The following is a 230,686-nucleotide window of genomic DNA, read 5'->3' on the forward strand; positions in this document are numbered from 1 at the left end:
AATTCAGTCAGGTCGGGCTGGCTGCCCTACATATCTATATATGTCATTCACTGGGCAGCTGCTGTGGACGGCGTGTTCAATCCTGCTTGCGATTGCTACCCGCCACCATGCGGTACTCAAACAAGCGGCATTCCAGGGCGCCATTGAATAGCACCGTGCGCTTGCTGGCAGAAAGCCGTATCAACTTGGCCAAGCGCAAGTCTGCCGTGAAGTAATACGCACGCCAGCCCGAGAAACGCTGTTTGAGCGCATGTCCCAGCATGGGGTAGAGCGCATCCAGCCAGGTCTGCTCTTCCAGTCGTATGCCATATGGTGGGTTACACACCATCACACCCTGCTCTGCGGGCGCACTGCGTTCCAGCGCATCAGCCTCTTCCAGCACCACGGCATCGCTCACGCCGGCCGAAGCCAGGTTGGCGCGTGCTGCCATCAACACATCCGGCGTATCGTCGCTGCCATAGATATGCGTCACTGCCTCCGGCTGCTCGGCCGCCAAGGCCGCTTGCTTGAGCTGGGCCCACAGCGCAGCATCAAACTGCTTGAGTCGGGCAAAGGCAAACTCACGCCAGCGGCCCGGCGCCATATGGCGCGCCATCATGGCAGCCTCTACAAGAAAGGTGCCGCTACCACACATGGGGTCCAGCAAAGGCTCATCCACTTTCCAGCCCGTCAGCCGCAATATGCCGGCGGCCAGGTTTTCGCGCAGCGGCGCGTCGCCCGTCTCCCGCCGATAGCCACGCTTGAACAGCGCCTCGCCACTGGTATCGAGATACAGCGTCATCTGTCGCTCAGTCAGAAAGACATGGATGCGCAGATCCGGGTTGGCTGTATCCACACTGGGGCGCTCGCCGCATTGGGCACGGAAGGCATCGCAAACGGCATCCTTGACCTTGAGGGCAATGAAATCCAGGCTCTTGAGCTTGCAACCCACACCGGTCACGGCCACCTTGATGGTGCGCTCCACCCCAAACAGCTCTGGCCACTCCAGCGCACGGGCAGCCTTATAGATATCGTCTTCGCTGCGGTAGGACTTGTCCACCAGCCGCCACAGGATGCGGCTGGCAATACGGCTATGCAGGTTGGCCCGGTACATCAGGGTCCAGTCGCCATGGAAAGCCACGCCGCCGTCGGTAGGGGCGATACCCAATGCACCCAGTTGCGCCAGCTCTTCAGCCAGCACGCCTTCCAGTCCGCGAGGGCAGGGGGCGAAATAATGGAAGACTTGTTTCATGTAGGGTGTCCGAAGGCTAGGGTTTACAGCGGCGGCAAGGCATTGCGCTGCTGCTTGGTTAGTTTGGCGCGCACCAGGCAGTATGACTGGCGCAGTAGATCCTGTAATACATCGGCGCCCAGGGTGGCGGGGCTATCCAGCCTAACCCAGTGGTGCCGTGCCAGATAAGGCGCGGGCTGGATGCCCGGCAGGTCAGTCAGCTCCAGAAAGCGCTCGTCGGCCACCTTGAAGGACAAGCCGGTCGATAGGGCGGGATTGGCGCACTGCACGCAGAACATCTTGCCGCCCACCGACCACACCTGATCGACCTGCCATTTGATATCGCCTGTGGCGCCTGGCAGGCTGGCACAGAAGGCAGCTACCTCATCATGCGTCACGTCCGTCCTCCCATACCATCCACCAAGGGGTGTCACCGCCCCCGTGCGGTATCAAGCCGGCGACGGGTCTGGGTAATCATAGGAGCCCAGCGCTCGCTCGGCCGCTTCTTGTAGGTGCACAAGGTCAGCTCACTCGGCGCAAAGGCATTCAGGTTGTGGGTCAACGGCGTCGTGATCAAATACTGCGCCTGGGTAGCCTTGAGGAAAGCCCCCACCTTGTCGATATTCAGCACATCCAGGTGGGCGAAGGGCTCATCGATAAAGACAAAGCCCGAGGGGTTGGACTCATCCATCATCAGGCCTATCAGCAGTATCAAGGATTTCATCACCTGCTGGCCACCCGAGGCCTCGCCATCGTTCAGGCCCATCAGGCCCTTCTGGTCAAAATCGAAGCGCACGGTCAGGCCGGCATTGGCCAGCGCCGCATCATCATTCTCCAGATGGGGTGGGTCTACCTCTACCGAGATACCGGACAACTCACCCAGCCTGCGGATATTCTGGCTATAAGCACGCACGGTGGCGCGCAGCTTGTTGATGTAGGCGCCACGGGCATCGTCGGTCAACTCCCGCGCGCGGGCCACCTCGCGGCCTCGGCTTTCCGTCTCACCCAGCAGGGCGGCGTAGTCCTGCTCTATTTTTTCACGCAGCTCCAGCACGCTGGCATCCCGCTCCCAATCACCGTGCTCCATGCGCTCCTGCTGCCGATGTATCTCGTGGCGGACAGCCTGCACCGAGCCCCATTCCTCCTTCAGCGCGGGCAAGCCCGACTTGCTGACGCCCGCCGCCTCCAGCGCCTCGCTCAACTGGCGGGCCTCTTCGATCTGGCGTGTCTGCTCGGCCTGTCGTACCTGCACCTGATTAAGCAGCTCGCTAACTTGGCGCGCCAGGCCATCACGCACATCGCGCACACGCTGCTCCTGCAGCCTGGCTTCCATGGCCAGCTTGCGGGTGCTTTCCTGCTCGGCCTGCTTGCTGGCCAGCTCACCACCCAAGCGCTGGGCTTCGGCCTGCAGGCCGGGTAATACCTGCTCGGCAGCAGCAAACTCATCCTGTCGGGCAGCCAGTTGCTGTATGGCGTCCATGCCGGCCAGCTGCAGCTGCAGGCTGGCAATCTGCCGCCCCACCTCCACGGCCTCACCCTCCCACACCAGCACCTGCTGGTTCAGCTCAAACAAACGACGGCTTACTTCATCCAGCCGCGATTTGCGGGCCGCCTCACCAAAGGCATGGTCGCGCACATCCACGCCAATAAAGCGGGCGCCCCGACGCTCCTTGTGAAAGCCCTCACGGGTAATCCAGTCGCCCTGCACACCCGCGCCAGCTTCCACCGACTTGACCCGCTGCACATTGTTGAGCTGGCGGGTTAGCCAGGCCGGCGCATCTGCCTTGAGCGCAATGATTTCCAGCACCGAGCCCGGCACCGCCTTGGGCGCCGCCTCGCAATCGGGCACGATAAAGTGCCGATACTGCAAACGCTGGCCAATCTGGAATGCCGCCTGCTTATCCGACTCCCGCCCCAGCAACACCAGGTGACGGTACGGTGCCAGCATGGCCTCCACTGCGGTCTGCCAGCTGTTGTCACGCACCTCCACGATATCGGTCAGCAACTGGTGGGGAATACCGGCCTCATCCAAGGCTGCCCGCATCTCACGGACAAAACGCTCCGCCGGCTGGCGCCCCTGCTGCAAGGCAAACTGCAGCTCGGACAACTGCTGGCGCTCATCCTTGGCGGCCTTCACCTTGCCGTCCAGTTCCGCTTTGTGGCCACGCAGCTTACCCAGCTGGTCAGCCAACTCCACCGCATCGGCACCCGATTCCGACTCGGCCAGGGCCTTGAGCTTGTCTCGCTGGCTCAACACTTTCTCGGCATCACGGGCATCAGCCCCCACTCGCTGGAAGGGCTCCCACAATGCCTTGTATGCTGCATCGGCAGCCTGCTCAGCCGACTGCATGGTCGCCACATCCGCCTCCAGCCTGCGCGCCTCGGCATCGCTGCGCGCCAATTCATCCTCGCGCACCTTCAAGGCCCGACGCACCCCCTTGTACTGGTGGATATAGCCCCACATGGAATCCCACGATTCCAGATAGCGCAAACCGGGCAAGACATTCTTCTCCAGCTCCGCGACTTCACGCTGCATGCCTTGCCATTCCAGATAGCGGTTGGCACGACCCTTCATCTGCTCGACCTTGGCACCCAAGCCGTCCAGCTGCCGGGTCAGCTCGGCCAGTTCCTGCTCGGCCTCTTTCTGCTCAGTCTTGGCCTGCTGGTAGTTGTCCAGCACCTGCTTGTCGCCAAAAACCTGGAACACCAGGTCCAGCAAAGCCTTGGGGCTGTACTCGCACAGCTTGTCGGTATCCCCCTGCTCCAGCGCCAGCACCTCGGCAATGGCGCGGGTCAACCCGGCCTTTTCCAGGTCCATTTTGTATTCGCGCACACCGCGCCACTCCAGCAACGGCTCGGTGTCGGCATCCAGCTCAACCTCGCCCGGCATGATGGCGTACTGGCGCAGCCAGTCACCCCCTTGTTTCTTCACCCGGCAGAACAAGGTCACCTTGTCATTGGTAATGGGGAAGAATGGGTAGGGGAACAGATCGCCGTTATCGCGCCGGGGATTGTCCACCACCCCACGCAGCCAGGCCGTCGGCTCGGTGTTGTTGCGGACATAGCGCTTATAGTCGCGCCGGCCGGAGCACGGCAAGGCCAGCAGGGTACGCAAGGCATCCAGCAAGGTGGTCTTGCCGGAACCATTCGGGCCCACGATGGTAACGATCTGGGCATCCAAGGGGATTTCTATGCTCTGCCAGAAATCCCAGTGGCGCATCTCAAGCTTGCGGAATTGAAACATCGTGACGGGTTGTCCTGGTAATTACTCGGGGGCCGCGTCGGCTGCGCGACGCTTGAGCACTTCGCCCAGCGCGCCTTCGATCACGCGGGGGGCCAGGCTGGCATAGTCCAGCATCAGGTCCAGCAGCGGCCCCTCCAGGATCACCTTGTTGCGGCGCTCGATAAAACCCAGCCGGGCCAGCTGGCCAAGGTTGGTATTCATACGGGTCTTGCCGCCCAGCTTTTCGCGGAAATCGGCATACAGCGCATCCTCTGGTATGCCGACCGAGACATCCTCGCCCTGCGCCAGTGGCTTCTCCGCCCCGAACATATCGCTCTGCCCCTCGCGTTCCTTCTCGGCTCGGGCAATCTGGCGCTCACGCTTGGGCAAAATGATGCGAGCCCACAGCACCACCAGCAGGGCAATCGCATCACGCGGCAACCCCATATTGTTGGATAGCCAGGTGTCGCCATCGCCAAATACAAAGGCATTCATATCCTCAGCCAGGGCAACAGCCAGATACTCGGCATAGGGATTTTCCAGCAACACCAGGCCCACCTCGGCCAGCCGGTGATCCAGGCTGCGGCGAAAATCCTCATCCACCAGCGCGCGTCGCGCCAGCGGGTCGTTGCGGGGAATGAATCGGTGCGCGATCAAGCGGGCACTGAGGATGGACAGGGCGTTATCCATGTCTTGCGTCCTGTTCGTCAGTTGGTCGGCCGCAGCTCGCCACGCGAGATGCTGGCCACTTCGGGATGGTCCACTGCCACCACCTCGCCGCTGGCGCGCAGCGACAGCGGCAGCTTGACGATATCACCCACCACGCTGGCATCCAGCTCGGCTTCGGCATCGCCCAGGAGCGAAAGCAGGGAGAGACGGTAGGCCGTCTCGGTATAGGTATCGGCCAGCGCCACCGACTGGATATCGGACGGCCCCCCCAGCTGTGCCAGCAAGGCATGCAGCGCCTCAGCCTCGAACAACCGTTCGGCTTCGGGCGCGGCCACGCCGGGCGCAGCGCGCTTGTCCGGCAGGGCAGCCGTGCTGGCCAGCATGCGTTCACGTTCCACCAGCTCGAACTCAGCGATATCCACCATCTCCGGCCCCGTCAGAAAGGACGGTTGCGGCGCATAGTGCAGCATGCCGCTGGCAAGGCCGACCAGCTCAGCCTGGCTGGCCGTACGCAACCATTCACCGATATCGCTGGAAGTCAGCCCCGACTGCCCCAGGTGCACGCGCTGCGACTGCAGTTGATTCAGGCGACGCTGGAAGCTGCCCGTCAAGCGCAGCAGCCGCGACTGCGCCATGGCGATGGACTGCGCCTGATCCAGGGTCCGACGCGACAAGGTTTCGTCAGACAGCAGGGTATGCATGACTTCCGTCCCCTTCTGCACCCAGCGGAACACCGCCTCCAGGCGCTGCTGTGCCTTGCGTATCTGGTATTCTGATTGCGATTCCAGCGCCTCCTCAAAGGCCCGGTGCAATTCATTGAGCCGGGCCAGCAAATGCTGCAAGGTCTCGCCAGAAACCCGCCCCAGCTGCTGCTGGCCGGCCGCCTGGGCTGTCAGGTAGCCCAGCTCGGCATCCTCGTCGGCAAACGCCAGCAAGGTAGACAAGGCCGACAAAGCCACCCGCCCCGCCTCGGCTATCTGGTACAGGCCTTCATCGCCATCCCACAGCAGCAGGCCATTCTGGCGCAAGCGGGTCAGCACGGTATCGAGCTTTACCGGGTTCACATAGGCAAAATGCGCCTGTAGCTGCTGCGGCGACCAACGCGGCTCATGCCCCCGGGCACCTATCTCGCGCAGCACCAGCAGGCGCACCAGCACCTGCTCCTCATTGCCATGGAACAACGTGATAAAAGCATTGAGCAATTCGCGCGCACGCAGCAACTCCGCCAAGGGTGGCAGATCCATGGGATTGATGTTGCTGGCGAAGAAGTCGCTGAGCGACGATTCTGGTGCCGCACTCACATCAATCGCTCCGCAATGAACTCACGGTATTGCTCGCGCATGGGCAATTCCATATCTACCTTCAACTGCCTGCGCATAGTCTTCGTTGCCACCCCAGTCTTAGGATTGAAGCCCTGCTTCTCGCACATATGCCAATAGAAGCCAATACCGCGCTTTTGCCACAAAGGCAGATCATTGAAATTCACGCCATGCTGGAACAGCAGCTCGTTCTTCTCCGCGACAGCAAGCCGCGCCAACCTCGTGGCCGCAACATCAGGCGCCAGGCCAGTTTTGCGCAACGTCCAGTAGCAATGGGCATTCAGGGCATTACGCGCGGCATCCTCATTGCGCCATGCAAAGTAGTCCGCCACCAGCGCAGGTGTCGGCAGCTGACAAATACGGCTATCAAACGCCGCCATCCCTCCAAGTAGCAAGCTGAAGCACGCACTAGCCTCACCCGCGAGAAGGGAATTCCACTTACGCTCCTTGCGATTGAAAGCATCTTCATCCAGATGGAACAGCAGTGAGATCTCGTCGCTCTGCGTGTAGCCGTAAACCACGTTGAATCCGCACTGCATCAAATGCTGCACCGTATGCACCATCATGTCGCGAAAGCGGGGATCGTAAGGCGCCTCGAACTTATGCACATCCTTGGTCAGTCGGGTAAAGCCCCTCCCATCAATTCGGGCAACGATATGGATACCTGGGAGTACACACACATCATGCGCAGTTTCAAACACGCGCATCCTGTGATCCAGCTCGTCAAATCGCATCGCTCAGGGCCTCCACAACAAATTCGTCATTCTGGAGGCTGACGGAAAATAGCGCATCAAACCCTTCCTGATGAGTGGGTCGCTCCAGCCGTGCAAAAAAGTCCTTCAGGCCCACATCAGGTATGCGCGCCTTACCCAGCCGCTGTGCGTTGCGGGCCTGACAAACCTCAAAAGCATCAGGGAAGAAATAGCCATGCACCGCATAGCCCGCCGCCTTGAACTGACCGAGATACCGGGCGCGATCAGCAGCGGTGGGATTGGTATTGTCGATCACCACCGGCTGCTTGGCCGCTATACAAGCGGCTAGCAGCAAGGCCTCCCGATGACGGGTGCGCAACATGTCGAGATTCAGCCGCAAGTGACTATTGAACAATCTTTCCTTGCAAAAGCTCGACTTGCCACTGGCCTGCGGTCCAATCAGTACAATGGCTTGCATAGAAATCAGGACTTGGTCGGATCGTAAGGCTCGTGCAATGCCTCAGCCTCGGTCGGCGCGGCATCCACCCGTTGCGGGCGGGTCGCTTCCAGATAGTCCATGATGGCCCAGGTCAGTTGTTGCGTACCTTCGCCGGTCAGGCCGGAGATGGTAAACAGCCGACGCGCCAACGGGTCCAGCGGGCCCATCGGATCATAAGCATCACGCGGCCAGCCGAAGCCTGCCAGGAAAGACTCGATGCGCGCCTCGCGCTCGCCTTCCGGCACCATGTCCAGCTTGTTCAGCACCAACCAGCGCGGCTTGTTGTACAGCTCCTCGTCATACTTGCGCAGCTCCTCGACAATCGCCTGTGCTTCGCGCACCGGGTCGGTCTCTTCGCTGAAGGGCGCCAGGTCCACGATATGCAGCAGGATGCCGGTACGCGACAGATGCTTGAGGAAGCGGTGGCCCAGGCCTGCGCCTTCGGCCGCACCTTCGATCAGGCCAGGTATGTCGGCAATCACGAAGCTACGGTTATGGTCGATACGCACCACGCCCAGATTGGGCGCCAGTGTGGTGAAGGGATAGTCCGCCACCTTGGGCCGCGCAGCCGAGACCGAACGGATAAAGGTCGACTTGCCGGCATTGGGCATGCCCAGCAGGCCCACATCGGCCAGCACCTTCAGCTCCAGCCTGAACTCGCGCTGCTCGCCCTCTTCACCATGGGTGAACTTGCGCGGCGCGCGGTTGGTGGAGGTCTTGAAGTGCAGGTTACCCAAACCGCCCTTGCCGCCCTTGGCGATCAAAACCTGCTGACCGTCATGGGTCAGATCGGCGACGATCTCGCCGGTCAGGTTGTCGCTGATGACGGTACCTACCGGCATGCGCAGGAAGATATCGTCCGCCCCCTTGCCGTAGCAGTCGGCGCCACGGCCGTTCTCACCGTGCTTGGCACGGTACTGCTTCACAAAGCGGTAATCGACCAGGGTGTTGATATCCTTGTCGGCCACAGCCCAGATGCTGCCGCCTTTGCCACCGTCGCCGCCGTCGGGGCCGCCACGCGGCACAAACTTCTCGCGCCGCATACTGGCCGAGCCATTGCCGCCTTTGCCAGCGATCACTTCAATGCGGGCTTCGTCGATAAATTTCATGGGCAGGCGATTCCTAGTGGTTGGGCCTTGGCCTGGGTTGCCAGCAGGGCGGGCAACATGGGGTGCAAACGAAAAAGCCCTATCTTATTGAGATAGGGCTTCAATTTTAAGCGAAACGCCCGCCGGGCGCCTCGCTTACCGGCAAGGCTTAGGCCTCGACGCCGGTGTAGGGCTCGACCACAACGGTCTTGCGCTTCAGCGCGCCCTTGACCACGAACTTGACGTAACCGTCGACCTTGGCGAACAAGGTGTGATCCTTGCCCATGCCGACGTTATCGCCTGCGTGGAAACGGGTGCCGCGCTGACGGATGATGATCGAACCCGCAGGGATCAATTCACCACCGTAAACCTTGGTACCCAGTCGTTTCGACTCTGAGTCGCGGCCGTTACGCGAACTGCCGCCAGCTTTTTTATGTGCCATGTTTCAGACTCCTTGCTTACTTGACGATGGCGTCGATGCGAATTTCAGTGAAATTCTGACGATGACCTTGGCGCTTCTGGTAGTGCTTACGGCGACGCATCTTGAAGATGCGAACCTTTTCGCCACGACCGTGGGCTACGACAGTAGCCTTGACCGTTGCGCCAGCAACCAGGGGGGTGCCAACCGAAACCGCTTCACCGTCCACCACCATCAGTACTTCTTCAAGCACGATTTGGGCGTCGATGTCGGCGGCAATCTGTTCTACTTTCAATTTTTCGCCGATGGCAACTTTGTACTGCTTGCCACCGGTTTTTACGACCGCGTACATAGACTGGGCTCCTAAATAGTAACTCCCCGCGCAGGACGCAGGGAGCCGCGCAATATACGCAAGCCAGCGATTTTGGTCAAGTATTCATTGACTTGCGGTGCCTATACCAGCATCGCAGCCACACCCCCGGCCGCACTAGGGCCAACGCCCCGCCCCCCGCTCGGCTATAATCGCCGGGTTTTGGTATCCGCCGGCAGTACAGCCCATCGTGTCCATAGAATTCGTCAAATCCGTCATCGCTGCCGATATGCAGGCGGTGGATCAGATCATCCGCGAGCGCCTGCATTCCGAGGTCATCCTGGTGCGCCAGGTCGCCGAGTACATCGTCTCCTCCGGCGGCAAGCGCCTGCGCCCGGCCTTGGCCCTGCTGTCTGCCGGCGCCCTGGGCTACCAAGGGCAGCACCATCGCGAACTGGCTGCCGTGGTGGAGTTCATCCATACCGCCACGCTCTTGCACGACGATGTCGTCGATGAATCCAGCCTGCGCCGCGGCCGCGACACCGCCAACGCCCTGTTCGGCAATGCCGCCAGCGTGCTGGTGGGCGACTTCCTGTACTCGCGCGCCTTCCAGATGATGGTCAGCGTCAACGACATGCGGGTGATGCAGGTACTGGCTGACGCCACCAATGTCATCGCCGAGGGCGAGGTACTGCAGCTGATGAATATCGGCGATGCCGATCTCGACGAAGCCGCCTACCTCAAGGTCATCCGCTACAAGACCGCCAAGCTGTTCGAGGCCGCCGCACGCCTGGGCGCCTTGCTGGCCAAGTCGGACGCCGCCACCGAGGACGCCATGGCACGCTATGGCATGCACCTGGGCACCGCCTTCCAGATAGTCGATGACGTGCTCGACTACTCGGGCGACGCGGGCGAAATCGGCAAGAACCTGGGTGACGACCTGGCCGAAGGCAAGTGCACCCTGCCGCTGATCCACACCATGCGCCTGGGCACCGCCGAACAGGCCGAGGTAGTCCGTACCGCCATCATCCACGCCCAACGCGACAACTTCCCCGCCGTACTGGCAGCCGTACAAGGCAGTGGCGCACTGGCAGCCACCATGCTGGCCGCACGTGCCGAGGCCGCGCTGGCACTGGAAGCCATCGCCAGCCTGAGCGACAACCCCGCCACCCAGGCACTGCGCGCATTGGCCGACGTGGCCGTGGAACGCAGCAACTGATTGCCTGCCGGCCAGGCCTTTACAGACCGCGCCTGCATCGCCATAATGCGCGACTCACTCGGGGTGTAGCTTAGCCTGGTAGAGCGCTACGTTCGGGACGTAGAGGCCGGAGGTTCGAATCCTCTCACCCCGACCAGGTATCAAAAAAGCCGATGCGCTCGCATCGGCTTTTTTATTTTGTATCCCACCCCCAAGCCACCCCTGCTCGCCCTCAAACACCCGATTCGGGTAAAAGCAAAAAAAATCCCGCCGACCCAAGGGCCACTGGCGGGAAGAGGAGGAGGAAATGGTTCGTACTACAAATCTAGTACGATTGAACAAATCTTAGACTGAAAATTAAATTCCTGCAAGGCAGAGATATTTCACTTCCAGGTAATCTTCCATACCGTGGCGGGAGCCCTCACGCCCCAGACCGGATTGCTTGACGCCGCCAAACGGCGCCACCTCGGTCGAGATCAGGCCGGCATTGGCGCCAACCATGCCATACTCCAGCGCCTCGGCCACCCGGAAAACCCGGCCCAGATCGCGCGAATAGAAGTAGGCTGCCAAGCCAAATTCGGTATCGTTGGCCCGTTCGATCACCTCTTGTTCAGTCTCGAATTTGAACAGCGGCGCCAGCGGGCCAAAGGTCTCCTCGCGGGCAACCTTCATATCGGCCGTCACATGGCTGACGATGGTGGGCTCAAAGAAACTCTGGCCCAATGCATGGCGCTTACCGCCCACCACCAGCTTGCCGCCCTTGGCCAGCGCATCAGCAATATGCTCTTCTACCTTCTCCACCGCCTTCATGTCTATCATGGGCCCTTGCGTCACACCGGCCTCCAGACCATTGCCGACCTTGAGCTTGGCCACGGCTGCCGCCAGCTTCTCGGCAAATGCCTCATACACACCGGCCTGCACATACAGGCGGTTGGCGCAAACGCAGGTCTGGCCGGCATTGCGATACTTGGAAGCAATCGCCCCCTCCACCGCCGCATCCAGATCAGCATCGTCAAACACGATGAACGGCGCGTTGCCACCCAGCTCCAGCGACACCTTCTTGATGGTAGGGGCACAGGCGGCCATCAGCTCGCGGCCGATTTCGGTCGAGCCGGTAAAGCTCAGCTTGCGCACAATGGGGCTGGCCGTCATCTCGCCACCTATTTCCTTGGCCGAACCGGTCAGCACGCTGAATACCCCGGCCGGAATACCGGCCCTATGGGCCAGCTCCGCCATGGCCAGGGCCGATAGTGGTGTCTGGGTCGCCGGCTTGATCACCATGGGGCAGCCCGCCGCCAAGGCAGGGCCGGCCTTGCGGGTAATCATGGCCGAGGGAAAGTTCCACGGTGTCACCGCAGCCGTCACGCCTATGGGTTGCTTGATCGCCAACAGGCGCTTGTCCGCCCAGGGCGAGGGAATGGTCTCACCGTAGACGCGCTTGGCCTCCTCGGCAAACCACTCGAAGAATGACGCTGCATAAGCAATCTCGCCCTTGGCCTCAGCCAGCGGCTTGCCCTGCTCGGTCGTCAGTATCACGGCCAGGTCATCCTGGTTGGCCAGCATCAGGTCGTACAGTTTGCGCAGCAGGGTGGAGCGCTCCTTGGCACTCTTGGCCCTCCAGGCCGGCCAGGCGCGCTCTGCCGCCTCGATGGCGCGGCGGGTCTCGGCCGTTCCCATCTTGGGCACATGCGCAATGATCTCGCCGGTGGCCGGATTGTTCACGGCGATCTTCTCGCCGGAGTCCGCATCCAGCCATTGGCCGTCGATATAACACTGCTGCTTGAGCAGGCTCGGGTCTTTCAGGTTCAGCATGTCGATCTCCAACGCAAGATGGCACGAAGGCCCCTCGGGGCTCGCCCGGGGGCCTTCGCGTTCCGGACTACGGGGGAAAGCTTAGGCCTTGAGTGCCGCTTCCAGCACGGTCAATGCTTCGGCAAAGGTGTCGTCCTCAATGGTGATGGGCGCCAGGAAGCGGATCACGTTCGAGTACACGCCACAGGTCAGCAGGATCAGCCCCCGCTTCATGGCTTCGGTCTGGACCTTCTTGGCAAAGTCCGCATCAGGCTCGTCGCTGCCAGCCTTGTTGAACTCCACCGCCACCATAAAGCCCAGGCCGCGCACATCGGCAATCTGCGGCACGGCAGACTTGAGGCTGTTGAGCTTCTCCATCAGCGCAGCACCCAGGCGCTGGGCGCGCTCATTCAGCTTCTCTTCTGCAATCACCTCAAGCACCGCCAGCGCAGCTGTCACCGCCAGCGGGTTGCCCGCATAGGTGCCGCCCAGGCCGCCGGGTGCAGGCGCATCCATCAGATCGGCGCGGCCGGTCACGGCCGACAGGGGGAAGCCGCCAGCCAGGCTCTTGGCCATGGTCATCAGGTCGGCCTTGACCGCGTGGTGCTCCATGGCGAAGGTCTTGCCGGTACGGGCAAAACCGGTCTGTATTTCGTCGGCTATCAGCAGGATGCCGTGCTCGTCGCAGATCTTGCGCAGCTCAACCATGAACTCAGTAGGAGCGACATAGAAGCCGCCCTCGCCCTGCACCGGCTCCAGAATGATGGCGGCCACGCGCTTGGGATCGATATCGGCCTTGAACAGGGTCTGCAGGGCCTTGATCGAGTCAGCCGAGGTCACACCATGCAGCGGCACCGGGAAGGGGGCATGGTACACATCTGCCGGCATGGGGCCGAAGTTCAGCTTGTAGGGATTGACCTTGCCGGTCAACGCCATACCCATCATGGTGCGGCCATGGAAGGCGCCGGAGAAGGCAATCACACCGCTGCGGCCGGTGGCGGCGCGGGCGATCTTGATGGCGTTTTCCACGGCCTCGGCACCGCTGGTGAAGAAGGCCGTCTTCTTGGGGCCGTGCACCGGCACGATCTCGTTCAGCTTTTCAGCCAGCTTTACATAGCTCTCATAGGGCACAACCTGATAGCAGGTGTGGCTATAGGCATCCACCTGCGCCTTCACGGCGGCCGTGATCTTGGGATGGCGGTGGCCGGTGTTCAGCACGGCGATACCGGCGGCAAAATCAATGAAGCGGCGGCCTTCCACATCCCAGATCAGGCTGTTCTCGGCGCGCTCGATAAAGAAATCCCCCAGCACACCGACGCCACGGGGCGTAGCAGCGAGTCGACGAGCGTGGAGATCAGCATTCTTGGACATGATGGAATTCCTTGTGGCACAGGGGTGACGTGATGCGAATTTAATCATAAGCGGTGAATAAATTCACCACTCACGATGAATTTATTCATCGCTGCGCCGCAACATCGTCACCGCCATTTGATCGCGCAACCTATGCTGGGCTTCTGCTCCAGCGGCCCATCCCCCATCATGGCAACCTGCTTCATGGCCTCGAACAGTTCCCGCTGGGCGCCATGCGCGGCATGCCTGCCCGAGGCATCGAAGCGGCCACGGTACTGCAGCATCAGCTCGCTGTTGTAGCCAAAGAAATCCGGCGTGCACACCGCCCCAAATGCCCGCGCCACCGCCTGGCTCTCGTCATACAGGTAGGGAAAGCCAAAGCCATAGGCCCGGGCATAGGCCTTCATATGCTCAAAGTCGTCTTCCGGGTACTGGGCAGGGTCGTTGGCACTGATGGCCACGCTCTTGATACCGTAGCTCTCCAGCTCACGGCAGGTTTCCACCAGCGCCTCGCGTATGGCCTTGACGTAAGGGCAATGGTTGCAGATGAACATCACCAGCAAGCCATTGTGCCCGCGTAACTCACTCAGGCCATGGTTGCGTCCGTCCACGCCAGGCAGGGTGAAATCAGGGGCCGGCAGGCCCAGCTGGACAAGGGGAGCGGTCACACTGGCCATGGCTGCACGATCCGGAGTTGGGTAACCATGATTATAGGTGGCCCGCGCGGCTGGCATAATCCCTAACTCAACCTCTAGCGACAAGACTGCCTCATGCCCCGTATCTACCTCGATATGCCGCTTGCCAGTGGCCAGCAATTCAATCTGCCCGAACAGGCCGCCCGCCATGTACAAGTGTTGCGCCTGCAGCCGGGTGAGCCGCTGACGCTGTTCAATGGTCAAAGCGGCGAATTCGAAGCCGAGGTCGTCGAAATGGGTAAGCGCCATGTCACCGTAGCCGTCGGCCAGCATCAGGCAGATGAGCGGGAATCGCCGTTGCAGCTGACCCTGGTGCAGGCGCTGTCGGCGGCCGAACGTATGGATTACACCGTGCAAAAAGCCACCGAGCTGGGCGTGAACTGCATACAGGTCGTGCAGTCGGCCTATTGCAGCTACAAGCTGGCGCAGGACAGGGTGGAAAAGCGCCTATTGCACTGGCAGGGTGTGGCCGAATCTGCCGCCGAGCAATGCGGCCGCACCCGTGTGCCGCAAATCCTGCCGCCGGTCAGGCTGGACAGCTGGCTGGCCCAGGCACCGGCCGCCGATCTCAAACTGCTGCTATCGCCCACAGGTGCCCGGCAATGGCATGAACTGCCGCCACAGGCCGGCAGCGTCCAGGTGCTCATCGGGCCCGAAGGCGGCTTTTCGGGCGACGAGGACAATATGGCCATCGCCGCAGGCTACACACCGCTGATACTGGGACCTCGGCTATTCCGTACCGAGACGGTGGCGCCGGTGATCGCCGCCCTGCTGCAAGCACGCTATGGCGACTTCCAATAGCCGCGCTCCCACAGGCGGCGCCTATTCGGCCTCGCGGACCATGCGCTCAGCCCACAGCTTCCACAGTGGCAGCTGATGCACCAGCAAGCCGACCACAATCAGGGCCGTGCCCGTCAGCAGGCCGGCCGACACCGCTTCGTCATTGGCCACATGGCCCAGCCACAGGGCGGTTACCGGGGTGATCAGGGTGATCAGCGCCACATGGGCGGTAGGCAGCCGCTGTATCAGCAAAAAGTACAGGCTCATGGCCAGCACCGACCCCACCAGCGCCAAATAGACCACCGCCCCCCATTGCTTCAGGCCCGCCGCTGCCGGCCACTGTCCATCCAATAGCCACCAGCCGGCCAGTGTCAGCAGCGCACTGACCGTCAAGGCGCCCGTTGCGGTCGCCAAGGGTGGCGTATCCGCGCCGTGGCGCTTGGTCAGCACCGCGCCCAGTGCCTGCAGCACATTGCCCATCAGGCCACCGGCTATGCCCCAGTGTGCCTCCGGCCCCAGGCTCACCCGGTCGCGGAAGATACACCACAGGCCAGCCAGACCCAGCAACATGCCCAACACCTGCCCACGGCCAGGGCGCTCACCAATGATGAGGCTGGCAAACAAGGCCGTGATCAAGGGCGAGAGGCCGAACAGCACGGCCATCAGGCCAGAGGAGATATAGCGGGCGCCAAAATAGGTGCAGGCCATGCTGGACGCCATGGCCACGCCGGCAATCAGATAGGTGCGGCGCGAGGCCCCATCCAGCGGCAAAGGCTGGCGCCAGACCAGCATCAGCAACCCCGCCGCCAGCGCACCCAGGGCCATGCGGCCGGCCAGTGCGGCGGTGAAGGACATGCCCGCCACCGACCAGTTGATGGCCAGGGCCGTGGTGGACCAGACGGTGACAACACCGAGATAGGCGAGGGAAGTCGGCATGGCTAGCCCAAGGCTCCGTTAGGGACGGCGGCGCTTGCCGCAACAGCCTGCAAGCACCCGAAGGCTGGGCTTATACCACAGCACGCAGGACTAGCAGCACCCCAGCGCCATGACAGGCAGCGGCTTTTCCAGCACGACAGTGTCAGCCAGAAAACCATGCTCCCGCTTGCGCTCGCCGGTTTCGACAAAGCCCAACTTGCGCCAGAAGGCAAATGCAGGAGTATTGCTGGCGATGATGCTGATGCGCAGGGTACTGATGCGTGGCCAGCGCAGTACCAGTTGCTCCAGCTCGGCAAACACCCTACGCCCCAGCCCGCGCCCCTGCCAGCGCTCGGACAGCAACAGCAGCTTGATCATGGCCTGATCCGGATAAGGCCAGCCCCGTAGGATGGTGGCCATACCGACCAGTTCTTCACCTAACCACACCCCCAAGGTGTGTTGCTCGCCCAGGCTCTTGCCGGGCGGCAGGTCACTGCCATCAAACCAGGCCGCCACCGCTTCGCGGCCAGGAGAGCGCTTGCCCTCGGTCAGCTGCCAATAGCCGGGCGCCATGCAGGCAAGCTGATAGACGGCCTCCAGTTGCGCCGGCGAGGGTACGACTATGCGTTCCAATCGAAAATCCAAGCGTCCCTCCCCCGAAAAGGCAAACGACCAGTACATGGACTGGTCGTTTATTAGAATTCGGTAATCTTACCCAATCCAGCATGCCGCGTCGAATATATCGAAACGCTTATTTTCTTGACGGTAGCCCTCGCCTACAGCGTGCCGTAGGAATGCAGACCCGACAGGAACATATTCACCCCCAGGAAGGCAAAGGTCGTCACCAGCAGGCCAACCACCGACCACCAGGCCAATATATCGCCCCGCCAGCCCTTGACCAGGCGCACATGCAGCCAGGCAGCGTAGTTAAGCCACACGATCAGTGCCCAGGTCTCCTTCGGGTCCCAGCTCCAATAACCGCCCCAGGCATCCGCCGCCCACATGGCCCCCAGGATGGTGGCGATGGTGAAGAACAGAAAGCCTACTGCGATGGCCTTGTACATCACTTCGCCCAGGGTCTCGTAGCTGGGCAGATGCGACGTCAGTATGCCGCGCGAGGCCAGCAATTGCGCCACCCCCAGCATGGCAGCCATGGCAAAGGCGCCATAGCCGACAAAGTTGGCCGGCACATGGATCTTCATCCACCACGACTGCAGCGCCGGGATCAGCGGCTGTATCTCGTGCGCCTGGCGGTCAAAGGTGTACCAGAGGATGAAGCCCACCGCGGCCGAGATGATTAGCAGCACAAATGCCCCCATGCGCCGCGTGGCAAAGCGCTGCTCGTAATAGAGGTACATCATGGCGGTGATGAAACAGAACATGATGAAGACTTCGTACAGGTTGGACACCGGTACGTGGCCTACGTCCGGGCCGATCAGATAACCTTCGTACCAGCGCACGAAGAACCACACCACGGCGGCACCAGCCGCTGCCCAGGTCAGGCCCGAGGCGATGGCATCGGCCGTATTCGAGCGGCGCAGCAAACCCACCCAGTAGATCGCGGTAGCCAGGAAGAACAGCACGCACATCCACATGGCGGCCGACTGACTGGCCAGCACATACTTGAGCCAGAACGCCGTCTGACCCTGGCTGAGGTCGTCGCCATACAGGGCTATCCCTCCCAGCGCCAGCAGGCCCGCCAGCGGAAAGAACAGCCGCACCGGCTTCCAGAACCAGCCCAGCGCCACCAGCGACAGCGCGCTGCCCGCCAGGATGGCGTGCTCATAGACATCCATTGCCGCGTGATAACGTTGGAACACCACCCCGGCCACCGCCAGGATGAACAAGGCATACAGATGGTCGCTCAGCTTGAGTCCGCGCCAGAAAGGCGCATTGCCCGCCTGCGGCAGGGTGGTCGCGTAGCCTGGATTAGTCATGGTGTTCTTCCTTGTGCGTGCCGGCCAGGCTGCTCAGGGCAGCGCTGTGCGCAGCAAATTCCTGCTCGGTCTGGGCGTCACGGCGGTTGCTGCTGAAAGCCAGCAGCAGGCGGCCTTCCTGTGCCCACACCCAGATTCGGTTCTCGCGTATGTAAAACATGCAGAATATGCCCAGAACCAGCAGCAGACTACCCAGGTAGACCAATGGCTGGCCTGGGCTGCGGGTAACCTGAAAGCCGCTGGACTTGCGCTCCTCAAAGCCTACTGGCTGCAGATAGAAGCCGTGGCCGTAATCAAAGCTGGCCGATACCGCCACCAGGCTATCCATCAGGAAGCGATAATAACTGTCGCTGAACTCCACCGGAGCCAGGCCCGCACGCTGGCGCGACAAATCCGCCGCATCCAGCACCGCGCCTTGCAGCAGCTTGATATAGGTCTGGCCTACCGCCTCCTGCTTGTCCTTGGGCACCCGCTCATCCAGAAAACTTTGCAAGGCGGTAAAGCCGCCATCGGCAAAGCGCTGCAGCACCCACACCAGGCTTTGCTCGAACTCCTTGCGATAGGCAGGGCTGATGGCACCATCGCGTTCGGCCTTGGCCGCCGTCCGGCGGGCGATTTCTGGCCAGGCCGCCTGGTCGTGCAGCACGGCGCTGATCTGCATGAAGCCTTGCGGGCTGAACTCAGCATCCAGCGGTATCCGCACAAACGCAAACGGGGCCGCCACCGTACGCCGCATGCCACTCATCAGGTAGAAACGCCCACCGTCCTCAAATGGCGACAGGTAGTTCAGGTATTCCACCGCCTGGCCCTGGGCATCGCGCACCTTGAACTGTATCGATGGCCCGACATTCTTGACCTTCTTGTCAGCCTTGACCTGACGGGCATCCTGCATGCGGCGGCCAAAGTCCGATATCTCCGGCTCGGCCTCCAGGTTCTCGATATTGAAGGGCCGCAGCTCACCGAACTCCAAGGTCAGCGGCTGGCTGCCCCAGCGGAAAGTCTGGCTGGCCAAGGACACAGCTGCCAACTCCTGTGGCTTGGGCGCGGCGCCCAACCAGTCCCACACGGCCAGCTTCAGCGGCGAGCCGCCATCGCCAAAACTGGATTGGTAGATGGCCACGCCATCGACGATCAAGGGGTGATTGACCTTGACCGTCCCCTTGGTAACCGTGCCGCTGGCCTTGCTGGTCACCTCGATATCACTGGCAAACAACTTGGGTTGGCCGGTGCTGTAGTGCTCGACATGAAACTTGTTGAGCTTGATCGAGAAGGGCAGCTCCTGCACGTAATAGCCGGGTCCAGCATTCAGCCAGGCCACATCCCGCGTCTCTCCCTCGGGCATATCTATCACCCCACGGAACGACAGATTGCTGGGGGTCAGCTTGCTTTTCTCGCCTATTTCGCTCACTGGCACCGTATTGCGGGTTTCTACCTCCTTGATGCCCAGCAGACTCTGCACCTTGAGGGGCAGGTTGCCATCCAGCAGGCCGCCTATGCAGATCACCACGATGGCCGCATGGGCGAACAGATAGCCCAGGCGCTGCAGGCTGCCTTTCTTGGCAGCCAGCATGACACCCTCGTCACGCACCACCCGCTTGTGCCGGTAACCCTGGGCCGTCAGCCACTGCTCGGCCTGGGTCAGTGCGCCTTCCACGGGCAGCTGCAACGCTATCTCCTGCTGATGCGCCATGGCGCGCAAGGATTTCAGCGCAGCCTGTTCCCGATAGGAGCGGATATCGCGCAGGATACCCGGCAGGTGGCGATAGATGCACAGCGAGGTCGAGCCCACCAGAAAGCCCAGCATGATGATGAACCAGCCGGCATGGTAGACATCGTAAAGACCCAGCCACTCGAATGGACGGAACCAGAAATCACCGAACTCGACGGCGTAGCTGGTATAGGGCTGGTTCTGCTGCAGCACGGTGCCGATGATGGAGGCAATGGCAAGCAGGGTAAGCAGGCTGATGGCAAAGCGCATGGAGCTGAGCAGCTCGTACAGCGCACGGCCGAAAGAAAGACGACGCACGGCGATTCTCGACTAGTAGGGGACAACCCCGTTGCCCCACCGGTTGACACCAGCGGAGAGAGGCCCAGCCACGAGGGGGCACAATCTTGCGCCCGCTCGACCAGCACCGTTTAAACACACCAAAGGGGTGGCCAGGCCACCCCTTGGGCTATGCAGGCGGAAAAAGTTCCCGCCGCCATGATGAAGCCGCCACCCGAACCCGCCGTGGCAGCCCTGGGCCAGCTTTAACGCAGGCCGGCGATATACTCGGCCACAGCCTTCATCTCGGCATCCGACAACTTGGCAGCGATAGGCTGCATGATGCCGTTCTTGCGATCGGTATTGGCCTTGTAGCTGTTCAGCGAACTCACCACATAGGCAGCATGCTGGCCACCCAGGCGTGGATACTGCACGGGTATGCCAGCACCGTTGGGGCCGTGGCAGGCCATGCAGGCCGGCACACCTGTTGCGGCGATACCACCGGTGTAGATCTTCTTGCCTGCCGCCATCAAGGCCTTGTCGGTACCAGCACGCTCCTTGGGCTTCTGCTCACCGTAGTAGGCTGCCAGGTTGCGCATGTCGTCATCGGTCAGGGTTGCCACCTGCCCCAGCATGATGGGGTTCTTGCGCTCGCCCTTCTTGAAGGCGCTCAGCTGGGCATACAGGAACTCGGGATGCTGACCCGCCAAGCTAGGGTTGGCACTGGCAGCGCTATTGCCATCCAAACCGTGGCAAGCAGCACACACTTTTTCGACGATAGCCTTGCCCTTGGCCGGGTCGGCCTTGGGCGCAACCGCCGCAGGGGCACCAGCGGCAACCGCATAAGAGGCCATACAACCGAACAGAACAGCCAGCACGCTACGCTTCATAGCAACAACTCCTTGATGACGAGGTGAGCGGCGAGTCGCTCGTTTTTACTTGTTCTAACCGGGGCGTAGGGTGCGAATAAAACTGGATGGGGAAGCATCCATACGCCAAGGCATTGATTCAAACCTGATATTCTATCCGAACCTTGAGGCGCCGCCAAAGTTGGCCGCCCTAAACAAAAAAGTTTAACTCATGTCGCTGTTTCGCCAACTCCGTTTCCACACCACCGTCAACGATCTGCACATGCTGCCAGGCGGCGGCATCGAGGTCGCTTTTGCGGGCCGCTCCAACGCCGGCAAGTCCAGCGCCATCAATACCCTGGCCGATCACAACCGGCTAGCGTTTGTGTCGAAAACGCCAGGGCGCACCCAGCACATCAACTATTTCGACTTCGGCCAGGGCCGCTTTCTGGTCGACTTGCCAGGTTACGGCTACGCCCAGGTGCCCGAACCCATACGCGCCCACTGGGAACACCTGCTGGGCCAGTACCTGGCCACCCGCCCCAACCTGATTGGCCTGGTATTGCTGATGGATGCGCGCCATCCACTCAAGCCGCTGGACGAACGGATGCTGGACTGGTTCATCCCCACCGGCCGCCCCGTGCACGCACTGCTTACCAAGGCCGACAAGCTGACCAAGCAGGAACAGGCCAAGACCCTGAGCGCCGTGCGCGACAAGTTGGCGGCCTGGCCGCAGTGCACCGTGCAGCTGTTCTCCAGCCTCAAGAAAACCGGCATCGAGGAGGCTGAAAACGTGGTGGGTGGCTGGTTTGCCGCCGCCCAGGCAGAGGCAGAAGACCACTCGGGAACTTAATCGGGCAGACGCCGCTCTCACCGCACAGGTGTTATGCGCGCCTCCCGCTTTCCCTCCCTGAGCGGGTGCCCGACCAACGAGCGTCGGGCTTTTCAACCCCGGCCTTCTCCCCTTTGGCCGGGGTTTTTTATTACCCGTTTTGACTTTTTTTTAAGCAAAAGCGCATTGGAACTTGCTCTCGTCATAGAGGTTTGACGCTTCTTGTGCTATGTTTGACTTCGCCGTAATGGTGCATAAGCTCATTACAAAGCGGGTACAACAGGAGACAGGCCGATGCAGAATCTCGCCGGCATCAAGGTCATGGTGATCGACGACAGCAATACCATACGCCGTAGTGCAGAGATATTTCTCGGCCAGGCGGGTTGCGAGGTCATCCTGGCGGAAGACGGCTTCGACGCGCTGGCCAAGATCAGCGACCATCATCCCGACGTAATTTTCGTCGACGTGATGATGCCGCGGCTGGACGGTTATCAAACCTGCTCGTTGATCAAGAAGAACCCGAAGTTCAAGGCGACGCCGGTGATCATGCTGTCCTCCAAGGACGGTCTGTTTGACCGCGCCCGGGGCCGTATGGTCGGTTCGGACGAATACCTGACCAAGCCGTTTACGAAAGACAGCCTGCTGCAAGCAGTAGGCATACATGCCAACCACGCCTGAGAAAGGCGTCAAGGATAGAAATCAAATGACCATCAAGAAAATTCTGATTGTCGACGACTCCCCTACCGAGCGTCACTTCCTCGGTGAATTGCTCACCAAGAACGGCTTCCAGGTCATGACCCTGGAAAGCGGTGAGGAAGCCGTAGCGCGGGTCAAGGACATCATGCCCGACCTGATCCTGATGGACGTGGTGATGCCAGGCCTCAACGGCTTCCAGGCGACCCGCACTATCACCAAGGATGATGCCACGGCCCACATCCCGGTCATCATGTGCACCTCCAAGGGCCAGGAAACCGACATCGTCTGGGGCAAGCGCCAGGGCGCCAAGGGCTATGTGGTCAAACCGGTCAACCCGGATGAACTGCTCAAGCAGATCGCCGCACTAGGCTAAGCTCAGAAAACCATGGCCAAGCGCGTCAGTCTTCGTGAATTCCAGGAAAGCGTGGTAGCGCGGCTCAAGTCGCTGCCTGCCACGCATGCTGCCTCCACCAAGCTCGGCATCCAGGTGGGCGATACCTCGTGGCTGGTCGATCTGACCGACGTCAGCGAAGTGCTGCCCGTACCCGGCATGGTGGATGTGCCCCTTACGCGCCGCTGGTTCAAGGGCGTGGCCAATATTCGCGGCAATCTGTTCAGTGTGGTCGATCTGCCCGGCTTTCTGGGCGACGAACCTGTCAACCTGGGCATGAGCAGCCGCCTGCTCATCATCCACCCACGCCATATCGTCAATTCGGCGTTGCTGGTTAACCGCATGCTGGGTCTGCGCAATATCCAGGGGATGGAAGAAGTCGCCCCGGCCGACCCCGCCGTACCCTGGTGCGGCCCCACGCGACGGGACAGCGAAGGGCGGGAGTGGCGTGAGATGCGCATCAACGAACTGGTGCAGCAGGCACCGTTCCTGCAAGTTGGCACTATCTGACAGGTACCGGTACCGGCAAACGCCAGTACCGGTACTACCGCAATGAAGAACTGAGTATTTGCAACAATCTGGCCGGCTCGGCCCGCAGAGATAAGCAACAGGGAGATAAGCGAATATGGCGCTGCAGGATAAAACGAAATCGGGCGGTAATACCCAAGCCGGCTCGGCACCGCGCAGCGGTTTTACCGATACGCTGATGCGTGCATTCGGACGCAACAAGGGTCAGTCCGGCGGTGACAAGGCCGAAAAGGCTTACGACCCCTTGCGCACGGTGTCCATACTGGACCGCATCCGGCCTCAGGCGGACGGTGGTGCAGCGCGCCCCCTGCCGCTGATCGGGCATCTCCCCATACGCCGCCAGATCGAAATCTGCTTCTGGGCCATGGGGATCTCCATCCTGGCCTTCGCCACCACCGTGGCCTTGATGGTGCGTTCGTCCGGCCATGACGCCATCTACCGCGCCACCTCCACCGAAATGCAGATGCTTTCGCAGCGTATGGCCCGTGCATCCGCCCAGGCCATCCAGGGTAATGCCGATGCCTTCCCGCTGCTGACCGAAGCCTATAACGACTTCGACAAGGATCTGAACCGCCTGATCAATGGCGGCGATGGCCTGCCGGCATCCGGTGGCGACGCCGCCGAGATCCTGGGCAAGATCAAGAAGAACTGGGACAACAACTTCCGCCCCAACCCCAAGAAGCCCACGATTGAGACCATCCTCAAGCAACGGGAAACACTGGTGGCGGTGACCAAGAACGTGAGTTCGATCAACCGTAACGATGCCAAGCTGCTGGAACTGACCCAGCAGCTGGTGTCACTGCTGAGCGAATCGAACGCCCCTGGCCACGAGATCGAACTGGCCAACCAGCAGGTGATGCTGTCGCAGCGCATGGCCAAGAACGCCAACGCCATGTTGGCCGGTGAAATCATCAACCCGGAAGTGGTCTTCCTGCTGGGCAAGGACACCAACACCTTCCGCGACACCCTGCAAGGCATGATCGAAGGTAGCGAAGAGCTGCGTATCCAGCCTGCCAGCAACCCCGAGGTGAAGGAAAAGCTGACCGAAATCCGCGACATGTTCAAGGACTTCGAAACCGTGGTGGGCGCCTTCTCCCGCAATATGCAGAACCTGGTGAACACCCGTCTGGCCAACCAGACCACCTACAAGGAAAGTGAAAACCTGCTGCAGGATGCCAAGAAGCTGACCGCGGCCTACGAGCAATCGGCTGGCGGCATACTGCCCATCATCCTGGAAGTCGTGTTCGCACTGCTGGCATTGGCTGCCCTGTTTGGCCTGGTGCGGGTGTACAACTCCGAATCGCAACGTCGCCGGTCCGAGATCGAAGCCGAAAACAAGCGTAACCAGGAAGCCATTCTGCGGCTGCTGAACGAAATGTCCGACCTTGCCGACGGTGACCTGACGGTACGCGCCTCGGTGACCGAAGACCTGACGGGCGCCATCGCCGACTCGATGAACTACACCATCGACGAGCTGCGCAGCCTGATTATCGGTATTAACCGCGCCACCGACCAGGTGACGGCGGCATCCCAGCAAGCCCAGGCCATTTCGGGCGAACTGCTGCAAGCTGCCCAGCGCCAGTCCGAAGAAATCGTCGAGACCAACGAAGTGGTGCAGAACATTGCCCGCTCGATCAACGACGTGTCCGGTACCACCGTCGAATCAGCCCGTGTGGCGCGCCAGTCGCTGGATGCCGCCAACAAGGGCGCCGATGCGGTGCAGAACCAGATCAAGGGTATGAACGAAATCCGCGAACAGATCCAGGAGACCGCCAAGCGTATCAAGCGGCTGGGTGAAAGCTCGCAGGAGATCGGTGAAATCGTGGAACTGATTTCCGACATTACCGAGCAGACCAACGTGCTGGCCCTGAACGCCGCCATCCAGGCCGCTTCCGCCGGTGAAGCCGGTCGAGGCTTCACGGTGGTGGCCGAAGAAGTGCAGCGACTGGCCGAACGCTCAGGTGAAGCCACCAAGCAGATCGGCGCGATTGTGAAGACCATTCAGGCCGATACCCACGATGCCGTGGCCGCCATGGAAATCTCCACCCAGGGTGTGGTGGAAGGTGCCAAGCTGTCCGATGCCGCCGGTCAGGCGCTGACCGAGATCGGCCAGGTGTCGAACGAACTGGCCGGTCTGATCGAGACCATCGCCAAGGCCAGCCAGTCGCAGCAGCAACTGGCCGACAAGGTGGCCGTATCGATGCAGGACATTCTGCGCATTACCGAGCAGACCACCGCCGGTACCAAGCAGACTGCCGTGCAGATTGGTCAGCTGACTGGTCTGGCAGCCGAACTGAAGGGTTCGGTTGCGGGCTTCAAACTCTGATTCGGCAAGGGCTGCAACGGCGGATTGCCGTGGCGGCCCTATAGCTCTCAAGCCATAAAGGGGAACGCCCCAAGCTCATTCCTGCCAAGACATGGCGCCAGCGCGATGACACCAGGCCCGCCCCTATGGCGGCCCGTTACGTGCCAGCCATCCATCTTTGCTAGACCCGGAGCAGGGCGGCCCCGCAACGCGGAAACACAACATCGATGAGCGCGCACACCGAATTCGATCTGGGTTCGCTGATCTGGGTCAAAGGCGAAATCGACCAAGCCCTAGAGAAGGCACGCCAGAGTCTGGCCAAATATGCCAATCAGGCCGATGCCGCCGAACTCAAGTTCGCACAGACACACCTGCACCAGGTTCGCGGTGCAGTAGAGATGGTCGGCCTGTCCGGCGCCTCGCGCTTTGCCGAGGAGCTGGAAGTCGCCGTTGGCGCGGTTGAGCGCGGCGAAGCCGACGGCAGCATGCTCAAGCTGGTCTCTGACGCAGCGCAAAGCCTGACTCAATACCTGGAAGCACTGGTCAACGGCTCGCCCGATCTGGCCCTCAAGCTGCTACCCAGCTATCGCCGCGTGCGCGAGCTGCGGGGCGAGAAGCACAGCAGCGGCGCTGATTTGTTCTTCCCCCCCTTGTCCGCCACGCTGCCCGCCAACCTGGCGGCGCACAAGCTGGACGAGGCCATCCTGCCGACTTACCTGAAGAATGCCCGCAGCCGCTTTGAAGCCGGCCTGCTGAAGTGGCTCAAGGGTGACAAGCACGAGGGTGGGCAGTGGATGGTGCAGGCTCTGTTCGGCGTAGCACGTACCCAGTCGAGCAATCTGCAACGGGGTTTCTGGTGGACTGCGGCCGCCATGGCCGAGGGCAGCGTGGACAACCGCGCCAAGCTCGATATCGACCAGAAGCAACTGTTCGCCCGCCTCAACCAGCAGCTCAAGCGGCTGTCCGAGAGCGGTGGCAAGGTGGCGGAGCGACTGTTCCGCGACGTGCTGTATGCCGTCGCCACCATGGAAACCCAGAGCGTGCAGTGTGCAGCGGTGCGGCGCGCCTATGGCCTCAACGCCCTGCTGCCGGCCGGCGCCCTGGAAGACGACGCCCATCAGCTCGCCGCCATGCAGGTCGCGCGGGAACTGAAGGAACTGATCAACCAGACCAAGGACAACTGGGCACGCGTGGGTGGTGGCAGCAGCGACCGCCTGCCCACTTTCCGCCAGCAGTTGGCCGAAGTCAGCAAGCGCGCGGTCAGCCTGTCCATTCCGGCCTTCGACACCCTGGCCGCCTCGTTGCAGGAAGTGGTGGCCGGCATGACCGCCGCGCCCAACGAAAGCCAGGCGCTGGAAGTCGCCACCGCCCTGCTGTTGTTGGAAAACGCCCTGGTGGTTTTCCCCGAGCGCTCCAGTGACTTCCCGGCCCAGGCCACGGCCATGCAGGCACGCCTCAAGGATGGCGCAGCCAATGCCCCCGAGGTCACCCTGCTGGACGAAGTATCGCGCCGGGCGCAGGAGCGCCTGTTGATGGCGCAGGTAGCGCAGGAAATACAGACCAATCTGGGCCAGATAGAACAAACCCTGGATGATTTCTTCCGTGACCCGGATACCCGTAGCGAGCTGCTCAGTACGGATGCCCCCATACGGCAGATACGCGGTGCCCTGACCATACTGGACGAACGTGACGCCCAGGTGATACTGGATGCCTGCGCCGACATCGTCAAACGCTGCCAGGCTGAGGACTACACGGCCCCGGCCGAAGAACTGGAGTTTCTGGCGGAAGCCTTCTCCAGCCTGGGTTTCTACATCGATGCCCTGCGCCGCGAAGAAGCTGATCGCGGCAAGCTGATTGCCCCCTGGCTGCACCAGATCCGTGGCGAAGCCCCGGACGAGATCGTGCCCACGGAAGCCGAACAGATTGCCGCCGAGTTCGCCAGCGAACCGGAAGTCGAGCTGGAGCCTGTGGTGGCCGCCAGCCCGGCGGAGGTAGAAAGCGCGCCAGCAACCGAGCCTGCGCCAGTTGCGGCACCGGTCGTCAGCACGGCCGTCAGCGAAGCGGCTGTCGATGCCGAACTGCTGGAGGTCTATCTCGAAGAAGCGGTCGAGGTGCTGGACAATGTCAACAGCCATCTGGCCATCATCCGCGACCAGCCTACCAATAAGGAAGCGCTGACTGTCATCCGCCGTGGTTTCCACACCCTCAAGGGTAGTGGCCGCATGGTGGGCCTGAACCAGCTGGGCGAAGTGGCCTGGTCGGTCGAGCAGGTGATGAACAAGTGGCTGCAAGATGAAAAGCGCGCCAGCGCCAGCCTGCTGCAACTGGTGGAGCAAGCCACGGCGGGCTTCTCGATCTGGGTGGACCAGCTCAAGGAGAGCGGTACTGCACAGGTGGAGGCCACTGCCATCTTTACCCTGGCCGAGCAGTTGAAGAATGGCCAGGAGCCCGAGCACGCCGCACCGGCCGCCGAAGCGCCCCAGCCCGCCGCGCTCGAAGTGGAAGCCGAGCCCGCGCTGGATCTGGGCATGGTTGCCGAGCCGGCAGCCGAAACTCCGATCGAACTGGCCCTGCCCGAGCTCACAAGTGATGCCCCGGCCCTGCTCGAGCTGGATGCCGCACCGGCCACCGAGCCTGCCATCGAACTGAGTGCTGCACCGGCAGACGAGTTCGCGCTGGATTTCGAACTCGATGCCCCGCCCGCAGCGACAGAAGCCGAGACCGCCGAAGCGGCCGTACTCGACTTCGACCTGGGCGAGCCGGAAGCCGCACCGCTGCTACCCGGCTCCATCGAGCTGGCCCATCCTGAAGAGGAAGTGGAAGCACCCGAGCTGGTCATCGGCGATATCACCATCTCCAAGGCCTTGTTCGGTATCTTCCTTGACGAGGCTTATCGCCATTTCGCCACACTGAACGATGCCTTTATCGACTTCAGCACCCGTGGCGAAGTGCGGCCTGAATTTGTCCACGCGGCCCATACGCTTTGCGGTATCGCCAACACCACCGGCTTCACCTCGCTGGGCGAGCTGGGTTATGCCATAGAGCAAGCCCTGCTGGCCTACCAGAAGGCGGGCGCGGAACCGGCACAAGGCGATTACGACACCCTTTCCATGGCCATCGACAAGGTGGGCGTGATGCTGGGCCAGGTGGGCCGCTACGAGACCCCGCAGGACGAGCCACAGACCGTGGCCATGCTGACGGCCTTGACCAACCGCCTCAAGGACGAAGCCGAGCCCCTGCTGACACTGGACAGCGAACCTGCCCCGGCCGAATTCGACCTGACCCTGGATATGGCAGCGCCCGCCGAAACAGTGGTCGCAGCCCCAGCGCTGGAAGGGCTGACACTGGATCTGGACGCCGCCCAGCCCACCGAGGAAGTGGTACTGGAGGCCCCTGCCGAGACCGCAGAGCCGCTGGATCTGTTGCTGGAGCCGGAAGAGATCCATCTTGATCTGGGTGATCTGTCGGCGCCGGAAATCAGCGCAGCAACTGAAGCCGCCCTGCTGGAAGAAACGATAGAAGTCGCAGCAGCAAGTGACGCTGACGTGCTGGATCTGGATATATCGCTGGACGAGGCCGACACCGCTGCAGATGCCCTTAGCGCCACGGCAGACAGCACCGCAGACAACGCCGATGTGCTTGACCTGTCGCTGGACGAACTGGCTCTGCCGGAAGAAGTCAGTATTGACGCTCCCCTGGCGGCAGACGAGATCGAGGTAGAAGCCGATCTGGCAGACCAGGAAGCAGAGCTGACCGCCGACGAGGACACCCCGGTTGCACTGGTAGTGGAAGAACTCCCGGGCGCCGAGCTGCTGTCCGAACTCTCGCTGGATCTGACCGAGTCCACGCCCGAACTGCTGGGCGTTGCCGACGAACCGGCCGAGTTAGTGGCGCCTGCCGCCGAACTGCCGGCCGAGGACATCGACAGCCCGCTGGTATTGGACGAGATCGCCGAGGACGTACACGCCATACCGGCCGCCGAAGCCATGCTGGAAGCCATACCGCTGGCGGCGGTGGACGAAGCCATCGTATTGGAGGTTGCCGAGGCAGAGGCACCGGTAGTCGAGGAATTCGTCATCCCGACGGCGATCTTTGAACCCCTGGTGGAAGAAACCACACTGGCCTCCGCCCCCACGCCTGCCGAGCAGGATGGTGTGGGCAGCGTCATGCATCTGGCCACGCCGGATCGCCTGGGCGATATCCACGTCAAGGATGAGCTGGACGAGCAGTTGCTGCCTATCTTCCTGGAAGAAATGCAGGAACTGCTGCCGCAGTTGTCGGCCGATCTGCGCGCGCTGCGCGGTGAGCCCAACAACACCGAGACCCATGATTCGCTCAAGCGGGTGCTGCACACGCTCAAGGGCAGTGCGCGCATGGCCGGCGCCATGCGCATGGGTGAAGCCACCCACAATATGGAAACCCGCCTGCTCAATGCCGGCGAGCATCTCTCCGTCGCCCTGCTCGATGAACTCGATCTCGACTTCGATGCCATCAACGAGCTGCAGGACAGGCTGATCAATGGCGAGCCTGAAGCCGCCGCCGAGGCCGAGGAACAAGCCGACATCGCCGCCATGGTGGCAGCATCGGCTGCATCCGAAGCCAGCCGTGTCGCCACGGCACAGCCAGGCCAGGCAGCCCGTACTGCCCCTGCCCTGGGCCTGGTCGATCCCGATGCCGGCAAATCCAGCATACGGGTGCGCTCCGATCTGGTCGACCGCCTGGTCAACCAGGCGGGCGAGGTGTCGATTTCGCGTACCCGTATCGAATCCGAAATGCTGGCGCTCAAGCGCTCCTTGCTGGATCTGACCGATAACGTGGCCCGTCTGCGGGGGCAGTTGCGCGAGATTGAAATCCAGGCCGAATCGCAGATGCAGTCGCGGATGGCCCATGCCACCGACCTGCCTGACTTCGACCCGCTGGAGTTCGACCGTTTCAGCCGTCTGCAGGAACTCACCCGCTTCATGGCCGAAAGCGTCAATGACGTGGCCACGGTGCAGCACAACCTGTTGAAGAACCTGGACGAATCCAGCGCCGCGCTGACCCAGCAGGCCCGCATGACGCGTGACCTGCAGCAGGAACTGATGCGCGTGCGCATGGTGCCGTTCTCCTCGGTATCGGAACGCCTGTATCGGCTGGTGCGCCAGACCGGTAAGGAAACCAGCAAGAAGGTGAACCTGGAGCTGCGTGGTGGCCGTGCCGAGATTGACCGGGGCGTGCTGGAAAAAATGGTGTCGCCGTTCGAGCATATGCTGCGCAACGCCATCGACCATGGTCTCGAGACGCCCGACCAGCGGCTGGCCAAGGGCAAGAACGAGTTCGGCGAAATCGTGGTGGAAGCCCGCCAGGAAGGTAACGAACTGGTACTGGTGCTGCGCGACGACGGCGCCGGCCTCGATATCGAGCGCATACGCCAGAAGGGCTTGGAGAAGGGCCTGATTGAAGCCGGTGGCGAGTACACCGACGCCCATATCATGGGCCTGATCTTCGAGGCTGGCTTCTCCACCGCCAGTGCAGTGACCCAGCTGTCGGGTCGCGGCATAGGCATGGACGTGGTCAAGAGCGAGATCGAAGACTTGGGCGGTCGCGTCGAAGTGACCTCCGAAGCCGGTCGTGGCACCACCTTCACCATCCACCTGCCGCTGACGCTGGCCGTCACCCAGGCCGTGCTGGTCAAGGTGGCCGGCAAGCTCTACGCCATCCCCTCGGTGATGGTGGAGCAGGTGCAGGAACTGAAGGTAGAGCCGCTCAACCAGCTATACCAAAGGCACCAGGCCGAGTGGCAGGGCAATGTCTATCCCTTCCATTACCTGCCTCGCCTGCTGGGTGACTATGACAGCCAGCCCGAACAGAAGCGCTACAACACCATCATGTTGCTGCGCTCCGGTATCAGCCGCATTGCTGTTCATGTCGACGAACTGGTGAAGAACCAGGAAGTCGTGGTGAAGAACATTGGGCCGCAACTGGTGCGGGTGGCTGGTATTGCCGGCGCCACCGTGCTGGGTAATGGCGAGATCGTGCTCATCATCAACCCGCTGGCCCTGCTGCAGCGTCGTGCCGAGGCCCCGGTGGCCGACTTCGATGCCGCCATGGCTGCCAGCGCACCGGCCCCCGAGGAGATCCTGCAGATCGCCCCGCTGGTCATGGTGGTGGACGATTCGTTGACGGTGCGCAAGATCACCGGCCGCCTGCTGGCCCGCGAAGGCTACCAGGTGGAGACCGCCAAGGACGGCGTGGATGCCCTGCAGAAGTTGCAGGATATCCGCCCGGCGGTGATGCTGCTGGACGTGGAAATGCCGCGTATGGATGGCTTTGAACTGACGCGTAACCTGCGTCTGAATGCCGACACGCGCGACATCCCCATCATCATGATCACCTCGCGTACTGCCGACAAACACAAGAACTACGCGTTCGAACTGGGCGTCAATGCCTTCCTGGGCAAGCCTTACCAGGAAGACGAGCTGCTGGAGCATATCCGTCGCCTGATAGGCGAAGAACAGCCCGCAGCCTGACACAGGCCAGCAAGCTTAAACAAACACGCCCCGCAATGCGGGGCGTGTTTGTTTAAGTCGGCAGCCTACACTGGCAGGCCAGCACCGGCTCAGCCCGCCTGTGCCAGCAACCAGTCAGCCAGGCCCTGCCGTTCCGGCGCCGTCATATGCAGGCCACGCTTGGTCCGACGCCACAGTATGTCATCAGCCGTCTGCGCCCATTCTTCGCGCATCAGATAGCGCACCTCGCACTCATACAGCTCGGCACCAAAATGCCGGCCCAACTCGGCCACGCTATTGGCAGTGCCCAGCACCAGCACCAGGCGATCGCCAAACTGCCGCGCCAGCCGGTACACCAGGCTCGCCGGCAAGCCGCCATAACGCACACAGGCTTCCTGGTAAAACGCCTCAAAGTCGGCAGCAGGCATCACACCGCCCGGCAGCACGGCGGACTGGGCAGGCAGTTGCATGCGCTCGAAATACGGCTTCAGATGCTGCAATGCATGGCGAGCCAGCTGCCTATAGGTGGTCAGCTTGCCACCGAACACCGACAGCACCGGTGCACCGCCCTGGTCCAGCCGCAGGGTGTAGTCGCGGGTGATGGCCGACGGGTTGTCACTCTGGTCATCGTACAGGGGCCGCACACCCGCATAGCGCCACAGCACGTCGCTAGGCTGCGGCGGGCGTTCAAAGTATTCACCCACCAACTGGCACAGGTAACTTACCTCTTCATCCGAGCAAGCCACCTCGCCCGGTTCGCCATGGTGCACGACATCCGTGGTGCCTATCAGGCTGTAGCCCTGCTCATAGGGCAGCACAAAGGCAATGCGGCCATCGCGGTGCTGCAAGATGAAGGCCTGCGGGCCATCATGCAGGGCGGGCACCACGATATGGCTGCCTTTGACCAGCTTGACCGAATCCCGCGCGCCCAGCCGCAATCCGCCCTTGAGCACCCGCTCCACCCAAGGGCCGGCGGCATTGACCAAGGCCCGGGCATAGACGGTTGTCGTCCCGCCATCTGGCGTCTGCACCGTAACCCGCCATTGCCGCCCCTCCCGATGCGCTTCCAGCATGCGGGTGCGGGTTCGCACCGTACCGCCCAGCTCGCGGCATTGCATGGCATTGGCCACCACCAGCCTGGCATCGTCCGCCCAGCAGTCGGCATAGACGAAGCCCCGCTTGAAACCGGATTTGATCGGCCCACCCCAGGGGTGGCGCCGCAGATTGATGCCGTAGGAGGCTGGCAAGCGCTCCCGCCCACCCAGATGGTCATACAGGAACAAGCCCAGCCTGATCAGCCAGGCAGGCCGCAGGCCGTCATGGTGGGGCAGCACAAAGGCCAGTGGCCACACCAGATGCGGCGCCATGCTGAGCAGGACTTCGCGCTCGCTGAGCGACTCGCGTACCAAGCGGAACTCCCGCTGCTCCAGATAACGCAGGCCACCGTGTATTAGCTTGCTGGAGGCAGACGACGTCGCACCGGCCAGGTCGCCCTGTTCCAGCAGCAATACCTTGAGGCCGGCCTGGCTGGCATGGCTGGCGATACCCGTGCCATTGATGCCGCCGCCCACCACCAGCAGGTCGTAAGGTTGTGTCGTTTCCATCGCATAGTGAAGATAGCCCATGGTCAGGGCGGGGGCTACGCCCAGCACTTGCTAGAATCGCCCCAAACGGCACGCCAACAACAAAAACTACGGCAATACAACACATCGGAGACCCCATGCCCCACGCCATCCTGTCCATAGACCAGGGCACTACCAGCACCCGCGCCATGTTGTTCGACCGGGCCGGCAAGGTACTGGCCCGTGCCCAGACCGAGCTGCCGCAGCACTACCCGGCCGATGGCTGGGTAGAACATGACGCACTGCGCATCTGGCAAGACACCCTAGCCGTGGTGCGGGATGCGCTGGCCAGCGCCGGCCTCGCCGCCACCGACATCGCCGCCATCGGCGTGACCAACCAGCGCGAGACCACCGTGGTGTGGGATCGCCAGACCGGCCAGCCCATCCATCCCGCCATAGTCTGGCAGGACAGGCGCACCGCCGCCTGGTGTGCCGCCCACCACACGCCCGAGCGCGAGCAATGGCTGGCCGACAAGACTGGCCTGCTGCTGGACCCGTATTTCTCCGCCAGCAAGATAGCCTGGCTGCTGGACCATGTAGCCGGTGCCCGGCAACGGGCCGAGGCCGGCGAGCTGGCTTTCGGCACCATAGACAGCTGGCTGATCTGGCAGCTGACCGGTGGGTCGGTACATGCCACCGACGCCACCAATGCCTGCCGCACCCTGCTGTTCAACCTGCACACCCAGGACTGGGACCCCGAGCTGCTGGACTTTTTTGGTGTGCCCGCCAGCCTGCTGCCGCAGGTGCGCGACTGTGCCGCCGATTACGGCAGCAGCCTGCCCCAGCTGTTTGGCGCCGCCATCCCCATACGCGGTGTGGCCGGCGACCAGCAGGCCGCCACCGTGGGCCAGGCCTGCTTTGCGCCAGGCATGGTCAAGTCCACCTATGGCACGGGCTGCTTCATGGTGATGAACACGGGCAGCGAGATGGTGCGTTCGCGCAACCGGCTGATCACCACCCTGGCGTACCGCCTGGACGGCCAGCCAACCTTCGCGCTGGAAGGTAGCATTTTTATCGCGGGCGCCGCCGTGCAATGGCTGCGCGATGCCGTCAAGCTGATAGGCAGCGCCGCCGAATCGGAAAAATGGGCACGCGAAGTGGATGACACCCATGGCGTCTACCTGGTGCCGGCCTTTACCGGCCTGGGTGCTCCCTACTGGGACCCACAGGCCCGTGGCGCCATCATTGGCCTGACCCGCGACTCCGGCATTGCCGTCATCGTGCGGGCGGCGCTGGAGTCGGTCTGCTACCAGACCCGCGATCTGCTGGAAGCCATGCGTGCAGATGGCACCACCCTGCCGGCCGCCTTGCGGGTCGATGGCGGCATGGCAGGCAACGACTGGGTGATGCAGTTCCTGGCCGATCTGCTGGATACCCCGGTGGAACGCCCCACCATTACCGAGACCACGGCCTTGGGCGCCGCCTACCTGGCTGGCCTGGGCATAGGCCTGTATGCCAACCTGGAGGAAATCAGCCAGTTGTGGGCCTGCCAGCAGCACTTCAGCCCCGCCATGGCAGCCGAACGGCGCGTATCGCTCTATGATGGCTGGGTGGAGGCAGTAAGCCGCGTACGCAGCAAGTAAGCCCCCCCAGGAGACCGCCATGCAAGCCCAGCTGACACCCGACCAACAGGCGCTATACCAACGTATCCAGGCTCACCCGCTGGAGCAGCCCGATCAGTTGCTGCCGTTCTGCAGCAAGCTGGCCCAGCAGAACGGCTGGTCACGGGACTACGCCACGCGCGTGGTGCAAGAGTACCGGCGCTTTGTGCTGCTGGCGCTGTGCAGTGGCCATGTGGCATCGCCTTCCGATGCGGTGGACCAGGCCTGGCATCAGCACCTGTGCGACAGTCGCGACTATTGGGAGCGCTTCTGCCCACAAGTGCTGAGGCAGACCCTGCACCACGAGCCCAGCCGTGGCGGCCAGCAGCAGGACAGCCACTACCGCGATCTCTACCAGCAAACATTAGCCAGCTACCAGCGCCTGTTCGGTGTGGCACCACCGGCCGACATCTGGCCGCCCCAGCCTGCCGCCAGCCGCTTTGTCCGGCTGGATACCCGCCAGCACTGGTGCTTACCCAAGCCCACGCTGACCCGCCCCCGCAACCTATTGGCCGGCCTTGCCAGCAGCGGCCTGCTGGCCGGTTGCGCAGTACTGCAGGATTGGCGGGTGTGGAACTACAGCGGTCCGGACTTCCTGGGCTTCTACCTGTCGGCACTGCTGGCGCTCGCGCTGTTCTCCCTGGCCTGGCATGGCTGGTGCCGCTGGCGGGACGACAGCGCCAGCGCCATGCTGCCCCCCAGCCTGGATGCCTACCAGGCGGCCTACCTGGCAGGTGGGCCGAACCGGGTGCTGCAGACCGCCTTGCTCAAACTGGAACAACAACAGCTGATCCACACCCTGCCCGATGGCACACTGCAACGCACCGGGGACATAGGCTTGGCCGAGACCGCGCTGGAACGCAGCGTGTTTGGCCTGCTGAGGGAGGGCGAGAAACAGCCCGGCCTGTTCCAGCGCGCCCTGCCATATCTACGGTCGCAGCTTCACCCACTACGCCAGCAGCTGGAAGAAAAACGCCTGCTGCTGAGCAATGCCCAGTACCAGGCTCAAGTCCTGCCCATCTGTTTTGGCATGGCGGCCCTGTGGCTGCTGGGCCTGATCAAGATCGCCGTGGGCATCAGCCGCGATAAGCCGGTCGCCATCCTGATCGTCATCGTACTGGCCTACGGCGGCTTCTGCGCCTGGCGCCTGCTACGTCAGCGCGGTCGCCTCCACCCCACTCGGCTGGGCAGGGATACCATGCAAGCTAGCCGGCAGCTGCTGCAGAAGCAACTCAATAGCTCACCCCAGCAGCCCGACCTGGTACTGCGCCAATTTGCCTGGCTGGGTAGCGCGGCCCTGGTAGGGACAGCCTGGGGACACCTGCTACCGGTCTACCGGCCTACGCCCAACACCGACGCCAGTAGCGCCAGCGCTAGCACCAGCACGGGCTGCAGCAGTTCGGACAGCTCCGGTTCCGATGGTGGGGGCGGTGGGTGTGGTGGATGCGGCGGCGGTGGCGGGGACTGAGCCTCTACGGTCCACTCGCCACCAACGCGCCGCTAAGTTCATTACAGGAGCCCAGGAAGCACCATGGAACTCGGCTTTGATCCTGGATTGGTCCTGCTTGCCCTGGCACCTGTCTTTTTGGGCTGTGTCGCCTGGGAGGCCTGGTACTGGCACAAGCGCGGCATCGCCAAGTACACCTTGGTCGATACCCTGTCCAACGCTGGCCTGGCCCTGCTGCATCAGGGTGCCGACCTGCTGGCCAACCTGCTGTTCATCAAGACAGCCTACACCTGGGTACATGCCCATGGCCTGCAGCTACTGCCCAATAGCTGGTGGAGCCTGCTGCTGGCCTTTCTGCTGCAGGATTTCCTCTACTACTTCTTCCACCGTGCCAGCCACAGGGTGCGCTGGCTATGGGCCAGCCATGTGGCCCATCATTCCAGCGAGCGGCTCAATCTCTCCACCGCATTCCGGCAAAGCCTGACCTACCCGCTATCGGGCATGTGGGTATTCTGGCTGCCCATGGCCTGGCTGGGTTATTCGCCCGACCTGGTCATCCTGGTGGTCGGGCTCAACCTAGCCTACCAGTTCTTTGTCCACACCGAAGCCATAGGCAGGTTGGGCTGGCTGGAGCAGGTGTTCAACACCCCATCCAACCACCGGGTACACCATGCCCGCAACCCGCAGTACATAGACCGCAACTACGCAGGCGTGCTGGTCATCTGGGATAGGCTGTTCGGCAGCTATGTGGCGGAAGACGAAGCACCGCGCTATGGCATAGTGCGGCAGATACAGAGCCACAATCCGCTGCGCCTGACCTTTCACGAATGGGCCGACATGTTCCGCGACGCCTGGCGCACCCGCGACCCACGCCACTTCTGGAAACCACCAGAGTGGGCAGAAAGTCGCGCCACGCAGCAACGCCGCGACTAGATCGCCCGCTCTGCAGGTCATGGTGTAGCGCCGGGGGCTGCGGGGTGCCATCTGGATCATACCGCTCCTGCCGCACGCCCCCACTGGCACAAGGCCGGCGCGCTTCTCCCCCTGGCTAGACGGCCCATTCAAGTCATCCGGCAGGCAGAACTGCACCAGAAATGAACACGGGCGCCGTTTGGGCGCCCGTGTATAAAAAACAAACACTCCCCGGCGCCTAGTCGTAAGGTTCCTCGTCGGCCGACGCCGACATGCCGGCCTGGGCGCGCTCGCTGGGTACACCGTAGGCAGTCAGGATGTAGTCGTACTGGCCGGCATCGAACTGCTGGGCCACATAGGGCTGCAAGGCCAACAGTTTGTCTGGGGTCAGGAAATAGGACAGCACCATGTCAGGATCGGGACGTTGCTGCTCAGCCGCAAACAACTGTAGCAACCAGACGGACGAAATAGTCTCCGCGACCGGCAACTGGCCGGTTAGCGCACCGTTCATTCCCTTTTCCCAGACTTCGATGGCACGTTTGATCTGCATGGTGTCCATTCTACGCGGCGAAGCCTGGTAGTTGTCCAGCCGCGCATGTGGGGCGGCCTGCTAGTGGGGTGAATGCAGGGCAACCCGATTGCCCTCGCTGTCGAGAAAGACCGCCATATAGCCTATCTCCTCGCTGATCTGCCGCTTGGCGATCAGCACCTGGCCGCCAGCACCCTCCACCCTGGCCAGCACCACGCTGAGGTCATCGCCGCCGTTCAGGTAGACCAGCACCCCATCCTGCGAGGGTTTGTAGAAGCCAGGAACATGGATAATGGTGCCACCCACCTTGCCCTCGCCGCCAGGCAACACCCCCATGCGCACCCCTTGCATGGGCCACTCAGGCATGTCGTAGGCAAAGATGGCGCTGTAGAAGCGCTTGGCCCGGTCGAAATCGGCAGCCGGTATCTCGAACCAGTTGATGGCATTACCGTCGTGCATGATCTACCTCCCGCTTATGTAATAAGACTATTAGATTAGTTCGGCCGTAGCCGATACGCCGCGTATAATGCGCCGCCTCGACAGGTGCTTTGCCCAAGGCAAAGTGAAACGGGAAGCCGGTGGGATTGCCCTGCAATCGAACCCGGCGCTGCCCCCGCAACGGTAAGCCACAATGAAGTGCTTCTGATGCCGCGCTCGCGCGCATCCAGCCACTGCCTCCAGTCGAGGTGGGAAGGCGAAGCATAGAGTGGCCAGCCCGGAGACCGGCCTGTCGTGCCTGCTGGACGCGCTTGATGCTCAAGCCGCCGCATGGATGGTGCGGAGGTCGCGGCGGGCGTCTCTCCCGCGACGCCGCCTGGCCCCCTGGCCTGCTGTACTCCGTCGCGCCTCCGCTTGAATTGATCGCCTGCGGTGGGCAGGCGCAGCGGAGTGACTCCCTGATGCACCCTCGTCTTACCTCTCTCTCGGCCGCCATGATGCTGGCCAGCCTCGCTACGTCCGCCTTTGCGGCGGAACAAACCCAAACCCTGGTGGTGACCGCCAACCGCCTGCCCGCAGCAGCGGCCGACCAACCCGTGAACATCTCGGTCATCTCGCGCGAGGATATCGAACGCAGCGCAGCCAGCAATCTGATCGCGCTGCTTGAAGGCGTGGTCGGTGTCACTGTGCGCAACAGCGATGGCACCGACAATGGCTCCATCGATCTGCGCGGCTTTGGCATCACCGCCGCCAGCAACACCCTTATCCTGCTGGATGGCATCAAGCTCAATGACAACGACCTGTCCTCGCCCAAATTGTCCGGCATGGCGCTGGACCGGCTGGAACGCATAGAGATCGTCCGTGGCGGCGCCGTCGCCTGGGGCGGCGGCAGTACCGGCGGCGTCATCAACCTGATCACGCGCCAAGGACCTGGTGGCAGTGTCTCGCTCCGCGCGGGCAGCCACCAATCGCGGGAACTGTTTGCCGGCGCCGGCTTTGGCACCCAACTCACGCTGCGGCTCGATGGCTACCATCAGGAAAGCGATGGCTTCCGCCGCAATAGCGCCCATAAGACCAACGCCGGCTCTGCCACACTGGGCTGGCAGGAAGGCGACACCCGGCTATCGCTGGGCCTGGCCCGCGACGAGCATGAAAACCGTTTTGCCGGCCCCCGTGCCGTCAACCCCGCCACCGGCAGCAATGAGTTTGTCACCGACCCATGGGGCAGCAGCAACTTGGCCGACCATGGCGACATCGACAACACCCGCTACACCTTCCATGGCGAAGGCAAGCTGGGCCAGGCACGCTGGGTAGTGGACCTGAGCCGGCGCGAGAAGGACCAGGACAGCTACTTCGAAGATGCCTATGACGGTATCTCGCAGGCACGCAACGAAATCCGCGAAAACCGCTTCTCACCTCGTGCCGCCTATGATTTCGGTGCGCTCGACCTGGCCGCCGGCGTGGACATCAGCCGCAGCGTCGCCAACGGCAGCAGCAGCTACACCAGCCCCTTCTACAACAGCAGCGGCACCTCGACCAGCGTGCAACAGACCCGTGCGTTCTGGCTGGACGGCGGCTATGCCGTGGCAGTCGGCACCCGCATCACGCTGGGTGCGCGTACCGAACGGGCCGAGCAGACCCTGCACAGCAGCGGCCTGCTGACCTCGGATCGCAAGTCCTCACCGCTTGCATTGCAACTGGGGCTACGCCATGTGCTCTCGCCCGAGTTGTCGCTGTATGCCCGCCTGGGCAAGAGCTATCGCCTGCCCAATGCCGATGAGCTGGCCTTTAGCAGCGATCTGCGCACCCAGACCTCGCGCGACCTCGAGGCCGGGCTGGATGCCCGCCTGCCGCTGGGCAAGCTGCGCGTATCGCTGTTCAATCTGCGCCTGAACGATGAAATCGCCTTCCAGCCGCATGTGAATGGCTTTGGCGCCAACATCAACCTGCAGCCTACCCTGCGCCGCGGACTGGAAGCCGACTGGTCCTACCAGGCCGGTAGCCTCAGCCTGGGCGCCAACTTGGCCTGGCAGGATGCCGAGTTCCGCAGCGGTATCTACGCCGGTCACAATGTCGCCGGCAAGCAGGTACCACTGGTGCCCAAGCTGCAGGGCAACCTGCAGGTAGGCTGGGCCTTCAGCGAGGCAACCCGATTGAGCGCCAGCCTGCATGGCGTAGGCGATAGCCGGCTGGACAACGACCAGGACAATACTGGTGCCAAGCTGGCCGGCTACGGCACGGTCAACCTCAAGCTCAGCCATCAGCTAGGCGATCTGCAACTGGCCCTGAGCGGCCAGAACCTGGCCGACAAGCGCTATGCCACCTACGGCATCAAGAGCACGACGGCCAGCAACTACAACCTCTATCCCATGCCTGGCCGCCGCTGGTTTGCCAGCGCGGCCTACCATTTCTAAGCAGTACGCTGGCAACAACAAGGGCGACCCCAGGGTCGCCCTTTTCATGGTCGGTACACCCACCAGCCTGCTCTCCAGACGCTCAAGCTGGCGTTGGTGGATAAGAGCAACCCACCCCACCCTGTCAGTCAAGGTGGTGGGTGCTGGGCGCCCCTAGTCCTCGTAAGCCCTCAGGCGCAATTGCTCGTCTGCACTGAAACGGGTGCTGCGCAACTGGCTGATGGCGCTGCTGCGGCCAACTTCGTCCAGCGCCGCATCTGCCTTGATACGGGCCAACTCCACCAGGTAGGCCTGTATCCGCTGCTGCCAGGCAGCCTCCTCGCGGTCCACCTCAGCCAGGCGCTGGGCAGCCGGTTCGCCTACGCTGGCGGTACGCAGCTGGTAAACCGCCGCATCATCCGCACCCTTCGCCCGCGCTTGGCTTACCTGCTCGGCCAGCGTCAGGTGCTGCACCGGCACCTGCCGTTGCGCCAGTATCTCGGGCGGCAGGCGTTGATCCAGCTCGGCCAAGCGCTGCTGCTTCTGCAAGGGCTTGAGGCTGCTGTCGCGCAGTATGGCCTGGCGGGCCAGGGCGTCATCGTCATAGGTATCCTGCCAGCCGAACAAGGCGGTCAGCTCGGCCGGGCTGAAGTACTTGGCACGCAAGGCGCGCACCGCCTTGATACGCGCCTGGGCAGACTCCAGGCTGGCGCCGGCCAGCTCGGTCTGCTGCTCCAGCGCCACCAGCTCGCGCTTGAATGCCACATAGCGCTGCAGCAGCCGCTTGGCCTCGGCTGCCGCCTTGGGCGGCAGGCGCTTGTCGAGTTCGGCCTCCAGCGTGGCCAGCACCTGCTCCAGCGTGCGTTCACCCACCGTGGCCAGGTGGTAGTCAAACAGCTCGATCAGGCTGGCATCCAGCACCAGCGTATCGGCTGTGGTCTGCAGCTGACCATCGCTGACCGTACCCTGTAGGGAAGCAGGCGCCTCCACAGGGACCAACGGGGTAGCGGCGGGCAGGGTAGGCGTGTCGGTATTGGCGGCAAACAGGCCGGCGGCCAGCAACAGCGCGGCGCTGGCAATAAAATAGGGGGATTTCAAGGTATCGAGCTGCATGGTGTAAAGACCGGTCTAGTGTACTACTCCCCCCTCATGCAGACAGGGCAAGTAAAGAACCCAGCTGCCCACGCCCGAGGCCGGGCGTGGGCAGGCATCTTGCCAAGGTCGCGCAGATGTTCAGCGCAGACGCTCACAGACCCGCGTTCTTGAGCCGGTTAGCCTGCTGCCGGTACAGCGTGACCGGGTTGGTCTCGAACAGATGGACGATGCCGAAGAAATGGTTGATCTCGTCTACATGGTTCATCTTGTAGTTGTCGCGCAGCACCTGGCCCAGGCGGCTGGAACAAGTGCCCACCAGGCCATCGTTGGGGCTGCCATAGGCCAGCCCGGTCAAGGCTAGCGCGCCATCGGACACATCAAAGATATTGGTCACCGTGCTGGCGCCGCTCCAGGAGTAGTAGCGCACACCATTGACCACATAGGCACCTTCACCACAGGCGGTAGTGGGCACACCAGCCGGGAAGCGCGCATTGAAGTCGGCGGTCTTGGCCGTGGTCAGCGATTCCATGGCGGCGATCGGGTCCTGCGGCAGGTGGCTGCCACCCGATACCACCGAGATCAGGCCAGCCAGGCCCTTGGCGGCGGAAGCCGCCAGGCTCTCCGACACCGAGCCCGGTGGGACGGCACCCCGCACGATATCGGCAATGCGCGAACCCTTGTTGACACCACCGACCGACGTCACCGATGCCACCAGCTGCGGCGCCACGCCAGCCACATAGCGTATGGTCGGGCCGCCGTGGCTATGGCCTATCAGATTCACCTTGCGGGCACCGGTAATCGCCAGCACCTGCTTGACCTGGCTGAGCAACTGCTCGCCACGCTTCTCGGTGCTGTTGGTGGCCGATACCTGGGCCACGAACACCTTGGCACCGTCCTTTTGCAGCTCGGCCGGGATGCGGTAGAAGTAATCCACCCCCAGCGCCTGGTCAAAACCGAACAGGCCATGCACCAGCATGATGGGGTATTGCGTCTGGGTATAGCCGCTGGAAGCGGCCAGGGCGGGGGTAGCCGGGGCGGCAAGCAGCCCCAGCGCCACCAGCCATGCAGCGTAGCGTGTCATCGATGTTGTCTCCGTATGTTGTTGATCCGCCTATTTGTTTTGGCGGTAGGGACAACTTAGCCAAGCGCAGAATGAAAATCTAGAGCAATCGCTCGATAGGTGGAAATACGTGGCAAAAATGTACCATCATGTAAGTTCCTAACCATTGCTGGCCGCGCCCGGGGCAAACACCATGAAACGCATCATGCCGTGGTCCGTATGGGGGCTGGTACTGACCCTGCTGGCCAGCCCGGTCCAAGCTGCAGCCCCTTGCGATCGATCCATACAGGTGGCCTATTACGACCTGGGCATACTTTACGACCCGGCTACCGCACAGGGGCTGGACCGCGATGTGGTGGATACCCTGGCCCAGCGCACAGGCTGCCGGTTCATGCCGCGCTTTGAATCACGCGTACGTATCTGGACCATGCTGGCCGCCGGCACGTTGGACATGAGCGTCTCGGGCATACCCACGCCGGAGCGGCGCCAGTTTGCCGAGTTCGTGCCGTACTTCTGGGTACGCAATGAGCTGGTCACCACCCGGCGGCTGGCCCAGATCAAGCCCGAGGAATTCCTCGCCAACTCCGACCTGCGCCTGGGCGTGGTGAAGAGCTACAAGCATGGCGAGGCGTGGGAACCGTTTATCGAGCAGCTACGGCAGCGCGGCCGAGTGGATGAGCTGGCCGATACCGGCAGCCTGTTCGATCAGCTGGAAGCCAATCGCATCGCCGCGTTTCCAGCGCTATCGCTGGTCACCCTGGGTATGGCCAAGCGCTATCCCACCCGCCAGCCCATGGTACGGCTACCCTGGTTTGGCGAGCAGGCCAAGGTCGAACACGGGCTGATACTGTCACGCAGCAGGCTGGACCCTGCCATCTATAAGCTATTCCAGCAAACCATCAGCGAGATGCGCAGCGATGGCACGCTCAAGGCTATCTTCAGCCGCTATATGGGCAATGCGGATGCCGAGGCGATGCTGACGCAGTAGCGCCTGTATGAACTCAAGTCGTGGATGGGTGATGACGGGTGGAGCAGGCGCCAGGGGAACCCTGGCGCTAAACGTCAGCGCAGCCTGAACCCGCAGGCTCTACCCTTGATTGAATCCACACCCCCCGCCCGCGCCGCCGCGCGGGAGCCTCGCTGACGCTCGTTGTCGAGCCTATCCTGGGCTGAAGCCATCGATGGAGGTGACACCTGAGCAGGCGCCAGGGAGACCCTGGCGCTAAACGTCAGCGCGGCCTGAACCCGTAGGCTCTCCCCTTGATTGAATCCACACCCCCCGCCCGCGCCGCCGCGCGGGAGCCTCGCTGACGCTCGTTATCGTTCTGAATAAGCTTCAGCGCCGGTTACAGACTCAAGTCATCGCTGCGTGACGGGCGTTGCAAGCACCGGGGCAACCCTGACACTGGACGTCCGGGCGGCCTGATGCCGATAGCCTACAGGTTGTACTTAACCCACTTCATCCACTGGGCAAATAGGCCTGGATTGAGTGCGGCCACGACCGAGCGCTGCCAGACATCGTCGTCCCAGTAGTCGTCGTGATAGAGGCTAGTCATCTGCCCGCCGGCCTCGGTCAGCATCAGGCAACCGGCGGCGTAATCCCACAGGCGCTGGCCACCATGCACATAGACATCGAGCCGGCCTGCTGCGATATAGCACCAGTCCAGCGTGGAGGCGCCAAAGTTGCGCTGGCTGCCATAAGGCGGCAGGGTGGCCAGCCGCTGCGGCAGCTTACCGCTGAGCCATTTGACCTCGACCCCGGCAATGGCCTCGGTCATCAACGGAGTATGCTGTTTCAGCGGCAGGCGCTGGCCGTTCAGGTAGGACCCCTTGCCCAGCTCCGCCGTGAACATCTCATCGGCCACCGGGTTGTAGATCACCCCCAGTACCGTACGGCCGCCCTGCATCAGGGCCACCGAGATGGCAAAGTAGGGCAGGCCGTGGAAGAAGTTGGTGGTGCCGTCTATGGGGTCTATCACCCACAGCTGCTCATTGGCCTCCCACAGGGCCTCCTGCTCGGCAGCGCTCATCTCCTCGCCCAATACCGGGCAGGGGACGATGCGGGGCAGCGTGGCCTCCAGTGCCCTTTGGGTGGCGATATCCGCCTCGGTAAACAGGGTGCCATCATCCTTGCGCGTGCCCTGGCCCAGGCGCAGAAAGCGCGGCATGACCTCGCTGGCTGCCGCATGGCGCACAGCGGTCATCACCTGGTCGAGCACAGAGTATTCGGGCATGGCTAATCACGGTGGGGTGGACACAGCGGGCTATTCTAACGGACACAGCGGCCGCTGGTGTGGGTGTCTACCCTAATCGTGCGGTGGCTGGCCAATCAGCCTTGCCGCACTGGGGGATTGGGGCTGGGCCGCTTGCCCAGTTTGCGTTGCAAAGTGCGCCTGTGCATGTTCAGCACCCGGGCGGTGGCGCTGATATTGCCCCCCTGCTCGGCCAGCACTTTCTGGATATGCTCCCACTCCAGCCTGTCCATGCTCAGCGGCTGTACCTCCACCTCGGCCTCGCTGTCTCCCTGCAGCCTGTCAAACGCGCCGATGATCTCGTCCACCGTGGCCGGCTTGGCTAGGTAATGCACCGCCCCCAGCTTGATGGCCTCGATGGCGGTGGCAATGCTGGCATAGCCGGTCAACATCACGATACGGCAGTCGGGTGCCAATGCCAGCAGGGCCGGCACCAGCCGCAGGCCGCTGTCCTCGCCCAGCTTGAGATCCACCAGCGCCTGCCGGGGTGCCTGCTGCTGCGCCAGCGCCAAGGCCGTGGTTGCATCATGGGCCTGGCGGCAGGCCCAGCCACGCCGGCTGAAGGCTCTGGCCAGTACGCCGGCCAGGGTTGCATCATCGTCCACGATCAGGATATCGCTCATCGCTCCTCCTGCGGAAATACCACCCGTACACAGGTGCCCCCTTGCGGCCTGGCCAACCACTCCAGCCTGGCTCCCACCCGCTCCAGTGCCGAGATGGCCAACGCCAGACCCATGCCCAGTCCGGCAACCGTATCGCCGGCCGGCTTGCCGTCAAAACCTGGCCCGGCATCGGCAATGTCCAGCTGCACGCCATGGGCCGACCAGTCCAGCATCACGCCCTGCCAGTCCGGGCTGGCATCGGCGGCATTGTCCAGCAGGTTGAGCAGCGCCTGCCTCAGGGCGAAATCCAGCACCAGCCTGGGTGGCTCGCCTATCCCCAGCAACTGGTAGTCCAGCCTGGCCTGCGGCCTGACCACCTGCCAGTCGTCCAGCAACATCGCCACAGCGCTATCAACCGGCTGGGGCGCACTGGCATCGGCCTGCGCCCGCAGCCGCTGCAGCTCGCTGCGGCAGGCCTGCAGCTGGCGCTGCATCAGGCGCAGATCATCGGCCAGTTGCCCCTGGCCGGCATGTTCTGCCAGCAATTCATCGGTCAGCACCGTCAGGGTGGCCAGCGGCGTGCCCAATCTGTGCGCGGCGCCAGCGGCCTGTATGGCCAGGCCCAGCACCTGCTGCTGGCGCAGGGCCGCCTCGCGGGCTTCGGCCAGTGCTTGTTCGTAGGTACGCAGCTGCTGCCCTATGCGGGCCACCAGCCCGGCCACAATCAGGGCTGCGGCCACAAAGGCCACCCACATGCCGGTGGTGTGCAGGAAGAATGCCTGCGCCAGATCGGATTCATTCAAGGGCAAGGGTTGGTACCACAGCAGCAGCAGGCTGTAGCAGGCTATGGTCAGCGCGGTCAGCGGCCATACCAGCCGGCCTGGCAGGCTGGCGGCGGCAATGGTGAGCGGCAGCAGAAACCAGGCGGTAAAGGGGTTGGTGGCACCACCCAGAAAGAACAGCCACAGACTGTGGCCACAGATATCCATGGCCAGTTGCCGGCCTATCTCGCCCTCGCTGACCGCCACGCCACCCTGTGCCAAGCGCAGGCGCCACAGGCTGAAGCCGTTGTAGGCCAGCAGCAGCAGGCAGATAAAACCCAGCGACAGCAAGGGCAGCTGCCAGCGGAACAGCAGCACAGCCAGCAGCATGGCGCTGGCGTAGGCGCAAAGGGTCAGGCCTCGCAGCAGGACAATGCGGCGCAGGATGGCTAGCAGAGCGGTATGGGGCATGGCGGGATTCTAAAGCGTACAGCCCCAGCCCTTGCAGGCTGCGGCAAAACGCCGCAGCTACCAAGCAAAGTAGCGGGCGCCCTCGCGCTTGAGCCAATCGCGCTTGTGCTTCCAATCCGGGCAGGCGGTCGCCACCAGCGCCCAGAAGCGGGGAGAGTGGTTCAGCTCCACCAAGTGGCACAGCTCATGTATCACCACATAGTCGATCACCGGCAAGGGCGCCTGCATCAGGCGCCAGTTCAGCCTGATGGCGCCCTGCGAGGTACAACTCCCCCAGCGGGTGCCGGCGCTGGACAGCTTGAACTCGCCATAACGCAGTCCCAAGCGCGCCGCCCAGCTATCCAGCCGCTCGGCCAGGAATACCCGCGCCTCGCGCCGCATCAGTTTCTGCAGCGCCAGCGGGATGTCGGCCGTGGTCTCGGCCACCAGTTGCAGCGCATCGGCCGTTACGGTGGCGCGCTTATGCCCCAGGCTCAAGGTGTGCGGCTCGCCCAGCCAGTCCAGCTGGCTGCCGGACTGCAAGGGGGGCGCCGCTGGCCGCTCGGCCAGTGCATCGAGCTTGCCCAGTATCCAACTGGCCTTCTGGCGCAGGATGGCATCCAGCTCATGCAGGGGAAAGCGCTGCGGCAGGATGACCCGCAAGCCCTCCTGCCTGATCTGCAGGCCCACACTGCGGCGGGTGGAGCGCTCCAGCCATACCGGCACCTCCCGCCCCTGCAGGGCGTAGATATGGCGGGTTTCAGGCAGCGATCGTGCCATGGACATCCTGCGGCTGCTTGTTGGCCGGCCAGCAGGGGCCCACGCCGCTGATGCGCACCATCTCGGTCTCAATCCAGCTCTCCACTTCACGCCTGACCTGGTCGGCGCTTTTGCCCACGGTGGGAATGGGCGGGCCGATGGACACGGTGGTCTCGCCCGGATATTTGAGAAAGCTGTTGCGCGGCCAGAACTCACCGGAATTGACGGCCACCGGCACCACCGGCGCACCCAGGGCACAGGCCAGGCGGGCGCCGCCCTGCTTGTAGCGCCCCCGCTTGCCGGCGGCAATGCGGCTGCCCTCGGGGAAGATGACTATCCAGGCGCCGTCCTTGAGCCGCTGGGTACCCTGCTCGATCAACTGGCGGCTGGCCACGCCGCTATTGGCGCGGTCTATGGCGATGGGCCGCAAGCTCCACAGGCCCCAGCCAAAAAACGGTATCCACAGCAGTTCACGCTTGACCACCCAGGCGGTCAGGGGCACCAGGCGCTGCAAAAACATGGTCTCGAAGGCCGACTGATGCTTGCTCATCACCACCGCCGCTTCGCGCGGCAGGTTCTCGCGGCCTATCACCCGGCCACGCAGGCCACAGGTCAGCTCCAGCCACTTCACGGCAAACCAGCACCAATAGCTGATGACGCCGTAGCGCACCTTGTAGGGCAGGGGCAGGGCCAGCATGCAGCCTATGGCACAGAGCACGGTGTTCAGCGCCCAGCCCGTCATGTACAGCGAAGAACGCAACCACACCATCAGTCTTCTTCCTTGCCTATCAGGTAGAGCGCCGCATCCATCAGGTCGTAGCAGACACGGGTATGTTCGGGCAGGCCGCCCGCAGCCAGGGTACGCTCACCCTTGCCGGTACGCACCAGTATGGGTTCGGCGCCAACCGCTTCGGCCGCTTCCAGGTCACGCAGGCTGTCGCCTATCACCGGGGTATCTTCCAGCCGCACATCAAAGCGCTGGGCAATATCACGGTACATGCCCGGCTTGGGCTTGCGGCATTCGCATTGCATGTCGGCCGTGTGGGGGCAGAAGAAGATGGCATCGACCCGCCCACCCACGCTGGCCAGCAGGCGGTGCAGCTTGCCATGCATGGCATTGAGCTCAGCCGCGCCAAAAAAACCCCGGCCTATGCCACTCTGGTTGGAGGCGATCACCACCCGCCAGCCAGCATGGTTCAGCAGGGCGATGGCTTCCAGGCTGCCATCAATGGGCACCCACTCCGCTGCCGACTTCACGAAATCATCGCGGTCATGGTTGATTACGCCATCCCGGTCCAGTATCACCAGCTTCATGGTATCAGCACGCTTTCGTTCCAGATGACGACTAGCCTATCGTTCAGCCCCGGGGTGTGTCCCGCACTATACGCCCAAGTGTTTATTTTCCCGGGCTCAGGCTCGGCTTCCCGGCCAGTCCGCCCCGTTTCAACCAGCCCTGCCAGGGCTGGTTCTTGAAGCGTTGGGCCGGCTTTTCGACCAGGTTCCAGGACAAGCAGGCCAGCACCAGCGTGCCTATCAGCGGCAGCCAGACCAGATTGGCCACGCTCAGCCCGCCCTGTGGCGCCAGCCACCAGGCCGCCAGCTGCTGCATGGGGAAGGCATACAGGTAGACACCGTAGGAGTAGTCCTGCCGGTCAAACCAGCCCGGTAGCGGCACCGGCGCGCAATAGGCCAGCCACAGCACGCCATAGGTCAGGGCGAAGTAGTAGCACACCATGGGCAGCACCTGGCGGAACACCAGATAGAACACCAGCAGGGTCAGCAAGGCCAGCAGGCCCTTCATGCGTATCTGCTCGGCATTGACCTGGAAAAACGCGCCCAGCAAAAAGGACAGCAGCAAGCCCGGCAGCTGCGCATCTGCGCTGGGGTTGCCCGCAGCAAACAGGACGATAACGGCCGCAAATCCCAGATTGAAGGCGACCCGGTTGCCCAGCACGCCCAGCCAGCCCAGGCTGGCGCAGGCTAGGTAGAAGGTACATTCATACGGCAGCGTCCAGAGCGAGCCATTGATTGCACGGGGCGCCGGGTTGCCCGCGAAGGCATCATGCAGGCTGTATTGCACGCCCCCTAGCAAGGAGGCGTTGTGGCCGACAAAGCGGGCAAAATCGATGGAGGCAAAGTAGGCGCTGGCGTCCAGGCCCGAGCTGATGAAGGCAAGGGCTGGCGCCACCACGGCGGCCACCACCAGGCCGGGGAAGAGACGCAGCCCCCGCCGCCAGAGAAAGCCACCCAGCTTGGGGTTGCGCAGATAACTGCCACAGACCAGAAAGCCACTGACCGCAAAAAACACGTTCACGGCAACGGTGCCGAACGACAGACCCACGGTGACCGACAGGTATTCCGCCGGATTTCCCGACAGCGGCCAGGCATGCGACAACAGCACCAGCATGGCCGCCAGCAGCCGCAGCAGGCCAAAGTTATTGGCCACGCCAGCGCGTTCGTAATCGCGCAAGGTATCCCTCATGCTGCCTTTACTCCGCCAGCAGGGAGATATCGGCAACCTGGTTCATCAGGTTGCTCAGTGCCGCCAGCAGTGCCAGCCGGTTGTGCCGTACTGCCAGGTCGTCGGCCATAACCATCACGCTGTCGAAGAAGGCATCCACCGGGGCACGCAGGCCCGCCAACTGCTTCAGCGCAGCCGTGTAATCGTGCGCAGCCAGGGCGGCAGCCACCGGCGTCTGCAAGGCCACCAGGGCGCCGTGCAGATCGCGTTCGGCCGCATCAGCCAGCAGTCCGGCCGCAATGGCCGGCAGCGCCTGGCCTTCGCTTACATTCTTCTTGAGTATATTGCGTATGCGCTTGTTGGCTGCAGCCAGGGCCGCCGCCTCGGGCAAGGCCTTGAACTCGGCCACGGCCGCCAGGCGCAGGGCCAGCTCGTCAAAGCGGCTGGGCTTGTCGGCCAGCACGGCTTCGATATCGGCCGCCGGGAAATCCGCCGCCAGCAGGTTCTTCAGGCGCTCCAGCATAAAGCCGAACACACCGTCTACCGTATCGGCCGCCACCACGCCAGCCGGGAAGGCTGCAGCGGTCTGAGCCAGCAATTGCTTCAGGTCCAGCGGCAGCTTGGCTTCCACCAGCATGCGCAGCACGCCCAGCGCCGCACGGCGCAGGGCAAACGGGTCTTTGTCACCGGTAGGAATCAGGCCTATGCCCCAGATACCCACCAGGGTTTCCAGCTTGTCGGCCAGCGACACGGCTTGTGCAATGGCACCCTCGGGCAGGCTGTCGCCGGCAAAACGGGGGTGGTAATGGCCCTCGACGGCGGCGGCAACGGCAGCGTCCTCTCCATCCAAGCGGGCGTAGTAGGTGCCCATGATGCCTTGCAGCTCGGGGAACTCACCCACCATATCGGTCAGCAGGTCGGCCTTGGCCAGGTAGGCGGCGCGGCCAGCCAGCGCCTGATCGGCACCCAACTCGCCGGCAATAGCGGCGGCCACGGCTTCCAGCCGCGCCACGCGCTCCAGCTGGCTGCCTATCTTGTTGTGGTAGACCACCTCGGCCAGCCGGGCGACCCGGCTGTCCAGGCGGTGCTTCTGATCCTGTTCGTAGAAGAACTTGGCATCCGACAGGCGCGCACGCAGTACGCGGGCATTGCCGTTGACGATAAAGCGCGGGTCTGCAGTCTCCAGGTTGGAGACGATCAGGTAGCGGTGCGTCAGCTTGCCACTGGCGTCCAGCAGGGGAAAGTACTTCTGGTTCTGCTGCATGGTGAGGATCAGGCACTCCTGCGGCACCTTGAGGAATTCCTCCTCGAAGCTGCCCTCCAGCACCACCGGCCATTCCACCAGTGCAGTCACCTCGTCGATCAGCGCGTCGCCGCCGGCAATCCGGGCACCATGGGCGGCGGCCTTGCTGTTGAGCGCGGCCACAATGGCGGCACGGCGTTCGCTGAAACTGGCCACAACCCGCCCTTGCTGGCGCAGGGTTTCGGCATAGCTGTCGGCATCGGCTAGCGTGACTGCCCCCTGCGACAGGAAGCGATGCCCCCCGGTGACGTGGCCTGCAGCAAAGCCCAGCACCTCGCCAGCCACCACCTGGTCGCCATGCAGCATCACCAGGCCATGCACCGGCCGGATGAACTGGCTGTCACGGCTACCCCAGCGCATCAGCTTGGGCGCAGGCAGCTTTTTCAGCGCATCAGCCACAATGGCCGACAGATGGGCGGCCAGCGGCTCGCCCTGCTTCTCGGCACGATAGATATACACATCCTGCTTGCCGTCCGAACCCTGTACCAGCTGGTCAAGCTGATCGGCCGCCAGCCCCACCGAGCGGGCAAAGCCCAGCAGAGCCGGGCTGGGCTGACCATCCTTGTAGCCAGCCGCCACGGCCGGGCCTTTCTTCTCCACCATGCGGTCAGGCTGCACGGCCAGCACGCCCGGCAGGCTCACGGCCAGCCTACGTGGGCTGGCGTATTCAACGGCCTGGGCATCCGCCGCCACAAAACCCAGCTTCTTCAGCTCGGTGGCGATGGTCTCGGCGAACGAAGCCGCCAGACGGGGCAGGGCCTTGGGGGGCAGTTCTTCGGTGAACAGTTCAATCAGCAGGGTTGAGCTCATGGCACTTCTATTCCAGCACGGGGTTGGGGTAGGTAGCGCGATTGCGCGGCAAGCCTACCCGGATTGAATGGCTTATTCCTTGGCGCCCGCTTTTTTCTCGCGGGCGATCTTGCAGACCTGCAGCAGGAAATCCTGCATATAGGCCGCCTTGGTGACCGGATCGAACTCCCACTGGAAGCCCGCCAAGTCTTTGCGGCTGACCTCGTCGTCGTCCTTGTCGCGGTATTCCACGGCTATCCCGGCCATCTCCGACTTGGCGCAGTCCAGCGCAAAGCGGGTGTACTCGGTACGGAAGGTATCGCCTTCCTTGTTTTCCTGGTCTTTCTTGTAGGCCCGCCGCACCCAGGCATAGACATACTCGTCCGAGCCAAAGCTGTCGTCGTGGCCTATGGATTCCCAGGAAACCCGGATCTCATGGTCAGGCTGTTCACCGTAGAGCCGCCAGTCGCCTTCCTTCTCGGTAGGCACCGGTACCGGCGGCTCGGCGTTGTCGGTATCCATATAGCTGCCGCCACATGCGGCAAGACCCAGGGTCAGTAGCAACGCAGCAGCAGTCTTCATGGCGAGACCTCAGTCCTTTTTCAGCATGGGAAAGCCCAATGCTTCGCGGGCATCGTAGTAGGCCTGCGCCACACCGCGCGACAGGTTGCGGATACGGCCGATATAGGCAGCCCGCTCGGTCACCGAGATGGCGCCACGTGCATCCAGCAGGTTAAAGCTATGGCCGGCCTTCAGTATCATTTCATAGGCCGGCAGGGGCAGGCTGGCCTCCAGGAGGCGCTTGGCTTCCTGTTCATAGTCATTGAACTGGCGGAACAGCAATTCCACATTGGAGTGCTCGAACGCGTACTGCGATTGTTCGACTTCGTTCTGGTAGAACACATTGCCGTAGGTCACCGGCGTGCCATCAGGCAGATGGGTCCAGACCAGGTCGTAGACGTTCTCGATATCCTGCAGATACATGGCCAAGCGTTCCAGGCCATAGGTGATCTCACCGAGCACCGGCTTGCAATCCAGGCCGCCCACCTGCTGGAAATAGGTGAACTGGGTTACTTCCATGCCATTGAGCCAGACTTCCCAACCCAAGCCCCAGGCGCCCAGGGTGGGGTTCTCCCAGTCGTCTTCCACGAAGCGGATGTCGTGCACCGTGGGGTCCAGGCCCAGCTCGCGCAGCGAACCCAGGTAAAGATCCTGAATATTGTCGGGCGAAGGCTTGAGCACCACCTGGAACTGGTGATGTTGGAACAGACGATTGGGGTTCTCGCCGTAGCGGCCATCCTTGGGGCGGCGGCTAGGCTGCACATAGGCCGCATTCCAGGGCTCTGGCCCCAGCGCGCGCAGGAAAGTGGCCGTATGGCTGGTGCCGGCGCCCACTTCCGTGTCATAGGGTTGGAGCAGGGCGCAACCCTGGCTATTCCAGTAGTTCTGCAGGGTGAGGATGATTTGCTGGAAGGTCAGCATTGTGACGGGTGCCCGATAAAGTAGAACGATGTAAAGCCAGGATTCTACTTGAACTTGCGCGCTTGGCATCCCCGTTTGCATGCATGGCCGTCGCAAGCGCGACACAGCATGTGCCATGCGCGATGCCGTCCCCTGCAGGTATCATCGGGCCACCCAACGCTCGCAGCCGCCCACGTGCTCCATCTTTACCAATCCAACCGCCTGGAAACCCTGGCCACGCTGCTCTACGGCGTGCTGTCCATACCGCCTGCCCAGCCCTATGCCAAGGAGACGGTAATCGTGCAGGCGCGCGGCATGGGACGCTGGCTCAGCCTGCGTATCGCCGAGCGTTTCGGGGTATGCGCCAATATGGATTTCCCGCTGCCTGCCACCTTTCTGTGGCAGCTGGTCGAGACCGTACTAGGCCCGCAACCGCGCAGCAGCCCGTTCGGCAGCGATGCCCTGGCCTGGCGCCTGCACGCCCTGCTGCTGCAACCGCCGCCCGAGCTGGCCGGCTATCTCACCCCGCCAGACGACAGCCTGGCCGACCAGGCGCAGCACCAGGTGCTGTCGGAGCGCCGACGCTGGCGGCTGGCCAGCCGCATTGCCGATGTGTTCGACCAGTACCTGGTGTACCGCCCGGACTGGCTGGCCGCCTGGGAAGCAGGCCGCAGCCTGGGCCTGGGGCCGGACGAGCACTGGCAGGCCGCCCTCTGGTGCAGCCTGGCACGTGACCGCAGCTGCGCCCACCGGGCCGACCTGATGCAGGCCCTGGTGGCACGCCTGCAGGACCCAGCCGCGCTGCCTTTGCCCGAGCGCATTGTGTTGTTCGGCAGCAGCAGCCTGCCGCCGCTGTTCCTGCAGATACTCAAGGTACTGGGCCAACGCCTGGATGTCTGCCTGTTTGCGCTGAATCCCTGTGCCCAGCCCTGGGGCGACATCAGCGACCGGGAGCAGGCCCATGGGCCGGGCGAGCGTCTGCTGGCCGCATGGGGGGCGCAGGGCAGGGTGTTCTTCGACGACCTGGCCAGCGCCGATGAACTGACCAGCCTGCCCGATGAAGGCCCACCGGCCAGCGGTCTGCTGGGCCAATTGCAGCACGCACTGCTGCTGCTCGATGCCGAACCGCTGCAAGCCCTGCCTGCCATCGATCATAGCCTGGCCATCCATGCCTGCCACAGCCCCTTGCGGCAGGTGGAGACGCTCAAGGACGCCCTGCTCAGCCGCCTGGCCGCCGATCCGGGCCTGCAGCCGGCCGATATCGTGGTGCTATGCCCCGATATCGAGACCTATGCCCCCTATATCGATGCCGTCTTCGGCCAGGGTGAGCCGCACCTGCCCTATGCCGTGGCCGACCGTGGTGGCCTGGGCAGCTCCCCCCTGCTCGCCACCTGGCTGGAGCTGCTACGGCTGCCCGATGGCGACTGGGAGGCCGACCGCCTGGCCGCCTTGCTGGAGCTGCCAGCCCTGGCCCAGCAGTTTGGCCTGGATGCAGACGACCTGCCCCTGCTGCAGACCTGGATCGCCGAGGCGGGCATACGCCGTAACCAGACCGGCGATGCCTTCAGCTGGCAGGAAGGCCTGGGGCGCCTGCTGCTGGGTGTAGCCTTGCCCGATGCCGGGGCCGCCGGTGGCCTGCCCTTGTTTGCCAGCCTGGTGCCGACGGCAGACCTGGACCTGCGCTTTGCCGACCGGGTAGCCGGCCTCAGCCGCTTTGCCCGGCAACTGGCGCGCTGGCAAGCCGCCCTGGCCCGGCCCCGCAGCCTGCCGGAATGGTCGCAACTGCTGAATGAATGGCTGGAACGCTGGTTTGTGGATCTGGAAGGCGATCGCGCCGCCGTCGATACCCTGCGTAATGTGGTGGTGGAGCTGGGTGCCCTGGGTGAGCGCAGCGGCATGCTGCAGCCGGTGGGCCGGGTTGCCGTGCTGCAATGGCTGGGCGGCAAGCTCAAGGATGGCTCGGGCGCCGGTGGCTTTCTGACCGGTGGGGTCACCTTCGCCCAGCTGATGCCCATGCGCAACCTGCCTTTCCGCATCGTGGCCGTGCTGGGCCTGGATGACGGCGCCTTCCCCCGCGACAGCCAGCCCGATGGTTTCGATCTGATCGCTCAGCACCCCCGCCGGGGCGATCGCGCCCGGGCACTGGACGAGCGCTGGCTGTTTCTGGAAACCCTGCTGGCGGCCCGCGACAGCCTGCAGCTTTACTACACCGGCCGCGATGCACGCAGCGATGTGGCCCTGCCGCCCTCCACCGTCATTGCCGACCTGCTCGACGCCATCAGGGTAGGCTGGGGCGAGGAGGGCACAGACCCGGTTCAGGCCTATCTGCACCGGCACCCCTTGCAGCCATTCTCACCCCAGCGTTTCAGCCCGCAGGCGGCCCTGCCTACCTTCGACGGACGCTGGGCCGGCATCGCCCGGCAAGCCGGCCAGGGCCAGGCACAGCCGCCCTCGCTGGCCACCGCCAGCCTGCCGGCCGAGCCATTGCGGCTGCTGGACCTGGATGAGCTGATCCAGTTTGCCCGCGACAGCAGCGGCTGGTTTCTGCGCAGGCTGGGCGTCAGGCTGGACCGGGGCGAAGCCACCCTGGCCCACCGCGAGCCCTTCGAGCTAGACAGGCCGGGCGAGCGTGCCCTGCTCCTGCTGGGTGCCGACCAGGCAGACTCGGCCGATACGCTTACCGCGCTGGGGCAGGGTGCCGCGCTGCTGCCTGCCGGCCCGGCAGGCGATATCTGGGCCGAACAATCAGCCCGTCACTTTGCCCCAGCCGTGGCGCTATGGCGGCAGGCAGGCAGTGCCGAACTGGCCATCAACCTGGAGCTGGAACAACTGCGGCTACAAGGTCTGCTGCGCGGCCTGGGGCCGGATGGTCTGGCCTTGCGGCAGCCCGGCAAGCTGCGCGAAGGCGACAGGCTGGCAGCCTGGCTGCAGCACCTGCTGCTTTGTGCCAGCCAACCTGCCGGCATCGCCTGCACTACCCGCCTGGTCGGGTTGGAGGAAGTCGCCCACTATCAAGCAGTGGCAGACAGCCGCAGCTTGCTGGCTGACTGGCTGGCAGCCTATCGCCTGGCCATGACACGCCCCATCCCGCTATTACCGCGCAGCAGCCTGGCCTATGCCGAGGGCCTGAGCAGCGGCCGCGACCCCAGTCCGGCCAAGGCGCTGGATGCCGCCCGCAAGGCCTGGCTGGGCACCGACCGCTTTGCCGGCGAGGGCAGCTTTGCTGGCATGCGGGCGCTATGGCGCGGCCAGATGCCGCTGGACGACACGTTTGTCGCCCTGGCCGAGCAGTTGCTATTGCCCTTACTGCAGCATGAGCAACGGGCGGCGCTGACATGAGCTTCGACGCCCTGGCCACGCCACTGGATGGCCTCAACCTGATCGAGGCGAGCGCCGGCACCGGCAAGACCTGGACCATTGCCGCCCTGTATGCCCGGCTGGTGCTGGAACGGCAGCTGCTGCCCGAGCAGATACTGGTGGTGACCTATACCAAGGCGGCCACTGCTGAACTGCGTGGCCGCATTCGTGCCCGCCTGGCAGAACTGGCACTAGCGTTCGAGACGGGTGACAGCCCCGACCCCTTCTGCGCCGCCCTATTGGCCCAGACCGAGCCGGCCGAGCGCTACCCGGCCAGCTTGCGGCTACGGGCCGCCGTCTCGGGCTTTGATGTGGCCGCGGTCTTCACCATACACGGCTTCTGCCAGCGCGCCTTGGGCGAGCACGCGCTATTGGCCGGCCTGGAGCTGGAACGCGAGTTTGTGGCCGACGAGACAACGTTGTTGCAGGAGGCTGCCGATGCCGCCTGGAAGAACGAAACCACCGGGGCCAGTAGCAGCTGGCTGAACTGGCTGATCGCCAACGGCCAGTCGCCCGATGTATGGCTGGCTGGGCTGCGCGGCTATCTGGGCCATACCGACCTGCGGGTGGCGGTGCCCGCGCTGGCCGGCCTGGCCGAGCTGGAACAGCGCTTCGTCACCGCGCATACCGCCTTGAGCCAGCGCTGGGCGCAGGAGGGCGCCGCCGCCGAGGCCTGGTTGCTGGCGCGCTCCGAGGCGGGCCAGTTCAAGGGCACGCACCGGCGGGACTGGTTGCTGGGCTCGCTGGCGCTGTGGCGGCAATGGCTGGACAACCCCGCCCTGCCTGCCATTGCCGAGGACGAGAAATCACCGGGGCAAGCAGAGAGCCGGGTACGCCGGCTGTTTGCGCGCGAGCTGCAAGCTGCCCTCAAGGCACCTGCCGAGTTGCCCGCTGTATTCGAGCTGTTCGAGCCCTGGGCCGCAGCGGCGCTGCCACTGGCCCAAGCCTATGATGCCCGCCTGCGCCGCACCCTGGGTAGGCTGGTAGCCGAGCTGGTGGAACGTGTCCATGCCCGCAAGACCGCCCTGGGCATCATGAGTTTCCACGATCTGCTGGTCGAACTGGATGCCGCGCTGGCCCAGGATGACGAAGCGCAACTGAGCCGCGCCCTGCGACAGCGCTACCACGCTGCCCTGATAGACGAATTCCAGGATACCGACCCGCTGCAGTTCCGCATTTTCGACCGCTTGTTCGGTAGCGGCGATGCGCCGGCCTTTCTGGTGGGCGACCCCAAGCAAGCCATCTATGCCTTCCGGGGCGCCGAGCTGCACGCATACCTGGCCGCCCGCCAGCGGGTAGCGCCGGGCAGACGCTACAGCCTGGGCACCAACCGTCGCAGCACACCCGCATTGGTCGCCGCGCTGTCGCAGCTGTTTGGCCGCAGCGAAGCGCCTTTCCTGCTGCCCGAGCTGGGCTACCCCGAGGTGGATGCGCTGGACGACAAGCCCACATTGCTGTTGGACGGCCAGGTGCATGCGGCCCTGGCCTGGGACTGGCTGGGCAACGACAGCCTGGGCAAGGCCGATGCCCGCAACCAGGCCGTGGCCCTGACGGCCGACCGCATTGCCGCCCTACTGACCCCAGGCCGCGCCAGCCTGGGTGGACAGGCGCTGGGCGGCGGCGATATCGCCGTACTGGCCAGCAAGCACGATGAGTTGCAAGCCATGCAGGCCGCGCTGGAGGCACGCGGCATTGCGAGCGTGCGCATCAGCCGGCAGCGGGTATTCGAGACCGAAGAAGCCCAGGACCTGCTGCAGGTGCTGAATGCCCTGGTGAACCCCAGTGATCGCCAGGTCAGGTCTGCCATGGTGACGCTGAGTACCGGGCTGGACGCCGACGGCCTGTATGCGCGCCTGCACAACGAGGCACGCTGGGAAGCCACCCTGGCCGATTTCCGCCGCTGGCAGCAACTGCTGCACAGCCGTGGCGCCATGGCCGCCCTGACCGCCTGGCTGATAGAGAGCGGCGCTGCCGAGCGTATCGCCAGCTGGCATGATGGCGAGCGGCGGCTGACCAATCTGCTGCACCTGTTTGAACTGGTGGAGCTGGCGCGACGGGAGCGGCCCGGCCTGGCCCCCTTGCTGGCCTGGTATCGCAGCAATCTGGCCGAAGCGAGCGGTGAGGACGACGAACAGCTGATGCGCTTGGAAAGCGATGCCAGCCGTGTGCGCCTGGTCACCATCCATGCGGCCAAAGGCCTGGAATACCCCGTAGTGTTCTGTCCCTTCCTGTGGGATGGCCAGCTGTTCAAGCAGCACGAGCGCTGGGCCTTGTGCTACGAGGACGGCAGCAATGTACTGGACCTGGGTTCACCCCTGTTCGACCAACGCCGTCAGCGCGCGCGGGAAGAAAGGCTGGCCGAGAAACTGCGCCTGCTCTACGTGGCGCTGACCCGTCCCCGCAGCGCCTGCATCATCACCTGGGGCCAGGTGAAAGAGCAGGCCAGCAGCGCCCTGGCCTGGCTGCTGGCCGGCGGGCAGGAACAAGCCCGCGACGCCACAGCCCTGTACGCCGAGATCGACGCCCTGATCACCAGTGCCCGGCCCGGCGCCATGGCCTGGCTGCCCCAGGCCCAGTCTGCCACCCGGCATGCCGACACCACGCTGACGGCGACACCACCGCAGGTGGCAAGAATGCAGCGCTCGCTGCAGTGGCAATGGCGCATGAGCAGTTTCTCCGGCTTGACCGCCGGTCTGCACGACGAGGCCCCGGACCACGATGCGACGGTAGCCCCACCGGAGCCGGCCATGGCCGACGAACTCGGCCCCTACGACAGTTTTCCGGCCGGGCCGCGTGCAGGTGTCTGCCTGCATGCGCTGTTCGAGCTATGGGACTACAGCCGGCACGATAGGCCGGCCCTGGAAGCACTGGCGCAGCGGCAGCTGCAGGCCCATGGCTTCGACCCGCAGTGGGCCGGCATGGCGGCCGATCTGGTCGAGGCCACCCTGCATGCGCCGCTGACGCCGGCCGCGACCTGCCTGGCCCAGGTGCCCGCCAGCCAGCGACTGGTGGAGATGGAGTTCACCTATACCCTGCAGCCGTTTGCCTGGCCCCAGCTGATCGCCATCCTGGCCGACCCCGCGCACGGCCTGCCCGCCTGCTTTGCCGAGGCCGCCCAGCGCCTGCATGCCGAGGTCGGACAGGGTTACCTGAAAGGCTTTATCGACCTGGTCTGCCAGCTTGATGGCCGCCACTATGTGCTGGATTGGAAATCCAACCGCCTGATGGGCTACGACAGCGCCAGGTTGCAGGCTGCGATGGCCGATGAGCACTACTACCTGCAGGCCTTGATCTACTGCCTGGCGCTGCATCGCTACCTGGGCTGGCGCCAGCCCGGCTACGACTATGAGCGCGACTTTGGCGGCGCCCTTTACCTGTTCCTGCGCGGCATCACCCCGGCAGGGCGGGGGGTCTGGCACTATCGCCCGCCGCTGGCCCTGATCACCGCGCTGGAAGCCCTGTTCTGTGGAGTGCCCGCATGAATATCGCCACCCTGCCGCCGTTCGCCGCCGAACTGAAGGCCTGGCTGGAGCAGCGCTTTCCAGCCGCCGCACAAGCGGCCTTGCAGGCGGCGGCCCTGGTCGCCAGCCGCGCGGAGGAAGGGCATGTCTGCCTCCATCTGAGCGAAATGGCAGGCCAGCATTGGCAGGGCATGATCCTGCCCGAGCTGAAAACCTGGCGTATGGCGTTGCTACAGAGCGGTTTTGTCGCCCTGGCGGAAGGCTACGCTCCACTGGTGATGGATGGCGACCGCCTTTACCTGGGCCGGCTGTGGGCGGACGAACTGACGGTGGCCGCCGAACTGGCACAGCGCGCCAGCGCCACCGAGCTGACACCCAAGCAGGCGCGTACCGTACTGGACCCCTTGTTTGCCGGTACGGCCAGCGACGATGGCCAAAGACTGGCGGCGGCCACAGCCCTGCTCAACCGCATCGCGGTGATCTCGGGTGGGCCGGGCACCGGCAAGACCACCACCGTGGCCAAGGTGCTGGCCGCACTGGTGCAACTGGAGCCCGCCGCACGCATCGTGCTGGCCGCCCCCACCGGCCGAGCGGCCGCCCGCATGGTGGAAGCCCTCAAGCAGGCGCGCGACCGGCTGCCCATAGACATGATTACCCGCGCCGCCCTGCCAGAAGAGGCCCAGACCCTGCACCGGCTGCTGGGTTTCCGACCCGACGGTGCGCAACCTCGCTACGGCCCTGGCCAACCGCTGGGATTGGATATCCTGGTAGTGGACGAAGCCTCGATGATCGATCTGGCGCTGTTCGCCCGCCTGCTGGCAGCACTACCCCGGCATGCGCGGCTGATACTGCTGGGCGACCGCGATCAACTGGCATCGGTAGAAGCCGGCAGTGCCTTTGCCGAACTGGTGCGGCAGGCAGGGCGCACACCGGATGGCAGCCGCCGCCTGGCGGCCGCCACGGGAGCCCGCCTACCGCCCGGCAAGCCCACCTCGGCCCTGGCCGATGGTATTGCCCTGCTCAATGTCAGCCATCGCTTTGGCAGCGATAGCGGCATCGGTGCCCTGGCTCGCTGCGCCAATGCCGGAGACAGCCAGGGTGCATTACAGTTGCTGCGCGATCCTCCTCCCGACCTGGCCTGGCAGCCGGGCCTGTGCCGCGACTGGCAGGGTCTGCTGCTGGCGCAGCTGCAAACCCGGCTGGCGGACTACCGCGAGGCGGTAGCGGCGCGCGACGTCGATGCCGCCTACCACCATTTCCACCGCCTGCGGCTACTCTGTGCCTTGCGTGAAGGCCCGGTGGGGCTGGAAGCCATCAACCGCCTGCTGGAAACCCGCTTGCTGCAGCAGGATCCCCGCCGCCAACCCTGGTATGCCGGCCGACCCGTCATTGTTCGGGTCAACGACAGCGTGCTGGGCCTGGCCAATGGCGACGTGGGCCTGGTATTGGAGAGCGAACAGGGCTTGCGGGTGTATTTCCCGCAGGAGAGCGGCTGGCGCGGCTACGCACCCACCCGCCTGCCCCGCCACGAAACCGCCTTTGCCCTGACCGTACACCAGTCGCAAGGCTCGGAGTTTGATGAAGTCTGGTTGCTGCTGCCTGATGAAGACGCTGCCGTGCTTAGCCGCAGCCTGATCTACACGGCCTTGACCCGTGCCCGCCACAAGGTGGCAGTATGGGGTTCGGCCGCAACACTGGCAGGTGCGCTGCAGCGCAGCGTCCAGCGGGATAGTGGCCTGGCGGACAGGCTGAGGGCCCCACCGGAGGCTACCCAGGGTTAGTGCGGCGGCCGGTTCAGCCGGGCGGCCAGCCACAAGGCGAGTTCAACCGGTGCCAGTGGCCGGGCAAAATGGTAGCCCTGCGCCACGTCGCAACCTTCCGATTGCAGGAAGGCCAGTTGCTCGGCGGTTTCCACGCCCTCGGCTACCACCGTCATCCGCAGGCTCTGGCCTATGCGCACCACCGCACTGGCCAGGGCGCGGTCTTCTGCATCCTCGCTCAGGTCGCGTACAAAGCTCTGGTCCAGCTTGAGCTCGCCCACCGGGTAGCGCTTGAGGTAACCCAGGCTGGAGTAGCCCGTCCCGAAGTCATCCACCGCCAGCGCCACCCCCATGGCATCGAGCTTGTTCAGGGCGGCCAGGGTCTGTTCATCCCGCACCATCATCAGGCTTTCGGTAATCTCCAGTGTCAGTTGCGCCGGCGCCAAGCCATGGCGAGCCAAGGTCTGGCCCACCAGGGCCGGGATATCATCATGGCGGAACTGCCGGGCCGACAGGTTGACCGAGATGCGGGGCGGGGCGATGCCTATGCGTACCCACTCGGCCATCTGCCGGCAGGCCTCGTCCAGCACCCAGCTACCCACCGCATCGATCAGCCCGCTCTCCTCGGCTATGGGAATGAACCGGGCCGGCGATACCATGCCCCACTGCGGGTGCCGCCATCGTACCAGCGCTTCCAAGCCATAGATGCTGCCATCCGCGATATGCACCTGGGGCTGGTAGTGCAGCAACAGCTCCTGCCGGCTTAGCGCCAGCCGCAGGGCGGCCTCCACTTCCAGCCGTTCGGCAGCATCCTTGTCCATGGCGGGCTGGTAGAAACAGAAGGCATTGCGGCCCAGCTCCTTGGCCCGATACATGGCGGCATCGGCGTGCTTGAGCAGGTTGTCGTAGTCGGTGCCGTCATCGGGGAACAAGGCAATGCCCACGCTGGCCGAGCCATTCAGGGCCAGGCCGTCGAACTCCACTTTCTCGGCCGCCGCTGCAATCAGCTTCTCGGCCACGCTGGCGGCACCCAGGGCGTCGCAGTCGTTGAGCAGCAGGACAAACTCATCGCCCCCCTGGCGGCAGACGGTATCCGACTCCCGCACCACCTGCTCCAGCCTTGTCGCCATGGTCTTGAGCAAGCGATCGCCCGCTGCATGGCCCAACGAGTCATTGATGGTCTTGAAGCGGTCCAGGTCGACAAACAGCACGGCCAGCGGGCTGTTGTCCCGTATCGCATGGGCCAGCGCCAGCTCCACCCGGTCGGCAAACAGCGAGCGGTTGGGCAGGCCGGTCAGCGGATCATAGAAGGCCAGGCTATGTACTCTGGCCTCGGCCTCGCGGTGCTCAATGGCGATGCCGATCAAATGGGTACAGGCATCGACCACCCGGCGATGGAACTCGCTGGGGAGGCGCCGCTCACCGTAGTAGATGGCAAAGGTGCCCAGCACTCTGCCGTCGCTGCCATGTATGGGGGTGGACCAGCAGGCGGCCACGCCGTGTTCGCTGGCCAGTTGCGCATAGCCCTGCCATAGCGGATCGTGGGCCACATCCTCCACCTCCACCACCCGGTTGAAATACGCCGCCGAGCCACAGGAGCCCGCGCGGGGACCGATGCTGAGGCCTTCTATGGCCGCCATGAAGGCCGGTGCGAGGCTGGGCGAGGCGCCGTGGCGCAGCTGATTGCCATCCAGTATCAGGATGGAGCAACGCGTATCCGGCAGCAGGGTTTCCACCCCGCGCGCGGTCGCTTCCATGACCTGGCCGAGTGCATGGCCTGCGGCCAGGCTCTCCAGCACCTCGTGCTGAAGGCTGAGCAGTCCCTCGGCCCGCACCTGATCCTGGATATTACGGGCATAGGCGATGATGAACTCGTCGCCATCAAAGGCCATATGGGTGGCATGCACCTCGATAGGCGTCGATTTGCCATCGGCGCCCGCGATGTCCAGGCGGAAACTAAGCGCGCCCGCCGCCTTGATCTGGTTCCAGCGCTCCTGCCACTGCGCCTCCTGCAGCTGCGGCGCATACCGCCACACCGGCTGCCCCACCACCTGCGCCAGCGTGCCTTGCAGCATGCGGCAGGCGTAGGCATTGGCGTCGCGTATGCAACCATCGGTTGCCACCCATACCGCTGCAATATGCGCATGCTCGAAGGTATGGCGGGTCAGGCGCATGCGCCGCTCGGCCTCGGTCTGCCGGCCTATATCGTGAATGATGGAATACAGTAGCTCGCGCCCCCCCACCGAGATGGGGTTGGAGTGGACTTCCACATCGCGTATCTCGCCACTCTTGAGGCGGTGACGGAACAGAAAATAGCTGCGCTGCTCGCTGCGGGCCAGCTTGATCTCGACGGCGATGGCTTCGGGCGGCAGGGTGTTGATCTGGCTGACATTGAGACGGGCGAACTCTTCCGCCGTATAGCCATAGTATTCGCGGGCCGCGGCATTGGCCGCCACGATGGCGCCGCTCTCCGGTTCCAGCATCAGCTTGACCGCATGGCTGCGCTCGAACACTTCCCGGTAAGCACGCTCGCTCTCGCTCAGTGCCTGCTCGGCAGCCTTGCGCCAGCTGATATCGCTGACAAAGGCAAAGCAGCCGGCATAGCTGCCATCGGCATTGAGCAGCGGGGCTGTAGACAGATCAGCCCAGAAACGGCTGCCATCCAGCCGGCGGAACAGAAACTCATGTTTCTCGCTGATGCCCTGCCGCCGCCGTGCCACATTGCCCTGGGCCAATTCACGCTGGGCCTCGTCCATGAAATCCCATAACGGCTTGCCCAGCAGGCTTTCCACCTGTCCGCCCAGCATGCCGGCCATGCGGGCATTCAGATAGACGGTCAGGCTATCGGCATCGATAACCCACACTCCCTCCTCGGCCTCCTCGACCAGACGGCGGAACAGATCAGCACCATAGCGGGTTTCGATGGGTGTACTCATCGGACCATTTTATGCAAAGGGGATTTATATATAGTCGGGCTTACCCCGCGCTGCAGCATTTCCTTCCGGCCTGCGCATGGCTGTTGTAGAGCCAGCTCAAACTGTTGCAGCGGCCACAGCAGATGCAGGCACGCCGGTTACGCAGACGCCTGCCGGCACACGCCGCAGCCAGCGCGTTGTCAGGTACTCAGGCGCTCGACGAACAGGCCTATGGCGATGATCAGCAGCAAAGCCAGGCTGAAGCGCGCCAGCCAGCCACGCGCGCGGCGCCAGAATGGGTCGCCAGTACGGCGCTCCCGCCAGAGGCAATAGCCCCACAGCAGGACAATGGCGACAAAGAGAAAGCGCAGGATGGCGAACATGGTGTCGTGCAGTCTACCCGGCCCGGCGCCTGCCGGGGCGGGCATCGTCAGATACGGGCGGGTGTATAGCGGTGGAAGGCGGTGGGCGCCGCTTCCGGGCTGTCGAAACTGACATACTCCCAGGCCTCGGGGTCGGCCAGCAAAGCACGCAGCAGCTTGTTATTCATGGCATGGCCCGACTTGAAGCCCTCGAAGGCGGCAATCAGGGGGTAGCCCAGGATATACAGGTCGCCAATCGCATCCAGCACCTTGTGGCGGACAAACTCGTCCTCGAAGCGCAGGCCCTCCTGGTTGAGCACCTTGTACTCGTCCAGCACGATGGCGTTCTCCATGCTGCCGCCCTTGCCCAGGTCGTTGGTACGCATGTATTCCACTTCATGCATGAAACCAAAAGTCCGGGCCCTGGCCACTTCTTTGATGTAAGAGGTCTCGGCAAAATCCAGCTCCACCGTCTGCGCCGCTTTCTGGAAGGCCGGATGGCGGAACTCTATGGTCAGCTTGACCTTGTACCCCTCATGCGGCAGCAACCGCACCCACTTGTCGCCCTCTATGGCCTCGACCGCTTTCTTGACCCTGACATAACGCTTGCGCGCCGGCTTTTGCTCGCGCACGCCAGCTTGCTGCAACAGGTAGAGAAAAGGCGCCGCGCTGCCATCCATGATGGGCATTTCCGACGCGGTCACATCCACCTGCACATTGTCTATGCCCAGGCCGGCGAAGGCCGACATCAGGTGTTCTATGGTCGCTACCCTGACACCATCTTTCACCAGGGTGGAAGACAGCCGGGTATCGTTGACCAGGTCCGGCCCCACCCTGAAACCAGGCTGGCCAGGCAGGTCTGCCCGGCGGAACACGATGCCGCTGTCCGGCGCTGCCGGCGACAGGGTCAGCTCCACCTTCTCGCCCGAGTGCAGGCCCACGCCCACGGCGCGTATGGATTCTTTGAGGGTACGCTGGTAAATCATACGGTTGCTTTCAGTTGGATGCATGGCGGGCGCGCATGCGCCCACAGTGCCCGGGGAGAGAGCCGTTCACTGGGGGTATGCGCCGCCCGCCACCAAATCTGCAGCGTGCAGACACCCTCCGATTTTGCCATATCGCAAAACCGGTCCTGATTGAACCTTGCTATCGAGCGGATGGTGCAAGCAGATGCCTGGCTTGTCAGCCGCGTACCCGGCAGGGCGCGCTTATCGCCGCCTAGCCACGTACAGATACCACCGCCTTGCACAAGGACGGGAAGCAGCCTGCCGATTCAGCAGGCTGCGCCCATCACCATCAGTCCGCCTGCTTGCGCAGGAAGGCAGGAATGTCCATGTCGCCACCGGCAAACACGGTACCGCGCGGCGATTCCACCGCGGCGCCTACGCTACCGGCACGACGGCTGTTACGGAACACTGCCGGCTGGTCGTATTGCTCGTAGTCCATGGCGGGCATGCCATCATCGGTACCCGTGCGCTGCACAATGTGCAGGTTGGGGCTCTTCTTCGACTCACGGCCACCCAGGCCCGTCGCCACCAGGGTGACGCGGATCTTGTCGCCCATGGCCTCATCGAAGGCAGTACCGAAGATGATGCGGGCATCCTCGGCGGTGTAGGCCTTGACGGTCTCCATCACCTCGTGGACTTCACGCATCTTCAGGCTGTAGTCGGCGGTGATGTTCACCAGCACGCCACGGGCGCCGTTCAGGCTGATGTCTTCCAGCAGCGGGCTGGCGACAGCATGCTCGGCAGCCACGCGGGCACGGTCCATCCCTTCGGCATGGGCCGAACCCATCATCGCCATGCCCATCTCGGTCATCACGGCCTTCACGTCAGCGAAGTCCACGTTGACGAGGCCTGGCACATTGATGATCTCGGCGATACCGGCCACGGCACCCTTGAGCACGTCATCGGCGGCCTTGAAGGCATCCTTGAACGAGACATCGTCGCCCAGCACCTGCATCAGGCGCTCGTTCGGGATGATGATCAGCGAATCCACATACTTCTGCAGCTCGTCGATACCAGCCTGTGCGGCCTTCTGGCGCTTGCCCTCGAAGGCGAACGGACGGGTCACCACACCCACGGTCAGGATGCCCTTGTCACGGGCGATCTCGGCCACGATAGGCGCAGCACCGGTACCGGTACCGCCACCCATGCCGGCGGTGATGAACACCATGTCGGCACCTTCCAGCATCTCGGCGATACGCTCGCGGTCTTCCTCGGCCGCGGCGCGCCCTACATCAGGGTTGGCGCCGGCACCCAGGCCCTTGGTCAGGTTGCCACCCAGCTGCACCACGTTATCGGCGCGGTTGCGCTTGAGCGCCTGTGCGTCGGTGTTGGCGCAGATGAACTCCACACCCGTCACACCGGCATCAATCATGTGGTCCACAGCGTTGCCGCCACAACCACCGACACCGATCACCTTGATCCTGGCGACCGGGACTATGTCCTGCGCTGCTTCCAGAAACGAAATAGGCATTGCTCTCTCCTCTGTGCCCGAACTAACTCAACTCAATCGAAAAACGAAACTTGCTGCCGACCGGACCTCCGGCCTGACAATCCTCAGAAATTGCCCTGGAACCACGTCTTCATGCGTTCGATCAGGCCACCGAAGCTGGCGCCCTGCATCGTCTTCAAACCATTGCGCTGGGCCTGCTGCTTGCCCAACAGCAAAAGACCCACGGCGGTGGAGAAGCGGGGGTTCTTCACCACCTCGGCCAAACCACCCACATACTTGGGCACCCCCAGCCTTACCGGCAGGTGGAATACCTCTTCACCCAGCTCCACCATGCCCTGCATCTGGGCCGAACCGCCGGTGATCACGATGCCGCTGGACAGCCGCTCCTCAAACCCGGAACGGCGCAACTCCGCCTGCACCAGCGAGTACAACTCTTCCACCCGGGGCTCGATCACTTCGGCCAGGGTCTGGCGGTTGAGCTGGCGCGGACCGCGCTCACCCACACCTGGCACCTCTATGGTCTGCTGCGGGTCCGCCAGCTGGCGCAAGGCGATGCCATGGGCACGCTTGATGTCCTCGGCCTCCTTGGTCGGCGTCCGCAGAGCCATGGCGATATCATTGGTGATCTGGTCGCCGGCAATGGGTATCACGGCGGTGTGGCGGATGGCGCCATCGCAGAACACGGCAATGTCGGTCGTGCCGCCGCCGATATCGATCAGGCAGACACCCAGTTCCTTTTCATCCTCGCTCAGCACGCTCATGGCACTGGCCAGCGGCTGCAGGATCAGATCGTTCATCTCCAGGCCGCAGCGGCGCACGCACTTGGTGATGTTCTGGGCTGCGCTGATGGCGCCGGTGACGATATGCACCTTCACCTCCAGCCTCACTCCGCTCATGCCCAGCGGCTCCTTCACGTCCTCCTGCCCATCGATGATGAATTCCTGGGTCAGGATGTGCAGAATCTGATGCTCGGTGGGGATATTGACCGCACGGGCCGTCTCTATCACCCGGTCCACATCGGCCTGAGTGACTTCCTTGTCCTTGATGGCGACCATGCCGTGGGAGTTGAAGCTACGGATATGGCTGCCGGCAATGCCGGTCAGTACTTCGCGTATCTTGCAATCCGCCATCAGCTCGGCTTCTTCCAAAGCCCGCTGTATGGCGCTCACGGTGGATTCGATGTTCACCACCACGCCTTTTTTCAGGCCTTTCGATGGTGCCTGCCCCAGGCCGATGATTTCCATGCGGCCATCAGGCTGCACTTCAGCCACCAGCGCCACGATCTTCGAGGTACCGATATCGAGGCCGACCAGCAGGTTCTTTGTTGTACTCGGTTTATTCACCGTATTTCTCCAGACTGCTTTGCCTTGTTCGCCGCGCCTGTCATCGCGGCGTCGTTCCTAATCATCTTCATGCGGCCACCTCGGGCGGCTTGGCGGGCGGTACCATGCCCGGCGGCACCCGCACCGAAAAGCCGTTGGGGTAGCGCAGGTCCACATAGCTGACCGGTCGCTTGATGACCGCCAGCGTGGTGGGGTAGGCCTTGATGAACTTGCCCAGGCGGGCGTCCACATCATCGCGGCCTATCTCCACCGTCAGGCTGTGATCCAGTTGCACCCGCCAGGCCCGGCGTGCCGACAGCCACACATGGGTAGGCTTGCGCTGCACAGCCACCAGCCTGTCCCGAAAACTCACATAACCCTTGGCCATGTCCGCCTCGCTGCCCTCAGGCCCTTCCAGCACCGGCAAGGGCTCGTTGGTGGCCGCGTCAAAACGCTCGCCCAAGGTGTTCACCAAGCCCACCGAACCCCAGCGAGCCAGCGCCACATGTTCCTCTATGGTCACGTCCAGCCTATCGGGCCAGCGCCGCCGCAGATTGACCTGGCGTACCCAGGGCAGTTTCTCGAAAGCCTGCCGGGTCTTGTTCAGATCCAGGGTAAAGAACGTGCCTTTCAGCTCGTTCTTCACGATGTATTGCAATTGCTCGCGCGTCACATGGGCCAGGCTGCCATCCACCTTGATCTGCCGCACCGGAAACAGCGGCGAATGCACCACAACCAGCAGGGCTGCGTACAGGAACAGCAGCACGGCCAGGCCGAACAGCAGGTTGGCCAGCCAGTTGAGGGCCTGGGGCTTATCCCACATCGCGATGTCCCCTCTGGTTTAAGCACCGTGCACGACAAGCAAAGCTTGTCGGGATGGACCGTAGTAGCCGCGTCGCGATGTGCCCTTGATAGAACCCCACTCCCCCCGCCCTCGCCCGTCGGCGAGGGAGCAACGCTTGCGGCCTGCAAGGCGCGTGCGTGGGTGCGCCGTACCGGTTGGTACGGGTGGCACACACATCAAGCCTTGTCTTTACCGCAATGCTCACGTTCCGCCTTTCAAACGCTTACAGCGTCGTATCCAATATCATCAGCACCACGTCCTCATAGCTCATGCCTGCGGCGCGGGCGCCCATGGGGAAGAGGCTATGGCTGGTCATGCCCGGAGCGGTGTTGACCTCCAGCAGATAGGGTTTGCCGGCTTCATCCATCAGGAAATCCACCCGTGCCCAGCTACGGCCGCCTATGGCCCAGAAGGCCTTTTCCACCAGGGCGGCGATCGCGGCTTCCTGCTCTGCAGGCAAGCCACAAGGGCAGCGGTAGACCGTGTCGTCGCGGAAATACTTGGCCTGGTAGTCGTAGAACTCAGTAGCCGGCTCGATCTTGATGGCCGGCAACACGGTGTAACCGCGCACGGCATCGCCCAAGATAGGTGCGCTGTATTCACCACCGCCGATAAAGCGTTCGGCCAGCACCACCCTGTCGTACTTGCGGGCTTCCGCAAAGGCAGCCTTCAGTTCGCCCGCAGCCTTGACCTTGGTCACGCCTATGCTGGAACCCTCGATATTCGGCTTTACGAACAGGGGCAGGCCCAGCTTCTGCTCGATGGCGGCAAAGTCGCTGTGCTCGTCCACCAGCTCGAAATCCGGCACTGGCAGGCCCAAAGCGCGCCAGATCAGCTTGCTGCGCAGCTTGTCCATGCCGATGGCCGAGGCCATCACGCCGCAGCCGGTATATGGCATACCCATGGTTTCCAGCGCGCCCTGCAGGGTGCCATCCTCGCCAAAGGGGCCGTGCAGTATCAGAAAGACCCGGTCAAAGCCTTCAGTCTTGAGTGCCGACAGGGGCTGGTCGCGCGGGTCGAATGCGTGCGCATCTACCCCGCGGGATTGCAGGGCTCCCAATACGCCAGCACCACTCATCAGCGAGACCTCGCGTTCAGCGCTGGTTCCGCCCATCACGACGGCGACTTTTCCGTACTTGTTCATGCCTTACCTACCAGTTTTGCGGGTACGCCGCCTATGGTGCCTGCGCCCATGGTCACGATCACGTCCCCGTCTCTTGCGTGTTCCAGAATGGCTGCCGGGAGTGCATTGATATCCTCCACGAACAACGGTTCCACCTTGCCCTGCACGCGGACCGCACGGGTCAGCGCCCGGCCGTCTGCCGCCACAATGGGTGCCTCGCCGGCGGCATACACCTCGGTCAGCACCAGTGCGTCCACGGTGGACAGCACGCGGGCGAAATCCTCAAAGCAATCACGGGTGCGGCTGTAGCGATGCGGCTGGAAGGCCAGCAACAAGCGGCTGCTGGGGAAAGCCCCCCGCACAGCGGCCAGCGTGGCGGCCATCTCCACCGGGTGATGGCCATAGTCGTCTATCACCGTGGCACTGCCGCCTGCAGGCAGGCTGGCCTGGCCGTAGCGCTGGAACCGCCGCCCCACCCCGCCAAACTCGCTCAAGGCCTTCTGGATGGCCGCTTCGGATGCCCCCACTTCCAGGCAGACGGCGATGGCCGCCAGGCTGTTCAGCACGTTATGGTGGCCCGCGGCATTCAGCTCTATGGGGATACGACTTTCCACACCATTGCGCCATACAGCGGTAAAGCGCATGCGGCCGCCAGGCAGGGCTTCGATATGCTCGGCCCGCAGCATGGCGTCTTCGCTCACCCCATAGGTCGTCAGGGGCTTGCCTACCTGGGGCAGGATGGCGCGCACATTGGGGTCATCCAGGCAGACGGCAGCCCGGCCATAAAACGGCAGGTGGCCGAGAAAATCGAGAAAAGCCTGCTTGAGCCGCTCGAAGTCATGGCCATAGGTATCCATATGGTCGGCATCGATATTGGTAATGACCGCCAACACCGGCTGCAGCATCAGGAAGGAGGCATCCGATTCGTCGGCCTCCACCACGATGAAATCGCCCTTGCCCAGCTTGGCATTGCTGCCAGCGGCGGTCAGCCGGCCACCAATCACATAGGTCGGGTCCAGCCCCGCCTCGGCCAGGATGGAAGCAATCAGGCTGGTAGTGGTGGTCTTGCCATGGGTACCCGCCACGGCTATGCCCTGGCGGAAGCGCAGCAGCTCGGCCAGCATCATGGCACGCGGTATCACCGGCACCTGGCGGGCGCGGGCAGCCACCACTTCGGGGTTGTCTGCCTTCACTGCAGTGGAAGTCACCACCACATCGGCATGCTGCTGGTGGGCTGCGTCGTGCCCCAGGAACACGGTGGCACCCGCCGACCGCAGCCTTGCCGTGGTGGCAGATTCGCCCAGGTCGGAGCCTGATACGGTAAAGCCCAGATTGAGCAGCACCTCGGCAATGCCGCTCATGCCGGAACCACCTATGCCGACGAAATGTATGCGTTTGACCTTGTGTTTCATCTCTCTACTCGTGCCACGCAAGGGGTGCCGCGCCACAGCGCCGCCGTGGTGAAAGAGGGCTTGAGCTCACTTTTCACGTTCCACCCCTTGTCTGGCGCCTCAGGCGCCAAGTTCTTCAATCACATCTGCCACGACGCGGGTTGCGTCGGGCAAGGCTCGGGTCCGTGCTGCCTCGGCCATGGCCAGCAGGCGGGTACGGTTCATCTCTTTCAGTTGCTGCGCCAGCCAGGCCGGGCTCAGCTCCGACTGCTGCCGCAGCACGGCCGCGCCAAAATCAGCCAGATAGGCCGCATTGCCGGTCTGGTGGTCATCCACCGCGCTGGGGTAGGGCACCAGAATGGCGGGCACGCCCACGGCAGACAGCTCCGATACCGTCAGCGCTCCGGCACGGCAGATCACCAGGTCGGCCTCTGCATAGGCGCTGGCCATATCCTCGATAAAGGGCACGCAAACACCAGCTACACCAGCCTCGCTGTAATGCGCCCGCAGTTGTTCAAGCTGCTTGCTGCCGGACTGATGCGTCACCAGCGGCCGTTCGGCCGGGTCCATCAGCGCCAGCGCCTTGGGCACCACTTCATTCAGCGCCGCCGCGCCCAGGCTGCCCCCCACCACCAGCACCCGCAAAGGGCCGCTACGGCCACGGAAGCGCTCGGCCGGCGCGGGCAGGGCCGCGATGTCCTCGCGTACCGGATTACCCACTACCCGCCCCTTGCCGGCAAAGGCCGAAGGGAAAGCGGTCAGCACGCGATCCGCCAGCAGGGCCAGCACTTTGTTGGTGAGGCCGGGCACCGAATTCTGCTCATGCACAATCAAGGGCTTCCACAGCATGGTGGCCGCTAGCCCCCCCGCAAAGCCGGTAAAACCGCCAAAGCCGATGACCGCATCAGGCCGGTGGCGGAAGATGGCGGCCACGGCCAGCCACAGCGCCACAGCCTGCTCCAGCGGCTGCACCAGCTTGCGCACCAGTCCCTGGCCACGCACACCACCTATGGGCAGCAGTTCGATGGTGATATGGTGCTTGGGCACCAGTTCCGCCTCCATCTTGCCGCGCGCACCCAGCCACACCACCTGCCAGCCACGGGCCTGCATGGCCTTGGCCACGGCCAGGGCGGGGAAGATATGGCCGCCCGTACCACCCGCCATCACCATCAGCGTGCGCCGGGCCAGCGGCATGGATTTCGCTTGGCTCATACCGTGTACCCCCGCATCATCTGCCGGTTTTCCCAATCCACGCGCAGCAGGACGGCCAGGGCAATCAAGTTGAACAGGATGCCCGAGCCGCCAAATGACAGCAGCGGCAGGGTAAGGCCCTTGGTGGGCAGCAAGCCGACGTTCACGCCGACATTGATGAAAGTCTGTATGCCCAGCCACATGCCCACACCCTGGGCCACCAGGGCCGAGTAGTAGCGCTCCAGCTTGGCCGCCTGTATGCCGACGGCGAAGGCGCGGAACACCACCCAGGCAAACAGCACCACCACGACCGCCACGCCGACAAACCCGAATTCCTCGGCAATGATGGCCATCAGGAAATCGGTATGGGCCTCGGGCAGGTAGCTGAGCTTCTCCACCGAGCCACCCAGGCCCACACCGGTCCATTCGCCCCGGCCAAAAGCAATCAGGCTGTGGCTGAGCTGGTAGCCCTTGCCATAGGGATCCTGCCAGGGGTCCATGAAGCCGATCACCCGCGCCATACGATAGGGCGAGGTGAGGATGAAACCGACAAAGCTGATCAGCAGCATGACGACCAGGCCGGCAAACAAGCGCCAGTCAAAGCCGCCGAGGAACAAGGTGCCCATGGCTATGGCAGTGATCACGGCCAGTGCGCCGAAATCCGGCTCGGCCAGCAACAGCACCCCCGTCACCAGCATCACCACGAACATGGGCACAAAGCCCTTGACCAGGCTGTGCATGTAGGCGGCCTTGCGTACCGTGTAGTCGGCGGCATACAGCACCACAAAGAACTTCATGGCCTCGGAGGGCTGGAAGTTCACCACGAACAGGCTGAGCCAGCGCTTGGAGCCATTCACTTCCCGGCCTATGCCCGGTATCAGCACCATGATCAGCAGGGCGATACCCAGCAGGAACAAATAGGGCGCGTACTGCTGCCAGATACGTATGGGTATCTGGAAGGCCACAAAGGCGGCCATAAAGCCCACCCCCAGGAAAATGCCATGGCGCCAGAGGAAATAACTGGAGCGAAAGCCCGTATCCTTATCCACTTCAGCCGCCGCGATAGAGGCCGAATAGACCATCACCAGGCCGATGGCGAGCAGCGCCAGCACGGCCCAGACCAGGGACTGGTCATAGCCATGCATGGCGGGGCGGCGCTTGAGGGCCTGATAGAACAGCTTCACGTCTTATTGCTCCAACGCCTTCACCGCCGCGATGAAAACCTCGGCGCGATGAGCGTAGTTCTTGAACATATCCAGGCTGGCGCAGGCCGGCGACATCAGCACGGCATCACCAACCTGGGCTTCGGCTGCTGCCAGGGTCACCGCCTCTTCCATGCTGCCCGCCGTGATCAACTTGACCCCGGTGCGGGCGAGGGCGGCGGCAACCTGCGGGCCATCCCGGCCTATCAGCACGGCTGCCCTGACCTTGCCCTGGCAGGCGGCAGCCAGCGGGCTGAAATCCTGCCCCTTGCCATCGCCGCCGGCGATCAGTACCACGGCTTGGCTCATGCCCTTGAGGGCGGCCTCGGTGGCGCCGACATTGGTCCCCTTGGAGTCGTCGTAGTAATTGACGCCGCCGATCTCAGCCACCCACTCCACCCGGTGTGGCAAGCCATGGAAACGCCGCAAGGCTTGCAGCAGGGGCAAGGTGGGCAGGCCGATGGCCCGCGTCAGTGCCAGGGCAGCCAGCGCGTTGGCGGCATTGTGCAAGCCTGCCAGCGGCAGCTCGGAGGCCAGCATCAGCGTAAAGTCGCCGCACACCAGCTCGTGGCCCGAGCCGAAGGGCTTGAGGCCGTATTCGGTAGGTGAGCGCGGCGCGTCCAGGCCAAACCAGAACACCTGCCGACCAGGCCGGGCCATGCCTCGGCAGTAGCCATCCTCGCGGTTCAGCACCATGGCGCCCAGGCCTTCAAAGATGCGCGCCTTGGCCATGGCGTAATGCAGCATGGTGTCGTAGCGATCCAGATGGTCTTCGCTTACGTTCAGCACCGTCGCCGCATCGGGCGCCAGGCTGCTGGTGGTTTCCAGCTGGAAACTGGACAGCTCCAGCACCCACACATCAGGCAGCGGCCGTACCTCGGTTTCTATCTCCAGCAGGGCGTCCAGCACCGGCAGGCCGATATTGCCGGCCACCACGGTGCTCAGGCCCGCGGCCTCGCACATGGCGCCCACCATGCTAGTGACGGTGGACTTACCGTTGGAGCCGGTAATGGCGATGATCTTGGCGCGGGACTGGGTTGTCGCATGGGCGCGGGCGAACAGCTCCACATCGCCGATGGCTTCGATGCCACGGTCCACCGCAGCCGCAATGGCAGGCTCGGCCAGCGGCACACCTGGGCTCACCACCAGGTATTCCGCACCGGCAAAAGTCGTGCTGGTAAACGGTCCCAGCTTGACCGGCACCTGCGGCAAAGCGGCCTGTAGCTCGCTCAGGCCAGGTGGATTGCTACGGCTGTCAGCCACGGTCACGACCGCCCCATGGCGGGCCAGCCAGCGTGCTGCTGACAGGCCAGTGGCGCCCAGGCCTACCACGGTGATGTGCTTTGCTTCCCAGTTCATTGCCTCTCTCCAACCGCAACGCTATATGGCAGGACATCACAGGCAAGACCGGCGGCAACGCTATTGCGCCACCCCTGTACTTGCTTGCCCAGGCTGCTTTGCAGCCGATGATGTCCCACGTTCTGCATGTTTTTTCTCAGCGCAGTTTCAGCGTGGCCAAACCGGCCAGCACCAGCAGCATGGTGATGATCCAGAACCGCACCACCACCTGGGTTTCCTTCCAGCCCTTGAGCTCGTAGTGATGGTGCAGCGGGGCCATTCGGAACACCCGCTTGCCGGTCAGCTTGAAACTGGCCACCTGTATCATCACGCTGAGTGCCTCCATCACGAACACACCGCCCATGATGAACAGCACGATCTCCTGCCGGACGATCACGGCCACCGTGCCCAGAGCAGCGCCCAGGGCCAGGGCGCCGACATCGCCCATGAATACTTCGGCCGGGTAGGCGTTGAACCACAGAAAACCCAGCCCAGCGCCGGCCATGGCGGCACAGAACACGGCCAGCTCGCCGGCGCCGGGGATATGGGGCAGCAGCAGATAGCTGGCGAACTTGGCGTTGCCGGCCACATAGGCAAAGATCGCCAGCGCGCTGGCCACCATCACCGTCGGCATGATGGCCAGGCCGTCCAGGCCGTCGGTCAGGTTCACCGCATTGCTGGTACCGACGATAACGAAATAGGTCAGCACCATGAATCCTATGCTGCCGAAGGGGTAGGCCACGTGCTTGAAGAAGGGCACGATGAACTCGGTATTGGCCGGCAGGGTGGCGGTATTGGCCAGGAAATAGCCGGTGGCAATAGCGATGATGGATTGCCAGAACAGCTTCTGCTTGCTGGACAGGCCCTTGGGATTCTTCAGCGCCACCTTCTTGTAGTCATCGACAAAGCCGATGATGCCAGTGCCCAGGGTGACGCCCAGCACCACCCAGACAAAGCGGTTGCTCAGATCTGCCCACAGCAGGGTAGTCAGGCCAATGGCCAGCAAGATCAGGGTGCCGCCCATGGTGGGGGTGCCGGCCTTGACCAGATGGGTTTGCGGGCCGTCGTCACGCACAGCCTGGCCGACCTTCAATTCGGTCAGCTTGCGTATGACCCAAGGCCCCAGCAGGAAGCTGATGAACAGCGCGGTCATGGTGGCCAGCACTGCCCGCAGGGTCAGGTAGTTGAAGACATTGAAGGCCCGGACATTCTCTCCGAGCAGGTTGGCGAGCCACAGCAGCATCTCAGGCTCCTTTGCTTTCTGCCGAGGTCAGTGCCTCGACGATCTGTTCCATGCGCATAAAGCGCGATCCCTTGACCAGCACCACCGTATCGGCAGTTACCCGCGGCTTGAGCGCAGCCAGCAGCTCGGCATGGCTCTCGAACCAGGCACCGCCGTCGCCAAACGCCGCCACGGCATGGCGCATGCCCTGGCCGGTGGCATAGAGCGTTTCCAATCCCTTGGCCTTGGCATAGCTGCCCAATTCGGCATGCCGCTTGACCACGTCGTCTATCTCGCCGGTATCGCCCAGCACCAGGTAGCGTGGCGCCGGCAGGGCAGCCAGCACGTCTATGGCCGCCTGGATGGAACTGGGGTTGGCGTTGTAGCTATCGTCTATCAGCAAGGCACCGTTGGCGGCGCGCTTTTGCTGCAACCTGCCCTTGGCGCCGGCAAATGCCGCCAGGCCGGCAGCAATCTCGCTGCTGCTCAGGCCCAACGCATGGGCGGCCGCAGCCACCGCCAGGGCGTTGCGCACGTTGTGCAGGCCAGGCGTTGGCAGGTGCACCGGTGCTTCGCCGGTGGGCGTATGCAGGGTGAAGCGGCTGCTCAGCGGCTGCATCTCCACCTCGCGGGCCTGTATCTCGCCCTGCAACAGCCCAAAGCCCAGGCGCACCCGGCTTTTGTTCAGGCTCTGCCAGTAACCGGCGAATGCGTCGTCCAGGTTGATCACGGCCGTACCGCTATCAGCCAGGCTCTCGAATATCTCACCCTTGGCCTGGGCTATGCCGGCCGGCGACCCCAGGAACTCGATGTGGGCGGTGCCCGCATTGTTTACCAAGGCCACCGTGGGCGCGGCCAGGCCGGAGAGATAGGCAATCTCGCCGAAATGGTTCATGCCCATCTCGATCACGGCATAGCGATGCTGCGCACGCAGGCGCAGCAGCATCAGCGGCACGCCGATGTGGTTGTTCAGGTTGCCGGTGGTGGCAAGCACGGCATCGTGGCCGGCCTTGAGCCGCAACACCGTGGCCAGCATCTCCTTCACCGTGGTCTTGCCGCTGGAGCCCGTTACCGCCACCACGGGCAGGTCGAACTGCCGGCGCCAGTGGGCCGCCAGGCGGCCCAGCCCAGCCAGGGTGTCGTCCACCAGCAGCAGGGGGGCAGTCTCGGGCAAGGCCGCCAAGCAGGCATGGCCCGTCTCCACCATGGCCATCGCCGCACCAAGGGACAGTACATCTGCCACAAAATCGTGGCCGTCGAAACGCTCGCCCTTGAGCGCCACGAACAGGTCGCCCGGCTGGATATCACGGCTATCGGTCGTCACTCGCAGAAAGGCGACGGCGCCGTCGCCACGCCAGGTGGCGTTCAGCGCGGCGGCCGCGGCGGCGAGAGTCAGCATGACGTTGTTCACTTCAATGGCTTCCAGGCTGCCAATGCAGCCCTTGCTTGTTGTTCATCGCTGAACGGCGCCTTCACACCGTTCGCGTCCTGGTATTCCTCGTGGCCCTTACCGGCGATCAGTACCACGTCGCCGGGCTCAGCCAGCTCGATGGCAGCAGCAATGGCAGCGGCGCGATCACGTTGCACGCTGTAATCGCCAAAATGCGGGTTCTTGGCCGCAGCACCATCCACGCCCTCCAGAATGTCGTGGATGATCTGCTTGGGGTCCTCGGTGCGCGGGTTGTCATTGGTGATGATCACCGTATTGGCCAGGGTGCAGGCGATACGTGCCATCTCGGGACGCTTGCCGCGATCCCGGTCGCCGCCACAGCCAAACACGCAGTACAGCCGACGCTTGCCGGGCATGATCTCGCGCAGGGTGGACAAGGCCTTCTCCAGTGCATCCGGCGTGTGGGCATAGTCGACCACCACCAGCGGCCGGTCACCCCCGCCCAGGCGTTGCATACGCCCCTTGGCCGATTCGATACGGCCCAGCACTGCAGCGGCATCCGCCAGCGCCACCCCGCTGCTGAGCAGCACGCCCAGGCAGGCCAGCAGGTTGTAAGCATTGAAGCGCCCCACCAGGGGGCTGTTGATCTCGGTCCGGCCCCACGGCGTAACCACCCCAAGCCTGAGCCCGGCCAGGCTGGTTTCCACCGTATCGGCACGGATATCGCCGGCATTCAGGCCATAGGACAAGCCCAGTCCCGCTGGCAGCTGGGCCAGCAGCTGGGCGCCAAATCCGTCATCGGCATTGATTACGGCAGCCCGCAAGCCCTCCCACTCGAACAGCCTTTGCTTGCTGGCGCCATAGGCGGCCATGCTGCCGTGGTAGTCCAAGTGGTCGCGGGTCAGGTTGGTGAACACGGCGGTATGAAAGGCCACCCCATGGGCACGCGCCTGCTCCAGCCCGTGCGAGCTGACTTCCATGGCCAGGTGGCTGGCGCCTTCGCTGCGATAGCGGGCAATCAGGTTCTGCAAACGGACGGCATCCGGCGTGGTATGGCTGGCTTCTTCCAGCTGAGGCAGAAAGCCATAGCCCACGGTGCCGATCAAGGCAGCCTTCTCGCCCAGCAGGGTATAGGCCTGTGCCAGCCAATGGGCGCAGCTGGTCTTGCCATTGGTGCCCGTCACGCCCACGCAATGCAGTGCCTGGCTGGGATTGCCGAGCAGGTGGGCCGCCACGATGCCAGCCAGTTCGCGTAGCCGGGGTATGGCCAGGTTGGGCACGGCAGCCCATTCAGTGCGCCAGGCATAGTCCTCGGCTTCCCACAGTATGCAAGCCGCACCCGCGCCTATCGCGTTGGCAATATGGTCGCGGCCGTCGCTGTACTCGCCCTTGTAGGCCAGGAAAACATCGCCGGGCTGTATCTGCCGGCTATCGGCCAGCACCCGCCGGCCGGCTGCGATCGCGTCTATGGCAGCCCAATCGGGCGAAGGGAGAAGCCAAGTGCCTGGTTTCACATTTCCTCCTTCACAAGGTCGCCCAACATATCCAGTTGCGGCACGTTCTGCGGCGCATCGGGTGGTATGCCCATCACCCGCAGGCTGCCGGCCACCACCGCACTGAACACCGGCGCAGCCACATAGCCGCCGTAGTAGCGCCCAGGTATCGGTTCGGGTTCGTCTATCATCACCGCCACGATCAGCCTGGGGGCCGACATCGGTGCAATACCCACGAACGAGCCCACGTATTTGTCGGTCGCGTACGCGCCGCCCGCCAGCTTGTGCGCCGTCCCGGTCTTGCCGCCCACGCGATAGCCCGCCACTTGGGCGCGCAGCGCAGTACCTCCAGGTTGGGTCACCATCTCCAGCATCTTGCGTATCGCCTGTGCCGTTTCCGGCTTGATTACCGACCGCCCCGGCAAGGGAGCGACCAACTTCTGAAAACTGATGGGCCTGATCTCGCCATCCGTGGCAAATATCTGATAGGCCCGCGCTATCTGCAGCAAACTCACCGAGATACCGTGGCCATACGACATGGTGGCCTGATCTATCGGTACCCAGTTCTTCCAGGGCCGCAAGCGGCCCGCAACCTCCCCGGGGAATCCACTACGTGGCAGCTGGCCAAAGCCCAGGCTGTCGTAGAAGGTCCACAGGTACTCCCTGCCCATGTCGAGCTGCAGCTTGCTGGTGCCCACATTGCTGGACCGCTGTATCACCTGCTCCACCGTGATGGCACCGTGCGGCTTGGTGTCATGCACGGTAGAGGGGCCGATGCTGAAGCGGCCATTGCCGGTCTGCACCACCGTCTGCGGCGTGACATTGCCCGTTTCCAAGGCTGCCGCCACAGTAAATGGCTTCAGCGTGGAGCCCGGCTCGTACACATCGGTCAGCGCCCGGTTGCGGCGGGAAGCCGGATCCAGCTTCTCGCGGTTGTTGGGGTTAAAGCTGGGCATGTTCGCCAGCGCCAGCACCTCACCGGTATGCGAATCCAGCACCACGATGCCGCCGCCCTTGGCATTGGTGCTTTCCACCGCCTTTTTCAGCTCGCGGAAAGCCAGGTACTGGATCTTGCTGTCTATGCTCAGCGTCAGCGTCTGGCCGTCACGTGGCTTCTCTATGCTGGTCACGTCTTCGACGATGTAGCCGCGCCTGTCCTTGATCACCTGGCGACTGCCGGGCTTGCCCGCCAGCATGGATTCACGGGTCAGCTCAAAGCCTTCCTGGCCCTTGTTGTCTATGCCGGTAAAGCCGATCACATGCGCCAGCACCTCGCCTGCCGGGTAGAAGCGGCGATACTCGGTCTGCTTGGCGACACCAGGGATGCCCAGGCCCAGCACACGCTCGGCGGCATCCGGCGGCATCTGCCGGCGCAGGTAGACGAAGTCGCGCTTCTTGTCGGCCAGCTTGCGTTTCACCTCGGCCGGTTTGAGGTCCAGGGCACGCGCCAGATTGGCCAGCTGCGTGTTGGTCAGCTTGGGCACGTCCGGCGGGCTGGCCCAGACCGACTGCACCGGGGTGGAAATTGCCAGCGGCTCACCATTGCGGTCGGTAATCATGCCGCGATTGGCTTCCAGCACCAGACGGCGGCTGTACCGGGCTTCGCCCTGCTCGCGCAGGAACTCCTCCTTGTAGCTCATCAGGTAGGCAGCACGCCCCACCAGCACCAGGAACAAGGTCAGCAAGCCGCCCAGCACCAGCCAGGCACGCCACATCTGCAGCTTGAGCGCGAGGTTCTTGTTGGTGCGGTAGGCCATTACTGCGCGCCTCCGGCCACCGGAGCCAGCTGGGTATGGGCCCCATCAGGCACCCGCATGTTCAGCCGGGTCGAGGCTTCCCGTTCTATCCGCGAATGCATGGCCCAGGTGCTTTGCTCCAGCTGCAACTGGCCCCACTCCACATCCAGACGGCGTGCCTCGGCCTGCGCCTTCTGCAACTCGATATAGGCTCGCCGGGCTTTATGCTGTGAGGTAACGACCCCCAGCGCACAGGCGATAAGGACAAAGAGCAACAACAAGTTCAACCGCGTCACTTAAGCGCTCATCCCTTTAGGAATGGGCGCACCGGTACGCTCTGCAATACGCAGAATGGCGCTACGGGCGCGCGGGTTTTCATCCACTTCGGTTTGCGATGCCCGCACCGGCTTGCCGATCAGCTTAAGCGGCGCCTCGCCGATATCGGCGGCCCGCACCGGCAGGCGCGAAGGCAGGCGATCGGCCTTGGCGGCGTCCTGCATAAAGCGCTTGACGATACGGTCTTCCAGCGAGTGGAAGGCAATGACGGAAAAACGACCACCCGCTGCCAATCGGCCCAAGGCCTGGGGCAAGGTCAGCGACAGCTCCTCAAGCTCACGATTGATGTAAATCCGTATAGCCTGGAAGGTGCGCGTCGCCGGATCCTGGCCCGGCTCCCGGGTGCGGACGGCCTTTGCCACGATCTGGGAAAGTTGTCCTGTTGTGACGACAGGGTTTTCGACCCGAGCCGCAACAAGCGCGCCTGCAATCTGTTTAGCAAACCGTTCTTCGCCATAGTCCCGTATCACCTCTGTGATGTCTGCCTGCTCGGCTGTTGCCAGCCATTCCGCGGCCGTCTGGCCCCGGGTCGTATCCATGCGCATGTCCAGCGGGGCATCAAAGCGGAAGCTGAAGCCACGGCTGGCGTCATCTATCTGGGGGGAAGACACCCCAAGGTCCATCAGCACACCGTCGACCAGGCCCACGCCCAGCTCATCCAGGCCACGGTGGAAGGCGGCATAGGGCTCATGCACGATGCTGAAGCGGGGGTCGGCAATGCTGCGGGCATTGGCGACGGCCTGCGGGTCCTTGTCGAACGCAATCAAGCGCCCAGCCGGCCCCAGGCGGGAAAGAATCAAGCGGGAATGGCCGCCACGACCATAGGTGCAGTCCACGTAGCAGCCGTCGGGTTTGATGGCCAACCCGTCCACCGCTTCGGTCAGCAGCACCGTGCGGTGGAGAAAGTCTGCGGCGCTCACAGCACGAAACCGTCAAGTTGGGCTGCAATATCGGCTGGCGACATGGCCAGCGCTGCAGCGGTTTGCGCATGCCAGCGCGCTTCATCCCACAACTCGAACTTGCTGCCCAGGCCCACCAGGGCCACGGCCTTGTCGAGTTGGGCAAAGCTGCGCAGGGTGGTAGACAGCAGGATGCGGCCGGCGGAATCGATCTCCACCTCCTCCGCATGGCCCAGGATCAGGCGCTGCAATGCGCGGGCCTGGGGATTGAAAGCAGGTAGATTATTCAGTTTGTCACGCACAGGTTCCCAGGCAGGCTGGGGATAGATCAGCAGGCACTGGCTGGGATCGACCGTGACCGTCAGCCGCCCGCCGCAACCCTCAAGCAGGGCGTCGCGATGCTTGGCCGGTATGGCCAATCGCCCTTTGCTGTCGAGGTTGAGGAGTGCTACGCCGCCAAACATGATTAACGCCAAGTTCCCGCATTGGGGGAGAAAGCCGGACTTAAAGCCTTCCAGGAAAAATCCATTCGTGGGCGGATGAAACACTTTTCACCACTTTTTCCCACTACACCCCACTATATGGCAAGGAATCAAACCGGGTCAAGCTAACGCTTTGGGATTTTTTGTTTTTGCTACAATCACTTACGGCTAATTTGCCAAGTAGTACCCTAATGCAATAATCCTTTGCAAATAAGGGTTTATGTTAAAACCTGAAAGTAACGTCTCAACTTCGCTCGGAAAACGCCTTCATGTCCAACCGCATTCTTGCCCTACTAATACCGATGTCATTGCTGTTATCCGCCTGCGCGCAGCTCCAGCAAACCGGTCAGGCAGTGGCAGAAAACAACGGCGTACTGCAGGACAGCGACACCCGCTACCTCGGTCAAAAGAAGTACCAGCTGCGCGTCACTGGCTCCTCCCTGCTGTTTGACGGCCAGGCCGAGCAGTTCTTCCGCCGCCGCGCCGACACCTTCACCCAGAAGCTCGGCTGCAAGAGCTGGCAGCTACTGAGCTACAAGTCAGGCACCGAGAACACCCTGCTGGGCGCCCGCCAGTACGCCGAGGGCGTGGTGCAATGCCTGTAGTTGGCTCGGTAGGAGGTGGCTGAGATGCTGGTCAAACTGATACGGCTGGGCCTGTTCCTGGCCGTGCTGCTGCTGCTTTGGAATGCCGTCCTCAAGCCCGAGACACGCCAACGCTTCCGTGGCCATATCGTCACCCTGGCCTATGCCATGCTGCTTGCCTCCTGCATCATGGGCGGGTGGCACTGGTGGCGCTACGGCAGCAGCGCCTAGGGCTAGCTAGCCGGCCAGTTATCCACAGCCCAGGCGCCCCGTCAGAAACGCCGAACCGGTACGACCAAGGTGGGTCCAAACCCCGTACTCAGCAGGAGTCGCCATGTCCGCCTATCGCCCGCCCCCTATCGCCCCCAGCGAGATCACGCCGGAAGACATCTACCTGAGCCGCCGTACCTGGATGCAGGGCGCAGCGGCATTGGGCGCGGCCGCCATGCTGCCCGAGGCCGTCGCCGCCCCGCAGGAGAAGCTGCCCACCTTCTACAAGAGCCGCTACAGCAGCAGCGAGCCGCAGAACAGCCTGGGCCAGATCACCAGCTACAACAATTTCTACGAGTTCGGCACCGATAAAGGCGATCCGGCCGACCATGCCCACACGCTCAAGATCGATCCCTGGGTGGTGGAAGTTGGCGGAGAGGTGGCCAAGCCACGCCGCTTCGATCTCGACAGCCTGCTCAAGCTGGCCCCGCTGGAAGAGCGCATCTACCGCCTGCGCTGTGTCGAGGGCTGGTCCATGGTCATCCCCTGGGTAGGCCTGCCCTTGAGCGCCTTGCTCAAGCAGGTGGAACCGACCAGCCGGGGCAAATACCTGGAATTCACCACCCTGTTGGCACCCGAACAGATGCCAGGCCAGAAAACCTCGGTGCTGGACTGGCCCTATGTGGAAGGCTTGCGCCTGGATGAGGCCATGCACCCGCTCGCCATCCTGGCGGTGGGCCTCTATGGCAAGCCACTGCCGCGCCAGAACGGCGCGCCGGTCCGGCTGGTGGTGCCCTGGAAATACGGCTTCAAGAGCATCAAGTCCATAGTCAAGATACGGTTGGTAGAGAAACAGCCCATCAGCAGCTGGACCCGCGCCGCACCTACCGAGTACGGCTTCTACTCCAACGTGAACCCCGAAGTGGATCACCCGCGCTGGAGCCAGGCCAGCGAACGCCGCATCGGCGAATTCCTCAAGCGCAAGACCCTGATGTTCAATGGCTATGCCGACGAGGTAGCTGGCTTGTATAAGGGGCTGGATCTACGTCGGCACTTCTAGGGGCCACAAAGAACGCGCTGGCCTCACGCTGCTGCAATCTGAAACCGGCCGATAGGTCAGGCCTTGTGGCCAGAAAGCAAAAGACGCAGCACAGAGCTGCGTCTTTTGGGGGGTATCAAAGGCGAAGTCGGCCTGTAAGCCGGGTCCTGTGACACAGCGGTTACCCGCTGCCGACAGTCATTCCTCTAGGACGTACATTGCTGCACGCCTCAAGCAACCTACCCGCAAGCTCAGGGGGCCCCGTCAACGCTTGCCTATTTGGTCTTGCTTCGGATGGGGTTTAGCCTGCCTCGAGCTGTTACCAGTCGAGCGGTGCGCTCTTACCGCACCTTTTCACCCTTACCTGTGCTGCCCTTTCGGGTACAACCACACAACCCTTGCGGGCCATGTGGTCCAGCCATCGGCGGTTCAGCTCTCTGTTCCACTTTCCGTCGCCTCACGACGCCCGGCCGTTAGCCGGCATCCTGCCCTATGAAGCCCGGACTTTCCTCCCCCCGCTTGCGCGGGCGGCGACTGTCCGGCCAACTTCGCCCTGCTAGTCTACCACCCCGGTCAAGCCCCCTGCAGGCAAGTTTGGCTTTGCTGCCTGTTTGCCGGGCATCGCGGCCCAGCTACCTGCACTCAGGCCTGCAGACGCCAGCCTACGGTTTCACCCGCACGCAAGGGCACCAGGGTGTCGCTGCCGACATAGGGCAGCTCCAAAGGCACCGGCGTGGGCTCCTTGACCAGGGTGATATGGTCAGGATTGGCCGGCAGGCCATAGAACAGCGGGCCAAAGCGGCTGGCGAAACCTTCCAGCTTGTCCAGCGCCCCCACGGCATCAAAGGCCTCGGCATACAGCTCGATGCCGTTGTTGGCGGTATACATGCCGGCACAGCCGCAGGCGGCCTCCTTGGTGGATTTGCCATGCGGTGCACTGTCGGTGCCCAGGAAGAACTTGGGGCTGCCGCTGATCGCCACATCCATCAGCGCCTGGCGATGAACCTCGCGCTTGAGTACGGGCAGGCAGTAGTGGTGCGGCCGTATGCCGCCCTGGAACAGGGCATTGCGGTTCATCAGCAGGTGGTGGGCGGTGATGGTGGCCGCGACATTGTCGCCGGCACTCCAGACAAAATTGGCCGCCTGCTTGGTAGTGATGTGCTCGAACACCACCTTGAGCCGGGGCAGCTTCTCCAGCAAGGGCTTCATGACCTGATCGATGAACGCGGCTTCGCGGTCGAACACATCCACCGTGTGGTCGGTGACTTCGCCGTGTACCAGCAGGGGCACGCCCAGCTCGGCCATGGCCGCCAGCGTGGGCAGCACCTTGTTCACATCGGTGACGCCGGCATCCGAATTGGTGGTGGCGCCAGCAGGGTAGAGCTTGAGCGCCTTGACGAAGCCGCTGGCCTTGACCCGCTCTATCTCTTCGGGCGGGGTGACATCGGTCAGGTACAGGGTCATCAAGGGTTCAAACGACATGCCGGCCGGCACAGCCGCCAGGATGCGCTCACGATAGGCCGCCGCCTCTGCCACTGTACGCACAGGCGGTTTCAGATTGGGCATCACGATGGCGCGGCCAAAGCGGCGAGCGGTGTCAGGCAGCACCGCCTTCAGGGCATCACCGTCGCGCAGGTGCAGGTGCCAGTCATCGGGGCGGATAAGCGTAATTTGGGTCATGGCTCAGGGAAGCAGAGTGGCGGTAAGCTGCAATTATCCCGTGAATCCAAGGCCTTGTGGGGAATGTCGCACACCCGGCCTACGCCCTGGCCCCATCGGCTTTGCCTTGGCTACACTGACCTATCAGGCCTCGGTGCAATCCCGTAAGCACCCGGCATCAGGGCGATCTCGGCACCTGTTCAAGCGGCCAAAGCCCCTCTAAGACTTGTATTCCAGCAAGCCCCAGGGAGCCCCCATGAGCAGCACCACCAAGACTCGCCCCAGCGGCGAGACCATCGCTGAATTCCTGGCGGGCATAGGCGACACGCAGCGGCAGGCCGACTGCCGCACCCTCACCGCCCTGATGCAGGAGATCAGCGGCTATCCACCGGTTATATGGGCCAGCAGCATGGTGGGCTTCGGCCAGTATCACTATCGCTACGCCAGCGGCCATGAAGGCGATATGTTCATGCTGGGCTTCTCACCCCGCAAACAGGATCTCACCCTCTACCTGCTACCCGGCTTCGACGAGCATGCCGCCTTGCTGGCCCGCCTGGGCAAGCACAGGCAGGGCAAGAGCTGCCTTTACCTGAAGTCGCTGGCGCAGGTGGACATGGCTGTGCTGCAAGAGCTGATCACCCTGTCACTGCAACGCATGCATGCCCTACAGGCCAGCACGCATTAGCGCCGGCGTATCCAGAACAGGAACTTTCCATCGGCCGGCTCCTGGTGGGCCAGCTCATGCCCCGTCTGCCGGCAAAATGCCTCAAAGTCGCTGGGTGTGCCGGGGTCGGTGCAGACCAGGTGCAGCACCGTGCCGCTGGGCAGATCGGCCAGGGCCTTCTTGGCCCGCAGTATGGGCAGGGGGCAATTCAGTCCGGAAAGATCAACGGTTAACTGGGCTTCGGGCGCGGTCATGGTGCAGGATTCCAATGGTGATACAGCGAAAATCGGGGCAAGCCCGCGTGGTTCAAGGGCTGGGCAGTCATGCGCGCGGCGCCGCCACTACCGTGATAAAGCGGCAGGCTGCGGTGGCGGTCAGGGTCTGCGCAGCCTCCTGCAGCAGCAGGAGCTGGCCGGGCAGCAGTGACCCGGCAGGGTCGTCCAGTTGCCCCTGCAGCAGGTAGACCAGCACCCAGGAACCAGCCAGGGTCACAGACTGGCCAGCCGCCAACTGCGTCACCGCCAGGCTGGCCTCACCCCAGTCGCGCGCCACCATCAGGTTGAAATCCCGCAGGCTGCCGCCCAACAGGCGACAGCTTACCGCTGCCTCACCGGCAAACTGCAGGGGCTGCAGCGGCTCGGACAGCAGCACCTCCTCACCGGCCTCAAACTGCAGCGCCATGCCGTCCCCCTCCAGCAGCAGCAGGGTGCGATCTACCTGGGGAAAGCTGGAAAACGGCCCGCCCTGGGCCACAGTGGCAATGGACAGCCGCAGGGCGAAATCATCGGGGCGCCGAGGATGGGGCAGGCGATACAGCTCGCAGGTACTGCCCCCGCCATTCCGCCAGGGCATGGCCCGGAAATCATCGCCCGTCAGTACGCGTCTTGTCATCTGGTCTTGCCTTTCATTGCGGCATAATGCCGCCAGCCCATATCTGCGACAAGACATCTCCCATGGAACCCAGCCTTTTCCAGGCCGGCAAGCTCGCCCTGGTAGACCTCACCGGCCTATCCCGCGACAGCCTGCACTTGCACATCGGCCTCTTGGTATGGCTGCTGGCCATGCTGCTGGGGCGCCGCTCTCCCCGTTCCGTAGAGCCTGTTCACGATCTTTTCACCCCGTCGCCGGACCGGAAAAGGGTCAGGTACAAGGCGGACGACGCAGGCAATAGCCGGTTATTACCAAGGAGTCCAACGCAGTACATGACCCTTTTCCGGTCCGGCCCTACGGGTTCCGGGCACTGCCGGCAGCGACCAGCGTTACAAGCCGCTTGCGGTACCGGTACCGGAACCCGTACCGCGGCGCGGCTTGCGCCTTGTCCGCTATCCGGCATTGCCCGGAACGACGGGGTGAAAAGATCGTGAACAGGCTCTTACTGCCTCTTGCCACGGCCGCCTTGGTCGCTACGGCCGGCGAGCTGCTGGACAGGCATAACGCACTCAGCCTGCTGGGCCATTGGCACTGGCAAGCCAGCCTGCACGACTGGGTCAATACCCTGCTATGGCCCACCTTGCTATGCCTGCTGGCGCGCAGCGGCCGGCTCGATACGGCGTTGCGCGCATGACGCCCCCCAGCCTAGCCGACGCCAGTCGCTTCTGGTTCAAACTGGGCTTCATTTCCTTCGGCGGCCCTGCTGGCCAGATTGCCCTGCTGCGTGAAGAGCTGGTGGAGCGGCGGGGCTGGATAGACAGCGAGCATTTCAACCATGCCCTGGCCTATTGCATGCTGCTGCCAGGGCCGGAAGCACAGCAGCTGGCGACCTATCTGGGCTGGCTGCTGCATGGTCGGCGCGGTGGCATCATTGCCGGCCTGCTGTTCATCCTGCCCTCCCTGCTGCTGATGCTGCTGCTGGGCTGGCTGTATGTGCGCTTTGGCCAGAGCCCGGCAGCCAGCGCCATCAAGCTGGGTGTACAGCCCGTGGTCATTGCCCTGGTGGCCATGGCGCTGTGGCGCTTCGGCAGCAAGAGCCTGCATGGCCCGCAAGCCTGGTCGCTGGCGCTCGCGGCCTTCGCCATTGCCTGGTGGGCCTTGCTGCCCATACCACTATTGCTGCTGATTGCCGCCGGCCTGGGCTGGTGGCAACGCCCCACCGCCGCGACCAACGCCCCCCGGCCCGCCCTGGCACTACGGCGCCGGCTATTGCTCATACTGGGCTTTGTCGCTGTCTTCCTGGGCCTTGCCATCGGTCTGGCCCCCACCGGTCGGCTGGGCGAGATCGCCAGCGTCTGCGGCAAGGCTGCCCTGGTCAGCTTTGGCGGTGCCTACGCGGTGCTGCCCTATTACTTTGATGCCGCCGTGCGCCAGTACCAGTGGATAAGCGCCCCGCAGATGCTGGACGCCCTGGCCCTGGGTGAAACCACGCCCGGCCCCCTGATCATGGTCCTGGCCTTCGTCGGCTACCTTGCCGCCCCAGCAGGGCAGGGCTGGGCCGGCGCCCTGGTGGCCTCGCTGTTTACCTTCCTGCCCTCCTTTGTCTTTATCCTGGCCGGCGCACCACTGGTCGAGGCCACCCGCCACCTGCCCAGCGTGCGCGCGCCACTGGCCAGCATGGCCGCTGCCATCGTCGGCCTGATAGCCCAGTTGGCCCTGCTGCTGGGCCTGCATGTGCTGCTGCCGCAAGGTCGGCCCGACTGGCCAGCCCTGCTACTGGCCCTGGCCGGCTTTGTGCTGCTATGGCGTGGTTGGTCGGTGCTCAAGGTGCTGGCCCTGGGCTTGCTGGCAGGCCTGCTGCGCACTGCGCTGGCCATCTAGCCTGCGGCAATACCCCCCAACCGTGCCGCATTCGGCATAAACTGAGGGCATGTGCCTGATCGCCTTTCGGTGGGATCCCGCCCAACCCACCCCGCTCGTGGTAGCCGCCAACCGCGACGAGTTCTACGCCCGCCCCACGGCCGCTGCCGACTGGTGGGAGGACGAGCGCATACTCGGCGGACGCGACCTGGTGGCCGGAGGCAGCTGGATGGCCGTACGGCGGGATGGCCGTTTCGCCGCCCTGACCAACTACCGCGACCCCAGCCGCCACCTCGCCGATGCGCCCTCCCGGGGCGCCCTGGTGGCAGACTTCCTGCAGGGAGACTGCCATGCTGGCGAGTTCCTCGCTACGCTGCGCCGCGACATTGCCCGCTACAATGATTTCAACCTGCTGCTGTACGACGGCGAACGCCTGCTCGGCTATGAAAGCCGCCACGACACCGAGCTGCGCTTTGGCCGTGGCGTGCATGCGGTCTCCAATGCCCGCTTCGACACCCCCTGGCCCAAGGCAGAGCGGCTCAAGGCCGGCCTGGCCCGCCATGGCGAGGACGATGAGGCCTTGTTTGCCCTGCTGGCCGACCCCGCGCTGGCACCGGACGAGCAATTGCCAAGCACCGGTGTACCGCTGGAGTGGGAGCGCGCGCTGTCTGCCGCCTTTATCCGCACCCCGCAGTACGGCACCCGTGCCAGCAGCGTGCTACGGCTGGGGCGCCAGGCCATCAGCCTGACCGAGCGCCGTTTCGAGCGGGGCGAGTTCGTCGCCGCCGCCCATTTCGACTTTCCCCCGAGCTGAGCCATGGGCCACGACCACCATCATCACGATCTGCACACCGCCAGCCGCAAGCGCCTGCTACTGGCCCTGTTGCTGACGGCGGGCTACGCCGTCATCGAGGCCCTGGGCGGGTTGTGGACAGGCTCGCTGGCACTGCTGTCGGACGCCGGCCATATGCTGACCGACGCCGCTGCGCTAGGCCTGGCACTGTTCGCCCAGATGGTGGCACGCCGTCCTGCCTCGGCCCGCAACTCCTACGGCTATGCCAGGGCCGAAGTATTGGGTGCCCTGGTCAACAGCCTGTTCATGCTGGCCATCGTGGGCTGGATCGCCATCGAGGCGCTGGGCCGGCTGGTCAGTGCCAAGCCAGTGGATGGCCTGGGGGTCATGGCCATTGCCAGCGTGGGCTTGGTGGTCAACATCATTGCGGCCTGGCTGCTGTCGGGCGACAGCCACAATATGAACTCCCGCGCCGCCATGATGCATGTGCTGGGCGATCTATTGGGCTCGGTCGCCGCCATCGTCGCCGGCCTGGTGATCTGGGCCACCGGCTGGGCGCCGATAGACCCCATCCTGTCCCTGCTGGTGGTGGTGTTGATACTGCGCTCCACCTGGGCACTGGTACTGCAATCGAGCCATGTGCTGATGGAGGGCGTGCCGGCCCATCTCGACCTGCTCGCCATCGGCACCTCGCTGGCAGCCCTGCGCGGCGTGCAGTCGGTGCATGACCTGCATGTCTGGCACCTGGGGCCAGAGCGGGTGGCCCTGTCGGCCCACCTGGTGATAGACCAGCCGGACAGCTGGCCGCGCCTGCTGGCCGCCGGCCAGACCATGCTGGCCAAGGACTACGGCATAGACCATGTCACCCTGCAACCCACCTGGCCTGGCCAACTGCCGGCCGGCAAGGTTATTCCCCTGACGGCGGTGACCGAAGCAGGCCAGCCGCAGCACGACCATGAGCACAGCCATGGCCACCACCATCACGATCACCACCACGGCCACTCGCACTAAGAACCGCTACGCTGGGTCTTGGTGGCGGCTCTGAGAGCTTGGGCAGCATGCCCGCAAACCCAGCCTCTTGATATCCCCGGATGCAGGCCTCAACTATCAGCCTCGAATCACCAATAGGCTTTTATCAATAGAGAGGGGAATGCATGTTCAAGTCAGGCTATTACATCACCGCCGAGCTGCGGTTGAAGCACCCAGGCCAGTTGGAGCAGGCCAAAGCCGCCTTGGCGCAGCTATGCCAGCAGTCGCTCACCGAACCGGGCTGTAGCCTGTTCACCGCCCACCACGATGCCAGCCAGCCCAACCGCTTTGTGCTGTGGGAGCGGTTTGACGACGAAGCCGCCTTCAAGGCCCACTTCGCGGCCCCGCACACCCAACATTACATCGCCCAGGACCTGACCGAGGTGGTGCAGTACTTCCAGACCGATACCCTGCCCAGCCATTAACAAACTCTTCATGCCGCCGTCACGCGAGCGACATGGCCGTGCAGCTAGTCTGCGCGACATGGATAACCGCCCCCTGCATCTTGCCCTGATCACCGAAACCTTTCCGCCCGAGGTCAATGGTGTCGCCATGACCGTGGGCCGAATGGCGCATGGGCTGGCGGCACGGGGGCATAGGGTGGCGCTGGTACGTCCGCGCCAGCACCATCATGAAGCCAGCGGCCGCGACGAGCTGCTGGTCAGCGGCCTCAGGGTGCCGCGCTATCCTGATCTCAAGTTCGGCCTGCCTGCCACCGGCCAGCTACTGCGGCGCTGGCGCACGGACAGGCCCGACCTGGTCGTGGCCGTCACCGAAGGGCCGCTGGGTTGGAGTGCCTTGCGGGCTGCCCGCAAGCTGGGCATACCGGCCATCTCCGAGTTCCACACCAACTTCCACAGCTATAGCGCCCACTACGGCATGGCCTGGCTGGAGCGACCGGTACGCGGCTACCTGCGGCGCTTCCATAATCGCAATCTGGCCACCCTGGTGCCCAGCGAAGATGTACGCAAACGGCTGGCCGAACAGGGCTTCTGCAACCTGGAAATCGTGGCGCGCGGCGTCGATACCCAGTTGTTCGACCCGTCCCGCCGCTCGGCAGCCTTGCGCAGCCAGTGGGGGGCGGGTGAGCAAACCCAGGTGGTGGCCTATGTAGGGCGCATGGCGGCCGAAAAGAACCTGCCGCTGGTCCTGGCCGCCTTCCGCCAGATGCAGGCCATACGGCCGGACAGCAAGCTGCTGTGGGTAGGCGATGGCCCCGAACGGGCCGCACTGCAGGCCAACCACCCTGAGCAGTGCTTTGCCGGCATGCAGCGGGGTGTCGCGCTGGCGGATCATTACGCCTCGGCAGATGTCTTCCTGTTTGGCAGCACCACCGAGACCTACGGCAATGTCACCCTGGAGGCCATGGCTAGTGGCCTGGGGGTGATCAGCTATGACTATGCGGCCGCCCGCACCCATGTACGCCACCATGAAAACGGCTTGTTGGCGCGCTTTGACGACGATGCCGACTTTGTCGACCAGGCCCGCTATGCGGCCAGCTACCCCAGCGTGATGCGGGCCTTGGGCCAGGCAGCCCGCCAAACCACCCTGCCGCTGGGTTGGGAGGCCATCGTCCACCGCTTCGAAGATGTCGCCCGCGCCGCCCTGGCGCGTGCGGGTGCACCCGGCTAGATAGCAGGTCGGCACGGCCAGCGCGCGCAATAACACGCTAAGGTTTTGTCGGCAGTGCCCAGTCAGACCGCCCCCCGGTCCCCGTCTGGCCCTGCCTATGGCATCATCCGGCCATGTTCCAGAATCCCCCCGACACCGTACTGCTGGCCTTGCTGCAGGCCCGCCCCCGCATCGCCGTGGTTGGCCTGTCACCCCGGCCCGATCGACCCAGCTATCGCGTTTCGCGCCAGATGCTGGCCTGGGGTTTCGACATCGTGCCGGTCAGACCCATGGTAGCCGAGGTGCTGGGCCAGCCCGCCTACGCCAGCCTGGAAGCCGTGCCCGGCCGCATAGGCCTGGTCAATGTGTTCCGCAATGCCAACGAAGTGGATACCGTGGTGGACAGCGCCATTGCCATCGGCGCACCGGCCATCTGGATACAGCAAGGTATCATCAACCACCCAGCGGCCTTGCGCGCCCAGGCGGCCGGCCTGACGGTGGTGATGGACCGCTGCATCATGGTCGAGTACGCCCACCTGGCCACTGCCTGAGCGTCTGTTCACAGCGCCGACCGGTTGACGACACTGTCCGCAGCGGTTAAACCATGGCAACGCCAAGGAAAACCACCATGAAACTTCGCTTCACCAAGATGCAGGGCCTGGGTAACGATTTCGTCGTGCTGGATGGCGTCAGCCAGGCCCTGGCACTGAGCCCCATACAGCTGCGCCAGCTGGGCGACCGCCACTTCGGCGTGGGCTGCGACCAGATACTGCTGGTGGAGAATCCCCACCATCCCGATGCCGACTTCCGCTACCGCATTTTCAACGGCGCCGATGGCGGTGAAGTGGAGCAATGCGGCAATGGCGCCCGTTGTTTTGTCCGCTTCGTGCATGATCGCGGCCTTACCGGCAAGCGCACCATCCGGGTAGAGACGGCACGCGGCCTGATCACCCCCAGGCTGGAGGATAACGGCCTGGTGACCGTGGACATGGGCGCACCACGCTTCAAGCCCGCCGAGATTCCCTTTATTGCCGACCATGAGGCAATCAGCCACAGCATCAAGGTGGCGGCGCGTATGGTGGAGATCAGCGCGGTGTCCATGGGCAATCCGCACGCGGTACAGGTGGTGGAGAACGTCGACAACGCCCCAGTGGCGCTGGAGGGCCCCATCATCGAGCACCATCCGCTGTTCCCCGAGCGGGTCAACGCCGGTTTCATGCAGATTGCCAGCCGCAGCGAGATACGCCTGCGCGTCTACGAGCGTGGTGCCGGCGAGACCCTGGCCTGCGGCACTGGCGCCTGTGCCGCCGTGGTGAGTGGCATACGCCGTGGCTTGCTCGACCCTAGCGTGCGGGTACACACCCGGGGGGGCGAACTGAGCATCAGCTGGGCCGGCGAGGACCAACCTGTGCTGATGACCGGGCCGGCCGTCACGGTGTTCGAGGGTGAGATTGAGCTTTGAGGACCTGTTATCAAGGTCAGGCTATGCTCACTCAGCCCCCAACACCCAGCTGTGACTTGCCTCCATCAGCAGGCCCTCAACCGACGCTTGCGATACAGCGACTTTCGCCCTAATACTTGCAGGCGCCAAGGCCCTGAATCCTCCCTTACCCGAGACCCGACATGACGATCCAATCCACCGACGTAGCAAGCTGGCTGCAGGCCCATCCCCAGTTCTTCGAGGAATATGCCGACCTGGTGGCAGAGATCTTCATTCCCCACCCCCACGGTGGCCGCGCCATCCCCATCGCCGAGCGGCAGATACTGACCCTGCGCGAGCGGAACAAGCTGATGGAAAGCAAGCTGGGTGAACTACTGCAGTTTGGCGAAGAGAACGACCAGATAGGTGACAAGGTGCATAGGCTCACCGTGGCGCTGCTGCAATCGCGCGATCTGGCGGGCGTGCTGGGCACGCTCAACTACCATCTGCAAGAGAACTTCCGCGTGCCCCACCTGGCCGTGCGCTTGTGGGGCGGCGAGGTGGATGAGACCCTGAGCGAGTTCGCCCCCACCAGCGACGATATCAAGACCCTGGCGCAAAGCCTGACCACCCCCTATTGCGGCCCCTATGTCACCGATGAGGTCATGGCCTGGCTGGGTGAATCGGCACCGCACCTGAAATCATTCGCACAGGTGGCCCTCAAGAATGACGGCGTTCCCTTTGGCATCCTGGTACTGGCCAGCGAAGACCCGCAGCGCTTCTACCCCGAAATGGGCACGCTTTACCTGGCCCGCATCGGCGAGCTGGTGGCCGCTGCGCTGAGCCGCTGCCTGGATTAAGCTATGCCACACCGGCCACCCTGCAGCCAACCCGACGGGGCCGCCCGATGACGCCGCTGGAACGCCTGGACCGCTACCTGACCGGCGAGCAGGGCAAGTCGCCCGCCACCCGTTCCGCCTACCTGGCAGATGCCCAGCTGCTGCTTACGCTGGCCGGCGACACCGCCATGGAAAACCTGACCCCGCGCGAAATCCGCGGCTTTGTCAGGCGGATGAAATCGCAGGGCCACGATCATCGCAGCATCGCCCGTCGCCTGTCGGCCTGGCGTGGCTGGTTCAAGCTGCTGGTGCGTGAAGCGGGCTTTGCCAGCAATCCGGTCGAAGGCATCAAGGCGCCCCGCGCGGCCCGCAAGCTGCCCCGCCCCATAGGCGTGGACGAAGCCCAGGGCTTTCTGGAGCACCTGGACGAGGACGACCCACTGGCCCGGCGCGACCGCGCCATGTATGAACTGGCCTACTCGGCCGGCTTGCGGGTGTCTGAACTGGTCGGTGCCGAGCTGGCGGATTTTCGCGACGAGGGACGGACGCTGCAGGTACTGGGCAAGGGCGGCAAATCGCGCCAGGTACCGGTTGGCGACTACGCCCGCCAGGCCTTGGATAACTGGCTGGTGGATAGGGCCAGCCTGGTGCAGCCTGGCGAAACCGCCCTGTTTCTCAACCAGCGTGGCCGCCGCATGAGCACCCGGGCGGTGCAGTTGCGGCTGGCGGAATGGTCCACCAAGTTAGGCCTGGCCGACCGCCTCCATCCCCACCGCCTGCGCCACGCCTGCGCCAGCCACTTCCTGCAAGGCAGCCAGGACTTGCGCGCCACCCAGGAGCTGCTGGGCCACAGCAGCATCGCCACCACTCAGGTCTACACCCGGCTGGATTTCCAGCACCTGGCCAGCGTCTACGACGCCGCCCACCCCCGCGCCCACGCCAGCGACGACGAAGCCGATACCTAGGCAGCCCAAGCGGGCCAGCCTAGGCGGCGCAAAAACCCCTTACTACTCTTCCTCCTGGAAGGCCTCCTCCCGCTTCTTGCGTATGGCCGGCAACAGCACCACGGCCATGGCTGCTGCTGCCATCAGCAACATCACCAGGCTGCCTGGGCGCTGCAGGAATACCAACGGATCCCCACGCGACAGCAACAGGGCGCGGCGCAGGTATTCTTCCATCAAGGGCCCCAGGATAAAGGCCATCAGCATGGGTGCTGGCTCGCACTCCAGCTTGGAGAAGACGTAGCCGGCCACGCCAAAGCCGGCCATCAGCCAGACATCGTATTCGGCGTTATTCACGCTGAATACCCCGATGGCACAGAACACCAGTATCACGGGGAAAAGCAGGTGATAGGGCACCGAGATCATCTTCACCCACAGGCCTATCAGCGGCAGGTTGAGAATGATCAGGAAGAAATTGCCCACCCACATCGACGCAATCAGGCCCCAGAACAACTGCGGCTGTTCGGTCATCACCGCCGGCCCAGGGCTGATACCCTGGATGATCATGGCGCCTATCATCAAGGCCATGACTGGGCTGGAGGGTATGCCCAAGGTCAGCATGGGGATGAAGGAGGTTTGCGCACCGGCGTTATTGGCCGACTCCGGCCCCGCCACCCCTTCGATGGCGCCCTGGCCGAACTCCTCGGGGTGCCTGGACAGCTTCTTTTCCAGCGAATAGGCAGAGAACGACGCCAGCACGGCCCCGTTGCCAGGCAGGATGCCCAGCAGGGAACCGAGGCCAGTGCCCCGTATTATCGGCCCCAGCATGCGCTTGAAATCCGCCTTGCTGGGCCATAGCCCGGAGACATGCTTGATCATGGCCTCGCGGGTGGATTCATGCTCCAGGTTGCGGATGATCTCGCCCAGCCCGAACATGCCCATGGCCAGCACCACGAAACCTATGCCGTCAGCCAGGCGTGGCTCGTCAAAGGTAAAACGCTGCTCGCCCGAGTTGACATCGGTACCCAGGGTACCCAGCAACAGCCCCAGCAAGATCATGCCAAAGGCCTTGAGCAATGAGCCATGCGCCAGCACGATGGACGCCACCAAGCCCAGCAGCATCAGCGATGCATATTCGGCAGGGCCAAACTTGAGCGCCAGCTCGGCCAGCGGTGGCGCGGCCACCGCGATCAGCACGGTGGCCACTGTACCCGCCGCGAACGAACCTATGGCCGCCGTGGCCAATGCCACCCCGGCGCGGCCCTTGCGCGCCATCTGGTGGCCATCCAGCGCCGTGACCACCGAAGAAGCCTCGCCCGGCAGATTCACCAGGATGGCGGTAGTAGAGCCACCATACTGGGCGCCATAGTAGATACCGGCCAGCATGATCAGCGACGATTCCGGCGGCAGGGTAAAGGTCATCGGCAACAGCATGGCGATGGTAGCGATGGGGCCCAGCCCCGGCAGCACACCGATCAGCGTGCCCAGAAACACACCGCCCAGGCAGTACAGCAGGTTCTGCACCGTCAGCGCGGACTGGAATCCCAGTCCCAGATTACTCAACAGCTCCATGGCGGCCTCTCAGGCTAGGGTAACGACGCAACACAGGCTCAGAAGCCGAACCAGGGCCCCAACAGTTGCATGGGCAGGCCCAAGCCCTTGATGAAGATTAGCCAGCTGAACACACACATGCCCATTGCCAGCGGCACGGAGGCCTTGAGGCTGAAGCGCTCGCTGGCATAGGCGCTGACCGTCACCAGCAGCACGATGGCCGGCACCAGCCCGGCATCGCGTATCAGTATCCCAAAACAAGCTATCGGCACCACCACCAGCAACATGGATTTCCAGGCCAGCCTGCCTATGGGCGTGCCGTCGGTCCTGAAGGAACGCACCAGGCAGATCAGCCCCACCAGCAGCAAGCCGCCCGCCAGCACGCTGGGGTAATAACCGGGCCCCATACGCAGCAGGGTACCCATCTCGTAGTCGCGGGCCAGCACCAGCGCGGCACTGCCTATAGCGGTGAACAAGAGCCCGCTGAAGAAATCCTTGGTATTGCGTATCGTCGATGCCACGCAGTGCTCCTCATGCTGTTAGAGCGTAGCAAGGGCGGTCAACCCAGCCGCCCTGCCCATCAACACAGTCTGTGGAAACCAGGCTATCAGTCGGCGTACACGCCGGCCTTCTTGATGACTGGGCCCCATTTGTCGATTTCAGCCTTGAGGTGGCTGCGCAATGCCTCCGGCGTCATGCGGTTCTGTGCCGCCGGGTCAGTGCCCAGGTCATCCAACCTTTGCTTGATGGTGGCATCGCGGCCGGCTGTCTGCAGGGCTTGCACCAGCTTGTCGATGATGGGCTTGGGTGTGCCCTTGGGGGCATACAGGCCATGCCATACCACCACTTCAAAGCCGGGCAGGCCACTGCTGTCCAGCGTGGGCAGATTCGGCAGGGATTCCACCTTGGCCTTGGTGGTAACGCCATAGGCCTTGATCTTGCCGCCCTTGATCTGGCCGGTAGTGTTGGTGGTCTGGTCGCACATGAAATCCACCTGGCCGCCCAGCAGGTCGTTCATGGCCGGGCCGGTACCCTTGTAAGGCACCGTGGTCAGGTCGGTCTGCAAGGCGCTCATGAACAGCAGGCCACACAGGTGCGATGCCGAGCCGAGGCCGGCATTGGCATAGGTCACCTTGTCCTTGTTGGCCTTCACATAGGCCAGCAGCTCCTTGAGATCCTTGGCCGGGAAATCCTTGCGGGCTACGAAGGTCATGGGCACGTCGGCCACCAGGCCAATGGGCTCGAAGTCGGTAACCGCGTCATAGCTGAGCTTGCGATACAGCGCGGGGGCCGTGGATTGGCCGATATGGTGCAGAAAGATGGTATAGCCATCGGGTGCCGAACGCGCCACGCGGGCCGCCCCTAGCGTGCCGCCGGCACCACCCACGTTCTCCACGATCACCTGCTGCTTCAGGGTATTGCTCATGGACTGGGCGAACAGCCGGCCCACCGTATCGGTAGGGCCGCCTGCAGCGAACGGAATCACCATGGTGATGGTCTTTTCCGGGTAGGCCGCCTGGGCAATCCCGATGGCAGCCAGCGCGGCGGCGGCCCAGAGTTTGGCGTAGCGTGAGGTCATGTGTTGTCTCCTGTTTTATCTGACGGGTGTTGCAACAGGCTGGCAGGCCGTAGGCAGGCTGCCAGCCAAAGCGAATGGCGCGATTCAGGGCACACCAGCCCCCCCGGACACGGTGCCGGGCAGCCGGCGGCGCGGCTGGCGAGCTAGGGGTTGGCCGCCACCTCGCGAGCAATCTTGTAGGTGCCCAGCACCAGATCACGCCCGATGACATCCATGAATTGCGTATGTACCGGCAGCATGCGCTTGCGCAGCACTTCACGGTCGGCGGTGGGCAGCAGGTAGATTTCGGTGGTCTTGGCGGCGCGGATGGCCTCGAGCGCCTTGCGGTTCTCCTGGTCGGCCAGTTGCCGCTCAAACACCGTGGTCTCGCGCATGGCTTCGCCCAGTTGCTGCCGTATCTCCCCCGGCAAGCCATCCCAGAAGCGCTTGTTGACCACTACCGCATAGCCCAGATAACCATGCTGCGACAGCGTCAGGTGGGTCTGCACCTCGTACATGCGCTGGCTGTAGAAGTTAGACTCGGGGTTTTCAGTGCCGTCCACCACCCCCTGTTGCAACGCGCTATGCACCTCGGAGAAGGCCATCACCTGCGGTTGGGCACCCAGCGCCCGCATCTGCGCTTCCAGCACCTTGGACGATTGCACCCGCATCTTCACGCCCTTGAAATCATCGGGCTTGCGCAGGGGCTTGTTGGCCGAGAAATGCTTGAAACCGTTATCCCAGTAGGCCAGGCCCACCATGCCACGGGGCTCCAGCTGCTTGAACAGTCGCTGGCCTATCTCACCATCCATCACGCGGTACAGCACCTTGTCGCTGGGGAAGATATACGGCAGGTCGAACAGCTCGAACTGGCGCAGGCCCAGGGGGCCGAACTTGGACAGCGACGGCGCCAGCATCTGTACCGCATTGATCTGCAGCGCCTCCAGCTCTTCCCTGTCCTTGTACAGCTGGCTATTGGGATAGACCTGCACCTTGACCTTGCCCGCCGTCAGCTTCTCTGCCAGTTCCTTGAACTTCTCGGCAGCCCGGCCCTTGGGTGTATCCGGCGCCACCACATGGCTGAACTTGATCAGGATGGGGCCATCGGCATGGGCTAAACCGGTGGCGGCCAATAGAGCGGCGAGCAACAGGGGTGCCAAGCGCATGGTATGTCTCCGGATAGTTTCAGATAATCTAGATGAAATCGACGTCCCTGCGTCAGCTCAATTGCCGATTATCAGGGAAAGCCCCAAGCGGCAGCGCCGTAGCATCACCATAAGGTTAGTACCTGGCGGAGACGCCGCCTGCATTCCCTGGCGACAAGGAAAAGCCCACACACGCTGGCGTCCACTGCGGCCCGGCACATGATGTGCCTTTCCCAGCCCAGGCGTTACAGGCCGCATCGCCCCCCGGCCCGCTTGGAAACCTATCCATGCTGCAAGACCCGATAAGGCCAACCCCTGCTGAACAGGAACATGAAACGCCAATCCCATCTGCCCCGGCCGGATCGCTGGCTCTGGGCCATGCCCAACCTGGCGCTGATCTGCTTCCTGGCAGTCGGCGTGGCCTTGCTGCTGTTTATCCGCCATAACGAGCGTGAACGCCAGCACGATGAGCTGATCGAGGACGTACTGTGGCAGGAGCAAGCCCTGCGCAGCGAGCTGGTGGGCCGGCAGAATCAGCTGGAGACCCTGGCGCACGACTATGTCCGGGGCGACCTCAGCGAGGGCTCCTTCTACGGCCGCGCCAGCACCATCATGGCCGCCAACAGCGAGATCCTGGCCATCGCCCTCACCAACGAGTATGGCGACGCCATCTGGAGCTACCCTGCCCAGGCCATGGAACCGCTGCAGCTGCACCCGGCCGCCATCGAACCCTTGCAGCGCTCCGCCCGCATCGGCTTGGCCGCCAGCACCCCGCCATTCGACTATCCCGGCGCCGGCCAGGCCATCGCCCTGGCCGTGCCGGCCGTACAAGGCAACAGCACACTGGGCTCGTTTGTCGCCGTGGTGTCGCTCAAGGGCCTGCTGCGCACCTATGTGCCGTGGTGGATTGCCAAGCGCTACCAGATCGGCTTTGTTGATATCGAGGGCCAGACCCTGGCAGCCCGGCCGGAGCAGGCGGTGCCCGATGCCGGCCCGCTGTCCTACGACATCGCCTTCGACCCACCCGGTTATGGCCTGCGCCTGCGCGCCAAAGTGTTCCAGACCGGCTGGCCGTTCTGGCAGCACGCGCTCTACTGGGTACTGGCGGGCTTGTCGGCCCTGATGCTGTGGTCGCTATGGGTGCTCAAGCGCCATATGCGCGAGCGCCTGAGCGCCGAGCGGGCCATGCTGCGCGAAATGAACATGCGCCAGGCGCTGGAAGATTCGCTGGTGTCCGGGGTCTTTGCCACTGACCGCGAGGGCCGGACCCTGCATGTGAACCGGGCTTTCTGCCGCATGGTGGGCTTTGATGCCGAGCAGTTGCTGGGCGGTATTCCGCCGTTCCCCTATTGGCCAGCGGAGGCCCGCAGCCAGTGCGAGCAGGTGTTTGCCGCCATCCTGCGGGGTGAATGCCCGGTCAACGGCTTCTCGCTACGCTACCAGCGGCAGAGCGGCGAACGCTTTGATGTGCGGCTGTACTCCAGCCCGCTGATCGATGGCGACGGCCGCCATACCGGCTGGGTCGCCTCCATGACTGACGTCACCGAGTTGAAGCGCGAACGTGAGGCACTCAAGGCCTCGCACGAGCGTTTCGTGGCTGTGCTCAATGGCCTAGATGCCGCCGTGGCCGTGACTGACCGCCGCAATGGCGAGCTGCTGCTGTCCAACCGAGCCTTCCGCGAGGCCTTCCGCCTCAATCGGCCCGATGGCCCGCTGTGTGCGCTGCCCTTGCGCCATGCCGAGCCGGACGATGAATGGTATGACCCCATACTGGGCCGCTGGTACCAGCACCATAGGCGCGAAACCCTGTGGGTGGATCAATCCAATGTGTGGCTCGATATCGCCACCGATGTCACCGAACGCAAGCAGGCCGCCGACCGCGAGCGGCAACAGACCGAGCGGCTGCAGCAGACCGCCCGCCTGATCGCCATGGGCGAGATCGCCTCCAGCCTGGCACACGAACTGAACCAGCCGCTGGCGGCCATCTCCAGCTACAGCACCGCCTGCCGCAACCTGGTCAGCAGCGGCCAGATCAGCCCATCCGAACTCGACGGTGCGCTGGAAAAGATCGCCGAGCAGTCACGTCGGGCCGGCGCCATCATCCGTGGCATACGCGAGTTTGTGCAGAAGCGCGAACCCAAGCGTTCGGCCTGCGCGGTGGGGGATCTGCTCGACACCGTGCTATCGCTGCTGGCCGCCCCGCTCAACCGCTATTACGTCCGGCTGGTGGAGCTACGCCAGGCCGATGACACCGAGCTGTACGCCGACAAGGTCATGCTGGAGCAGGTGCTGTTCAATCTCTGCAAGAACGGCATCGAAGCCATGGTCGACAGCCCGCAGGAAAGCCGTGAACTGACGGTGGAGACCCACCGCCGCGGTGAGTGGCTGGACCTGATCGTGGCAGACCGCGGCCCCGGCATCCCGGCCGAAGAAGTCGAGAAGCTGTTCCGTCCCTTCTACACCACCAAGGCCGAGGGCATGGGCATGGGTCTCAATATCTGCCGCACCATCGTCGAACACCACCAGGGCCGCCTGGTGGTCGAGGCCCGCCCCGATGGCGGTAGCCGCTTTATTGTCAGCCTGCCCATTACCGAACGCCGTCCCGAGCCCAGCGCCGCCAACGCCTCGCTGGTGCATCGTCTATAAAGCCTACAACCCCAGCAGAGAGTCCATCATGCCGTCAGATCCCCGCATTGCCCTGGTCGATGACGACGCCGCCATCCGCGACGCCCTCAAATGGCTGTTCGCCTCGCGCGGCCACCAGCTTGCTTCCTTCGAATCCGCCGCCGCCTTGCTGGCCGACCGCGATCCCAGCCGCTTCGCCTGCCTGGTACTGGATCTGCGCATGCCCGGCATGGGCGGGATGGAGCTGTTCCAGACCCTGATCGGCAAGGGCTATACCCCGCCCACGGTCTTCCTGACCGGCCATGGCGACGTGCCCCAGGCCGTGGCCGCACTCAAGCAAGGTGCCGTGGATTTCCTGGAAAAGCCGTTTGACGACAATGCCCTGGTCAGCCTGGTGGAAAACTGCCTGCAGCTGGATACCGAACGCCGCGCCGCCTGGGACAGCCGCCGCCAGATAGAACGCCGGCTGGCCGAACTGACCCCGCGCGAGAAAGAGGTCATGGCCCTGTTCCTCGATGGCAAGCTCAACAAGCAGATCGCCGACGAGCTCGACATCAGCATGAAGACCGTGGAAGTCCACCGTGCCCGCGTGCTGGAGAAGATGGGTGTGAAGTCGGCAGTGGAGCTGGCCAACCTGCTCAAGGAGCTTGGCTAAGCGCCAACCTCTCTTGCTGGAGCCGCCCAGCCCATGAAAAAAGCCGCCTCGAAGGCGGCTTTCTTCATGCTGCAACACAGCCTTAGGCGAGCTTGCCGTGGCAGTGCTTGTACTTCTGGCCCGAACCACAAGGGCAGGGGTCGTTACGGCCTATCTTGTCGAAACCGCGTACCGACGGCGCCGCCGCCTTGGGCTCGGCATTGGCGCTGGCCAAGGCTTCGTCGTAGTCGGCATGGTGGTATTGCATCTCCGGCTCTTCATGCTGCTCCAGCGCTTCCACATCGGCCTGCGAGCGTATCTGCACGGTCATCACCAGCAGCACCACTTCGCGGCGTATGCGCATCAGCAAGCCTTCGAACAGCTCGAACGATTCGCGCTTGTATTCCTGCTTGGGGTTCTTCTGGCCATAGCTGCGCAGATGAATGCCCTGGCGCAGGTGATCCAGCGAGGACAGATGCTCGCGCCACTGCTGGTCCAGTATCTGCAACATCAGGGCCCGCTCGAAGTGACGCAGCACTTCCACACCCACCGTCTCGGCCTTGTGCTTGTAGGTCGCATGCGCCGCTTCGACCACGCGCTGGCGCACCGCTTCGATTTCCAGCGCGGTCTCGTCCTTCAGCCATTGCACCACCGGTACGTCCAGCTGGAACTCGGCCAGGGCCTTCTCCAGGCCTGCCGCATCCCACTGCTCTTCCATGCTGCCAGGCGGCATGTACTGATCCACCACATCACCTATCACGCCCTCGCGCAGATTGGTGATGGTGTCGGAAATATCGGTCGATTCCAGCAACTCGTTACGCTGGGCGTAAATGGCCTTGCGCTGCTCATTGGCGACATCATCGTATTCCAGCAATTGCTTGCGGATATCGAAGTTGCGGCCTTCCACCTTGCGCTGGGCATTCTCGATGGCGCGCGACAGCAGCCCCGACTCGATGGCCTCGCCCTCGGGCAGGTTCAGGCGCTGCATCAGCGAGCCGATACGGTCGGCAGCAAAGATGCGCAGCAGGGGGTCTTCCATGCTCAGGTAGAAGCGGCTGGAGCCAGGGTCACCCTGGCGGCCGGCACGGCCGCGCAGCTGGTTGTCGATACGGCGGCTTTCGTGGCGCTCGGTACCGATGATATGCAGGCCACCAGCGGCCAGCACCTGATTGTGCAGCTGCTGCCATTCGGCCCGCAGCTTCTCCACTGCCTGGTGCTTGTCGGCCTCGCTCAGGGCTTCATCCACTTCAATGGCGCGGATACGCGGCTCGATATTGCCGCCCAGCACGATATCGGTACCCCGGCCGGCCATATTGGTCGCGATGGTGATAACGCCAGGGCTACCCGCCTGCACGATGATCTCCGCTTCACGGGCATGCTGCTTGGCGTTCAGCACATTGTGGGCGTAGCCGGCATCGGTAAGCTGCTTGGACAGCAGCTCGGAGTTCTCGATAGAGGTCGTACCCACCAGCACCGGTTGGCCCCTGTCCTGGCAATCCTTGATATCAAGCAGGATGGCGTTGAACTTCTCCTGCGCGGTACGGAACACCTGGTCGTTCATATCGCGCCTAACCATGGGACGGTTGGTCGGGATGATGACGGTTTCCAGGCCATAGATCTGCTGGAATTCGTAGGCTTCGGTATCGGCCGTACCGGTCATGCCGGACAGCTTGGTGTACATGCGGAAATAGTTCTGGAAGGTGATCGAAGCAAGGGTCTGGTTCTCCTTGTTGATCTCCACGCCTTCCTTGGCTTCCACTGCCTGGTGCAGGCCTTCGCTCCAGCGGCGGCCAGACATCAGGCGGCCGGTGAATTCATCCACGATCACCACTTCGCCGTTCTGCACCACGTAATGCTGATCCTTGTGGTACAGCGCATGGGCACGCAGGGCAGCGTACAGATGGTGCATCAGGGCGATGTTGGACGTGGCATACAGGCTGTCGCCCGGCACCAGCAGGCCTTCGGCGGCCAGCAATTGTTCGGCCTTCTCGTGGCCGGCTTCAGACAACAGCACCTGGTGGGCCTTCTCGTCCACCCAGAAATCGCCTTCGCCGTCCTCGGTCTCCTGGCGGACCAACTTGGGTGCCACCTGGTTGATGCGGCTATAGATCTCGATGCTGTCTTCCGCCGGGCCCGAGATGATCAGCGGGGTACGGGCTTCATCGATCAGGATGGAGTCCACTTCGTCGACCACGGCGAAGTTCAGGCCACGCTGTACCCGCTCATTGGTGGCGAACACCATGTTGTCGCGCAGGTAGTCGAAGCCGTATTCGTTGTTGGTGCCGTAGGTGATGTCGGCAGCGTAGGCAGCCTGCTTCTTGTCATGCTCCAGCTGGCTGAGGTTGATACCCACCGTCAGGCCCAGGAAGTTGTACAGCTTGGACATGGTCTTGGCATCGCGCTCGGCCAGATAGTCGTTCACTGTCACCACATGCACACCCTTGCCGGACAGGGCATTGAGGTAGGTGGGCAGGGTGCCGACCAGGGTCTTGCCCTCGCCGGTACGCATTTCAGCAATGCGGCCATCGTTCAGCACCATGCCGCCTATCAGCTGCACGTCGAAGTGGCGCATATTCATCACCCGCTTCGAGGCTTCGCGGCATACCGCAAAGGCTTCGGGCAGGATGGCATCCAGGGTCTCGCCCTTGGCCAGGCGTTCCTTGAACTCAGGCGTCTTGGCCTGCAGCTCGGCATCCGACAGCGCCTGCATCTGGCTTTCGAGTGCATTGATCTGGCGCACTTTGACGCCGTACTGCTTGAGTAGCCGGTCGTTGCGGCTACCGAATACTTTCTTCAGGAGAGAAGCAATCATCGTGTTTCCAGGCGGCCTGTCGGTCAGGCTTGTTCAAAGTCGTCGCGCAGGTGCGCAAAAACACGGCGGACCGGGAGTAAACCGATCCGCCGTGCAGTTCATGTTCCAGCGAAGCTGCCGAATCGCCCAACCCATATGGGGGCAGGGCACGGCAGATTCAATACAGCACAATCAATCTGCAGCCACATTGACCGTGGCAGGCTTGGCCAGTTGCAGGAAATACCGCGGATTCTGCGGCACATCCTTATAGCGTATCTCAAAGTGCAAATGCGGGCCGGTAGAGCGTCCGGTACTGCCCAGCAGCGCAATCCGCTGCCCGGTCTTGACCGTATCGCCTTCCTTGACCAGCAGTTGCGAGCTATGCGCATAGCGGCTGCTGATACCGTTGCCATGGTCTATCTCAACCATATTACCATACTCGCCATGGTACTCGGCACGGCTAACCTTGCCGCCCGATGCCGCCATGATGGGCGTACCCACATCCCCCACGAAATCAATGCCTTCATGGAAAGTCTGGCGCCCGTTGAACGGGTCCAGCCGCCAGCCATAGGGCGAAGACCGGACACCCGCCTCGGTAGGCAGATTGGCAGGCGCCTGGAAGGCGTTGAGCTTGCGCTGGACCAGTATGGTATTGAACAGGTCGTACTGGTCTATGGCGTCCTCAATGCGCTTGTCGGCGCTGCCCACCAGGGCCTGCAGTTCCTTCAGCTTGAGGTCGCGTGCCGGCAGGGAGGAACTCGCCCCACCCTGCGGGGCCGCCACCGTGCTCTGGAAAGGCTGGCCATCGATGCCGGTACGGTCGGCCACCTGGCGGGTCAGGCCATCAAGCCGCACCAACTGTGCCTGCATCTGGCCCAGCCGCACCGCCAGCGCATCGATCTGCACCTGCTGCGAAGCCGGTACGCCGGGGATGGAGGGCAGGGTAATGCCGAAGGAACGGGTCAGGTTATACGTCGCCCAGCTGGCCAGGGTCAGCGACCCCAGCAATGCCAGCGCACAGAACACCGCCACCAGCCACAGGTGGCGGGGACCCAGCGTCACCGCCCGCGAGAGGCGATTGGAAACCAGAATGATATTCATGCCTGCTTATCGGCCCTTTGTCAGTTTTCTTCAACCCGCCGGGCAATGTGCCCACATTTTGCACCGGCAAAATAGTGATTCACTGCGCCAGCGTGCACAATACAGCCTATGAGTACCCGCACCTTCCAGACCTTTCTATCCAGCCCGGAACTGCAGCGCCTGGCCCGTGTGGCACAAGCGCAACGCCAGCTCGACGCCCAGTGGCGCGCAGCGCTACCAGCGGGCCTGGCAGGCCTGAGCGCGGTAGTGGGTATACAGGGGGAATGCCTGCTGGTGGCGACCCGTAGTGCCGCCGTGGCTACCAAACTCAGGCAGATGGAAGCCCGCCTGATTATGCAGCTGAATGATAAGGGCTTGAAAATTAACGCAATCCGCTGCCGAATTCAAGTAGAACCGCTACCTCACCAGCAAAAAGCCCCCAAGCGCACGCCGGTGATCAGCCCCAAAGCCCTGGCCACAATCAACGCCGCTGCCGAATCGCTCCCCCCATCACCGCTGCGCGATGCCCTGGCCGCACTGGTTGCCAAGCGGCGGCGGAAAAACAGCTTCGAATAAGCGCCGCCAATACAAAACAATAGTACCGACGCTAATAGACACCCTTACGCCTTTGCTCTCGCTCAACAAGCAAACGTGCTGCCTCGGCTTTAATGCTTTGGTCTGATACCTCCATCAGTGGCCTATCAAAACCGAATTCATAGTTAACGCGCCAATTGCCTAGCGCTCGTAAAGCCCTTGAGTAGCAAGCTGCCAATAGCGCCTTCTCTTCCACCCAGTGCGCCTGATCCTCCAGCCAATCCATAGGTTCCCAGAAATCGGCAATATCGTAACGGGGGAGCAGTCGGGACAGCGTAGCCGCGTGGGCGAGATGCTCTTGAGCGAGCGCCTCCCGAATTTCTCCAAGTTGATGCGCTACCTGACTTTGCCCAGCCTTCTCGAGCATGGGAATAACGGCGCCGCAAAGCAACACAGCAACGTCAAGGTGTGTCAACGGCGAGCAGAGCATATAGCGACATCCAATTCCGCAGAGGGCAATTACGCCTGCCATTTAATTCATCACAGGCACCAACAATACCATTTCATCGGTACCCGTAAGCTTTCCAGTAAAGCCACTTTATATCTCCGCATAGACTGTCAAGGTCACCCGCGAAGTCCTCATAAGACTCCCGCCTTACAGCTGACTCTGGCACTAGCCCACCAGGCTCAACTGCCCCGCCTTGTTCAGGCGATAGCGGGCAAAATCCTCTGCCAACCATAGCTGACCACGGTACTGCGCTGCCGCTTCGGCGCGGATATCGTCTATCGACGGCGAGGCACTGACATCGGTCTGATAGCGGGCGCTGAAATGAGTCAGTACCAGATGGGGCAGACCGGCGGCCTCGGCAAAACCGGCCACCCTGGCGGCGGCGCTATGGCCCACATCGCCCACCTTGTCGGCCACATCCTGGGTATAGGTGGCCTCATGCACCAGTACCTGTGCTGTCGCACAAACCTCGGCCAGTAAATCAGGGTTGTCATTGTCGCCCCCCACCACAATGCGCCTGGGGGCACGGGGCGGCAGCAGGTAGTCATTCCCCCTGAGCGTGCGCCCCGCATGCACCGCCTCGCCGCCCTTCTTCAGCTGCCCCCACAGCGGGCCGGGTGGTATGCCCTCGGCAGTCAGGCGGGCGGTGTCCAGCGCGGCCTCTACCGTCGTCTCGCTAAAGCAATAGGCATAAGAAGGCACACGGTGCGACAGCGGTATCGCCCTGACCGTCCAGTTGTTGTGCTGCCAGCTGTCCAACGCCTCGACAGACAGAAACTGCAGGGTATAAGGCAGGAACAAGGCCGTCAGTTGCTGGGTGGCGCGTATCCAGTCCGCAACAGCGGCTGGCGCAATAATGGTCAGGGGCTGCTTGCGCCCCAGCATGGCTGCACTGGCCAGCAGGCCTGGCAGGCCGTAGCAATGATCGCCATGCACATGGGTAATCAGGATGGCCTGCAGGTCATGGACGGACAGGGCGGTATGCAGCAATTGATGCTGGGTCGCTTCGCCACAATCCACCAGATACCAGTTGCTGCCTGTCTCCTCCAACAAGGCCAGGCCCGTGACATTACGCTGCTTGGTGGGGGTACCCGAAGAGGTACCCAGAAAAATCAGATCCATGATGTACTCGTTTAAAAGCGGCTAACAAAGCCCTTCTGGCGTTGTTGTGCGAGCTTGCCGTACCCACGTACTGCCTGCTGCGCGTGCCATCGCTCCCACGCCTGGCCAGAACCGCTACGCTGGCGTTACGCTGGGTTTTGTTAGCCGCTCTAAGCTGAAAAGCCCTGTTCCTTAACCAGATCAGGGCAGCAAGGCCATTACCCGCGCCACCGCGCCACGATGCCCGGCCACAAAAGCCAGGCCGGCCTGCGCCATGCTCTGGCGGGCAGCAGGCGCGGCCAGCAGGCTGGACACAGCCGCCACTACCGCGTCTGCGTCGGCACATTGCTGCGCCGCGCCCAAGGCCACAGCCTCGGCCACCGCATCGGCGAAATTGAAGCTGGAAGGCCCCAGTAGCACGGGCACGCCCTGGGCGCAGGGCTCAATCACACTATGGCTGCCCAGGTCCACCAGGCTGCCACCGACAAAGGCCAGATCGACAGCCGCGTAATAGGCGGCCAGCTCACCCAGGCTATCGCCCAGCAGCACCTGTACCTGGGCTGGCAGGGCGGCCTCTCCCTGCCATTGGCTACGGCGCAGATAGCGCAGGCCGCGTTGCGCCAACAGGCTGGCCACTTCGTCAAAGCGTTGCGGGTGGCGCGGCACCAGCACCAGCAAGGCCCCTTCCGGCAGCGGCTGGCGCGCCAGGGCATCCAGCAGCAGCGCCTCTTCGCCTTCGCGGGTACAGGCGGCTGCCCAGACAGGCCGCTCACCCATCTGCTGCCGCCATTGCCGCCCCAGCCCGGTCAGGCCGGCATCCAGCTCAAAATCGAACTTGATATTGCCGCTCACCTGCACGGCCTTCGCCCCCAAGCGGGTCAATCGCTCAGCATCGCGTGGCCCCTGGGCTGCCACCCCGGCCAAGCGGGCCAGTGCTGGTCCCACCAGGCCGCTTACCCGCTGGTAGCCGCGCGATGATTTTTCCGACAGCCTGGCATTGACCAGATAGAGCGGCACGCCCGCATCGGCACTGCCGTGTAGCAGATTGGGCCATAGCTCCATCTCCATCAGCACCCCGAAACGGGGCCGGAAATGCCGCAGAAAGCGCCCCACCGCACCCGGCAGGTCGTAGGGCAGATAGGCCACGGTCACACGGTCGCCAAACAACTGCCTGGCCGTATCGCGGCCGGTAGGCGTCATCTGGGTCAGCACGATGCGGTGGTCGGGATGCCGCTGCTGCAAGGCATTTACCAGCACCAGTGCCGCCCGCGTCTCACCCACCGACACGGCATGCAACCAGATGACAGGGCCGGTAACCGACTGCTTGTAAAACCCCAGCCGCTCAGGCCAGTCACGCCGGTAATCGGGCTGCCGGCCACCACGCCGCCACAGATACGCAAAGGCCAGCGGCAGGGCCAGATACCAGGCCAGGCTGTAGAGCAGGCGCCACAGCCAACTCATCGGGCCGCCAGGGCCGCGCTGACCACGGCTTGTACTTCGGCCACGCCGGGTGGCTGCTGCACCCCCCCCAGGCTTTGCGAGAAGGTACGGGCACGGGCACCCGCGTGGTGGGGGTCGGAATCGCAGAATATGCCTACCGTGGGGGTATCCACGGCAGCGGCCAGGTGCATGAGGCCGGTATCCACACCGATGGCGGCGCGGGCATCGGCCAGCAGGCGCGCGCCTTCCACCAGCGAGAAGCGGGGTGGCACCACGCTGCCGGGCAGGGCGGCCGCCAAGCGTTGCGAGCGGGCTTTTTCCACATCACTGCCCCAGGGAAACACCAGTTGCAGGCCCTGGCCCTGCAGCCACTGGCCCAGCGCAATCCAGTTGGCCTCATCCCACAGCTTGGCATCACGGGCGGTGGCGGTCAGACAGACCACATAAGGCTGCTGCGGTTGCCAGTCCAGGCTCAGCTGCGGCGGCGCAATGCCATAGTCCAGCCTGCCCTCGGGCTCATAGCCCAACGCCCGGCCTGTCAGCATGCGGTTGCGCTCTATTACGTGCACGGCCGGTATATCGAAGCGGCGGTCGTAAAACAGGCTGGCCAGTGGATCACGCACCGTATGGCGGGTGTAACCCACCAGGGCAGCACCGCTGAGTTTGCCCACCAGCGCGCTCTTGAGCAGGCCCTGGCTGTCTATGGCCACATCGTAATGCGACTCGGCAATGGCCGACCTGAACGCCCGCATTTCGGCCCGATTGCCACCGTTCCACAGCTTCTTGCGCCAACGCCGCAGGGCAAAGGGCACGATGCGGTCCACCCCGGGGTGCAAACCCGCCAGGCCAACAAAGGCCTCCTCCACCACCCAGTGGACGAGCGCTTCGGGGAAATGCCGGCGCAGCTCGGTCACGGCCGGAAAGTTGTGGATGATGTCGCCCATGGACGACATCCGTATCAGCAGTATCTTGGACATGGACGGATTATAAGCGGCAGACCCTTGCCGGCCATCCCCGACCGCCACAAAGACTGCGCAAGCTACATCCGCTCCCACCCGTTGGCAGGGGCGGGCAAGGCCAAACCCGCTGAAAACAACACAGGCAAGCGAGAATGCGGTGGCAGATCTGGCTGGCGCGCTAGAATTGGCAGCGCCACGCCCTACCTCGCCCCCTACATAGTCAAATTCGCAGCCATGCAAAAACTCAGTCTTGTCCTCATTACCAAGAACGCCGCCGACCAGCTAGGCCCCTGCCTCGACTCGGCCCAAGGCTTGGTGGACGAGATCATCGTGGTGGATTCAGGCAGCAGCGACGACACCCTGGCCCTGGCCGAGCGCTATGGCGCCCGCATCACCCGGCAGGATTTTCTTGGCTTTGGGCCGCAAAAGCGTCTGGCCGTCAGCCTGGCCAGCCATGACTGGGTGCTGTGCCTGGATGCCGATGAGCGCCTGACACCGGAACTGGCCAGCGCCATACGCAGTGTGCTGGCCCAGCCCAGCCACGGCGCCTATCGCATTGCCCGCCGCAACCGTTTTTTTGGGCGCTACCTGCGCCACGGCGAGGGCTACCCGGACTGGAATATCCGCCTGTTCGACCGTCGCCAGGCCAACTGGACCGAACATGCCGTGCATGAGCATGTGCTCTGCCCCCAGGGCGCAGGCGAACTGCGCGGTGATCTGCTGCACGACTCAGCCGAGCGCCTGGCCAGCTACCTGGAAAAACAGAACCGCTACACCGATATCCAGGCCCACGCCCTGTTCCAGCAAGGCCGCCGGGTGGGGCCGGGCAAGCTGCTTGGCGCCCCACTGGCCCGCTTTCTCCGCTTTTATCTGCTCAAGCGTGGCTGGCAGGATGGCGCAGCCGGCTTTGCCCATATCGCCATCGGCAGCTTCTTTGCCTTCGTCAAATACGCCAAGCTGATGGAGCACTGGCGCCAGCATGATGAGCGCACCCCATGAAAATCCTGCTGACCGGTGCCGCCGGCTTTATCGGCATGCATACGGCCCAGGCCTTATGCTTGGCCGGCCACCAGGTAGTGGGGCTGGACAACCTCAATGACTCCTACCCGGTCAGCCTCAAGCAGGCACGGCTGGCGCAGTTGCACAGCCAGGCCGGGTTTCGCTTTGTCCGGGGCGATATCGCCGATGCACCAGCCCTGCTGGCCCTGTTCCGGCACGAAGCCTTCGACGCCGTCATCCACCTGGCCGCCCAGGCCGGCGTGCGCCACTCGCTGGTCGCGCCGCAGGCCTATGTGCATTCCAATCTGGTCGGCATGGCCAATGTGCTGGAGGCCTGCCGCCAGCACCCGGTACAACACCTGCTGTACGCCAGCTCGTCCAGTGTCTACGGCAACGCCCAGGCGCCTTTCAGCGAGCAGACCCGTACCGACCAGCCACAGAGCTTCTACGCCGCCACCAAGAAGGCCGGCGAAGCCATGGCCTACAGCTATGCCCAGCTCTATGGCCTGCCCTGCAGCGGCCTGCGCCTGTTTACCGTCTATGGCCCCTGGGGCCGGCCCGATATGGCGCCCTGGCTGTTTACCGAAGCCCTCCTGGCCGGCCGTGACCTGACGGTCTACAACCATGGCCAGTCACAACGGGACTTCAGCTATATCGACGATATCGTGCGTGCCATGCTGGCCATCCTGCCGCTGGCCCCCAGCGGCCCTGGGGCGCCGCATCGCCTGCTCAACCTGGGCCAGCAACAGGCCATACCCTTGCTGCAATTCATACAAGTGCTGGAGACCCTCACCGGCCGCACCGCCCACAAGCGCTATCTCGACCTGCAAGCCGGCGATGTCCATGCCACCTGTGCCGACACCAGCGCCCTGCAGGCCCTGATAGGGCCGCAGTCGCTGACCCCGCTCAGCACTGGGCTAGGGCATTTCGTTGATTGGTTCCGCCAGTATCACGGCCACCCGCACTGACACCCAGCGGCGCATCAACCCTTGCTGTCGCCATGGCGTGCCAGGATATGCCGGGCCATGCCCAGGGCCAATTGCTCCTCGCCCAGGAACACCGTGCCGATGTTCTCCTTGCTCAGCAGCTCGGCCTCTTCCTCGTTGTGGCTGCGCACCAGTATCTCCACCCCAGGGTTGAGCGTACGGGCGGTCTCCACCATCTTGCGCACCTTCAAGGTATCGGGCGTGGCAATCACCAGCGTACCGGCACGATGGATATGCGCCTGTATCAAAACCGCCGGGTCGGCCGCATCGCCACATACCGCCGCTACACCGCGACCGCGCAAGCGCTCCACGACTTCACGGTTCTGTTCGGCCACCACATAGGCCACCTTCTGCTCACGCAAGGCCCGCGCAATACGGCGGCCCACCCGGCCATAGCCCACCAGCACCACCTGCCCGGTCAACTGTGCCTGGTCGGTGCTCATGGGCAGCTCGGCCAACGGATCGGTACGTGCCTCCAGCTTGCGGGCCAGCTCGGAATGCTTGCGCAGCCAGTTCTGCAGCGGCGAGATGGCCGAGAACACCACGGAATTCAAGGCAATCGAGATCAAGGCCCCAGCCAGTATCAGGCTCTGCCCCTCTACAGGCAGCAAGCCCAACGCCACCCCCAGGCCAGCCAGGATAAAAGAGAACTCCCCTATCTGCGCCAGGCTGGCGCCTACCGTCAGGGCAGTATTGAGCGGATAGCGGAAAGCCAGCACCAGTGCCATGGCCGCCACCGTCTTGCCCACGATGATGATGGCCGCGACCGCCAATACCTTGAGCGGCTCATCCAGCAGCACCTGGGGGTCAAACAGCATGCCCACCGAGACAAAGAACAGCACGGCAAAGGCATCGCGCAGGGGCAGGGATTCATCGGCCGCCCGGTGGCTGTACTCCGACTCCCGCATCATCATGCCGGCAAAGAAGGCGCCCAGCGCGAACGACACATCAAACAGCTTGGCCGAGCCATAAGCCACCCCCACCGCCGCTGCCACCACGCACAAGGTAAACAGCTCGCGCGAGCCAGTCCGGGCCACCTGCCACAGCAGCATGGGGAACACCTTGCGCCCCACCACCAGCATCAGGCCGATAAACGCCGCCACCTTGGCCAGGGTAATGCCTATGGTGAGCCAGACACTGGTACCGGCTGCCGCAGCGCCCTGTGCTGCATCATCGACCTTGCCGCCCAGCAGGCCGGCCATGGGTGGCAGCAACACCAGCACCAGCACCATGATCAGGTCTTCCACCACCAGCCAGCCCACGGCAATCTGGCCATTGACCGAATCCAGCACGCCACGGGCCTCCAAGGCCCGCAACAGCACCACGGTACTGGCCACCGACAGCGCCAGGCCAAACACCAGGCCCGCCCCCAGCGACCAATCCCATAGCCATATGGCCACCCCCATACCCATGGCCGTTGCCACCGCAATCTGCACAATGGCCCCCGGCACGGCGATACGCTTCACCGCCAGCAGGTCGTCCATGGAGAAATGCAGGCCCACACCAAACATCAACAGCATCACGCCTATCTCGGCCAACTGCCCAGCCAGCGCCACATCGGCCACATAGCCAGGGGTGGATGGGCCGATGATGATGCCCGCCACCAGATAGCCCACCAAGGGGGGCATACGCAGGCGGGAGGCAATAAAGCCCATGATCATGGCCAGGCCCAGGCCGGCGGCGATCGTCGTGATCAGATTGATGTCATGCGGCATGGTCACCTGTCGAAAGTAGAGTTAATGAAATCTAAACGCCCAAGTCTACCCCAGTGACGACCAGATCAAGTCGGCTCGGTTCCCGCTTTTTGCGTGGCGTTGGATGCCAATCGAGACCGTACAAAGGCAACGTGCTCGCGCAACACATAAATCTGGTCTAGAAACGCCAGCGGCACCTTCAGTGCATTCACCCCCTGCTCTATCTCATCCAGCCTGGCCAGCAGGGCAGCCGTATCCTGCGCCGCTTCATCACGCAGCCCCCGCTCCAGCGAGATCAGCGCCCCATACCAGGGGTAGATGCGCGCCTGTATGCGCCAGCGGTACAGCCAGGGCAGCAGGCGCAGGGCAGGGATCAACAACACCGCCAGCGGCAACAGCACGATCACGATGCGATCCAGCAGGCTGGCCAGCCAGAACGGCAGGTGGCGATAGAAGAAGCCCTTACCGTACTGGTAATAGCGGGCGGCATCCTCGCTCAGGGCAAAATCGCTGCTCCTGGCTGCCGGAAACGCCCCCGCATCCTGTAGCAGGCCGCGCCGGCCATGTACCTCCCGCGCCGCCTCGATCAGCAAATCCGACAGGGCAGGGTGCAAGCTCTCGCGCGCCACCAGCGCCACATTGGGGGCCACCAGGCTCACATCGGCCGGCGGAATATTGCGCGCCATATCGATCGCCCCCATGGGCAGGGCCAGCTTGTTCAGCGCCCCCATGCGGCGGACCAGCACATCCGCCTGCGCAAAGCTCATCAGCTTCACCTCCGGCGCCCGCATCAGCTTGCGGGTGATCTCCAGCGGCGCCGAATCCCCCATCAGCAACACCGCATCGATTTCGCCCGCCATCAGCGCATCGACGGCATCGCCCGCCTCCAGCCCGCGCAACTGCGCATTGCGCCCCTGCTCGATACCATGGGCCTTGAACATGGCCGTCGCCAGCACCCGCGCACCGCTGCCTATGCGGCCTATCGAAATCCTCTTGTGCTCCAGCTCCGCCAGCCGGGTCAGCACCTGCTCGCCTCGGTAAAACACAAATACCGGCTGGTGCGACACGCTACCCAGCGACACCAGCCCCTGCCGCTCGGCCTCTGGCGATACCCCGTCTATCACAAAGCCGATATCCGCCTCGCCCGCCCTCAGCCGCGCCAGATTCTCCAGCGAGCCCTCCGACTCCTGCACCACCAGCCTGATGCCATCGCGCGCCAGGATGTCGCGGTATTTCATGGCATGCCGGTGAAAGGCACTGCCTTCGGGGCCGGTACTGATGGTCAATATCTTGGGCGGCGCCGGATTCAGCCACCAGATCGCCCCCGCCACCAAGCCCACTATCAGCAAGAGCACAGGCCCGACCGCCAAGGCCATATCACGCCAAGACACCGCTTCGACCCGCGCATGAAACCGGGCAGGTAGCACCTTGCGCACCACCTTGCGGCGGAAGGTCAGCGGGGGATGGGGTCGATCAGGGCTGGGTTGAGGCATACGGTTTCCTTCACTTTGCGCCAGTGTGCCACGGCGCTGCTTGAATCAGGATAGCCACAGAAGTAACAAGCACTCCGGGCAGCGAGTACCTATCACCAGCGGGCAGACTGGCAAGCCGTCATATAAGCTTCTAGAACATGCACTAGTCTTCAGAAGCATTGCCTGCAAGACCACCCGGCACAAACCCCATCCAGGAGGAAACCATGACTGTCAAAGCCATACCCGACGGCTACGCCTGCGGCATACCCTACCTCACCATCCAGGACGCCGCCCGCGCTATCGACTTTTACAAACAGGCCTTTGGCGCCGTCGAGCTGATGCGTATGCCCAGGCCCGACGGCAAAATCATGCATGCCGAGATCAGGATAGGCGAAGCCCCCATCATGATGGGCGAAGAAGCCGTCGAATGGGGCGCCCTCAGCCCCACCACCATAGGCAACACCCCCACCACCATCGTGCTCTACGTCCCCGACGTCGATGCCGCCATCGCACGAGCCGTCGAGGCCGGCGCCACCCTCACCATGCCAGTGGCAAACCAGTTCTGGGGCGACCGCAGCGGCGGCCTGAGCGACCCCTTCGGCCACAAGTGGATGCTGTCCACCCACATCGAGGACGTAGGCCCGGAGGAAATGCAGCGCCGCATGGAGGCCATGTTTGCCGAGCAGCCAGGTAATGGTTGCGGCTAGCGCAGATCGCGCCGGCGTGAGGAAGGTTCACCCGTCGGGCTCATACGGCGCGTAGCAAAGCAAAAAGCCTGGATGCAGATGCATCCAGGCTCGCAAAGGTGACAACTCCCGGATGCCTAGCCAAGGCTTACGCTCTTACCGGCAGTCCTGACTGGTAGGAAACCAGGGGCAATTCAAAACTTGGTACAACTTCAAGCTAGACATCGTGCCAAGTGGGCAAGAGATGAGCTGGAGAACGTAACTGTTAATGTAAACAAGTGGGCACTTTGGATAAATAAGATGTTTGGAGGGTAATTGTGTTGTTTGCTAAGAAAAAAGCGGTTAGGAATATAACGAAGCTATATTTCTTTACGGACGAAGAGAAGGGCTTTGATCTTCCGTGGGTTAGAGAGCATATCCTTCGTTACTGCTCTGGTTTGCCATCAAAATTCTCCGTTAACTTTGGGGAGAATAAAGATATTTCAAAGCTCCCTGTGCGAATGCACCCTTCAGAGCTAGAGTATCTGGATGTTACTAGCTCTGAAGGAAATATGATGCTAGTGCTAAGCCAAGTCTTTGTTAAGCCCGATAAAAGATTAATGCATGAATGTACGGTTATTAGTGAGTTTGACCATACTTTTTGCCATGAAAAAGAACTGATCACATGGCTTGATGATCATTTTGAATTGATTTATGGCTATTCTAGGACTTTGCGGGAGGATTATCATCCTACTTCTGAGACGAAAATTAAGAAGGGGTTGTTCTCCACTGAGCTTAGGGCTGAAAAGCTAAGCGTATGGATGTTCAGTCCATATGAGATGAGTGCTGGGGGTGTTAAGGGAATTTACCCCGTAAATTACTGGGCGGAAGGTGCGTTGAAAAAATTGAAAGAGCTCGGTTTTGATGTGCCCCATGTGGAGTTTGGTAATATCTTTCATTTCTCTGATGCAGAGGGCGAGGAAATGAGAAGGAGTAATCCTAAGTACAAGGATTTTGTACGATTTGGCGAGCTTGGTACCTGAGCAATTAGGGTCGTATGCAGTGGATTGCACATCCGTGGGCGTGGGTTTACGGCGCAACACGCACTATACTGCGCGCCTGGACCTCGACCGTTTCACCGCATTTGATCTCCTTAATATTGCCAATCCGTTGGAGCCGAATGGTGATGCTGGAACTCAGGGGGAGCTGGGCATTCGTTGGTGTAAGTGCGCTGGTCGGTGCAGGTCAGGCAAAACTGCTACAAGGTGTTGGGCGAGAGGCCGCAGAAGCACTAGCTGAGCGGGCGCTTAGCAATCAATTTGTCGTTTGCTATACTATCATGTGGTGTGGCCAATTCTCCCCTTGGCTCAAATGATCAGGGTTAACCTTTCAGTCAACCTGGCCGCCCAAGCTGCGCTTTGGGTTCCGTCCACGCATGCGGCGTTCCGGCCGCACGTTACCTCCAACTTTAGGCAACATCAATGCTGCTGTCGCGCCAAATAGTCGTCATACTTCTAGCACTAGCCGGCGGCCTAGTACAAGCCTCCTTTTACACCGGAAAATTCAATCAGCACGAATACAGATACTCTCGGTCCATAAGTAATTCCACATGCACCAATTACGCGAATCATGCGACACCAATTGAAGCACCCCACGGCTGGCTATTTGAATTATCACCAGGCGCGCACTGTTCTTTTAGGCTAACAAAAGTAAAAAACAAGAGCAGAAGTTCAGACGAAATTAATATTTCCGTTTTCCAATACTCTGACCAAGCCGAATGGTCAGTAGAAAAGATCAGGGCCCGACAGCTTGAGGTGGGTTACTCCATCGATGTCATTGAGATCACTCCCCTCAGCCAAGGAGCGCAAAACACTACTAGATCGTTCATTACTAAACTTGCATCCGGAGTAACGTACAGAAGTGACGAATACGCGCTAAGCAATAAGAAAATGCTGATTATTATTACATCTCCAATAAATATTCACGAGCCCACTCACAGACTTCATAGAATTTACTCAGCTCTAACAACGGTGGTATCAAAGATTGTTACCTAACCTTTCAGTCAACCTGACTGCCCAAAGCTGCGCTTTGGGTTCCCTCCGTTGCTGCGCAACTCCGGCAGCAGGTTACTTCCAACGTTAGCCGTTTTTATGCCGCGCCAGTTCTGGGATCTGAAAAATACGCTTCTTGAGAGCAACGCTCTTCAAGGGGACGTCACTTGCTCCGCAAAACTACCGAATTGGATCGGATAGCGATCTAGATACAAGACTTGCAATTCCGAAATCGAAAGCGCTTGCGCGATGCGCTCTGCAAGGACTGGAGTGGTTATTGGGCCACCCTCAATGGACGAAATGAGGGCTTGGGATGATCTACTTCGAGGGGCATGGCGCCAGCTTCCAACGTGATATCGCTTTCAACTTGGCCGGCGTGAAGGCCGCACTGATCGCCAAGATGGAGGCGGTCATGATCATAGATGAGCCAGACGACAGCACCTGGGCGGGCCTGCTGGCCGACCGTATTGGCGTATCCCGGCAAAAGGGCTGGCGCCCGCACAATCAGGGCACCGATAATGTCAGCACGATCGAACAGATCACTTGACCAAGTCAGTGACGTTATTTCCATCATCGCGGCAATAACTATCGCCGACAGCCTGTCAGCGCTGACTCGAACAGGCAAAGAAAAAGGGCTAGCGCTTTCACGCTAACCCTTAGACTTTACTGCTTGTTCTTGGTGGGGCGTCACAGATTCGAACTGTGGACCTACGGATTAAGAGTCCGCTGCTCTACCAACTGAGCTAACGCCCCAAGATACTGCCTAGTGAGTCCCTATGGTGGGTCGTGCGGGACTCGAACCTGCGACCAACGGATTAAAAGTCCGCTGCTCTACCAACTGAGCTAACGACCCCAGGGAGCCGCGCATTATAGCGATGCGGTTCGCTGTGTCAACACCTTTGTTGATCTCGGTGTTTGTTCGGTGCCGTTTTCGCGGCGCCGACACCTCGTCGTCAGGTCTCGAAGGCGGCATTCTGCCCAAGTCGGGCGATTTAGGCAACCCTCTGCCGCAAACGACTGCAGCTGGGCCGCAGCGCAGCCCCGCGCAACTGCCTTACCAGCTGCCGGTATTACCCATGGATACCCAGGGCTCTGCCGGCGGCAAGGCGTCGCCATCCTGCAGCAGCTCTATGGATATCTGGTCTGGCGAGCGCACAAAGGCCATGCGGCCATCGCGGGGCGGGCGCAGTATGGTCACGCCGTGGTCCATCAGTCGTTGGCAGGCGGCATAGATATCGGGCACGGCATAGGCGATATGGCCAAAGTTGCGGCCGCCGGCATAGACCTCGGGGTCCCAGTTATGGGTCAGCTCCACCTGGGCGTCATGGTCGCCAGGGGCTGCCAGATAGACCAGGGTGAAGCGGCCAGCCTCGTAATCCTTGCGGTGTACCAGCTCCAGTCCCAATGCATCGCGGTAGAACGCCAGCGAAGCGTCCAGGTCGGTGACACGCACCATGGTATGCAGGTATTTCATTTCCTCTCCCGTTTTATCATTCAAACCGAGAGCATAAGGCCAGACAGCCAGAATTCAAGCGCAAGCAGCCGTCCGCACCACGGCCTGCAGGCCCTGCCCATGAAAAAAGCGCCCGTAGGCGCTTTCCTTCATGCCACTACCCTGGCCGGCTTATTTGGCGGCCTTTTCCTTGGCGATCAGGGCGTTGATTACCTCAAAGAAGCGTTGATCACCGCCACCGACCTTGCTGGGCGAGGTCTTGTACTTGCCGTTGATGACAAAGGAGGGCACGCCGTCGATATCGTAGTCGTGGCTCATCTGCTTGGCGCGGGCCAGCAGGGCGGCCGTGCCAAAGCCGTTGTAAGCCGATTCGAACTGGGCGCGATTCAGCCCCTGCTTGGTGGCCCAATCCACGGCCACGGCGGGGTCCCGCAGCTCGATCTTGTCGCGGTGGACAGCATCGAACACCTTGGGGGTCAGGGCATTGACCTGATTCATGGTCTTCAGTGCCACGAACAAGCGGGCATGGCCGTCCATATCGGTACGGCCATTCCACAGCACGTGCTCGCGGCGGAATGCCACCTCAGGCGGCAAGGTCTTGGCCCAGGCCTGCACGGCGGGCTCCAGGTGATTGCAGTGGGGGCAGCCATACCAGAAGAATTCCACCACCTCGATCTTGCCGGCCGGCTCGGTCGGCATGGCCTTGGGCAGGTAGTCGAACTCTACCCCTGGCCGTATATCGGCAGCAGTGGCCTGCAGGGCCAACACGGCGGCGGCCGATGCAATAAGGCGGGAAAACAACTGGGCGATGCGCATGCTTACTCCCTGGCTGGATGATGGTTAGGTTGGGTGTGCCGTCAGGCACTATTGCTTGATCAGCGTAAAGTCGATGTTGTTGACGCGTAGCTGGGCGCGCACGCGGTCTACTTCTTCGGCCTGGGTCAGCGGGCCCAGGCGCACGCGGTGCAGCACGCCCTTGCCTTCCACCTCGCTGGTCTGGATGCTGGCTTCCATGCCCAACAGGGCCAGCCTGGCCTTGAGGTTGTCGGCATCGGCCTCGTTCTGGAATGCCCCTACCTGCAGATAACTACCCCGCGCCGGCTGCACCGTGGCAGGCGGCACCGCATCGGCCGGCTTGGCCGGTGCTGCCGGCTTGGTCTCGGCACCTGGCTCAGGCAGGATGTCGTAGAAGGTGAACGGCTGGGCATCCTTGCCCTGGTTGGCAGGGGGCGTGGCCGCAGGTTGGGCCGGCCGCACTGGCAGCTTGTTGTTGGAGCCGGTCGGCGCCAGTATCTCTGGCGCAACAGGTGTGGCCGCCGGCTTGGCCGGCGCCGGGTCGGGCAAACGCCCGGCAAAGGGGTTGGGCGCCTTGTTCAGATAGAGTGCAGCTGCCACGGCGATGACGAGACCCATGCACAGCCCGATAAACAGGCCAGCCAGGGTGCCCCCTCCGCCGCCACCGCGCTTGCTGCTACTGGCTGCCGGACGCTTGCTACTCTTGTAATCCTTGCTCATGACCCACTCTGGTGCAGCGCGGCGAAGGCCACGCGAATCGCCGCATTATAGCGAGCAAGCCTGAACCGCCGCTTACTATCAAGGCCTTGGCAATGCAATATCTATCGCTTTCGTGACCAATCCCGCGACATTACGGCTTTGCCGCACTGCGGCAAAAGTACCAATTGCCCTATAATCGGGCAATTCATCCCCATTCTGGAACTCGCGTTCATGCAAGACGCTGCCCCGAAAACCTGGTCCGGCCGTTTTTCCGAGCCTGTTGCCGAACTGGTCAAGCGCTATACCGCCTCGGTCTTCTTCGACAAGCGCCTGGCGGAATACGATATCGAGGGCTCGCTGGCCCACGCCCAGATGCTCAACAAGGTGGGGGTTCTGTCGGGCGATGACCTGAACGCCATTACCGAGGGCATGGCCAAGATACTGGCGTCCATCCAGGCGGGCACCTTTGAGTGGTCGCTGGACCTCGAAGACGTCCACATGAACATCGAGAAGCGGCTGACCGACCTGATAGGCGATGCCGGCAAGCGCCTGCATACCGGCCGCAGCCGCAACGATCAGGTCGCCACCGATATCCGCCTGTGGCTGCGCCATGAGATCGACGCCCTGGTGCACCTGGCAGAAGACCTGCAGCACTCACTGCTGGACCTGGCCGAAAAGCATGCCGAGACGGTGATGCCGGGCTTTACCCACCTGCAGGTAGCCCAGCCCATTACCTTTGGCCACCACCTGATGGCCTATGTAGAGATGCTGGCGCGCGATGTGGAGCGCCTGCGAGACACCCGCAAGCGCGTCAATCGCCTGCCGCTGGGCGCCGCAGCCCTGGCCGGCACCAGCTACCCGATAGACCGCGAGTTCGTGGCGCGCCAACTGGGCTTCGATGCCGTTTGCGAAAACTCGCTCGATGCCGTCAGCGACCGTGATTTCGCCATCGAATTTACGGCTGCCTCGGCCCTGGTGATGACGCATCTGTCGCGCCTGTCCGAAGAGCTGGTGCTGTGGATGAACCCGCGTTTCGGCTTTATCGACATGGCCGACCGCTACTGCACCGGCTCCAGCATCATGCCGCAGAAGAAAAACCCCGATGTACCCGAGCTGGTACGGGGCAAGACCGGCCGCGTCAACGGCCACCTGATGGCCCTGCTGACCCTGATGAAGGCCCAGCCGCTGGCCTACAACAAGGACAACCAGGAAGACAAGGAACCGCTGTTCGACACCGTCGACACCCTGTCGGCTACCTTGCGCATCGTGGCCGACATGATGCGCGGCGTGGTAGTCAAACCCGATGCCATGCGCCGTGCCGTCAAGCAGGGCTACGCCACCGCGACCGACCTGGCCGACTACCTGGTCAAGAAGGGCCTGCCCTTCCGCGATGCCCACGAGGCCGTCGCCCTGGCCGTGCGCTATGCCGGCGAACAGCGCAAGGATCTGGCCGAACTGAGCCTGGTGGAACTGGGGACCTTCTCGCCCCTGATAGCCGGCGATGTGTTTGATGTGCTGACACCCGAGGGCTCGCTGGCCAGCCGCGACCATATCGGCGGTACGGCACCCAAGCAGGTACGCGCCGCCATCGCCCGCGCCCGCGCCCGGTTAAGCGCCTGATGCTGCAGTGGCAATGGGCCACCCTGGCCGAACTGAGCAGCCTGCAATGGCATGAAGTGGGCGTGCTGCGGCAGACCGTGTTCGTGGTGGAGCAGACCTGCCCCTTCCCCGATCTCGATGCCAAGGATCTCGACAGCCACCATCTGCTGGGCCGTAACGCCGAAGACCGGCTGGTGGCCTATCTGCGACTGGTGCCGGCCGGCCACAAATACGCCACCCCCTCGCTGGGCCGCGTGGTGACCGCAGCCGAGGCCCGTGGCACAGGTGCCGGCAAGGCCCTGATGCAGGAAGGCCTGGCCGGCCACCAGCGCGTTTACCCCGGCCAACCCAATACCATAGGCGCGCAGGCCTATCTGAGCGGCTTTTACCAGTCGCTGGGCTTTGTGCCCATCAGCGAGACCTATCTCGAAGACGATATCCCCCATATCGATATGGTGTGGACCCCGCCTGCCGCCTGACCGTCTCTGCCCTTACCGGAACGCTCCCATGCACAGCAACCGCCAGTATCCCAGCTACCGCCCCCGCCGCATGCGGCGCGACGAGTTCAGCCGCCGCCTGATGCGTGAGCATGTACTCAGCACCAACGATCTGATCTGGCCGGTGTTTGTGCTGGAAGGGCAGGGCAAGCGCGAAGAAGCCGTGGCTTCCATGCCCGGCGTGGTGCGCATGAGCCTGGAGGCCCTGCTGCCCAAGGCCGAGGAGGCGCTCAGACTGGGCATACCGGCACTGGCCCTGTTCCCGGTGATACAAGGCCCCAAGACGGCCGATGGCGAGGCCGCCTGCGACCCGGCAGGACTGATACCCACCGTAGTTCGCGCCCTGAAGTCGCGTTTTCCTGAGCTGGGTGTCATCACCGACGGCGCCCTCGACCCCTATACCAGCCACGGCCAGGATGGGGTGATCGATGACACCGGCTATGTGATGAACGATGAAACCGTCGCCATCCTGGTACGGCAGGCGCTTTGCCATGCCGAGGCCGGCGTCGATATCGTTGCCCCCAGCGACATGATGGACGGCCGTATCGGCGAAATCCGCAAGGGGCTGGATGCGGCGGGGTTTATCCATACCCGCATCATGGCTTACTCGGCCAAGTACGCCTCGTCCTACTACGGCCCTTTCCGCGATGCGCTGGGTTCGGCCGGCAACCTGGGCAAGGGCAACAAGTACAACTACCAGATGGACCCGGCCAACTCGGACGAGGCCCTGCACGAAGTGGCGCTGGATCTGCAGGAAGGTGCCGACATGGTCATGGTCAAGCCTGGCCTGCCCTACCTGGATATCGTGCGGCGGGTAAAGGACGAGTTCCGCGTGCCCACCTATGTCTATCAGGTGTCAGGTGAATACGCCATGATCAAGGCAGCGGCCCAGAATGGCTGGCTGGACGAGCGCGCCGTGGCCATGGAGGCGCTGACCGCCATGAAGCGGGCGGGCGCAGATGGGGTGCTGACCTACTTCGCCCCCCAGGCAGCAGCGTGGCTGCGCGACTAGGCCGCTGACCCGCAACGGGTGCAGCAGGGGCCGCACCCAGCCCGCCGGGCCACCGTCGATACTGCAAACCGCCCGGCAAGCCGCCGGGTCGACTTCTATACTTTGCAGCGTCAACTGTTGCAGGACCCGGCGACCACGCCCCATGTCCCAAACACGTTCATTACTGCGGCGGCCACACCGGCTGGTGGAAATTCGCGAGTTCCTGCAGGCGCGGCGACGCCTGCTGAGCTGGTTGCTGGCGGCTGCCTGCGTCATGAGCGGCCTGATCGCCTGGGAACTGGTGCTATCACACCAGGACACCCGCAAAGCCTCGCAACTGGCGGGCCATAATCTCAGCCTGCTGCTGAAGGAACAGCTGGACGGCGCCTTCCGCGAAACCGACCTGGTACTGCGCGACCTTGCCGGCCGGGTCGATACCCACCAGTTGGCGCGCCTGCCCACCATCACGGCAGACGAAAAACTCAGCCTCTCCATCCTGCTCGACGACAAGCTATCCACCTTGCCGCAGGTCGAGTTCCTGGCCTTTGTGTCACCCGACGGCAGTACAGCGCTCAGCCCTGGCTACTATGGCCCAGCCGATGCGCGCCAGCGCGGCTTCTATCGGCAGTTGCAGGACAACCCCGGCCAGGAGCTGGTGTTCTCACCCCCCATGCAGATACCAAACTCCATCGAACTGGGCTTTCTGATGGCCCGCCGTATTCCGTCGGGGGATAGGCAGATAGGCGGCATGGTCGTAGCGCTGGTCAAGCTGGAGTACTTCCATCAACTGGCACGGCGACTGGAAGCGGTCGAGGGCAGCGTATTTACCCTGACCGACAACAACCTGCTGGTGGTGGCCCGCTACCCTGAAATTCCCGGTGTCATCGGCCAGGCACCGGCCAACAGCCTGATGCTGAGTGCCTGGGTCGACGGCCGCAGTACCGGCTATACCGTTACCCGTTCCCCCTACGATGCCGTGGAGCGGGGTTATACCTTCCGCCGGCTGGAGCATTTTCCCTTCATCGTGCTGGTGGGCCAGCCCGAGCATGCCTACTACGGCGACTGGCGCCTGAAGGCCGGCGCCTATGTCAGTACCTTGCTGGTCCTGCTGTGCTTTGGCCTGGCCATGATCTGGCGCGGCTGGCGCGAGGCCAAGCTGGCGCTGGCACTGCAGTTGGGCGCCCAACGGCTGCAGGAGCAGGATGCCCATATCGTGCGCGCCATCGAAACCATCTCGCGCCCGCTGATGCTGGTGCGGGCAGACGGCGACATCATCCTGCAGGCCAACAAGGCTGCCGCCGAGCTATGCGGCCTGCCCGTCGAATCGCTGGTAGGCCAGCCGCTGACCCAGCTCTACCTACGACCCGAGCACCATGTGGAGATCACCGCGCAGCTGGCCGCCCGCCAGTCGCTCACCGACTACGAACTCAAGTTCCGCCGCCCCAATGGCGACAGCTACTGGGTAGCGCTGTCCGGCTCAGTTATCGAATACCAGGGCGAGCGGGCTTATTTCGTCAACCTCACCGATATCAGCGAGCGCAAGCAGGCACAGGAATCACTCTGGCGCCGCGCCACCCTCGACCCACTCACCGGCGTGCCCAATCGCGGCTACTTTCTGGAGCGGGCACAGCTGGAATGGCTGCGCGCCGTACGCTACGGCCATCAGGTAGGCGTGCTGATGCTGGACCTGGATCATTTCAAGGCAGTCAACGATACCCACGGCCATGATGCTGGCGACCAGGTGCTGCAACGATTTGCCGAGCGCATGCAGGGCGAACTGCGCGAAACCGACCTGTTTGGCCGCCTGGGCGGCGAGGAATTCGCCGTCCTGCTGCCCGAAGAGACCGAAGCCGGCCTGCTGGAGGCAGCCGAACGACTGCGCAATGCACTGGCCAGCAAGCCCATCCTGCTGGAGGATGGTCAGGCCCTGCCGATCACCATGAGCGTGGGCTGCACCCGGTCCAACGAACTGTCGCCCGATATCGAAAGCCTGCTGAAAGAAGCCGACCAGGCCCTCTATGCCGCCAAGGCAGCGGGCCGCAATCGGGTCATGGCTTACAAACCCGTCGTCTCCGATACCCTACGCTAACCCCCTCACCCGGATATCCCCAGCCATGAAGCTCTACTACTCCCCCGGCGCCTGCTCGCTCTCCCCCCATATCGCCCTGCGTGAGGCCGGGCTACCGGTCGAACTGGTCAGGGTCAACCTCAAGAACCACCAGACCCAGGATGGCACCGACTTCTACACCATCAACCCCAAGGGCTATGTGCCCACCCTGATACTGGATGATGGCGCCACGCTGACCGAAGGCCCGGCCATCGTCCAATACATCGCCGACCAGCAAGCACACAGCCAGCTGGCACCGCCCAATGGCAGCATGGCCCGCTATCGCCTGCAGGAATGGCTTACCTTTATCGGCACCGAGATACACAAAGCCTTCGGCCCGCTCTGGAACCCCAGCGCCCCAGGCGAGACACGCGCCGCCGCACAAGCCCGGCTGGAGCAATGGTTCGGCTGGCTGGATCAGCACCTGGGCCAGCACCAGTACCTGATGGGCGATACCTTCACCGTGGCCGACGGCTATCTGTTCACCTGCGTCAACTGGTGCAACTTCCTCAAAATCAGCCTGGCCCCCTGGCCGCATCTGGGAGACTATATGCAGCGCGTGGCCCAGCGCCCCGCCGTGCAGGCCGCCCTGCGTGCCGAAGGCCTGCTCGACTAACCCTCCTACGCCACATGACTACGCTTTACTATCTATTTGCCTTCGCCATAGGCTGTGTGGTGCCGCTGCAGGCCGCCATCAACAACCAGCTCAAGCTGCAGATCGGCGGCAGCACTCTGCTGGCCGCACTGCTGTCCTTCGCCGTCGGCACCCTGGCCCTGCTGCTGATCGCCGCCCTGACCGGCCAACGCTGGTCCGGCCTGGCGGGCCTGGGCCAGGTCAGCGGCTGGCAGCTCAGCGGCGGGCTCATGGGCGCCCTGTTTGTCTTTGGCACCACCCTGCTGGCCCCACGCATAGGCGTAGCGGCCATGCTGTCGCTCATCATCGCCGGCCAGATACTGCTGTCCCTGCTGTTTGACCGCTACGGCTGGCTAGGCTTGGCCGTGCGCGAGGTCTCGCCCGCACGGCTGGCGGGTGCCCTGCTGGTGGTGGTTGGCGTATTGCTGGTCAACTATGGCGACAGGTTGGGCAAATGATGGAATGCCGCCTGGGCTGCGCCGCCTGCTGCATCGCGCCGTCGATCTCCTCCCCCATACCCGGCATGCCCCATGGCAAGCGGGCGGGGGAGCGTTGCGTGCAGCTGGATGAGCGCGATCTATGCAAACTGTTCGGCAAACCCGAGCGGCCGGCCGTCTGCAGTGGGCTGCAGCCCAGCCAGGAGATGTGCGGCAACAGCCGCGAACAAGCCATGCATTATCTGGGCTGGCTGGAGCGGGAAACCGGCGAGTTCACCCCAGCGGCAAGGTGGCCACTACACTAGGTCTACAGAAACCGCTGGGTATCGATCTTCCACTTGGACGGGCTCTCATGGCTGACGATCTTGTCCGCCCCCGTTTTGCCAGTAGGCTTGGCCAGATCAATCTCGGTCGGCGGCAGATAGCCCTTCTTGGTATCGAAGATCACCTTGACCTTGGGCTGTAGCAGGCTTTCTTCATTGTGTTCGGTCACCAGGCCCAGCCGGCCGCTTTCCAGTAGCACCAGCGTGCCTACCGGATAGATGCCGACGCAGCGCATAAAGGCCTTGACCAGGTCGGGCTCGAAATGGAACTTGCTCCATTCGAAAATCTTGCGCAGCGCATCCGTGGGCGGCATGCCCTTGTGATAACAGCGGTCTGCCGTAATGGCGTCGTAGACATCGACAATGGCGCACATCTTGGCCAGCGTGCTGATCTGGTCGGCCGCCTGTTTGTCCGGATAGCCCGAACCATCCACCCGTTCGTGGTGGTGCAGGGTGATATCTAGCGGAATCGGCCCCACGCCTGGGGTCTTGAGCAGTATCTCGTAGCCGTCGCGCGGATGGCGGCGGACGATCTCGAACTCCTCGTCGGTAAGCCGCCCCGGCTTGTTCAGTATGCCGTCCGGCACCAGTGCCTTGCCGGTATCGTGCAGTAGACCGCCCAGGCCCGCCTGCCGGGTGGTCTCGGCATCCAGCCCGACCGAGCGGCAGAACGCCACCATAAAGGTACAGACACTGACCGAATGCAGAAAGGTATAGTCGTCCTTGTTCTTGATATGCATCAGCCCGATCAGCGCACCGGAATTGCGCAGTATCGACTCGGTGATGCCTGCCACCACCGGCTCCACCGCCTCCATATTGACTGCCTTGCCCAGCCGCGCATCCTGCATCACATTGCGCACCAGGTTGGCGGCCTGGCTCTTGATGGCGCGGGCACGCCCCATTTCCTCGGCAGTCGATATCCGTATACGGGGGGCAGGCTCGCTCTCAGCAATGGCGATCATCTCGGCCTGCAGGGCAGTCTGCACTTCTTCCTGGGTAGGCGCATCGGGAACATCAAGGCCCCGGTCGGTGTCGATGTAGACTTCAGGAATGGCGCACTTGATGATGGTTTCTATTTCTTTTTCCGACTTGATCGGAAACGCCGAGCGCATGAAGGGGTGCTGGGACCAGTCGGCACCCAGGTCGTGGATATACATCCCGACCTTGAGTTCTTTGGAGGGAACACGCTTGATCATGTAGGAAACTCCAGGCTCGACCCCACCTCTAATCGAGCGGGTTCAATCCAGTCTAGACGATAATCCACAGCACCCAACACCGGGTATCGGCGCCCCGGATAATATATCCGGCAGCGGCTGACAGCCCACGGCCACCCTGCCCACAGCACCCGGCAGGGCAGGCTTGATGAAGCGGTGCAAGCTCCCTACCATGCCCTCCCACGGCAACCAGCCGTGGCATTGCCCCCTAACTCCTTACCTTGCAAGACCACCCCGCCATGGATTTTCTGCTGCTGTTCAAGTCGCTCATCATGGGCATCGTCGAGGGGCTCACCGAGTTCCTGCCCATCTCCAGCACCGGCCACCTGATACTGACCGGCCACCTGCTGGATTTCCTGGACAAGGAAAAACGCGACGTCTACGAAATCTTCATCCAGCTGGGTGCCATCCTGGCCGTGGCCTGGGAATACCGCAGCCGGCTGATACAGGCCGCAGCCGGCGCCCGCCAGCCCGGCCCTGGCCGGCAACTGCTGCTCAACCTTGCCATCGCCGCCATACCGGCCTTGGCGCTGGGCAAGCTGTTCGGCAGCCAGATCAAGGCCGTGCTGTTCAACCCCATCTGCGTGGCCATCAGCTTTATCGTGGGCGGCCTCATCATCCTGTGGGCCGAAAAGCGCCAGCACAGCATCAGCGCCCAGACCATGGACGACATCACCCCCGGCATGGCCCTCAAGGTCGGCCTGGCACAATGCCTGGCCCTGATACCGGGCACCTCCCGCTCCGGCTCCACCATCATAGGCGGGCTATTCTTCGGCTTGTCCCGCCAGGCCGCCACCGAATTCTCCTTCCTCCTCGGCATCCCGGTACTGGGCACCGCCTCGCTCTATAGCCTGTACAAGCACCTGCCCGTCATGACCGCACAAGACATCCCGGTGTTCGGTGTCGGCCTGGTCGCCAGCTTCGTCTTCGCCCTGATCGCCGTACGCGCCCTGCTGCGCTTTATCGCCAGCCACACCTTCGTGGTCTTCGCCTGGTACCGCATCGCCTTCGGCTTTGTGGTGTTGCTCACCGCCTACACAGGCTGGGTAAACTGGACCGTCTGACATTTAATTGCACACAGTGCTTGACGACCCATCAAGTATCCGACATAATCTTTCCTCTCTGTCGCGGGATGGAGCAGTTGGCAGCTCGTCGGGCTCATAACCCGAAGGTCACAGGTTCGAGTCCTGTTCCCGCAACCAAGAACATCAAGGCCTTAGGCGCGAAAGCACCTAGGGCCTTTTGGTTTTTGATCTGGCCCAGCGCACTCCCGTAGGGATTAAGCCGCACTTCCTGCAAGTAGCCTGAATCCAAGCGCGTCGCAGCTACTGAGCAAACAGATCGCGTGGGGTGGCACGCACCCCAACAGTCAATAGCAGTCAATGGGCATAGCCCTTCCTCCGAGCAGCAGCGGTGTAACCAAACTAAACTCGGAGGGAATGGAGGCAGTTCATGGACGCCGCACAATCCACCCAGGCCACATTAGGCAGACTCAGCCTATATGCTGCAGCACTTGAAGAGTGCGAGCGGATACTGGCTCTCGATCAGTTGACTGTACAGGAGCGAGACTCGGAGCGCGCCCGCGCCAAAGATAGCGATTGGAGCAAGGCACAACAACAAGACCGCTTGGCAAAGGACGGCGGTTCTGCACGTCCTCTCTTACTCTCCGATATCCGTGATTTTCAACGTCGATGCTCCAAGGAATTCCCGTCAAGCCTTCACTGCTCACAGCTGAGTGAATACTTAAGAATGCTTGCTGTCATTCTCTTCTGCCAGGTTTCCGGCCCGGGAAACAGTGACCCCGGAAACGTCGCAAGTAACGATAACGCTTTCCGCAAGGAATACCTGGAGCGCATCACCTCAAGCGTGTTTACCACCAGAGACGATAAAAAACAGTACGATGAGTTCGTTACTGCCTGTAAGAACGCGAGAGACAAAATGCTTGGCCATGCGGATGGCAAAGCATTCAACATCAAGCACGGGGACGTCGTTACCACCATGAATCTGCATATCGTTGCGCTGAACGACTTGGACTTCGAATACATGCGCCGAGTCGTGTCTGCAATACATCGCGCCACTATGGAGGCCTGCAGCACTCTTTGACCGCACCGCGCTGCAAGCCAGACTTGAACGTGATGCCACGCTGCTAGTGCATGCACGCTGGGAAACACCCCCCTGTTCAGGCAACCTACTAAACAAAATCCAGTCCCGCACTAGCTTTCTGCTTTGCCTCGCCTGGTCTACTATCTGGGCTCCATTACGCCTAAGCCATCGATACCGCCATGCGCCACCTGCCTAGCCTACTTGCCGCCCTGTTGCTATCTCCCTTGCTGCACGCTGCCGACCAGCCTGCCGCCGCACCGGTGCAGTTGCCGCCGGCCTGGGCGCGGGGGGTGCCGGTCAGCACCTTGATTGGTGCCGATGTGGCGGCGGGCCTGAGCGGCCAGGCTACGCCGGCCCAGTTCATCCTCAAGGTGACCGATCTGGCGCGGCTGCCGCAGCCGGTGCAAGGTGCCAGCGAGTGTGTGTTCGAGGCCGAGGGCTGGGCCAATCTGGCGTCTGAGCGGATTACCGTGCAGCCGCGCCTGTTGCGTTGCTTTGATGGCCAGGGGCGCGAGATCGCCAGCCGGGCCGTGCGTGGCTTTGCGGCGGACAAGGATGCCCGCAATGGCATCAAGGCGCCTTTGCTGTGGGGGCAGACCGCCAAGGATCTGCTGTTGATGGGGGTGGGTGCGCAAGCCAAGCAGAATTTCCTGCAGCGGGCCGCCAAATCGGCTCTGGGCCGTGCCTCGATGGGGCTGACCGACGACCTGATGGGTGGCGACAAGGCGCCCAGGGTGGAAGGCGATGCCGTGCGTGAAGTGCGCAGCAGCGAGACCCTGCTGCCCATGCTGGCGCTGGAGCCGGGCCGTGAATTCAATATCGTGCTGGGTGGCACGCCGCAGTAAGCCCCACCCGCCGCCCCTGCCTGGCCTACCCCAGGCGGGGAGGGCCAGGCTGAACCGCTTCTATCAAGACCCGCTACACCCAGGGCGCCCGCCGGACTTGCCCCGGCAGGCTCGCGCCCCTAGACTCCGCGCAACTGCAGCAATAGAAAGACCGTAATGGCCGCCGCCCCGCAATACGACGAATCCTCCGTCAAGGTACTCAAGGGTCTGGAGCCGGTAAAACACCGGCCCGGCATGTACACCCGTACCGAACATCCGCTCCATATCATCCAGGAAGTCATAGACAACGCCGCCGACGAGGCGCTGGCAGGCTACGCCAAGAGTATCGAGGTGGTGGTCTACCAGGATGGCTCCATCGGCGTGGCCGACGATGGCCGGGGTATACCGGTGGGCATACACCCGGAAATGGGTGTCCCTACGGTGGAAGTGGTGTTCACCCAACTGCATGCGGGCGGCAAGTTCAACAAGAAGGACGGCGGAGCCTACAGCTTCTCGGGCGGCTTGCATGGCGTGGGCGTCAGCGTCACCAACGCGCTCTCCACCCGGCTGGAAGTACGGGTCAAGCGCGATGGCGCCGAGCATGCACTGGCCTTTGGCGATGGCTTTGTGATCGAGCCGCTAGCCATCGTCAAGGAAGTGGGCAAGAAGAACACCGGTACGACCGTGCGCTGCTGGCCCGATGCCAAGTATTTCGATACGCCAGCCATCCCCATGGGCGAGCTGGCGCATATCCTGCGCTCCAAGGCGGTGCTGCTGCCCGGCATTACCGTCACGCTGACCATCGAGAAGAAGGATGGCAGCCGCGATACCCAGAGCTGGACCTATCCGGACGGCTTGACCGGCTACCTGAACGAGCAGTTGAGCGGTGCCGACCTGATCGTGCCGCTGTTCCGTGGCGAGCGCTATATCGCCGAGGCCAACGAGAGCTTCTCTACCGGCGAAGGCGCCGCCTGGGTGATTACCTGGACGGAAGAGGGCGGTATTGCCCGTGAGAGCTACGTCAACCTGATCCCCACCCCTTCGGGCGGCACCCATGAGACGGGTCTGCGCGATGGGGTATTCAATGCCATCAAGAATTTCATCGACCTGCACAACCTGCTGCCCAAGGGCGTCAAGCTGCTGCCGGAAGACCTGTTTGCGCGGGCCTCCTTTGTATTGAGCGCCAAGGTGTTGGACCCGCAGTTCCAGGGCCAGACCAAGGAGCGGCTATCCAGCCGCGATGCCCTGCGGCTGGTATCTACCCAGGTGCGCGATCCGTTCGAGCTGTGGCTGAACGAACACCTGGACTACGGCAAGAAGCTGGCCGAGCTGGCGATACGCCAGGCCCAAAGCCGCATGAAGGCGGCCAAGACCGTCATCAAGAAGAAGACCAGCGGGGTGGCCGTGCTGCCGGGCAAGCTGACCGACTGCACCAGCGAAGATGTGGGCCGGCGCGAGCTGTTCCTGGTCGAGGGTGATTCGGCCGGCGGCAGCGCCAAGCAGGGCAGGGACAAGGACTTCCAGGCCATCCTGCCCTTGCGCGGCAAGGTGCTCAACAGCTGGGAAGTCGATGCCGGCGAATTATTCGGCAACAACGAAATCCACGATATCGCGGTGGCCATAGGCGTGGACCCGCACAAGCTGGACAGCACCATAGACCTCAGTGGGCTGCGCTATGGCCGCATCCTGATCATGAGCGATGCCGACGTGGATGGCTCGCATATCCAGGTACTGCTGCTGACCCTGTTCTGCCGGCACTTTCCGCAGCTGGTCAAGCATGGCCATATCCATATCGCCCAGCCGCCGCTGTACCGGATAGACGTACCGGGCTCAGGCAAGAGCAAGCCGCCACGCAAGTTCTATGCGCTGGACGATGGCGAGCTGGAAGCCGTGCTGGACAAGCTGCGGCTGGAGAAGGTGCGCGAGGGCAGCTGGGGTATCAGCCGCTTCAAGGGCCTGGGTGAAATGAACGCCGAACAGCTGTTCGAGACCACCATGAACCCCGATACCCGCCGTACCCTGCAGATTGATTTCGACGCAGCCGAGGACGATACCCGCCGCATCATGACCATGTTGATGGGCAAGGGCGAAGCCTCGTCCCGCCGGGCCTGGCTGGAAGAAAACGGCAACCTGGCCGAAGGCGATATCTGAACGTATCCCCGTCTGGGCCGGCCGATGGCATGCCGCCGGCCGGCCCACCTTGATCTATGCGCACGAGATCATCCGGCACCTGAACGACGGCAGTCCAGCCTCCTGGGCCCAGGGCATCAGCGCAGCCTGAGTCGTCGGCCCTTCAGAAAAAGCGCCATCCCAATCCACGATAGGTCGGCACCCGGTCAACGATGCTGCCGCCCCGTACCAGCAGGACTTCATCAAAGCGATCCAGGTATTCCCCTGCCTTGGCTGGGCGGAAGAGTACGGGGCTGCCTACCTCCGGCAAGCGCTCGCCGAACAAGGGGGTCTGGACTTCGCCCAGGCCTTCCTGGCCCAGCAGGCGCAGGCCAGGGGGCCAGACCGGGAGGGGTTGCTTGCGGGCCTCGATGGCGCCGGAGGCAATATAGCCACCGCCCTGGCAGGTGATGCTGCCGGCACCGGCACTGCGGCAAGCTTCCAGGGCAAAGAAGGCGGCGGGCTCGTGCTGAAAACCACGGAAGTGATCGAACAGGACCGGGGTATAGAGCCCGGAGCCGGCGCCCAGCTCGGTCACGCTGAGATCCTGGGCAGTGCTCTCCAGGCTGCCAGTGCCGCCGCCGTTGACGAAACGCAGTTGGGCGCCCTCCAGCTGCAAGGCCGCAACCATGGCCTGGCGGCGGGCGGCAATGCGCGGTATGGCCCAGGCCTTGAGGCGGGCCACCACCCAATTCTCCAACGCCTTGCCGGGGACAGCCTCGCCTAGGCCGGCTATCTGGGCCTCGTAGCCCATCAGCCCCACCAGTTGCAGGCGGTCGTGGCGTGCAAGGTGGGTATGCAGGGCCAGCAGCTTGGCCGGGGTATTGAGCGGTGAGCGGTAAACGCCAAAGTGCAGGCCGGGCAGGTCCAGGCTCATGTCCAGATCAAAGGCAATCTCCAGCGTGGTGCCGGCCTGCTGGGCAGCCGCCTGCAAGGCCGCCAGATGCGCCTCGCTATCGGCCATGGCAACGATACTGCGGCCAGCTGCAACAGCCTGGGCCAGGCGGGTCAGCGCCTGGGGCTGGCAGGTGGGGTAGGCCACCAGCAAGTCGTCCAGCCCCTGTTCGGCCAGGGCAACAGCCTCGGCCACGCTGTAGCAGAGCAGGCCGCCATAGGCCGGGCCAAAGGCCAGCGCCCGCTTGAGCAGGGCCGGCACCCGCAGCGACTTGCTGGCCACCCGTATGGGCTTGCCGCCGGCCCGTGCCGCCATGGCAGCCAGGTTGCGGTCAAATGCGTCCAGATCAATCAAGGCGCAGGGCAGGGGCTCGCCGCGCACCGCATCCAACAGGCTGGCATAGCGTTGGTGCTGCGGCTGGCTGGCTTGCGGCGGCATGGCGGCAGCCCGCTTCATGGCTGGCGACCCTTGCGCCCCAGCTTGTTGGCCAGGGATTCCAGCGGCAGTCCTGCCAGGGCAAAGCGGATAATGCCCGCCAGGCCGCGCATGCGGCTGGCCACCGTCATCTTGTCCAAGGCCTGGTATTTGGCGCTGGTGAAGGGATACCAGTTGGCCTCGATCTTGGCCGAGTTGCCGTCCACCATCACGGCCTTGGTATTGCAGAAGCCGCGCAAGCCGTCCTCGCCCTTGAAGCGGCCTATGCCGCTCTGCTTGGCGCCACCAAAGGGCAGGGCATGGTTGCCCTCGGTAATCATGTGGTTGTTGATGGAGACATTGCCCACCTTGAGCTGCCGCGCCACGCGCTCCAGCTGGGCCTTGTCGCCGCCCCAGACGCAGGCCGACAGGCCGTAGATGGTCTGATTGGCCAGCCGCACCACCTCCGCCTCGCTGTCGAACGCCATCACCGGCAGGAAGGGGCCAAAGCTCTCCTCCTGCATCACCCGCATCTCGTGGTTCACCTGGGTCAGCACGATGGGGGGAATGGCCGGGCTGACGCCATCCCAATCCAGGCCGGTATGCTGCATGGCGCCCTTGGCCAGGGCATCGGCCAGGTGTTCGCGCACGATGGCGATCTGCATGGGCGTGGTCATGCTGCCGATATCATGGTCTGGCCCGGTGCCCAGGGTCAGCTTGCTGGTCTGCTCCACCAGGCGCGCCACAAAGCGCTCGTAGAGCGGCCGTGCCACATAGCAGCGTTCAATCGAGGTACAGCTCTGCCCGGTATTGGTGAACGCCCCCCACATGGCACCGGCCACGGCGCGCTCCAGATTGGCATCGGCAAACACCAGCATGGGGTCTTTGCCGCCCAGCTCCAGCTCCACCGGCACCAGCAGCTCGGCGGCCTGGGCCATCACCCGCTTGCCGGTGGCGATGCTGCCGGTAAAGAACAGCTTGTCGGGCGATTGCGCCAGGCAAGCGCTGCCTATCTGGCCATTGCCGTACACCACCTGTGCCCAGTCCGGCGCAAAGCCGGCTTCGGCCAGGATGGATTCCACCAGCCCGGCCAGGGGGGTGTATTCCGATGGCTTGTGTACCACGGCATTGCCAGCGGCAAAGGCGATGCTGATGGGCACGATGGCCTGGTAGAAGGGGTAGTTCCAGGGCGCGATCACCAGTATGGTGCCCAGCGGCTCGTACCAGACCCGCGACTGCTTGCCCAGCATGGCCAGCGGCGTGGGCATCTTGCGGTCGGCCAGCACGGCGGCCGCATGTCGGCGCAGGTATTCCAGGTTGTCGATGACCGCGAATATCTCGCCCAGCAGGGCATCGCTGGCGCACTTGCCTGTCTCCTGGCTCACCCGGGCGATGATCTCTTCACGCCGCCGCAGTACCACCTGGCCCAGCCGGTCCAGCAGCGCCAGCCGCTGCGGCAGCCCCAGTGCGGCGATGGCAGGTTGGGCGGCGCGGGCACGGTCGAAGACGGCGGCCACTTCGGTGGTGTCCACGGCAAGGTCTGGCGCGGCATCGCGCACGAGCTGGTTCATCACGGGTTCTCCCGGTATGTGGGTTCGTATGGCGGCATCCCAGCCCAGGCGGTCGCGCACTTGCGTGCCGCCGGGGCCGGCAAAGCCGTAGTAAAGCGAGTAGACCACCCCTGCCGCACCCAGCCGGGCCAACCGCAAGGGGGTGAGCCGCAGGTGCTCGGCCTGGTTGAACAGGCGCAGCAGGCCGGCGAGCAGGGGGCGGGGCAGGCTGGCCGCCACATCCAGCAGCAGGCCCAGGTCGGCCCTGTCCTGCGGGTGCATGGCCTCGGCCAGGCGGTCTATCTGCCAGCCAGCGCCGCTGGCGCTGAAACTGGGCAGGCCGTCACCACCGGGGCAATAGCCATCGCCCAGCCGGTTCAGGCCGCGTAGCTGGCGGGCGCTGAAATAGACGCTGCCCAAGGTGGCAGCCAGGTGCAAGGATGATTCACGCCGCATCACGCTGCCTCCGCCATCTGTCGCCCCAGGCGGCGTGCCAGCGCCATGATGGTGAGCGAGGGGTTGATACCGGGCGCACTGGGGAACAGGCTGGCATCGGCCACCTGAATACGCCGGCTGCCGAACAGCCTGTAGTCCTCACCCACGCAGCCCTCCTCGGGCCGGCGGGCAAAACCCAGGCCGCCCATCAGGTGCAGGCCTATGCCAAAGCGGCCTGGCAGCACACGCTCGGCGCCGGTCGCCTGGAATATCCGCTGCACCGCCTGGTAGCCCGCCGTTGCGCGGCGCTGGTCCTCGGCGTCCAGTTCCTTGTCTATCTGCAGCCGCCCGCCCTGGCCCAAGCTGAGCCGGCCTGGATGGCTGTCACGCACGGCGACTTCTATGCAGGCGTAGTGGCGCATGGCGGCCATGTCGGCCTGATGGGCCACACCCATGCCCGGCAGCAGCAGGGCGGTGCCTATGGGGGGCGAAAACACGTTTTCCAGCTTGAAACCCTGCCGCCTGAACCCGGCATCATCCGACTTGTAGGCCTGGAACGGCCCCTTGTGGGCCAGGACAGGCTCGCGGTAATGGGCGAAGTACATGAACTGCGGGTGGCAGTAGTAGCCCTGCCCCAGCCTGGGCAGTTGGGCAGCATAGCCCGAGCGCAACAGCACGGTATTGCTGCCCAGGGTGCCGGCAGCCAGCACCAGTTGGCCTGCACGGAAGGTCTGTGGCCGACCATCGGCCAGCCTGGCCTGCACCGTTACCCGGCCGGGGGCTTCGCTCACCCGCTCGACCTCACACTGGGTCAACAGCTTGGCGCCCGCCTTGAGCGCGGTCTGTAACGAGGTCAGCGGCGTCGATTGCTTGCTGTCCAGCCGGCAGCCGTACAGGCACTCTATGCAGTCGTTGCCCTCTTCATGCCGGCAGCCCGATTGCCCCCGCTGCAGCGGGGCGCACTGATAGCCACACTGCTCAAAGCCCTGCTTGAACAGCTGGGCATTACGGTTGGCATGCACCAGCGGCACGGTCTGTATCTGCAAAGCGCCACGGGCGCGGGCATACCAGGGGGCCATGCCCGCCTGGTCCAGCCAGGCAAAGCCGGTACGCTCACGCCAGTCGTCCAGCGCGACATCGTCAAACTCATCGAGCAGGGCCTGGTTGACGATGGAACCCCCGCCCACCACCCGTGCCCGCAGCATGGCGATGCTGGCGCTGCGGTTGAGCTCCATGCCGCCATGCCAGAACAGCCGGGTATTGCCGTCCAGCTCGCCACGCGGGTAGTCCTGCCGCGAATGGTAGGCCCCCGCTTCTATGACCAGGCAGCGCCAGCCGGCGGTGGCGAGCTCGGCGGCAGCATTGGCCCCGCCTACCCCGGCCCCTATCACGATAGCGTCGTAATCGCTTTGCACTCGCCTCTCCTCTTCCCCTTCTTGTAACGATGTTATCCCACAAAACCTTTGTATTGCGCAAGCCACCATTTCTGTTGCATCGCAACAAAATTTGCGCTTTTACATCAATTACTTGCGTAATCAAATTGGGGTTTGACAAATCCAAAACGTGATTCATAACATCGTTACACAAACACACAAAGGAGACACGTCATGCATGCTTTCAAACAGCGTTCCGGCCGCTGGCTATGCTTGGTCGCACTGTTCCTGACCCTGCCTGCCCAGGCGGGATACCTGGTTGGTCGGGGCAAGGCCGACATCACCGGCGAGGCGGCAGAAGTCGGCATGATGGGCTATGCCAAGCTGGACCAGAAAACCGCCGGCATCCACATGCGCCAATGGGCGCGAGCCTTTGTGGTGCAGGATGAAGCAGGCCGCCGCCTGGTATTCGTCAACAACGACCTGGGCATGGTGTTCCAGGGCGTGCACCAGGCGGTGCTGAACCGCCTGCAGGCCCGCTTCGGCAACCGCTATACCCGCGAGAACGTGCTGCTGTCGGCCACCCATACCCACGCCGGCCCTGGCGGTTTCTCGCACTACGCCCTGTATAACTTCACCACCCTGGGCTACAACGCCACCACCTTCCATGCTGCGGTCGACGGCATAGTCGAAGCCATCGTGGCTGCCGATGCCGACCTCAAGCCCGGCGAGATCAGGGTGGCACGGGGCGAGTTGTTCGATGCCAGCGCCAACCGCTCGCTACCGGCCTATGAGCGCAACCCGGCGACCGAGCGCAGCCGCTGGCAGCACAGCATAGACCCCACCATGACCGTGCTGCGCTTCAGCCAGGGCGGCCGCGATGTCGGGCTGATCAGCTGGTTCGCCACCCACGGCGTCTCCATGCATCCCGGCAATACCCTGATCTCCGGCGACAACAAGGGCTATGCCGCCCAATACATAGAGAAACAGGTCTACGGCAAGCAGGGCCGCAACGATTTTGTCGCCGCCTTCGCCCAGAGCAATGCAGGCGATATGACGCCCAACCTGTGGCTGGACGGTAACGGCCCCACCAGCAATGAATACGAGAACACCCGGCTGCTGGGCGAGCGCCAGGCCGGCCGTGCCCTCAGCCTGTTCAATGGCGCCAGCGAGCTGGTGAGCGGGCCGGTGGACTACCGCCAGCAATACGCCAATCTCTCGCAGGTTGCGCTACGGCCTGAGTTTGGCGGTGGCCAGACCTGCCCGGCCGCATTGGGCCGTGCCTTTGCCGCCGGTACCGAGGACGGCCGGGGCGAGGACGGCTTCAACGAAGGCGACCTGACCAGCAACCCCTTCCTGGCCCAACTGGGCGGCGCGCTGTTCGGTGCACCCAAGGCGGTGGAGGACTGCCAGGCCCCCAAACCCATCATGATCGCCACCGGCCTGCAAAAGCCCTTCCCCTGGACGCCTGAAGTGCTGCCGGTATCGGTGGCGCGCATAGGCCAGCTGGCCATCGTGGCCGGGCCAGGCGAGTTCACCGTCATGGCCGGCCGCCGTGTGCGCGAGACCGTGGCCCAGGCCATGGGGCTGCCGCTGGGGAATGTGATCTTTGCCGGCTATACCAATGCCTATGCCGGCTATGTGGCCACCCCGGAGGAGTATGACGCCCAGCATTACGAGGGGGCCTCCACCCACTTTGGCCGCCGCACCCTGCCGGCCTATGCCCAGCTGTACCAGGATCTGGCCACAGCCCTGCGCAATGGCCAGGCAGTCGCCGCAGGCCCGCAACCGCGCGATCTCTCCGGCAACCAGATGAGCCTGCAGACCGGCGTGGTATTGGATAACACGCCTATCTTCAAATCGTTCGGCCAGCTGGATCGCGATGCGGCGGCCAGTTACAGCCGTGGCCAGACGGCTGAAGCCTGGTTCTGGACTGGCCACCCCAAGAACAACCTGCGCCGCAACAACACCTTTGTCAGTATCGAGCGCTGGGACGGCAGCAGCTGGCGCCGGGTGGCCAGCGACGACGACTGGAGCACGCGCTACCACTGGGTACGCATAGACCCGGTATGGGGCACTTCGCAGGCCCGCATACAGTGGCAGATACCACTGGATACCGCGCCGGGGCAGTACCGGATTGTCCACCTGGGTAACTACAAGAATGGCTGGAACGGCCAGATCTACGGGCTCTCGGGCAGCAGCCGCAGCTTTACCGTCTATTAAGAGCCTCAACCACGCACGGCCTTGTCCCTTTACCGGGCAAGGCCGCGACAAGACCGCATGATCGCAATCACACACCAACAATAACGAGGAGCACACATGAAGCAGCAACAGACCCTGGCCACCCTGGTGGCGCTGGCCCTGCTACCCACCGTACAGGCCAGCGGCTTTGCCCTGGATGAACAGGGCGCCGCCGGCATGGGCAATGCCTGGGCTGGCGCCGCCGCCGTCACCGACGACGCCAGCGCCGTCTTCCACAATCCTGCAGCCCTGATACGGGTGCAGGGGCCGCAGTTGGTGGCGGCTGGCAACTACCTGGATTTCTCGGCCCGTTTTCATGCCACCGGCAGCGATACCTGGCTGGTGGACCGCGCCACCGGCACCGTAGGTACCAGCAGCATGCTGGGCACGCCTACCGGTGAGATACGGCCGGTGGGCGGCAGCGGTGGTAGCGATGGCGGCCGGGGTGGCGTGGTGCCCGGCTTTTTCTATGCCCAGCCCCTGAGCCGCGATCTGGTACTGGGTGTGGGCGTGTATGCCCCGTTTGGCAGCGAAACCCGCTTCGATGCCAATTGGGCCGGCCGCTATACCGCCATCGACACCGTCCTCACCGGCCTCAACATCAGCCCCAGCCTGGCTTGGCGCATCAGCCCCCAGCTATCGTTGGGCCTGGGTCTCAATGCCACGCTGGTCGATGCCGAGGCCAGCAAGGCGCTGGATTTCCGCTACGAGGCCAGCATTGCCGAAATGGCGCTGGGGCAGGCCATACCAGTGATAGACGGCAAGGCCACGCTCAAGGGTGATGGCTGGGGCTGGGGGGCCAACTTGGGCCTGCTGTACCAGCTGGAAGGCGGCGGCAGCCTGGCAGCCAGCTTTCGCAGCGCCATGACGCCCAAGGCCAAGGGTGACTATCGGGTCGATATTCCGCCACTCTACAGCGAGCTGGCAGCCGGCCTGGGCTTGAGTCTGGAATCAGAAATCCAGTCGGCCACGGCCAAGGTCAAGCTGCCCTGGCGCCTGCAACTGGCTGCCGACCTGCCACTGAGCCCGACCTGGTCGCTGCAGGCCGACCTGACCCGTACCGGCTGGAAGCGCTTTGACGAGTTGCGGGCCGTGATCAGCAATACCCCCGACCAGGTACAGGTGCAGAACTGGCGCGACACGACCCGTCTGGGCCTGGGTACCACCTGGCGGCAGAGCGATAGCATGGACTGGAAGTTCGGCCTGGCCTGGGACCAGACCCCGGTACGCTCAGCCCAGTGGCGCCATCCCTCCACCCCTGATGCCGACCGCCTGTGGCTGACCACCGGCCTGAGCTGGCGCCCCAGCAAGGCCGGCAAGCTGGATGTGGGCCTGGCCTATGTGCGCATGGATGATGCCGCCGTGGATTACACCGATACCGCCTACAACCGGGCCGACTACCCTTTCTTTGCCGCTGAACAGAAGTTCCGCGTACGCGGCAATTTCGACCTGTCGCTGTGGTCCCTGGGCTTGCAGTATCGCCACAGTTGGTAAGCGCCGCTCCCACCGGCCAGGGTTATGCCCGACCTTGCCTCCGTTGCGCCGGCTGCCCGGCGTGGCGGGGGCAAGGCCCTCCCGGGCAGGCACACCCAATCCCTCGCTAAAACAGCAGCTTGGCAAGCACCGCACCTATGCACATAGGATACTTATATTCCTGCCAACCGTTTACGCGGCTACCGCCCAATGCTCAAATAGCATCTTCTGCATCACAGGCTGCACCATGTCCATCGCCGAACGTCGTCAACGCGAGCGCGAAATCCTGCGCCGAAAAATCATCGATGCCGCCCGCGCCCTCTGCGCCGAAGGGGGCTACGAAGCGCTCACCGTACGCGCCATAGCCAGCCGCATCGAGTATTCCACCAGCGTCATCTACAGCCAGTTCGAAGACAAGGCCGCCATGCTGCGCGTCATTGCCGACGAGGACTTTGCCGAGCTGACCCGGCAATTGATGGACCATGACGTGGCTGACGCCAGCCCGGCCGAGCGCATCCTGGGCATGGCCGAACGCTTTGCCCATTTTGCCCAGCACCAGCCCGAGCACTACCGCCGCATCTTTATCAGCCCGCCGCCACCGGTAAGCGTAGAGGAATCCGCCGCCGAGCACGGCAACCCCAACGAAGATGCCTACGCCTACGCCCGCGTACTGTTCGTGGCCTTGATAGAGGGCACCCCCAGCATCACCGAACGCGATGCTGACGCACTGCTGCAGATGTTCTGGGGCACCCTGCATGGCCTGATCGCCCTGCACATGACCCTGGGCGACGAGCCCTGGGTCACGCTCAAGCCGCTGTCACCCCTGGTGGACAGCGCATCGCGGGCCTTGCTGCGAGGTGTAGGCGTGGTACTGCCAGCCTGATTGCTGCCCAGCGTGGGACGATGCCGGGACTACGCATCGCTCGCGGCTTGGGTGCCGCCCCGCCTGTCCAGACCGCACCGTGGGATACCCGTCCCAGCCACGCAGGCTGTAGCCCGGTGGCCGGCGCGCTCAGGCCACTACCTCGTTGAGCATTTCACGTACCTGGTCGGCATCGGCGGCCTGCTCCAGCATGGGGCGCAGGGCGCCCAGCTTCTGCAGGTCGCAACTGAGGATAATCTGTTTCACGTTCAGCAACTGGGCCGGGTGCATGGAGAAGCGCCTCAGACCCAGGGCCAGCAGCAGGGGGGTCAGGCGGACATCGCCGGCCATCTCACCGCAGACCGACACCGGCACATTGGCCTGGTCGGCCGTCTTGATCACATGGGCGATCAGGTGCAGTACGGCCGGGTGGAAAGGGTCGTATAGATGGCTGACACTATCGTCGCCTCTATCCACCGCCAGGGTGTACTGGATCAAGTCATTGGTGCCGATGGAGACGAAATCCAGCTTCTTGAGGAAATGCCCCACGGTGATGGCCGCGCCGGGCACTTCTATCATGCCGCCTATCTCCACCAGGTCGGAGAACTCGATGCCGTCCTCGCGCAGGCCTTCCTTGGCCTGCTCCACGTGGAACAGCACCTGGTTCACTTCCGCCAGGTTGGCCAGCATGGGCACCAGCAGCTTGAGCTTGCCGTGGCGGCCGGCACGCAGCAGTGCCCGCAGCTGGGTGCGGAACATATGCGGCTCGGCCAGACACAGGCGCACGCCGGTCAAACCCAGTGCCGGGTTGGCGGCAGAGATGATCTCGCCCTCGGCCCACTTGGGCATCTTGTCACGACCCAGGTCTATGGTACGGATGGTGACGGGCGCACCTTTCATGCCCTCAATGACGGCCTTGTAGGAGGCATACTGCTCATCCTCGTCCGGCAGGTCGTCGCGCCCCAGGAACAGGAACTCGGAGCGGTACAGGCCCACGCCAGTAGCGCCATTGGCCAGCGCCTGCTCCACGTCGCCAGGCATCTCGATATTGGCGTGCAGCTCGATGGCCGTGCCATCCAGCGTCTTGGCAGTGGTGGTCTTGAGCCCGCGCAGCTTCTTGCGGTCGGCGGCATAGCCGGCCTGGCGCTTGCGGTACTCGGTCAGTATGGTTTCGCTGGGGTCGATGATGGCCACGCCGGCCGTGCCATCGACAATGAGGGTCTCATCCTCGCGTATCAGCTGGCGGGCATGGTGCAGCGCCAGTACCGAGGGGATATCCAGGCTGCGCGCCAGGATGGCGGTATGCGAGGTCGGCCCGCCCACATCGGTCAGAAAGGCGGCGAACTCGGCTTCCTTGAACAGCACCATATCGGCCGGCGACAGGTCGTGCGCCACCAGGATGCGTTCCTTGCTGTCCTCGGGCGGCACATAGTGGCCGCCCCCTTCGCCATTGAGCGCCTTGAAGATGCGCTCCACCACCTGGATCACATCGGCGCGACGCTCGCGCAGGTATTCCTCTTCGATAACGTCAAACTGCTCCAGCAGCCTGTCCTGCTGCAGCTTGAGCGCCCATTCGGCATTGCAGTGCTGTGCCTGGATGATGTCGCGCGGCTCGCGGCTGATGGTGTGATCGTTCAGCAGCATCACATGCAGGCTGAGAAAGGCGCCCAGCTCGGTCGGGGCGTTCTCGGGGATGCTGCCCCACAGCTGCTCCAGCTCCTTGCGGGTCAGCCGCACCGCCGCATCGAAACGGGCAATCTCAGCGGGCACCTCGGCGTCCGTGATCTCGTAGTGGGCAACTTCGAGATCGGTATGGCTCACCAGATGCGCGCGGCCTATGGCGATACCGCCACCTATGCCTATGCCGTGCAGGGTGATGGTCATGGGGGCTATTCCGACTCGTCGAAACGGTTGGCAATCAGCTCGGTAATGGCTGCCATGGCAGCATCCTCATCCTCGCCGCTTATCTCCACACTGATACGGCTGCCCTTGGCGGCGGCCAGCATCATCACGCCCATGATGCTCTTGGCGTTGACGCGCTTGCCGTTGCGGGTCAACCAGACCTCGCTGCGAAAGCGGCTGGCCAACTGGGTCAGCTTGCTGGAGGCCCGGGCATGCAGGCCCAGCTTGTTGATGATTTCAACTTCCTGTTGCGCCATGGTGTTCTGTCTCTCTAATCCTGCTTGCTGGGCGGCAGCATGTACATCACGCCTTCCAGCCCACCGGTGACGGCCTTGCCGACCACCACATCAAGCGATTCATGTCCGTAATTGAGTGTACGTACCAGCATGGGCAGATTCACCCCCGCCACCGCTTCGATGCGACCCGGCTCGATCAAGCGGTAGGCCACATTGGACGGCGTACCACCGTAGATGTCCGACAGCACCAGCACGCCATTGCCAGTATCCAGCTCGGCCAGCAAAGCCCTGGCCCGCTCCAGCACCACGTCTGGGTCGTCGCTACGGTACACCGGCAGATAACGAAGTTGCGGCAAGGGCCGACCAAGCACATGGGCAGCACACTCGGCCAGGCTCTCGCCCAGGCCATAGTGCGTCACCAACAGGATTCCAACCATGACGAAGCTCAAAAAAACGCGTTGGAAACGATTCTAGCAGCCGCCGCCCGCTGCGCTGCACTATATGCGGACAAATGTACTGTCAGCAGGCGCCGCCTCTCCTGCCGCCGCCCCGCACTCACGCCCGGATGGCGGCTTCCAGCGCGTCCATGAACAGGCCGGCAACCGGGATGCCGGATTGCGCCGTGATTTCCTGGAAACAGGTCGGGCTGGTCACATTCACTTCGGTCAGGGTGTCGCCTATGACATCCAGCCCCACCAACAACAAACCCTCGGCCGCCAGCAGGGTGCCCAGCGCCTCGCCTATCTCGCGGTCGCGGGCGGTCAAGGGCCTGGCCACGCCGGTGCCACCAGCGGCCAGGTTGCCACGGGTCTCGCCGGCCTTGGGTATGCGGGCCAGGCACCAATCCACTGGCTTGCCACCTATCAGCAGCACCCGCTTGTCGCCCTCCTTGATGGCCGGCAAGTAGCGCTGCACCATCAGGCTGACCGTGCCGTTGCGGGTCTGGGTTTCCAGTATGGCACCCAGATTGGGGTCATCCGGCCGCAGCCGGAAAATACCGGTGCCGCCCATGCCATCCAGGGGCTTGAGCACCACATCGCCATGCTCGGCCAGAAATGCGCGGATATCCTCGTCACGGCTGCTGACCAGGGTAGGCGCGATAAACTGGGGAAAGCGCAGTATGGCTAGCTTTTCGTTGTTGTCGCGCAGGGCGCGGGGCTTGTTGAACACCTTGGCGCCCTGGCGCTCCGCCGCCTCCAGCAGGTGGGTGGCGTACAGGTATTCGCTGTCGAAAGGCGGGTCCTTGCGCATCACGACGGCATCCACCTCAGGCAATGCCAGGGTGGTAGCGGGCTCGGCCCGGTACCAGTCGTGGGCGTCGCCGGTCAGGCTGATGACCCGCATGTCGGCCAGCACCCGGCCATCCAGCACCCGCATGTCGCGCTGCTCGAACGCCAGCACGGTGTGGCCACGGGCGGCGGCCTCGCGCATCATGGCAAAGGTGGAATCCTTATAGGTCTTGAACCCATCCAGGGGGTCGGCCAGAAAGGCAATACGCATGGCTTGGTCTGCTCGAGTGGATTTGAGTCGACCCTGGGTCGGAAACACGCCCAGGGCGCACGGCAATGCGTCAGTCAGGCATGCCGGCTAGGCCGCCATGCTGATACTCTCCAGCACCGATTCGGTGTTTTCGATCTCGCGCGAGGCAGCCAGCAGCGCCAGCCGGGCCACCACGCCATAGGCGTAGAAGCGGTTGGGCGCACAGTCTGGGCTGCCGTCGCAGTCCGGTGTCGATAGCGGGGTATCGAAAGCCAGCGGCTTGAAGTACGCCCCCGGGGCATTGAGGTTTTCATCGGCGCCGCGCTCGGTATGGACGCGATAGAAGCCGCCCACCACAAAGCGGTCCATCATATAGACCACCGGCTCGGCCACCGCCTCCTCCAGCGTCTCGAAGGTGGGTACGCCCTCCTGCACGATCACGTCGCTGACCTCCAGGCCCTCCTTCACCACCGCCATCTTGTTGCGCTGCTTGCGATTCAGGCCTATCACATCGGCGGGCGACTTCACGCTCATGACGCCCATGCCATAGGTGCCGGCATCAGCCTTGACGATGGCGTAAGGCGCATCGGTAATGCCCAGTTCGCGATACTTGGCGGCCGTCAGACCCAGGATGCGCTCCACCTCGGCGGCCAGACGCTCCTCGCCTTCTCGGGTCTGGAAATCCAGCTGGCTGACCTGGCCGAAGTAGGGGTTGATATACCAGGGGTCTATGCCCAGCAACTGGCCAAACTCCGCTGCCACGCCGTCATATTCGCGGAAATGATGGGTCTTGCGGCGAACAAACCAACCGGCATGCAGCGGTGGCAGCAGGTTCTGGTCGATATCACGGAGAATGTCGGGAATGCCGGCCGACAGATCGTTGTTGAGCAGCACCACGCAAGGATCAAACCCAGGCAGGCCCACGCGGCGGCCATTGCGCTGCAGCGGCTCCACCGTCAGCGTCCCGCCATTGGGCAGTTCCAGGGTGGTGGGGGCGGTGATCTCGGGGTTCAGCGTACCCAGCCTGACGTTGAGGCCGGCTAGTTTCAGAATACGCGCCAGCGCAGCCACGTTCTGCAGGTAATACTGGTTACGGGTATGGTTCTCCGGTATCAGCAGCAAGCGCCGTGCATCGGGGCAAATCTTTTCCAGCGCGCTTTGCACGGCTTGCACACACAGCGGGGTGAAATCCGGGTTGAGGTTGTTGAAACCGCCGGGGAACAGATTCATGTCCACCGGGGCCAGCTTGAAGCCGGAATTGCGCAGATCGACCGAACCATAGAACGGCGGTGCATGCTCCAGCCACTGGCTGCGGAACCAGGCTTCAATCTCGCACTGGGCGGCAAGGAACTTGCGTTCCAGGTCAAGCAGGGGGCCGGTCAGGGCGGTGGCTAGGCGGGGTACGTTCATGGCGGAACCTGTCTGGAAAAGAAACGGGCGAACCCGGACTTGGAGGATAGCCGATTGTGGCTATCTGTCACGACAGCCCTGGCACCTTTGATGGCGTCTGCGCTTGTCGGCCGGGCGCATGGAGCGGCCGACCGGGCAATTCCTCTTAGATAGGGGCCAGCGGTGTCAGTTTCAAGCCTTGCCCATGCTACACTCGCGCGGCTTTTCATGCTGCCCCGCCAAGGGCGCAAAACCGCTGCCGGGGCCGCGCCGCAACAGCCGGACCCAGGCACAGCAACAGCCCGCAAGATTTGCCAGGCAGCATAGGCGCCACCGTGCGTGGCGCAGCCAGTTAATGAACCGGTTTCGAGGTCGCCATGTCCGCACCCGCCCCCAAGCCCAAGGAAAGCCTGCAGGATACCCTGCAGCAGGTGCTGCGCATCCTTAGCCGCCACAAGCTGGTCGAAAACCTGATCCACAAGCAGGAGATGCCCAAGCACGAGCTGGTCGAGACCATCGTGCACAAGCAGAATCTGACCGAGCTGGAAAAGCGGCTGGAGCAGCTCTACCCCGCCGACATCGCCTTTATCCTTGAATCGCTGCCGCTGGACGAACGGCTGACGGTATGGGAGCTGGTACGCCCGGAAATCGAGGGCGATGTACTGCTGGAAGTATCCGACTCGGTGCGGGAAACCCTGTTGGCCGACATGGATCGCGAAGAGATCCTGGCCGCCGCCGAGCATCTGGATACCGACGAGCTGGCCGACCTGGTGCCCGACCTGCCGCAGGACGTGATGCACGAGCTGATGGGCTCGCTGGAGGAAGAAGAGCGGGCCGAGCTGCAATCAGCGCTGTCCTATGCCGACGACCAGGTGGGTTCGGTGATGGACTTCGACATGGTCACCATCCGCGACGACGTGACGCTGGAGGTGGTGCTGCGCTATCTGCGCCGCTTCGATGAACTGCCGCACCATACCGACAAGCTGTTCGTGGTGGACAACGACCAGCGCATCAAGGGTGTGCTGCCCATCAAGAAGCTGCTGATCTCCGACCCCGAGCGCGGTGTGGCCGAAGTGATGGCGCACGAGGTGGTGATCTTCCGGCCCGACGAGGACGTCGGCGATGCGGCCCAGGCCTTCGAGCGCTACGACCTGGTATCCGCCCCGGTGGTGGACTCCACCCACAAGGTCATCGGCCGCCTGACGGTGGACATGATGGTGGACGTCATCCGCGAGGAATCGGAAGCCGAGGTGCTGAGCCTGGGCGGCCTGAAGGAAGACGAAGACCTGTTCAGCTCAGTCTGGAGCTCGGCCAAGAACCGCTGGCCCTGGCTGGCACTCAACATCGTCACCGGCATCATCGTCTCGCGGGTGATCGGCGCTTTTGAAGCCACCACCGCCCAGATCGTCGCCCTGGCCGCACTGGCCCCCATTATCTCCGGCATCGGCGGCAACTCCGGCTCGCAGACCGCCACCATCATCATCCGCGCCATGGCGCTAGGCCAGGTGACCGCCGCCAGTACCCGCCGCTTGGTGGCCAAGGAGTTCGGCATCGCCATGCTCAATGGCGCGCTATGGGGCAGCGTGCTGGGCACGGTGGCCTGGCTGATCTACGGCAAGTTGGGCCTGGGCCTGGTGATGGCCGGCGCCATGATGCTGAACTTCCAGGTCGCTGCCGGCGTGGGACTGTTCGTACCGCTGCTGATGGAGCGCTTCGGCCGCGACCCGGCCTATGGCTCCAGCGTGTTCCTGACCTTCATGACTGATGGCATGGGCAACCTGATCTTCTACGGTCTGGCCACCCTGTTCCTGCTCAACGCCATGTAGGCAGGTGCCCGGCATGTCGATCAGCTGTGGCGTGCAGGCTGCAAGGCGGTAAACCCGCATGTCGCCTGCCGCCACCGGCTTATAAATTGCGCCACTCCCCTCGTGTAATATCCCGCCATGTTCTCGCCCATCTCAGACCGCGCCTTCCACCCTGCGCCAGCCCGCCTGCCGGCCACCCTGCTGCTGGATCTGATGCGCCATCAGCGCTACGGGGTGGAGTACCAGCCCATCATCGATATCGCCAGCGGCGAGGCCATCGCCTACGAGGCGCTAGCACGCTTTTATGCGGCAGATGGCCAGCCGCTGGCACCCAAGGCGGTATTCGATGCCCTGCACGCCAGCCCGCTGAGCCTCTACCAGGTGGAATACGACATGAAGCAGCTGCAACTGGCCCATGCCCCGGCCGACGCCAGCCAGCTGTTCGTCAACCTTGATCCCGATGCCTATGGCGTGACGGCCAGCGAGGCGGAAGACCCGCTACTGGGCCTGCTGGCCGGCCACGAAGGGCTGGTGGTGGAGATCATAGAAAATACCGATGTCGCTGACGCCCAGTTATCGCAGCAGCTGGCTCAGGCCTTCTCGGCCCGTGGCGTACGGCTGGCGCTGGACGATATTGGTGCGCCCAACTCCATGCTCTCGCTGGATGTAATGATGGAGGTGGACTGGTTCAAGTTCGACCGGTCCTGGCTGGTACGGGCGCGCGACAGCCGCAACCGTGCGGCGCTGACCCACCTGATCGCCTTCGCCCATGAATGCCACTGCAAGGTGATACTGGAAGGCATAGAGCGCCCCGAAGACCTGGCGCTGGCGCGCAGCCTGCAGGTCGACTGCGTGCAGGGTTTTCTCTACCGCAAGCGCTTTGTCTCGGTTTCACAGGCCGCCCGCCCGGCCAGGTCGGCAGCATGAGCAGCGTTGCCAGCCTGATCATGGCCGCCCGGCAGAGCGGCATGCCGGTACTGGAGGCCCGCTTGCTGCTGGAGCACGCCAGCGGCCTGAGCCGCACCCGCCAGGCCGCCTGGCCCGAGGCCGAGCTGTCGCCCGAGCAGGCCGAGCGTTTTCACTCGCTGCTGCAACGGCGCCAAGCCGGCGAGCCGGTAGCCTACCTGATAGGCCTGCGCGAGTTTTTCAGCCTGGATTTCGAAGTCAGCCCTGCCGTGCTGATACCACGGCCGGAAACCGAGCTGCTGGTGGAACTGGCACTGGAGCGCATTCCGCTGGACACCCCCAGCCGCGCGCTGGACCTGGGCACCGGCTCCGGCATCATCCCGGTCTCACTGCGCAAGCACCGCCCCATGCTGGACATGCGGGCGGTCGATATCTCGGCCGACGCCCTGGCCGTGGCCGCCCGCAATGCCGAGCGCCATGCCACCCCCATACAGCTGATGCAGAGCGACTGGTATGGCTCGCTGGGGCGTGAGCAATTCGACCTGATCGTCTCCAACCCGCCCTATATCGCCCATGGTGACCGGCACCTGGCAGAGGGCGATCTGCGCTTCGAACCGCGTGGCGCCCTCACCGACGAGGCCGACGGCCTGGCCCATATCCGCCGTATCATCCAGGGCGCACCCCGCCACCTGGCCCAGGGTGGCTGGCTGCTGTTCGAACACGGCCACGACCAGGCCGAACCCAGCCGCGCCTTACTGGCGGCAGCAGGTTTTATCCAGGTACAAAGCTGGGACGATCTGGCTGGCATTGCCCGCGTCACCGGCGGCCGGCGGACATAGCACCCAGGCTGACTAAGCCAGGCCCTATCGCATCACCACCGGCCGCAGATCCGCCTCGTTGGCGATCCGGTCAGCCGCCTGCTGCGCCGCCTGACGGCTGTCGAACGGGCCTACCCTTACCCGCCAGATGGTGCCGCTGTTCTCGACCACTGGCGCCGGTAGCCAGCCCAGCGTGCCCGTCACCTTGTCGCGGAAGGCCTCGGCCGTGGTCTGGGTGCCGAAGGCGCCCAACTGCACCCAGCGCTGCTCGGCACGGGTCTCTATCGCTGGTGTGGCCACGGGTTCGGTTGCCAGGTTGCTGGCCAGCCGGGCCAGTGGGTCCACCGCCGTGGTGCGCTCATCGCGCACCGGCAGGGTGCCGGCGGCAGCCTCCACTGCCTGCAATAGCGCCGTCTCGGGCGGGGGTGCTGGCTGGGTGTCGCCAGGCGCAACCGCCTCTACCTTGACCTGGGCGCTGCCGCCATTGTGGTAGCCCAGCCTATAGGCAGCGGCATAGGACAGATCGATTACCCGCCCCTTGTGAAATGGCCCCCTGTCATTGATACGCACCAGCACCGACTTGCCGTTGCTCAGGCTGGTCACCCTGGCATAGCTGGGTATGGGCAGCGTGGGGTGGGCGGCAGTCAGCTTGAACATATCGTAGGGCTCACCGCTGGCCGTACGCTTGCCGTGGAACTTCTTGCCATACCAGGAGGCCATGCCCTGCTGGCTGAACTCGCCATAGGTCTTGCGCGGGGTATAGCTCTTGCCCAGCACCGTGTAAGGCCGGTTGGCATAGCGGTGCAAGGGTTCGGGCCGGGCTTCCGGCTCGGTCAGGGCATCCAGATCGTAAGGCACTTCCAGGATAGGGCCATCGTCCTGGTAGTAGCCGCCATATTGCTGCGGTATCTGTTCGGGCTTGGCCGGTGGCAGGGTCGGCTTGGTGCTTGTCGCCACAGGCGGGCGCACCGGCTCGGCCGGCTTGCTGGGGACGGCAGGCGGCAGGGGCTGGTAGCTGGCGCAGCCGGCTGCCAGCAGGCAGCCGCAGAGTACTAGGTGTCGTATCGTCAACTCTTCATCAACTTTCGGTCACGCTGAATAGCCATCAGCATACCGAAACCGATTAGGATGGACAGCATGGCGGTACCCCCGTAGCTGACCAACGGTAGTGGCACGCCCACCACCGGCAGGATGCCCGACACCATGCCCATATTGACGAACAGATAGGTGAAGAAGGACAGCGTCAACGCACCGGCCAGCAGGCGGCCAAACAGGCTGGAGGCGTTATTGGCGATCATCAAGCCACGGCCGATGACGCAGAGATACAGTATCAGCAGCAGGATATTGCCTATCAGGCCGAATTCCTCGGCATAGACGGCAAACACGAAGTCGGTGGTGCGCTCGGGTATGAAGTCCAGGTGGGTCTGGGTGCCCTTGAGCCAACCCTTGCCGAATACCCCGCCAGAGCCGATGGCAATAGTGGACTGGATGATGTGGTAGCCATTGCCCAGCGGATCGGCCATGGGGTCGATCATGGTCATCACCCGCTCGCGCTGGTAGTCATGCATCAGCGGCCAGATCACGAAGGGGATGGCGACCGCCAGCCCGGCCAGGCCGCCCAGGATGATGCGCCAGGAGAGGCCGGCAAAGAACAGGACATAGAAGCCGGCCGCCCCGATCAGCAAGGCCGTACCCAGGTCAGGCTGCTTCAGCACGAGCGCCATGGGCATGCCTATCAGCACGGCTGCCACGGCAAAATGCTTGAGCTTGAGGCTGGCCTCGTGCCGGTCGAAATACCAGGCCAGCATCATGGGTACAGCCAGTTTCATCAGCTCGGACGGCTGTATCCGCGCCACGCCTATATCCAGCCAGCGGCGGGCGCCGTTGGTGATGTCGCCGAACAGCGCCACCCCGATCAGCAGCACCATGCCAAAGGTATACAGCGGCGGTGCCAGCCACATCAGTTGCACCGGCTTGAGGTTGGATATCACCCACATGGCAGACAGGGCCACCACCACCGAGACCAGCTTGCTGTTGATCTTGTCGAAGCTCTGGTTGGACGCCGAGAAAATGGTCATCAGGCTGACACCGACCAGCAGGGCCACGAACAGCAGCAGCCAGGGGTCGATAGGGTCGACGAAACGTTTGATCAGTCGCTTAATCAGCATGGCTGTGACTCGTGATTTCCGGTATCGGCGCCTGCGCCTCGGTGGCAGGCGCTACCGCCCCGGCTGCGGGCTTGGCTTCCTGGCTGGGTAGCTTGCCCAGCAGGTAGTAGTCGAAGGCCTTGCGGGCAATGGGTGCAGCATGCGCGGCGCCGAAGCCGGCGTTCTCCACAATCATGGCCAGGGCGATACGCGGTTTGTCGGCCGGGGCAAAGGCAATGAACAGGGCGTGGTCGCGTAGTTCCTCACGGGTGGAACTGGCGTTGTACTTGGCGCCCTTGAGGCTGTACACCTGGGCCGTGCCGGTCTTGCCGCCCGAGGTATAGGGCGCGCCCCGGAAGGCGGTGGATGACGTCCCCTGCATATTGGTGGCCACCATGGCCTGCTTGATCACCTCGATATGCTCGGGCTTGTAGGGTAGTTGCTTGGCCGGCACCGTTTCCAGCGCCCGCCGCTCGCGGCTGACGCTGTCTTCTATGTACTGCACCAGGTGCGGGCGGTACTGCACGCCATTGTTGACCAGGGTCGCTGTCGATTGCGCCATCTGGATGATGGTATAGGTATTGAAGCCCTGGCCGTTGCCGATGGAAATCGTATCGCCCGCCAGCCAGCGCTGCTGTTCCTTGCGCTTGAAGGCGCGGCGCTTCCAGGCCTGCGAGGGCAATATGCCTTCCTTCTCGCCTGGCAGGTCCACCCCGGTACGGCTGCCAAAACCCAGCGGCCCCATGAAGTTGGAGATGGCATCTATGCCCATATCGTTGGCCAGCCGGTAGTAATAGGTATTGCAGCTGACCACGATGGACTTGTGCATATCGACCATGCCATGGCCATGGACCGCGTCGTCGCGCCAGCGGTTGTTACCCATGATGAAGTAGCCGGGGTCGGAAATAGCATCGCTGGGGCGGCGCTTGCCGGTCTCCAGGGCGGCCAGCGCCATAAAGGGCTTGAAGGTGGAACCTGGCGGGTACAGACCCTGGATGGCGCGGTTGTTAAGTGGCCGGGAGGTCGCGTCGTTGAGCTCCTTCCACGATACCGGGTCGATGCCATCGACAAACAGATTAGGGTCGAAGCCGGGCCGCGACACCATGGCCAGTATGCCGCCGGTGCTGGGCTCTATGGCCAGCAGGGCGCCGCGGCGCTCGCCAAAGGCCTGCTCCACCACTTGCTGCAGCTTGATATCCACGGTCAGCACCAGGTTGTTGCCCGGCGTGGCCTGGGTGCTGTTCAACGCCCGTATGGCACGGCCGCCCGCATCGGTCTCGACCTGCTCATAGCCGGTGGTGCCGTGCAACACCTGCTCGTAACTCTGCTCCAGGCCGAACTTGCCGATATGGTCGGTGCCCTTGTAGTTGGGCAAGCGGCCATCGGCATCCAGCCGTTTCAGGTCGCCATCGTTGAGCCGGCCGATATAGCCCACCAGGTGCGAGGCGGATTCGCCCATGGGGTACTGGCGGAACAAACGTGCCTTGACCTCCACCCCAGGGAAGCGGAAAGCCTGGGCCGCAAAGCGGGCCACTTCCTCATCGCTGAGCCGGGTCTTGATGGGCAGGGATTCGAAATCCTTGCTCTCATCCAACAGCTTCTTGAACCGGCGCCTGTCCTTGGCCGTGATATCGATGAACTCGGCCAGGCGGTCTATGGTGGCGTCCAGCTTCTCGCCCAGCTTGGACTGGGTGATTTCCAGCGTATAGGCCGAGTAGTTGTGGGCTAGCACCACGCCGTTGCGGTCGGTGATGATGCCGCGCGAGGGTGGGATGGGCACCAGCGAGATGCGGTTGCTCTCGGCCAGGGTGTGATACTTGTCGTGCTTCATCACCTGCAGGTAGACAAAGCGGCTGAGCAGGATGGCGAAGCCGATCAGCACGCCGGTGATGACCACCACCAGGCGCAACTGGAAGCTATAGCGCTCGCCGTGGTGGTCGCGCAATACGGTGCGACGGCTCATGACTGGATTTCGGCAGGTTTATCCACGCGCTGCGGAGCCTGCAGCAACTGGCTCAGCAGGGGCCACAGCAGGGCGCCCGAAAGGGTGCCGACGAAATAGCTCCAACCCGGAAACCCACTGCCCGTCGCCATGCGCACCAGCAGCATGATGAGCTGGTTGGCCAACAGCAGGGGCGCCACATAGAGGGCCTGCTGCCACAGCGGGAACATGCCCAGCTGACGATGCCGCCCCAGCACAAACCAGCTGGTGGCGCAGTAGGCCAGGCCATGCTGGCCAAACACATTGCCGTCGGCGATATCCAGCAGCATGGCCAGCCAGAAGGCCCAGCCCACGCCCACATGGCGGGGCTGGTTCATGCACCAGTAGAGCAGGGTCAGTGCCACGAAATCAGGCAGGAAGGCACGCACCATGGGGCCCCAGGGTATCAGCGCCAGGGTCAGTGCCACGATAAAGGTAAAGACGATAAAGCTACGCTTGACCGGCTTGAGCAGTTGGCTGGATACCGGCATCAGGCAGGCTCCTTGTGGGCACCACGACGGGCGGGCTTGGCGGCCTGCTCCACCGGCCTGGCGGGCTGATCCCGGCGTTCGTCCAGTATCAGCAGGAAGCGGTGCTTGTCGATATCGGCAGCCGGCTCGCAGCTGATGCGGGCAAAGGCCGAACCGGCATTGCGATCCACCCGCTTGACCCGGGCCACGGGCAAGCCGGGCGGATAGGTGCCATCTATGCCAGAAGTCACCAGAACATCATCACTGCGTATGTCGGCATTGAGCGGCATCCAGTGCACTTCCAGCGGGTTTTCCGGGCCCAGGCCGTACAGCACGGCACGCACCCCGTTGCGCACCACCTGCACTGGCACGGTATGGCCCTTGTTGGAGACCAGCGTCACCTCGGCTGTCAGCGGTTGCAAACGCGTCACCTGGCCGACTACACCCTGAGGGTCTATTACCACCTGGCCCAGCCTCACGCCGCTGCTCTCGCCTCTATCCACCACCAGCTTGGCAGTAAACGGATCGCGGTCGTTATACAGCACCTCAGTCAGTGTGCCCTTGCCCTGATGGGCCGCCCGGGTAGACAGCAGGGCGCGCAGCTGGGTGTTCTCCTGCCGCAGCGCCTGCAGGCGCATCAGTTCGGAACTGGCCAGCAGCTTGTCGTCCTGCAGCTTGCGGTTCTCCCGCTGCAATGCCGTCTGCGACACAAAATAGTCGCCCACTTGCTGGGCGGCAGAAATAGGGGCGGTCGCCAGCCACTGCAGCGGATACAACGCTACCGATACTGTCTCGCGCACCGGCTGCAGTATCTGCCAGCGCACATCCACGACCAGCAGGGTGAGCGACAGCGAGGCGTAGATCAGCAACAGGCTGAATGGCTTGGGGCCCTGCTTGAAGAAGACAGGTTGGGTAGTGGCTTGCATGTCAGGGTGAGGGGCAAGGCGCAAAGGGCGATGCGTGGAAGAGCTGGCTCTTCACACCTCACCCTTCGCTCCTCACGCTGTATCAGTCGTTAGTGAAGATCGTGCCGACCTTGTCCATCTTCTCCAGGGCCTTGCCCGAACCGCGCACCACGCAGGTCAGGGGATCATCGGCCACGATCACCGGCAGACCGGTCTCTTCCATCAGCAGGCGGTCCAGATCACGCAGCAGCGCACCACCGCCGGTCAGCACCATGCCCTTGTCGGCGATGTCGGCACCCAGTTCCGGCGGGGTCTGTTCCAGCGCCTGCTTCACCGCCGAGACGATCTGGTTCAGCGGCTCGGTCAGGGCTTCCAGGATTTCGTTGGACGAAATGGTGAACGAGCGCGGGATGCCCTCGGCCAGGTTGCGACCCTTCACTTCCATCTCGCGCACTTCGGCGCCGGGGAAGGCCGAACCGATGCGCTTCTTGATCTCTTCCGCCGTGGTTTCACCAATCAGCATGCCGTAGTTGCGGCGGATGTAGTTGATGATGGCTTCGTCGAACTTGTCGCCGCCCACCCGTACGCTGTTAGCGTACACGATGCCGCCCAGCGAGATCACGCCCACTTCGGTGGTACCGCCACCGATATCGACCACCATGGAGCCGGTGGCCTCTTCGACCGGCAGGCCGGCGCCAATGGCGGCAGCCATAGGTTCCTCAATCAGTTCAACCTTGCGGGCACCCGCGCCCAGCGCCGATTCCTTGATGGCACGACGCTCAACCTGGGTGGAACCGCAGGGCACGCAGATCACGATACGGGGGCTGGCGGCAAACAGCCGGCTGGGGTTCACCTTCTTGATGAACTGCTTGAGCATCTGTTCGGTGATGGTGAAATCGGCGATCACGCCGTCCTTCATCGGCCGGATGGCGGTAATGCTGCCCGGGGTACGGCCCAGCATCTTCTTGGCCTCTGCCCCCACGGCCAGGATGGTCTTCTTGGCGCTGGGGCCGCCTTCCTGCTGTATGGCTACCACCGAGGGTTCGTCCAACACGATGCCCTTGCCAGAGACAAAGATCAGGGTGTTGGCCGTGCCAAGGTCAATGGCGAGGTCGTTGGAGAAATAACCGCTGAGAGAACCGATCATGAGATGTCCGTATGCTGTGTCTTGGGGCGCCATGCCCCGGGGGTCTGCCCGGGGACAGACCACGCTCTATATGGGTTTGTTCACCAGCCACACCTCGCAGTGCAACATGGCCTACCGTGCTCTTGCTTTTGTCCTTGGGAGTCAACGCCTTGCGTGCCTGCCTGCGCAGTCGCGCGCTTCCCCAAGGCTTGGGTGCGGTAAACCCGGTATGTTACCCTAATAGCCTTGCAAAACTAAAGATTTGAAGGGTTTTGACCATGTCTCTGACACAAGCCGATGTGCGACGCATCGCCCGCTTGGCGCGTCTGCAGGTAAATGACACCGAAGTCGCCGAGGTCGAGCAGAAACTCAATGGCATATTGGGCCTGATAGAACAGCTGCAAGCCATTGATACGGAAGGCGTCGAGCCCATGAGCCACGCCCGTGACGTAGCCCTGCGCCTGCGCGAGGACGTCGCCACCGAGACCAACCGCCGCGCCGCATTCCAGGCTGTGGCCCCGGCAGTGGAAAACGGCCTCTACCTGGTGCCCAAGGTCATCGAATGAGCGCCGCGCACATCCGCGCCACCCTGGCCGAGGGGCACGCCCTGCTGGCCCGCGTACTGGCCGACGAGGCATTCATCGCCTCGGTCGAGTCGGCCGGCAAGCTGCTGGTCGAGGCCTTTCGCGCCGGCCACAAGGTGATCTCGGCCGGCAACGGCGGCTCGCATTGCGATGCCATGCACTTTGCCGAGGAGCTGACCGGCCGCTACCGCGACAACCGCCCGGCCTTGGGCGCCATCGCCGTGTCCGATCCCTCCCACCTCAGCTGCGTGGGCAACGATTATGGCTTCGAGTTTGTGTTCTCGCGCTTTATCGAGGGCGTAGGCCGGGCCGGCGACGTATTCGTGGGTATCAGCACCAGCGGCAATTCACGCAATATCCTGCGCGCCGTCGAGGCCGCCCGGCAACAGCAGATGCGCGTTGTACTGCTGCTGGGCAAGGACGGCGGCCAGCTCAAGGGCCAGGGTGACGCCGAGATCACCGTACCGCACTTCGGCTATGCCGACCGTATCCAGGAAATCCACATCAAGGTCATCCACATCCTGATCGACATGGTCGAGCGGGGAATGGGGTATACAGAACAGTCATGACCACCCAGGCTTCCGATGCTATTGCCTATCTGGGCGAAACCTTTCAGATCGCCGAAGCAGCAGGGACGGGCTTGTTCGACCCAAGTACACATGGCTTGCGCCCCGTCATGTCCAGCACCGCTTGCTACCGGGGATTTGTTTGCCGATATGCTGTAGAGGCGTCCCGTCTGACCTTGGATGGCTTGCTGGCCAACCATAGTTCAGATGGCCCTCCGGTAGCTTCGCGATATGCGTCCGGTCCGGCAATCAATGGCATAGCATCAAAGCAAACCGACCCTCGCAGTTGGGAGCGCTTGTTCAACAGCTGCTATGAAGGGTTGGCCCTACCACTGCAATTTACTGGCGCCATGTTGGTTGGCAAGGACTACTCGCCTTCTGTCCCCGTGAGAATGGGGTACACGCCAGCCTGGAAGTACTTGCAGGTATATGAGCTTGCGTTCGTTAGCGGTACGCTCACGGCAGTTCGAGATATCAGCGAGATAATGGCGTCCGTACGAGACAAGCTGGCAGCGTCGATGGACGCAAACTAATCATTTGGCATCTCATCGGAATGCATGCGCAGCGCAATTGCAGAGATAGCACCGCTGTTTGAACACGATTACCATTTTCTTCGTTGGGCCCAGCCTCAAATTGGTCACCCTAAACACGGCAAATTATGACTTACACACTCAAGCAAGCCGCCGACCTACTGGCCGCCGGCAAGACCTCCGCAGTCGAACTGGCCAGTGACTATCTGGCTCGGATAGAAGCCGCCCAGGGCGCGCTCAACGCCTTTATCACGGTGGACCGCGAGCTGACGCTGGCCATGGCCCGCAACGCCGATGCCAGCCGCGCCGCCGGCAATGCCGGCCTGCTGACCGGCGTGCCCATCGCCCACAAGGACATCTTCTGCGCCGAAGGCTGGAAGACCACCTGTGGCTCCAAGATGCTGGAGCATTTTGTCTCGCCCTATGATGCCGGTGTGGTGGAGCGTTGTACGGCAGCCGGCCTGGTCACGCTGGGCCGCACCAATATGGACGAGTTCGCCATGGGCTCGAGCAACGAGAACAGTGCCTATGGCGCGGTACGCAATCCCTGGGACAGGGATGCCGTCCCCGGCGGCAGTTCCGGCGGTTCGGCAGCAGCCGTTGCTGCGCGCCTGGCGCCGGCCGCCACGGCCACCGATACGGGCGGCTCCATCCGCCAGCCGGCAGCCTTCTGCGGCGTCACCGGGCTCAAGCCCACCTATGGCGTGGTCAGCCGCTATGGCATGGTCGCCTATGCCTCCAGCCTGGACCAGGGTGGCCCCATCGCCCAGACTGCAGAAGACTGTGCCCTGATGCTCAATGTCATGGCCGGCCACGATGTACGTGATTCCACCAGCCTGGAAATGGCCAAGGAAGACTACAGCCGCGATCTCAACCAACCGCTCAAGGGCCTGCGCATCGGCATGCCGCGCGAGTACTTTGGTGCCGGCCTGGCGGCCGACGTGGCCGCCGCCATCGAATCGGCCTTGGCCGAGTACCGCAAGCTAGGTGCCGAGGTGGTGGAGATCAGCCTGCCACGCACCGAGCTGGCCATCCCCGCCTACTATGTGATTGCCCCGGCCGAAGCGTCGAGCAACCTGAGCCGTTTCGATGGCGTGCGGTATGGCCACCGCGCCGCCGAGTACACCGACCTGAACGACATGTACGAGAAGAGCCGTGCCGAAGGCTTTGGCTGGGAAGTGAAGCGCCGCATCCTGACCGGTGCCTATGTACTCAGCCACGGCTATTACGACGCCTATTACCTCAAGGCCCAGAAGGTCCGCCGCCTGTTATCCGAGGATTTCCAGGCCGGCTTTGGTCAATGTGACGTGATTGCCGCCCCGGCCGCCCCCACGGTGGCCTGGAACCTGGGCGAGAAGGGCGACGACCCGATTGCCATGTACCTGGCCGACATCTACACCCTGGGCGTCAACCTGGCGGGCCTGCCCGGCATTGCCCACCCGGTGGGTTTTGGCGCCAACGGCCGTCCGGTGGGCCTGCAACTGATAGGCAACTATTTCAGCGAAGCACGCCTGCTCAACGCCGCCCACCAGTTCCAGCAGGCTACCGACTGGCACACCCGCGCGCCGGCACTGTAAGCAAACAGGGATCAATCGACAGGCCGCCCCGGCGGCCCAGTCATGGAAGGAATACGCAAGATGCAATGGGAAGTCGTTATCGGGCTGGAAATCCACACCCAGCTCTCGACCCAGTCGAAAATCTTCTCGGCCAGCAGCACCACGTTTGGCAATGAGCCCAATACCCAGGCCAGTGCGGTGGATATCGCCCTGCCCGGCGTGCTGCCGGTGATGAACCGCGCGGCGGTGGAAAAAGCCATCCAGTTCGGCCTGGCCATCGGCGCCAAGATCAACCGCAAGTCCATCTTCGCCCGCAAGAACTACTTCTACCCCGATCTGCCCAAGGGCTACCAGATCAGCCAGTTCGAGGTGCCGGTGGTCGAGGGCGGCCAGGTCACCATACGGGTAGGCGACCAGGACAAGGTGATCAACCTGACCCGCGCCCACCTGGAGGAAGACGCCGGCAAATCGGTGCATGAAGATTTCCACGGCATGAGCGGCATAGACCTGAACCGCGCCGGCACCCCGCTGCTGGAGATCGTCTCGGAACCGGAAATGCGCTCGGCCGCCGAGGCCATCGCCTATGCCAAGGCCCTGCACAGCCTGGTGACCTGGATAGGCATCTGCGACGGCAATATGCAGGAAGGCAGCTTCCGTTGCGACGTCAACGTCTCGGTACGCCCGCTGGGCCAGAAGGAATTCGGCACTCGACGCGAGATCAAGAACCTGAACAGCTTCAAGTTCATGGAACAGGCGATCAAGTACGAAGTACAGTGGCAGATCGAGCAGATTGAAGACGGCCACAAGATCCAGCAGGCCACCGTGCTGTTCGACCCCGATAGCGGCCAGACCCGCATGATGCGCAGCAAGGAAGACGCGCACGATTACCGCTACTTCCCCGACCCGGACCTGCCGCCGCTGGTGATAGACGAGGCCTGGATAGAGCGGGTGCGCAGCGAGCTACCCGAACTGCCGGAAGCCATGCAGGCCCGCTTCCAGTCGCAATACGGTATCCCCGCCTATGATGCCGCCACCCTGACGTCCAGCAAGGCCATGGCCAGCTACTACGAAGCCACCGTGGCTGCCGGCGCCGATGCCAAGCTGGCCAGCAACTGGATCATGGGTGAAATCTCGGCCACGCTGAACCGCGAAGAGCGCGACATCGCCGACAGCCCGGTCGCCGCCGACGCCCTGGCGCTGCTGATACGCCGCGTGATGGATGGCACCATCAACAACAAGACTGCCAAGGATGTGCTGAAGAAGATGTGGGAAGCCGGCGACAGTGCCGACGCCATCATCGAACGCGACGGGCTCAAGCAGGAAAGCGACACCGGCGCCATCGAAGCCATCATCGACGAAGTGTTGGCCGCCAATGCCGCCATGGTGGAAGAGTACAAGTCCGGCAAGGAAAAAGCCTTCAACGCCCTGGTCGGCCAATGCATGAAGGCCAGCAAGGGCAAGGCCAACCCGGCGCAGGTGAACGAAGTACTGAAGCGCAAGCTGGGCTGACGCTCCCGCCCCCCACCTTGCAACGTAGACTTCCGTCGCGGCGGCACGGGCGGGGGGTGGACTCAATCGAGGAGAGAACCTACGGGTTCAGGCTGCGCCAACGTCTAGCGCTAGGCTCAACCTGGCGCCTACGCCACCTGCCATCACCCTTTCATAGCAGAGCCCACAGCAGGCGCTGACGCTAATTCAGAATGATAACGAGCGCCAGCGAGGCTCCCGCGCGGCGGCGCGGGCGGGGGGTGTGGGATAAATCAGGGGAGAGCCTACCGGTTCAGGCTGCACTGACGTTTAGCGCCAGGGTCCCCCTGGCGCCTGCTCAGGCGTCACACCCATCGATACCTTCAGCCCAGAAAGGCTCGACAACGAGCGCCAGCGAGGCTCCCTCGCGGCGGCGAGGGCGGGGGGTGTGGACTCAATCAAGGAAGAGCCTACCGCTTCAGGCCGCGCCAACGTTCAGCGCCAGGGCCCCCCTGGCGCCTGCACTACCCTACACCCCCCATCCAAAACCTTAGCCCATAACAGGCTCTCAACGGCGATTCCAGCCATAGCGGGGTGGGTCGGGGGTGAAGCCTTCCTGCGGGAAGGGGTTGGGTTCATCGCGCTGGTGGCGACGGCCCGGTATCACCCCAGCGGCCACCAGGTTGCGACGGCTGTCATAGCGCAGGGCCAGACGGTCGGATGGCTGGGTGCTGGCCCGCTCGAACCGGGTACGGCGTGCCTGCGAGTCCTCGATCTCACCATGGCCGGTGCCCATCTGCGGCGCGGCAGACGGCGCCGACTTGGCGCGCGGTGCGCTTTCTTCCATGGCCCGGGCATCGCGATCACGGGCGATGACTACCGGTGGAATATAGCGGCGCTCGCGGAACACGGCGGCGCCTATCACGCCTACTTCGTCCGGCCTGCCGGTACGGGCAGCGTAGCTGTCACCGAGGTCGGTAAAGTAGAAGCGGGCCACGCTGCCCATGGATTTGCGCCAGCCCGATACCACGGTGTCACCGTAGGGCTCCAGCACGTAGCCGGTCTGCTGGTAGCCGGCGGTCTCGCCGCTGACGGCGTTGACACCATCAACCGACAGCACCACCAATACCCGCTCGTCGGTGAGATTACGCAGCCTCACCTGGTAGGCCTCGCCTTGCTCGCCTGCCACCCAGGCACTGCCACGGTGCTGGTATTCACGGTAGTCACGACCGTAACGGTCTTCCACCTGGATCTCAACCAGGTTGCCACGCTGGGCCATTGCGCCGAGCGAGGCGGTGGCAAGCAACAGGGCGATCAGCTTCTTGGTGTTCATTTCAGCCTCCTTGGCCGTTCGGGGTTGTAGTACCTTGAACGGCATTGAGCGCCTGATCGGGTTAACGCAAACTGAACTGATTGCAGCCTATCCAGCGCCCGCCAATTCCAGCGTCAGCGATGACAGCCGCAAACCACCCGCTCGCGCTAGACTCTTGCCATGGTTACCGATACCGAGCGCTACCAGCGCATACTGGACCGCGATGTCCGCTACAACGGCCGCTTTCTGACAGGCGTGCTGACCACGGGCATCTATTGCCTGCCGTCCTGTCCTGCGCGCAAGCCCAAGCTGGCGAATGTACGCTTCTTTGCCGACGAGGCAGCCGCCCGCGCAGCCGGACTGCGCCCCTGCCTGCGCTGCCGGCCCGATCTGTACTACCGGGGCCAGGATAGCGACGAAGCCATCTATGAAGGTTTGCAGGCGCGCCTGCTGGCCGATTGCAGCGAAGTGGCCGACCCGGCGGCGCTGGCCCGACTGGCTGGAGTATCCCGCACCAAGCTGGGCACCCTCTGCCGCGAGCATGGCCATACCAGCCCGGCAGCCCTGCTGCGCCATGCCCGCCAGTTGGCCACCCTCAGCCACCTGCAAGCGTCCGACGCTGCCGTGGCCGATATCGCCTACGCTGTGGGCTATCGCAGCGAAGCCACCTTCCACCGCCAGTTCCTGGCCGAACAGGGTATGACGCCGGGCAGCTACCGCAGCATGCTGGCCGGCAGCGGCTTCACCCTGCGCCTGCCACAGGCTTACCGCAGCGCCGAGGTGCTGGCCTACCTGGGCCGCGACCCCGACGGCCCCGCCGAGCGGCGCAGCGGCAACCATCTCTGCAAGGCCATGCTGGTACAGGGGCAGGCCATCCGGCTGAGCCTGACCCTGGCGCCCGGCCAGGCCTATTGCGAAGTCGCCAGCGAACAAAGGCTGGCGCCGGCCACCATGGCGGCCGCCCACCAAGCCGCACTGCGCTGCCTGGGCCTATGGCGCCCGCAGGAAGAAACCCTGAGCGACCCACAAGCCTTGCAACTGCAGGCCAGCCAGCCGGGCCTGGTGTTCCCGCTCAGCGCCAGCGTGTGGGAGGCCCTGGTGTGGGCCATCGTCGGCCAGCAGGTGAATCTGACGTTTGCCGGCCAGTTGCGCCGTCAGGTCATCCTGCTGGCGGGTGCCGATGCCGGCGAGGGCATGCAGGCCCATCCCAGCCCAGCCGCCGTGGCCGCGTTGGACCCAGCCTTGCTGTGCGAGCGCAAGTTTTCCCGCTCCAAGGCCAGCTATCTGGTCGATACTGCCCGCCACCTGGTCGAGCAGGGCATCGATATCGAGCAACTGCCCTATCAATCGGCGCCGGCAGCCCTGCGGCGACTCACCGCCCTGCGCGGCATCGGCCCCTGGACAGCGCAATACACCCTGCTGCGGGGGGCCGGCTTTGCCGACTGCGTGCCAGTGGGTGACGCCGGCCTAGTCGCCGCCCTGCAGCGCCAGTTTGCCTTGCCCCAACGGCCCGATGCCGCCCAAACCCAGGCGCTGATGGCCTGCTACGCCCCCCATCGCAGCCTGGCCACCGCCCGCCTGTGGGCCAGCCTCAAACCCATGGCCAGCGAGAATGCCGCATGAGCGACCGCTACTGGGACGCCATCGACTCGCCCTTTGGCCGCATGGTGGCGCAGGTCAACGGCCAGGGTGGCCTGCTGAGCCTGAGCTTCTTCGACCACGCCGAAACCACGGCCGTTGCCGCAGGTGCACGGCACGACACCGTCCGCCTGGCGGCGGTGATGGCACAGTTGCGCGAATACCTGGCCGGCACCCGGCAGCAGTTCACCCTGCCGCTGGCGCCCAGCGGCACGCCCTTCCAGCACGCAGTCTGGGCGGCCCTGGTGCAGATACCCTATGGCGAGACCGTCAGCTATGGCGAACTGGCGCAGGCCCTGGGCCAGCCGGGCGCCGCCCGTGCGGTGGGGCGTGCCAATGCCACCAACCCCATAGGCCTGATCGTGCCCTGTCACCGCGTCATCGGTGGTGATGGCTCGCTCACTGGCTACGCCGGTGGCCTGCCACGCAAGCAAGCCTTGCTGGCATTCGAGCACCAGCACAAGCCGCCGCCAGGCAGCAACCTGGCGCTGTTTGACTGAAACCGCTCAGCAGGCTTGCCGGCCACACCAGCCACCGCGTAAAATTCCCGACTGAATTAATCAGCTATTACGCAACCGGCCGCCCGATGGCCTGCGAGGAGTGTCATGGATACCCAGGAAAAAATCCGCCAAACCGTCACCGAAAACCCGGTCGTGCTGTACATGAAGGGTACGCCCACCTTCCCGCAGTGCGGCTTCTCGGCCAAGGCAGTCAGCATACTCAAGGCCTGCAATGTGAACTTTGCGGCCGTCAATGTGCTGACCGACGACGAAGTCCGCCAGGGCATCAAGGAATTCGCCAACTGGCCCACTATCCCCCAGCTCTATATCCGTGGCGAATTCGTCGGCGGTTCGGACATCGTGGGCGAGATGTACCAGAGCGGCGAGCTGCAAAAGCTACTGGAAGGCCTGACCAGCTAAGCGCTGTGCTGCCACCATGCAAAGAGCCGGCCCATGCCGGCTCTTTGTCTTTGCGCCGCTTGATTCGTTCGACACACCCCACGCTACATCTGCTTGAACAGATGCTGATAGGGCTGGGTAACCACCAGCTCGGTTCCTTCCACCCATAGCCGCATGCCACCGCTGCCGTCGCGCGTGAGCTTTTCCACCCGGCCCAGGTTCACCACCGCCCCCCGGCTGATCTGGCAAAACCGCTCCGGCTCCAGGCTGGCGGCCAGCTCCTTGATGGTCTTGCGGATATGGGCATCAAAGCCAATGCCCAGCAGGCGGGTGTATTTGGCCTCCGCCACAAAGCCGGCAATCTCCTCCACCGGGATGATGCGCATCTGCAAGCCGCAGGCCGCATGTATCCAGCGCAGCCAGCCCGGCTCCTGCAGCCGCTGGGCCAGGAGGGATAGATCGGCAGGGGCTTGCAGCAGCCGCTGCTGCAGCCGGGTCACCGCCGTCGCCAGGCGTGCCAGATCCAGCGGTTTGAGCAGGTAATCCACTGCGCCGGCATCAAATGCCTGGATGGCGTAGTCATCGTAAGCGGTCAGAAACACCACATGGCAAAGGCCGGAGGCCGAGCGCGCCACCTCCATGCCGGATGCGCCGGGCATGCGTATATCCAGAAAAGCAATATCCGGCCTCAGCTGATTCAATGCGATCACGGCGGCCAGGCCGTCCTCGGCTTCGGCCACGATCTCCAGGTCCGGCCACAGCGCCGCCAACGCTTCACGCAGCCTGGCGCGCAGCAGTGGCTCGTCCTCGGCAATGATGGCCCTGGCTTTCATACGCCATCCTTGGCATGGACCAGGGGCAGGCACAGGGTCGCCAGCACGCCGCCCTCTGGCTTGGCCTCCAGCACCAGCTCGCCCTTGGCGCCATACAGCGCAAGCAGCCTTTGCCGCAGATTGCGCAAACCCACGCCACCTTGGCGCGAGCCGGTTTCATGAAAACCCAGGCCATCATCCGCCACGCTCAAGCGCAGCTGCGCATCGGCCTGGACGGCGGCAATCGTCACACTGCCGCCACCGGGCTTGCCCTCCAGGCCATGCTTGAGCGCGTTCTCCACCAGGGTGGCCAGCGCCAGCGGCGGCAATTGCGCCGCTTCCAACTCCGGCGGGCATTCAATCCGGAAGGTCAGCCGCTCGCCCATGCGTATCTGCATGATATCGAGGTAGGCGCGCACCCTTTCCAGCTCCTCCCCCAGCCTGACCTCCACCTGGCGGATTTCGGGCAGCGTCGCCCGCAGGTAGGCCAGCAGCCTGGCCAGCATCTGATCTGCCAGCGGCGCATCGCGCCGCAGCAGGTATTGCACATTGGCCAGGGTATTGAACAGAAAGTGCGGCTCTATCTGGCCTTGCAACGCGGCTAGCTGCGCCTCCAGCAGCGTCCGTTCGGCCGCATGTCGCTCGGCCTGGGCAGCCAGCAACGCCTGCTCACGCCAGCTCAGCCAGCGCCGCACCACACCGGGCAGCAACAACAGGCACAGCGCCAGCAGCACATACAACTGGTTGCGCCCAGGTGGGCGGGACGCCAGCTGGGCATGCTGGCGCAAATACTCCGCCACCAACCCGCCTACCCAAGCACCCAGGCCCAGCGCCGCCACCAGTGCCGCCAGCATGACCGCAGGGGCCGGCCAGCGGCGCGCCAGTTGCAGCGTGCCCAGCGCCAGCGCATAGGCCAGCAGCAATGCCGCCAAGTCTGCGGAGAAGCCCGCCGGCCAGCACCAGGCCAAAGCGAATGCCAGCAGCGCCATCAGCAGCGCTGTCAGGCTGGCCGCCGCAGTGAACGGCGCATAGGGATGATGGATCATGGCCTCAGCGTCAGATTCACCGCACGGCCTACGCTGGGTGCAACATCAATGGCCATGTGCAGCGGCATATTGCTGGCCTGCACCACCACCGGGCCGAGCGGCACCAGGCGCACATTGCGTATCCAGACCTTGCCCTTGCCCTGCAGCACCAGCCCAAAATCCAGCGAGCGGGTCTGCTCGTCCACCATGCCGCCCACCTGCACCTTGGTTTCGGTCCAATCCTTGCCGGCATTCCAGCCTGCGCCGGAATTCACCGATTCCCCCGTCTGCGTCCCTGGCTTCGGGCCTACTGTCCGCATGAACAGCTCCGCCCGCACTTTCGGGTCTTCCGTCTTGACCTCGGCGCTCAGCATCAGGGTCTGCCGGATATAGGGCCTGGCATCGATAGTCTGGGTCAAGGCGCCCAGCTGCTCGCCCGGCTCGCCCAGCGAGCGCAGGTAAACCGCCCCCTCCTGTTCGTCATACCCTACCTCGAACTGCTTGCCGACCTGGCCGGCAGCACTCCAGCCGGCGGGTACGCCGGGCCGCTCTGCCGCCGCAAGCGGTACATTCAATGCGCCAGCAACGACAACCGACAACAACAAGGCCTTGATTTGCATGATGGGATCTCCCGTGAGTTGATGAAGCACAGGAGGGACTCTAGGTAAGGTCAGGCGCATGGAGGAGACAGGCTGCGATGGATACCGGCAAGCTTACGATAAAACCGGGATTTTGCCCGACCTGGCCGTACGCGTTAGCATGGCTCACCTCTCCGTTCACGCTACAGGCAGTCTGTCATGTCCCTCCAACTCTGGCTCGCCTATGTCGGCGCCGTCTTCGTGATATCGGGCACGCCCGGCCCCAATATGTTGCTGGCCATGACCCACGGCATACACCATGGCCTGGGCCGTACCGCCAGCAGCACCATGCTGGGCCTGCTGGCCGGCCTGGCCGTCATCCTGTCCATCTCGCTGGGTGGCCTGGGCGCCGTGCTGCTGGCCTCCAGCCATGCTTTCGATGTCATCAAGTATGTGGGGGCGGCCTATTTGATCTACCTGGGCATCAAGACCTGGCGTGCCAGTGCCGATGGCCTGGAAACCGAGGGCAGGCCCGATGCCGACAGTGCCTGGGCGCGCTTTCGCATCGGCGTGCTGATCGCCCTATCCAACCCCAAGGCCATTCTGTTCGGGGTGGCGTTCTTCCCCCAGTTCATCGACGCCAGACAGCCCATGGCCGGCCAGGCCAGCCTATTGCTGCTGACCTTTGTGCTGATAGAGACAGGCTGGATGTGTGTGTATGCCGGCGGTGGTGCCCGCCTGGCCAGCTGGCTGCGCCAGCATGGCCGCATGCGCTGGTTCAACCGCGCAGCCGGGGGTGCCTTCGTGGCGGCAGGTGTGCTGCTAGGGGCATTCAAGCGCAGTTGAGAGCCTGTATGTACTTGCGTCATGTATGGGTGATGACGGGTGGAGCAGGCGCCAGGGGAACCCTGGCGCTAAACGTCAGCGCAGTCTGAACCAGTAGGCTCTCCCTTGATTGAGTCCACACCCCCCGCCCGCGCCGCCGCGCCGGAAGTCCACGTTGCACGGTGCGTGGAGGGAGCCTCACTAGCGCTCGTTCTGACCTGTGACTAACGCGCCTCATGGATGAGGCAGGGACCGCCCATCCTATATTGCTGAAAAATCAGGCACACACCCTAGCCATGACGGCTAACCCGCATTACGATTCGGCCTCGGTTGGCGACACAATTGCCGACCGCATGGCAGCGTGGTCTATCGCCGCGCTGCATGACCCGAAAAACACGATTTTTCTGCGGACCCAGCCTGCCGACCTAGCCTTCTCGCTTGCGTTGCCGGCCATTCCGCGCGGAGCCAAAAGCATGACCGCATTTGTATTCAGCGAACCCAACTTCGACAACCACGAGCAAGTGGTGTTCGTGTCCGAGCCCAAGTCGGGCCTCAAGGCCATCCTGGCTGTCCACAACACCAACCTGGGCCCCGCCATGGGCGGCTGCCGGATGTGGAACTACGCCAGCGAAGCCGACGCCGTTACCGATGTGCTGCGCCTGTCGCGCGGCATGACCTACAAGAACGCCGTTGCCGGCCTGCCCATAGGCGGCGGCAAGAGCGTGATCATCGCCAATCCCAAGACCGACAAGACCCCTGTGCTGTTCGAGGCACTGGGTGAAGCCCTGGAGCGCCTGGGCGGCCGCTATGTGACGGCCGAAGACGTGGGCACCAATACCGACGACATGGCCCATGTGGCCCGCAAGACCCGCCATGTGGCCGGCCTGGGCGAGACCGGCGATCCGTCGCCCTTCACCGCCCTGGGCTGCTTTGTTGGCGCACAGGCCGCCGTGAAGTACCACCTCAAGCGTGACTCCATGGAAGGCCTGGTCGTGGCCCTGCAAGGCCTGGGCAATGTCGGCTTCGACTATGCCCGCCGCCTGCGCCAGGCCGGCGCCAGGCTGATCGTCACCGATATCGACCAGGCAGCGCTGGAACGCGCCCGTACCGAGCTGGGCGCCGAAGTCGTGCCGGTGGACAGCATCTACGACGTGGAAGCCGACATCTACGCCCCCTGCGCCCTGGGCGCCACGCTGAACCCCAATACCCTGGGCCGCCTCAAGGTCAAGATCGTGGCTGGCGGCGCCAACAACCAGCTGGCTACCGCCGACATCGGCGAGTTCCTGCGCCAGAAGGGCATACTCTATGTGCCCGACTTCGTCATCAACGCCGGCGGCATCATCAAGGTCTGCTACGAGCACCTGAAGAAGCCGGAGAACGAAGTGGAAGCTCATGTACGCCGCATCGGCGACACGCTCACCGAGATATTCGAGCGCGCCGCCCATGAAGGCGTCGCCACCAGCGTGGAAGCCGACCGCGTAGCAGAATTGCGCTTCAAGCGTTAAGCATGACGATGTAGTCCTGGCACGCGACTGCCAGGGCGCTACATGGAACAGCCCGGCTCAGGCCGGGCTGTTTTGTTTTTCCCGGCCGCCGATCATGCGGGGTAGTACGGGATGAGACTCTTTCAGGGCATGACCGATGGCTGGCACCACCATGTCATGCGGAACTACCGCTGCGGCGAGGTATCACTGCAGCGCTGACCGATAGTTGAAAGTCGCCGTCGCCAGCGTGGCTGGCGTAATGGATAAGGGCAATACGGTCACCGTGTAGCCAATAGGCCAGTTCGCTGCTATCGAAATTGAACAGGGTATCGTCAAAATGTTCGCCGCTATCCGAGGGGCCGGTGATGCGCACGGCTGGCCCCATCACCTGTTCGACGGCGGAGATGGCGCGTTCGTAGATGCGATCATAGCTGGCTTCGTAGTCATACAACGTCTCGGGCTCTTCTGCCTCCTCATCCTCATTGTCCCAGCGGTCGGCTTCGCTATCGTGGTAGTCCCCGCAAAGGACGTCGATCAGGCGGTCGGGGGCATCGGCAAGAAATGTCTGATAGAACTCCCAGGCATAGGTGGTATTGGGTTCGGCAAGTTCGGTTGGAAATGGTCTGGCCAGCAAGGCGGCCAGTGTTTGCGGGGCTTGTTCGAGGCGTTCATCCAGGCTGGACATGGCAGGCTCCTGTTGAGTACGACACACACGACCTGGCCAGCCTGTTGTACCCACGCCCATCCACAATCGGATCTGCGCTGGCTACGCCGGTTTTGTGCGTTGCACTGGGGACGGACAGGTAAGCGCTGCCGCCTTTTCGGCCCCGTTGTATCGCCGGGGCCGTATCGATCAATGTTGGTGCACGCACGCCCGATACTTGGCGTCTTCATCCTCGAATACTTCTTCGCCACCTGTGGCATAGGCCAGGCTCAGGGCAACCACGGCCTGATCCAGCCGGCCCAGCTCAAACTCGCATTGGCCCAGGCGCAGCTGGATAAACGGGTTGGTTGACCCCTCCGGGCATTCCGATGCCTGTGCCAGCGCCTGCTGGCCACGGTCGTGCTCGCCCATCAGGAAGCAGGCGTCGCCTATGGCAGCCAGCACCCAGGTACTGGCTTCCCAGCGTTCCAGATCGCTGGGCAAGAGGGCGCGGGCCTCTTCGTACTTGGCCAGGGCGGCGTCGAAACGGCCCTTGTCGAATTGCTTGTCGCCTTCGTCCAGCAGCGCCTGTATGGGCTCCTGCAATATGGCCGGCAATGTGGTCATGAATCTGGCTCCCTATGAACAGAAGCCCGGACCAGGCCGGGCTTCAAACACTTTAACTCATGTGGCAGGGCGTGGGGGCACGCCCAAGCTCACCGCAGCGCACCGCCTCGGTAGCGGCCAATATCAGGTTGGCCGCTAGCCAGAAGGCGCTTAACGGTAGGCGTCGATGCTGGGGCAGGAGCAGACCACATTGCGGTCGCCGTAGGCATCATCAACCCGACCCACGCTAGGCCAGAACTTGTTCTCGCGCACCCATTCCAGCGGGTAGGCGGCCACTTCACGGCTGTAGGGGCGTTCCCACTGGCCCACCACGGCAAACTGGGTGTGGGGGGCGTTACGCAGCGGATTGTTGTCGGCCGGCCAGGTGCCTTGCTGTACCTGCTCCACTTCCTTGCGGATGGACACCATGGCATCGATAAAGCGATCCAGCTCAGCCTTGGATTCGGATTCGGTCGGCTCAATCATGAAGGTGCCGGGCACCGGGAAGCTCATGGTCGGCGCGTGGAAGCCGTAGTCCATCAGGCGCTTGGCGATATCCACCTCGGTCACGCCGCTGGCGGCCTTGAGCGGGCGCAGGTCGATGATGCATTCGTGCGCCACGCGGCCGTTCTTGCCGGTGTAGAGGATGGGGTAATGGGCCGACAGCTGCTTGGCCATGTAATTGGCGTTCAGCAGGGCTGCCTGGGTGGCCTTCTTCAAGCCGTTGCCACCCATCATGCGGATATACATCCAGGAGATGGGCAGGATGGAGGCCGAACCGAACGGTGCTGCCGATACGGCGGTCTGGCCACGGTGCGGGCCGTCGATCGGGGCCACCACATGGTTGGCCATATAGGGGGCCAGGTGGGCCTTGAGGCCGATGGGGCCCATGCCGGGGCCGCCGCCGCCGTGGGGGATGCAGAAGGTCTTGTGCAGGTTCATGTGCGACACATCGGCACCGATTTCGGCCGGCTTCACCAACGCCACCAGGGCGTTGAGGTTGGCACCGTCCATGTAGACCTGGCCGCCATGGGCGTGGATCACGTCGCAGATTTCGCGGATGGCTTCCTCGAACACACCGTGGGTGGACGGGTAGGTGATCATCAGGCAGGACAGGTTCTTGCTGTGTTCCTCTGCCTTGGCCTTGAGGTCGGCCACGTTGACGTTGCCGTTGTCGTCGCATGCCACCACCACCACCTGCATGGACATCATCTGCGCGGTAGCCGGGTTGGTGCCGTGGGCCGATTGCGGGATCAGGCAGATATTGCGATGCCCATCGCCACGGGCCTCGTGGTAGCGGCGGATGGCCAGCAGGCCGGCGTATTCGCCCTGCGCGCCCGAGTTGGGCTGCATGCAGATCTCGTCAAAACCGGTAATGGCCTTGAGCTGCTCGCTCAGGCCTTCCACCAGCTCCAGGTAGCCACGGGTCTGGCTGGCCGGGGCAAACGGGTGGATATCGCCGAACTCGGGCCAGGTCACCGGAATCATCTCGGCGGTGGCGTTCAGCTTCATGGTGCACGAACCCAGCGAGATCATGGCGTGATCCAGGGCCAGATCCTTGTTCTGCAGCTTCTTCATGAAGCGCAGCATCTCGGTCTCGGTGTGGTGGGCGTTGAACACCGGGTGGGTCAGGATGGCATCGGTACGCAGCATGCCGGCAGGCAGCGCAGCAACGCGTTCCTGGTCCAGCAATTCCACATCCAGGGCCTTGGCGGCTTCACCGACCAGGGCAGCCCACAGCGCCTTCACATCGGCACGGTTGCTGCGCTCGCCAAAGCTGATGCCCAGCTGGCTGCTGGAGACATGGCGCAGGTTGTAGCCGGCGCTCTGGGCGGCTTCGTAGGCGGCATGGGCCTTGGCGCCCAGGTCTACCACCACGGTGTCGAAGAAATGGCGGGTCTGCACGGTCACACCCACGCGCTTGAGGCCTTCGACAAAGATGGCGGTCAGGCGGTGGATACGGTCGGCGATGCGCTTGAGGCCGACCGGGCCGTGGTAGACGGCATACAGCGAGGCCATATTGGCCAGCAGTACCTGCGAGGTACAGATATTGGAGTTGGCCTTCTCGCGGCGGATATGCTGCTCGCGGGTCTGCAGGGCCATGCGCAGGGCGGGGTTGCCGGCCGAATCGACCGACACGCCGATGATGCGGCCAGGCACCGAGCGCTTGTACTCGTCGCGGGTGGCAAAGAAGGCTGCGTGCGGGCCACCGAAGCCCATGGGCACGCCAAAGCGCTGGGCCGAGCCCAGGGCGATGTCGGCGCCCAGCGCGGCCGGCGACTTCAGCACCACCAGGGCCATCGGGTCGGTAGCCAGGGCAACCAGGCCGCCCATGGCCTTGATGGCCGCCACGGCGGCTTCCAGCTCGGCGATTTCGCCGTTGACATTGGGGTACTGGAACAAGGCACCGAAGACTTCATGGTCCTTGGCCTCGGCCGCCGTGCCGTAGATCAGTTCCCAGCCAAAGGCCATGGCACGGGTTTTCATCACATCTATGGTTTGCGGCAGCGCGTCGCGGTCCACAAAGAAGCGGTTGGACTTGGACTTGGATACACGGCGGGCCATGGCCATGGCTTCGGCTGCAGCGGTGGCTTCATCCAGCAGCGAGGCATTGGCCAGCTCCAGGCCGGTCAGGTCCAGCACCAGTTGCTGGAAGTTCAGCAGGCATTGCAGGCGGCCCTGCGAAATCTCGGCCTGGTAGGGCGTGTAGGCGGTGTACCAGCCTGGGTTTTCCATCACGTTGCGCAGTATCACCTTGGGGGTGATGGTCTCGTGGTAGCCCATGCCGATGAACGAGCGGGCAATCACGTTCTTGCTGGCAATGGCGCGGATTTCCGCCAGCGCCGCTTCTTCGGTCACGGCATCGGGCAGCGCGCAGGGCGATCCGCCCAGGATGGTGCCTGGCAGCGTGTCCTTCACCATGGCCTCCAGCGAATCCGAACCCACGCTTGCCAGCATGCTGGCGATTTCGTGTTGATCGGGGCCGACATGGCGGTGGATGAATTCGTCGTGGTTTTCCAGCGAGAGAAGCGGCGTCATGGTATGACCCTTACTAGGTATGGTTCATCGCACGGGGCGATATTCAAAATGGCAAACCGGCCGCTTGTGGCGACCGGCGGGTATTGCTTGTGCGCAGCGTCAGAGCACTTTCTTGTAACGCACCACCATGCTGGCGGTATCGGCGCAGGTTTCGCCGGGGCGGGAGCAGCCCAGTACCGTCACTTCCAGCTCGCCGGGGGCCAGCAGGCGGCCACGCATGGGCAGGCTGAGCTTGCCGCTGTTGAGCGTGCCGGCAAACTCGCCGGCCTGCCCCAGTTGGGCCAGCAGGGTATCGGCCCAGGTGCCGGAAAGCGGCCCGGCCAGCTCAGGCTGACTGGCGCTGTTCGGTATCAGTTCCATGCCGATCAGCACCGTGCCGCTGGTGGTGACGATGAGATACTCGCCGTGCTGCGCCTGCCACACCCCGTCGAAGGCCTTGTCCGCAAGGGCCAGCATGGGTGCGGCAGCCAGCAACAGGGCAGCGAGGGTGGATTTCAGGCGCAGCATGGGGTGCCTCCTGTGCTCAATGACTAAATCAGGCGCCGATTTCCTTGCCATAGGCGGCGGCGTCCATCAGGCCGTCCAGATCAGCAGGGTTGGCCGGCTTGATCTTGAAGAACCAGCCTGCACCGTAGGGGTCGGTGTTGACCGACTCGGTGGCATCGGCCAGGGTTTCGTTCACGGCGAGTATCTCGCCAGCAATCGGGGCGTACACATCGGAAGCGGACTTGACCGACTCCACCACACCAGCCTGCTCGTCGGCGGCCAGTTGGGCGCCCACCTTGGGGACTTCCACAAACACCACATCGCCCAGCAGGCTCTGGGCATGGTCGGTAATGCCCACGGTCACGCTGCCGTCGGCTTCAACGCGCAGCCACTCGTGGCTGGCAACGTATTTCAGATCGCTGGGGATATGGGTGCTCATGGGATCGCTTCCGTTTGGGTGTGGCGCTTTTGGCGCCGGATTATCGGACCGGCCAGCAGGCACGGTTGGATTTTGCGCGGATTCTACCAAATCTGTAGGCAGTTACGCTGCTGCTACAGAGACTTATCTGTCGCGTTGTACATGAACCAAATTACTACTGCCCGGCCAGCTGCTTCATTCGTGCCAAGCGCTCGGCTTGATCGCGTTGCAGGAAGGCATCCTGCGACAGCGCCGCGTGGGCCAGGCCAAAGTAACGCCTGGCCTCGTCGCCCTGCTGGCGGGCCAGGTAGAGCTCGGCCAACTCCTCAAACACATAGCCGTCCACCTCGCCCGCCGCCGCATTGTCGCGTTCCAGTGCCAGCTGCTCGGCCAGGGCGGCTTCGTGCCTGCCCATCAGCCTGTGCACATGGGCCACCATCCAGCGGGCAACCCGCAACGGCCCCGCCTGGCCTTGCTGGCGGCGCTCGGCCAGTTGCTTCTCGAAGTAAGCCAGGGCGGGCTCGTACTGGCCCATGTCTTGATAGGCCATGCCGATATTGTTGTACAGCGAGGCCAGCCAGCGCTTGGCCCGGGGCTGCCTGCTGGCCTCGGCATAGGCCACGGCCTTGAGATTCCAGGCCAGTTGCTCGGCCGGCGGCACGGTAAACGGCACCATATGGGCGGCATCTACCGCCAGGTAGTCGGCCTCTATGCTGCGCGCCTTGTCCCAGGCCTGTTCAAACAGGGGGCGGGCCTTATCTTTCTGCTTGCCAGAATTGAACAAGCGGCCGCGTTCCAGCAGGTAGCGCACCGTCACGATGGGCGGCAACGCATCCAGCCGGGGGGCCAGCTGATCCAGCAGCGCATGGCCTTCGTCAAAGCGCTGCTGCAGCCCCAGCGTGCGGGCTACCTGGGTGGCGACCTGGGCCTGCTCGCTGCTGCCATCGGGGTAAGCCGCCATGGTGGCGCGAAAACGCTGCTCCACCGCCGCCACATCCCGGCTCTGCCAGATCAGGAATTCCTGCAGGGCATCGTCATCCTTGGGTCGTTCTGCGCTCATTGCGGCCCCCAGGCAAACAAGAAAAAGCGCCTCAATGAGGCGCTTGCTCAGACTCACTCGTAAACCTTCTTGCCATTGCGCACAAAGGGCATCTTCACCACGCGGGCCGGTTGCAGGGTGCCGCGCACATCCACCTGCACGGTGTCGCCTACCTTGACAGCCAGCGGCACGCGGGCCATGGCGATGGATACCTGCAGGGACGGCGAGAAGGTGCCGGAGGTAATCTCACCCTCGCCGGATTCGGCCACGACCTTCATATGGCCACGCAGCACGCCCTTGCCTTCGTAGACCAGGCCCACCTGCTTGAGCAGGGCGCCACCGGCGGCGCGGGCGGCTTTTTCCTTCTCTACCACGCTGCGGCCCACGAAATCACGGCTGGCGGGTTCCCAGGCGATGGTCCAGCCCATGCCAGCAGCCAAGGGCGAGGTGTTGTCGTCCATCTCGTTGCCGTACAGGTTCATGCCGGCTTCCAGGCGCAGGGTATCGCGCGCACCCAGGCCGGCAGGGGCCACGCCAGCGGCGATCAGGGCGTTCCAGAAAGGAATCGCCTCGGCCGCAGGCATGGAGATTTCCAGGCCGTCTTCACCGGTGTAGCCGGTGCGGGCAAAGAACCAATCACCCATGGGCAAGCCCTGGAACACCTGCAGGCCGGCAATCAGCTCGGCGGCGTCCGGGCGGGCAGCCTGGGCCTTGGCGATGGCATTGGGGCCTTGCACGGCAATCATGGCCAGGTCGCGGCGCGGGGTCAGTTCCACGTGGAACGATGCCGCAATCGGCGCCATCCAGGCCAGGTCCTTATCGGTGGTGCCCGCGTTCACCACCACGCGGTAGCCCCAACTGGTCTTGTAGACAATCAGGTCGTCGATCACGCCGCCGGCCTCGTTCAGCATGCCCGAATACAAGGCCTTGCCCTCGAAACCCAGCTTGGCCACATCGTTGCCGATCAGCTTCTGGAAGAACTCGGTAGCCCGCTCGCCACGCACGTCCACGGCCGTCATGTGCGACACATCGAACATGCCTGCATCGCCGCGCACCGCCTCGTGCTCCTTGATCTGGGAGCCGTAGTTGATCGGCATCTCCCAGCCGGCAAAGTCCACGATCTTGCCGTTGGCGGCCAGGTGCGCATCGAACAGGGGGGTACGTTGAGCCATGTTGTCTTCCTTATGAGAATCGTTTTTTAGGGGAGCGGCAGTGGGTAGCTGCCACCAGTTGGGTACAAATCAAGCGGCTTTATAGACGAAACAGCCATCCAGCAGGTATTCACCATTGGCCACCCGCCCTTCGGGGTCCACCCGGTCGAACGGTACTTCCTGGCCATTCACCACGATATAAGCCGGTATGGGCTTGCCCTGATACTGGCCCAGCACCGCATCGGCGCGGGGGTAATCCACGCTGGGCACTGGCTCTGCCTGGGGGGCAGGCTGCTCGCGCGCTGCCTGCCGCTGGCCATCCTCGCGGGCCTTCTGCTCGATGGCGTTGGCCGGCAGGCTGCGCAGGTAGAGCTTGAACAGGAAATTAGGCAACACCACCCGGCGCACGCGCTTCTCGTTGTCGATCACGCAGGCAATGGGGAACTGGGTATGGCAGCTGGGGCAATGGGCCGTGGCGGCCAGCGCCATATGGTCTTCCACCACGCGGGCAATGCCATGCATATGGCGCGCGTGCAGCAGCTGCTGGCACTTGATGCAGGGCTTGGAGAACTGCTTGACCAGGGTGCCATTGCCAAAACGCACGGGCAGGAAATGATCGATTCGATTATTGGGCTGCATGACAGGTTTACTCCTCGGCCGGGGTGGCCGGTGCTACAGGTGTTTCGGCCACGGCGGGCTCGGCCAGTTCCTCGGGCACTTCCGCCGCCTCGGCCACTTCTTCTTCCTCTTCCACCACGGCCACCGGTTCGCCGGCTTCCAGCAGGCGGCATTCCAGCGCCAGGTCGAGGTAGTCGGTGCTGATCAGTTGCAGCTTTACCGGGGTGCCGCGTGCCAGTTCGGGCAGGCCGGCAATCCGCAGAATCAAGGGCAGGCCGTCAAAGCGCACCAGGTTTTCCTTGATCACGGTGGCGCCTATCTCGCGCACGCCTTCCTGCTCCAGCCACTTCAGGCACCAGTAGCGCTCCATCCGGCCCTGGAATTCGGCATAGGCGTTATAGGTCTGGTCAAAATCGCGCAGGGCCGCAAACAGCATGGGGTCGCGCGGGGCATAGCGCGGCGGCGTGCCTTGCAGCATGGCCACCAATTGCTGCTGGTTGATGAAATCGGCCGCGCGGCGCAGCGGCGAGCTGGCCCAGCTGTACTGCGCCACCCCCAGGCCCACATGGGGCGAGGGCTGGGTGGTCATGCGCACCCGGCCCATGGCCTGGGCACGGTAGATGGCGGGTATGCGCGCATCGGCCAGCTGCTTGCCCCAGGTGGAATTGCACAGAATCATCAGCTCGGCCACCAGCTTGTCCATGGGGCTGCCGCGCTTGCGCGGATAGATACGCACCCGCTTGCCGCCCGCTTCGTCGCGGTCGATGGCAAAGCTGTAGTCCGGCCGCTCCACCCGGTTGGGGTCGTGCTTGCCACGGCCTATCTCCAGCGCAATGGCAAAGCGCCAGAGGAACATCAGCTCGGTCTTCCACGGATAGTCCGGCCCGCCATCGGCCAGGCCCACCGTCTCCTCGTTGAACACCGGGTCCAGATCGTGGTGGCGCAGGTTGGCCGCAATATGCACGCGGTCCAGCCGGCTTTCGCTGGCAATCACCTGCAGCTCGGGGTTCACCGTCACATACAGGCTTACCGCCGGGCAATCGCGGCCCTCGGCCAGCGTAAACGATTCCACCACCGCATCGGGCAGCATGGTGATCTTGTCGCCGGGGAAGTAGACGGTAGACAGCCGTGCCAGCACCACCTGTTCCATGGTGGCATCGGCCGCCATGCCCAAGGTGGGCGCCGCAATATGGATACCCACGCGGGTATTGCCATCGGGCAGCACCGTCACCGACAGCGCATCGTCTATCTCGGTGGTGGCAGCATCATCGATGGAGAAAGCCCGTACCCCGGCATCGGGCAGGTCAGCCGGCGCCGCCGGCAGCTCCATGGCCGGAAAGCCCGTCCCCTTGGGGAAGTACTCACTGAGGAAACCATCCAGCAGCCAGGTCTCCACATCGGGTATGGCGCCACAGCCGGCCAGCAGGCGCAGCGGTGACTTCTGCGCCGCATCGGCGGCGGCCGCCACAGCCTTCCATTCGATGGTGTTCTTGTCCGGCCGGTGCAGCAGGGTGCGGATATGCGATTTCAGCGCCTCGGGCAAGGTACCGGCCTGCAGCTCACGCTGCCATTCGGCCATCAGCGCCGCCTCGCGCGCCTTCTTCTCCATGCCGGATTTGGCCGCCCGCAGGTTGTCCTCGGGCGCCGCCTTGTAGCGGCCCCGGCCCTTGCGGTAGAAATACATGGGCGCACCATGCAGGCGCACCACCAGCGCCGCTTGCTCCAGCGCCGTTGGGTTGGGGCTGTAGTACTCGCGGGCCAGCTCCAGAAAGCCGAACTCCTCGGTACCCGCCACCTCCCACAAAAAGTCGAGGTCCAGCTGCTCGGCCATGGCCTGCGCCTGCGGCATGAAATCGGCGAGGGCGATCTTGTCGAAGCGCAACCGCACATCCACAGCCTTGATCTTGCTGCGCTTACCGCGCGCGTCCTCGATCTGCAGATTGGCGTCGGACTCGCTCATGATGGCAGCAACCTTGAAGTCGCCGCTTTCTTCGTAAAAGACGTTCATGCGTGGCCGCCCGGCAGGGCGAACTCTGGGGAGGGAAAGGGGGCGGATTATACCGGAGCCAGCCGCCACTGGCGGCCCGGGCTTGCCCTATTCGTCAAGGCTTTGCGACGGGCGGTGGGGCGGTGGTGGGTGTTTGATGTCGGCGCTGGGTGGGAGGGCTCGCTGGCGTCTGTGTTTGCGCAGGTGCGGCTACCGACGGCTATGCAGATTGCGGGTTGGCGGTTGTGATCTGTGGCTTTGCAAGGTGCCTAATCAATGGCTGCGTCTCGGCCAAAGTAGTCGCTCACCCTGACCGAATGAAGTGGCCGCTGTAACCCCTAATCCAGACTCAGCGTTCAAGGTTAGGGGCACTGCGCGACGCGTTATTGCGCAGCGTCCCCTGCAGAGCAGGGTTAGACAGCCGGAGCTACGCAGCCGCAGAGGGAACACAACGCGTAGCTTTGGGCTGTCCAGTTAACTGAAAGATTAGGGCTCACTGAAGTTAATTATTCTGCGCGCGCTCAATGTTTCACCTTCGGCCGACTGGATAAATAGATCGGCCATTATTTTCTTCTTGCTAGGATCTGCTGACACTGTAACTTGAAGATCACGCTGTATTGAATCACCAGGGAAAATTATAACCATATTAATTCCACTCTTTAATATTGACAACGGAGGTTGATTTACTGAGCTTATCAGGTTGAGCGATAGTGTAAGTGTTTCAGCTGAGTTGTTGATGATGGATATTGGAATGGTGACTGTGTTACTCTTAATCCTTGCAGAAGCAGTTGTTATTTTTAGCTTCTGCGAACTTATGGCTTGATAAATGGGATTTGCATCTCTCTTGTATATTTTTCCAATATTCCAGCCATGGGTTTCGCTTGATGTGATTTCATTGGAGAATGGTTCGGTTTCTTCATTTTTTGTTTTAGTTATGCCCGCCATATAGTCCACCCCTTTTATTGCAAGTAGGGCTATAAGTAAAATAAAGCCAAGAAACATAATAATTTCAACTCGCTGCTGTGCCGTTACAGGAACGTCTTCGAGTTTGGTAGCTATGGTGGCCTTGGTTTCTTTGGAAAGGCAGTTTACGATTTCAGAATGTGTAAATTTCCCGCCTTCTACCTGTAGCAATACGGAGCAATCATCCGCACTTCCGATACGAGGAACAATTAACTTCCCGGCCACGAGTGATGCGTCGGGGTTGTTGCTCCCAACCAGTTCGTAGTGCATCGATGGACTTAGCGATAATTCTATACTTTCTTCGGTTTTGAAGCCGCGATTCATTATGGAGATTTCTACAATCTGCCCTTTGTCAGAAATTCTAGAGTGAGAGAACAGTCTGGGAACGAGAACAACTAGGCGCGGCCGTCTAATCCATCCCAATAGACCGGCAACAATTAAACCGCCAGTTATTGTAAGCAATATCGAGAATGGATGTATATTCATATGGACCCTAACGTGAAGCCAATTCGACTGCGCGGATTTTTGCGCAGGTCAAGTTGAAAGTAGTGTTATGCCTTGCATAGTTACGCCGCAGCAGTTGCTTTGTATTGAACGACATACGTTCCGGTCTCAAGTAGGCCTGAGCGACTGATAAGATGAATATTGAAATCGGTTGTTTTGCCAACACCAGAATTAACCACGAGCTGTCTCAAATCAGAAGACGGGGCTGATGTCAATTGAACTTCAAGTTCCGGCAGGTTCGGAAACGATGGCGAAAACTTTCCTGTGGCAGTGGCGAACTTTGACGGCCGCAGCACATTAATAATTAACTCTCCAGACTTTTCCGTATCAGTATTTGTTAGCACGCTCTGTGTAATTCGAGCCACCGGCCCCTTGTCAATGGAGGGGAAAAAGGCCTTTGCTTTGGCTTCAACGACGGAAGCATTTAGCGTGGATACTTGCTCTCGTTGCAGACGAACGAGTTCTGCGAGCTTTTCTTCAAGGTCTTGCTTGTTAGTGGTGTTACCTGAAACCGCCTGGATCTGTACAGAAAGTTCTTCAACCTTTGCTGCAAGTTCAGCTTTTTGATCCGCAGATTCTTCACTTGTACCGCCATCAGTCCAGTAGCCAACAGCACGGCGGACAATCTCCGTTATTTCTGACTGAATACTGAGTACGGCTGTTTCAATTTTTGTGACGGCTTGTTGGGTTTTTTCAGATGCCTCTGTGGATTTTTTGTAGAACTCCCAAGAAAGCCAAGCCATGAAGATAGATAAAACGAAGGCTGCGATGGCTAGCGCAAATGAAATAAGTGAAAACAGGTCCATTTGATAGACCTTTGGTACTTCAACGGGTGTATCAGCCGCCCAACAGAAGATTGCTAATGCGCTAGCAAGAACACCAAATACTATTTTCATCGGTATGCGAGCCTTATAGAAGCATAACGTTTGAGATCAGTGGCTGCCGAAGGCAGTCCGCTGCAACGAAGGGTTGGGCGTCTACGATGAATGCCAGCGCTCCATGATGAATATTACCAACGAGTGCGATGCGTTCACCGCTAGGCGTGCTTCCGAGATCTCCAGTGATGGCGGACTTACTCCTCGACCATGCGCCGAGCCTATGTGCGTTCGATATGCGCCAACACCATCGACGATGGAAGCCAGCCCTTGAAGGATTCTCTTCTGATCGTCTCGGAGCGTTGGGTCTAGATTGAGACCCAAGTGACTCTGCACAGTACGCCAAAGAGGCGTTACCGTCTGGTTGGCGGGCATTTCAAGTGCAAACGTCTCGATGTACGTTTTGCAGGTCGCCTCAATGATTGAGCATGCCGCAGTGATGGCCGCATGGGGATCACGCTCAAGCTGCCCGATAGCCCGTCCAAACTCTGCCTCCACAGAGGCAAAGTCTCCGGCCCGAAGGAAGTCAGCAAGTGTTTTTGTGGCTAGGCTTGCTCCGGCGAGCCCGACGTAGCCATTTACTTGATATGTGAGTTGGTTCTTCCCGAGGCTCTCGCGTATGCGCTTTTGACCCTCAGCGATATCGGGGCGCCAGTCAACGGGTTCTTGATCCATAAACTTCTGAATGACTTGACCCAGTACTGCCAAGGCATCGACTGATGGATCTTCATTGCATCGCTTGAGCCAGAGGGAGCATTTCGTCTCGCAGTTTCCAGAAGGAACGTCACCAGGTGCACCGCTTTCCATAAAGAGCGAGTTAAGCGTTGAATGGCTGTAGTAGTACGCGCCTATTACAGATGCTACCGCGCCGATAACCGAATTTGGAATCTTGGTAGCCAAACCTCTCTCCAGACGCTCAACGTTAATTAGACGTCCTATAAGACGCGTTTGAATACGTCACTGCGACGTCTAAATGTCGGACATCACGCGACTAGTACGAGATTTGTAACATCTTTTGCGCCGTTAGGCACCCTACAATCTGGGGAAATACGTCACTGGCAGTGGTCCGCCCCCCCGGATTTACTCCAGGCAGAACTGGAAATTCTCGCCAGGTCGGACCTACCGTAGCGCAGATAGTGCGAAGGGAGCTAGTGATCACATCCGCTTAGAGCTGGAAACAGGCAGCCTACTGAGGGACCATAAATGCCTGCTTTGGCCGAACACCAGTCACACGGGCTTGCCAGACTGGTGGTCTGCGCTTGATCAACAGTGCTGCATACCCACCTACCTTAGCCTCATTAGTCACCACCTCAACCAAGCTATCCGCCCCGACATCTCAATCCCCTCTACACCGCAAACCTCGCCACCGCCCCCCCCAACGACTGCGACAAGGCATGCAGCCCCCGTGAAGTCGCATCCAGCGATTCCACGCCCAGCTTGGTCTCCTCGGCCATGGCGGCCAACGATTCAACATGGCGGGCCAGTTCCACGCTGGTGGCCTGTTGTTCGCCCAGGCGGTCCGAAAGGTCGTCTACCCGTGCCAGGGTGCCGTTGGCAGCCTGTTCGACCTGGTTGACTGAGTCGGCGGCGGCCGACATGGTCTGCACCACCCCGCCTATCTGGCCCAGGGCGGCTTGTACGCTTTGTTCGGCCTGCTCTACCCCGACCCGCATCTGCGCCAGGGTGTGGGTGATTTCGCGGGTGGATAGCGCGGTGCGCTCGGCCAGTTTGCGTACTTCGTCGGCCACCACGGCAAAGCCCCGGCCTGCTTCGCCGGCGCGGGCGGCTTCGATGGCGGCGTTGAGGGCCAGCAGGTTGGTCTGTTCGGCCACGTCCTTGATCACGCCCACCACGGCGCCTACCTGTTGCGAGGCGTCGTCCAGTGATTCCATGCGTTCGTTGGCTTCGATCAACCGGCTTGCCAGGGCGTCGACCTGGGCGGTGGCGGCGGAGATGGCCTCGTGGTTCTGGGCAGACAGGCTGCCGGCGCGCTGGCTCTCTTGCCGGGCTTCGCGGGCGTTGGCGGCGATCTCGTGGATGCCGACGGCAAAGTTCTCGACGGCGGCGGCCATCTCTGCGGCCAGTTCCTGCTGCATCTGGCTTTGCCCCAGGGTGGTGCCGGCCACCTGGGCCAGTTGCCCGGCGTCGCCGCCCAGCCGGCCGGCCTGGTTCTGGATGCCGCCTATCAGCTCGCGCAGGTTTTGCTGCATCAGGCGTAACCGCCCCAGCAGGCTGTGTTCGTGGGCCTGGGCGATGGGGGAGGCCAGGCCCAGCGCCAGGCCAGCCAGGTTGACGGCAATGGCCAGCCAGACCAGCCACAGGTCGAAGGTTTTCTTGGCCTGCGCGGCCTGCACGGCGCCTTCGGTGCGTTGCTCCATCAGCAGGTAGAAGGCATCGACCGGTTTCATGATGCGGGCTTTTTCGGCATGGTAGGTACTGTCGTGCATCAGCCGGCGGGCCAGTTCCAGGTCGGGCTCACCCGTTTTGCTAAAGCCACCCTGGCCATCGTCGAAGCGGCCTTTGACGGCGTTCATGGCGATGGTCTCGGTCTTGACCAGGCCGTCTGAATTGGCCTTGGCCTCGTTCAGCTTGGCGAACTCGGCTTCGCTGAAGCCGGCGGCCTTCATCATGTCCAGCAGGGCCACGGGCCGGCCATCGGGCCGGGGCTTGGCCTCGCCTGCGGCGACAAAATCCCAATAGATGCGGTGATAGGCCTCGGGCAGCGGCTTGTCGCCGTTGCGGATGGCGATCACATCCCAGTATTGCCGCTCGTAGGCGGGGTCGCCGGTCACCACATAGGTGCGTGCCAGCCGGGTCAGGTCGTCGGAGCTTTGCCGCAGGGTATCGGCCAATAAATAGGACTGATAGCGGTTGGCCTGGGCCTGGCTGAGTTCGTCGATGGCGGCCGACAGGCGGCCAAGGGTGAACAAGATCAGCAGTACCAGCAGCAGCGATGCGGCGGTGAGCCAGATAAACAAGGAACGCAGGCGCAGCTGGTACATGGTGGGGCCTCGGCGGAATCGGCAGGTCGAGTACCCGGTTTAGCTGAGCTGGCTGGGGCTATGAATCATTCATTTGGGGTAAATCGCCCCATTTTTTTGCACGCGGGTTCATGACCTTGAACCACAGGGGCGGTATCAGGGCCAGCGGTATCATGCCGGCATAGCCCGATGGCAGTTGCGGCGCATCGGGGAAGGGGCGCAGGGCCTGGTAGGGGCGGCTGGGGTGGGCGTGGTGGTCGGCATGGCGCTGCAACTGGTAGACAAACAGATTGGAGAACAGGTGGTTACTGTTCCAGGAATGCCGGGGAGCAACGGGCTCGTAGCGGCCATCAGGCAGGGCGCGCCGTTGCAGGCCGTAGTGTTCCAGGTAGTTCACCACTTCCAGCAGGCTGAAGGCCATGACGGCCTGCACCAGCCAGAACAGCAGGGCCCACGGCCCCAGCGCCAGGGTGATGGCCAAGCCCAGGGCCAGCGGTATGCCGCAGTGCCGCCACATGGCATTTCGCCAGTGCCAGCGGCTGTGGCCCAGCCGTGCCATGCGTTCGAACTCCAGCCGCCAGGCGGCCTGCCAGGTGGCGGGCACGCAGCGCAGATAGAAGCGGTAGAACGATTCGCCATAGCGGGCGGTGGCCGGGTCGCCCGGTGTGGCCACCCAGGCATGGTGGCCGCGATTGTGTTCGAGCGTGAAGTGGCCGTAGCACACCGGCTGCAGCAGCAATTGCGCCAGCAGGCGCTCCAGCCGGGTGCGGCGGTGGCCCAGCTCGTGCGCCACCACAATGGCGATGCCGCCCACCACGCCCATGCTGAGGGTGGCACCCAGGCGGGTGGCGCTGCTCCAGTCCGGCCCGGCGGCGCACCACAGCCCCAGCAGCAGGGCGGCCCAGTAGGCCGGTACGTAAAGGTAGATGACCAGGTCGAACCAGTAGTGCCGCTGGGGCTCGCCCGCCTGTACCGGGGGCGAGGGGTCGTCACCCAGTAGCCAGTCCACGCATGGCGCCAGCACAAACGAGACCGCCAGCAGGTGCCAGGCGCGCCAGCCGCCTTCCAGAAAACCCGCCATGGCCTGCAGCGGCGTAATCAAGGCCACCATAAAGCCAAGCTGCTTGAACAGGCGCCAGGCCGTGCCTGGTGCTGGGTGGAGTAGCGACGACATGGGCGGGGTTCCCTGGCCTGTTGACCATCTCAATTTACGCCGGGCCATCGCGCATCACAAGACACTGATCGCACGGGTTTCTACGGGGCGGCGGGCAGGCTTGCTAGAATGGGCGCCAACCCTATCTCCGGCCCTCCTATGTCGTCCTCGCTGCTCAACGGCCTTAATCCCGAACAACTCGCCGCCGTCACCCTGCCGGCCGTGCCCGCCCTGATACTGGCCGGTGCCGGATCGGGCAAAACCCGCGTACTGACCACCCGCATTGCCTGGCTGCTCAGCACCGGCCAGGTCAGCCCCCAGGGCATACTGGCCGTGACCTTTACCAACAAGGCCGCCAAGGAGATGCTGACCCGTATCTCGGCCCAGCTGCCCATCAATGCGCGCTCGTTGTGGGTGGGCACCTTCCATGGCCTGTGCAACCGGCTGCTGCGGCTGCACTGGCGCGATGCCGGCTTGCCGCAGGCTTTCCAGATACTCGACAGTGCCGATCAGCTGGCGGCCATCAAGCGGCTGTTGAAGGCGCTCAATATCGACGACGAGAAGTATCCGCCGCGCGATCTGATGCACTTTATCAATGCCAACAAGGAAGAAGGCCGCCGTGCCCATGAGGTGGAATCGTGGGACGACTACACCCGCCAGCTCAAGCAGCTGTACGAGGAATACGAGCGCCAGTGCCGCCGCGAAGGCGTGGTGGATTTTGCCGAGCTGCTGCTGCGCAGCTACGAGCTGCTGCGCGACAACGCGCCCTTGCGCCAGCATTACAACGCCCGCTTCCGCTATATCCTGGTCGATGAGTTCCAGGACACCAACCGCCTGCAATACCGCTGGCTCAAGCTGCTGGCCGGCAAGGCCGATCCGCTCAACCGGGCGCTGGGCAAGGTCGATACCGCCACGGGTGAGACCATCCCCGAGGCGGCGGTGTTTGCGGTGGGCGACGACGACCAGAGCATCTATGCCTTCCGTGGCGCCAATGTGGGCAATATGCGCGATTTCGAGTCGGATTTCGCGGTCAAGACCGTGATACGGCTGGAACAGAACTACCGCTCCCACGGCAATATCCTGGATGCGGCCAACGCCCTGATTACCCATAACCGGGGCCGCCTGGGCAAGAACCTGTGGACCGAGGAATGCGCCGGCGACCCCATTCGGGTGTTCGAGGCCGCCAGCGATTTCGAGGAAGCCCAGTTCGTGGTTGACGAGGTACGCCAGCTCAACCGCGAGGGCCAGGCGCTCAGCGATATGGCCGTGCTGTACCGCTCCAACGCGCAATCACGGGTGCTGGAGCATGCCTTGTTCCAGGCTGGCCTGCCTTACCGGGTGTATGGCGGCCTGCGCTTTTTCGAGCGGCAGGAAATCAAGCACGCACTGGCTTATTTACGGCTTATCGCCAATGTGGAGGATGACAACGCCCTCTTGAGAGTGATCAACTTCCCGGCACGGGGCATAGGCAACCGCACGTTGGAATTGCTGGGCGAAACCGCGCGCGGCACCGGCACCAGCATCTGGCAGGCCGCCTGCTCGGGAGGGGCCGGCCGTAGCGCCGCCGCCGTGGGCCGGTTTGTGCAGCTGATCGAGGGCATGCGCGCCCAGGCCGATGGCCTGAGCCTGCCCGAGCTGGTGCAGCTGGCCATCGAGCAATCGGGCTTGCTGGAGTTCTACCGCAACGACAAGGAAGGTCAGGACAGGTTGGAAAACCTGGAACAGCTGGTCTCTGCCGCCGCCCGCTTCGTGCAGGACAACGAAGACAGCGTGGTCGACTTCCTGGCCCAGGCCAGCCTGGAGGCGGGCGAGCACGAGGCCGCACCCGGCCAGGATGCGCTGCAGCTGATGACGGTACACGCCGCCAAGGGGCTGGAATTCCACGCGGTGTTCCTGACCGGTGTCGAAGAAGGCCTGTTCCCCCACGACAACAGCATCAACGATCCGCAATCGATAGAAGAGGAGCGCCGGCTGGCCTATGTGGCGATTACCCGCGCCCGCCGCCGGCTGTATATCAGCTTGGCGCAAAGCCGCATGCTGCATGGCCAGACGCGCTTTTCCATTGCCTCGCGCTTTTTGAGCGAGATACCGGAAGACCTGCTGAAATGGTTGAACCGGGGCTATGCCCCGGCCGCCATGCCGGCCCGCAAGCCGGAGAAAGCCGCGCCCGAGCACGGCATGCGGGTGGGGGCCAGCGTGGCGCATCCCAAGTTCGGCACCGGCGTGGTGATCGACTACGATGGAACAGGCAAGGGTGCCAATGTGCAGGTGAATTTCGGTGCTGCCGGCGTCAAGTGGCTGGCGCTGGATTATGCAAAGCTCACCTTGGTGAGCTAACAATATAATCTGGGCCGCCTTGCTGCGGTTCCAGTAGGCAAGCTGCACCAGGAGGGTGATGGTCATGGCCGAGCTAGCTGGTAATTCCGCCCTGTTTGCGGCGCGCGCCGCGCGCGCCGGGGGCGACGACAGCCCGGAAGAAGTGGCAGCCCGCACCATGCGGCGGGGCCAGATCGAGATCGACTATGGTGCCAAGCGCTTCATGGTGATCGATGCCGTGCAGGAAATGCGCGCCGCCATGAACAACACCCTGTCCACCTTCGGGGTGACCAAGGTCGAATACGCCCATCGCGCCACCGAGGCCATCGGCATGATCAAGCGGGGCGACTACGACGTCATCCTCTGCGATTTCGACCTGGGCCACGGCTACGACGGCCTGCACCTGCTGGAAGAGTTGAAACTCCGGAACCTGATCAAGCCCTCGGCGGTGTTCATGATCGTCACCGGCGAGCGCCGCTCGCGCATGGTGATCTCGGCAGCCGAGCTGGCGCCGGACGACTACCTGCTCAAGCCGTTTACCGGCGAGGAACTCAAGCAGCGGCTGGACCGCATCTACAACAAGAAGGTGGAGTTCGAGGCGCTCGATGCCGCCATGATGAACCAGGACTATTTCAAGGCCCTGGCCGAATGCAATGAGCGCATCGGCCGCAAGGACCCCTTCCTGGTGGATTTCCTGAAGATGAAGGGGCGCATCGCCCTGACCATAGGCGACTACCCGCTGGCGCGCGATACCTACCAGTTGGTGCTGAACGCCCGCGAGATACCCTGGGCCAAGATGGGGCTGGCCAAGGCGCTGTTCCACCTGAAGGAATTCGCCCCCGCCCGCGAGATTTTCGAGGCCCTACTGGCCGAGAACAACCGCATCATGGAAGCCTACGACTGGCTGGCCAAGATTCACCAGGCCGAACACGAACACCAGGAAGCCCAGGGCGTGCTGGAAAAGGCATTGGAGCTATCGGCAGCCAATGTATCGCGGCAGAAGAAGCTGGGCGAGGTGGCCATGCGCAACGGCGATTTCGACACCGCCACCAAGTCCTTCCAGCAGACCATCAATATCGCCAAGTATTCGTTCTGGCGCGATGCCGGCGATTACGCCAGCCTGGCCAAGGCCCACCTGGGCAATGGCAATGTGATGGAGGCCGCCAAAGTGGCGGCCGATGTGCGGCGCGAATTCCGCTACGACCAGAAGGCCGAGCTGCTGGCCACGGTGATGGAGACCCAGGTAGCCATCAAGCAGGGCAACGACAGCCGCGCCCAGCAGATATTGAACAAAGCCAGGCAGCAGTACCAGGCCGTGGCCAGCGAGCTGCCCAACCACTTTGCGCTGGAACTGGCCGAAGCCTGCTACCAGTTGGGCGAAGACGCCGCCGCTGGCGAGATTGTGCAGAAGCTGGTGCGCAACCACCACGAGGACGCCGCCGTACTGGAACGGGTATCGGCCATGTACGAGGCCGTGGGCCGCGCCGATCTGGGCCAGGAGATGATAGAAAACACCGCCCGTGCCATCGTGGCCGTCAACAACGAGGCCGTGCGCATGGCCCAGGCTGGCGATCTGGAAGGCGCCGTGCAGAAGTTCATCCACGCCGTGGACGAAATGCCCGCCAACGTACAGGTGATGCTCAACGCCGTGAACGCCATGCTGGCCTATGTATCGCGGCTGGGCTGGCACCAGGAGTACATGGAACTGGCCCAGACCTACCTGGACCGCGTAAAAGCGCTGGAACCCGCCAGCGTGAAATACCTCAAGCTCAAGGATGCCTACGCCACCGCAAGGCGGCGGTTCAGGGTTTGAGCGCGGGATGGATCGCGGGGCTTGCGCCTGCTGAGCCCATCACCACCCATCCATGATTTGCTTCCTTAACAGGCTCGGCGCTTAGGGGACTCCATCCAGCCTACCCAATACGGCTCCAGGCCCAGGGGTGCCAGCCTGCACTTGTCCAGCCCGGCACCAGGCCGGCGGCCTATGCGCTGCTCCACAGCAGCAGCCCCAACCAGCAGGCGGCCACACCGTGGCGTGCATGCCGCAGGTGCTTGCGTTCCCATAGCAACACGGTTGCAGCCAGCAGCATCGCCGGTAGGCCATGCCCAGTCAACATCAGGGCTGTCATGATGGCCCAGCAGTTACGCAGGCAGGCCCACCCTATGCGTAGGCCATGACATGCGCAGGCGCTGTCGGCCTGCCAGCCGCTGCCCAGGGGCGCGTGCACCGCATGGCAGGCTACCAGCGCACGCCGCCGCATGGGGGTGTACACCCAGGCGACGGCCGTACCAAATCCCAGCAGCGCAATGCTGGCGGGCGCAAACAGTGCCGCCAGCAGTGCACCACTCAGCATACGGAAGCACAGCAGCAGCAGGGCGCCAGCAAGCAGCCCATACAGCAACCACACCATCGTATAGCCTGCCAGGAAACCCACCATGGCACGATGGCGGCGAGACCAGGGGCTGGCAAAGGCCAGCGCCCGCAGATTGTCGTTCAACAGTGGATACATCATGGCGAGCAGCATCAGCGCCCAGCCGCCCAACCAGGCATCCAGGGGCAGCCAGAGCCCGCTTGCATCCAATGCCCATGACTGTGGCACGCGACACAGGGCCAGCAGGTTCAATGCCAAGCCAGCTGGCAACCGCCCTTGCCCGTTCAGGTCGGCGGCCAGCAACACCAGCCAGGCAGACAAGGCCGCACCCCATACCCACCATTGAGGGTGATACCAGCACCAGCCCCGGCGATCCGCCAGCAGGGCCAGGACATAGGCCACAGCTCAACGCTCCCGCCGCCCCGCCTTGGCATAAAGGCTGATGCGGCCAACGGTGACCGTGGCATCTGCCGCCATGGCTGTGCGGGGCACCAGGGTGACGTCCAGCTGGCTGTCCTGCCAGCCTGGCTGCGCTCGCAGCACGCTCAGCACATCAGTGATGCACAGCACGTAGTGCAGGCCACTGCCACTCTGGTGCTCGCTGGCGATCGAGGCATCCGCCACGCCAAACATGGGTAGCGAGCCGACACAGCGTTCCTCGTGGATACCAGGGTCCGCACCGGCCGGTAGGTTCAAATACACATCGTAGATAGGGGCAACACCATCGCCTTTGACGTTCTCGAAGTTCAGATAGGTGTCGATGACCGGCCCGACGGATTCCAGCCCCACGCCACTGGCCGATAAGGCTGCTGCCAACGGCGCTGGCGGGTTATGGATGGCCAGGCTGGTAGTCAGCGCGGCGGCGCCCAGGGCCAGCGGTTTGTCCACCATGCCGAGCATGACGGGGGGAGCGACGGATTTCATGCTGCCTCCTGCGGTCAGGGTAATGCCTGCGGCGGCTTCCAGCGCCTCCTGCTGCACCCCTCCGGTCATGGGCACATCTTCATAGACATAGCCCGACAAAACCTGCCTGGTATCCAGTACCTGCTGCACCCTGAGCACGGCCGGAGCACCGTCAAAGGAGTGGAAATCGAAATCCATATTCAGCCATGGCGTATCAACCGGGTTACGGCGCCCTCCCAGATTGAGCCAGACCTGCCACAGCCTGTCGATATTGGCGTGATGCAGCCAGAATATTGGGTCCAGCGCCGCCGTGCGCGGGTCACCCATGATGCCGCCGATGACCACATGCACCATGTCGTGGGGTAGTTGTTCTAGCCCGCCATGCTGGCCACCACCATGGCTGAAGCCGGTACGTGGCCCACCGAAACCCGGACTGCCACCGTGCTCGTCGGCGATATAGTCCGTAAGGCTCAATGCCACCAGGCTGACGTCACGCCTTGGTATCTCGGTATTACCCGGCCGGCCCAGTTGGCGACCTGCCACATTGAGCGGGTTGCTGGCAGGGGTGCCGATCGTAAAGGCCGCAGGCAATGTTCGTGCGTTGGGTAGGGTAGTGTCGCTGTAGTCCCAGTATGGCAACGACCAGTCGGCGGGCCCACCCAGGCCCACGATGGTGCGCGCCACGATCTGCTCGAAATAGGCCAGATACATGCGATGCCACGGCAGGAAGAACCAGGAGCCATGCTGGCATTGGTTCCAGTACTCAGTCCGCTCGTTGGCCGACGGAATCGGGCCGACACCCTGCCAGGCTGGCAAGCCAGCCGAGAAGCCATGCATGGCCGCCTGGTAGGACCAACTGCCCGAATCGGTAGCAGGCCGGTTGCGCATGGCCGCAACGGCCTTGGCATACCAGCTTAGGGTGGCGTCATTGTCGGCCAGTTTCAGGACACTTTTGCGTACGCGTACACTCATGGTGGTTTCCTCCTCCGCGTTGAACGTGGTGTATCCAAGGCACAACGGCAGATACCAAGCGCCATGGGTAACCGGTTTTCACCGTCCTGTATGCTGCGACCAGTCTTATCGCGCCAGGCTATGCCTGCAGCACGCCCAACCGATGACTGCGGCAGGTTTTTATCGGTGATTTCTAGGTCATAGCGGTAGCCGCACCATTGCCACATCATCCAGATGAATGACGCTGGACAGGCGGTCTGGCAAAACCGCACAGTGCCGACGAAAGGTCTGCCAAGTGATCAGGCACTGGCCTGTTGTGGACCTGGTTGGCGTTCCTATTGCGAGCCTGGTTACAAATCCCATGGACTGAGGACGCCCGCTCGCCTAGCATGCTGGCGCTTAGGCTGCTCCAGGATCGCTACGCGCCATGTCCCCCTATCTGCTGATGTCGCTGCATGCCGTGACCGTGCTTGGCCTCCTGATGGTGGCCGGGATGGCCGTGCTGCCCCTGCACGACGAACTGGATGACGACGCAGACCGTTGGCGCTTGCTCAAGCTGGGCCGTATAGGGCTCTGGACTGCGGGCTTGGCCTGGCTGGGTAGCCTGGTGGGCGCCTGGGTCAGCTGGCCAAATCTACCCCAGCTGGGGCGCTGGCTGCTGATGGCCGGCCTGCCGTTGGAACTGCTCTGGTGGGGGCTGTGCAGCCAGGCTATATGGCGTGAAATACAAACGATAAAGGCCACAAAATAATATGGGCCATATGGGAGGAAATACATGGCGGGTGTACGCATACCAGGGCCGATAGGCCAGGAACCGGCAGTGGGCCCGGTCTTCCTGCCCATGCCACGGCAGGCAGCGGCGGGGCCGCTCAAGCCACCGCAGCAACAACCCAAGCACTACCAAAGCCAGACGGTGACGGCCGAGGTGGTGCAGGACATGGGCAATGCCGTAGCCGGCATGGTGCAACAGCTGTCCTTCGATTCCTTTGTCCGCATCTATGTCTATGAACCGGGTGCCCGCGCCATTGCCCAGCAGGGTGCGAACTTCGTCAAGCAGGGCATCATGACCACCCAGGAGGCAGCGGAGTGGGTGAATTCCCAGCGCAATGCCTGGCTGATACGGGTGCGCGACACCCGCAACACCCCCTTGGGTCGAGCGTATTCGGAATTCCTCAAACCCCGCGACAAGCTGCCCAAGGTGCCAGACCTGCTGGAGAAACTGGCCAGGAAGCAACCGAGCATGGCGCTGGAGCAGCGCTACGAAGCCATCATCAAGAGCGGCGGCTCCACCCGGGCCTCTGTCAACAAGATGGCCATTACCCTGCGTTGGGCCGGGCCGGTACTGCTGGTGGCACAGGTCGGCGTTGCCGCCTACATCGTGGCGGATGCCCCGCCCGAGTCGCGCTGGCAGGTAGGCGCAGAGCAGGGCGGCGCCATCGTCGGCGGCTCGGTCGGTGGCTGGCTGGGGGCCAAATACGGCTGTGCCGGCGGGGCCGCCATCGGGGTCTGGTTCGAAGTGGTCGGCGCCGTGCCGGGCTGTTTGATCGGCGGCATTGCCGGGGCCTTCGGCGGTGGCTGGGCAGGCTCCAGCGTGGGCCGCGAAGCCGGTTACTACAGCTGGAAGGCCGCGAGCAGCGTGGCAGAGTGGCTGTAGCGCGCTCCCCCGGCGCCGGGCTACAGCCTTGGTGGCCCTGGGGCTAGGCCTTGCCAGCCCCCATCGCTTCCTCCAGATGGATATTGAAGGCAATGGCAATCCGCTCGCCGGGCCCGTTGTGGGGATGCACCATATGGTTGAGCCAGGCCGGGAACAACACCAGCAAGCCGGCTTGCGCCGTGACCGTGGCAGAAGGGGAAAAGAACTGGCCCGGTTGGGGTAACTGGTCGGCACCGCTGCGGGGGTCCAGCAACTCCAGCCGGCCAGCCTGGCTATCGGGCTCGGTAGGCGGCACCATCAGGTAATAGCAACCGGACCAATGCTGGCCGGGATGGTGATGGAGCTTGTGGTAGCCACCGGGCGGCAGCACATTGGCCCAGCCGGTAAGCGTGGCCTGCTGCTGGCTGCCCTTGCTGCCAGGCTCCAGCTCCCCCAGAAGATGACCCAGCTGCGCCAGAATGTAGCCATGCAACTCACGCACGGCCGGGATATCGAGGGTGAACAGGTTGCCCGTGGAATGCCAGCCCCCCACATTGCTGACCACCGCCCCCGCTTGCTGTTGCTGCAGTGCCCGCACGGTGGCCAGCAAGACCGGATTGTGGACTTCGGCCTGCGCCCAGGGTGCCAGCCAGAGCGGAGTGGCAAACAACAGATGCAGACTGGCTTGGCTCATTGATTGGGGGCTAGAGTCACGATGGCCCAGTCTATAGGGACTGGTGGGCAATTTCATCTGACATGCGCCGTGTGTCTGATAGTTGCATCGGACACCCGAGGAGGCGATCGACTCGGGGGGCGCTGACGACTAGCGGCTGGGGTCTTCTTGGCGCCAGTGCTGTCCCAGCCCATATGGTGTGCATTGCCGATTCTGGTGGCGCGAGACCGCCCATGCTGACGCTCGGGATTACGCCGTGGGTTGAATAGGATCATCACGGTATGGTCAGCGACCGCTGATCGACCGTAGCAGACGATCGCATCTCGCAGTTCAGATGATAGCTTTCGCGAAGAAAGCCGTCCTCAAAGTGCCTAGCAAACAGGGGCAATTCACTGCGCTGGTTTTTGGTGCAGCGTCCAGCGACCTAAGAGTTATGTGTTGGCGCTGCAAGTGCAAAAAGGTTCGTCAAAGCTTCCTTCTTGCCACTGCACGTTGCCGCAAGCGTACAACCCATTCGTTCTTGGTGTTGGTCAATATGTCGGTGAGAGGCCAGCCTGGCGATGTTTCCAGCAAATGAAGGCGCGACCATGCCAAGCCAAAGCAGCCATCGTCGCCGAACAACGCCACCATAGCCCTTGCCTTGCCGTCGGACAATGGCGCCACTACGGACTGCAGGGCAACTTGGTGCTTTGCAATTTGCTCCGGCAACGCTCCTTGCTCCTGGGGCAGATGCCCAAAAGCAATGACGGCTGGGGCTTCAGGACGCACACGTTAGGCACCTCGTGGAATCGGGGCGCCATACCCGAACCCAAGGAGCAACCGCTCCATTGCCTCACCTAGGGATCGACCTATCAAATACAATCGATCATCCGGATCAGTGAACGCATAGAAGCGACCATTCGCATCAACAAAGACAACCATGTGATCATGATGCGCACTCGCCACCGCCGCGAGATTGCCAACTTGAGAGGACCATTGCTCGACAAGACTAGCAACATCTTGCTGGGGCTCACAGTAGAAGCTTACGTCACTGGCGGCCAAGTCACGACCAGCACCGGTCGCGCCAACCTGCAGCCCACCGAACTCTGCAATAACCGTCGCGGCATACGCCTCTGCTGACTCGGCACTAGGCGTCTCCCGCGGCTGAGCAGGAGGTTGCCAGCCTGCGCGTAGAAACAACGGTACGATTGATGTTGGAATCTGGAGCATGCGTGAAACGCCTAGCGTGGAGCTAACTTAGTACAGGGCTACGCTGCGTAATGTAACCCCACTAATGGATCTAGAGCTATAGGGGTTCGGAACATCCAAACCAGCAAGGAAGTCACCAATCTCCACGTCTGACCTTGTTTGCTAGACAGTTCAACGGCTGCATACATAGCGAAAGTAGTCACCTGCGCTATGCCATGTTGATGTCCGCTTAGCCCGATTTGCAGACCAGCTAATGTCGATCTGCTAACCCATACCCTGCGCATCATTGAGCGGCAAGGCAATCACGAGTCATCAGAACGGGTACTCACGCCCAGCAGCATCCGCACGCTCATCACTAGCACTTAGCCAAACCTGCCGACCAGGGCTATAAATCAGGCAACGGTTAACCGGATGCCCGCCATGAAGACCTCCCACCTGCTTGCCCTGGCCCTGGCCGTCTTGCTCCTGCCCGCCCAGGCGGATAGAAAGTCCCTGCGTATCGCCACTGGCGAGCTGCCGCCCTATGCCACCGAGACCCGGCCGGACCAGGGTATTGCGCTCAGCATTGTGCGGCGGGCCTTCGAGCTGGCGGGGTATAAGGTGGAGTTCCACTTCCTGCCCTGGTCGCGGGCGCTGGCCGAGTCCAAGACCGGCAAATGGGATGGCACGGCCTACTGGGGGCACAAGCCCGATCATGAAAAGGCCTTTTATCTGAGCGACAACGTGGTCACCGAGCAGTGGGTGCTGATCTACCGCAAGACCATAGACCTGAACTGGCGCACGCTGGAAGACCTGCGGCCCTACCAGATTGCCATTATCCAGGACTACACCTACACGCCCGAGCTATGGGCCATGGTCAAGTCGGGCGAGCTCAAGAGCGATTCCACCCCCGACGACCTGGCGGCCTTGCGCAAGCTGGTGAATGGCCGGGTAGATATCGCCCCGATGGAGCGCAATGTGGCGTGTGACCTGCTGGGCCGCAACTTCATTGAGGGCGAGGCTAATCGCCTGCGCGCCCACCCCAAGCTGATGACGGACAAGTTCACCACCCACCTGATGATGCCACGCAAGCTGCCGGATAGCCGGGCCCGCGTCCTGGCCTTCAATATCGGGCTGAAGAAGCTGTACGACAGCGGCGAGCACACCAAGCTGTTGAGCCAGGTGCACTGCCCCAGCAGCTGGTCGGAGGTCGCCGTCGGCTCGCCCAAATAGGCGAGCCGCTACACCAGGATTACGTCGAACTGTTCCTGGAAGTAGGCGCTTTCCACCTGCAACGAGATCGGCTTGCCGATAAAGTCGGCCAGCATGGCCAGGTTGGCACTTTCCTCGTCCAGGAACATGTCTATCACCGTCTGCGAGCCCAGGATGCGGTACTCGCGGGCGTTGAACTGGCGTGCCTCTCGCAGTATCTCGCGCAGGATTTCATAGCACACTGTCTGCGCAGTCTTGATCTCACCGCGCCCCTGGCAAACCGGGCAGGGCTCGCACAGCACATGGGCCAGGCTCTCGCGGGTGCGCTTGCGGGTGATCTCCACCAAGCCCAGGCTGGTAAAGCCCGATACCGTCACCTTGGTGCGGTCCTTGCCCAGGGCCTTGCCCAGTTCATGCAGCACCTGGTCGCGGTGCTCGGCATTATCCATGTCGATGAAATCGACAATGATGATGCCGCCCAGATTGCGCAGCCTGAGCTGGCGGGCAATGACCTGGGTGGCTTCCAGATTGGTCTTGAAGATGGTGTCGTCGAACGAGCGGGTGCCGACAAAGCCGCCGGTATTCACGTCTATGGTGGTCATCGCCTCGGTCTGGTCGATGATCAGGTAACCGCCGAACTTGAGGTTGACCCGCCTCGCCAAGGCCCGCTCTATCTCGGCCTCCACCCCATGCATCTCAAACAGCGGCCGTTCGCCCTGGTAGTGCTCCACCCGTGGCGCCACATTGGTGACGAAGGCGTTGGCGAACTCGCTCATCTTCTGGAAGGTTTCACGTGAATCCACCACCACCTTCTGCGTCTCGTCGGTAACGATATCGCGCAGCACCCGCATGGGCAGGTTGAGATCCTGGTAGAGCATGGATTCGGGCGGCAGGGTCTTGGATTTCTGCTTGAGGTCGGCCCAGATCAAGTTCAGGTAGGCCACATCGGCGCGCAGTTCGTCTTCCGTGGCATGCTCGGCCGAAGTACGGATGATATACCCGCCGTGGTCGTGCCCCTTGGGCAGCATCTGCAGCAGCCGCTCGCGCAGGTGCTCGCGGCCTTCGCCGTGTTCTATACGCTGGCTGACGCCGATATGGTGCTCCTGCGGCAGAAACACCAGGAAGCGGCCGGCAATGCTGATCTGGGTGGAAAGGCGGGCGCCCTTGGTGCCGATGGGGTCCTTGATGACCTGCACCATGACACTCTGGCCCTCGAACATCAGCCGCTCGATGCGCTGGGGTTCGCTGGGATGCTGGCGCTGCTCGATAACGTCGGCAATATGCAGAAAGGCCGCGCGCTCCAGGCCGATCTCGATAAAGGCCGACTGCATGCCGGGCAGCACGCGCTTTACCACACCCAGGTAGACATTGCCGACGATGCCGCGCGAAGCGGTACGTTCGACATGGATCTCCTGCACCACGCCTTCTTCGGTCACGGCCACCCGCGTCTCCTGCGGGGTGACGTTGATCAGGATGTGCTCTTTCATCTGCTCACTTCCGAAATGTCGTACCGCAACGCACGCGTCGGCATGCGCTGGGGTACGTCATTTCCGGGCCACCGGGCTGCCGAGCCACCGGCCCCCAACTCAGCGCGCAGGCATCAAGCGCAGGCCCAGCTTGAGTAGTTCCTCCCAGGCGTCTCCCGTGCCCACGCCCTTGACGATGCGGTCTATCTGCGCGGCATGCCCCAAGGCCGCCTTGAGCTGGCTGGCCTTCAAACGGTCCAGCGCGGCCGGGTAGCGCTTCTGCTTGTCGCCCCACACCCGGTTCTCGCGGTACAGCTGCTGCAGATTCAACCCCTGCGAGCGGCCCAGGCCCACCCGCAACAGGGCGCGTATCTCATCGGCCATGGCCCACAATACCAGATGTGGGGCCTCACCTTCGCCGCGCAAGCCATCCAGCATGCGCGCCAGGCGGCTGGGTTCGCCAGCAATCAGCGCCTCGCCCAAGCCCCACACATCGTAACGGGCCACATTGGCGACCGCCGCCTGCAGGGCGGCCAGGTCCAGTTCGCCGGCCGGATGCAGCAAGGCCAGCTTGTCTATCTCCTGCTTGGCGGCCAGCAGGTTGCCTTCCACCCGCGCCACCAGATACTCCATGGCATCGCTGCTAAGGCGCTGCTGCTGGCTGGCCAGGCGCCCGGCTATCCAGCCCGGCAGCTCATTGCGGCTCACCGCCGGGCAGGCCACCACGGTGCCCTTGGCTTCCAGCGCGGTAAACCATTTGCTCTGCAGCTGGGGCTTATCCAGCTTGGGCAGCTGCAGCATCAGCACGTTTTCGCTGGGCGCATTGGCGGCATATTGCTGCAGAGCCTCACCGCCCTCGGTGCCGGGCTTGCCGGTAGGCACCCGCAGGTCGATCAGCTTCTGCTCGGCAAACAAGGAGATGGCCTGGCCTGCCGCCGCCAGCTCGGCCCATTTGAAGCCCGGTTCCACGGTCAGCACTTCGCGCTCGGCAATGCCGGCGGCACGGGCGGCATCGCGCACAGCCTGGGCGGCCTCTAGCGCCAGCAGCGCTTCCTCGCCGTGTATCACGTAGATGGGCGCCAGCTTGCCACCGGCCAGGTGGCTTGCCAGGTCGGCTGGGCGTATCGGCATTACTGCGCTGCCGGCACAGGGGTATAGGGCGCCGTAGCGGGCTTGAGCGCAGCCAGCCGGCGTATGATCTGCTGGGCAGCATCCGAGCGCATGTCGCGCACCAGTATCTGTTCTTCGGCTTCCTTGCCCAGCACATTGTTCTCGTCAAACGAGTAATCGCGGCGCAAGGTCAGCTCGGTGGTGGGAATACGCTCAGCCGCCCCTTGCCGCAGGTTGAAGCGGGCGCGGTAGATCAGCTGGTATTCGGTCACCCGGCCGGACTTGTTCACCGTCAGTATCTGCTTGTCTATGGCTTCGCTCTCCACCGCCAGCACGGCTTCGGCCTCTTTGGCTGTCAGCAGTTTCAGATCAGGCCGCAGCGATAGCTGCCGTCCCAGCACATCACCCAAGCCCCCGGCGGGCGCCGTGACATTGAGCGAGGCAAAAGCCAGCGGTGTGCTTGCACCCAGGCCACGCAGGTGGAAGCCGCAGGCGCTCAGCAGCAGGGCCAGGCCAGCGGGGATCAGGAGTCTTGGCGTCATACGGGGCAGTCCGTTGAAAGGGGCCGGCAAAGGGCAAAGGCGCATTGTAGTCGCTGCCAGCGCGGTGAGACATAGGCAGACGCAGATGCGCTTACCCTAGCTGAATACTGTAGCTATCGATTTGATTGAACCAATAGCAAATAGCCACTAACATGGCCTCACCTTGCCCGCAAAAGAGGCAAGGCAGAAAAGCAATAAACCCAACCCCAGGAGGTTACCCTTGAAACTGCGCCATCTCGCCGCCCTTGCGGCATCCACCCTGCTGGCCGCCGCCCCGGCGCTGGCTCTGCCACCAGACAACTCACCCATCTCGGAATACACCAATAACCTGGTCGGCATGGACCATGTGCTCTATGTCACCCACAAGGGCGAGAGAAAGGAGTATGTCGACCAGCACAAGCTGCTGCAGCGGGTAACCGACCATACCGAGTCCATCCTCCACATCAAGCAGGATTTCGCCAACCAGGCCCGGGCCGAGCTGGAACGGCAGCTACAGGGCAAGGCCAGCCTCAAGGCCTTCTCGATGACAGCGCCCGGCCCGCTGACAGTCAAGCTGGCGGGCAATGCCCAGGGCGAGGTAATCGCCTCGGTCGGTGGTTTCAGCCTCAATGGCTATGCCAGGGTGAAGAAGAGCTGGTATGCCGAGGCCACCATCAGCATACGTTCCAACCCCATCTGGATCAGCGCCCGCTACAACCCCTATAGCGGCCAGCTCAGCGATGCCCAGGTGCAGAACCTGGATATCCAGGCCAGCGTGGACGTGGACACCGTGTTTGATTTCATCCCCGGCTTCAATGCCCTGTTCACCAACAAGCTGGAGGACATGACGCTGGCTGAAATCCAGGGTGCCGTGGCCGAGATCAACAACGCCCGCCTGCCCACCAGCAATATGGCCTTCTCGCTGGACAAGGCCATACCGCCGGGTGCCTATATCGTGGGCAATACCGACGTAAATCAATTTGTGCGCGAGAAGCTGACCAACTTCGTGGCCGGCCAGGCCATTGCCATCAGCCTGCATGGCGAACGGGTGCCTTACTACAATGGCCGCTATTCGTTCGAGCAGAACACGCTGGTGGTGGAAATACCGGGTGGTTCGCGCATCGCAATCGCCGAGCGGCCCATCTTCGAGCTGGTCCGCGACGAATGCTACCCGCACCAGATCTGCCCATAGGCAGGCAGGGAACGTAGGACAAATAACCAGGTAAACAACAGGGCCACCGCAAGGTGGCCTTGTTATTTGGGCAACGGCGCCATGGGGTCGAACCACAGGCTCTTGTCGGCCAAGGGTGTCAGCGGCGGCAATTGCCGGTTGGGGATGGCAATCACGCGACGGCCGGCCAGATTGGCCTTGCGTATCGATTCACCATTGTGGCGCCAGAATATCTCGTCAAAGCTGCCATCCTTGATCATCAAGCGCAGGCCCTGCTCCAGCCGCCGGGCCAGCCGCACATTCTGCCGGCTGACAAAGAAGTAATAAGGGTTGTCGTAGCGGATCACCAACCGCTCCTCCACCGCCAGATTCGGTATCGCAGCGCGGTTGGCCTCGTATTCCTCAAAGGCCTCGTGCAGCCCGCGCGGAAACATGTCTATGCGCCGGCTACCCACCATGCGGAACAGGCTATCGTAATTGCTGGTGACCACCGGGAAGCCCGCTTCCTGCAACACATCGGCGCTGGACCAGCCCTTGCCCTGGCCGATCACAAAGCGCCGCAGATCCTGCAGGCTGTGAACCTGGTCAAACGCCGCCTGCCGCTCCTGCGCAATCAGCGAGATGCGATAACCACCCAGACCCTTGCGCAGCGGTATCCGCACCGGCAGAAAATCCCGCTCCATCTGCAGGGTGGTGCCGCTCCAGGTCAGCGTCAGCTCCTGGCCGGTAGACAGCGATACCAACTGCCTGGCCTTGTTCATCACCGTGCTGGCAGGCCGTATACGGTAGTCGCCATACGCGCCCTTGGTACGCTCCAGCGCGCCGCGCAGGAACTCCAGCTTGTCGTCATGGCGTACATCCGCCGCCCCTTCGGGCGCAGGGTAGACCACCTCGTCCTCAGCCCTTGGGGTGAGGGACAGCAGGGTCATGCAAAGCAGGGGTAACAGCAGGATACGCATGGCAGGCTGGCGAACAATCGGATACCTCTTTATAGCAGGCAGATCATCCGGGGCGCCCCTTGCCAGGCGCCCCATATAAAGCAAAACGGGATGGTCTGGGCCAAACTGACCAGCACCATCCCGTTCTTGCTTGTCGCGGACGCTTACACCACCAGGTTCACCAAGCGGCCCGGCACCACCACCACCTTCTTGGGCGTCTGCCCCTCCAGGAACTTCTGCACATTGGCATTGGCCAGGGCAAAGGCCTCAATGGCAGCTCGGTCAGCCGAGGCGGGGACTTCGATCTCGCCACGCAGCTTGCCGTTGACCTGCACCATCAGCTTGATCTCGTCCTGTGCCAGGGCGTCGGCAGCCGGCTCTGGCCAGGTGGCATCAATCAGTTCGCCGCCGTAGCCCAATTCCACCCACAGGGCGTGGGTGATATGGGGGCTGACCGGGTAGAGCACGCGCAACAGAATGCCCAGGCCTTCACGCAGCACCGCCGCGTTGTCGCCCTTGTAGGCTTCCAGCGCGTTGAGCAGCTTCATGGCGCCCGACACCACGGTGTTGTACTGCAGGCGCTCGTAATCGGCATTGATCTGCTTGAGCGTGCTGTGCAGTTCATGGCGCAGGGTCTTGGCTTCCTTGTCCAGCTCGGCCACCGGCCCGGCGGCGCGGATGGCGTCGGCCTGCTTGTAGCCGAAGTTCCACAACCGGCGCAGATAGCGCGAAGCGCCCTCCACACCGCTGTCGCTCCAGGCGGCACTTTGCTCCGGCGGCGCCGCGAACATGGTGAACAGGCGGGCGGTATCGGCACCGAAGCGGGCAATGATGTCCTTGGGCTCGACCACATTGTTCTTGGACTTGGACATCTTCTCGATGCCGCCCATGATCACCGGCTGGCCATCGGCCTTGAGGGTGGCGGCAATGGCACGGCCCTTGTCGTCATGCTGGACTTCCACCTCGTTGGGGTAGTACCAGGTCTTCTTGCCGCTGGCTTCCTCGCGGTAGAACGACTCGTTCAGCAACATGCCCTGGGTGAACAGCGCCTTGAACGGCTCGTCTATCTTGAGCAGGCCCAGATCGCGCATGGCCTTGGTCCAGAAGCGGGCATACAGCAGGTGCAGCACAGCGTGCTCAATGCCGCCGATGTACTGGTCCATGCCGCCGGCCATCCAGTAGTCGTTGCGCTCGTCCACCATGGTGCCGGCATCGGGGCAGGTATAGCGCATGAAATACCAGGACGAATCCACGAAGGTATCCATGGTATCGGTCTCGCGCTGGGCCGGCTTGCCGCACTGCGGGCAATCAACGTGGAGGAAGTCCTCGCGCTTCTTCAGCGGATTGCCCGAACCATCCGGCACGCAGTCGGTGGGCAGCACCACCGGCAGCTGTTCGTAAGGCACCGGTACATCGCCACAGCCATCGCAGTGGATGATAGGGATAGGGGTGCCCCAGTAGCGCTGGCGCGAGATACCCCAGTCGCGCAGGCGCCAGGTGGTCTTCTTTTCGCCTATCTGACGGCCCGCCAGGTCAGCGGCCACAGCATCCACGGCGGCCTTGTAGCCCAGGCCGTCGTACTTGCCCGAGTTCACCGTCACGCCACGCTGCTTGTCGCCATACCATTCGGCCCAGCCGTCCAGGCTGAAGGTCTCGCCTTCGACTGCCACCACCTGCTTGATGGCAATGCCGTACTTGCGGGCAAAGGCAAAGTCACGCTCATCATGGGCCGGTACACCCATCACTGCGCCGTCGCCATAGCCCATCAGCACATAGTTGCCTATCCAGACCTCAACCTGTTCGCCGGTCAGCGGATGGACCACCTGCAGGCCGGTGGGCACGCCCTTCTTGTCCTGGGTGGCCAGCTCGGCCTCAGTGGTGCCACCGGCCTTGCATTCGTCGATAAAGGCCTGCAGCTCGGGCTTGAGTTCGGCCGCGCGGCGGGCCAGCGGGTGCTCGGCCGCCACGGCGCAGAAGGTCACGCCCATGATGGTGTCGGCGCGGGTGGTAAACACCCACAGTTGGCCGTCGCCCACCAGCTTGCCATCGGCATCGCGCACCTCATGACCAAAGGCAAAGCGCACGCCCTCGCTCTTGCCTATCCAGTTGCGCTGCATGGCGCGCACCTGGTCGGGCCAGCCATCCAGCTTGTCGATATCGTCCAGCAGCTCGTCGGCATACTGGGTGATGCCAAAGTAGTAGCCCGGTATCTCGCGCTTCTCCACGATGGCGCCGGAGCGCCAGCCACGGCCATCCACCACCTGCTCGTTGGCCAGCACGGTCTGGTCCACCGGGTCCCAGTTCACCACCTGGGTGCGCTTGTAGGCGATGCCTTTCTCCAGCATCTTGAGGAACAGCCACTGGTTCCACTTGTAATATTCCGGGTCGCAGGTCGCCACTTCGCGCGACCAGTCAAAGGCCAGGCCCAGCGGCTGCATCTGCGACTTCATGTCGGCGATATTGGCGTAAGTCCATTCGGCCGGCGGCTTGCCATAGGCGATAGCGGCATTCTCGGCGGGCAGGCCAAAGGCATCCCAGCCCATGGGCATCAGCACATTGAAGCCCTTCATGCGCAGGTGGCGGGCCAGCATGTCGTTGATGGTGTAGTTGCGCACATGGCCCATATGCAGCTTGCCCGAGGGGTAGGGCAGCATGGAGCAGGCGTAGAACTTGGGCTTGGTCTTGTCTTCAACGACGCGGTAGGCGTCGCGGCCCTGCCAGTGTTGCTGGGCGGCAGATTCCACCTCAGAGGGACGATACTGTTCTTGCATGTGGGCTATCCTAACGAATCATGCCAAGCGACAGGCTGCCACGGGAGTGTGGATGCGTGACTTGTTACCTGGCGACCAAATAAAACGTTGATTATAACCGAGCGTTATCCCTATTCGTCTCAAGGAGTTTGCCATGCGCGCCCCCCTGATCGCCGCCCTGCTTGCCACCAGCCTGGCTACCGCCGTTGCGGCCGCCCCCACCCAGGTCAGCGCCGTCAATATGCCAGCCTGGCTGGAGCGCGGCGGCCAGATGCGGCCACTGGCAGCAGGCGTCAACCTGCAGGCCGGCGATGTGGTCCATACCGGCAATGGCGCGCGGGTGCTGCTTACCCTGCCCGAGGGCAGCCAGTTCAAGCTGGGCGAGGACGCGGTATTCCGGGTCAACACCCTGAATGCCTCAGACGGCCGCAAGACCGCCTTCCAGGCCACGGTGGACGTGCTGAAGGGGGCATTCCGCTTTACCACCGGCCTGGCTGGCAAGCTGCGCCAGCGTGAGGTCGATATCAAGGTCGCCACCATCACCGCCGGCATACGGGGTACCGATATCTGGGGCAAGTCCGACGCCGAGAAAGACCTGGTCTGCCTGCTGGAGGGCAGCATTGCGGTGGAACATGAGGGCGAGGCCGGCTTTATCACCATGGACCAGCCCCTGGACTTCTACGTCGCCCCCAAGGGCAAGCCCGCCTTGCCGGTGGCCAAGGTCGATCCCAACAAGGTGGCCAACGAATGGGCGCCGCAGACCGAACCCCAGGCCGGCAAGGGCCTGAGCCAGGCACAGGGCCGCTGGCGGCTGGTGGTGGCGGTAGCCGGCAACCAGGCCGAGGCGCTGCAGTGGTATGACAGCCTGCGCGAGGCTGGCTATCCCGCCAAGATACGCCCCATGGCCGAGGGCAAGTTCCGCGTCAGCCTGGAGCAGCTGGCCAGCGAAGCCGATGCTCGCGCCCTGGGCGAGCGGCTCAAGGCACAGCTGAACACCCCCACTGTCAGCACCATGCGGATGTAGTCCCGGGCTTGCGCCCGGCGCTTCAGTTGCCGGGCGCGAAACCCGCCACCCCCATCTGCCACAGGAAGAAGCTCCACACATCGGCGCTCTCGGCCACCTGCTGCGCCTTGGTCGAACCCATGCCATGGCCGCCGTCGTAGTCCACCCGCAGCAACACCGGTTTGCCGCTACTGCTGGCAGCCTGCAGGCGGGCAGTCAGCTTGGCTGGCATCCAGGCATCCACCCGTGGGTCGTTGGCCCCGGTGGTGACGATCACCGCCGGGTAGGCCACCCCATCCTTGATGCGATGGTAGGGGCTGTTGCTGAGCATGGCCGGAAAATGCTCGGGGTTCTTGACCGTGCCGAACTCGGCGATGTTGGGTGGACCATTGGGGGTCAGCTCCATCCTGAGCAGGTCGCTCACCCCCACCGCACTCTGGGCCGCAGCAAACAGCTCAGGCCGCGCCGTGATGGCGCCGCCTATGGTGATGCCGCCGGCACTCCCCCCGGTACCTGCCAGTCTGGCCGGCGAGGTATAGCCCTGCTGCACCAGCCATTCGGCGCAGGCGATAAAGTCCTTGGCCGTGTTGGCCTTGGTCTGGATATAACCGGCACGGTGCCAGGCTTCGCCAAATTCGCCGCCGCCGCGTACATGGCATACCGCCATCACGCCGTCGCGCTCCAGCCAGGCCAGCCGGTTGGCGGAAAAACGCGCCTCCATGCTGATGCCGTAGGCACCGTAGCCGCTGACGATGGTAGGGTGGCTACCATCCAGCTTGATGCCCTTGGCCGCCATGATGGACAAGGGCACGGCCACGCCATCGTGACTCTTGACCATCACCCGGCGGGCCTCGTAGCCGTCCAGCTTGGCCCTGGAAGGTTTGAGCAGCCGGGTGAGGCGCACCGCACCGGTCTTGCCGTCGAGTTTATAGACGCTTGGTGGCGCCACCCAGCCTTCCAGTTTGAACACCGCGCCGCTACGGGCCACATCGGTCGCCAGCCCCAGCAAGGTGCCGGCCACGGGCAACGCCAGCTCACGGCCGCCGCCGCCGTGGCTGAGCTTGAACAACTTGTCCACCCCGCCTTCGCTGGCCCGTACATACAGAGCCTCGCGGGCCACGGCGGCTTGCCGCAGCACATGGCTGCCCTGTGGCAGCACCACCCTGGCCTGGGCCAACTGCGGTTGTTTCAGGTTTAGTGCCAGCACCTTGCCCCTGGGGGCATCCTGCAGGCTGTGCAGATACAGGGTGTCGCCGTGCAGCCAGGCATCGGCCGTCTTGTCGGCCGGGCTGCTGATACGCTGCCAGGGCGTTGCGGCGCCGGCCAACTGGGCGATGCTGGCCACATAGTAGGAACGCTCGACCGCATCGCCATGCAAGACCTCGGCCACCAGATAGTGACTGCCAGGGTCGGTACGGATATGGCTGATATCGGCGATATCGAAGGGCTGATCCGCCCGCACGCCGTAGCCGAACAGGGCGGTATCACGCTCCACCGGCTGGCCCACCGTGTGCAGCCAGGTGGCGCTCTTGTTGTAGCGCTCCTGCACCCCATCGGCGCCGGCAGCAGGCAGCCGGTTATAGATAAAGCGCTTGCTGCCGCCCAGCCAGCCCAGGCTGTCATTCAGCCCAGCCCGGCTGATGCGCTCGGGCAGCCATAGTCCGCTCGCCAGGTCCAGCAGGCGCAGCTCACTGTCCTCCGAGCCACTGGCCGACAGGCCCATGGCCACCAGCGCACCATCGGGCGAAGGCGAATACCAGTCTATGGCGATATGGGCCCCGGCCGTCCCCAGGGTGTCCGGGTCCAGCAGCAGGCGCTCGCCGCGACCGTCGCGCACATACAGGCGACGGCCATTGCGGCCCGGTTCAGTCTTCAGATAGAACAGGCGGCCAGCAGCCTGCTGCAGATCGGCCACATTCTCGCCCGCATCAGCCAGCTCGGTCAGCCTTTGCTTGAGGGCGTTGCGGCCAGGCAGGGTGGCCAGCACCGATTCGGCATGGTTGGCCTGGGCCTTGAGCCAGGTCTTGAACTCCGCCCCCTGCATGTTCTCCAGCCAGCGGTAGGGGTCGCTCACCTGGGTACCAAAGTAGTCATCAACCACATTGCGCACCGGCGTGGCGGGCGGCGCAGGCAACGATACCGTCGCTGCGCTGGCGGTGGCCGCCAGCAGGGTCAGCAGAGCAGGGCGATGGGGCATGGCGACTCCTCATATAGTCTGTTTTTTGGCCAAGGCAAGCGGGCAGGCAAGTCCGTGCGCCTGTGCGACACACCAAGACTGCCATCGTAGGACAGCATTGTAGCGACAACCATCCCGATCCCTCGCGTTCGCTGCAACTGGACGCTGTTATCGGCAGCGATTGCTTTGGTGCTATCGGTATCTGCTCAAAAATTAAGCGAAATGCCTTCGCGCCGGACGCAGGCTTAGGTAGAATGCGCGCCTGTTACCGCTGGATACCGAAGCCTCTACGCCTCTCGTCTCCAGCGGTTTTTCATTCTGTACTGTTGCCGGCACCGCCCCATGGGCGGGCCATGGCCCATAGAACAAGCATGCGCATAGGTCCTTATCAACTCCGCAACCGCCTGATCGTCGCGCCCATGGCCGGCGTGACCGACCGGCCATTCCGCATGCTGTGCAAGCGGCTGGGCGCCGGCCATGCGGTCAGCGAGATGATTACCTCCAATGCCATGCTCTATGGCAGCAACAAGACCCGCCGCCGTGCCAATTTCGACGGCGAACTGGCCCCGGTCGCGGTGCAGATAGCCGGCAGCGACCCGGCCCAGATGGCCGAGGCCGCTCGCCATAATGTGGCGGCCGGCGCCCAGATCATCGATATCAATATGGGTTGCCCCGCCAAGAAAGTCTGCAATGTGCTGGCCGGCTCGGCCCTCTTGCAGGACGAAGACCGGGTGGCCCGCATCCTGGAGGCCGTCGTCAGCGCCGTGGATGTGCCGGTGACGCTCAAGACCCGGCTAGGCTTTCGCAACGGCGAGGAGAACATCCTGCGGGTGGCGCAACTGGCCGAGCAGACCGGCATTGCCGCCCTGGCCCTGCACGGCCGTACCCGCGAGGATATGTATAACGGCGCCGCCCGCTATGAGCTGATTGCCGAGGTCAAGCGCAGCCTGCGCATACCAGTGGTGGCCAATGGCGATATCACCACCCCGGAGAAAGCCCTGGCGGTGCTGCAGCAGACCGGTGCCGACGCGGTGATGATAGGCCGCGCCGCCCAGGGCCGGCCCTGGATATTCAGGGAGATTGATCACTTCCTCACCACCGGCGAGCACCTGCCCCCACCCAGGGTGAGTGAGATACACGCCATCCTGATGGAACACCTGCAAGACCATTACGCCTTCCATGGCGAGTACTCGGGCTGCCGCATCGCCCGCAAGCATATCGCCTGGTACACCAATGGCCTGCGCGGCGCCAACGCGTTCCGCCAGCACATGTACCAACTCGACAGCACGGCCGAGCAACTGGCTGCCGTAGATGCCTATTTCAAGCAACTGGCGCTCCAGAGCGAGCGGCTGGTTTACCAAGACGAGACCGCATTAGCGGCCGCCTAGTCCAGGAGAGAACCCCCCATGTCCACCAAGGATCAGATCTGCTTTGCCGTGCGCGACGCGCTGGAACAGTATTTCCGCGACCTCGACGGCGAAGCACCGCAGGCGATCTACGACATGGTGCTGGCCAAGGTGGAGAAACCCATGCTGGAAGTAGTACTGGACAAGGCCCAGGGCAACCAGACCCGGGCGGCCGAGCTGCTGGGCATCAACCGCAACACCTTGCGCAAGAAAATGCAGGAACACGACCTGATATGAGCCTGGGCCTGGCCGAAAGCACGGTAGTGCTGGTCGATCACCATGCGGACTGGTCGCAGGCCTATGACCATGCCGCCCACGCTATCGCCACCGCGCTGCCAGGCGTGGTGCTGGCCCATATCGGCTCCACCGCCGTGGCTGGCCTCTGCGCCAAGCCGGTGCTGGACTTGATGCTGGGCCTGACGGACCTGGCGCAGCATACAGCCTGCATAGCCCCGCTGGCGGCACTCGGTTACCAGCACCATGGCGAGCACGGCATAGCCGGGCGCCATTATTTCACCCGCCACCAAGCAGGGCTGTGCACCCACCATCTGCATATGGTGGTGGTAAATAGCCCCTTCTGGCACGAACACCTAGCGTTTCGCGACGGCCTGCGCAACAACCCGGCGCTGCGGGCCAATTACGCCGCGCTCAAGCAGGCGTTGGCACGGCAGTATCCGACCGATAGTCGGGCCTATGCCGGCGCCAAGACCGAATTTGTCCGCGCAGCGTTGCACGGGCTGGCGGCAGTCCCTTCCATTGGCGCCAAGGCAACGGCAGCCGGGGCTGGCAGCTGCTAAGTTTTATCTTTCACTTTGTCTTATGAGCAAGCAACCATGGTCAATATCAAACGTGCACTGATCAGCGTCTCCGACAAAACCGGCGTACTGGAATTCGCCCAGGCCCTGGCCGGCTTTGGGGTGGAGATACTCTCCACGGGCGGCACCGCCAAGATGCTGGCGGAAGCCGGCGTCAAGGTCATCGAGGTGGCCGACTACACCGGTTTCCCCGAGATGCTGGACGGTCGCGTCAAGACCCTGCATCCCAAGATCCACGGTGGCATCCTGGGCCGCCGCGACCTGGCCGGCCATGTCAGCAAGATGGCCGAGCACGGCATAGGCAGCATCGACCTGGTCTGCGTCAACCTCTACCCCTTCGAGGCCACCATCGCCAAGCCCGATTGCGACTTTGACGATGCCATCGAAAACATCGACATCGGCGGCCCGGCCATGGTGCGCTCCGCCGCCAAGAACCACGCCTTTGTCGCCATCGTCACCGACGCCGCCGACTACGCCCCCCTGGTGGCCGAGCTCAAGGCCAACGACGGCGCCCTGGGCATGCCCACCCGCCGCATGCTGGCCAAGAAGGCCTTCAGCCACACGGCCGCCTACGATGGCGCCATCTCCAACTACCTGACTTCGCTGAACGACGACGGCACGCAACAGACCTTCCCCGCCCGCCTCAATATCAGCGTGGAGAAGGTGCAGGACATGCGCTACGGCGAGAACCCGCATCAGGCTGCCGCCTTCTACCGTGACCTGCATCCTGCCGTCGGCAGCCTGGCCGGCTACCAGCAATTGCAGGGCAAGGAGCTGAGCTACAACAATATCGCCGACTCCGATGCCGCCTGGGAAGCCGTCAAGGCCTTCGACGAGCCGGCCTGTGTCATCGTCAAGCATGCCAACCCCTGTGGTGTTGCCATTGCCGCCGATACGCTGACCGCCTATCAGCTGGCTTTTGCCACCGACACCACCAGCGCCTTTGGCGGCATCATCGCCTTCAACCGCGAAGTGGACGCCGCCACCGTGGAGGCCGTCACCGGCCAGTTTCTGGAAGTGCTGATCGCCCCAGGCTTCTCGTCCGACGCCAAGGCCATCATCGCTGCCAAGAAGAACGTACGCGTGCTGGAAGTGCCCCTGGAAACCGGCGCCAACCGCTACGACCTCAAGCGCGTGGGTGGCGGCATCCTGGTGCAGACACCCGACATCCATCACATCACCACCGCCGACTTCAAGGTGGTGACCAAGCTGGCCCCCACCGCCGAGCAGCTGAAAGACCTGCTGTTCGCCTGGCGTGTGGCCCAGTTCGTCAAATCCAATGCCATCGTGTTCTGCGGCGGCGGCCGTACCCTGGGCGTAGGCGCGGGGCAGATGAGCCGGGTGGACTCCACCCGCATTGCCGCCATCAAGGCCCAGCATGCCCAACTGGCGCTGAAGGGTTCGGTCTGCGCTTCCGATGCCTTCTTCCCCTTCCGCGACGGCGTGGATGTGATTGCCGAGAACGGTGTCAGTGCCATCGTCCAGCCCGGCGGCTCCATGCGTGACGAGGAAGTGATCGCAGCAGCCGACGAGCACGGCATCGCCATGGTCGTCACCGGCATACGGCATTTCCGCCATTGATATGGCGGCTGCGGCCGGTGTTTCATATGTAACACCGGCCGCGGTGAGCAGTCAGGCCTGTCCGCTGCCCGTAGTGGACAACCCTCACTCCTTACCCCTATGAGGCAAGCATGAACGTACTCGTCATCGGCTCCGGCGGCCGCGAACACGCCCTGGCCTGGAAAATTGCCCAGTCTTCCCGCGTCAGCAAGGTCTTCGTTGCACCCGGCAACCCCGGTACCGCCCGCGAAGCCGGCCTCACCAATGTGGCTATCACCAGCATTCCCGAACTGGTGGCCTTTGCCCAAAGCGAGAACGTGGGCTTGACCGTGGTCGGCCCCGAGGCCCCCCTGGCCGCCGGCGTAGTCGATGCCTTCCGTGAAGCCGGCCTGAAGATATTCGGCCCCACCCGCGCCGCCGCGCAGCTGGAAAGCTCCAAGGATTTCGCCAAGGCCTTCATGATTCGCCACGGCATTCCCACTGCCCAATACCGCACTTTTGCCGACGCCACCGAGGCCCACGCCTATGTAGAGGGCCGTGGCGCCCCCATCGTCATCAAGGCTGATGGCCTGGCCGCTGGCAAGGGCGTGATCGTGGCCATGACCTTGGCCGAGGCCCACGCCGCCATAGACAGCATGCTGCTGGACAACAAGATGGGCGATGCAGGCGCCCGGGTGGTGATAGAGGATTTCCTCAAGGGCGAAGAGGCCAGCTTTATCGTGATGGTGGATGGCCGCAATGTGCTGGCCCTGGCCAGCTCGCAGGACCACAAGCGCCTGAAAGAAAATGACGAAGGCCCCAATACCGGCGGCATGGGGGCCTATTCACCTGCCCCGGTGGTCACACCTGAAGTCCACGCCCGCGCCATGCGCGAAGTGATACTGCCCACCGTGGCCGGCATGGCCCGCGACGGCATACCATACACCGGCTTTCTTTACGCCGGCCTGATGGTGGATGACGACGGCGCCGTCAGCGTGGTGGAGTTCAACTGCCGCATGGGCGACCCGGAAACCCAGCCCATCATGGCACGCCTCAAGACCGACTTTGTCATGCTGCTGGAACACGCCGTCAACCAGACGCTGGACCAGACCGAGGCCGAGTGGGATCGCCGCGTCGCGCTGGGCGTGGTACTGGCTGCCGGCGGCTATCCCGACGCCCCGCGCAAGGGCGATGTGATACACGGCCTGCCCGACACCCAGGCCGAAGACGTGCTGGTATTCCATGCCGGCACAGCGCAGCAGGGCGAGAAGATCGTCACCAACGGTGGCCGCGTACTGTGCGTCACCGCCTTGGGCGATAGCGTGAAGATGGCACAAAAGGGCGCCTATGAGGTCATAGACCGCATACACTTTGAAGGTATGCAGTGCCGCCGCGATATCGGTCACCGGGCTATAGCCCGCAAGCCGGCCGGTAGCTGACGCGCTTTCTCATTCATCGTTAGGCAGGCCATGGCAAGTGATCAGAGCTGGTTTTCCCGTCTCCTCAGTGCCTTCTCCTCGCTGTTTAGCAGCGGCGCGGCCAAGGAGTCCGGCGCGCGCTCGCCTGTCCAGACCACCGCCCAGGCCCGCCGCATGGCGGGCCATTGGCCGGTCTGGATAGAGCTGGGCAAAACCACCCGCGAACAGCACCCGCCGCGCGATGACTCGGCCCTGACCCTGCGCTTTTCTGCCACCGATGGTCCTTTGCTGAAATCCATGGGCATCAATACCCGTGATTTCAACGGCAGCTATGTACCGGACAAGAACGCAGGCCTGGTACAGATACCGGAGCGCTTGGTGCAGGAATTGATGCGCAAAACCGACAGTTCGGTCTTTGTCGAAGCCTTTCTGGATGGCGAATCACTGGGCGCCCGCAAGTTCACCATCCCGCTCCGATTCTGACCGACCACCGCCTCCAGCCTAGCTTGGCAGCAACACCCCAGGCCCGCTCGTCCGAGCGGGCTTTCCATTACCGTATTCTTATCTACGCTTTCCCTAATAGGCAGTGCACAGGCCCTGCAATATGGTCGCGCCCACAATGACATTGGCACGATCGCCCATGTCCAATACGGAGCAAATCTATGAAAATCAAACTGTTGCTGGCTGCCCTGCTGGGACTGAGCATGCTGACACCCGCTGTGGCGGATGATCTGGACGACATCAAGAAACGCGGCACCCTGGTGGTCGGCGTGAAGGATTCCACCCCCCCTTTTGGTGTGCTGAACACCAAGACCCAGACCATCTCCGGCTATGACGTGGACTTCGCTGCGGCCATCGCCAAGAAGCTCGGCGTCAACCTGATCGTCAAGGGCGTGGAATCGGCCCAACGCGTACCCAAGCTGCAGAACAAGGAAGTGGACCTGATCATCGCCACGATGACCAAGAACGCCGAGCGCGAAAAGCAGGTGGACTTCAGCTATGGCTATTTCATCACCGGCCAGAAGTTCGTGGTGCGCAAGGGCAAGGTCAACTCGATTGAAGACCTGACCAGCGCCACCATCGGCACCGTCACCGGTTCGACCTCGGCCAAGCAACTGGCCCGTGAAATGCCCGGCGCCAATATGGTGCTGTTCGGCGACTACGACGAAGCCTTCGTCGCCCTGGGCAAGGGCCAGCTCGATGCGGTCAGCACCGACGAGCCCATCCTGGCCGGCCTCTTGAACAAGATGCCCAACAAGGCCCAGTACGAGATACCCAATGTCACCATCTCGCTGGAAGTCTATGGCATCGCCGTGCGCAAGGGTGAAAAGCGCCTGCTGGAAGAGGTCAACAAGACCATCGTCGCCATGGAGCAGTCGGGTGAAGCCGCCAAGATCTTTGATCGCTGGTTCGGCCCCAACTCCAACGCCCCCCTGATGCGCCTGTTCAAGATCAACGCCAAGTAAACGCCTGATCACAGCGCACCTGAAAGCCCGGTCTGACCGGGCTTTTTGCTGCCTGCCGGGGATACCTGTATGCGCGGCGCCGCCCGGCCGGGGTCGCACTGATACACGCCATGCCAGCGGCGCATCCTCCGTCGACTTGCAGGCCAAGTATTTGCCGCAAAAGCCTTTCTGGCTCGCAAGGGCCCGCCTAGGGTAAAATTCAGACCCTTTCCCGTCCCGCCTCCCTCGCATGTCCCTGTTTGCCCTCGGCCTCAATCATGAGACTGCGCCCATTGCGGTGCGGGAGAAGCTCGCCTTCGCCCCAGAGGAACTGGCTGCAGCGGTGGCGGAACTGACAGCGCAGAAGGGCGTGCATGAGGCGGCCATCGTCTCCACCTGCAATCGCACCGAGCTGTATGCGGCGGCGCACGACGAAGCCACCCTGTTGAACTGGCTGGCTGCCTCGCGCCAGCTGGATGCAGCCAGCATCGCCCCCTATCTGTACCGCCTGCCCGACCGCGAGGCCGTGCGGCATGTGTTTCGGGTGGCGTCGGGGCTGGATTCCATGGTGCTGGGCGAGACCCAGATACTGGGCCAGCTCAAGGATGCCGTGCGCGAGGCGCAGGAGGCAGGTGGCCTGGGCTCATCGCTCAACGGCCTGTTCCAGAAAGCCTTTTCGGTCGCCAAGGCCGTCCGCAGCGAAACCGGCATAGGTGCCAATTCGGTGTCCATGGCCGCTGCCGGGGTCAAGCTGGCCGAGCGCCTGTTCCCCGATATCGCCGACCTGAATGTGCTGTTCATCGGCGCGGGCGAAATGATAGAACTGTGCGCCACCCATTTCGCTGCCCGCAAGCCACGCCGGCTGTCGGTAGCCAACCGTACGCTGGAGCGGGGCCAGGCGCTGGCCAGCCAGTTCGGTGGCGATGCCTTCGCCCTAGCCGAGCTACCGGAGCGTCTGCCGCAGTACGACATCGTGGTCACCAGCACGGCCAGCCAGTTGCCCATCATCGGCCTGGGCGCGGTTGAGCGGGCCATCAAGGCACGCAAGCACCGCCCGGTATTCATGGTGGACCTGGCCGTACCGCGTGACGTGGAACCCGAGGTGGGTGCCCTACCCGACGTCTACCTCTACACCGTCGATGATCTGTCGGAAGTAGTACGACAGGGTAGGGCGGAGCGGCAGCATGCCGTGGTGGAAGCCGATGGCATCGTCGAGCGCAGCGCCGATGAGTTCATGCAGTGGCTGGACAATCGCGCCCTTGTGCCTACCATACGGGCGCTCAAGGACCAGGCCGAACGGCTACGCCGGCATGAGCTGGAGCGTGCCGCCAAGCTGCTGGCCAAGGGCGAAGACCCTGCCGCCGTGCTGGAATCGCTGTCGCTGTCGCTCAGCAACAAGCTGCTGCACGCGCCGCTGGCCGCGCTCAACCAGGCCGACGCCAGCCAGCATGGCGAGCTGATCGATGCCGTACGCCGGCTCTACCACCTGCACGAGGGGAACTGAGCATGTCCTTCCCCCTGGTGCTCGGCGAATACCAGATCGATACCGACCCGGCCCGGCTGGACCTGGCCCAGTGCCACGCCTATATCGCCAGCACCTACTGGGCCAAGGATATCCCCCTGGCCACCTTCCGCCGCTCGGTGGCGGGCGCGCTGTGTTTTGGCGTCTATCACCACGAGCAGCAGGTAGGCTTTGCCAGGGTGATCAGCGACTACGCCACCATCGCCTACCTGGGCGACGTATTCATCGCCCCTGACCACCGTGGCCAGGGGCTCTCCAAATGGCTGATGGACAGTATCGTCAGCCACCCCGACCTGCAAGGCCTGCGCCGCTGGATACTGCTGACCGGCGACGCCCACGGCCTTTACCAACAATACGGCTTTACGCCCCTGGCTGCCCCCGAGCGCTGGATGGAGCGGGCCCACCTGGATATCTACACCTCATCATGAAACCCAGCATCGCCAACAAGCTATCGCAACTGGCCGACCGGCTGGAAGAAGTCGGCCAGCTGCTCGCCAGCGAAGAAGCCACCCGCGACATGGACAACTTCCGCAAGTTGAGCCGTGAACACGCCGAACTGACCCCGGTGGTCGAGCTCTACCATTCCTTCTGCCAGACCGAGGCCGATCTCGCCACCGCACGCGAGATGCTGGACGACCCAGACATGAAGGAGCTGGCCGAGGCCGAACTGGCCGATGGCGCAGGCCGGCTGGAAGCGCTGGAAACCGAGCTGCAGAAGGCCCTGCTGCCCAAGGACCCGAACGACGAGCGCAATATCTTCCTGGAAATCCGCGCCGGCACCGGTGGCGACGAATCGGCCCTGTTCGCCGGTGACCTGTTCCGCATGTATTCCCGCTTTGCCGAGCGTAATCGCTGGCAGTCAGAGATCGTCTCGGCCTCCGAATCGGACCTGGGCGGCTACAAGGAAGTCATCGTCCGTATTGCCGGCCTGGGTGCCTACTCCAAGCTCAAGTTCGAGAGCGGCGGCCACCGCGTGCAGCGCGTGCCCGCCACCGAATCGCAGGGCCGCATCCATACCTCGGCCTGTACCGTGGCCGTGATGCCCGAGGCGGATGAGCTGGAGGAGGTGAACATCAACCCCGCCGATATCCGCATCGATACCTTCCGCGCCAGCGGCGCCGGCGGCCAGCATATCAACAAGACCGACTCGGCCATCCGCATCACCCACTTCCCCACCGGCCTGGTGGTGGAGTGTCAAGATGGCCGCAGCCAGCACCAGAACAAGGCACGCGCCATGCAGGTGCTGGCCGCCCGCATCAAGGACAGGCAGGAGCGCGAAGCCCATGCCAAGGAAGCCGCCATGCGCAAGTCCCTGGTCGGCTCGGGTGATCGCAGCGAGCGGATACGCACCTATAACTTCCCACAGGGCCGTATCACCGACCACCGCATCAACCTGACCTTGTACAAGCTCGACTACGTGATGGATGGCGATCTGTTCGAGCTGACCGATGCCCTGATGGCCGAACACCAGGCCGAACTGCTGGCCGCCATGGCCGAGCAGGTCTAAGCGGAACCGGCGGCGACCATGTCAGGAAACATCCGATGAAGCCAGCCGCCCTGTTCCAGTTGTTGTTATGGCTGTTGCTGGCCCTGCCAGGGCTGGCACAGTCCAGCCCGGCCATACAGTACCGCTGCGCGCCAGGCCTATCCGCCTGGCTGCCACTACCGGCCAATGGCAAGCTGCACCTGCTGGAGACCGACCACGACTTGCAACGCACCTGCCAGGTCAGGGTCTATCTGCCGGCCAGCAGCCCGGCCCCGCTCTGGCTGACCCTGCGCGGTATCCCGCAGAGCACCGTCAGCAGCGAACCGGCCGGCCCAAGCCGGCATGTGGCGCCCCAGGTGTGGCGCAGCGCCCGCAGCGCCGCCCTGGCCCTGCAACCCGGCGACTGGGCCCAGGCCAGGCTGGACATGCACCTGCCCATAGGCAGTACCGTGCAGATCAGCATGGAACCGCCGGCCGATATGCTGGCGCAGGAATCCCGCAATGCCCAGATACGCAGCGCCCTGCTGACCCTGCTGTTTGCCATGGGCCTGGTCAGCGGCATGTTTGCCTATGCCCTGCGTGACGCCACCACCGGCTGGTACACCGGCCTGACGCTGATGCTGGCCCTGCTGTGGAGCTTGCTCAGCGGCCACGCCATCAGCCCCACCGGCCTGGCCATCAGCTATCCGCAACTGAGCCAGGCCTTGCTGCTGGGCAGCTATGGCCTGGCCCTGTTTACCGGCCTGCGCTTCAGCCTGGGCTTTACCAACCTGCAGCGCCACGCCCCCCGCCTGGCCCGCTACCTGCGCGGACTGGGCTGGCTGGTGCTGGGCTACACCCTGATGGGCCTGGTGCCCGCCCTGGCAGCCTGGGTCGTGCATTACTACAACCTGGTGGCGCTGGTGACCATGCTGGCCATGCTGCTGCCCGGCCTGATCAGCCTGCGGGCCGGCGATTTCCGGGGTGGCGGCTTCTACCTGGCCGGTTGGTCGCCCATCGTGCTGATCTGGTGTGGCGTGCTGCTGCTGCGTATCGACCTGCTGGCGGGCTACCCAGCCTGGCTGGGACAACTGAGCCATGGCCTGCAGGCCATGGGCCTGCTGCCCGACTGGATAGACACAGCCCACGTCCGCCAGGCCGCCTTCCTGCTGCAAGCTGTCATCTTCTCGCTGGCCCTGGCCGACCGCGCCGCCCGCCTGCGCCACAGCCGCGAGCGGGCCACCATGACGGACCGCACCACCGGCCTCGCCAACCGCAGCAGCTTCCTGCTCGAAGGCGACCAGTTGCTGGCGCAGGACAACCAGCGCGCCCGCACCCTGGTGCTGTTCGATATCGCCGGCTTTGCCGCCATCAACGAAACCCTGGGCTACGACATCGGTGACCGGGTACTGCAGGAAACTGCCGAGCGCCTGCGCCGCAAGCTGGGGCCCAACAGCCCCCTGGCCCGGGTGGGCGGCAACCAGTTCGCCACCCTGCTGGACGACGGCGCCAGCGCCGGCTCGCTGCAGTTGCTGGCCAGCACCCTGACACGCCAGCCGCTGGTGGTAGACGAGCAGCAGGTCGATCTCCGCCTACGGCTGGCAGGGGCGCTGCACCCTGCCCATGGCAACCATATCGAGCTCTTGATGCGCCGCGCCGAAATTGCCCTGGGCCACGCCAAGCAGGAGAAACTGCACGCCCAGGTCTACCATGGCGCCCTGGAGCGCGACCTGCGCTTCCAGCTCAGCCTGCTGTCCGCCCTGCGTGCCGCCATAGCGCAGAACCAGTTGCAGCTCTACCTGCAGCCCAAGGTGGTCAGCCGCACCGGCCTGGTCACCGGCGCCGAAGTGCTGCTGCGCTGGCAGCACCCCACACTGGGCCTGGTATCCCCGCACGACTTCCTGCCCTATGCCGAGAAAACCGGCCTGATCGTGGAACTGACCCGCTGGGTGCTGGTGGAATCACTCAAGCTGGCCAAGCACTGGCAACTGCAGGGCGAACCCCTGCGGCTATCGCTCAACCTTTCGGCCGCCGACCTGGCCGACCCCAGCCTGCCCGCCTATGTGGCCGAGTTCCTGCAGCACAGCAAGGCCAACCCGCACCTGCTGACACTGGAAATCACCGAAAGCGAAGTGATGCGCGACCCCAAGCTCGCCATCAGCAGCATGCAGGCGCTGCGTACGCTGGGCTTCCAGCTGGCGCTGGACGATTTCGGCACCGGCAACTCCTCACTGGCCTATCTGCAGGCCATGCCGGTCAGCGAGATCAAGATAGACCGCTCCTTCGTCAGCAACTGCCGCCGCAACCCCCAGGGCGCCACCCTGATACGCGCCATCGTCGCCCTGTCGCACACCCTGGGCCTGAAGACCATCGTCGAAGGGGTGGAAAACGAAGAAGAATGGCATATGGCCTGCGACACCGGCTGCGACGAAGTCCAGGGCTACCTGCTGAGCCCACCGCTACCCGTGGCAGCCTTCGAGGAATGGCTGCTGCTGAATCAGCCCTATGTGGTGCCGGAGCGGCAAACCGCATAGCAGCGTTCGATGGCATTGGACAGACCCGCGTCTCACCCCAGGGGCCGCATCTCCCTGCCAGTGGGATCGAACGCCAGTACCGATTCCTGCAATCCCGCCACCTGCGGCCCGACAGGTAGGCCTTGGGCATCGAATAACTTAAGCGCAGGAATGTGGGTGATCATGAGGGGTTGCGAGAAGTCTGAAGTAACCACACCATGCCCCTTGTGGGCATCTGCTTACCTGTCGAAGAGCGGTTAGGCCGCATTGAGTATCCACACGCCATTCGGGTTGTAAAACGGATCATCCGTCTCGTGCCTGTCGTCGCGTTCCCATGCTAAACGCCAACGTGGTGCATCGTTGGATAGACTGAACGTATGGCCGGCAGACACTGCCGGTTTCTCGGCAATCTGCCAGAAATTGAACTGGTTCATGAGGTCCGCTGCCTCGCCCAGGTCAACCGTCGTTGGAACGGCACACTCAGGCAGACCGAAGTGATGCATTCCGCAGGAGTAATAGTGCTCCTTGCCGCCGATCAATACGACGGCAGAGCAGTAAAGATCAAAGAGCGAGCCATCCAGTAGCTCGAACCACCTGTCCCATGAATGCGCGATACCCGCAGACTCGACCTTGATCGCATATCCTCCCAAGCGTTTAAGCAGCTTGGTGAACTTGATCAGCCGCGTTCGCCCGGCCTGTATGTCGATAGGGAAGGATAGATATACCACCGCTTGGTGCTGCTCAATCTCCGCCAGCGTTGAATGAGAAATCCGGCCCTGAGCAGCGATCTCAAACGCTTTCCCAATATGGGGATCTGCTGGTGCAAAGTCGACAGACAAGTGATCTTTACCGGCAACGTCCGCCAGAACTCCGCCCACAAACATGAATTGCCCCATCGGTTCAAGCCTCACAACGCTTTGCAGAAAGTCGCTGCGGTCCTTCCACGGCCCCGGAATGCAGAGTAGTAGTTCTGTGCTCATTGAGTATGCTCTCGTATCGTTCTGTCAGATCGAACCTGGCAAGAATTACCTATTCCTGGCCATTATAAGTTTGGGACTATCTGCCTACGAGCAATAGATGCTTGAAAGTCGACGATGTACCAGCTAGTTATTCAATTCCCACAAGACTTCTTTCCCAGCTTCGATGCGATGGTGGAGTTTGAAGACAAGCTGCATGCCTGCATGCCCAAGACATGCAAAGTCGATGGTCACGATACGGGTTCCGGCACCATCAACTTTTTTATTTACACCATGTATCCAGAGGCCGCCCACCGCACCTTCCGGAAATATCTCGGAACGCGAGCAGTCGAGCAGACACTGAGAATTGCGTATCGCGCTACCGACAGTGACGAGTTCATCAACCTGTGGCCCAGGCGAGACCCCAGGCCGTTCAAGTACATGTACGACGAAGCTGAGAATCCCTTTGCTCGCGGCGCCACGAGGGTGATTCCGAAGCGGAAGGCGCCGACGCCAAAAGCGCAAAAAGCTTGAGGCCCCGCCCACAGTGAAGCTGCTGGCGAAATGGTAAGAGGCACCCAAGCCCTAGGACAAGGTTGTCCCGGAGGTGATTGTCGAGAAACAAGCATCGGAAACAGGTGCGCCGCAATCACGGCAGCCACCGACGCCTGCCGTCAGGCATCATAGCCATGCCCGCGATAGGCAGCCCATACGCGGTAGTAACAGCCTGCCTAACAACTCAAGCCCCCACCGCCCGCTGCAGCACCAACTCAAAGCACACCCCATCATCCAGATTGCGCGCCGTGATGGTGCCGCCCATCTTGGCCATATAGGTTCTGGCAACAAACAGGCCCTGGCCGCGGTTGCCCAGGGCGCCGGATTCGGCCTGGTCCGACACGCCATATTCAAAGATCTTGTCCAGCATGTCCTCGGCGATGGCCGGCCCTTGGTTGCATATGGCCACGGTCACGGCGGTGTCGCTGGCCTGTAGTTGCAGGGTAATGTGGCTGCCTGCGGGGCGATAGCGGTCGGCGTTGCGCAGTACATGGGTGACCACGTCCTCCAGCGGGTATTCATCGGCACGTGCCCATAGCGGCCCGGCCGGGCCCTGGTAGTGCACTTCAGCGATGCCTGCGCTGGGGGCATTGGCGGCCACGTGCTGCAAGAAGGCAGCGATATCGATGGCCTGTGCCTGCAGGGTGGTGGACTGGAAGGCCTCGCTGGGCGACGCCGTGCCATAGAGCACCCGGATGGCCTGCTGCATGCGGTGGATATAGCGGCTGCTGTCGTCGTCGCTGCCGCCGTGCAGGGCCATCAGCGACTGCAGCGGCGACATGATCTCGTGCCCCACGGCATGCCACATGTCCTTTTCCTGCTCGGCGCGGATATGTTCGCGGGCCACGTCCTCCTTCACCCGCTGCAACAGGTCGGCCAGGCCGGCAGCCAGCACCCCCAGCTCGTCATGGCCGCGCATGTCGCTCAGGTCTATCTGGTCCAGCTCACCCACCCCCCGCACGGTGCGCGACACCGAGGCCGCCCGCCGGGTCAGCACCGTGATGCGGCGAATGATGCCGATTTCTATGGCCAGCCAGGCCAGCATGATGGCCAGCAGCATGGCACCGACAAACCACGATACTCGTGTGGCCACCACCGCCAGGTTACGGTTCACGCTGCGCACATCGCCCGTCAGTATCAGCTGGTAGCTGCCCAGCGGCGTAGCGATGGTCTCGCGCGCTTCCAGCGGCTGGTCGTAGCCGGCCACCGCCAGCCGCCGTATCACACTGCTGATCAGGCGCGAGGGCTGGTAGGGTTCGTCCGCCACGCCGGTCAGTTGCAGCAGGTCAGGCTGGCCGGCATCGGGCAGCTTGCGCAGGCGCAGCTGCTCGCCGGGCAGCAGCAGCGGCGCGAGATCGGTCAGGGCAAAGGGCAGGGTGGCTTCCGGGCTGTTGCTATCGAGCAGGGGCGGGCCTTCGCCTGGCGGCAGCACCTGCACATGCACCTGTATCTGGTCCAGATCGGCCGGTGGCCAGACCAGCTTCTGTTTCATGAACAAGGCATCGCGCAGCACCCCCACCGGCAGGCGCAGCGAGAAGAACGAGCGCTTGCTGCAGGCCACTGGCCCCATAGGCCCGACGGTGTCGCAATGGCCGTCCTGCCAGATCCAGCCACGGAAATCCCGCACCGGCCGGGCACCGGGCATCACCCGGCCACGGTCGACAAACCCCGTCAGCCGGCCGCGCACGCCGGCCTCCGGCCTGGCATCGACCTGGCCCAGCAGCTCGAACGGGGCAATCCAGCGATAGGTCTGGCCGCGCAAGCTCACCACCACCCGCACCCTGTGCGCCAGGCTCAGGTCATCCTCGCCACGTGCATGGGCCACCAGTTCGCTGCTGGCAAAGCTGCCTGCCACATAGACAAAACCACCGGCCCAGGGATTGCTGCCTATGGCGGTGCAGAGCGTGCCGTCGCGGTACTGCACCAGGCAGCCGGCCATCTCCACTGCCTGCTGCACCTTGTACTGATCGTCGAAATCAATGGCGGTATAGGGCAGCAGCAGGGGCCGCAGCGGCACCAGGTTGTCATTGCCGGTGCGTGGGTTCAGCAGGGCCAGTTGGCCAGCCGGGTGGTGGAGCTTGGCGGCAATCTGCGCCTGGGTCTTGCTGAAGCCGTATTGGTAGTTGCGGTAGCTGAGCTGCTTTTCCTCGCGCAGCACATAGAGCGCCAGCGCCACCGTAGCCAGCGCCAGCAGCAGAAAGGCCCCGCGCGACAACAGCCGCAGCCGGTAGGGCGTCAAGCTCCACCAGGCGGGCTTCATCGGCCGGCCTGGTCTACCCAGCGGAAGCCGCGCATGGGTATGTTCTCGATGCAATCGAAAGCCGGGTCTATCTCGCGGAAGGCATCCCGCAGGGTGCTGACATGCTTGCGGATGTTGTCGCGGTTGCGGCCACTTTTCACCACCTGGAACAGGTCGTCATAGGACACCACCTGGCCCCGGCACTGGTATAGCGTGGCCAGGATGCGCTGGGCTGTCAGCGGCAGGTTGATGCGCTGGCCACGCCAGATCGGCGTGCTCTGGCGCAGCGGGTCCAGCGACAACTCATTGCCCTGGGGCAGGGCGGCGGGGGCCTCCTGGCGGCCTGGCCTGTCCTTGGCGGCACGCAGTATCTCCAGGAAGGTGTCGATGAAATCGCCTTCTTCGAAGGTGGTCTTCTGCAGGTAGTCCCAGGCATCCAGCGCCTTCATGATGCTGCGGTAGATGGTGGCGGGCATGGCCGATACCACCAGCACCGGCGTGCCCGAGCCCTTGTTGATGGCATTGATGATGGCCACCCCGGCATGGCGCTCGCGCCCCAGTTCGATATCCAGCACCACCAGGTCATACCGCTCGCGACTGATGGCCGCCTCGGCGTCATCCCGGTTGAACCACTGGTCCACCTGTATGCCCGGCCGGGCCGACTCTATCCAGCCGCGCAGCTGGTTGCTGGTGGGCAGATCATCTTCTACGACGGCAACCTTCAACATGGCCTTGCTCCACGGCCAGGGGCCGGTTTTTGCTATGC

Annotated in this window: 200 protein-coding genes, 4 tRNA genes, 1 other RNA gene and 1 riboswitch; of the genes, 86 read left to right on the forward strand and 119 right to left on the reverse strand. The window is 63.2% G+C overall.

Annotated elements, in window-relative coordinates:
• Nucleotides 1–76: 76 nt before the first annotated feature.
• From V7714_RS08895 to rplU, 10 genes are all read right to left on the reverse strand, one after another.
• Entirely contained in the window at nt 77–1,231 is a 1,155-nt protein-coding gene (locus V7714_RS08895; RefSeq protein ID WP_335709405.1) for a THUMP domain-containing class I SAM-dependent RNA methyltransferase, read from the reverse strand.
• 23 nt (nt 1,232–1,254) lie between these two features.
• The gene (locus tag V7714_RS08900) at nt 1,255–1,608 is read right to left on the reverse strand and encodes an MmcQ/YjbR family DNA-binding protein (protein WP_335709406.1); all 354 of its coding nucleotides are present in this window, start codon (nt 1,606–1,608) and stop codon (nt 1,255–1,257) included.
• Between the two features lie 32 nt (nt 1,609–1,640).
• The gene (locus V7714_RS08905) at nt 1,641–4,454 is read right to left on the reverse strand and encodes an AAA family ATPase (RefSeq protein ID WP_335709407.1); all 2,814 of its coding nucleotides are present in this window, start codon (nt 4,452–4,454) and stop codon (nt 1,641–1,643) included.
• A gap of 21 nt (nt 4,455–4,475) precedes the next feature.
• Complete coding sequence (locus V7714_RS08910) at nt 4,476–5,123, reverse strand: hypothetical protein (protein ID WP_284195769.1); 648 nt, start codon at nt 5,121–5,123, stop codon at nt 4,476–4,478.
• 17 nt (nt 5,124–5,140) lie between these two features.
• On the reverse strand, nt 5,141–6,403 hold the full coding sequence (locus V7714_RS08915) for a hypothetical protein (protein ID WP_335709408.1): 1,263 nt from the start codon (nt 6,401–6,403) through the stop codon (nt 5,141–5,143).
• The gene (locus V7714_RS08920) at nt 6,400–7,155 is read right to left on the reverse strand and encodes a tRNA(His) guanylyltransferase Thg1 family protein (protein ID WP_335709409.1); all 756 of its coding nucleotides are present in this window, start codon (nt 7,153–7,155) and stop codon (nt 6,400–6,402) included. The genes V7714_RS08915 and V7714_RS08920 overlap by 4 nt, the downstream gene beginning before the upstream one ends.
• Nucleotides 7,145–7,591, reverse strand: coding sequence for an AAA family ATPase (locus V7714_RS08925; RefSeq protein WP_335709410.1), 447 nt, complete (start codon nt 7,589–7,591; stop codon nt 7,145–7,147). The genes V7714_RS08920 and V7714_RS08925 overlap by 11 nt, the downstream gene beginning before the upstream one ends.
• A 5-nt stretch (nt 7,592–7,596) precedes the next feature.
• Nucleotides 7,597–8,721 carry a GTPase ObgE gene (obgE, locus tag V7714_RS08930; RefSeq protein WP_335709411.1) on the reverse strand — a complete coding sequence of 375 codons (1,125 nt, stop codon included), beginning with the start codon at nt 8,719–8,721 and terminating at the stop codon, nt 7,597–7,599.
• A 148-nt stretch (nt 8,722–8,869) separates the two neighbouring features.
• Nucleotides 8,870–9,142: a 50S ribosomal protein L27 gene (gene rpmA, locus V7714_RS08935; RefSeq protein WP_284195767.1), complete on the reverse strand. Its 273-nt coding sequence runs from the start codon at nt 9,140–9,142 to the stop codon at nt 8,870–8,872.
• A gap of 16 nt (nt 9,143–9,158) precedes the next feature.
• Complete coding sequence (rplU, locus tag V7714_RS08940; protein ID WP_184198959.1) at nt 9,159–9,470, reverse strand: 50S ribosomal protein L21; 312 nt, start codon at nt 9,468–9,470, stop codon at nt 9,159–9,161.
• 208 nt (nt 9,471–9,678) lie between these two features.
• Here rplU and V7714_RS08945 point away from each other — a divergent pair, with 208 nt between their 5' ends.
• Both V7714_RS08945 and V7714_RS08950 read left to right on the forward strand, forming a co-directional pair.
• Entirely contained in the window at nt 9,679–10,647 is a 969-nt protein-coding gene (locus tag V7714_RS08945) for a polyprenyl synthetase family protein (protein ID WP_335709412.1), read from the forward strand.
• Between the two features lie 59 nt (nt 10,648–10,706).
• Nucleotides 10,707–10,783 (forward strand) — tRNA-Pro (locus V7714_RS08950).
• A 200-nt stretch (nt 10,784–10,983) separates the two neighbouring features.
• Here V7714_RS08950 and gabD read toward each other — a convergent pair.
• From gabD to V7714_RS08965, 3 genes are all read right to left on the reverse strand, one after another.
• Nucleotides 10,984–12,438 (reverse strand): NADP-dependent succinate-semialdehyde dehydrogenase, encoded by a 1,455-nt coding sequence (gene gabD, locus V7714_RS08955; protein WP_335709413.1) that lies wholly within the window; start codon nt 12,436–12,438, stop codon nt 10,984–10,986.
• An 81-nt stretch (nt 12,439–12,519) separates the two neighbouring features.
• Nucleotides 12,520–13,788, reverse strand: a complete 1,269-nt coding sequence (locus V7714_RS08960) for a 4-aminobutyrate--2-oxoglutarate transaminase (RefSeq protein ID WP_284195765.1) — start codon at nt 13,786–13,788, stop codon at nt 12,520–12,522.
• A gap of 107 nt (nt 13,789–13,895) precedes the next feature.
• The gene (locus V7714_RS08965; RefSeq protein ID WP_335709414.1) at nt 13,896–14,435 is read right to left on the reverse strand and encodes a thioredoxin family protein; all 540 of its coding nucleotides are present in this window, start codon (nt 14,433–14,435) and stop codon (nt 13,896–13,898) included.
• 102 nt (nt 14,436–14,537) lie between these two features.
• Here V7714_RS08965 and V7714_RS08970 point away from each other — a divergent pair, with 102 nt between their 5' ends.
• Entirely contained in the window at nt 14,538–15,263 is a 726-nt protein-coding gene (locus V7714_RS08970; protein WP_335709415.1) for a 16S rRNA (uracil(1498)-N(3))-methyltransferase, read from the forward strand.
• A 21-nt stretch (nt 15,264–15,284) separates the two neighbouring features.
• On the opposite strand, the gene V7714_RS08975 is transcribed toward V7714_RS08970, so the two are convergent.
• From V7714_RS08975 to V7714_RS08995, 5 genes are all read right to left on the reverse strand, one after another.
• The gene (locus V7714_RS08975; protein WP_335709416.1) at nt 15,285–16,178 is read right to left on the reverse strand and encodes a DMT family transporter; all 894 of its coding nucleotides are present in this window, start codon (nt 16,176–16,178) and stop codon (nt 15,285–15,287) included.
• Nucleotides 16,179–16,268: 90 nt separating this feature from the next.
• Nucleotides 16,269–16,802 (reverse strand): GNAT family N-acetyltransferase, encoded by a 534-nt coding sequence (locus V7714_RS08980; protein ID WP_335709417.1) that lies wholly within the window; start codon nt 16,800–16,802, stop codon nt 16,269–16,271.
• Between the two features lie 131 nt (nt 16,803–16,933).
• Nucleotides 16,934–18,094: a c-type cytochrome biogenesis protein CcsB gene (gene ccsB, locus V7714_RS08985; protein WP_335709418.1), complete on the reverse strand. Its 1,161-nt coding sequence runs from the start codon at nt 18,092–18,094 to the stop codon at nt 16,934–16,936.
• Complete coding sequence (locus V7714_RS08990; protein WP_335709419.1) at nt 18,087–20,120, reverse strand: cytochrome c biogenesis protein ResB; 2,034 nt, start codon at nt 20,118–20,120, stop codon at nt 18,087–18,089. Before V7714_RS08990 ends, ccsB begins: the two co-directional genes overlap by 8 nt.
• A gap of 224 nt (nt 20,121–20,344) precedes the next feature.
• Nucleotides 20,345–20,968 carry a c-type cytochrome gene (locus tag V7714_RS08995; protein ID WP_284195758.1) on the reverse strand — a complete coding sequence of 208 codons (624 nt, stop codon included), beginning with the start codon at nt 20,966–20,968 and terminating at the stop codon, nt 20,345–20,347.
• Between the two features lie 190 nt (nt 20,969–21,158).
• Between V7714_RS08995 and yihA the strand changes: the two genes are divergently transcribed.
• The 6 genes from yihA to V7714_RS09025 all read left to right on the forward strand — a co-directional run bounded on the left by yihA (nt 21,159) and on the right by V7714_RS09025 (nt 32,187).
• Nucleotides 21,159–21,779: a ribosome biogenesis GTP-binding protein YihA/YsxC gene (yihA, locus tag V7714_RS09000; protein WP_335709420.1), complete on the forward strand. Its 621-nt coding sequence runs from the start codon at nt 21,159–21,161 to the stop codon at nt 21,777–21,779.
• A gap of 273 nt (nt 21,780–22,052) precedes the next feature.
• Nucleotides 22,053–22,436 carry a twitching motility response regulator PilG gene (gene pilG, locus V7714_RS09005; protein WP_284195756.1) on the forward strand — a complete coding sequence of 128 codons (384 nt, stop codon included), beginning with the start codon at nt 22,053–22,055 and terminating at the stop codon, nt 22,434–22,436.
• A gap of 25 nt (nt 22,437–22,461) precedes the next feature.
• On the forward strand, nt 22,462–22,827 hold the full coding sequence (locus tag V7714_RS09010) for a response regulator (RefSeq protein ID WP_284195755.1): 366 nt from the start codon (nt 22,462–22,464) through the stop codon (nt 22,825–22,827).
• A 12-nt stretch (nt 22,828–22,839) separates the two neighbouring features.
• Complete coding sequence (locus V7714_RS09015; RefSeq protein WP_284195754.1) at nt 22,840–23,355, forward strand: chemotaxis protein CheW; 516 nt, start codon at nt 22,840–22,842, stop codon at nt 23,353–23,355.
• 115 nt (nt 23,356–23,470) lie between these two features.
• Entirely contained in the window at nt 23,471–25,699 is a 2,229-nt protein-coding gene (locus V7714_RS09020; protein WP_335709421.1) for a methyl-accepting chemotaxis protein, read from the forward strand.
• 206 nt (nt 25,700–25,905) lie between these two features.
• Nucleotides 25,906–32,187, forward strand: a complete 6,282-nt coding sequence (locus tag V7714_RS09025) for an Hpt domain-containing protein (protein ID WP_335709422.1) — start codon at nt 25,906–25,908, stop codon at nt 32,185–32,187.
• Between the two features lie 89 nt (nt 32,188–32,276).
• Here the strand turns inward: V7714_RS09025 and glpD are convergent, their stop codons facing one another.
• A complete protein-coding gene (gene glpD / locus V7714_RS09030; RefSeq protein ID WP_335709423.1) occupies nt 32,277–33,770 on the reverse strand; it encodes a glycerol-3-phosphate dehydrogenase in 1,494 nt (497 codons plus the stop codon).
• A 116-nt stretch (nt 33,771–33,886) separates the two neighbouring features.
• Here glpD and glpK point away from each other — a divergent pair, with 116 nt between their 5' ends.
• From glpK to V7714_RS09045, 3 genes are all read left to right on the forward strand, one after another.
• Nucleotides 33,887–35,371, forward strand: coding sequence for a glycerol kinase GlpK (gene glpK, locus V7714_RS09035; protein WP_335709424.1), 1,485 nt, complete (start codon nt 33,887–33,889; stop codon nt 35,369–35,371).
• 19 nt (nt 35,372–35,390) lie between these two features.
• Nucleotides 35,391–36,857: a TIGR04222 domain-containing membrane protein gene (locus tag V7714_RS09040; protein ID WP_335709425.1), complete on the forward strand. Its 1,467-nt coding sequence runs from the start codon at nt 35,391–35,393 to the stop codon at nt 36,855–36,857.
• A 63-nt stretch (nt 36,858–36,920) separates the two neighbouring features.
• Nucleotides 36,921–37,769: a sterol desaturase family protein gene (locus V7714_RS09045; protein WP_335709426.1), complete on the forward strand. Its 849-nt coding sequence runs from the start codon at nt 36,921–36,923 to the stop codon at nt 37,767–37,769.
• A gap of 217 nt (nt 37,770–37,986) precedes the next feature.
• On the opposite strand, the gene V7714_RS09050 is transcribed toward V7714_RS09045, so the two are convergent.
• Both V7714_RS09050 and V7714_RS09055 read right to left on the reverse strand, forming a co-directional pair.
• Nucleotides 37,987–38,298 (reverse strand): hypothetical protein, encoded by a 312-nt coding sequence (locus tag V7714_RS09050; RefSeq protein WP_335709427.1) that lies wholly within the window; start codon nt 38,296–38,298, stop codon nt 37,987–37,989.
• A 60-nt stretch (nt 38,299–38,358) separates the two neighbouring features.
• The gene (locus tag V7714_RS09055) at nt 38,359–38,736 is read right to left on the reverse strand and encodes a VOC family protein (protein WP_335709428.1); all 378 of its coding nucleotides are present in this window, start codon (nt 38,734–38,736) and stop codon (nt 38,359–38,361) included.
• A 65-nt stretch (nt 38,737–38,801) separates the two neighbouring features.
• Nucleotides 38,802–39,022: riboswitch (cobalamin riboswitch) on the forward strand.
• Between the two features lie 154 nt (nt 39,023–39,176).
• Here V7714_RS09055 and V7714_RS09060 point away from each other — a divergent pair.
• Nucleotides 39,177–41,129, forward strand: coding sequence for a TonB-dependent receptor (locus V7714_RS09060; RefSeq protein WP_335709429.1), 1,953 nt, complete (start codon nt 39,177–39,179; stop codon nt 41,127–41,129).
• A 153-nt stretch (nt 41,130–41,282) separates the two neighbouring features.
• On the opposite strand, the gene V7714_RS09065 is transcribed toward V7714_RS09060, so the two are convergent.
• On the reverse strand, nt 41,283–42,221 hold the full coding sequence (locus V7714_RS09065) for a lipase secretion chaperone (RefSeq protein ID WP_335709430.1): 939 nt from the start codon (nt 42,219–42,221) through the stop codon (nt 41,283–41,285).
• Between the two features lie 133 nt (nt 42,222–42,354).
• A complete protein-coding gene (locus tag V7714_RS09070) occupies nt 42,355–43,284 on the reverse strand; it encodes an esterase/lipase family protein (RefSeq protein WP_335709431.1) in 930 nt (309 codons plus the stop codon).
• Nucleotides 43,285–43,468: 184 nt separating this feature from the next.
• Here V7714_RS09070 and V7714_RS09075 point away from each other — a divergent pair, with 184 nt between their 5' ends.
• The gene (locus tag V7714_RS09075; RefSeq protein ID WP_335709432.1) at nt 43,469–44,251 is read left to right on the forward strand and encodes a substrate-binding periplasmic protein; all 783 of its coding nucleotides are present in this window, start codon (nt 43,469–43,471) and stop codon (nt 44,249–44,251) included.
• Nucleotides 44,252–44,699: 448 nt separating this feature from the next.
• Here V7714_RS09075 and V7714_RS09080 read toward each other — a convergent pair whose 3' ends face one another.
• From V7714_RS09080 to glyQ, 10 genes are all read right to left on the reverse strand, one after another.
• Nucleotides 44,700–45,497, reverse strand: coding sequence for an inositol monophosphatase family protein (locus V7714_RS09080; protein WP_335709433.1), 798 nt, complete (start codon nt 45,495–45,497; stop codon nt 44,700–44,702).
• 95 nt (nt 45,498–45,592) lie between these two features.
• Nucleotides 45,593–46,138 carry a response regulator transcription factor gene (locus V7714_RS09085; protein ID WP_335709434.1) on the reverse strand — a complete coding sequence of 182 codons (546 nt, stop codon included), beginning with the start codon at nt 46,136–46,138 and terminating at the stop codon, nt 45,593–45,595.
• A complete protein-coding gene (locus tag V7714_RS09090) occupies nt 46,135–47,349 on the reverse strand; it encodes an ATP-binding protein (protein ID WP_335709435.1) in 1,215 nt (404 codons plus the stop codon). The genes V7714_RS09085 and V7714_RS09090 overlap by 4 nt, the downstream gene beginning before the upstream one ends.
• Nucleotides 47,350–47,406: 57 nt before the next feature.
• Entirely contained in the window at nt 47,407–48,108 is a 702-nt protein-coding gene (locus V7714_RS09095) for a M48 family metallopeptidase (RefSeq protein ID WP_335709436.1), read from the reverse strand.
• Nucleotides 48,089–48,856 carry a lysophospholipid acyltransferase family protein gene (locus V7714_RS09100; protein WP_335709437.1) on the reverse strand — a complete coding sequence of 256 codons (768 nt, stop codon included), beginning with the start codon at nt 48,854–48,856 and terminating at the stop codon, nt 48,089–48,091. The genes V7714_RS09095 and V7714_RS09100 overlap by 20 nt, the downstream gene beginning before the upstream one ends.
• Nucleotides 48,856–49,401, reverse strand: coding sequence for a D-glycero-beta-D-manno-heptose 1,7-bisphosphate 7-phosphatase (gmhB, locus tag V7714_RS09105; RefSeq protein WP_284195736.1), 546 nt, complete (start codon nt 49,399–49,401; stop codon nt 48,856–48,858). The genes V7714_RS09100 and gmhB overlap by 1 nt, the downstream gene beginning before the upstream one ends.
• 82 nt (nt 49,402–49,483) lie before the next feature.
• On the reverse strand, nt 49,484–50,569 hold the full coding sequence (locus tag V7714_RS09110) for an acyltransferase family protein (protein ID WP_335709438.1): 1,086 nt from the start codon (nt 50,567–50,569) through the stop codon (nt 49,484–49,486).
• A 7-nt stretch (nt 50,570–50,576) separates the two neighbouring features.
• Complete coding sequence (gene glyS, locus V7714_RS09115; protein WP_335709439.1) at nt 50,577–52,661, reverse strand: glycine--tRNA ligase subunit beta; 2,085 nt, start codon at nt 52,659–52,661, stop codon at nt 50,577–50,579.
• Nucleotides 52,662–52,733: 72 nt separating this feature from the next.
• Nucleotides 52,734–53,222 (reverse strand): hypothetical protein, encoded by a 489-nt coding sequence (locus tag V7714_RS09120; protein ID WP_335709440.1) that lies wholly within the window; start codon nt 53,220–53,222, stop codon nt 52,734–52,736.
• 9 nt (nt 53,223–53,231) lie between these two features.
• Entirely contained in the window at nt 53,232–54,122 is an 891-nt protein-coding gene (gene glyQ / locus V7714_RS09125; protein ID WP_284195732.1) for a glycine--tRNA ligase subunit alpha, read from the reverse strand.
• Nucleotides 54,123–54,296: 174 nt separating this feature from the next.
• On the opposite strand from glyQ, the gene recC reads away from it, so the two are divergent.
• The 3 genes from recC to recD are packed head-to-tail and all read left to right on the forward strand — an operon-like array spanning nt 54,297 to nt 62,700.
• Nucleotides 54,297–57,440 carry an exodeoxyribonuclease V subunit gamma gene (gene recC, locus V7714_RS09130; protein WP_335709441.1) on the forward strand — a complete coding sequence of 1,048 codons (3,144 nt, stop codon included), beginning with the start codon at nt 54,297–54,299 and terminating at the stop codon, nt 57,438–57,440.
• On the forward strand, nt 57,437–60,940 hold the full coding sequence (gene recB / locus V7714_RS09135; protein WP_335709442.1) for an exodeoxyribonuclease V subunit beta: 3,504 nt from the start codon (nt 57,437–57,439) through the stop codon (nt 60,938–60,940). The genes recC and recB overlap by 4 nt, the downstream gene beginning before the upstream one ends.
• Complete coding sequence (gene recD, locus V7714_RS09140) at nt 60,937–62,700, forward strand: exodeoxyribonuclease V subunit alpha (protein ID WP_335709443.1); 1,764 nt, start codon at nt 60,937–60,939, stop codon at nt 62,698–62,700. Before recB ends, recD begins: the two co-directional genes overlap by 4 nt.
• Here recD and V7714_RS09145 read toward each other — a convergent pair.
• The 18 genes from V7714_RS09145 to mraZ all read right to left on the reverse strand — a co-directional run bounded on the left by V7714_RS09145 (nt 62,697) and on the right by mraZ (nt 84,364).
• A complete protein-coding gene (locus V7714_RS09145) occupies nt 62,697–65,615 on the reverse strand; it encodes an EAL domain-containing protein (RefSeq protein ID WP_335709444.1) in 2,919 nt (972 codons plus the stop codon). The genes recD and V7714_RS09145 overlap by 4 nt on opposite strands.
• 179 nt (nt 65,616–65,794) lie before the next feature.
• Complete coding sequence (locus V7714_RS09150; RefSeq protein WP_335709445.1) at nt 65,795–65,977, reverse strand: hypothetical protein; 183 nt, start codon at nt 65,975–65,977, stop codon at nt 65,795–65,797.
• Between the two features lie 47 nt (nt 65,978–66,024).
• Nucleotides 66,025–66,939, reverse strand: coding sequence for a UDP-3-O-acyl-N-acetylglucosamine deacetylase (gene lpxC / locus V7714_RS09155; protein WP_335709613.1), 915 nt, complete (start codon nt 66,937–66,939; stop codon nt 66,025–66,027).
• A gap of 313 nt (nt 66,940–67,252) precedes the next feature.
• Complete coding sequence (gene ftsZ / locus V7714_RS09160) at nt 67,253–68,428, reverse strand: cell division protein FtsZ (protein ID WP_441302641.1); 1,176 nt, start codon at nt 68,426–68,428, stop codon at nt 67,253–67,255.
• 89 nt (nt 68,429–68,517) lie between these two features.
• On the reverse strand, nt 68,518–69,756 hold the full coding sequence (gene ftsA / locus V7714_RS09165; RefSeq protein ID WP_284195724.1) for a cell division protein FtsA: 1,239 nt from the start codon (nt 69,754–69,756) through the stop codon (nt 68,518–68,520).
• A 67-nt stretch (nt 69,757–69,823) separates the two neighbouring features.
• Complete coding sequence (locus tag V7714_RS09170) at nt 69,824–70,558, reverse strand: cell division protein FtsQ/DivIB (protein ID WP_335709446.1); 735 nt, start codon at nt 70,556–70,558, stop codon at nt 69,824–69,826.
• A 244-nt stretch (nt 70,559–70,802) separates the two neighbouring features.
• Entirely contained in the window at nt 70,803–71,723 is a 921-nt protein-coding gene (locus V7714_RS09175) for a D-alanine--D-alanine ligase (RefSeq protein ID WP_335709447.1), read from the reverse strand.
• Nucleotides 71,720–73,114 carry a UDP-N-acetylmuramate--L-alanine ligase gene (gene murC, locus V7714_RS09180; protein ID WP_284195721.1) on the reverse strand — a complete coding sequence of 465 codons (1,395 nt, stop codon included), beginning with the start codon at nt 73,112–73,114 and terminating at the stop codon, nt 71,720–71,722. Before murC ends, V7714_RS09175 begins: the two co-directional genes overlap by 4 nt.
• A 99-nt stretch (nt 73,115–73,213) precedes the next feature.
• Nucleotides 73,214–74,305, reverse strand: coding sequence for an undecaprenyldiphospho-muramoylpentapeptide beta-N-acetylglucosaminyltransferase (murG, locus tag V7714_RS09185; protein WP_335709448.1), 1,092 nt, complete (start codon nt 74,303–74,305; stop codon nt 73,214–73,216).
• Nucleotides 74,302–75,462 (reverse strand): putative lipid II flippase FtsW, encoded by a 1,161-nt coding sequence (ftsW, locus tag V7714_RS09190; RefSeq protein ID WP_442890897.1) that lies wholly within the window; start codon nt 75,460–75,462, stop codon nt 74,302–74,304. Before ftsW ends, murG begins: the two co-directional genes overlap by 4 nt.
• A gap of 9 nt (nt 75,463–75,471) precedes the next feature.
• Nucleotides 75,472–76,845 carry a UDP-N-acetylmuramoyl-L-alanine--D-glutamate ligase gene (gene murD, locus V7714_RS09195; protein ID WP_335709450.1) on the reverse strand — a complete coding sequence of 458 codons (1,374 nt, stop codon included), beginning with the start codon at nt 76,843–76,845 and terminating at the stop codon, nt 75,472–75,474.
• A gap of 136 nt (nt 76,846–76,981) precedes the next feature.
• A complete protein-coding gene (gene mraY / locus V7714_RS09200) occupies nt 76,982–78,067 on the reverse strand; it encodes a phospho-N-acetylmuramoyl-pentapeptide-transferase (RefSeq protein WP_284195717.1) in 1,086 nt (361 codons plus the stop codon).
• A 1-nt stretch (nt 78,068) separates the two neighbouring features.
• Entirely contained in the window at nt 78,069–79,445 is a 1,377-nt protein-coding gene (locus V7714_RS09205; protein WP_335709451.1) for a UDP-N-acetylmuramoyl-tripeptide--D-alanyl-D-alanine ligase, read from the reverse strand.
• An 8-nt stretch (nt 79,446–79,453) separates the two neighbouring features.
• A complete protein-coding gene (locus V7714_RS09210; RefSeq protein ID WP_335709452.1) occupies nt 79,454–80,950 on the reverse strand; it encodes a UDP-N-acetylmuramoyl-L-alanyl-D-glutamate--2,6-diaminopimelate ligase in 1,497 nt (498 codons plus the stop codon).
• Nucleotides 80,947–82,686: a peptidoglycan D,D-transpeptidase FtsI family protein gene (locus V7714_RS09215; protein ID WP_335709453.1), complete on the reverse strand. Its 1,740-nt coding sequence runs from the start codon at nt 82,684–82,686 to the stop codon at nt 80,947–80,949. The genes V7714_RS09210 and V7714_RS09215 overlap by 4 nt, the downstream gene beginning before the upstream one ends.
• Nucleotides 82,686–82,961, reverse strand: coding sequence for a cell division protein FtsL (gene ftsL, locus V7714_RS09220; protein ID WP_284195713.1), 276 nt, complete (start codon nt 82,959–82,961; stop codon nt 82,686–82,688). The genes V7714_RS09215 and ftsL overlap by 1 nt, the downstream gene beginning before the upstream one ends.
• Nucleotides 82,962–83,921: a 16S rRNA (cytosine(1402)-N(4))-methyltransferase RsmH gene (gene rsmH / locus V7714_RS09225; RefSeq protein WP_335709454.1), complete on the reverse strand. Its 960-nt coding sequence runs from the start codon at nt 83,919–83,921 to the stop codon at nt 82,962–82,964. It abuts the gene before it with no gap.
• Nucleotides 83,918–84,364 carry a division/cell wall cluster transcriptional repressor MraZ gene (gene mraZ / locus V7714_RS09230; protein ID WP_284195711.1) on the reverse strand — a complete coding sequence of 149 codons (447 nt, stop codon included), beginning with the start codon at nt 84,362–84,364 and terminating at the stop codon, nt 83,918–83,920. Before mraZ ends, rsmH begins: the two co-directional genes overlap by 4 nt.
• A 287-nt stretch (nt 84,365–84,651) precedes the next feature.
• Between mraZ and V7714_RS09235 the strand changes: the two genes are divergently transcribed.
• From V7714_RS09235 to msrP, 3 genes are all read left to right on the forward strand, one after another.
• Entirely contained in the window at nt 84,652–84,987 is a 336-nt protein-coding gene (locus V7714_RS09235; protein WP_284195710.1) for a hypothetical protein, read from the forward strand.
• Nucleotides 84,988–85,011: 24 nt separating this feature from the next.
• Nucleotides 85,012–85,197, forward strand: coding sequence for a protein MIGRI (locus V7714_RS09240; protein WP_284195709.1), 186 nt, complete (start codon nt 85,012–85,014; stop codon nt 85,195–85,197).
• A 103-nt stretch (nt 85,198–85,300) separates the two neighbouring features.
• Nucleotides 85,301–86,236, forward strand: a complete 936-nt coding sequence (gene msrP, locus V7714_RS09245; RefSeq protein WP_335709455.1) for a protein-methionine-sulfoxide reductase catalytic subunit MsrP — start codon at nt 85,301–85,303, stop codon at nt 86,234–86,236.
• Between the two features lie 119 nt (nt 86,237–86,355).
• Here msrP and rnpB read toward each other — a convergent pair.
• Nucleotides 86,356–86,765, reverse strand: an RNA gene (gene rnpB / locus V7714_RS09250) — RNase P RNA component class A.
• A 92-nt stretch (nt 86,766–86,857) separates the two neighbouring features.
• The gene (gene pyrC, locus V7714_RS09255) at nt 86,858–87,895 is read right to left on the reverse strand and encodes a dihydroorotase (RefSeq protein WP_335709456.1); all 1,038 of its coding nucleotides are present in this window, start codon (nt 87,893–87,895) and stop codon (nt 86,858–86,860) included.
• 235 nt (nt 87,896–88,130) lie between these two features.
• Between pyrC and V7714_RS09260 the strand changes: the two genes are divergently transcribed.
• A complete protein-coding gene (locus V7714_RS09260; RefSeq protein ID WP_335709457.1) occupies nt 88,131–88,559 on the forward strand; it encodes a DUF1801 domain-containing protein in 429 nt (142 codons plus the stop codon).
• Here the strand turns inward: V7714_RS09260 and V7714_RS09265 are convergent.
• On the reverse strand, nt 88,556–88,792 hold the full coding sequence (locus V7714_RS09265) for a sulfurtransferase TusA family protein (protein WP_284195705.1): 237 nt from the start codon (nt 88,790–88,792) through the stop codon (nt 88,556–88,558). The genes V7714_RS09260 and V7714_RS09265 overlap by 4 nt on opposite strands.
• 67 nt (nt 88,793–88,859) lie before the next feature.
• Nucleotides 88,860–89,429: a HutD/Ves family protein gene (locus tag V7714_RS09270; protein ID WP_335709458.1), complete on the reverse strand. Its 570-nt coding sequence runs from the start codon at nt 89,427–89,429 to the stop codon at nt 88,860–88,862.
• Between the two features lie 469 nt (nt 89,430–89,898).
• Here V7714_RS09270 and V7714_RS09275 point away from each other — a divergent pair, with 469 nt between their 5' ends.
• From V7714_RS09275 to V7714_RS09320, 10 genes are all read left to right on the forward strand, one after another.
• A complete protein-coding gene (locus V7714_RS09275) occupies nt 89,899–90,102 on the forward strand; it encodes a hypothetical protein (protein WP_335709459.1) in 204 nt (67 codons plus the stop codon).
• A complete protein-coding gene (gene chrA, locus V7714_RS09280; protein WP_335709460.1) occupies nt 90,099–91,289 on the forward strand; it encodes a chromate efflux transporter in 1,191 nt (396 codons plus the stop codon). The genes V7714_RS09275 and chrA overlap by 4 nt, the downstream gene beginning before the upstream one ends.
• Nucleotides 91,290–91,338: 49 nt before the next feature.
• Nucleotides 91,339–92,082, forward strand: coding sequence for an NRDE family protein (locus V7714_RS09285; protein ID WP_335709461.1), 744 nt, complete (start codon nt 91,339–91,341; stop codon nt 92,080–92,082).
• Between the two features lie 3 nt (nt 92,083–92,085).
• Nucleotides 92,086–93,072, forward strand: coding sequence for a cation diffusion facilitator family transporter (locus V7714_RS09290; RefSeq protein WP_335709462.1), 987 nt, complete (start codon nt 92,086–92,088; stop codon nt 93,070–93,072).
• Nucleotides 93,073–93,215: 143 nt separating this feature from the next.
• Complete coding sequence (locus V7714_RS09295; RefSeq protein ID WP_335709463.1) at nt 93,216–93,515, forward strand: putative quinol monooxygenase; 300 nt, start codon at nt 93,216–93,218, stop codon at nt 93,513–93,515.
• A gap of 10 nt (nt 93,516–93,525) precedes the next feature.
• A complete protein-coding gene (locus tag V7714_RS09300; RefSeq protein WP_335709464.1) occupies nt 93,526–94,722 on the forward strand; it encodes a glycosyltransferase family 4 protein in 1,197 nt (398 codons plus the stop codon).
• Nucleotides 94,723–94,835: 113 nt separating this feature from the next.
• Nucleotides 94,836–95,252, forward strand: coding sequence for a CoA-binding protein (locus tag V7714_RS09305; protein WP_335709465.1), 417 nt, complete (start codon nt 94,836–94,838; stop codon nt 95,250–95,252).
• Nucleotides 95,253–95,329: 77 nt separating this feature from the next.
• Nucleotides 95,330–96,163 (forward strand): diaminopimelate epimerase, encoded by an 834-nt coding sequence (gene dapF / locus V7714_RS09310; protein ID WP_335709466.1) that lies wholly within the window; start codon nt 95,330–95,332, stop codon nt 96,161–96,163.
• A gap of 161 nt (nt 96,164–96,324) precedes the next feature.
• Complete coding sequence (locus tag V7714_RS09315) at nt 96,325–96,981, forward strand: DUF484 family protein (RefSeq protein ID WP_335709467.1); 657 nt, start codon at nt 96,325–96,327, stop codon at nt 96,979–96,981.
• A gap of 47 nt (nt 96,982–97,028) precedes the next feature.
• A complete protein-coding gene (locus V7714_RS09320) occupies nt 97,029–97,925 on the forward strand; it encodes a tyrosine recombinase XerC (protein WP_335709468.1) in 897 nt (298 codons plus the stop codon).
• A gap of 42 nt (nt 97,926–97,967) precedes the next feature.
• Here V7714_RS09320 and V7714_RS09325 read toward each other — a convergent pair whose 3' ends face one another.
• From V7714_RS09325 to V7714_RS09340, 4 genes are all read right to left on the reverse strand, one after another.
• Complete coding sequence (locus V7714_RS09325) at nt 97,968–99,473, reverse strand: tripartite tricarboxylate transporter permease (protein WP_335709469.1); 1,506 nt, start codon at nt 99,471–99,473, stop codon at nt 97,968–97,970.
• A 38-nt stretch (nt 99,474–99,511) separates the two neighbouring features.
• On the reverse strand, nt 99,512–99,973 hold the full coding sequence (locus V7714_RS09330; RefSeq protein WP_335709470.1) for a tripartite tricarboxylate transporter TctB family protein: 462 nt from the start codon (nt 99,971–99,973) through the stop codon (nt 99,512–99,514).
• A gap of 86 nt (nt 99,974–100,059) precedes the next feature.
• Nucleotides 100,060–101,031, reverse strand: a complete 972-nt coding sequence (locus V7714_RS09335) for a tripartite tricarboxylate transporter substrate binding protein BugD (RefSeq protein ID WP_335709471.1) — start codon at nt 101,029–101,031, stop codon at nt 100,060–100,062.
• A gap of 143 nt (nt 101,032–101,174) precedes the next feature.
• The gene (locus V7714_RS09340) at nt 101,175–102,176 is read right to left on the reverse strand and encodes a TRAP transporter substrate-binding protein (protein ID WP_290333994.1); all 1,002 of its coding nucleotides are present in this window, start codon (nt 102,174–102,176) and stop codon (nt 101,175–101,177) included.
• A 309-nt stretch (nt 102,177–102,485) separates the two neighbouring features.
• Between V7714_RS09340 and V7714_RS09345 the strand changes: the two genes are divergently transcribed.
• Nucleotides 102,486–104,801, forward strand: a complete 2,316-nt coding sequence (locus V7714_RS09345) for a PAS domain-containing sensor histidine kinase (protein ID WP_335709472.1) — start codon at nt 102,486–102,488, stop codon at nt 104,799–104,801.
• Between the two features lie 28 nt (nt 104,802–104,829).
• A complete protein-coding gene (locus V7714_RS09350) occupies nt 104,830–105,435 on the forward strand; it encodes a response regulator transcription factor (protein WP_284195688.1) in 606 nt (201 codons plus the stop codon).
• A gap of 82 nt (nt 105,436–105,517) precedes the next feature.
• Here the strand turns inward: V7714_RS09350 and secA are convergent, their stop codons facing one another.
• Together secA and V7714_RS09360 are read right to left on the reverse strand one after the other, a co-directional pair.
• A complete protein-coding gene (gene secA / locus V7714_RS09355) occupies nt 105,518–108,226 on the reverse strand; it encodes a preprotein translocase subunit SecA (protein ID WP_335709473.1) in 2,709 nt (902 codons plus the stop codon).
• 171 nt (nt 108,227–108,397) lie between these two features.
• A complete protein-coding gene (locus V7714_RS09360) occupies nt 108,398–109,306 on the reverse strand; it encodes a M23 family metallopeptidase (protein WP_290333989.1) in 909 nt (302 codons plus the stop codon).
• A 108-nt stretch (nt 109,307–109,414) separates the two neighbouring features.
• On the opposite strand from V7714_RS09360, the gene V7714_RS09365 reads away from it, so the two are divergent.
• Nucleotides 109,415–109,861, forward strand: a complete 447-nt coding sequence (locus V7714_RS09365) for a DciA family protein (RefSeq protein ID WP_335709474.1) — start codon at nt 109,415–109,417, stop codon at nt 109,859–109,861.
• 31 nt (nt 109,862–109,892) lie between these two features.
• Here the strand turns inward: V7714_RS09365 and V7714_RS09370 are convergent, their stop codons facing one another.
• From V7714_RS09370 to waaC, 4 genes are all read right to left on the reverse strand, one after another.
• Nucleotides 109,893–110,351 carry a hypothetical protein gene (locus tag V7714_RS09370; protein ID WP_335709475.1) on the reverse strand — a complete coding sequence of 153 codons (459 nt, stop codon included), beginning with the start codon at nt 110,349–110,351 and terminating at the stop codon, nt 109,893–109,895.
• A 141-nt stretch (nt 110,352–110,492) separates the two neighbouring features.
• Nucleotides 110,493–111,449, reverse strand: a complete 957-nt coding sequence (locus V7714_RS09375; RefSeq protein WP_335709476.1) for a ribonuclease Z — start codon at nt 111,447–111,449, stop codon at nt 110,493–110,495.
• Nucleotides 111,450–111,629: 180 nt separating this feature from the next.
• Nucleotides 111,630–112,889: a lipid IV(A) 3-deoxy-D-manno-octulosonic acid transferase gene (gene waaA / locus V7714_RS09380; RefSeq protein WP_335709477.1), complete on the reverse strand. Its 1,260-nt coding sequence runs from the start codon at nt 112,887–112,889 to the stop codon at nt 111,630–111,632.
• Nucleotides 112,886–113,845, reverse strand: a complete 960-nt coding sequence (waaC, locus tag V7714_RS09385; protein ID WP_335709478.1) for a lipopolysaccharide heptosyltransferase I — start codon at nt 113,843–113,845, stop codon at nt 112,886–112,888. Before waaC ends, waaA begins: the two co-directional genes overlap by 4 nt.
• A 216-nt stretch (nt 113,846–114,061) precedes the next feature.
• Here waaC and V7714_RS09390 point away from each other — a divergent pair, with 216 nt between their 5' ends.
• Both V7714_RS09390 and V7714_RS09395 read left to right on the forward strand, forming a co-directional pair.
• Complete coding sequence (locus V7714_RS09390) at nt 114,062–114,826, forward strand: glycosyltransferase family 2 protein (protein WP_335709479.1); 765 nt, start codon at nt 114,062–114,064, stop codon at nt 114,824–114,826.
• Entirely contained in the window at nt 114,823–115,794 is a 972-nt protein-coding gene (locus tag V7714_RS09395) for an NAD-dependent epimerase/dehydratase family protein (RefSeq protein WP_335709480.1), read from the forward strand. The genes V7714_RS09390 and V7714_RS09395 overlap by 4 nt, the downstream gene beginning before the upstream one ends.
• Nucleotides 115,795–115,808: 14 nt before the next feature.
• On the opposite strand, the gene ybaL is transcribed toward V7714_RS09395, so the two are convergent.
• Together ybaL and V7714_RS09405 are read right to left on the reverse strand one after the other, a co-directional pair.
• A complete protein-coding gene (gene ybaL / locus V7714_RS09400) occupies nt 115,809–117,527 on the reverse strand; it encodes a YbaL family putative K(+) efflux transporter (RefSeq protein ID WP_335709481.1) in 1,719 nt (572 codons plus the stop codon).
• Nucleotides 117,528–117,592: 65 nt separating this feature from the next.
• Nucleotides 117,593–118,999, reverse strand: coding sequence for a TAXI family TRAP transporter solute-binding subunit (locus tag V7714_RS09405; protein WP_335709482.1), 1,407 nt, complete (start codon nt 118,997–118,999; stop codon nt 117,593–117,595).
• Nucleotides 119,000–119,202: 203 nt separating this feature from the next.
• Here V7714_RS09405 and V7714_RS09410 point away from each other — a divergent pair, with 203 nt between their 5' ends.
• From V7714_RS09410 to V7714_RS09420, 3 genes are all read left to right on the forward strand, one after another.
• Nucleotides 119,203–119,685: a VOC family protein gene (locus V7714_RS09410; RefSeq protein ID WP_335709483.1), complete on the forward strand. Its 483-nt coding sequence runs from the start codon at nt 119,203–119,205 to the stop codon at nt 119,683–119,685.
• 299 nt (nt 119,686–119,984) lie between these two features.
• Nucleotides 119,985–120,686 (forward strand): hypothetical protein, encoded by a 702-nt coding sequence (locus V7714_RS09415; RefSeq protein WP_335709484.1) that lies wholly within the window; start codon nt 119,985–119,987, stop codon nt 120,684–120,686.
• A gap of 1,321 nt (nt 120,687–122,007) precedes the next feature.
• Entirely contained in the window at nt 122,008–122,241 is a 234-nt protein-coding gene (locus V7714_RS09420) for a hypothetical protein (RefSeq protein WP_335709485.1), read from the forward strand.
• A 130-nt stretch (nt 122,242–122,371) separates the two neighbouring features.
• On the opposite strand, the gene V7714_RS09425 is transcribed toward V7714_RS09420, so the two are convergent.
• The 5 genes from V7714_RS09425 to V7714_RS09445 form a co-directional block, all read right to left on the reverse strand.
• A tRNA-Lys gene (locus V7714_RS09425) sits at nt 122,372–122,447 on the reverse strand.
• A gap of 24 nt (nt 122,448–122,471) precedes the next feature.
• A tRNA-Lys gene (locus tag V7714_RS09430) sits at nt 122,472–122,547 on the reverse strand.
• 201 nt (nt 122,548–122,748) lie between these two features.
• Nucleotides 122,749–123,168, reverse strand: a complete 420-nt coding sequence (locus V7714_RS09435; protein WP_335709486.1) for a VOC family protein — start codon at nt 123,166–123,168, stop codon at nt 122,749–122,751.
• A gap of 150 nt (nt 123,169–123,318) precedes the next feature.
• Complete coding sequence (locus V7714_RS09440; RefSeq protein ID WP_335709487.1) at nt 123,319–123,963, reverse strand: thiol:disulfide interchange protein DsbA/DsbL; 645 nt, start codon at nt 123,961–123,963, stop codon at nt 123,319–123,321.
• A 48-nt stretch (nt 123,964–124,011) separates the two neighbouring features.
• Nucleotides 124,012–124,662, reverse strand: coding sequence for an SPOR domain-containing protein (locus V7714_RS09445; protein WP_335709488.1), 651 nt, complete (start codon nt 124,660–124,662; stop codon nt 124,012–124,014).
• A gap of 210 nt (nt 124,663–124,872) precedes the next feature.
• Here V7714_RS09445 and argH point away from each other — a divergent pair, with 210 nt between their 5' ends.
• The 7 genes from argH (at nt 124,873) to V7714_RS09480 (ending at nt 131,211) form a co-directional block, all read left to right on the forward strand.
• Nucleotides 124,873–126,261, forward strand: coding sequence for an argininosuccinate lyase (gene argH / locus V7714_RS09450; protein WP_335709489.1), 1,389 nt, complete (start codon nt 124,873–124,875; stop codon nt 126,259–126,261).
• Complete coding sequence (locus V7714_RS09455) at nt 126,261–126,719, forward strand: GNAT family N-acetyltransferase (protein WP_335709490.1); 459 nt, start codon at nt 126,261–126,263, stop codon at nt 126,717–126,719. Before argH ends, V7714_RS09455 begins: the two co-directional genes overlap by 1 nt.
• Nucleotides 126,720–126,747: 28 nt before the next feature.
• Nucleotides 126,748–127,749, forward strand: coding sequence for a porphobilinogen synthase (gene hemB, locus V7714_RS09460; protein ID WP_335709491.1), 1,002 nt, complete (start codon nt 126,748–126,750; stop codon nt 127,747–127,749).
• 142 nt (nt 127,750–127,891) lie between these two features.
• Nucleotides 127,892–129,817: a sensor domain-containing diguanylate cyclase gene (locus tag V7714_RS09465; RefSeq protein WP_335709492.1), complete on the forward strand. Its 1,926-nt coding sequence runs from the start codon at nt 127,892–127,894 to the stop codon at nt 129,815–129,817.
• A gap of 25 nt (nt 129,818–129,842) precedes the next feature.
• On the forward strand, nt 129,843–130,451 hold the full coding sequence (gene gstA / locus V7714_RS09470) for a glutathione transferase GstA (protein ID WP_335709493.1): 609 nt from the start codon (nt 129,843–129,845) through the stop codon (nt 130,449–130,451).
• A 14-nt stretch (nt 130,452–130,465) separates the two neighbouring features.
• The gene (locus tag V7714_RS09475) at nt 130,466–130,927 is read left to right on the forward strand and encodes a DMT family transporter (protein ID WP_335709494.1); all 462 of its coding nucleotides are present in this window, start codon (nt 130,466–130,468) and stop codon (nt 130,925–130,927) included.
• Complete coding sequence (locus V7714_RS09480) at nt 130,924–131,211, forward strand: YkgJ family cysteine cluster protein (protein WP_335709495.1); 288 nt, start codon at nt 130,924–130,926, stop codon at nt 131,209–131,211. Before V7714_RS09475 ends, V7714_RS09480 begins: the two co-directional genes overlap by 4 nt.
• Before the next feature lie 2 nt (nt 131,212–131,213).
• Here V7714_RS09480 and V7714_RS09485 read toward each other — a convergent pair whose 3' ends face one another.
• Nucleotides 131,214–132,425, reverse strand: a complete 1,212-nt coding sequence (locus V7714_RS09485; RefSeq protein ID WP_335709496.1) for an HD-GYP domain-containing protein — start codon at nt 132,423–132,425, stop codon at nt 131,214–131,216.
• A 257-nt stretch (nt 132,426–132,682) separates the two neighbouring features.
• On the opposite strand from V7714_RS09485, the gene V7714_RS09490 reads away from it, so the two are divergent.
• The 5 genes from V7714_RS09490 to parE all read left to right on the forward strand — a co-directional run bounded on the left by V7714_RS09490 (nt 132,683) and on the right by parE (nt 137,521).
• On the forward strand, nt 132,683–133,507 hold the full coding sequence (locus V7714_RS09490; RefSeq protein ID WP_335709497.1) for an undecaprenyl-diphosphate phosphatase: 825 nt from the start codon (nt 132,683–132,685) through the stop codon (nt 133,505–133,507).
• Nucleotides 133,508–133,569: 62 nt separating this feature from the next.
• Nucleotides 133,570–133,645: transfer RNA gene (locus V7714_RS09495), tRNA-Met, on the forward strand.
• Between the two features lie 250 nt (nt 133,646–133,895).
• The gene (locus V7714_RS09500; protein ID WP_335709498.1) at nt 133,896–134,546 is read left to right on the forward strand and encodes a hypothetical protein; all 651 of its coding nucleotides are present in this window, start codon (nt 133,896–133,898) and stop codon (nt 134,544–134,546) included.
• Between the two features lie 179 nt (nt 134,547–134,725).
• Entirely contained in the window at nt 134,726–135,391 is a 666-nt protein-coding gene (locus V7714_RS09505) for a hypothetical protein (protein WP_335709499.1), read from the forward strand.
• A 156-nt stretch (nt 135,392–135,547) separates the two neighbouring features.
• A complete protein-coding gene (gene parE, locus V7714_RS09510; RefSeq protein WP_335709500.1) occupies nt 135,548–137,521 on the forward strand; it encodes a DNA topoisomerase IV subunit B in 1,974 nt (657 codons plus the stop codon).
• Between the two features lie 142 nt (nt 137,522–137,663).
• On the opposite strand, the gene V7714_RS09515 is transcribed toward parE, so the two are convergent.
• The 3 genes from V7714_RS09515 to V7714_RS09525 are packed head-to-tail and all read right to left on the reverse strand — an operon-like array spanning nt 137,664 to nt 142,248.
• On the reverse strand, nt 137,664–138,890 hold the full coding sequence (locus V7714_RS09515; RefSeq protein ID WP_335709501.1) for an alanine racemase: 1,227 nt from the start codon (nt 138,888–138,890) through the stop codon (nt 137,664–137,666).
• Complete coding sequence (locus V7714_RS09520; protein WP_335709614.1) at nt 138,887–140,854, reverse strand: aldehyde dehydrogenase family protein; 1,968 nt, start codon at nt 140,852–140,854, stop codon at nt 138,887–138,889. Before V7714_RS09520 ends, V7714_RS09515 begins: the two co-directional genes overlap by 4 nt.
• The gene (locus V7714_RS09525; RefSeq protein WP_335709502.1) at nt 140,854–142,248 is read right to left on the reverse strand and encodes an FAD-dependent oxidoreductase; all 1,395 of its coding nucleotides are present in this window, start codon (nt 142,246–142,248) and stop codon (nt 140,854–140,856) included. The genes V7714_RS09520 and V7714_RS09525 overlap by 1 nt, the downstream gene beginning before the upstream one ends.
• A gap of 192 nt (nt 142,249–142,440) precedes the next feature.
• Between V7714_RS09525 and V7714_RS09530 the strand changes: the two genes are divergently transcribed.
• The 3 genes from V7714_RS09530 to V7714_RS09540 all read left to right on the forward strand — a co-directional run bounded on the left by V7714_RS09530 (nt 142,441) and on the right by V7714_RS09540 (nt 146,803).
• Nucleotides 142,441–144,429, forward strand: a complete 1,989-nt coding sequence (locus V7714_RS09530) for a neutral/alkaline ceramidase (protein ID WP_335709503.1) — start codon at nt 142,441–142,443, stop codon at nt 144,427–144,429.
• A 96-nt stretch (nt 144,430–144,525) separates the two neighbouring features.
• A complete protein-coding gene (locus V7714_RS09535) occupies nt 144,526–145,941 on the forward strand; it encodes an OmpP1/FadL family transporter (protein ID WP_335709504.1) in 1,416 nt (471 codons plus the stop codon).
• Nucleotides 145,942–146,167: 226 nt separating this feature from the next.
• Nucleotides 146,168–146,803, forward strand: a complete 636-nt coding sequence (locus V7714_RS09540) for a TetR/AcrR family transcriptional regulator (RefSeq protein WP_335709505.1) — start codon at nt 146,168–146,170, stop codon at nt 146,801–146,803.
• 129 nt (nt 146,804–146,932) lie between these two features.
• Here the strand turns inward: V7714_RS09540 and ptsP are convergent, their stop codons facing one another.
• From ptsP to gshA, 5 genes are all read right to left on the reverse strand, one after another.
• On the reverse strand, nt 146,933–148,666 hold the full coding sequence (ptsP, locus tag V7714_RS09545; RefSeq protein WP_335709506.1) for a phosphoenolpyruvate--protein phosphotransferase: 1,734 nt from the start codon (nt 148,664–148,666) through the stop codon (nt 146,933–146,935).
• 5 nt (nt 148,667–148,671) lie between these two features.
• Complete coding sequence (locus V7714_RS09550; protein ID WP_284195656.1) at nt 148,672–148,941, reverse strand: HPr family phosphocarrier protein; 270 nt, start codon at nt 148,939–148,941, stop codon at nt 148,672–148,674.
• A gap of 14 nt (nt 148,942–148,955) precedes the next feature.
• The gene (locus V7714_RS09555) at nt 148,956–149,357 is read right to left on the reverse strand and encodes a PTS sugar transporter subunit IIA (protein WP_335709507.1); all 402 of its coding nucleotides are present in this window, start codon (nt 149,355–149,357) and stop codon (nt 148,956–148,958) included.
• 118 nt (nt 149,358–149,475) lie between these two features.
• Nucleotides 149,476–150,420, reverse strand: coding sequence for a glutathione synthase (gshB, locus tag V7714_RS09560; protein ID WP_335709508.1), 945 nt, complete (start codon nt 150,418–150,420; stop codon nt 149,476–149,478).
• A gap of 87 nt (nt 150,421–150,507) precedes the next feature.
• Entirely contained in the window at nt 150,508–151,809 is a 1,302-nt protein-coding gene (gene gshA / locus V7714_RS09565) for a glutamate--cysteine ligase (RefSeq protein ID WP_335709509.1), read from the reverse strand.
• Nucleotides 151,810–152,165: 356 nt separating this feature from the next.
• Here gshA and mgtE point away from each other — a divergent pair, with 356 nt between their 5' ends.
• The 3 genes from mgtE (at nt 152,166) to prmC (ending at nt 155,338) form a co-directional block, all read left to right on the forward strand.
• Nucleotides 152,166–153,614: a magnesium transporter gene (mgtE, locus tag V7714_RS09570; protein WP_335709510.1), complete on the forward strand. Its 1,449-nt coding sequence runs from the start codon at nt 152,166–152,168 to the stop codon at nt 153,612–153,614.
• Between the two features lie 117 nt (nt 153,615–153,731).
• Nucleotides 153,732–154,520: an EAL domain-containing protein gene (locus tag V7714_RS09575; RefSeq protein WP_335709511.1), complete on the forward strand. Its 789-nt coding sequence runs from the start codon at nt 153,732–153,734 to the stop codon at nt 154,518–154,520.
• Complete coding sequence (prmC, locus tag V7714_RS09580; protein WP_335709512.1) at nt 154,517–155,338, forward strand: peptide chain release factor N(5)-glutamine methyltransferase; 822 nt, start codon at nt 154,517–154,519, stop codon at nt 155,336–155,338. The genes V7714_RS09575 and prmC overlap by 4 nt, the downstream gene beginning before the upstream one ends.
• A 24-nt stretch (nt 155,339–155,362) precedes the next feature.
• On the opposite strand, the gene V7714_RS09585 is transcribed toward prmC, so the two are convergent.
• The 6 genes from V7714_RS09585 to V7714_RS09610 form a co-directional block, all read right to left on the reverse strand.
• Nucleotides 155,363–156,388 (reverse strand): septal ring lytic transglycosylase RlpA family protein, encoded by a 1,026-nt coding sequence (locus tag V7714_RS09585; protein ID WP_335709513.1) that lies wholly within the window; start codon nt 156,386–156,388, stop codon nt 155,363–155,365.
• Entirely contained in the window at nt 156,385–157,485 is a 1,101-nt protein-coding gene (gene rodA, locus V7714_RS09590) for a rod shape-determining protein RodA (RefSeq protein ID WP_335709514.1), read from the reverse strand. The genes V7714_RS09585 and rodA overlap by 4 nt, the downstream gene beginning before the upstream one ends.
• Nucleotides 157,475–159,427, reverse strand: a complete 1,953-nt coding sequence (gene mrdA, locus V7714_RS09595; protein WP_335709515.1) for a penicillin-binding protein 2 — start codon at nt 159,425–159,427, stop codon at nt 157,475–157,477. Before mrdA ends, rodA begins: the two co-directional genes overlap by 11 nt.
• Complete coding sequence (mreD, locus tag V7714_RS09600) at nt 159,424–159,936, reverse strand: rod shape-determining protein MreD (protein WP_284195646.1); 513 nt, start codon at nt 159,934–159,936, stop codon at nt 159,424–159,426. The genes mrdA and mreD overlap by 4 nt, the downstream gene beginning before the upstream one ends.
• Entirely contained in the window at nt 159,936–160,841 is a 906-nt protein-coding gene (gene mreC / locus V7714_RS09605) for a rod shape-determining protein MreC (protein ID WP_335709516.1), read from the reverse strand. Before mreC ends, mreD begins: the two co-directional genes overlap by 1 nt.
• Nucleotides 160,842–160,923: 82 nt before the next feature.
• Nucleotides 160,924–161,967 carry a rod shape-determining protein gene (locus tag V7714_RS09610; protein ID WP_284195644.1) on the reverse strand — a complete coding sequence of 348 codons (1,044 nt, stop codon included), beginning with the start codon at nt 161,965–161,967 and terminating at the stop codon, nt 160,924–160,926.
• 257 nt (nt 161,968–162,224) lie between these two features.
• Here V7714_RS09610 and gatC point away from each other — a divergent pair, with 257 nt between their 5' ends.
• From gatC to gatB, 5 genes are all read left to right on the forward strand, one after another.
• Nucleotides 162,225–162,512 (forward strand): Asp-tRNA(Asn)/Glu-tRNA(Gln) amidotransferase subunit GatC, encoded by a 288-nt coding sequence (gene gatC / locus V7714_RS09615; RefSeq protein ID WP_335709517.1) that lies wholly within the window; start codon nt 162,225–162,227, stop codon nt 162,510–162,512.
• Nucleotides 162,509–163,099, forward strand: coding sequence for a D-sedoheptulose 7-phosphate isomerase (gene lpcA / locus V7714_RS09620; protein ID WP_335709518.1), 591 nt, complete (start codon nt 162,509–162,511; stop codon nt 163,097–163,099). The genes gatC and lpcA overlap by 4 nt, the downstream gene beginning before the upstream one ends.
• Nucleotides 163,096–163,629, forward strand: a complete 534-nt coding sequence (locus V7714_RS09625; protein WP_335709519.1) for a hypothetical protein — start codon at nt 163,096–163,098, stop codon at nt 163,627–163,629. The genes lpcA and V7714_RS09625 overlap by 4 nt, the downstream gene beginning before the upstream one ends.
• 122 nt (nt 163,630–163,751) lie before the next feature.
• Complete coding sequence (gatA, locus tag V7714_RS09630; RefSeq protein WP_335709615.1) at nt 163,752–165,203, forward strand: Asp-tRNA(Asn)/Glu-tRNA(Gln) amidotransferase subunit GatA; 1,452 nt, start codon at nt 163,752–163,754, stop codon at nt 165,201–165,203.
• 60 nt (nt 165,204–165,263) lie between these two features.
• Nucleotides 165,264–166,691, forward strand: a complete 1,428-nt coding sequence (gene gatB, locus V7714_RS09635) for an Asp-tRNA(Asn)/Glu-tRNA(Gln) amidotransferase subunit GatB (RefSeq protein ID WP_335709520.1) — start codon at nt 165,264–165,266, stop codon at nt 166,689–166,691.
• A 526-nt stretch (nt 166,692–167,217) separates the two neighbouring features.
• On the opposite strand, the gene V7714_RS09640 is transcribed toward gatB, so the two are convergent.
• Nucleotides 167,218–167,982 (reverse strand): hypothetical protein, encoded by a 765-nt coding sequence (locus V7714_RS09640; RefSeq protein WP_335709521.1) that lies wholly within the window; start codon nt 167,980–167,982, stop codon nt 167,218–167,220.
• Between the two features lie 159 nt (nt 167,983–168,141).
• On the opposite strand from V7714_RS09640, the gene V7714_RS09645 reads away from it, so the two are divergent.
• The 3 genes from V7714_RS09645 (at nt 168,142) to grxD (ending at nt 170,519) form a co-directional block, all read left to right on the forward strand.
• A complete protein-coding gene (locus tag V7714_RS09645) occupies nt 168,142–169,584 on the forward strand; it encodes a DNA-3-methyladenine glycosylase 2 (protein WP_335709522.1) in 1,443 nt (480 codons plus the stop codon).
• Nucleotides 169,581–170,099 (forward strand): methylated-DNA--[protein]-cysteine S-methyltransferase, encoded by a 519-nt coding sequence (locus tag V7714_RS09650; protein ID WP_335709523.1) that lies wholly within the window; start codon nt 169,581–169,583, stop codon nt 170,097–170,099. The genes V7714_RS09645 and V7714_RS09650 overlap by 4 nt, the downstream gene beginning before the upstream one ends.
• Nucleotides 170,100–170,204: 105 nt before the next feature.
• A complete protein-coding gene (grxD, locus tag V7714_RS09655; protein WP_284195636.1) occupies nt 170,205–170,519 on the forward strand; it encodes a Grx4 family monothiol glutaredoxin in 315 nt (104 codons plus the stop codon).
• 83 nt (nt 170,520–170,602) lie between these two features.
• On the opposite strand, the gene V7714_RS09660 is transcribed toward grxD, so the two are convergent.
• The 3 genes from V7714_RS09660 to V7714_RS09670 are packed head-to-tail and all read right to left on the reverse strand — an operon-like array spanning nt 170,603 to nt 172,955.
• On the reverse strand, nt 170,603–171,331 hold the full coding sequence (locus V7714_RS09660; RefSeq protein ID WP_335709524.1) for a LytR/AlgR family response regulator transcription factor: 729 nt from the start codon (nt 171,329–171,331) through the stop codon (nt 170,603–170,605).
• On the reverse strand, nt 171,328–172,356 hold the full coding sequence (locus tag V7714_RS09665; RefSeq protein ID WP_335709525.1) for a sensor histidine kinase: 1,029 nt from the start codon (nt 172,354–172,356) through the stop codon (nt 171,328–171,330). The genes V7714_RS09660 and V7714_RS09665 overlap by 4 nt, the downstream gene beginning before the upstream one ends.
• Nucleotides 172,353–172,955, reverse strand: a complete 603-nt coding sequence (locus tag V7714_RS09670; RefSeq protein ID WP_335709526.1) for a hypothetical protein — start codon at nt 172,953–172,955, stop codon at nt 172,353–172,355. Before V7714_RS09670 ends, V7714_RS09665 begins: the two co-directional genes overlap by 4 nt.
• A 177-nt stretch (nt 172,956–173,132) precedes the next feature.
• Between V7714_RS09670 and V7714_RS09675 the strand changes: the two genes are divergently transcribed.
• Both V7714_RS09675 and V7714_RS09680 read left to right on the forward strand, forming a co-directional pair.
• Nucleotides 173,133–173,759 carry a LysE family translocator gene (locus V7714_RS09675; protein ID WP_335709527.1) on the forward strand — a complete coding sequence of 209 codons (627 nt, stop codon included), beginning with the start codon at nt 173,133–173,135 and terminating at the stop codon, nt 173,757–173,759.
• Nucleotides 173,760–174,211: 452 nt separating this feature from the next.
• Nucleotides 174,212–175,243, forward strand: coding sequence for a Glu/Leu/Phe/Val family dehydrogenase (locus tag V7714_RS09680; RefSeq protein WP_335709528.1), 1,032 nt, complete (start codon nt 174,212–174,214; stop codon nt 175,241–175,243).
• A gap of 154 nt (nt 175,244–175,397) precedes the next feature.
• Here the strand turns inward: V7714_RS09680 and V7714_RS09685 are convergent, their stop codons facing one another.
• The 14 genes from V7714_RS09685 to V7714_RS09750 all read right to left on the reverse strand — a co-directional run bounded on the left by V7714_RS09685 (nt 175,398) and on the right by V7714_RS09750 (nt 191,706).
• On the reverse strand, nt 175,398–175,907 hold the full coding sequence (locus V7714_RS09685; protein WP_335709529.1) for a hypothetical protein: 510 nt from the start codon (nt 175,905–175,907) through the stop codon (nt 175,398–175,400).
• 168 nt (nt 175,908–176,075) lie between these two features.
• On the reverse strand, nt 176,076–176,492 hold the full coding sequence (locus tag V7714_RS09690) for a tetratricopeptide repeat protein (RefSeq protein ID WP_335709530.1): 417 nt from the start codon (nt 176,490–176,492) through the stop codon (nt 176,076–176,078).
• A 150-nt stretch (nt 176,493–176,642) separates the two neighbouring features.
• The gene (gene gcvP, locus V7714_RS09695) at nt 176,643–179,510 is read right to left on the reverse strand and encodes an aminomethyl-transferring glycine dehydrogenase (RefSeq protein WP_335709531.1); all 2,868 of its coding nucleotides are present in this window, start codon (nt 179,508–179,510) and stop codon (nt 176,643–176,645) included.
• Between the two features lie 99 nt (nt 179,511–179,609).
• Nucleotides 179,610–180,017 carry a hypothetical protein gene (locus V7714_RS09700; protein WP_335709532.1) on the reverse strand — a complete coding sequence of 136 codons (408 nt, stop codon included), beginning with the start codon at nt 180,015–180,017 and terminating at the stop codon, nt 179,610–179,612.
• Nucleotides 180,018–180,045: 28 nt separating this feature from the next.
• Nucleotides 180,046–180,435, reverse strand: a complete 390-nt coding sequence (gene gcvH, locus V7714_RS09705) for a glycine cleavage system protein GcvH (RefSeq protein WP_335709533.1) — start codon at nt 180,433–180,435, stop codon at nt 180,046–180,048.
• Nucleotides 180,436–180,589: 154 nt separating this feature from the next.
• On the reverse strand, nt 180,590–181,474 hold the full coding sequence (locus V7714_RS09710) for a tetratricopeptide repeat protein (RefSeq protein ID WP_335709534.1): 885 nt from the start codon (nt 181,472–181,474) through the stop codon (nt 180,590–180,592).
• A gap of 53 nt (nt 181,475–181,527) precedes the next feature.
• The gene (gene gcvT, locus V7714_RS09715; RefSeq protein ID WP_284195628.1) at nt 181,528–182,625 is read right to left on the reverse strand and encodes a glycine cleavage system aminomethyltransferase GcvT; all 1,098 of its coding nucleotides are present in this window, start codon (nt 182,623–182,625) and stop codon (nt 181,528–181,530) included.
• Nucleotides 182,626–182,694: 69 nt separating this feature from the next.
• The gene (locus V7714_RS09720) at nt 182,695–183,243 is read right to left on the reverse strand and encodes a hypothetical protein (protein ID WP_335709535.1); all 549 of its coding nucleotides are present in this window, start codon (nt 183,241–183,243) and stop codon (nt 182,695–182,697) included.
• Nucleotides 183,244–183,250: 7 nt separating this feature from the next.
• Nucleotides 183,251–185,230 (reverse strand): ribonuclease catalytic domain-containing protein, encoded by a 1,980-nt coding sequence (locus tag V7714_RS09725; protein ID WP_335709536.1) that lies wholly within the window; start codon nt 185,228–185,230, stop codon nt 183,251–183,253.
• A gap of 465 nt (nt 185,231–185,695) precedes the next feature.
• Nucleotides 185,696–186,496 carry a hypothetical protein gene (locus tag V7714_RS09730; protein ID WP_335709537.1) on the reverse strand — a complete coding sequence of 267 codons (801 nt, stop codon included), beginning with the start codon at nt 186,494–186,496 and terminating at the stop codon, nt 185,696–185,698.
• Nucleotides 186,497–186,738: 242 nt separating this feature from the next.
• Entirely contained in the window at nt 186,739–187,572 is an 834-nt protein-coding gene (locus V7714_RS09735) for a hypothetical protein (RefSeq protein ID WP_335709538.1), read from the reverse strand.
• Nucleotides 187,573–187,653: 81 nt separating this feature from the next.
• Nucleotides 187,654–188,451 (reverse strand): abortive infection family protein, encoded by a 798-nt coding sequence (locus V7714_RS09740; protein ID WP_335709539.1) that lies wholly within the window; start codon nt 188,449–188,451, stop codon nt 187,654–187,656.
• Between the two features lie 446 nt (nt 188,452–188,897).
• Entirely contained in the window at nt 188,898–190,553 is a 1,656-nt protein-coding gene (locus V7714_RS09745; RefSeq protein ID WP_335709540.1) for a methyl-accepting chemotaxis protein, read from the reverse strand.
• A 58-nt stretch (nt 190,554–190,611) separates the two neighbouring features.
• On the reverse strand, nt 190,612–191,706 hold the full coding sequence (locus V7714_RS09750; RefSeq protein ID WP_335709541.1) for an alkane 1-monooxygenase: 1,095 nt from the start codon (nt 191,704–191,706) through the stop codon (nt 190,612–190,614).
• A 138-nt stretch (nt 191,707–191,844) separates the two neighbouring features.
• Here V7714_RS09750 and V7714_RS09755 point away from each other — a divergent pair, with 138 nt between their 5' ends.
• Both V7714_RS09755 and V7714_RS09760 read left to right on the forward strand, forming a co-directional pair.
• Nucleotides 191,845–194,022, forward strand: a complete 2,178-nt coding sequence (locus V7714_RS09755; protein WP_335709542.1) for a UvrD-helicase domain-containing protein — start codon at nt 191,845–191,847, stop codon at nt 194,020–194,022.
• A gap of 64 nt (nt 194,023–194,086) precedes the next feature.
• On the forward strand, nt 194,087–195,814 hold the full coding sequence (locus tag V7714_RS09760; RefSeq protein ID WP_335709543.1) for a response regulator: 1,728 nt from the start codon (nt 194,087–194,089) through the stop codon (nt 195,812–195,814).
• Nucleotides 195,815–195,983: 169 nt separating this feature from the next.
• Here V7714_RS09760 and V7714_RS09765 read toward each other — a convergent pair whose 3' ends face one another.
• Both V7714_RS09765 and V7714_RS09770 read right to left on the reverse strand, forming a co-directional pair.
• On the reverse strand, nt 195,984–196,775 hold the full coding sequence (locus V7714_RS09765) for a copper chaperone (RefSeq protein ID WP_335709544.1): 792 nt from the start codon (nt 196,773–196,775) through the stop codon (nt 195,984–195,986).
• Between the two features lie 3 nt (nt 196,776–196,778).
• Nucleotides 196,779–198,248: a DUF7868 domain-containing protein gene (locus V7714_RS09770; protein ID WP_335709545.1), complete on the reverse strand. Its 1,470-nt coding sequence runs from the start codon at nt 198,246–198,248 to the stop codon at nt 196,779–196,781.
• 406 nt (nt 198,249–198,654) lie between these two features.
• Between V7714_RS09770 and V7714_RS09775 the strand changes: the two genes are divergently transcribed.
• Complete coding sequence (locus tag V7714_RS09775) at nt 198,655–198,978, forward strand: hypothetical protein (RefSeq protein WP_335709546.1); 324 nt, start codon at nt 198,655–198,657, stop codon at nt 198,976–198,978.
• Nucleotides 198,979–199,002: 24 nt separating this feature from the next.
• Nucleotides 199,003–199,881 (forward strand): hypothetical protein, encoded by an 879-nt coding sequence (locus tag V7714_RS09780; protein ID WP_335709547.1) that lies wholly within the window; start codon nt 199,003–199,005, stop codon nt 199,879–199,881.
• Between the two features lie 43 nt (nt 199,882–199,924).
• On the opposite strand, the gene V7714_RS09785 is transcribed toward V7714_RS09780, so the two are convergent.
• From V7714_RS09785 to V7714_RS20620, 3 genes are all read right to left on the reverse strand, one after another.
• Nucleotides 199,925–200,554, reverse strand: a complete 630-nt coding sequence (locus V7714_RS09785) for a TIGR02466 family protein (RefSeq protein WP_335709548.1) — start codon at nt 200,552–200,554, stop codon at nt 199,925–199,927.
• A 444-nt stretch (nt 200,555–200,998) separates the two neighbouring features.
• On the reverse strand, nt 200,999–201,301 hold the full coding sequence (locus tag V7714_RS09790; RefSeq protein ID WP_335709549.1) for a hypothetical protein: 303 nt from the start codon (nt 201,299–201,301) through the stop codon (nt 200,999–201,001).
• 3 nt (nt 201,302–201,304) lie between these two features.
• Nucleotides 201,305–201,742 carry an SUKH-3 domain-containing protein gene (locus V7714_RS20620; protein WP_442890865.1) on the reverse strand — a complete coding sequence of 146 codons (438 nt, stop codon included), beginning with the start codon at nt 201,740–201,742 and terminating at the stop codon, nt 201,305–201,307.
• A gap of 399 nt (nt 201,743–202,141) precedes the next feature.
• Here V7714_RS20620 and V7714_RS09800 point away from each other — a divergent pair, with 399 nt between their 5' ends.
• Nucleotides 202,142–202,933, forward strand: coding sequence for a substrate-binding periplasmic protein (locus V7714_RS09800; protein ID WP_335709551.1), 792 nt, complete (start codon nt 202,142–202,144; stop codon nt 202,931–202,933).
• Nucleotides 202,934–202,941: 8 nt separating this feature from the next.
• On the opposite strand, the gene rng is transcribed toward V7714_RS09800, so the two are convergent.
• The 3 genes from rng to V7714_RS09815 form a co-directional block, all read right to left on the reverse strand.
• The gene (rng, locus tag V7714_RS09805) at nt 202,942–204,399 is read right to left on the reverse strand and encodes a ribonuclease G (RefSeq protein ID WP_290333915.1); all 1,458 of its coding nucleotides are present in this window, start codon (nt 204,397–204,399) and stop codon (nt 202,942–202,944) included.
• 99 nt (nt 204,400–204,498) lie between these two features.
• On the reverse strand, nt 204,499–205,509 hold the full coding sequence (holA, locus tag V7714_RS09810) for a DNA polymerase III subunit delta (protein WP_335709552.1): 1,011 nt from the start codon (nt 205,507–205,509) through the stop codon (nt 204,499–204,501).
• The gene (locus V7714_RS09815) at nt 205,509–206,030 is read right to left on the reverse strand and encodes an LPS-assembly lipoprotein LptE (protein ID WP_335709553.1); all 522 of its coding nucleotides are present in this window, start codon (nt 206,028–206,030) and stop codon (nt 205,509–205,511) included. Before V7714_RS09815 ends, holA begins: the two co-directional genes overlap by 1 nt.
• Nucleotides 206,031–206,250: 220 nt before the next feature.
• On the opposite strand from V7714_RS09815, the gene V7714_RS09820 reads away from it, so the two are divergent.
• Nucleotides 206,251–207,201, forward strand: a complete 951-nt coding sequence (locus tag V7714_RS09820) for a hypothetical protein (protein WP_335709554.1) — start codon at nt 206,251–206,253, stop codon at nt 207,199–207,201.
• 62 nt (nt 207,202–207,263) lie between these two features.
• On the opposite strand, the gene V7714_RS09825 is transcribed toward V7714_RS09820, so the two are convergent.
• Both V7714_RS09825 and leuS read right to left on the reverse strand, forming a co-directional pair.
• Nucleotides 207,264–208,139, reverse strand: a complete 876-nt coding sequence (locus tag V7714_RS09825; protein WP_335709555.1) for a substrate-binding periplasmic protein — start codon at nt 208,137–208,139, stop codon at nt 207,264–207,266.
• Nucleotides 208,140–208,282: 143 nt separating this feature from the next.
• Nucleotides 208,283–210,889, reverse strand: a complete 2,607-nt coding sequence (gene leuS, locus V7714_RS09830; protein ID WP_335709556.1) for a leucine--tRNA ligase — start codon at nt 210,887–210,889, stop codon at nt 208,283–208,285.
• 133 nt (nt 210,890–211,022) lie between these two features.
• Here leuS and V7714_RS09835 point away from each other — a divergent pair, with 133 nt between their 5' ends.
• Nucleotides 211,023–211,892, forward strand: coding sequence for a FecR domain-containing protein (locus tag V7714_RS09835; RefSeq protein WP_335709557.1), 870 nt, complete (start codon nt 211,023–211,025; stop codon nt 211,890–211,892).
• Nucleotides 211,893–211,914: 22 nt separating this feature from the next.
• Here V7714_RS09835 and V7714_RS09840 read toward each other — a convergent pair whose 3' ends face one another.
• On the reverse strand, nt 211,915–214,068 hold the full coding sequence (locus V7714_RS09840; protein ID WP_335709558.1) for a prolyl oligopeptidase family serine peptidase: 2,154 nt from the start codon (nt 214,066–214,068) through the stop codon (nt 211,915–211,917).
• Nucleotides 214,069–214,418: 350 nt separating this feature from the next.
• Here V7714_RS09840 and dusB point away from each other — a divergent pair, with 350 nt between their 5' ends.
• From dusB to V7714_RS09895, 11 genes are all read left to right on the forward strand, one after another.
• Nucleotides 214,419–215,435, forward strand: coding sequence for a tRNA dihydrouridine synthase DusB (dusB, locus tag V7714_RS09845; RefSeq protein WP_335709559.1), 1,017 nt, complete (start codon nt 214,419–214,421; stop codon nt 215,433–215,435).
• Between the two features lie 18 nt (nt 215,436–215,453).
• Complete coding sequence (locus V7714_RS09850; RefSeq protein WP_284195602.1) at nt 215,454–215,690, forward strand: helix-turn-helix domain-containing protein; 237 nt, start codon at nt 215,454–215,456, stop codon at nt 215,688–215,690.
• Nucleotides 215,687–216,250, forward strand: coding sequence for a GrpB family protein (locus V7714_RS09855; protein WP_335709560.1), 564 nt, complete (start codon nt 215,687–215,689; stop codon nt 216,248–216,250). The genes V7714_RS09850 and V7714_RS09855 overlap by 4 nt, the downstream gene beginning before the upstream one ends.
• Before the next feature lie 36 nt (nt 216,251–216,286).
• Nucleotides 216,287–217,849 carry a bifunctional phosphoribosylaminoimidazolecarboxamide formyltransferase/IMP cyclohydrolase gene (gene purH / locus V7714_RS09860; RefSeq protein WP_335709561.1) on the forward strand — a complete coding sequence of 521 codons (1,563 nt, stop codon included), beginning with the start codon at nt 216,287–216,289 and terminating at the stop codon, nt 217,847–217,849.
• 110 nt (nt 217,850–217,959) lie between these two features.
• Nucleotides 217,960–219,246, forward strand: a complete 1,287-nt coding sequence (gene purD, locus V7714_RS09865) for a phosphoribosylamine--glycine ligase (RefSeq protein ID WP_335709562.1) — start codon at nt 217,960–217,962, stop codon at nt 219,244–219,246.
• Between the two features lie 30 nt (nt 219,247–219,276).
• Nucleotides 219,277–219,708, forward strand: coding sequence for a hypothetical protein (locus V7714_RS09870; protein ID WP_335709563.1), 432 nt, complete (start codon nt 219,277–219,279; stop codon nt 219,706–219,708).
• Nucleotides 219,709–219,887: 179 nt separating this feature from the next.
• On the forward strand, nt 219,888–220,691 hold the full coding sequence (locus V7714_RS09875) for a transporter substrate-binding domain-containing protein (RefSeq protein WP_335709564.1): 804 nt from the start codon (nt 219,888–219,890) through the stop codon (nt 220,689–220,691).
• A gap of 229 nt (nt 220,692–220,920) precedes the next feature.
• Nucleotides 220,921–222,174, forward strand: a complete 1,254-nt coding sequence (gene hemA, locus V7714_RS09880; RefSeq protein ID WP_335709565.1) for a glutamyl-tRNA reductase — start codon at nt 220,921–220,923, stop codon at nt 222,172–222,174.
• A 2-nt stretch (nt 222,175–222,176) separates the two neighbouring features.
• Nucleotides 222,177–222,620: a GNAT family N-acetyltransferase gene (locus tag V7714_RS09885; protein ID WP_335709566.1), complete on the forward strand. Its 444-nt coding sequence runs from the start codon at nt 222,177–222,179 to the stop codon at nt 222,618–222,620.
• A complete protein-coding gene (gene prfA / locus V7714_RS09890) occupies nt 222,617–223,699 on the forward strand; it encodes a peptide chain release factor 1 (RefSeq protein WP_335709567.1) in 1,083 nt (360 codons plus the stop codon). The genes V7714_RS09885 and prfA overlap by 4 nt, the downstream gene beginning before the upstream one ends.
• Nucleotides 223,700–223,734: 35 nt before the next feature.
• Nucleotides 223,735–226,191 carry a putative bifunctional diguanylate cyclase/phosphodiesterase gene (locus V7714_RS09895; protein WP_335709568.1) on the forward strand — a complete coding sequence of 819 codons (2,457 nt, stop codon included), beginning with the start codon at nt 223,735–223,737 and terminating at the stop codon, nt 226,189–226,191.
• A 236-nt stretch (nt 226,192–226,427) separates the two neighbouring features.
• On the opposite strand, the gene V7714_RS09900 is transcribed toward V7714_RS09895, so the two are convergent.
• Entirely contained in the window at nt 226,428–227,150 is a 723-nt protein-coding gene (locus tag V7714_RS09900; RefSeq protein ID WP_335709569.1) for a DUF4261 domain-containing protein, read from the reverse strand.
• Between the two features lie 114 nt (nt 227,151–227,264).
• Here V7714_RS09900 and V7714_RS09905 point away from each other — a divergent pair, with 114 nt between their 5' ends.
• Nucleotides 227,265–227,660 carry a hypothetical protein gene (locus V7714_RS09905; RefSeq protein ID WP_335709570.1) on the forward strand — a complete coding sequence of 132 codons (396 nt, stop codon included), beginning with the start codon at nt 227,265–227,267 and terminating at the stop codon, nt 227,658–227,660.
• 205 nt (nt 227,661–227,865) lie between these two features.
• Here V7714_RS09905 and V7714_RS09910 read toward each other — a convergent pair whose 3' ends face one another.
• A complete protein-coding gene (locus tag V7714_RS09910) occupies nt 227,866–229,941 on the reverse strand; it encodes a sensor histidine kinase (RefSeq protein ID WP_335709571.1) in 2,076 nt (691 codons plus the stop codon).
• Nucleotides 229,938–230,648: a response regulator transcription factor gene (locus V7714_RS09915; RefSeq protein WP_284195588.1), complete on the reverse strand. Its 711-nt coding sequence runs from the start codon at nt 230,646–230,648 to the stop codon at nt 229,938–229,940. Before V7714_RS09915 ends, V7714_RS09910 begins: the two co-directional genes overlap by 4 nt.
• Nucleotides 230,649–230,686: the final 38 nt, after the last annotated feature.

It is taken from the genome of Chitinimonas sp. JJ19 (genome assembly GCF_036961565.1).
Taxonomy (GTDB): domain Bacteria; phylum Pseudomonadota; class Gammaproteobacteria; order Burkholderiales; family Chitinimonadaceae; genus Chitinimonas.

Excerpts from the sequence above, each read along its gene's own strand:
- V7714_RS09045 (WP_335709426.1), top strand. The coding sequence starts at position 36,921 with ATGGAACTCGGCTTTGATCCTGGATTGGTCCTGCTTGCCCTGGCACCT.
- V7714_RS09095 (WP_335709436.1), bottom strand. The coding sequence starts at position 48,108 with ATGGCACGATCGCTGCCTGAAACCCGCCATATCTACGCCCTGCAGGGG.
- V7714_RS09650 (WP_335709523.1), top strand. The coding sequence starts at position 169,581 with ATGAGCGACCGCTACTGGGACGCCATCGACTCGCCCTTTGGCCGCATG.
- V7714_RS09895 (WP_335709568.1), top strand. The coding sequence starts at position 223,735 with ATGAAGCCAGCCGCCCTGTTCCAGTTGTTGTTATGGCTGTTGCTGGCC.
- pilG (WP_284195756.1), top strand. The coding sequence starts at position 22,053 with ATGCAGAATCTCGCCGGCATCAAGGTCATGGTGATCGACGACAGCAAT.
- V7714_RS09780 (WP_335709547.1), top strand. The coding sequence starts at position 199,003 with ATGGCGGGTGTACGCATACCAGGGCCGATAGGCCAGGAACCGGCAGTG.
- hemB (WP_335709491.1), top strand. The coding sequence starts at position 126,748 with ATGCACAGCAACCGCCAGTATCCCAGCTACCGCCCCCGCCGCATGCGG.
- V7714_RS08995 (WP_284195758.1), bottom strand. The coding sequence starts at position 20,968 with ATGAAGCGTAGCGTGCTGGCTGTTCTGTTCGGTTGTATGGCCTCTTAT.
- V7714_RS09710 (WP_335709534.1), bottom strand. The coding sequence starts at position 181,474 with ATGAGCGCAGAACGACCCAAGGATGACGATGCCCTGCAGGAATTCCTG.
- V7714_RS09480 (WP_335709495.1), top strand. The coding sequence starts at position 130,924 with ATGATGGAATGCCGCCTGGGCTGCGCCGCCTGCTGCATCGCGCCGTCG.
- V7714_RS09490 (WP_335709497.1), top strand. The coding sequence starts at position 132,683 with ATGGATTTTCTGCTGCTGTTCAAGTCGCTCATCATGGGCATCGTCGAG.
- rplU (WP_184198959.1), bottom strand. The coding sequence starts at position 9,470 with ATGTACGCGGTCGTAAAAACCGGTGGCAAGCAGTACAAAGTTGCCATC.
- gmhB (WP_284195736.1), bottom strand. The coding sequence starts at position 49,401 with ATGAAGCTGGTGATACTGGACCGGGATGGCGTAATCAACCATGACCGC.
- gcvT (WP_284195628.1), bottom strand. The coding sequence starts at position 182,625 with ATGGCTCAACGTACCCCCCTGTTCGATGCGCACCTGGCCGCCAACGGC.
- V7714_RS09840 (WP_335709558.1), bottom strand. The coding sequence starts at position 214,068 with ATGCCCCATCGCCCTGCTCTGCTGACCCTGCTGGCGGCCACCGCCAGC.
- grxD (WP_284195636.1), top strand. The coding sequence starts at position 170,205 with ATGGATACCCAGGAAAAAATCCGCCAAACCGTCACCGAAAACCCGGTC.
- prfA (WP_335709567.1), top strand. The coding sequence starts at position 222,617 with ATGAAACCCAGCATCGCCAACAAGCTATCGCAACTGGCCGACCGGCTG.
- V7714_RS09270 (WP_335709458.1), bottom strand. The coding sequence starts at position 89,429 with ATGACAAGACGCGTACTGACGGGCGATGATTTCCGGGCCATGCCCTGG.
- msrP (WP_335709455.1), top strand. The coding sequence starts at position 85,301 with ATGTCCGCCTATCGCCCGCCCCCTATCGCCCCCAGCGAGATCACGCCG.
- V7714_RS09175 (WP_335709447.1), bottom strand. The coding sequence starts at position 71,723 with ATGAACAAGTACGGAAAAGTCGCCGTCGTGATGGGCGGAACCAGCGCT.
- obgE (WP_335709411.1), bottom strand. The coding sequence starts at position 8,721 with ATGAAATTTATCGACGAAGCCCGCATTGAAGTGATCGCTGGCAAAGGC.
- V7714_RS09835 (WP_335709557.1), top strand. The coding sequence starts at position 211,023 with ATGCGCGCCCCCCTGATCGCCGCCCTGCTTGCCACCAGCCTGGCTACC.
- recB (WP_335709442.1), top strand. The coding sequence starts at position 57,437 with ATGAGCTTCGACGCCCTGGCCACGCCACTGGATGGCCTCAACCTGATC.
- hemA (WP_335709565.1), top strand. The coding sequence starts at position 220,921 with ATGTCCCTGTTTGCCCTCGGCCTCAATCATGAGACTGCGCCCATTGCG.
- V7714_RS09420 (WP_335709485.1), top strand. The coding sequence starts at position 122,008 with ATGATCTACTTCGAGGGGCATGGCGCCAGCTTCCAACGTGATATCGCT.
- V7714_RS09235 (WP_284195710.1), top strand. The coding sequence starts at position 84,652 with ATGTCCAACCGCATTCTTGCCCTACTAATACCGATGTCATTGCTGTTA.
- V7714_RS09610 (WP_284195644.1), bottom strand. The coding sequence starts at position 161,967 with ATGATCGGTTCTCTCAGCGGTTATTTCTCCAACGACCTCGCCATTGAC.
- V7714_RS09755 (WP_335709542.1), top strand. The coding sequence starts at position 191,845 with ATGTCGTCCTCGCTGCTCAACGGCCTTAATCCCGAACAACTCGCCGCC.
- V7714_RS09050 (WP_335709427.1), bottom strand. The coding sequence starts at position 38,298 with ATGCAGATCAAACGTGCCATCGAAGTCTGGGAAAAGGGAATGAACGGT.
- V7714_RS09390 (WP_335709479.1), top strand. The coding sequence starts at position 114,062 with ATGCAAAAACTCAGTCTTGTCCTCATTACCAAGAACGCCGCCGACCAG.
- murG (WP_335709448.1), bottom strand. The coding sequence starts at position 74,305 with ATGAGCCAAGCGAAATCCATGCCGCTGGCCCGGCGCACGCTGATGGTG.
- V7714_RS09090 (WP_335709435.1), bottom strand. The coding sequence starts at position 47,349 with ATGCCCCATACCGCTCTGCTAGCCATCCTGCGCCGCATTGTCCTGCTG.
- lpcA (WP_335709518.1), top strand. The coding sequence starts at position 162,509 with ATGAGCGCCGCGCACATCCGCGCCACCCTGGCCGAGGGGCACGCCCTG.
- leuS (WP_335709556.1), bottom strand. The coding sequence starts at position 210,889 with ATGCAAGAACAGTATCGTCCCTCTGAGGTGGAATCTGCCGCCCAGCAA.
- V7714_RS09435 (WP_335709486.1), bottom strand. The coding sequence starts at position 123,168 with ATGAAATACCTGCATACCATGGTGCGTGTCACCGACCTGGACGCTTCG.
- V7714_RS09690 (WP_335709530.1), bottom strand. The coding sequence starts at position 176,492 with ATGACCACATTGCCGGCCATATTGCAGGAGCCCATACAGGCGCTGCTG.
- V7714_RS09315 (WP_335709467.1), top strand. The coding sequence starts at position 96,325 with ATGACGATCCAATCCACCGACGTAGCAAGCTGGCTGCAGGCCCATCCC.
- V7714_RS08960 (WP_284195765.1), bottom strand. The coding sequence starts at position 13,788 with ATGTCCAAGAATGCTGATCTCCACGCTCGTCGACTCGCTGCTACGCCC.
- purD (WP_335709562.1), top strand. The coding sequence starts at position 217,960 with ATGAACGTACTCGTCATCGGCTCCGGCGGCCGCGAACACGCCCTGGCC.
- dusB (WP_335709559.1), top strand. The coding sequence starts at position 214,419 with ATGCGCATAGGTCCTTATCAACTCCGCAACCGCCTGATCGTCGCGCCC.
- V7714_RS09675 (WP_335709527.1), top strand. The coding sequence starts at position 173,133 with ATGTCCCTCCAACTCTGGCTCGCCTATGTCGGCGCCGTCTTCGTGATA.
- pyrC (WP_335709456.1), bottom strand. The coding sequence starts at position 87,895 with ATGACCCAAATTACGCTTATCCGCCCCGATGACTGGCACCTGCACCTG.
- V7714_RS09065 (WP_335709430.1), bottom strand. The coding sequence starts at position 42,221 with ATGCAGCTCGATACCTTGAAATCCCCCTATTTTATTGCCAGCGCCGCG.
- V7714_RS09875 (WP_335709564.1), top strand. The coding sequence starts at position 219,888 with ATGAAAATCAAACTGTTGCTGGCTGCCCTGCTGGGACTGAGCATGCTG.
- holA (WP_335709552.1), bottom strand. The coding sequence starts at position 205,509 with ATGCCGATACGCCCAGCCGACCTGGCAAGCCACCTGGCCGGTGGCAAG.
- V7714_RS09260 (WP_335709457.1), top strand. The coding sequence starts at position 88,131 with ATGAGCAGCACCACCAAGACTCGCCCCAGCGGCGAGACCATCGCTGAA.
- parE (WP_335709500.1), top strand. The coding sequence starts at position 135,548 with ATGGCCGCCGCCCCGCAATACGACGAATCCTCCGTCAAGGTACTCAAG.
- V7714_RS09770 (WP_335709545.1), bottom strand. The coding sequence starts at position 198,248 with ATGAGTGTACGCGTACGCAAAAGTGTCCTGAAACTGGCCGACAATGAC.
- V7714_RS09900 (WP_335709569.1), bottom strand. The coding sequence starts at position 227,150 with ATGAGCACAGAACTACTACTCTGCATTCCGGGGCCGTGGAAGGACCGC.
- V7714_RS08895 (WP_335709405.1), bottom strand. The coding sequence starts at position 1,231 with ATGAAACAAGTCTTCCATTATTTCGCCCCCTGCCCTCGCGGACTGGAA.
- V7714_RS09365 (WP_335709474.1), top strand. The coding sequence starts at position 109,415 with ATGAGTACCCGCACCTTCCAGACCTTTCTATCCAGCCCGGAACTGCAG.
- V7714_RS09170 (WP_335709446.1), bottom strand. The coding sequence starts at position 70,558 with ATGTGGGATAAGCCCCAGGCCCTCAACTGGCTGGCCAACCTGCTGTTC.
- V7714_RS09070 (WP_335709431.1), bottom strand. The coding sequence starts at position 43,284 with ATGACACGCTACGCTGCATGGCTGGTGGCGCTGGGGCTGCTTGCCGCC.
- ybaL (WP_335709481.1), bottom strand. The coding sequence starts at position 117,527 with ATGCCGCATGACATCAATCTGATCACGACGATCGCCGCCGGCCTGGGC.
- ptsP (WP_335709506.1), bottom strand. The coding sequence starts at position 148,666 with ATGACCATCACCCTGCACGGCATAGGCATAGGTGGCGGTATCGCCATA.
- dapF (WP_335709466.1), top strand. The coding sequence starts at position 95,330 with ATGAAACTTCGCTTCACCAAGATGCAGGGCCTGGGTAACGATTTCGTC.
- V7714_RS09910 (WP_335709571.1), bottom strand. The coding sequence starts at position 229,941 with ATGAAGCCCGCCTGGTGGAGCTTGACGCCCTACCGGCTGCGGCTGTTG.
- V7714_RS09110 (WP_335709438.1), bottom strand. The coding sequence starts at position 50,569 with ATGAGGGATACCTTGCGCGATTACGAACGCGCTGGCGTGGCCAATAAC.
- V7714_RS09215 (WP_335709453.1), bottom strand. The coding sequence starts at position 82,686 with ATGGCCTACCGCACCAACAAGAACCTCGCGCTCAAGCTGCAGATGTGG.
- rodA (WP_335709514.1), bottom strand. The coding sequence starts at position 157,485 with ATGCTGATTAAGCGACTGATCAAACGTTTCGTCGACCCTATCGACCCC.
- V7714_RS08910 (WP_284195769.1), bottom strand. The coding sequence starts at position 5,123 with ATGGATAACGCCCTGTCCATCCTCAGTGCCCGCTTGATCGCGCACCGA.
- V7714_RS09730 (WP_335709537.1), bottom strand. The coding sequence starts at position 186,496 with ATGAATCGCGGCTTCAAAACCGAAGAAAGTATAGAATTATCGCTAAGT.
- glpD (WP_335709423.1), bottom strand. The coding sequence starts at position 33,770 with ATGGAAACGACACAACCTTACGACCTGCTGGTGGTGGGCGGCGGCATC.
- V7714_RS09290 (WP_335709462.1), top strand. The coding sequence starts at position 92,086 with ATGGGCCACGACCACCATCATCACGATCTGCACACCGCCAGCCGCAAG.
- V7714_RS09850 (WP_284195602.1), top strand. The coding sequence starts at position 215,454 with ATGTCCACCAAGGATCAGATCTGCTTTGCCGTGCGCGACGCGCTGGAA.
- V7714_RS09745 (WP_335709540.1), bottom strand. The coding sequence starts at position 190,553 with ATGTACCAGCTGCGCCTGCGTTCCTTGTTTATCTGGCTCACCGCCGCA.
- waaC (WP_335709478.1), bottom strand. The coding sequence starts at position 113,845 with ATGTCCAAGATACTGCTGATACGGATGTCGTCCATGGGCGACATCATC.
- V7714_RS09085 (WP_335709434.1), bottom strand. The coding sequence starts at position 46,138 with ATGAGCGATATCCTGATCGTGGACGATGATGCAACCCTGGCCGGCGTA.
- rpmA (WP_284195767.1), bottom strand. The coding sequence starts at position 9,142 with ATGGCACATAAAAAAGCTGGCGGCAGTTCGCGTAACGGCCGCGACTCA.
- V7714_RS09725 (WP_335709536.1), bottom strand. The coding sequence starts at position 185,230 with ATGAACGTCTTTTACGAAGAAAGCGGCGACTTCAAGGTTGCTGCCATC.
- mrdA (WP_335709515.1), bottom strand. The coding sequence starts at position 159,427 with ATGAGCCGTCGCACCGTATTGCGCGACCACCACGGCGAGCGCTATAGC.
- V7714_RS09815 (WP_335709553.1), bottom strand. The coding sequence starts at position 206,030 with ATGACGCCAAGACTCCTGATCCCCGCTGGCCTGGCCCTGCTGCTGAGC.
- V7714_RS08920 (WP_335709409.1), bottom strand. The coding sequence starts at position 7,155 with ATGCGATTTGACGAGCTGGATCACAGGATGCGCGTGTTTGAAACTGCG.
- V7714_RS09885 (WP_335709566.1), top strand. The coding sequence starts at position 222,177 with ATGTCCTTCCCCCTGGTGCTCGGCGAATACCAGATCGATACCGACCCG.
- V7714_RS09785 (WP_335709548.1), bottom strand. The coding sequence starts at position 200,554 with ATGAGCCAAGCCAGTCTGCATCTGTTGTTTGCCACTCCGCTCTGGCTG.
- V7714_RS09680 (WP_335709528.1), top strand. The coding sequence starts at position 174,212 with ATGACCGCATTTGTATTCAGCGAACCCAACTTCGACAACCACGAGCAA.
- secA (WP_335709473.1), bottom strand. The coding sequence starts at position 108,226 with ATGATTGCTTCTCTCCTGAAGAAAGTATTCGGTAGCCGCAACGACCGG.
- V7714_RS09285 (WP_335709461.1), top strand. The coding sequence starts at position 91,339 with ATGTGCCTGATCGCCTTTCGGTGGGATCCCGCCCAACCCACCCCGCTC.
- V7714_RS09750 (WP_335709541.1), bottom strand. The coding sequence starts at position 191,706 with ATGTCGTCGCTACTCCACCCAGCACCAGGCACGGCCTGGCGCCTGTTC.
- V7714_RS09660 (WP_335709524.1), bottom strand. The coding sequence starts at position 171,331 with ATGAAAGCCAGGGCCATCATTGCCGAGGACGAGCCACTGCTGCGCGCC.
- gshA (WP_335709509.1), bottom strand. The coding sequence starts at position 151,809 with ATGAACGTACCCCGCCTAGCCACCGCCCTGACCGGCCCCCTGCTTGAC.
- V7714_RS09300 (WP_335709464.1), top strand. The coding sequence starts at position 93,526 with ATGCCGCCGTCACGCGAGCGACATGGCCGTGCAGCTAGTCTGCGCGAC.
- gabD (WP_335709413.1), bottom strand. The coding sequence starts at position 12,438 with ATGCTGAACCTGAAAGACCCGAGCCTGCTCAAGCAGCAGTGTTATATC.
- V7714_RS09205 (WP_335709451.1), bottom strand. The coding sequence starts at position 79,445 with ATGCTGACTCTCGCCGCCGCGGCCGCCGCGCTGAACGCCACCTGGCGT.
- V7714_RS09555 (WP_335709507.1), bottom strand. The coding sequence starts at position 149,357 with ATGGTTGGAATCCTGTTGGTGACGCACTATGGCCTGGGCGAGAGCCTG.
- gcvP (WP_335709531.1), bottom strand. The coding sequence starts at position 179,510 with ATGACGCCGCTTCTCTCGCTGGAAAACCACGACGAATTCATCCACCGC.
- V7714_RS09640 (WP_335709521.1), bottom strand. The coding sequence starts at position 167,982 with ATGAACACCAAGAAGCTGATCGCCCTGTTGCTTGCCACCGCCTCGCTC.
- gstA (WP_335709493.1), top strand. The coding sequence starts at position 129,843 with ATGAAGCTCTACTACTCCCCCGGCGCCTGCTCGCTCTCCCCCCATATC.
- V7714_RS09760 (WP_335709543.1), top strand. The coding sequence starts at position 194,087 with ATGGCCGAGCTAGCTGGTAATTCCGCCCTGTTTGCGGCGCGCGCCGCG.
- gshB (WP_335709508.1), bottom strand. The coding sequence starts at position 150,420 with ATGCGTATTGCCTTTCTGGCCGACCCCCTGGATGGGTTCAAGACCTAT.
- rng (WP_290333915.1), bottom strand. The coding sequence starts at position 204,399 with ATGAAAGAGCACATCCTGATCAACGTCACCCCGCAGGAGACGCGGGTG.
- mgtE (WP_335709510.1), top strand. The coding sequence starts at position 152,166 with ATGTCCGCACCCGCCCCCAAGCCCAAGGAAAGCCTGCAGGATACCCTG.
- V7714_RS09700 (WP_335709532.1), bottom strand. The coding sequence starts at position 180,017 with ATGCTGCGCCTGAAATCCACCCTCGCTGCCCTGTTGCTGGCTGCCGCA.
- V7714_RS09100 (WP_335709437.1), bottom strand. The coding sequence starts at position 48,856 with ATGGTGTGGTTGCGTTCTTCGCTGTACATGACGGGCTGGGCGCTGAAC.
- V7714_RS09265 (WP_284195705.1), bottom strand. The coding sequence starts at position 88,792 with ATGACCGCGCCCGAAGCCCAGTTAACCGTTGATCTTTCCGGACTGAAT.
- V7714_RS09345 (WP_335709472.1), top strand. The coding sequence starts at position 102,486 with ATGAAACGCCAATCCCATCTGCCCCGGCCGGATCGCTGGCTCTGGGCC.
- V7714_RS09395 (WP_335709480.1), top strand. The coding sequence starts at position 114,823 with ATGAAAATCCTGCTGACCGGTGCCGCCGGCTTTATCGGCATGCATACG.
- purH (WP_335709561.1), top strand. The coding sequence starts at position 216,287 with ATGGTCAATATCAAACGTGCACTGATCAGCGTCTCCGACAAAACCGGC.
- prmC (WP_335709512.1), top strand. The coding sequence starts at position 154,517 with ATGAGCAGCGTTGCCAGCCTGATCATGGCCGCCCGGCAGAGCGGCATG.
- V7714_RS09075 (WP_335709432.1), top strand. The coding sequence starts at position 43,469 with ATGCCGTGGTCCGTATGGGGGCTGGTACTGACCCTGCTGGCCAGCCCG.
- V7714_RS09915 (WP_284195588.1), bottom strand. The coding sequence starts at position 230,648 with ATGTTGAAGGTTGCCGTCGTAGAAGATGATCTGCCCACCAGCAACCAG.
- chrA (WP_335709460.1), top strand. The coding sequence starts at position 90,099 with ATGACGCCCCCCAGCCTAGCCGACGCCAGTCGCTTCTGGTTCAAACTG.
- yihA (WP_335709420.1), top strand. The coding sequence starts at position 21,159 with ATGTCGCTGTTTCGCCAACTCCGTTTCCACACCACCGTCAACGATCTG.
- glyQ (WP_284195732.1), bottom strand. The coding sequence starts at position 54,122 with ATGCTGACCTTCCAGCAAATCATCCTCACCCTGCAGAACTACTGGAAT.
- V7714_RS09055 (WP_335709428.1), bottom strand. The coding sequence starts at position 38,736 with ATGCACGACGGTAATGCCATCAACTGGTTCGAGATACCGGCTGCCGAT.
- V7714_RS09855 (WP_335709560.1), top strand. The coding sequence starts at position 215,687 with ATGAGCCTGGGCCTGGCCGAAAGCACGGTAGTGCTGGTCGATCACCAT.
- V7714_RS08925 (WP_335709410.1), bottom strand. The coding sequence starts at position 7,591 with ATGCAAGCCATTGTACTGATTGGACCGCAGGCCAGTGGCAAGTCGAGC.
- V7714_RS09905 (WP_335709570.1), top strand. The coding sequence starts at position 227,265 with ATGTACCAGCTAGTTATTCAATTCCCACAAGACTTCTTTCCCAGCTTC.
- V7714_RS20620 (WP_442890865.1), bottom strand. The coding sequence starts at position 201,742 with ATGCTCCAGATTCCAACATCAATCGTACCGTTGTTTCTACGCGCAGGC.
- V7714_RS09485 (WP_335709496.1), bottom strand. The coding sequence starts at position 132,425 with ATGATCAAGCGTGTTCCCTCCAAAGAACTCAAGGTCGGGATGTATATC.
- V7714_RS09505 (WP_335709499.1), top strand. The coding sequence starts at position 134,726 with ATGCGCCACCTGCCTAGCCTACTTGCCGCCCTGTTGCTATCTCCCTTG.
- V7714_RS09360 (WP_290333989.1), bottom strand. The coding sequence starts at position 109,306 with ATGAATATCATTCTGGTTTCCAATCGCCTCTCGCGGGCGGTGACGCTG.
- mraZ (WP_284195711.1), bottom strand. The coding sequence starts at position 84,364 with ATGTTTGGCGGCGTAGCACTCCTCAACCTCGACAGCAAAGGGCGATTG.
- mreD (WP_284195646.1), bottom strand. The coding sequence starts at position 159,936 with ATGCCGGTATCCAGCCAACTGCTCAAGCCGGTCAAGCGTAGCTTTATC.
- mreC (WP_335709516.1), bottom strand. The coding sequence starts at position 160,841 with ATGCAAGCCACTACCCAACCTGTCTTCTTCAAGCAGGGCCCCAAGCCA.
- V7714_RS09465 (WP_335709492.1), top strand. The coding sequence starts at position 127,892 with ATGTCCCAAACACGTTCATTACTGCGGCGGCCACACCGGCTGGTGGAA.
- V7714_RS09670 (WP_335709526.1), bottom strand. The coding sequence starts at position 172,955 with ATGCAAATCAAGGCCTTGTTGTTGTCGGTTGTCGTTGCTGGCGCATTG.
- V7714_RS09240 (WP_284195709.1), top strand. The coding sequence starts at position 85,012 with ATGCTGGTCAAACTGATACGGCTGGGCCTGTTCCTGGCCGTGCTGCTG.
- V7714_RS09625 (WP_335709519.1), top strand. The coding sequence starts at position 163,096 with ATGACCACCCAGGCTTCCGATGCTATTGCCTATCTGGGCGAAACCTTT.
- V7714_RS09350 (WP_284195688.1), top strand. The coding sequence starts at position 104,830 with ATGCCGTCAGATCCCCGCATTGCCCTGGTCGATGACGACGCCGCCATC.
- waaA (WP_335709477.1), bottom strand. The coding sequence starts at position 112,889 with ATGAGTTGGCTGTGGCGCCTGCTCTACAGCCTGGCCTGGTATCTGGCC.
- V7714_RS09080 (WP_335709433.1), bottom strand. The coding sequence starts at position 45,497 with ATGCCCGAATACTCTGTGCTCGACCAGGTGATGACCGCTGTGCGCCAT.
- V7714_RS08975 (WP_335709416.1), bottom strand. The coding sequence starts at position 16,178 with ATGCCGACTTCCCTCGCCTATCTCGGTGTTGTCACCGTCTGGTCCACC.
- V7714_RS09320 (WP_335709468.1), top strand. The coding sequence starts at position 97,029 with ATGACGCCGCTGGAACGCCTGGACCGCTACCTGACCGGCGAGCAGGGC.
- V7714_RS09020 (WP_335709421.1), top strand. The coding sequence starts at position 23,471 with ATGGCGCTGCAGGATAAAACGAAATCGGGCGGTAATACCCAAGCCGGC.
- V7714_RS09015 (WP_284195754.1), top strand. The coding sequence starts at position 22,840 with ATGGCCAAGCGCGTCAGTCTTCGTGAATTCCAGGAAAGCGTGGTAGCG.
- ccsB (WP_335709418.1), bottom strand. The coding sequence starts at position 18,094 with ATGACTAATCCAGGCTACGCGACCACCCTGCCGCAGGCGGGCAATGCG.
- V7714_RS08905 (WP_335709407.1), bottom strand. The coding sequence starts at position 4,454 with ATGTTTCAATTCCGCAAGCTTGAGATGCGCCACTGGGATTTCTGGCAG.
- recD (WP_335709443.1), top strand. The coding sequence starts at position 60,937 with ATGAATATCGCCACCCTGCCGCCGTTCGCCGCCGAACTGAAGGCCTGG.
- V7714_RS09455 (WP_335709490.1), top strand. The coding sequence starts at position 126,261 with ATGCTGCAGTGGCAATGGGCCACCCTGGCCGAACTGAGCAGCCTGCAA.
- V7714_RS09540 (WP_335709505.1), top strand. The coding sequence starts at position 146,168 with ATGTCCATCGCCGAACGTCGTCAACGCGAGCGCGAAATCCTGCGCCGA.
- V7714_RS09010 (WP_284195755.1), top strand. The coding sequence starts at position 22,462 with ATGACCATCAAGAAAATTCTGATTGTCGACGACTCCCCTACCGAGCGT.
- glpK (WP_335709424.1), top strand. The coding sequence starts at position 33,887 with ATGCCCCACGCCATCCTGTCCATAGACCAGGGCACTACCAGCACCCGC.
- V7714_RS08970 (WP_335709415.1), top strand. The coding sequence starts at position 14,538 with ATGCCCCGTATCTACCTCGATATGCCGCTTGCCAGTGGCCAGCAATTC.
- V7714_RS09685 (WP_335709529.1), bottom strand. The coding sequence starts at position 175,907 with ATGTCCAGCCTGGATGAACGCCTCGAACAAGCCCCGCAAACACTGGCC.
- V7714_RS09370 (WP_335709475.1), bottom strand. The coding sequence starts at position 110,351 with ATGGCAGGCGTAATTGCCCTCTGCGGAATTGGATGTCGCTATATGCTC.
- V7714_RS09530 (WP_335709503.1), top strand. The coding sequence starts at position 142,441 with ATGCATGCTTTCAAACAGCGTTCCGGCCGCTGGCTATGCTTGGTCGCA.
- V7714_RS09340 (WP_290333994.1), bottom strand. The coding sequence starts at position 102,176 with ATGCGCTTGGCACCCCTGTTGCTCGCCGCTCTATTGGCCGCCACCGGT.
- V7714_RS09375 (WP_335709476.1), bottom strand. The coding sequence starts at position 111,449 with ATGGATCTGATTTTTCTGGGTACCTCTTCGGGTACCCCCACCAAGCAG.
- V7714_RS09335 (WP_335709471.1), bottom strand. The coding sequence starts at position 101,031 with ATGACCTCACGCTACGCCAAACTCTGGGCCGCCGCCGCGCTGGCTGCC.
- V7714_RS09325 (WP_335709469.1), bottom strand. The coding sequence starts at position 99,473 with ATGGAGCTGTTGAGTAATCTGGGACTGGGATTCCAGTCCGCGCTGACG.
- V7714_RS09515 (WP_335709501.1), bottom strand. The coding sequence starts at position 138,890 with ATGAAGCGGGCTGCCGCCATGCCGCCGCAAGCCAGCCAGCCGCAGCAC.
- mraY (WP_284195717.1), bottom strand. The coding sequence starts at position 78,067 with ATGCTGCTGTGGCTCGCCAACCTGCTCGGAGAGAATGTCCGGGCCTTC.
- V7714_RS09445 (WP_335709488.1), bottom strand. The coding sequence starts at position 124,662 with ATGAGCAAGGATTACAAGAGTAGCAAGCGTCCGGCAGCCAGTAGCAGC.
- argH (WP_335709489.1), top strand. The coding sequence starts at position 124,873 with ATGCAAGACGCTGCCCCGAAAACCTGGTCCGGCCGTTTTTCCGAGCCT.
- V7714_RS09060 (WP_335709429.1), top strand. The coding sequence starts at position 39,177 with ATGCACCCTCGTCTTACCTCTCTCTCGGCCGCCATGATGCTGGCCAGC.
- V7714_RS09475 (WP_335709494.1), top strand. The coding sequence starts at position 130,466 with ATGACTACGCTTTACTATCTATTTGCCTTCGCCATAGGCTGTGTGGTG.
- gatC (WP_335709517.1), top strand. The coding sequence starts at position 162,225 with ATGTCTCTGACACAAGCCGATGTGCGACGCATCGCCCGCTTGGCGCGT.
- V7714_RS09410 (WP_335709483.1), top strand. The coding sequence starts at position 119,203 with ATGACTGTCAAAGCCATACCCGACGGCTACGCCTGCGGCATACCCTAC.
- V7714_RS09720 (WP_335709535.1), bottom strand. The coding sequence starts at position 183,243 with ATGCAGCCCAATAATCGAATCGATCATTTCCTGCCCGTGCGTTTTGGC.
- gatB (WP_335709520.1), top strand. The coding sequence starts at position 165,264 with ATGCAATGGGAAGTCGTTATCGGGCTGGAAATCCACACCCAGCTCTCG.
- V7714_RS09535 (WP_335709504.1), top strand. The coding sequence starts at position 144,526 with ATGAAGCAGCAACAGACCCTGGCCACCCTGGTGGCGCTGGCCCTGCTA.
- V7714_RS09775 (WP_335709546.1), top strand. The coding sequence starts at position 198,655 with ATGTCCCCCTATCTGCTGATGTCGCTGCATGCCGTGACCGTGCTTGGC.
- V7714_RS09800 (WP_335709551.1), top strand. The coding sequence starts at position 202,142 with ATGAAGACCTCCCACCTGCTTGCCCTGGCCCTGGCCGTCTTGCTCCTG.
- V7714_RS09825 (WP_335709555.1), bottom strand. The coding sequence starts at position 208,139 with ATGCGTATCCTGCTGTTACCCCTGCTTTGCATGACCCTGCTGTCCCTC.
- V7714_RS09405 (WP_335709482.1), bottom strand. The coding sequence starts at position 118,999 with ATGCCTCAACCCAGCCCTGATCGACCCCATCCCCCGCTGACCTTCCGC.
- V7714_RS09150 (WP_335709445.1), bottom strand. The coding sequence starts at position 65,977 with ATGTTCGCCATCCTGCGCTTTCTCTTTGTCGCCATTGTCCTGCTGTGG.
- V7714_RS09520 (WP_335709614.1), bottom strand. The coding sequence starts at position 140,854 with ATGCGGCGTGAATCATCCTTGCACCTGGCTGCCACCTTGGGCAGCGTC.
- V7714_RS09120 (WP_335709440.1), bottom strand. The coding sequence starts at position 53,222 with ATGAAGACTGCTGCTGCGTTGCTACTGACCCTGGGTCTTGCCGCATGT.
- V7714_RS09145 (WP_335709444.1), bottom strand. The coding sequence starts at position 65,615 with ATGAGTACACCCATCGAAACCCGCTATGGTGCTGATCTGTTCCGCCGT.
- glyS (WP_335709439.1), bottom strand. The coding sequence starts at position 52,661 with ATGAGCTCAACCCTGCTGATTGAACTGTTCACCGAAGAACTGCCCCCC.
- V7714_RS09305 (WP_335709465.1), top strand. The coding sequence starts at position 94,836 with ATGTTCCAGAATCCCCCCGACACCGTACTGCTGGCCTTGCTGCAGGCC.
- V7714_RS09575 (WP_335709511.1), top strand. The coding sequence starts at position 153,732 with ATGTTCTCGCCCATCTCAGACCGCGCCTTCCACCCTGCGCCAGCCCGC.
- V7714_RS09645 (WP_335709522.1), top strand. The coding sequence starts at position 168,142 with ATGGTTACCGATACCGAGCGCTACCAGCGCATACTGGACCGCGATGTC.
- V7714_RS09295 (WP_335709463.1), top strand. The coding sequence starts at position 93,216 with ATGTTCAAGTCAGGCTATTACATCACCGCCGAGCTGCGGTTGAAGCAC.
- V7714_RS09550 (WP_284195656.1), bottom strand. The coding sequence starts at position 148,941 with ATGGCGCAACAGGAAGTTGAAATCATCAACAAGCTGGGCCTGCATGCC.
- V7714_RS09040 (WP_335709425.1), top strand. The coding sequence starts at position 35,391 with ATGCAAGCCCAGCTGACACCCGACCAACAGGCGCTATACCAACGTATC.
- V7714_RS09870 (WP_335709563.1), top strand. The coding sequence starts at position 219,277 with ATGGCAAGTGATCAGAGCTGGTTTTCCCGTCTCCTCAGTGCCTTCTCC.
- V7714_RS09025 (WP_335709422.1), top strand. The coding sequence starts at position 25,906 with ATGAGCGCGCACACCGAATTCGATCTGGGTTCGCTGATCTGGGTCAAA.
- V7714_RS09665 (WP_335709525.1), bottom strand. The coding sequence starts at position 172,356 with ATGATCCATCATCCCTATGCGCCGTTCACTGCGGCGGCCAGCCTGACA.
- V7714_RS09500 (WP_335709498.1), top strand. The coding sequence starts at position 133,896 with ATGGACGCCGCACAATCCACCCAGGCCACATTAGGCAGACTCAGCCTA.
- V7714_RS09735 (WP_335709538.1), bottom strand. The coding sequence starts at position 187,572 with ATGAAAATAGTATTTGGTGTTCTTGCTAGCGCATTAGCAATCTTCTGT.
- gcvH (WP_335709533.1), bottom strand. The coding sequence starts at position 180,435 with ATGAGCACCCATATCCCCAGCGATCTGAAATACGTTGCCAGCCACGAG.
- V7714_RS09440 (WP_335709487.1), bottom strand. The coding sequence starts at position 123,963 with ATGCGCATCGCCCAGTTGTTTTCCCGCCTTATTGCATCGGCCGCCGCC.
- murC (WP_284195721.1), bottom strand. The coding sequence starts at position 73,114 with ATGAAACACAAGGTCAAACGCATACATTTCGTCGGCATAGGTGGTTCC.
- murD (WP_335709450.1), bottom strand. The coding sequence starts at position 76,845 with ATGAACTGGGAAGCAAAGCACATCACCGTGGTAGGCCTGGGCGCCACT.